The 228027-nt window shown below is 65.2% G+C and carries 196 protein-coding genes, 2 tRNA genes and 5 pseudogenes (1 of these 203 only partly in view); 101 read left to right on the top strand and 102 right to left on the bottom strand.

The annotated features are described in order from the left end of the window. The first annotated feature begins 164 nt into the window (after positions 1 to 164). From ACHMWQ_RS06275 to ACHMWQ_RS06265, 3 genes are all read left to right on the top strand, one after another. Positions 165 to 1172: an AraC family transcriptional regulator ligand-binding domain-containing protein gene (locus ACHMWQ_RS06275; protein ID WP_354554552.1), complete on the top strand. Its 1008-nt coding sequence runs from the start codon at positions 165 to 167 to the stop codon at positions 1170 to 1172. 63 nt (positions 1173 to 1235) lie between these two features. Then, complete coding sequence (locus tag ACHMWQ_RS06270; RefSeq protein ID WP_354554554.1) at positions 1236 to 1586, top strand: hypothetical protein; 351 nt, start codon at positions 1236 to 1238, stop codon at positions 1584 to 1586. Next, on the top strand, positions 1570 to 1764 hold the full coding sequence (locus ACHMWQ_RS06265; RefSeq protein WP_354554555.1) for a HAMP domain-containing protein: 195 nt from the start codon (positions 1570 to 1572) through the stop codon (positions 1762 to 1764). Before ACHMWQ_RS06270 ends, ACHMWQ_RS06265 begins: the two co-directional genes overlap by 17 nt. A gap of 6 nt (positions 1765 to 1770) precedes the next feature. On the opposite strand, the gene ACHMWQ_RS06260 is transcribed toward ACHMWQ_RS06265, so the two are convergent. Beyond that, positions 1771 to 2121: a hypothetical protein gene (locus ACHMWQ_RS06260; protein WP_396306787.1), complete on the bottom strand. Its 351-nt coding sequence runs from the start codon at positions 2119 to 2121 to the stop codon at positions 1771 to 1773. Between the two features lie 272 nt (positions 2122 to 2393). After that, the gene (locus ACHMWQ_RS06255) at positions 2394 to 3137 is read right to left on the bottom strand and encodes a GntR family transcriptional regulator (RefSeq protein WP_396306786.1); all 744 of its coding nucleotides are present in this window, start codon (positions 3135 to 3137) and stop codon (positions 2394 to 2396) included. Positions 3138 to 3386: 249 nt separating this feature from the next. On the opposite strand from ACHMWQ_RS06255, the gene ACHMWQ_RS06250 reads away from it, so the two are divergent. From ACHMWQ_RS06250 to ACHMWQ_RS06220, 7 genes are read left to right on the top strand one after another with little or no spacing between them, the layout of a single operon-like run. Then, positions 3387 to 4277 carry a carbohydrate kinase family protein gene (locus ACHMWQ_RS06250; protein ID WP_396306785.1) on the top strand — a complete coding sequence of 297 codons (891 nt, stop codon included), beginning with the start codon at positions 3387 to 3389 and terminating at the stop codon, positions 4275 to 4277. 1 nt (position 4278) lies between these two features. Continuing rightward, the gene (locus ACHMWQ_RS06245; protein WP_396306784.1) at positions 4279 to 5124 is read left to right on the top strand and encodes a BtpA/SgcQ family protein; all 846 of its coding nucleotides are present in this window, start codon (positions 4279 to 4281) and stop codon (positions 5122 to 5124) included. Continuing rightward, on the top strand, positions 5121 to 5855 hold the full coding sequence (locus ACHMWQ_RS06240) for a hypothetical protein (RefSeq protein ID WP_396306783.1): 735 nt from the start codon (positions 5121 to 5123) through the stop codon (positions 5853 to 5855). Before ACHMWQ_RS06245 ends, ACHMWQ_RS06240 begins: the two co-directional genes overlap by 4 nt. 1 nt (position 5856) lies before the next feature. Further along, entirely contained in the window at positions 5857 to 6156 is a 300-nt protein-coding gene (locus ACHMWQ_RS06235) for a hypothetical protein (RefSeq protein WP_354554585.1), read from the top strand. After that, a complete protein-coding gene (locus ACHMWQ_RS06230) occupies positions 6153 to 6917 on the top strand; it encodes an ATP-binding cassette domain-containing protein (RefSeq protein WP_354554586.1) in 765 nt (254 codons plus the stop codon). The genes ACHMWQ_RS06235 and ACHMWQ_RS06230 overlap by 4 nt, the downstream gene beginning before the upstream one ends. Then, positions 6914 to 7948: an ABC transporter permease gene (locus ACHMWQ_RS06225; protein WP_396306782.1), complete on the top strand. Its 1035-nt coding sequence runs from the start codon at positions 6914 to 6916 to the stop codon at positions 7946 to 7948. The genes ACHMWQ_RS06230 and ACHMWQ_RS06225 overlap by 4 nt, the downstream gene beginning before the upstream one ends. 44 nt (positions 7949 to 7992) lie before the next feature. Continuing rightward, positions 7993 to 8946 carry an ABC transporter substrate-binding protein gene (locus ACHMWQ_RS06220; protein ID WP_396306781.1) on the top strand — a complete coding sequence of 318 codons (954 nt, stop codon included), beginning with the start codon at positions 7993 to 7995 and terminating at the stop codon, positions 8944 to 8946. Positions 8947 to 9227: 281 nt separating this feature from the next. On the opposite strand, the gene ACHMWQ_RS06215 is transcribed toward ACHMWQ_RS06220, so the two are convergent. Further along, positions 9228 to 10562, bottom strand: a complete 1335-nt coding sequence (locus tag ACHMWQ_RS06215; RefSeq protein WP_396306780.1) for a PLP-dependent aminotransferase family protein — start codon at positions 10560 to 10562, stop codon at positions 9228 to 9230. Between the two features lie 233 nt (positions 10563 to 10795). Between ACHMWQ_RS06215 and ehuB the strand changes: the two genes are divergently transcribed. Genes ehuB through ACHMWQ_RS06185 form a run of 6 tightly spaced genes read left to right on the top strand, consistent with a single transcriptional unit; the run spans position 10796 to position 15523 of the window. Next, on the top strand, positions 10796 to 11644 hold the full coding sequence (ehuB, locus tag ACHMWQ_RS06210; protein ID WP_354554384.1) for an ectoine/hydroxyectoine ABC transporter substrate-binding protein EhuB: 849 nt from the start codon (positions 10796 to 10798) through the stop codon (positions 11642 to 11644). 58 nt (positions 11645 to 11702) lie between these two features. Next, a complete protein-coding gene (gene ehuC / locus ACHMWQ_RS06205) occupies positions 11703 to 12365 on the top strand; it encodes an ectoine/hydroxyectoine ABC transporter permease subunit EhuC (protein ID WP_354554382.1) in 663 nt (220 codons plus the stop codon). Continuing rightward, a complete protein-coding gene (gene ehuD / locus ACHMWQ_RS06200) occupies positions 12362 to 13027 on the top strand; it encodes an ectoine/hydroxyectoine ABC transporter permease subunit EhuD (RefSeq protein WP_354554380.1) in 666 nt (221 codons plus the stop codon). Before ehuC ends, ehuD begins: the two co-directional genes overlap by 4 nt. Beyond that, entirely contained in the window at positions 13024 to 13794 is a 771-nt protein-coding gene (locus ACHMWQ_RS06195) for an amino acid ABC transporter ATP-binding protein (RefSeq protein WP_354554378.1), read from the top strand. Before ehuD ends, ACHMWQ_RS06195 begins: the two co-directional genes overlap by 4 nt. A 10-nt stretch (positions 13795 to 13804) precedes the next feature. Continuing rightward, positions 13805 to 15115, top strand: a complete 1311-nt coding sequence (locus ACHMWQ_RS06190; protein ID WP_354554376.1) for an amidase family protein — start codon at positions 13805 to 13807, stop codon at positions 15113 to 15115. A gap of 24 nt (positions 15116 to 15139) precedes the next feature. Continuing rightward, positions 15140 to 15523, top strand: coding sequence for an ectoine synthase (locus ACHMWQ_RS06185; protein ID WP_354554374.1), 384 nt, complete (start codon positions 15140 to 15142; stop codon positions 15521 to 15523). A 551-nt stretch (positions 15524 to 16074) separates the two neighbouring features. Here ACHMWQ_RS06185 and ACHMWQ_RS06180 read toward each other — a convergent pair. Further along, positions 16075 to 17082, bottom strand: coding sequence for a bestrophin family ion channel (locus ACHMWQ_RS06180; RefSeq protein ID WP_354554373.1), 1008 nt, complete (start codon positions 17080 to 17082; stop codon positions 16075 to 16077). 175 nt (positions 17083 to 17257) lie between these two features. Here ACHMWQ_RS06180 and ACHMWQ_RS06175 point away from each other — a divergent pair, with 175 nt between their 5' ends. Genes ACHMWQ_RS06175 through ACHMWQ_RS06165 form a run of 3 tightly spaced genes read left to right on the top strand, consistent with a single transcriptional unit; the run spans position 17258 to position 19338 of the window. After that, positions 17258 to 18010, top strand: a complete 753-nt coding sequence (locus ACHMWQ_RS06175) for an SDR family oxidoreductase (RefSeq protein ID WP_354554371.1) — start codon at positions 17258 to 17260, stop codon at positions 18008 to 18010. Positions 18011 to 18020: 10 nt separating this feature from the next. After that, positions 18021 to 18485, top strand: coding sequence for a carboxymuconolactone decarboxylase family protein (locus ACHMWQ_RS06170; RefSeq protein WP_354554369.1), 465 nt, complete (start codon positions 18021 to 18023; stop codon positions 18483 to 18485). Beyond that, positions 18475 to 19338, top strand: a complete 864-nt coding sequence (locus tag ACHMWQ_RS06165; protein ID WP_354554368.1) for a sigma-70 family RNA polymerase sigma factor — start codon at positions 18475 to 18477, stop codon at positions 19336 to 19338. The genes ACHMWQ_RS06170 and ACHMWQ_RS06165 overlap by 11 nt, the downstream gene beginning before the upstream one ends. Positions 19339 to 19357: 19 nt before the next feature. On the opposite strand, the gene ACHMWQ_RS06160 is transcribed toward ACHMWQ_RS06165, so the two are convergent. Then, positions 19358 to 20311, bottom strand: coding sequence for an AraC family transcriptional regulator (locus ACHMWQ_RS06160; protein WP_396306779.1), 954 nt, complete (start codon positions 20309 to 20311; stop codon positions 19358 to 19360). Between the two features lie 78 nt (positions 20312 to 20389). Between ACHMWQ_RS06160 and ACHMWQ_RS06155 the strand changes: the two are divergent. Continuing rightward, positions 20390 to 21357 (top strand): annotated as a pseudogene (locus ACHMWQ_RS06155) (oxidoreductase). A gap of 374 nt (positions 21358 to 21731) precedes the next feature. Here ACHMWQ_RS06155 and ACHMWQ_RS06150 read toward each other — a convergent pair. After that, a complete protein-coding gene (locus tag ACHMWQ_RS06150; protein WP_396306778.1) occupies positions 21732 to 22208 on the bottom strand; it encodes a response regulator in 477 nt (158 codons plus the stop codon). Between the two features lie 462 nt (positions 22209 to 22670). Here ACHMWQ_RS06150 and ACHMWQ_RS06145 point away from each other — a divergent pair, with 462 nt between their 5' ends. Both ACHMWQ_RS06145 and ACHMWQ_RS06140 read left to right on the top strand, forming a co-directional pair. Next, positions 22671 to 25043 carry a PAS domain-containing protein gene (locus ACHMWQ_RS06145; RefSeq protein WP_354554364.1) on the top strand — a complete coding sequence of 791 codons (2373 nt, stop codon included), beginning with the start codon at positions 22671 to 22673 and terminating at the stop codon, positions 25041 to 25043. Between the two features lie 432 nt (positions 25044 to 25475). Further along, on the top strand, positions 25476 to 26153 hold the full coding sequence (locus ACHMWQ_RS06140) for an energy-coupling factor ABC transporter permease (RefSeq protein ID WP_354554363.1): 678 nt from the start codon (positions 25476 to 25478) through the stop codon (positions 26151 to 26153). 202 nt (positions 26154 to 26355) lie between these two features. Here ACHMWQ_RS06140 and ACHMWQ_RS06135 read toward each other — a convergent pair whose 3' ends face one another. From ACHMWQ_RS06135 to ACHMWQ_RS06095, 9 genes are all read right to left on the bottom strand, one after another. Further along, a complete protein-coding gene (locus tag ACHMWQ_RS06135) occupies positions 26356 to 27021 on the bottom strand; it encodes a response regulator transcription factor (protein ID WP_396309400.1) in 666 nt (221 codons plus the stop codon). A gap of 259 nt (positions 27022 to 27280) precedes the next feature. Then, a complete protein-coding gene (locus tag ACHMWQ_RS06130; RefSeq protein WP_396306777.1) occupies positions 27281 to 29224 on the bottom strand; it encodes an ATP-binding protein in 1944 nt (647 codons plus the stop codon). 202 nt (positions 29225 to 29426) lie between these two features. Next, positions 29427 to 30257, bottom strand: coding sequence for an alpha/beta fold hydrolase (locus ACHMWQ_RS06125; RefSeq protein WP_396309399.1), 831 nt, complete (start codon positions 30255 to 30257; stop codon positions 29427 to 29429). Between the two features lie 176 nt (positions 30258 to 30433). Next, on the bottom strand, positions 30434 to 31165 hold the full coding sequence (locus ACHMWQ_RS06120; RefSeq protein WP_396306776.1) for an alpha/beta fold hydrolase: 732 nt from the start codon (positions 31163 to 31165) through the stop codon (positions 30434 to 30436). 650 nt (positions 31166 to 31815) lie between these two features. Beyond that, positions 31816 to 32163: a carboxymuconolactone decarboxylase family protein gene (locus ACHMWQ_RS06115; RefSeq protein ID WP_354554358.1), complete on the bottom strand. Its 348-nt coding sequence runs from the start codon at positions 32161 to 32163 to the stop codon at positions 31816 to 31818. Positions 32164 to 32312: 149 nt separating this feature from the next. Next, the gene (locus tag ACHMWQ_RS06110) at positions 32313 to 32975 is read right to left on the bottom strand and encodes an aquaporin (RefSeq protein ID WP_354554357.1); all 663 of its coding nucleotides are present in this window, start codon (positions 32973 to 32975) and stop codon (positions 32313 to 32315) included. Positions 32976 to 33013: 38 nt separating this feature from the next. Continuing rightward, entirely contained in the window at positions 33014 to 33355 is a 342-nt protein-coding gene (locus ACHMWQ_RS06105) for a nitrile hydratase (RefSeq protein ID WP_354554355.1), read from the bottom strand. Beyond that, positions 33352 to 34026 (bottom strand): nitrile hydratase subunit alpha, encoded by a 675-nt coding sequence (locus ACHMWQ_RS06100; protein ID WP_396306775.1) that lies wholly within the window; start codon positions 34024 to 34026, stop codon positions 33352 to 33354. The genes ACHMWQ_RS06105 and ACHMWQ_RS06100 overlap by 4 nt, the downstream gene beginning before the upstream one ends. Then, on the bottom strand, positions 34026 to 34355 hold the full coding sequence (locus ACHMWQ_RS06095) for an SH3-like domain-containing protein (RefSeq protein ID WP_354554353.1): 330 nt from the start codon (positions 34353 to 34355) through the stop codon (positions 34026 to 34028). Before ACHMWQ_RS06095 ends, ACHMWQ_RS06100 begins: the two co-directional genes overlap by 1 nt. Positions 34356 to 34689: 334 nt before the next feature. Between ACHMWQ_RS06095 and ACHMWQ_RS06090 the strand changes: the two genes are divergently transcribed. The 3 genes from ACHMWQ_RS06090 (at position 34690) to ACHMWQ_RS06080 (ending at position 37014) form a co-directional block, all read left to right on the top strand. Beyond that, positions 34690 to 35481 carry an SDR family oxidoreductase gene (locus tag ACHMWQ_RS06090; protein ID WP_354554352.1) on the top strand — a complete coding sequence of 264 codons (792 nt, stop codon included), beginning with the start codon at positions 34690 to 34692 and terminating at the stop codon, positions 35479 to 35481. A gap of 341 nt (positions 35482 to 35822) precedes the next feature. Continuing rightward, the gene (locus ACHMWQ_RS06085; protein ID WP_354554350.1) at positions 35823 to 36095 is read left to right on the top strand and encodes a hypothetical protein; all 273 of its coding nucleotides are present in this window, start codon (positions 35823 to 35825) and stop codon (positions 36093 to 36095) included. Between the two features lie 679 nt (positions 36096 to 36774). Further along, a complete protein-coding gene (locus ACHMWQ_RS06080; RefSeq protein ID WP_354554349.1) occupies positions 36775 to 37014 on the top strand; it encodes a hypothetical protein in 240 nt (79 codons plus the stop codon). Between the two features lie 44 nt (positions 37015 to 37058). Here the strand turns inward: ACHMWQ_RS06080 and ACHMWQ_RS06075 are convergent, their stop codons facing one another. Both ACHMWQ_RS06075 and ACHMWQ_RS06070 read right to left on the bottom strand, forming a co-directional pair. Then, complete coding sequence (locus ACHMWQ_RS06075; RefSeq protein ID WP_354554348.1) at positions 37059 to 38030, bottom strand: MBL fold metallo-hydrolase; 972 nt, start codon at positions 38028 to 38030, stop codon at positions 37059 to 37061. 357 nt (positions 38031 to 38387) lie between these two features. Then, entirely contained in the window at positions 38388 to 39137 is a 750-nt protein-coding gene (locus ACHMWQ_RS06070) for a HAMP domain-containing sensor histidine kinase (protein ID WP_354554346.1), read from the bottom strand. A 162-nt stretch (positions 39138 to 39299) separates the two neighbouring features. Here ACHMWQ_RS06070 and ACHMWQ_RS06065 point away from each other — a divergent pair, with 162 nt between their 5' ends. Further along, positions 39300 to 40352 carry an NmrA family NAD(P)-binding protein gene (locus ACHMWQ_RS06065; protein WP_354554345.1) on the top strand — a complete coding sequence of 351 codons (1053 nt, stop codon included), beginning with the start codon at positions 39300 to 39302 and terminating at the stop codon, positions 40350 to 40352. A gap of 636 nt (positions 40353 to 40988) precedes the next feature. Here ACHMWQ_RS06065 and ACHMWQ_RS06060 read toward each other — a convergent pair. The 3 genes from ACHMWQ_RS06060 to ACHMWQ_RS06050 all read right to left on the bottom strand — a co-directional run bounded on the left by ACHMWQ_RS06060 (position 40989) and on the right by ACHMWQ_RS06050 (position 44750). Continuing rightward, positions 40989 to 41065, bottom strand: a tRNA-Arg gene (locus ACHMWQ_RS06060). 390 nt (positions 41066 to 41455) lie between these two features. Next, a complete protein-coding gene (opgC, locus tag ACHMWQ_RS06055; RefSeq protein WP_396306774.1) occupies positions 41456 to 42940 on the bottom strand; it encodes an OpgC domain-containing protein in 1485 nt (494 codons plus the stop codon). A gap of 256 nt (positions 42941 to 43196) precedes the next feature. Further along, positions 43197 to 44750 carry a serine hydrolase gene (locus ACHMWQ_RS06050; RefSeq protein ID WP_396309398.1) on the bottom strand — a complete coding sequence of 518 codons (1554 nt, stop codon included), beginning with the start codon at positions 44748 to 44750 and terminating at the stop codon, positions 43197 to 43199. Between the two features lie 178 nt (positions 44751 to 44928). On the opposite strand from ACHMWQ_RS06050, the gene ACHMWQ_RS06045 reads away from it, so the two are divergent. Then, positions 44929 to 46035, top strand: coding sequence for a lactonase family protein (locus tag ACHMWQ_RS06045; RefSeq protein WP_396306773.1), 1107 nt, complete (start codon positions 44929 to 44931; stop codon positions 46033 to 46035). 423 nt (positions 46036 to 46458) lie between these two features. Then, positions 46459 to 47100, top strand: coding sequence for a LysE family translocator (locus tag ACHMWQ_RS06040; RefSeq protein ID WP_354554338.1), 642 nt, complete (start codon positions 46459 to 46461; stop codon positions 47098 to 47100). On the opposite strand, the gene ACHMWQ_RS06035 is transcribed toward ACHMWQ_RS06040, so the two are convergent. The 4 genes from ACHMWQ_RS06035 to ACHMWQ_RS06020 form a co-directional block, all read right to left on the bottom strand. Further along, a complete protein-coding gene (locus tag ACHMWQ_RS06035) occupies positions 47078 to 47533 on the bottom strand; it encodes a hypothetical protein (protein ID WP_396306772.1) in 456 nt (151 codons plus the stop codon). The two genes, ACHMWQ_RS06040 and ACHMWQ_RS06035, sit on opposite strands and share 23 nt — an antisense overlap. Next, positions 47533 to 48753 carry a 23S rRNA (adenine(2503)-C(2))-methyltransferase RlmN gene (rlmN, locus tag ACHMWQ_RS06030; protein ID WP_354554336.1) on the bottom strand — a complete coding sequence of 407 codons (1221 nt, stop codon included), beginning with the start codon at positions 48751 to 48753 and terminating at the stop codon, positions 47533 to 47535. The genes ACHMWQ_RS06035 and rlmN overlap by 1 nt, the downstream gene beginning before the upstream one ends. A gap of 175 nt (positions 48754 to 48928) precedes the next feature. Next, positions 48929 to 49444 (bottom strand): AAA family ATPase, encoded by a 516-nt coding sequence (locus tag ACHMWQ_RS06025; RefSeq protein WP_396306771.1) that lies wholly within the window; start codon positions 49442 to 49444, stop codon positions 48929 to 48931. A gap of 32 nt (positions 49445 to 49476) precedes the next feature. Next, positions 49477 to 50031: a TetR/AcrR family transcriptional regulator gene (locus tag ACHMWQ_RS06020; RefSeq protein WP_354554333.1), complete on the bottom strand. Its 555-nt coding sequence runs from the start codon at positions 50029 to 50031 to the stop codon at positions 49477 to 49479. 264 nt (positions 50032 to 50295) lie between these two features. On the opposite strand from ACHMWQ_RS06020, the gene ACHMWQ_RS06015 reads away from it, so the two are divergent. After that, positions 50296 to 51837 (top strand): MFS transporter, encoded by a 1542-nt coding sequence (locus ACHMWQ_RS06015; protein WP_396306770.1) that lies wholly within the window; start codon positions 50296 to 50298, stop codon positions 51835 to 51837. A gap of 263 nt (positions 51838 to 52100) precedes the next feature. Here the strand turns inward: ACHMWQ_RS06015 and prmB are convergent, their stop codons facing one another. From prmB to ACHMWQ_RS05995, 4 genes are all read right to left on the bottom strand, one after another. Next, on the bottom strand, positions 52101 to 53090 hold the full coding sequence (gene prmB / locus ACHMWQ_RS06010; RefSeq protein WP_396306769.1) for a 50S ribosomal protein L3 N(5)-glutamine methyltransferase: 990 nt from the start codon (positions 53088 to 53090) through the stop codon (positions 52101 to 52103). 433 nt (positions 53091 to 53523) lie between these two features. After that, positions 53524 to 54276: a hypothetical protein gene (locus ACHMWQ_RS06005; RefSeq protein ID WP_396306768.1), complete on the bottom strand. Its 753-nt coding sequence runs from the start codon at positions 54274 to 54276 to the stop codon at positions 53524 to 53526. Positions 54277 to 54481: 205 nt separating this feature from the next. Next, positions 54482 to 54865: a DUF305 domain-containing protein gene (locus ACHMWQ_RS06000; protein WP_396306767.1), complete on the bottom strand. Its 384-nt coding sequence runs from the start codon at positions 54863 to 54865 to the stop codon at positions 54482 to 54484. An 87-nt stretch (positions 54866 to 54952) separates the two neighbouring features. Next, on the bottom strand, positions 54953 to 55327 hold the full coding sequence (locus ACHMWQ_RS05995; protein ID WP_396306766.1) for a hypothetical protein: 375 nt from the start codon (positions 55325 to 55327) through the stop codon (positions 54953 to 54955). 144 nt (positions 55328 to 55471) lie between these two features. Here ACHMWQ_RS05995 and ACHMWQ_RS05990 point away from each other — a divergent pair, with 144 nt between their 5' ends. Further along, positions 55472 to 56617, top strand: a complete 1146-nt coding sequence (locus ACHMWQ_RS05990) for a TRAP transporter substrate-binding protein (protein ID WP_396306765.1) — start codon at positions 55472 to 55474, stop codon at positions 56615 to 56617. 209 nt (positions 56618 to 56826) lie between these two features. On the opposite strand, the gene ACHMWQ_RS05985 is transcribed toward ACHMWQ_RS05990, so the two are convergent. After that, positions 56827 to 57321 (bottom strand): GNAT family N-acetyltransferase, encoded by a 495-nt coding sequence (locus ACHMWQ_RS05985; protein ID WP_396306764.1) that lies wholly within the window; start codon positions 57319 to 57321, stop codon positions 56827 to 56829. Beyond that, on the bottom strand, positions 57318 to 57842 hold the full coding sequence (locus tag ACHMWQ_RS05980; RefSeq protein WP_396306763.1) for a GNAT family N-acetyltransferase: 525 nt from the start codon (positions 57840 to 57842) through the stop codon (positions 57318 to 57320). Before ACHMWQ_RS05980 ends, ACHMWQ_RS05985 begins: the two co-directional genes overlap by 4 nt. A gap of 106 nt (positions 57843 to 57948) precedes the next feature. On the opposite strand from ACHMWQ_RS05980, the gene ACHMWQ_RS05975 reads away from it, so the two are divergent. Next, positions 57949 to 58857, top strand: coding sequence for a LysR family transcriptional regulator (locus tag ACHMWQ_RS05975; protein WP_396306762.1), 909 nt, complete (start codon positions 57949 to 57951; stop codon positions 58855 to 58857). Between the two features lie 54 nt (positions 58858 to 58911). Next, complete coding sequence (lepA, locus tag ACHMWQ_RS05970) at positions 58912 to 60717, top strand: translation elongation factor 4 (RefSeq protein WP_354554319.1); 1806 nt, start codon at positions 58912 to 58914, stop codon at positions 60715 to 60717. Positions 60718 to 61574: 857 nt separating this feature from the next. Here the strand turns inward: lepA and ACHMWQ_RS05965 are convergent. Further along, positions 61575 to 62567, bottom strand: coding sequence for a glycosyltransferase family 9 protein (locus ACHMWQ_RS05965; RefSeq protein ID WP_396306761.1), 993 nt, complete (start codon positions 62565 to 62567; stop codon positions 61575 to 61577). Positions 62568 to 62752: 185 nt separating this feature from the next. Between ACHMWQ_RS05965 and greA the strand changes: the two genes are divergently transcribed. Continuing rightward, positions 62753 to 63220: a transcription elongation factor GreA gene (gene greA / locus ACHMWQ_RS05960; RefSeq protein WP_396306760.1), complete on the top strand. Its 468-nt coding sequence runs from the start codon at positions 62753 to 62755 to the stop codon at positions 63218 to 63220. 601 nt (positions 63221 to 63821) lie between these two features. Here the strand turns inward: greA and ACHMWQ_RS05955 are convergent. Next, positions 63822 to 64469 carry a peroxiredoxin gene (locus ACHMWQ_RS05955; protein WP_396306759.1) on the bottom strand — a complete coding sequence of 216 codons (648 nt, stop codon included), beginning with the start codon at positions 64467 to 64469 and terminating at the stop codon, positions 63822 to 63824. Between the two features lie 296 nt (positions 64470 to 64765). On the opposite strand from ACHMWQ_RS05955, the gene mepA reads away from it, so the two are divergent. Beyond that, complete coding sequence (mepA, locus tag ACHMWQ_RS05950) at positions 64766 to 65767, top strand: penicillin-insensitive murein endopeptidase (protein WP_396306758.1); 1002 nt, start codon at positions 64766 to 64768, stop codon at positions 65765 to 65767. A gap of 68 nt (positions 65768 to 65835) precedes the next feature. Here the strand turns inward: mepA and ACHMWQ_RS05945 are convergent, their stop codons facing one another. The 4 genes from ACHMWQ_RS05945 to ACHMWQ_RS05930 form a co-directional block, all read right to left on the bottom strand. Beyond that, positions 65836 to 66951, bottom strand: coding sequence for an NADH:flavin oxidoreductase/NADH oxidase (locus ACHMWQ_RS05945; RefSeq protein ID WP_396306757.1), 1116 nt, complete (start codon positions 66949 to 66951; stop codon positions 65836 to 65838). 136 nt (positions 66952 to 67087) lie between these two features. Then, entirely contained in the window at positions 67088 to 67756 is a 669-nt protein-coding gene (locus ACHMWQ_RS05940) for a 2OG-Fe(II) oxygenase (RefSeq protein WP_396306756.1), read from the bottom strand. Further along, positions 67753 to 68418 (bottom strand): peptide-methionine (S)-S-oxide reductase MsrA, encoded by a 666-nt coding sequence (gene msrA, locus ACHMWQ_RS05935; protein WP_396306755.1) that lies wholly within the window; start codon positions 68416 to 68418, stop codon positions 67753 to 67755. The genes ACHMWQ_RS05940 and msrA overlap by 4 nt, the downstream gene beginning before the upstream one ends. Before the next feature lie 26 nt (positions 68419 to 68444). Continuing rightward, the gene (locus tag ACHMWQ_RS05930) at positions 68445 to 68771 is read right to left on the bottom strand and encodes a hypothetical protein (RefSeq protein WP_396306754.1); all 327 of its coding nucleotides are present in this window, start codon (positions 68769 to 68771) and stop codon (positions 68445 to 68447) included. A gap of 276 nt (positions 68772 to 69047) precedes the next feature. Between ACHMWQ_RS05930 and ACHMWQ_RS05925 the strand changes: the two genes are divergently transcribed. Continuing rightward, positions 69048 to 69137 (top strand) — tRNA-Ser (locus ACHMWQ_RS05925). 298 nt (positions 69138 to 69435) lie between these two features. Here the strand turns inward: ACHMWQ_RS05925 and ACHMWQ_RS05920 are convergent. The 3 genes from ACHMWQ_RS05920 to ACHMWQ_RS05910 form a co-directional block, all read right to left on the bottom strand. Continuing rightward, positions 69436 to 69828, bottom strand: coding sequence for a response regulator (locus tag ACHMWQ_RS05920; RefSeq protein ID WP_396306753.1), 393 nt, complete (start codon positions 69826 to 69828; stop codon positions 69436 to 69438). Between the two features lie 54 nt (positions 69829 to 69882). Then, positions 69883 to 70929, bottom strand: coding sequence for a sensor histidine kinase (locus ACHMWQ_RS05915; protein WP_396306752.1), 1047 nt, complete (start codon positions 70927 to 70929; stop codon positions 69883 to 69885). A 229-nt stretch (positions 70930 to 71158) separates the two neighbouring features. Further along, positions 71159 to 72055: an alpha/beta fold hydrolase gene (locus tag ACHMWQ_RS05910; RefSeq protein WP_396306751.1), complete on the bottom strand. Its 897-nt coding sequence runs from the start codon at positions 72053 to 72055 to the stop codon at positions 71159 to 71161. Positions 72056 to 72247: 192 nt separating this feature from the next. On the opposite strand from ACHMWQ_RS05910, the gene ACHMWQ_RS05905 reads away from it, so the two are divergent. The 12 genes and pseudogenes from ACHMWQ_RS05905 (at position 72248) to ACHMWQ_RS05850 (ending at position 86504) form a co-directional block, all read left to right on the top strand. Beyond that, positions 72248 to 72769, top strand: a complete 522-nt coding sequence (locus ACHMWQ_RS05905; protein WP_396306750.1) for a response regulator — start codon at positions 72248 to 72250, stop codon at positions 72767 to 72769. Positions 72770 to 72860: 91 nt separating this feature from the next. Then, positions 72861 to 74789, top strand: a complete 1929-nt coding sequence (locus ACHMWQ_RS05900) for a methyl-accepting chemotaxis protein (protein ID WP_396306749.1) — start codon at positions 72861 to 72863, stop codon at positions 74787 to 74789. Beyond that, positions 74789 to 76225: a chemotaxis protein CheW gene (locus ACHMWQ_RS05895; protein ID WP_396306748.1), complete on the top strand. Its 1437-nt coding sequence runs from the start codon at positions 74789 to 74791 to the stop codon at positions 76223 to 76225. Before ACHMWQ_RS05900 ends, ACHMWQ_RS05895 begins: the two co-directional genes overlap by 1 nt. Next, a complete protein-coding gene (cheB, locus tag ACHMWQ_RS05890; protein ID WP_396306747.1) occupies positions 76222 to 77301 on the top strand; it encodes a chemotaxis-specific protein-glutamate methyltransferase CheB in 1080 nt (359 codons plus the stop codon). The genes ACHMWQ_RS05895 and cheB overlap by 4 nt, the downstream gene beginning before the upstream one ends. Beyond that, complete coding sequence (locus tag ACHMWQ_RS05885; RefSeq protein WP_354553577.1) at positions 77298 to 78146, top strand: protein-glutamate O-methyltransferase CheR; 849 nt, start codon at positions 77298 to 77300, stop codon at positions 78144 to 78146. Before cheB ends, ACHMWQ_RS05885 begins: the two co-directional genes overlap by 4 nt. Further along, a complete protein-coding gene (locus ACHMWQ_RS05880) occupies positions 78147 to 80084 on the top strand; it encodes a chemotaxis protein CheA (RefSeq protein ID WP_396306746.1) in 1938 nt (645 codons plus the stop codon). After that, positions 80081 to 80329 carry a hypothetical protein gene (locus tag ACHMWQ_RS05875; protein WP_396306745.1) on the top strand — a complete coding sequence of 83 codons (249 nt, stop codon included), beginning with the start codon at positions 80081 to 80083 and terminating at the stop codon, positions 80327 to 80329. The genes ACHMWQ_RS05880 and ACHMWQ_RS05875 overlap by 4 nt, the downstream gene beginning before the upstream one ends. 73 nt (positions 80330 to 80402) lie before the next feature. Next, positions 80403 to 80783 (top strand): response regulator transcription factor, encoded by a 381-nt coding sequence (locus ACHMWQ_RS05870; RefSeq protein WP_396306744.1) that lies wholly within the window; start codon positions 80403 to 80405, stop codon positions 80781 to 80783. Further along, positions 80783 to 81421, top strand: a complete 639-nt coding sequence (locus tag ACHMWQ_RS05865) for a chemotaxis protein CheX (protein WP_396306743.1) — start codon at positions 80783 to 80785, stop codon at positions 81419 to 81421. Before ACHMWQ_RS05870 ends, ACHMWQ_RS05865 begins: the two co-directional genes overlap by 1 nt. Beyond that, positions 81421 to 83850: a PAS domain-containing protein gene (locus ACHMWQ_RS05860; RefSeq protein ID WP_396306742.1), complete on the top strand. Its 2430-nt coding sequence runs from the start codon at positions 81421 to 81423 to the stop codon at positions 83848 to 83850. The genes ACHMWQ_RS05865 and ACHMWQ_RS05860 overlap by 1 nt, the downstream gene beginning before the upstream one ends. 74 nt (positions 83851 to 83924) lie before the next feature. Continuing rightward, a complete protein-coding gene (locus ACHMWQ_RS05855) occupies positions 83925 to 84953 on the top strand; it encodes an AraC family transcriptional regulator ligand-binding domain-containing protein (protein WP_396306741.1) in 1029 nt (342 codons plus the stop codon). A gap of 73 nt (positions 84954 to 85026) precedes the next feature. Then, positions 85027 to 86504, top strand: a pseudogene (locus ACHMWQ_RS05850) (arylsulfatase). A gap of 291 nt (positions 86505 to 86795) precedes the next feature. Here the strand turns inward: ACHMWQ_RS05850 and ACHMWQ_RS05845 are convergent. Further along, positions 86796 to 87044 (bottom strand): hypothetical protein, encoded by a 249-nt coding sequence (locus ACHMWQ_RS05845; RefSeq protein WP_396306740.1) that lies wholly within the window; start codon positions 87042 to 87044, stop codon positions 86796 to 86798. A gap of 275 nt (positions 87045 to 87319) precedes the next feature. On the opposite strand from ACHMWQ_RS05845, the gene ACHMWQ_RS05840 reads away from it, so the two are divergent. After that, the gene (locus ACHMWQ_RS05840) at positions 87320 to 88969 is read left to right on the top strand and encodes an arylsulfatase (protein ID WP_396306739.1); all 1650 of its coding nucleotides are present in this window, start codon (positions 87320 to 87322) and stop codon (positions 88967 to 88969) included. A gap of 246 nt (positions 88970 to 89215) precedes the next feature. Here the strand turns inward: ACHMWQ_RS05840 and ACHMWQ_RS05835 are convergent, their stop codons facing one another. The 4 genes and pseudogenes from ACHMWQ_RS05835 to ACHMWQ_RS05820 all read right to left on the bottom strand — a co-directional run. Then, positions 89216 to 93466 (bottom strand): autotransporter domain-containing protein, encoded by a 4251-nt coding sequence (locus tag ACHMWQ_RS05835; RefSeq protein ID WP_396306738.1) that lies wholly within the window; start codon positions 93464 to 93466, stop codon positions 89216 to 89218. A gap of 343 nt (positions 93467 to 93809) precedes the next feature. Continuing rightward, positions 93810 to 96470 carry an erythromycin esterase family protein gene (locus ACHMWQ_RS05830; protein ID WP_396306737.1) on the bottom strand — a complete coding sequence of 887 codons (2661 nt, stop codon included), beginning with the start codon at positions 96468 to 96470 and terminating at the stop codon, positions 93810 to 93812. 240 nt (positions 96471 to 96710) lie between these two features. Then, positions 96711 to 96917, bottom strand: a complete 207-nt coding sequence (locus tag ACHMWQ_RS05825) for a hypothetical protein (RefSeq protein WP_396306736.1) — start codon at positions 96915 to 96917, stop codon at positions 96711 to 96713. 319 nt (positions 96918 to 97236) lie between these two features. After that, positions 97237 to 97374 (bottom strand): annotated as a pseudogene (locus ACHMWQ_RS05820) (SDR family oxidoreductase); the annotation flags it as partial. 76 nt (positions 97375 to 97450) lie between these two features. Between ACHMWQ_RS05820 and ACHMWQ_RS05815 the strand changes: the two are divergent. Next, positions 97451 to 97747: a sulfurtransferase gene (locus ACHMWQ_RS05815; protein WP_396306735.1), complete on the top strand. Its 297-nt coding sequence runs from the start codon at positions 97451 to 97453 to the stop codon at positions 97745 to 97747. Between the two features lie 67 nt (positions 97748 to 97814). Here ACHMWQ_RS05815 and ACHMWQ_RS05810 read toward each other — a convergent pair whose 3' ends face one another. From ACHMWQ_RS05810 to ACHMWQ_RS05785, 6 genes and pseudogenes are all read right to left on the bottom strand, one after another. Further along, positions 97815 to 98558, bottom strand: a complete 744-nt coding sequence (locus ACHMWQ_RS05810; RefSeq protein ID WP_396306734.1) for an SDR family oxidoreductase — start codon at positions 98556 to 98558, stop codon at positions 97815 to 97817. Between the two features lie 123 nt (positions 98559 to 98681). Beyond that, entirely contained in the window at positions 98682 to 100979 is a 2298-nt protein-coding gene (locus tag ACHMWQ_RS05805) for a glycosyltransferase (RefSeq protein WP_396306733.1), read from the bottom strand. After that, positions 100976 to 104152 (bottom strand): annotated as a pseudogene (locus ACHMWQ_RS05800) (glycosyltransferase). The gene ACHMWQ_RS05805 and the pseudogene ACHMWQ_RS05800 overlap by 4 nt, the downstream one beginning before the upstream one ends. Continuing rightward, positions 104149 to 106360 (bottom strand): annotated as a pseudogene (glf, locus tag ACHMWQ_RS05795) (UDP-galactopyranose mutase). The pseudogenes ACHMWQ_RS05800 and glf overlap by 4 nt, the downstream one beginning before the upstream one ends. Positions 106361 to 106475: 115 nt before the next feature. After that, complete coding sequence (locus tag ACHMWQ_RS05790) at positions 106476 to 107462, bottom strand: glycosyltransferase (RefSeq protein ID WP_396309397.1); 987 nt, start codon at positions 107460 to 107462, stop codon at positions 106476 to 106478. Positions 107463 to 107944: 482 nt separating this feature from the next. After that, positions 107945 to 108595 (bottom strand): hypothetical protein, encoded by a 651-nt coding sequence (locus ACHMWQ_RS05785; RefSeq protein ID WP_396309396.1) that lies wholly within the window; start codon positions 108593 to 108595, stop codon positions 107945 to 107947. A 293-nt stretch (positions 108596 to 108888) separates the two neighbouring features. Between ACHMWQ_RS05785 and ACHMWQ_RS05780 the strand changes: the two genes are divergently transcribed. The 5 genes from ACHMWQ_RS05780 to amyA all read left to right on the top strand — a co-directional run bounded on the left by ACHMWQ_RS05780 (position 108889) and on the right by amyA (position 114409). After that, positions 108889 to 109404 (top strand): DUF892 family protein, encoded by a 516-nt coding sequence (locus ACHMWQ_RS05780; RefSeq protein WP_354553560.1) that lies wholly within the window; start codon positions 108889 to 108891, stop codon positions 109402 to 109404. Positions 109405 to 109489: 85 nt separating this feature from the next. Continuing rightward, positions 109490 to 109783, top strand: coding sequence for a PepSY domain-containing protein (locus tag ACHMWQ_RS05775; protein WP_266345015.1), 294 nt, complete (start codon positions 109490 to 109492; stop codon positions 109781 to 109783). 23 nt (positions 109784 to 109806) lie between these two features. Continuing rightward, positions 109807 to 110394 (top strand): hypothetical protein, encoded by a 588-nt coding sequence (locus ACHMWQ_RS05770; protein ID WP_396306732.1) that lies wholly within the window; start codon positions 109807 to 109809, stop codon positions 110392 to 110394. A 318-nt stretch (positions 110395 to 110712) separates the two neighbouring features. Continuing rightward, positions 110713 to 112821 (top strand): catalase, encoded by a 2109-nt coding sequence (locus ACHMWQ_RS05765; protein WP_396306731.1) that lies wholly within the window; start codon positions 110713 to 110715, stop codon positions 112819 to 112821. Between the two features lie 103 nt (positions 112822 to 112924). Continuing rightward, positions 112925 to 114409, top strand: coding sequence for an alpha-amylase (gene amyA / locus ACHMWQ_RS05760; RefSeq protein WP_396306730.1), 1485 nt, complete (start codon positions 112925 to 112927; stop codon positions 114407 to 114409). A gap of 103 nt (positions 114410 to 114512) precedes the next feature. Here the strand turns inward: amyA and ACHMWQ_RS05755 are convergent, their stop codons facing one another. From ACHMWQ_RS05755 to ACHMWQ_RS05740, 4 genes are read right to left on the bottom strand one after another with little or no spacing between them, the layout of a single operon-like run. After that, positions 114513 to 115358 carry an alpha/beta hydrolase gene (locus ACHMWQ_RS05755; RefSeq protein ID WP_396306729.1) on the bottom strand — a complete coding sequence of 282 codons (846 nt, stop codon included), beginning with the start codon at positions 115356 to 115358 and terminating at the stop codon, positions 114513 to 114515. A gap of 10 nt (positions 115359 to 115368) precedes the next feature. Further along, positions 115369 to 116856, bottom strand: a complete 1488-nt coding sequence (locus ACHMWQ_RS05750; RefSeq protein ID WP_396306728.1) for an NAD-dependent succinate-semialdehyde dehydrogenase — start codon at positions 116854 to 116856, stop codon at positions 115369 to 115371. A 20-nt stretch (positions 116857 to 116876) separates the two neighbouring features. Further along, a complete protein-coding gene (locus ACHMWQ_RS05745) occupies positions 116877 to 118103 on the bottom strand; it encodes an iron-containing alcohol dehydrogenase (protein ID WP_396306727.1) in 1227 nt (408 codons plus the stop codon). An 11-nt stretch (positions 118104 to 118114) separates the two neighbouring features. Next, positions 118115 to 119134, bottom strand: coding sequence for an Ldh family oxidoreductase (locus ACHMWQ_RS05740; RefSeq protein WP_396306726.1), 1020 nt, complete (start codon positions 119132 to 119134; stop codon positions 118115 to 118117). Positions 119135 to 119232: 98 nt separating this feature from the next. Here ACHMWQ_RS05740 and ACHMWQ_RS05735 point away from each other — a divergent pair, with 98 nt between their 5' ends. The 5 genes from ACHMWQ_RS05735 to ACHMWQ_RS05715 all read left to right on the top strand — a co-directional run bounded on the left by ACHMWQ_RS05735 (position 119233) and on the right by ACHMWQ_RS05715 (position 124175). Then, the gene (locus tag ACHMWQ_RS05735; RefSeq protein ID WP_354553552.1) at positions 119233 to 119925 is read left to right on the top strand and encodes a GntR family transcriptional regulator; all 693 of its coding nucleotides are present in this window, start codon (positions 119233 to 119235) and stop codon (positions 119923 to 119925) included. Between the two features lie 33 nt (positions 119926 to 119958). Beyond that, positions 119959 to 121515 carry a sugar ABC transporter ATP-binding protein gene (locus ACHMWQ_RS05730; RefSeq protein WP_396306725.1) on the top strand — a complete coding sequence of 519 codons (1557 nt, stop codon included), beginning with the start codon at positions 119959 to 119961 and terminating at the stop codon, positions 121513 to 121515. Next, positions 121512 to 122507, top strand: coding sequence for an ABC transporter permease (locus ACHMWQ_RS05725; protein ID WP_354553550.1), 996 nt, complete (start codon positions 121512 to 121514; stop codon positions 122505 to 122507). The genes ACHMWQ_RS05730 and ACHMWQ_RS05725 overlap by 4 nt, the downstream gene beginning before the upstream one ends. A 58-nt stretch (positions 122508 to 122565) precedes the next feature. Next, positions 122566 to 123519 (top strand): substrate-binding domain-containing protein, encoded by a 954-nt coding sequence (locus ACHMWQ_RS05720; RefSeq protein WP_354553549.1) that lies wholly within the window; start codon positions 122566 to 122568, stop codon positions 123517 to 123519. 62 nt (positions 123520 to 123581) lie between these two features. Beyond that, positions 123582 to 124175, top strand: a complete 594-nt coding sequence (locus ACHMWQ_RS05715; RefSeq protein ID WP_266330460.1) for a DJ-1/PfpI family protein — start codon at positions 123582 to 123584, stop codon at positions 124173 to 124175. Positions 124176 to 124330: 155 nt separating this feature from the next. Here ACHMWQ_RS05715 and ACHMWQ_RS05710 read toward each other — a convergent pair whose 3' ends face one another. Next, positions 124331 to 125368: a cupin domain-containing protein gene (locus ACHMWQ_RS05710; protein ID WP_396306724.1), complete on the bottom strand. Its 1038-nt coding sequence runs from the start codon at positions 125366 to 125368 to the stop codon at positions 124331 to 124333. Between the two features lie 43 nt (positions 125369 to 125411). Continuing rightward, positions 125412 to 126335 carry an AEC family transporter gene (locus ACHMWQ_RS05705; RefSeq protein WP_396306723.1) on the bottom strand — a complete coding sequence of 308 codons (924 nt, stop codon included), beginning with the start codon at positions 126333 to 126335 and terminating at the stop codon, positions 125412 to 125414. A 454-nt stretch (positions 126336 to 126789) separates the two neighbouring features. Here ACHMWQ_RS05705 and ACHMWQ_RS05700 point away from each other — a divergent pair, with 454 nt between their 5' ends. After that, positions 126790 to 127788, top strand: a complete 999-nt coding sequence (locus ACHMWQ_RS05700) for a sensor histidine kinase (RefSeq protein WP_396306722.1) — start codon at positions 126790 to 126792, stop codon at positions 127786 to 127788. Between the two features lie 125 nt (positions 127789 to 127913). Here the strand turns inward: ACHMWQ_RS05700 and ACHMWQ_RS05695 are convergent, their stop codons facing one another. The 5 genes from ACHMWQ_RS05695 to ACHMWQ_RS05675 form a co-directional block, all read right to left on the bottom strand. After that, positions 127914 to 128291, bottom strand: a complete 378-nt coding sequence (locus tag ACHMWQ_RS05695) for a DUF6481 family protein (protein WP_354553544.1) — start codon at positions 128289 to 128291, stop codon at positions 127914 to 127916. Positions 128292 to 128327: 36 nt separating this feature from the next. Further along, positions 128328 to 128552 (bottom strand): hypothetical protein, encoded by a 225-nt coding sequence (locus tag ACHMWQ_RS05690; RefSeq protein ID WP_354553543.1) that lies wholly within the window; start codon positions 128550 to 128552, stop codon positions 128328 to 128330. 118 nt (positions 128553 to 128670) lie between these two features. Continuing rightward, positions 128671 to 128880: a cold-shock protein gene (locus ACHMWQ_RS05685; protein ID WP_354553542.1), complete on the bottom strand. Its 210-nt coding sequence runs from the start codon at positions 128878 to 128880 to the stop codon at positions 128671 to 128673. 465 nt (positions 128881 to 129345) lie between these two features. Continuing rightward, a complete protein-coding gene (locus ACHMWQ_RS05680; RefSeq protein WP_396306721.1) occupies positions 129346 to 130443 on the bottom strand; it encodes a linear amide C-N hydrolase in 1098 nt (365 codons plus the stop codon). A 46-nt stretch (positions 130444 to 130489) separates the two neighbouring features. Next, entirely contained in the window at positions 130490 to 131323 is an 834-nt protein-coding gene (locus ACHMWQ_RS05675) for a hypothetical protein (RefSeq protein ID WP_396306720.1), read from the bottom strand. Between the two features lie 315 nt (positions 131324 to 131638). On the opposite strand from ACHMWQ_RS05675, the gene ACHMWQ_RS05670 reads away from it, so the two are divergent. The 3 genes from ACHMWQ_RS05670 (at position 131639) to ACHMWQ_RS05660 (ending at position 134356) form a co-directional block, all read left to right on the top strand. Continuing rightward, complete coding sequence (locus tag ACHMWQ_RS05670) at positions 131639 to 132136, top strand: GAF domain-containing protein (protein WP_396306719.1); 498 nt, start codon at positions 131639 to 131641, stop codon at positions 132134 to 132136. A gap of 106 nt (positions 132137 to 132242) precedes the next feature. Next, the gene (locus ACHMWQ_RS05665) at positions 132243 to 133403 is read left to right on the top strand and encodes a Gfo/Idh/MocA family protein (RefSeq protein WP_396306718.1); all 1161 of its coding nucleotides are present in this window, start codon (positions 132243 to 132245) and stop codon (positions 133401 to 133403) included. Between the two features lie 5 nt (positions 133404 to 133408). Beyond that, positions 133409 to 134356 (top strand): DUF6492 family protein, encoded by a 948-nt coding sequence (locus tag ACHMWQ_RS05660; protein ID WP_396306717.1) that lies wholly within the window; start codon positions 133409 to 133411, stop codon positions 134354 to 134356. Here ACHMWQ_RS05660 and ACHMWQ_RS05655 read toward each other — a convergent pair. From ACHMWQ_RS05655 to ACHMWQ_RS05645, 3 genes are read right to left on the bottom strand one after another with little or no spacing between them, the layout of a single operon-like run. Continuing rightward, on the bottom strand, positions 134317 to 135327 hold the full coding sequence (locus tag ACHMWQ_RS05655; protein WP_396306716.1) for a glycosyltransferase family 2 protein: 1011 nt from the start codon (positions 135325 to 135327) through the stop codon (positions 134317 to 134319). The two genes, ACHMWQ_RS05660 and ACHMWQ_RS05655, sit on opposite strands and share 40 nt — an antisense overlap. A gap of 23 nt (positions 135328 to 135350) precedes the next feature. After that, the gene (locus ACHMWQ_RS05650; protein ID WP_396306715.1) at positions 135351 to 135710 is read right to left on the bottom strand and encodes a hypothetical protein; all 360 of its coding nucleotides are present in this window, start codon (positions 135708 to 135710) and stop codon (positions 135351 to 135353) included. Further along, positions 135643 to 136692: a hypothetical protein gene (locus ACHMWQ_RS05645; RefSeq protein ID WP_396306714.1), complete on the bottom strand. Its 1050-nt coding sequence runs from the start codon at positions 136690 to 136692 to the stop codon at positions 135643 to 135645. Before ACHMWQ_RS05645 ends, ACHMWQ_RS05650 begins: the two co-directional genes overlap by 68 nt. A gap of 220 nt (positions 136693 to 136912) precedes the next feature. Here ACHMWQ_RS05645 and ACHMWQ_RS05640 point away from each other — a divergent pair, with 220 nt between their 5' ends. Beyond that, complete coding sequence (locus ACHMWQ_RS05640) at positions 136913 to 137848, top strand: glycosyltransferase family 2 protein (protein WP_396306713.1); 936 nt, start codon at positions 136913 to 136915, stop codon at positions 137846 to 137848. Beyond that, positions 137845 to 139500 (top strand): glycoside hydrolase family 44 protein, encoded by a 1656-nt coding sequence (locus tag ACHMWQ_RS05635; protein WP_396306712.1) that lies wholly within the window; start codon positions 137845 to 137847, stop codon positions 139498 to 139500. Before ACHMWQ_RS05640 ends, ACHMWQ_RS05635 begins: the two co-directional genes overlap by 4 nt. On the opposite strand, the gene ACHMWQ_RS05630 is transcribed toward ACHMWQ_RS05635, so the two are convergent. The 3 genes from ACHMWQ_RS05630 to ACHMWQ_RS05620 are packed head-to-tail and all read right to left on the bottom strand — an operon-like array spanning position 139485 to position 143531. Beyond that, positions 139485 to 140501, bottom strand: a complete 1017-nt coding sequence (locus ACHMWQ_RS05630) for an NAD-dependent epimerase/dehydratase family protein (protein ID WP_396306711.1) — start codon at positions 140499 to 140501, stop codon at positions 139485 to 139487. The genes ACHMWQ_RS05635 and ACHMWQ_RS05630 overlap by 16 nt on opposite strands. Before the next feature lie 4 nt (positions 140502 to 140505). Further along, positions 140506 to 141984, bottom strand: coding sequence for an oligosaccharide flippase family protein (locus ACHMWQ_RS05625; RefSeq protein ID WP_396306710.1), 1479 nt, complete (start codon positions 141982 to 141984; stop codon positions 140506 to 140508). 47 nt (positions 141985 to 142031) lie between these two features. Next, positions 142032 to 143531 (bottom strand): GumC family protein, encoded by a 1500-nt coding sequence (locus ACHMWQ_RS05620; protein WP_396306709.1) that lies wholly within the window; start codon positions 143529 to 143531, stop codon positions 142032 to 142034. 410 nt (positions 143532 to 143941) lie between these two features. Between ACHMWQ_RS05620 and ACHMWQ_RS05615 the strand changes: the two genes are divergently transcribed. The 5 genes from ACHMWQ_RS05615 to ACHMWQ_RS05595 all read left to right on the top strand — a co-directional run bounded on the left by ACHMWQ_RS05615 (position 143942) and on the right by ACHMWQ_RS05595 (position 148823). Further along, positions 143942 to 144934 (top strand): NAD-dependent epimerase/dehydratase family protein, encoded by a 993-nt coding sequence (locus ACHMWQ_RS05615; RefSeq protein ID WP_396306708.1) that lies wholly within the window; start codon positions 143942 to 143944, stop codon positions 144932 to 144934. Beyond that, positions 144934 to 146070, top strand: coding sequence for a glycosyltransferase family 4 protein (locus ACHMWQ_RS05610; RefSeq protein WP_396306707.1), 1137 nt, complete (start codon positions 144934 to 144936; stop codon positions 146068 to 146070). Before ACHMWQ_RS05615 ends, ACHMWQ_RS05610 begins: the two co-directional genes overlap by 1 nt. Then, on the top strand, positions 146057 to 147346 hold the full coding sequence (locus tag ACHMWQ_RS05605; protein WP_396306706.1) for a lipopolysaccharide biosynthesis protein: 1290 nt from the start codon (positions 146057 to 146059) through the stop codon (positions 147344 to 147346). The genes ACHMWQ_RS05610 and ACHMWQ_RS05605 overlap by 14 nt, the downstream gene beginning before the upstream one ends. Next, positions 147339 to 148523 carry a glycosyltransferase family 4 protein gene (locus tag ACHMWQ_RS05600; protein ID WP_396306705.1) on the top strand — a complete coding sequence of 395 codons (1185 nt, stop codon included), beginning with the start codon at positions 147339 to 147341 and terminating at the stop codon, positions 148521 to 148523. Before ACHMWQ_RS05605 ends, ACHMWQ_RS05600 begins: the two co-directional genes overlap by 8 nt. 123 nt (positions 148524 to 148646) lie before the next feature. Continuing rightward, positions 148647 to 148823, top strand: a complete 177-nt coding sequence (locus tag ACHMWQ_RS05595) for a hypothetical protein (protein WP_396306704.1) — start codon at positions 148647 to 148649, stop codon at positions 148821 to 148823. 3 nt (positions 148824 to 148826) lie between these two features. Here the strand turns inward: ACHMWQ_RS05595 and ACHMWQ_RS05590 are convergent, their stop codons facing one another. Next, positions 148827 to 149438: a TetR family transcriptional regulator gene (locus ACHMWQ_RS05590; protein ID WP_396306703.1), complete on the bottom strand. Its 612-nt coding sequence runs from the start codon at positions 149436 to 149438 to the stop codon at positions 148827 to 148829. 176 nt (positions 149439 to 149614) lie between these two features. Between ACHMWQ_RS05590 and ACHMWQ_RS05585 the strand changes: the two genes are divergently transcribed. Together ACHMWQ_RS05585 and ACHMWQ_RS05580 are read left to right on the top strand one after the other, a co-directional pair. Beyond that, positions 149615 to 150730, top strand: coding sequence for an efflux RND transporter periplasmic adaptor subunit (locus tag ACHMWQ_RS05585; RefSeq protein ID WP_396309395.1), 1116 nt, complete (start codon positions 149615 to 149617; stop codon positions 150728 to 150730). Continuing rightward, entirely contained in the window at positions 150730 to 153879 is a 3150-nt protein-coding gene (locus tag ACHMWQ_RS05580; RefSeq protein ID WP_396306702.1) for an efflux RND transporter permease subunit, read from the top strand. Before ACHMWQ_RS05585 ends, ACHMWQ_RS05580 begins: the two co-directional genes overlap by 1 nt. A 100-nt stretch (positions 153880 to 153979) precedes the next feature. Here ACHMWQ_RS05580 and ACHMWQ_RS05575 read toward each other — a convergent pair whose 3' ends face one another. From ACHMWQ_RS05575 to ACHMWQ_RS05545, 7 genes are all read right to left on the bottom strand, one after another. Continuing rightward, a complete protein-coding gene (locus ACHMWQ_RS05575) occupies positions 153980 to 154789 on the bottom strand; it encodes an SDR family NAD(P)-dependent oxidoreductase (RefSeq protein ID WP_396306701.1) in 810 nt (269 codons plus the stop codon). A gap of 12 nt (positions 154790 to 154801) precedes the next feature. Beyond that, positions 154802 to 155644: an NAD-dependent epimerase/dehydratase family protein gene (locus ACHMWQ_RS05570; RefSeq protein ID WP_396306700.1), complete on the bottom strand. Its 843-nt coding sequence runs from the start codon at positions 155642 to 155644 to the stop codon at positions 154802 to 154804. Then, a complete protein-coding gene (locus ACHMWQ_RS05565) occupies positions 155644 to 156729 on the bottom strand; it encodes a Gfo/Idh/MocA family protein (protein ID WP_396306699.1) in 1086 nt (361 codons plus the stop codon). The genes ACHMWQ_RS05570 and ACHMWQ_RS05565 overlap by 1 nt, the downstream gene beginning before the upstream one ends. A gap of 2 nt (positions 156730 to 156731) precedes the next feature. Beyond that, positions 156732 to 157607 carry a carbohydrate ABC transporter permease gene (locus ACHMWQ_RS05560; RefSeq protein ID WP_396306698.1) on the bottom strand — a complete coding sequence of 292 codons (876 nt, stop codon included), beginning with the start codon at positions 157605 to 157607 and terminating at the stop codon, positions 156732 to 156734. Then, on the bottom strand, positions 157607 to 158551 hold the full coding sequence (locus ACHMWQ_RS05555; protein ID WP_396306697.1) for a carbohydrate ABC transporter permease: 945 nt from the start codon (positions 158549 to 158551) through the stop codon (positions 157607 to 157609). The genes ACHMWQ_RS05560 and ACHMWQ_RS05555 overlap by 1 nt, the downstream gene beginning before the upstream one ends. A gap of 3 nt (positions 158552 to 158554) precedes the next feature. Continuing rightward, positions 158555 to 159487: a sugar phosphate isomerase/epimerase family protein gene (locus ACHMWQ_RS05550; protein ID WP_396306696.1), complete on the bottom strand. Its 933-nt coding sequence runs from the start codon at positions 159485 to 159487 to the stop codon at positions 158555 to 158557. A gap of 104 nt (positions 159488 to 159591) precedes the next feature. Next, complete coding sequence (locus tag ACHMWQ_RS05545; RefSeq protein WP_396306695.1) at positions 159592 to 160923, bottom strand: extracellular solute-binding protein; 1332 nt, start codon at positions 160921 to 160923, stop codon at positions 159592 to 159594. A gap of 303 nt (positions 160924 to 161226) precedes the next feature. Between ACHMWQ_RS05545 and ACHMWQ_RS05540 the strand changes: the two genes are divergently transcribed. Both ACHMWQ_RS05540 and ACHMWQ_RS05535 read left to right on the top strand, forming a co-directional pair. Next, the gene (locus ACHMWQ_RS05540; RefSeq protein WP_396306694.1) at positions 161227 to 161859 is read left to right on the top strand and encodes a cysteine hydrolase family protein; all 633 of its coding nucleotides are present in this window, start codon (positions 161227 to 161229) and stop codon (positions 161857 to 161859) included. A gap of 42 nt (positions 161860 to 161901) precedes the next feature. Continuing rightward, complete coding sequence (locus ACHMWQ_RS05535; protein WP_396309394.1) at positions 161902 to 162414, top strand: MarR family winged helix-turn-helix transcriptional regulator; 513 nt, start codon at positions 161902 to 161904, stop codon at positions 162412 to 162414. Here the strand turns inward: ACHMWQ_RS05535 and ACHMWQ_RS05530 are convergent. Continuing rightward, entirely contained in the window at positions 162401 to 163312 is a 912-nt protein-coding gene (locus tag ACHMWQ_RS05530; RefSeq protein ID WP_396306693.1) for a LysR substrate-binding domain-containing protein, read from the bottom strand. The two genes, ACHMWQ_RS05535 and ACHMWQ_RS05530, sit on opposite strands and share 14 nt — an antisense overlap. 187 nt (positions 163313 to 163499) lie before the next feature. On the opposite strand from ACHMWQ_RS05530, the gene ACHMWQ_RS05525 reads away from it, so the two are divergent. Further along, positions 163500 to 164678: an acyl-CoA dehydrogenase gene (locus tag ACHMWQ_RS05525; RefSeq protein ID WP_396309393.1), complete on the top strand. Its 1179-nt coding sequence runs from the start codon at positions 163500 to 163502 to the stop codon at positions 164676 to 164678. Beyond that, positions 164678 to 165820 carry a CaiB/BaiF CoA transferase family protein gene (locus tag ACHMWQ_RS05520; RefSeq protein ID WP_396306692.1) on the top strand — a complete coding sequence of 381 codons (1143 nt, stop codon included), beginning with the start codon at positions 164678 to 164680 and terminating at the stop codon, positions 165818 to 165820. The genes ACHMWQ_RS05525 and ACHMWQ_RS05520 overlap by 1 nt, the downstream gene beginning before the upstream one ends. A gap of 228 nt (positions 165821 to 166048) precedes the next feature. Here the strand turns inward: ACHMWQ_RS05520 and ACHMWQ_RS05515 are convergent, their stop codons facing one another. From ACHMWQ_RS05515 to ACHMWQ_RS05500, 4 genes are all read right to left on the bottom strand, one after another. After that, positions 166049 to 166615, bottom strand: a complete 567-nt coding sequence (locus ACHMWQ_RS05515; RefSeq protein WP_354553511.1) for an amino acid synthesis family protein — start codon at positions 166613 to 166615, stop codon at positions 166049 to 166051. Further along, the gene (locus ACHMWQ_RS05510; protein ID WP_354553510.1) at positions 166612 to 167196 is read right to left on the bottom strand and encodes an amino acid synthesis family protein; all 585 of its coding nucleotides are present in this window, start codon (positions 167194 to 167196) and stop codon (positions 166612 to 166614) included. The genes ACHMWQ_RS05515 and ACHMWQ_RS05510 overlap by 4 nt, the downstream gene beginning before the upstream one ends. Positions 167197 to 167291: 95 nt before the next feature. Then, the gene (locus ACHMWQ_RS05505) at positions 167292 to 168485 is read right to left on the bottom strand and encodes an amidohydrolase family protein (protein ID WP_396306691.1); all 1194 of its coding nucleotides are present in this window, start codon (positions 168483 to 168485) and stop codon (positions 167292 to 167294) included. 195 nt (positions 168486 to 168680) lie between these two features. Beyond that, positions 168681 to 169601, bottom strand: a complete 921-nt coding sequence (locus ACHMWQ_RS05500; protein WP_396306690.1) for a LysR family transcriptional regulator — start codon at positions 169599 to 169601, stop codon at positions 168681 to 168683. A 60-nt stretch (positions 169602 to 169661) separates the two neighbouring features. Here ACHMWQ_RS05500 and ACHMWQ_RS05495 point away from each other — a divergent pair, with 60 nt between their 5' ends. Beyond that, positions 169662 to 172529, top strand: coding sequence for an FAD-binding and (Fe-S)-binding domain-containing protein (locus tag ACHMWQ_RS05495; protein WP_396306689.1), 2868 nt, complete (start codon positions 169662 to 169664; stop codon positions 172527 to 172529). On the opposite strand, the gene ACHMWQ_RS05490 is transcribed toward ACHMWQ_RS05495, so the two are convergent. After that, positions 172526 to 173563: a LacI family DNA-binding transcriptional regulator gene (locus ACHMWQ_RS05490; protein ID WP_396306688.1), complete on the bottom strand. Its 1038-nt coding sequence runs from the start codon at positions 173561 to 173563 to the stop codon at positions 172526 to 172528. The genes ACHMWQ_RS05495 and ACHMWQ_RS05490 overlap by 4 nt on opposite strands. 301 nt (positions 173564 to 173864) lie before the next feature. Here ACHMWQ_RS05490 and ACHMWQ_RS05485 point away from each other — a divergent pair, with 301 nt between their 5' ends. Then, positions 173865 to 174890 carry an aldo/keto reductase gene (locus ACHMWQ_RS05485; RefSeq protein WP_396306687.1) on the top strand — a complete coding sequence of 342 codons (1026 nt, stop codon included), beginning with the start codon at positions 173865 to 173867 and terminating at the stop codon, positions 174888 to 174890. 84 nt (positions 174891 to 174974) lie between these two features. Here the strand turns inward: ACHMWQ_RS05485 and ACHMWQ_RS05480 are convergent, their stop codons facing one another. Next, on the bottom strand, positions 174975 to 175751 hold the full coding sequence (locus ACHMWQ_RS05480) for an SDR family oxidoreductase (RefSeq protein WP_396306686.1): 777 nt from the start codon (positions 175749 to 175751) through the stop codon (positions 174975 to 174977). Then, positions 175751 to 176077, bottom strand: coding sequence for a nuclear transport factor 2 family protein (locus tag ACHMWQ_RS05475; RefSeq protein WP_396306685.1), 327 nt, complete (start codon positions 176075 to 176077; stop codon positions 175751 to 175753). The genes ACHMWQ_RS05480 and ACHMWQ_RS05475 overlap by 1 nt, the downstream gene beginning before the upstream one ends. A gap of 47 nt (positions 176078 to 176124) precedes the next feature. Here ACHMWQ_RS05475 and ACHMWQ_RS05470 point away from each other — a divergent pair, with 47 nt between their 5' ends. Next, a complete protein-coding gene (locus tag ACHMWQ_RS05470; protein ID WP_396306684.1) occupies positions 176125 to 176544 on the top strand; it encodes a winged helix-turn-helix transcriptional regulator in 420 nt (139 codons plus the stop codon). On the opposite strand, the gene ACHMWQ_RS05465 is transcribed toward ACHMWQ_RS05470, so the two are convergent. From ACHMWQ_RS05465 to ACHMWQ_RS05440, 6 genes are all read right to left on the bottom strand, one after another. Further along, positions 176538 to 177287 carry an SDR family NAD(P)-dependent oxidoreductase gene (locus tag ACHMWQ_RS05465; protein ID WP_396306683.1) on the bottom strand — a complete coding sequence of 250 codons (750 nt, stop codon included), beginning with the start codon at positions 177285 to 177287 and terminating at the stop codon, positions 176538 to 176540. The two genes, ACHMWQ_RS05470 and ACHMWQ_RS05465, sit on opposite strands and share 7 nt — an antisense overlap. Positions 177288 to 177407: 120 nt before the next feature. Next, positions 177408 to 178409: a substrate-binding domain-containing protein gene (locus ACHMWQ_RS05460; protein ID WP_396306682.1), complete on the bottom strand. Its 1002-nt coding sequence runs from the start codon at positions 178407 to 178409 to the stop codon at positions 177408 to 177410. 38 nt (positions 178410 to 178447) lie between these two features. Then, entirely contained in the window at positions 178448 to 179467 is a 1020-nt protein-coding gene (locus tag ACHMWQ_RS05455; RefSeq protein WP_396306681.1) for an ABC transporter permease, read from the bottom strand. Beyond that, positions 179464 to 180450: an ABC transporter permease gene (locus tag ACHMWQ_RS05450; protein WP_396306680.1), complete on the bottom strand. Its 987-nt coding sequence runs from the start codon at positions 180448 to 180450 to the stop codon at positions 179464 to 179466. Before ACHMWQ_RS05450 ends, ACHMWQ_RS05455 begins: the two co-directional genes overlap by 4 nt. Continuing rightward, positions 180447 to 181973, bottom strand: coding sequence for a sugar ABC transporter ATP-binding protein (locus ACHMWQ_RS05445; protein WP_396306679.1), 1527 nt, complete (start codon positions 181971 to 181973; stop codon positions 180447 to 180449). Before ACHMWQ_RS05445 ends, ACHMWQ_RS05450 begins: the two co-directional genes overlap by 4 nt. Further along, entirely contained in the window at positions 181970 to 182833 is an 864-nt protein-coding gene (locus ACHMWQ_RS05440) for an amidohydrolase family protein (RefSeq protein ID WP_396306678.1), read from the bottom strand. Before ACHMWQ_RS05440 ends, ACHMWQ_RS05445 begins: the two co-directional genes overlap by 4 nt. Before the next feature lie 403 nt (positions 182834 to 183236). On the opposite strand from ACHMWQ_RS05440, the gene ACHMWQ_RS05435 reads away from it, so the two are divergent. Beyond that, a complete protein-coding gene (locus ACHMWQ_RS05435) occupies positions 183237 to 183803 on the top strand; it encodes a GNAT family N-acetyltransferase (RefSeq protein WP_396306677.1) in 567 nt (188 codons plus the stop codon). A 42-nt stretch (positions 183804 to 183845) separates the two neighbouring features. Here the strand turns inward: ACHMWQ_RS05435 and ACHMWQ_RS05430 are convergent, their stop codons facing one another. From ACHMWQ_RS05430 to ACHMWQ_RS05410, 5 genes are read right to left on the bottom strand one after another with little or no spacing between them, the layout of a single operon-like run. Then, positions 183846 to 184799: a nucleoside hydrolase gene (locus tag ACHMWQ_RS05430; protein ID WP_354553494.1), complete on the bottom strand. Its 954-nt coding sequence runs from the start codon at positions 184797 to 184799 to the stop codon at positions 183846 to 183848. A 28-nt stretch (positions 184800 to 184827) separates the two neighbouring features. Next, complete coding sequence (locus tag ACHMWQ_RS05425) at positions 184828 to 185757, bottom strand: ABC transporter permease (protein ID WP_396306676.1); 930 nt, start codon at positions 185755 to 185757, stop codon at positions 184828 to 184830. Next, positions 185754 to 186782 carry an ABC transporter permease gene (locus tag ACHMWQ_RS05420; RefSeq protein ID WP_396306675.1) on the bottom strand — a complete coding sequence of 343 codons (1029 nt, stop codon included), beginning with the start codon at positions 186780 to 186782 and terminating at the stop codon, positions 185754 to 185756. The genes ACHMWQ_RS05425 and ACHMWQ_RS05420 overlap by 4 nt, the downstream gene beginning before the upstream one ends. Next, positions 186779 to 188323: an ABC transporter ATP-binding protein gene (locus tag ACHMWQ_RS05415; RefSeq protein WP_396306674.1), complete on the bottom strand. Its 1545-nt coding sequence runs from the start codon at positions 188321 to 188323 to the stop codon at positions 186779 to 186781. Before ACHMWQ_RS05415 ends, ACHMWQ_RS05420 begins: the two co-directional genes overlap by 4 nt. An 18-nt stretch (positions 188324 to 188341) precedes the next feature. After that, positions 188342 to 189355, bottom strand: coding sequence for a BMP family ABC transporter substrate-binding protein (locus ACHMWQ_RS05410; protein WP_354553490.1), 1014 nt, complete (start codon positions 189353 to 189355; stop codon positions 188342 to 188344). 174 nt (positions 189356 to 189529) lie between these two features. Between ACHMWQ_RS05410 and ACHMWQ_RS05405 the strand changes: the two genes are divergently transcribed. Next, positions 189530 to 190369, top strand: coding sequence for an SDR family NAD(P)-dependent oxidoreductase (locus ACHMWQ_RS05405; RefSeq protein ID WP_396306673.1), 840 nt, complete (start codon positions 189530 to 189532; stop codon positions 190367 to 190369). 186 nt (positions 190370 to 190555) lie between these two features. Here the strand turns inward: ACHMWQ_RS05405 and ACHMWQ_RS05400 are convergent, their stop codons facing one another. Further along, positions 190556 to 192091, bottom strand: coding sequence for an MFS transporter (locus tag ACHMWQ_RS05400; protein ID WP_354553488.1), 1536 nt, complete (start codon positions 192089 to 192091; stop codon positions 190556 to 190558). 143 nt (positions 192092 to 192234) lie between these two features. Here ACHMWQ_RS05400 and ACHMWQ_RS05395 point away from each other — a divergent pair, with 143 nt between their 5' ends. From ACHMWQ_RS05395 to ACHMWQ_RS05370, 6 genes are all read left to right on the top strand, one after another. After that, on the top strand, positions 192235 to 193098 hold the full coding sequence (locus tag ACHMWQ_RS05395; RefSeq protein ID WP_354553487.1) for a LysR family transcriptional regulator: 864 nt from the start codon (positions 192235 to 192237) through the stop codon (positions 193096 to 193098). A 293-nt stretch (positions 193099 to 193391) separates the two neighbouring features. Continuing rightward, entirely contained in the window at positions 193392 to 194690 is a 1299-nt protein-coding gene (locus ACHMWQ_RS05390; RefSeq protein WP_396309392.1) for an ABC transporter substrate-binding protein, read from the top strand. Between the two features lie 117 nt (positions 194691 to 194807). Next, on the top strand, positions 194808 to 195728 hold the full coding sequence (locus ACHMWQ_RS05385; RefSeq protein ID WP_396309391.1) for a carbohydrate ABC transporter permease: 921 nt from the start codon (positions 194808 to 194810) through the stop codon (positions 195726 to 195728). Continuing rightward, positions 195725 to 196567: a carbohydrate ABC transporter permease gene (locus ACHMWQ_RS05380; protein ID WP_266334205.1), complete on the top strand. Its 843-nt coding sequence runs from the start codon at positions 195725 to 195727 to the stop codon at positions 196565 to 196567. The genes ACHMWQ_RS05385 and ACHMWQ_RS05380 overlap by 4 nt, the downstream gene beginning before the upstream one ends. A gap of 58 nt (positions 196568 to 196625) precedes the next feature. Further along, complete coding sequence (locus ACHMWQ_RS05375) at positions 196626 to 199649, top strand: alpha-mannosidase (RefSeq protein WP_396306672.1); 3024 nt, start codon at positions 196626 to 196628, stop codon at positions 199647 to 199649. A gap of 62 nt (positions 199650 to 199711) precedes the next feature. Further along, complete coding sequence (locus ACHMWQ_RS05370; RefSeq protein WP_396306671.1) at positions 199712 to 201004, top strand: ROK family transcriptional regulator; 1293 nt, start codon at positions 199712 to 199714, stop codon at positions 201002 to 201004. 157 nt (positions 201005 to 201161) lie between these two features. On the opposite strand, the gene ACHMWQ_RS05365 is transcribed toward ACHMWQ_RS05370, so the two are convergent. Then, on the bottom strand, positions 201162 to 202274 hold the full coding sequence (locus tag ACHMWQ_RS05365) for an ROK family transcriptional regulator (protein ID WP_396306670.1): 1113 nt from the start codon (positions 202272 to 202274) through the stop codon (positions 201162 to 201164). Positions 202275 to 202337: 63 nt separating this feature from the next. Next, positions 202338 to 203540 carry an ROK family transcriptional regulator gene (locus ACHMWQ_RS05360; RefSeq protein ID WP_396306669.1) on the bottom strand — a complete coding sequence of 401 codons (1203 nt, stop codon included), beginning with the start codon at positions 203538 to 203540 and terminating at the stop codon, positions 202338 to 202340. Between the two features lie 152 nt (positions 203541 to 203692). On the opposite strand from ACHMWQ_RS05360, the gene ACHMWQ_RS05355 reads away from it, so the two are divergent. The 7 genes from ACHMWQ_RS05355 to ACHMWQ_RS05325 all read left to right on the top strand — a co-directional run bounded on the left by ACHMWQ_RS05355 (position 203693) and on the right by ACHMWQ_RS05325 (position 210882). Then, positions 203693 to 204958, top strand: coding sequence for an ABC transporter substrate-binding protein (locus tag ACHMWQ_RS05355; RefSeq protein WP_396306668.1), 1266 nt, complete (start codon positions 203693 to 203695; stop codon positions 204956 to 204958). Positions 204959 to 205215: 257 nt separating this feature from the next. Further along, a complete protein-coding gene (locus ACHMWQ_RS05350; protein ID WP_396306667.1) occupies positions 205216 to 206160 on the top strand; it encodes a carbohydrate ABC transporter permease in 945 nt (314 codons plus the stop codon). Next, a complete protein-coding gene (locus ACHMWQ_RS05345) occupies positions 206157 to 207059 on the top strand; it encodes a carbohydrate ABC transporter permease (RefSeq protein WP_354553480.1) in 903 nt (300 codons plus the stop codon). Before ACHMWQ_RS05350 ends, ACHMWQ_RS05345 begins: the two co-directional genes overlap by 4 nt. A gap of 43 nt (positions 207060 to 207102) precedes the next feature. Beyond that, on the top strand, positions 207103 to 208212 hold the full coding sequence (locus ACHMWQ_RS05340; RefSeq protein ID WP_396306666.1) for an ABC transporter ATP-binding protein: 1110 nt from the start codon (positions 207103 to 207105) through the stop codon (positions 208210 to 208212). A gap of 25 nt (positions 208213 to 208237) precedes the next feature. After that, positions 208238 to 209002: an SDR family NAD(P)-dependent oxidoreductase gene (locus tag ACHMWQ_RS05335; RefSeq protein ID WP_396306665.1), complete on the top strand. Its 765-nt coding sequence runs from the start codon at positions 208238 to 208240 to the stop codon at positions 209000 to 209002. A 37-nt stretch (positions 209003 to 209039) separates the two neighbouring features. Beyond that, a complete protein-coding gene (locus tag ACHMWQ_RS05330; RefSeq protein ID WP_396306664.1) occupies positions 209040 to 210023 on the top strand; it encodes a sugar phosphate isomerase/epimerase family protein in 984 nt (327 codons plus the stop codon). Positions 210024 to 210072: 49 nt separating this feature from the next. Continuing rightward, positions 210073 to 210882, top strand: coding sequence for an SDR family oxidoreductase (locus ACHMWQ_RS05325; RefSeq protein ID WP_354553476.1), 810 nt, complete (start codon positions 210073 to 210075; stop codon positions 210880 to 210882). A 258-nt stretch (positions 210883 to 211140) separates the two neighbouring features. On the opposite strand, the gene ACHMWQ_RS05320 is transcribed toward ACHMWQ_RS05325, so the two are convergent. The 4 genes from ACHMWQ_RS05320 to ACHMWQ_RS05305 all read right to left on the bottom strand — a co-directional run bounded on the left by ACHMWQ_RS05320 (position 211141) and on the right by ACHMWQ_RS05305 (position 219256). Further along, on the bottom strand, positions 211141 to 215442 hold the full coding sequence (locus tag ACHMWQ_RS05320; protein ID WP_396306663.1) for a translocation/assembly module TamB domain-containing protein: 4302 nt from the start codon (positions 215440 to 215442) through the stop codon (positions 211141 to 211143). Beyond that, entirely contained in the window at positions 215442 to 217361 is a 1920-nt protein-coding gene (locus ACHMWQ_RS05315) for an autotransporter assembly complex family protein (RefSeq protein ID WP_396306662.1), read from the bottom strand. Before ACHMWQ_RS05315 ends, ACHMWQ_RS05320 begins: the two co-directional genes overlap by 1 nt. 211 nt (positions 217362 to 217572) lie before the next feature. Next, on the bottom strand, positions 217573 to 218955 hold the full coding sequence (locus ACHMWQ_RS05310) for an FAD-containing oxidoreductase (RefSeq protein WP_396306661.1): 1383 nt from the start codon (positions 218953 to 218955) through the stop codon (positions 217573 to 217575). Positions 218956 to 218977: 22 nt separating this feature from the next. Continuing rightward, positions 218978 to 219256 carry a GNAT family N-acetyltransferase gene (locus ACHMWQ_RS05305; RefSeq protein WP_354553472.1) on the bottom strand — a complete coding sequence of 93 codons (279 nt, stop codon included), beginning with the start codon at positions 219254 to 219256 and terminating at the stop codon, positions 218978 to 218980. 326 nt (positions 219257 to 219582) lie between these two features. On the opposite strand from ACHMWQ_RS05305, the gene ACHMWQ_RS05300 reads away from it, so the two are divergent. Beyond that, positions 219583 to 220329 carry a FadR/GntR family transcriptional regulator gene (locus tag ACHMWQ_RS05300; protein WP_396306660.1) on the top strand — a complete coding sequence of 249 codons (747 nt, stop codon included), beginning with the start codon at positions 219583 to 219585 and terminating at the stop codon, positions 220327 to 220329. After that, a complete protein-coding gene (locus ACHMWQ_RS05295; RefSeq protein ID WP_396306659.1) occupies positions 220326 to 221501 on the top strand; it encodes a PLP-dependent transferase in 1176 nt (391 codons plus the stop codon). Before ACHMWQ_RS05300 ends, ACHMWQ_RS05295 begins: the two co-directional genes overlap by 4 nt. On the opposite strand, the gene ACHMWQ_RS05290 is transcribed toward ACHMWQ_RS05295, so the two are convergent. Then, the gene (locus ACHMWQ_RS05290) at positions 221404 to 221628 is read right to left on the bottom strand and encodes an MMPL family transporter (protein ID WP_354553469.1); all 225 of its coding nucleotides are present in this window, start codon (positions 221626 to 221628) and stop codon (positions 221404 to 221406) included. The two genes, ACHMWQ_RS05295 and ACHMWQ_RS05290, sit on opposite strands and share 98 nt — an antisense overlap. Between ACHMWQ_RS05290 and ACHMWQ_RS05285 the strand changes: the two genes are divergently transcribed. From ACHMWQ_RS05285 to ACHMWQ_RS05265, 5 genes are all read left to right on the top strand, one after another. Next, positions 221534 to 222796, top strand: a complete 1263-nt coding sequence (locus tag ACHMWQ_RS05285; protein ID WP_396306658.1) for an ABC transporter substrate-binding protein — start codon at positions 221534 to 221536, stop codon at positions 222794 to 222796. The genes ACHMWQ_RS05290 and ACHMWQ_RS05285 overlap by 95 nt on opposite strands. Positions 222797 to 223015: 219 nt before the next feature. Beyond that, positions 223016 to 223948, top strand: coding sequence for a carbohydrate ABC transporter permease (locus ACHMWQ_RS05280; RefSeq protein ID WP_396306657.1), 933 nt, complete (start codon positions 223016 to 223018; stop codon positions 223946 to 223948). Between the two features lie 3 nt (positions 223949 to 223951). Then, entirely contained in the window at positions 223952 to 224788 is an 837-nt protein-coding gene (locus tag ACHMWQ_RS05275) for a carbohydrate ABC transporter permease (RefSeq protein WP_354553466.1), read from the top strand. Between the two features lie 11 nt (positions 224789 to 224799). After that, entirely contained in the window at positions 224800 to 225873 is a 1074-nt protein-coding gene (locus ACHMWQ_RS05270) for an ABC transporter ATP-binding protein (RefSeq protein WP_396306656.1), read from the top strand. Positions 225874 to 226174: 301 nt separating this feature from the next. Continuing rightward, a protein-coding gene (locus ACHMWQ_RS05265) for a transketolase-like TK C-terminal-containing protein (RefSeq protein WP_396306655.1) crosses the window boundary here: on the top strand, positions 226175 to 228027 show its 5' portion. Its footprint extends 586 nt past the window's final position; the window shows 1853 of its 2439 coding nt (coding positions 1-1853); the start codon lies at positions 226175 to 226177; its stop codon lies beyond the right edge, outside the window.

Genomic DNA, 228027 nt, shown 5'->3' with positions numbered 1-228027 from the left:
GTCATCACAGTCACGGTCGAAACGCCCCCCCGGCAATATTCGAAGTTGTGCCGGCAGCCAAAGAGCATCTCTTTGGCTTGGCGCACGTCTACTAAAAAGCGGCATGTCGACTTCGAGACCACTCATTTTGCGCCATCGTCGCGCTTTTTAGGGAAATAGCGGGCATGGCCGAGATCCCGGTTATCTCCAGTCACATCCTGCACGGCATCCCGGATTTCGTGCGTCGGGAAGTCGGGGCGAAAGCACTGTTGCATGCCAATCGCGCCGCCGGCTTCGATCTTGAGCTGGTCGAGGGCCGGAATTGCTTTATCCCCCACGCGGCGGTTCTCGGCTTTGTCAATGCCGCGGCACGAGTGGCGGGCGAGCAAAATCTTGGAGTCTTGATGGCTCCACAGATGGACGCCGCCAACTATGGTAGTTACGGGCACTATGTGATCGGCGCCGACACGCTCGGCGAATCCATCGGGCGCGCCATCTCGGCCCTCCGTTTTCACAGCACGGCTGACCGAATGGCCATCGACATCATCGGGGACGAAGTGCGCTACGGCTACCGCTTCGCCTTGGCCGGTCGCGACGGCTACGATATGATCGCCAGCGCGGCGGCCGGCGTTCTGCTGAGCGTCTTCAGGGCTTACCTGCCCCTTGACTGGAGGCCGTTGCGAATCGAGCTGGACATCAGCAAGCCATGCCGGGCCGGGCTGCTGGAAGACGTCTTCCAATGCCCGGTTCATTTCAACGCTTCGGCGGTGACCATCGTCACGGAAAGCCGATATTTATCCGTTGGCCGGCGGCACGTGCCATCGCCGATTGTCACCATCGAAGATGTGGAGCGAGATCGGCAGGGTGGGGCGCCGCGCGATTTGCTCGACGTCGTCCTGGAGCAAATTCGTGCCCAGGTTCTCGCCGGCAGCGTGTCCATCGATAGCGCGGCCCAATCCATGGACACGAGCGTGCGAACCCTGCAACGCGAGCTGAATCGGGTTGGCGCCGATTTTCGCAGCCTGGCGAACGCGATGCGGTATCAGCGCGCGATTGAGCTGCTACGCCACACCAACGGATCGATCACCCGTGTCTCGGCGGAGATGGGGTATTCTTCTCCCGCCAATTTCGCGCGCGCCTTTCGAAAGGCGGACGGACGTGCACCGCGAGATTTTCGTTCCAAGCCATACTAGGCAGCATGCGGCCATTCGGATTGGCAATATCAGTCGCCGACGATCGCCTTTTCTCGCAGCCCGATGCAGCTCGAACCAAAAAGTGCTTCCGGCTGCGGCTTGGCCTCTCTATCTGCACCCGAGACCAAGCCTGATTGGGCTCGTCTCGTCGGCAACATCATTCCCAAGGCGCTGCCGCTCGGCTGGTCGACGGCGCGCGACCTCGGCCTCGACGGCAATGCCCGCTACTGCCTGCTCGCCGGCGATATCGGCAACGACTACCCCCTCGTCGTCGGCAAGAGTTATGACAAAATTGAGACCGTCGGGGTCACTACAGCGGGTATCTTCGTATGGGCGACCTTCATCGTTTTGCTCGCCGCCATCGCGCTGGATCCTGGCAGTGCGCCTGCAGCGGCGGATGGAAGCGATCGCTGACACGTTGGCCCGGATCTCGGAGGGCGAGCTCGACGCCCGCATTCCGCTGCTCGGCGACGGCGACGACATCGACGTGCTCTCCGTCCGAATCAACGCAACGCTCGGCCGGCTGTCCAGCCTCTTCGAGGGCATGAAGCAGGATACAGCCGACATCGCGCATGATTTGAAGTGCCGTTGAACCGGCTCAAGCTGACGATCCGGAGGGCGCTTGGGAAACAGGAGACGGGCGAGCTCGCGGCGGCAACTGGAAGAGGCCGACGCCCAGAGCGACCGGATCAATGCTACCTTCGACGCCCGGCTGCGCATCGCCCTGATCGAGGCCGGTGCGCGCAAGGTCCGCTTCGCGTCGATCCAGCGGAATGGTTTCCGCTGCCACTTCGGCATTCTCTTCTTTGGCAAATGCCACCCTTAGTGGGGCGGATCTCCCGTCAAATACTGTCCAAAGTCGAATAGCCGACAGCGTAAAATAATGTTGCAACGAATTGGCGGCTGGCGCGAGGTTTTGCTGGTTCGCAGTCGGTTCAATGCCCGACATGAGGCGCGTTGCAGGCTATTGCGGAATGGCTGAATTTTGGCCGTTTCGCCCTGAATGCGGACTGTCAGCTTCCGGCCCCAATCCGGACGATAGGCGTGATGGCATATCGCCCGAACCAACTCATAGCAGTTCACCACTTTCTCGTGAGCTAATGGAGCGGCCCCTGGCGGCCAGTGCCGGCGCTATTGAGACGCTTATGCGTGGCGCGCCGCGCACCGGCGCTGTCCATCATGCATTCCGGCACGACATTTCTGGCGGCAAAAGGCCGAGCGCTATAGCTCGACGCGGAAACGATAACGGTCGGCGCGATAGGTCACGACAGCGAACTCGACCGGCAGGCCAGCGGTTGACTTCGCGATTCTCGTCACCACCAGCACAGCGGACGCCAGCTCGACATCCAGGAGTTGCGCGATTTCCTGGCTGGCCAGATTGGCCTCGATGAATTCGACACCGCCGGAAATCTCGATGCCCAGATTCTCGCGCAGCCAGGCATAGAGCGAGCCGCCAGCCAGCAGCGCCTCGGTTGGCGGCGCCATCGCGCCGAACACGTCGGGCCGGATCCACGACACCGAATAGCCCATCAACCGGTCATTGGCGCGCAGCAGGCGATCCGACCGGAACGGCTTGTCGGATGACGCCAGGCCCAGCGCCTGTGCCGCCTCGCCGCTGGCCTGGCTCCAGCCGGCCGACAGCACCTCGAAGGACGGCTTCAGGCCACGCAGCTGCATGTCCTCGGTGAAGCCACGGATCTGGTTGACGGGCTGGTCGACGCGGCCACCCAGAACGATCGAGCCGACGCCGGAGCGACGGGTGATCAAGCCCTCCTGGACAAGCTTGTTCAGCGCGGCGCGCGCGGTCGTGCGACTGACCTCGAAGACTTCGTTGAGGTGGGCCTCGGTGGGCATGGCGTCGCCGGCCTGGAATTCACCCTCGACGATCGATTGCCGAAGGATACCGGCGATCTGAAACCATTTCGGCGCGCCCTCATCCGAAAGCCGTGCTGCGTTCCAGCTCATCGTGCCCCTGATAATGTAATGACAATTGTCAGATCTACCATTTCGGCATCGATGCCCGCAAGGGCTGGGGGACCCGGCGCTCTGGAATCGCGCGGGCTGGGATCTACACGGAAACGCAGGGTGTCGCTCATGCAGGTCATAATGGCTAGTTTATAGGCCGAATTATATCCAGCTATCTTTTTGCGCAAATCGGGCTTGCCAAATGTAATTACATTACTACAAATATGTCATCACACGGAGACCCATCCCTTGGCGCAAACTCTCTTTGTCGGTGACATCAGCCTGGATCTGAGCCTGCTGGCGCCCCATATGCCCGCGCCGGACGAGAAGGTGCATTGCACCGGGTCGACCGAGGGAATTGGTGGGGTCGTCACCAATACGGCGGTCGCCTTCGGCCGCGCCGGCGGCGACGCCGTCCTCTTCACGCCGCTCGGTACCGACCACGCCTCCGGCCAGATGCACCGGGATGCGCACTCCCTGCCACTGGAGTTCCGGCCGGCCATCGTCCGCGGCGGGCTCTGCCGGGTTGTGACGGTTATCGAGCCGCACGGCGAAAAGCGGCTGCTGCTCTATCCCGGTGTCACGATCTATCCTGAACTCGAAGCGATCGAGGCGGCTTCCCTCGACGGCATCACCCATGTGCATACCGCCTGTTTCGGACCGGGCGCGGCGCGCCTGATCGAACGGGCGCGCGGTCTCGCCCTCTCCTGGTCGATTGATCTGGAGCCGGCCACGTTTCCAGCCGGCATCGACTCGCTCGCGGACGTGCTGGACGGCGCGACATTCGTATTCATCAACGACCGGGCAGCGAACAGCCTTGGCGACGACCCGGTCGGCAGGCTGCGCGCCCTTGGCGTCGGCGCCGTGGTGCGGACGCGCGGCCCGCTCGGAGCCGAACTTCACGACGGCGATGGCGTGCTGAGCGCCACCCCACCAACGGCCCTGGACATTGTCGACACGACCGGCGCCGGCGACTGCCTGGCCGGCTGGTTTCTCGCCGGCGTGGCAGCCGGCTGGCCGATGGACCGTGTCCTCGCCAGGGCGGTCACCGCCGCCGCCATCGCCTGCACGCGGGTCGGAGCCCAGACGGCGTACCCGACCCTCCCCGAAATCGAAACATACGAAGAAACGAAGAGGTAGGATGTCTCCCCCGATCGTAATGCCGGCCAAGCCGAGCGCGCTGAAGGCGCATTTCTCCAAGTCGAAGCCGATCATCGGCGTTGTCCATCTGCGCTCGCTTCCCGGCGCGCCGCGCTATGAGGGCGAGCCGATGCGCGAGATCATCGCAGCGGCGATCAGGGATGTGCATACGCTCGTCGATGGCGGCATCGACGGCATCATGATCGAGAACGCGAGCGACATGCCGTTCTCGCGGCCGGAGCATATCGGCTTCGAGACCGTCGCCGCGCTATCGGCGATCTGCCAGGAGGTCCGCAACGCCGTCAGCAACCCGATCGGCATCACCTGCGTGGCGAACGGCGCCATCGCCGGCCTCGCCGTCGCAAAGGCGGTCGGCGCGCGCTGGGTTCGCGTCAACCAGTGGGTCAATGCCTATGTCGCCAATGAGGGCTTCCTCAACGGCCCGGCGGCCGAGGCGCTGCGCTACCGCGCCCAGATCGGCGCCAAGGACGTCTCCATCTTCGCCGACGTGCATGTGAAGTTCGGCGCGCACGCCATCACCGCCGATCGCTCGATCACCGAGCAGGCGACCGATGCCGAATGGTTCGACGCCGACGTGCTGATCGCGACCGGCACGCGTACGGGCTCGCCGACCCAGCCCGAAGAAGTCGGCGAAGTCCGCGCCGGCACCAACCTGCCCGTGATCGTCGGCTCCGGCCTTTCGCCCGAACAGGTGCCTTCGCTGATGGCCGTCGCCGACGGCGCGATCGTCGGCCAGTGGCTCAAGGTCGACTCGCGCTGGTGGAACCCGGTCGATCCGAGGCGCGTCGAGCGGCTGATGAACGCGGTCGAAAAGGCACGCACATGACCAGCCTCACCGGAGATACGGACGTCTTCTCCACGGCCTCTTCCGGCGCGTCGCCGAAGGCTTCGGTGATGTTCGTCGCCACGCGGCAGGATGACCTGCCCGGCATCTATGGCGAGGCGCATCGCCGCGCCATTCTCGCCGTTCTCGATGAACTCGCCGCCGAAGGATGGACGCTGTCGCTGCGCCGGGTTTTCGATCCGGAAGCTCCGAACGCACCACGCGCACTGGCAACGGGCTTCACCCACTCGCACGACATCGCCGGCGTCTTCGAGGCGCCCGATCTCGAAAGCGCGCTTGCCGGAACGGTTCGGCTGGAAAAAGCCGGCTGGGCCCGCGCTTTCCGCACGGAGTGGCTAATGGGGGTAAAAGAGTTCGCGCCCGTTATGGGCAAGGGCGCGCTCACCGACCATGGCTGGTCGTTCCTCGCCTTATGGGAGTGGAACGACCAATGGTGCGAGGCGACGCCAGCCGAGCGGACCGAATACGACTTCGAGTGCGATATCGCCTTCAAGGGCGATCTGGCCCTCGGCGTCAACATCGCCGGCCGCCACCGCCTGGACTGGTCGCATGGCTGGCACCATCTCGGCGCCTGGGAGATCGACGGCCCCGATACGGCCGATGCCGCCATTCGCGGCCATGAAGAAGTAGCCGATTTCAAGTTCACCACATCGCGTCACATCGTGGGCCGGCTCGAGCCGCTCGCGGAGCTCATTGCGCCGAGGCACGCCTGACATGACTCAATCCGTCTGGATCCACTATTCCCGCCCGCGCCCGCACTGGTACCTCCTCGACGAGGCGCAGAAGCTTACCCTTACCGAGGCCTGGCAGGCCGTTCGCGACAAGGCCAGCGCCGGCGGCGCCCAGTATAATGGCCGCTTCCACATCCGCGGCCAGCACGACTTCCAGGAAGTCGAGATCTGGAAGTTCGCCTCGACGACCGAAGCATTCGAGCATTGGCAGGCGCTATGCGCCGCCCGCTACAACGAGTTCTTCGCGTTCTCCAACAATATCGGCCTGGAAACGGGCACATGAGCGAGCCGCTGCTCGAGGCGACAGGCATCCGGCGCACATTCGGCCATGTGCAGGCGCTGAAAGGCGCCGACTTCCGGGTCATGCCAGGCGAGATTGTCGCCCTGATCGGCGACAATGGCGCGGGCAAATCAACCCTGGTCAAGATCCTGTCGGGCGCGGACCGCCCGACCGGGGGCACGTTGCGGGTCGAGGGACGGGAGGTCAGCTTCACCTCTCCGCTCGACGCCCAGGATTGCGGCATCGCAACCGTTTATCAGGATCTGGCGCTCGCGCCGGATCTGACGCCTGCCGACAATCTGTTTCTCGGACGCGAATTGGTGCGCAAGGACTGGCTCGGTAGGTTCGGCTTCCTCGACCGACGCGAGATGCAGCGTCAGGCGATCGAGCAATTCGCCAAGCTCGGCGTGCAGTTGCGGTCGCAGCGCGTCTCGATCGCATCGCTTTCGGGCGGCCAGCGCCAGTCCGTCGCCATCGCCCGCGCCGCGATGTGGGCAAGCAAGCTGGTCATCCTCGATGAACCGACGGCAGCGCTTGGCGTCGTCCAGACGGCGCGCGTGCTGGATCTCTGCAAGCGCGTCCGCGACGCCGGCACCTCGGTGATTTTGATCAGCCACAACATGCCCCAGGTCCTCGAAGTGGCGGATCGCATCCAGGTCCTGCGCCTCGGTCAGACCGTCGCCGATCTGAAGGCCTCGGAGACCAGCGTCAACGACCTGGTCCGCGAAATGACCAGCGGACAAGCCAAGGAGATGGCAGCATGAGCAACGACCTTGCCATTGCACCCGTAGAGACCACCGAAGAGCGTTTGCTGCGCCTCGTCGCCAGCTGCTGGATTTTTCTCCTGCTCGTCGCGCTGATCACGATCTTCTTGGTGCTGCGTCCGGCCCAGTTCGGCTCGGGCTACAACATCCAGCAACTCTCGATCAATGCCGCCATCCTGCTCGTCCTCGCTGTCGGGCAGACCTACGTCATCATCACCGGTGGCATCGACCTGTCAGTCGGCTCTGTGCTGGTATTTGCCTCCGTCGTCTCGGCGAAGCTGATGCTTCTGCTTTCCGGCGCGGATGGCACCACTTACGGCACGACCAGCGCCGGTTGGGACATCATCGCCATCGGCATCCTGGCTTCGATGGCGGTCGGAGCCTTGTGGGGTGCGCTCAACGGCTTCCTGATCGCGGTCGCCAAGATCCCGGCGCTGATCGTCACGCTCGGCAGCATGGGCATGGCGCTAGGTGGCGCGCAGATTCTGTCGGGCGGCGTCGATGTCCGCGCCATGCCGGAAATGCTGGTCAATTATATCGGCTCCGGCCGCGTGCTCGGCATCCCGGCGCTGGTGGTCATCGCCGCCGTCACCGTGGTGCTGGCCGGGATCGTGCTTCATCTCACCCGCTTCGGCATGCATGTGTTCGCCGTCGGATCGAACACAGAAGCCAGCCGACGCAGCGGCATTCCCACCACGGCCCGGCTGATCCAGGTCTATGTGATCTCCGGGTTGATGGCGGGCATCGCCGCCGTCATGGCGAATGCCCGCTTCTCCACCACCACCATCAACGGCCACGCGATGGACAGCCTCGCGACCATCTCGGCCGTCGTGCTGGGCGGGACCAGCCTGTTCGGTGGTGTCGGCAGCGTTTTCGGCACCGTGGTCGGGGTCTTCATCCCGATCATTCTTCTCAATGGTTTCGTCATCCTGGGCATTCCGCCGTTCTGGCAGACCGTCGCCATGGGTGCCGTCCTGATCCTCGCCGTCTGGATAGACAAACTCAAGCGACGGCTTCGCAAACGGAGCTAGTGCCAAGCACAGCGCCGCAATATCCAAAAAAGGGGAACTAGAAGATGACCAAATCCATCGTTACCGCGGCTATGGCCCTCGCCATGGCATCGTTGGGCGCATCCAGCGCCTTTGCCCAGGACAAGGGCACTGTCGCTCTTGTGCTCGGCTCCAGCGGCAGCCCGTTTTATCAGGCCATGCAGTGCGGCGCGCAGGCCCGTGCGAAGGAACTTGGCCTCACGCTTACCGTTTCGGCCGCCGACCAGTTTGCCGCCGACGCGCAGATCCCCGTCGTCAACGCCGTCACCGCAGGCGGCCCCAATGTCGCGGCGATCGTGCCGACCGACATGCAGGCGCTGATCCCACCCATGCGCGAACTGGCCGAGCGCGGCACTAAGGTGATCACGGTCGACCAGACCATCGCCGACCCGTCAATCCTCAAGACCCAGGTCCTGACTGACAACAAGGCCGGCGGCGGCATGGCGGCGGACGCGCTGGCCAAGCTGATCGACGGCAAGGGCAAGGTGCTCGTTATCACCCAACCGCCGGGCTCGCTAGCCCAGGACGCCCGCGAGGCCGGCTTCGCGGAGACGTTGAAGGCCAAGTACCCGGACATCCAGTATCTCGGTCCGCAGTACCAGTCGAACGACCCGCAGCGCGCCGCCGAGATCATCACCTCGACGCTGTCTGCCCACCCGGACCTCGCCGGCGTGTTCTCGACCAACGACCAAGGCGCGATCGGCGCGATTACCGGCTTGCGCCAGGCCGGGGCGGTCGGCAAGGTCAAGATGGTTGCCTATGACGCCGCCAGCGCCGAAGTCGCCGCACTCAAGAACGGCGAACTGCAGGGCCTGATCGCCCAGAGCCCGAGCCAGCAGGGCGCGGTCGCCATGGACATCGCTGCCAAGCTGATCGCCGGAGAGGCCGTCGAGCCGGTCACCATGGCCGAGATTGTCGCCATCAGCGCCGACCAACCGGAACTTGCCGACAAGTACGAATACGTCGCTGGCTGCATGTGATTGGCTACGTGGCCGCCTGGATTTGGGCGGCCACGGTGCTTTCTCTATGACCTTGTCTCGACAGCCTGGCGCATGCGCGGCCACGATTGCTGGCTGAGGCGGGAGAGTGGGCCGCGCGTGCCCCAATATCCAGACACACGCTGCAGCAGTGATGATCGAGCCACAAGAGTTCAGCCTTCCATCGGGCCGGCCTTCGAATGCGTTAAACGATAGCGCGGCGCGTATCGGGGTGCGGCTGAGAGAGCACGCTTCTGATGCTCTGCAGCGCTGTTTCCAACACCTCACGATCTGGCGCAGCACCTAATGAAATGCGGACGGCTTCCGAGGATGGCGACGTGACCGAAAAACTGGAACCGGCGACGATCAGTACACCGCGATGCTCCAGCTGACGGACAAAATCGACGGCCCGCCAGGGTTTGGGGAGCGACGTCCAGAGATGGGGAGCGGAGGGATTGGCTGCCAATCTCATTCCGGAGAGGATCGACGCGGCGAGTTCTTGCCGGCCGACGTTCTCGGCGCCGATGGCGGCTGACATTTCCCGCAGGAAGCCGGAACGGATCCACCGCGTGGCGATGCCGGCCAGCAATGGCGACGCCATCATCGTCATGGCTTGCAGCGTCGCCGCCAATTCCTGCGCCCGTTTGGGCGAGGGCGCTGCGACATAGCCAAAACGCAGGGCCGGCGTCAGGCATTTCGATAAGGTCGCGATATGCCAGGTGATGTTCCGGACCAAGGGAAGCGATCGCCGTGGGTGGCGTATCGAGCAAAGCGCCGTAGGGATCATCCTCGATAATCGAAACCGCGTGCTTGCGGGCGATCCGGACGATCTCCTGCCGGCGTAGCTCAGAGAGACTCGCCGTCGTCGGATTGTCAGCAGTCGGGGTTATGTACAACGCGTCGAGCGACTGAAGCCGGCAGGCGTCCTCGAACGCGGCCGGCAGGATGCCCTCGCCATCCATCGCCAGCGGAACGAGCACGAGGTCCTGCTGGACGGCGACCGTGTGAATTCCCGGATAGCAGAACTCTCCAACTGCCACATGTCTGGAGGCGCGACACAGCAAATGGCAAATGGCGAACAGGGCGCTCTGGGCCCCTGAGGCCAGAATCACGCGGTCCGGCGCGCAGCCGTCGACGCGCTGACTGAGCCACGTCGCCCCTGCTGAGCGATTGGTCCAACTGCCGCCCGTTTCCTGATAATCGAGCAGGGATTCGTCGCTGCCGGACAACGCCTGGCCGATATCCCGCGCCAGAACGCGCTGGAAATCCTGCGGCTTTGGCGGGCTATTCTTGCTGAGATCGATCGCCCCTGCCGCAACACCCGCGAGAGTGCTGGCGGGACGGGGCTCGCCCGCGACGAAAGATCCCCTCCCCGTCGTGGCGTCGATGATCCCCTCTTCGCGCGCGCGGCTATAGGCTTTGGTGACGGTGGTAAGGTCCACCCCCAGCGCGGCGGCGACCGCGCGCTGCGGCGGCAGACGATCGCCGGGCCGCAGCCGGCCGCTGGCGATATCAGCAACAAGGGCGTCGAAGATGCCCTGATGCTTGGACGGCGAGGCTTCTTCCAGCCTCGGGCTCCATCGGGGACTGCCAGGACCGATCGACGGGGAACGTCCCATGTGCATCTCCGCGACACGCGTTTGTATGGCGTTGCAGATATCCCGCGTTCGCGCCTGTCACAAGCTACAGGCCTACCGATCCGAATGGGAAGTAATTCCATTCCGCCCTTCGACGGAATTGTGGGGCGAAAAGTCGCCACTTTGCCATACATTTGAAACATACATTCTTCCGATATTTCGTACTATTTGTATGGTTGTGTGACCCAAATGATGGCGGTGTGGAGCATACCAGCATGATAAGATCGGCTCTCGTCGGCGCAGCGCTTCTGCTCGCCTCTCTCTCCGGCGCATCCGCCGGCCTTCTCGACGACGTCAAGGCGGGCAAGACGGTCCGCGTCGGCTTTGCCGAGCAGGAACCCTTCATCGTCACCGGGCCGAACGGCAAGCTGACCGGCTATGAGGTGGACCTGCTGAACGCCGTCCTCGCCAAGATCGGCAAGGTCGAGCTCGAAGCCGTGCCGACCCAGTTCGGCGCCCTGATCCCCGGCCTGCAGGCGCGCCGGTTCGACATCATCGCCTCCGACCTCTACATCCGCCCCGACCGCTGCAAGCTGGTCGCCTTCGCCGAGCCGACGCATTTCGTCAATGACGGGATCATCGTGGCCGCGGGCAACCCGAAGGGCATTCACAGCTACGCCGACATCGCCAAGGATCCGGCGATCAAGCTCGGCTACCTGACCGGCGGCGGCCCGATCGCCGACCACGCGCTGGCCGCCGGCGTCTCCAAGGACCAGCTTGTCACCCTGCCGGACGTCGCCTCGCTGCTCGCGGCGGTGAAGACCAAGCGCATCGACGCCTTCCTCAATACCGGCGTCACCGTCCAGTCGACGATCAAGACCGCCAATGATCCCGCCGTTGAGCGCGCGATCCCGTTCGAGCAGGCGATTATCGACGGCAGGCCGGCGATCGGCATCGGCAGCTACGCCTTCCGCCTCGAAGACCAGCCCTTCGTCGACGAATTCAACAAGCACCTCGCCGTGATCCTGACCTCGGGCGAGGCCGCCAAGATCGGCGAGCCCTACGGCTTCACAGCGGCCGACATTCCCGACGGCACGGTCAAGCTCGCCGAACTCTGCAAATAACCTTCCCTGACCGGGGCGCGCGTCCGAAGATGCGCGTCCCGTTTTCGAGTTCGGTTTGATGGCCCTGATCTGGGAATACCGCTTCGATTTTCTGGCCGGCGTCTGGTGGACCGTCACATTGTCGGTCCTTTCGGCGTTGCTCGCTTTGGTTCTGGCAATCGTCGCCGGCGTGGCGCGATCGTCGAAGCTGCGCGTGCTCCGCATCGCCTCCGGCGTCTATGTCGAGTTCTTCCGCGGCACCTCGGCGCTGGTCCAGCTGTTCTGGCTGTTCTACGTCCTGCCCTATCTCGGCATCGACCTGACGCCGCTGCAATGCGCGACGCTTGGCCTCGGGCTCTGCTTCGGCGCCTATGGCGCGGAGGTGGTGCGAAGCTGCATCCAGGCCGTGCCGCAGGGCCAGTTGGACGCCGCCGCCGCGCTCAACTTCAGCTATTTCCAGACGCTGCGCATCGTCGTGCTGCCGGAAGCGCTGATCATGATGATGCCGCTGTTCAGCAATCTGCTGATCGAGCTGATCAAGGCGACCTCGCTGGTCTCGCTGATCACCATTCCCGACCTGACCTTCCAGGCGAAATCGATCATCACCAAGACCTACAGCTCCGGCAACGTGCTGCTGGTGACGCTGGCGATCTACCTCGTCATTTCGCTGATCGCGGCGAGCTTCATGCGCCGGATGGAAAAGGGGCTGTCGCGCGGCCGCCAGACGGGTCAGCCGGCATGACGGAGATCTTCTCCTGGCCGTTCGCGGCCGAGATCCTGCCGGCGCTGCTGCGCGGCGCGGTCGTCACCTTCATCGCGACGATCGGCGGCTTTTTCGCCTCGCTGGTCATCGGCGCCGTGCTGCTGGCGCTTGGCCGCTCGAGGCAAACCGCCCTCGCCTGGCTCGGGCGCGGGCTGGTCGAACTGCTGCGGTCGACGCCGCTGCTGATCCAGGTCTATGTCCTATTCTTCGTGTTGCCGGATGCCGGCATCGTGCTGGAGCCGGTAACCACCGGCATCCTGGCGCTCGGCCTCTATCACGGCGCCTATGTCGCGGAAGCCTACCGCGCCGGGCTCGACAGCATCCCACGCGGCCAGTGGGACGCGATCGAAAGCCTGCGCTTCTCGCGGTTCGCCGCCTATCGCTACCTCATCCTGCCGCAGGCGATCGCGCCGCTGGTTCCCTCGCTCGGCAACACCTTCATCACCATGCTCAAGGATACCCCGATCCTGGCCGCGATCACCGTCCCGGAACTGATGTTCGCCGCCAATGACGCCGGCTCGCAAAGCTTCCGCTATGTCGAGCCGATGACCATGGCAGCAATCGCCTATCTCGTCATGAGCCTGATCGCGGCGTTTGCCGTGTTCCTGCTGCGCGAGCGCCTCGGAGCCCGCTACGCATGAGCGACATGATCACCTTCGACAAAGTGGACAAGCGTTTCGGCCAGACCGTCGTGCTGGACCAGTTCGACTTTCGCGTCGCGCGCGGCGAGAAGGTCGCGATCATCGGCCCGAGCGGCTCCGGCAAGTCGACGCTGCTGCGCATCATCATGGCGCTGCAGGATATCGACGAGGGCAAAGTGAGCCTCGACGGCCGGCCGCTCTGGGACGCGGCGGGCGGCAAGCACCGCATCAAGCCGACGCGAAAGCACCTGCGCGACATGCGCTCGCTGGTCGGCATGGTGTTCCAGAACTTCAACCTGTTTCCCAACCTGACCGCGCTCGGCAATGTCGCCGCCGCGCCGCGCCACGTGCTGGGCCTGTCGCAGGTCGAGGCCGAGGCGCGCGCGACTGCGCTGCTGGCGCAGGTCGGGCTTTCCGACAAGCTGCAGAACTATCCGGCGACGCTTTCCGGCGGCCAGCAGCAGCGGGTCGCCATCGCCCGCGCCATGGCGCTGGAGCCGAAGATCATGCTGTTCGACGAGGCCACCTCGGCGCTCGATCCCGAACGCGTCGGCGAGGTTCTGGAAGTGATGCGGGCGCTGGCGCATGAGCGCGACCTGACGATCGTCGTCGTCACGCACCAGATCGGCGTCGCCCGCGCGATTGCCGACCGGATCTGCTTCATGGAAGGTGGCCGGATCCTGGAAGACGGGACACCGCAGCAAATCCTCAACGAGCCGCGAAACGAGCGCACCCGCGCGTTCCTGCGCGCCGTCCATTTGAGCTGAGAGCGAGATCATGACGCAGACCCTGGCCGGCGACTTTCGCCACAACGTCGCGCAGCAACTGGCGCGGATCGACGCGCACCCCGAAGACGCCAGGCTGGCCATTCTCCGTCGACGCGATGAAGCCGCGCTGCGGGAAGCGGCGGCCTGGGATACGCTGGCGGCATCCCCGTCCGCCCGACCGGCGCTTTATGGACTGACCGTCGCGGCAAAGGCCTGCTTCGATGTTGCCGGCTGGCCGACGACCGCCGGGGCGAAGCTTCTCCGGGACGCGCTGCCGGTGAAGGATGACGCCGCGCTGGTGGCCAGGCTGCGGGCGAACGGCGCCGTCATCACCAGCCAGACCAACATGACCGAGTTCGCCTTCGGCGCGCTCGGGCTCAATCCGCATTTCGGCACGCCGCGCACCCCGCTCGATCCCTCGCGCGAGCGAATCGCCGGCGGCTCGACATCAGGCGGCGCCGTCGCCGTGGCGCTCGGTTTTGCCGATCTGGCGCTGGGCAGCGACACCAGCGGCTCGGTCCGCATCCCGGCCGCCTTTTGCGGCCTCGCCGCCTTCAAACCCAGCAAGGGGCGCTACCCGGATGAGGGGCTGCTGCTGCTGTCGTCAAGCTTCGACGTCCCGGGCTTTCTAGCCCGCGATATCCAGACATGCGCGCGCGTCGACGAGGCGATCACCGGCGAGACGGCGATCCAGCCCGCCGACCTGCGCGGCCGCCGCTTCCTGCTGCCGCCAAAATTCGCGCTCGATGCCGCCGATGAGGTGGTCACTGCCCGCTTCAACGACGCCGTGAAGGCGCTCGAACAGGCAGGCGCGGTAATCGTTGAGCGCGACTGGCCGGAGCTGGAGAGCTATGGCCGGATCGCCGTCGAGGGCGGTCTCATCGTCGCCGAGGCCTTCGCCTGGCACCAGCCTCATCTCGAGAGCCGCGCGGCGGACTATGATCCGCGTGTCGGCCCGCGCATCCAGCTTGGCAAGGAAGTTGCCGCCGTCGCCTATCTCCGCGCCCAGCAGGAGCTTGCGCGACTGGCAAAGGCCTATCACCGCGACCTCGAAGGCTTCGACGCGCTGCTGACGCCAACCGTTCCGATCCTGCCGCCGCGCGTCGACGACGTTTCGGACGACGAACATTACTACCCCGCCAACCGCCTGACCTTCCGGCTGACCGAGGTGGCTAATCGCATCGATGCGCCGAGCGTCAGTCTTCCCATCGCGCCGGACCAACCAATCGGGCTGATGCTGACAGGGCGGAACGGTCACGACAGCGCCCTGCTCGCCCTCGCCGCCTCGGCCGAGGCCGCTCTCGCTTCTTCCCATCGCTGAAACCGAACCACAGAAGGCAAGATCATGATCGTTCACGACGTCGAAGACCTGCGCAAGACCGACCGCCATGTCGTCACCGACAGCTGGCGAAGCACGCGGCTGATCGTGAAGGGCGACGGGCTCGGCTATTCCGTCCACCACACGGTCGTGCCGGAAGGCTCTGAAGTGCATTGCCACTACAAGGAGCATTACGAGACGAACTACTGCATCGCCGGCGCCGGCGAAGTCTTCGACGTCGCCACCGGCAAGACGCATCCGATCGCGGTCGGCACCGTCTATGCGCTCGACCAGCATGACGAGCACATCCTGCGGGCGCTGAAGGGCGATTTGCACCTCGTCTGCGTCTTCAACCCGCCCTTGGCTGGCACCGAGACCCACAATGCGCATGGCGGCTACGATCCCGCCTAGCGTCGTTGCCCAACGACAGGCCTTCGCCGTGCGCCCGCCCTCCCACCAGCGGAGGGCGGAGCTCGGTAGCTTGATCGGCAGTGGTCATTCCAAATAGCCGCTTCCGCTGTTGCTGTGACGTTGTCCGCAGCTGAACGAACGGTAGGTACTCGGAAAGAGAAGACAGGGCGCCGGACGACTAATGTAGGGTCGAGCCGAGTAGCAGCTATGGGCATGACCGCCGCCAAGACCTGACAGTCTGCTCCCGGCCCCGTTGCTGCCGGCCGGCGCACCCATCTACGCCCCGTCGCAGACTGTTGGCGCTACCGGAAGGCGGACATCTCTGCCATCTGGTATGACACGGCGACCTTAGTGCCAGGCGCGTTATCCACTCTGAACGACTGCGCATTGGCATTGTGGCTGGTGTGTGTGACGGGCAGGCAATTGAGAAGTCTCGCCAAGAGCAGGGTCTAGCGAAGACGCATTCCCCTTGGGCTTTCCGCTCTTGGCCAGCTAGGCCAAACGACTGCCGTCGCTCATGCGCCGGCCCCATTGTCACAGAGCGCTATCAGCTAGGTGGCTATGCCGTTGATAGGTTGAAGGGGCATGGGCAAGTCGAGCTCGCCCATGGCAGAACGCAACTCAATCTCGAGCTCTCGGCAAATCTGCGAAATCGGGACGTCGTTCGCGCCTCCCTCGAAGGGATTGGATGTGCTCTCGCCGACCTGGTCGAGCGACATATACATCCAGCCCAATAGCGTGCTGAATGGAATGGTCAACCAGATCGAGATCACACCCCACACGCCGCTCAGCCTGCTCATTTCCGCGAAGACCGGCGCTGCGCCGAAGGGCAGGAGCGTGCAGAAGATCGCCACGAACATCGTGCTGACAATGGCATATTGGCGCGGGTAGGGGCTGTTCTTGATCCGGTCGCAGCGGGCCTGCTGGTCATGCAAGTCCCGCAGCAGCTTGAGCAATTCGGTGTAGACTTGCGGCGCCAGGCCAGCATCGCGGAACAGCAGATTGATCTGGTGCCCTTGCTGGTTGAGCAATTGCAGGGGCGCTGCGAGCATGCCGCTTTTCAGGATCTTTGCCGCTTCATCGTGACCCAGCAATGCCGCCAGTTCGTCGGACAGAGACGTCGTGTCCTCGATGACGCGGTATCGTTCGCGAAACGCGGCATTAGATTTCCGGCCCATGGATTCCCAGGGCATCGGCCGGCGCAGGCAGAAGCGAAGTGCCGTCATCCAGGCGATATGACGATAGACTAGCGCGCGCTTGGTGGGCTCGTCTGTGAAATCGCAACAGAAGCGCGACAGCATGCGGCTGGTCGCCGAGATCTGGGCAAAGGCCTGAAGAGCCTCGCTACTGCGCGCCAGGACCTGTGAATTCTTGAAGCCGGCCATCAGCGACACCGTCGTGCCCAAAACGACGATGATCGGCCAGGGTACGGAAAAGCCCGCAATCGAGGGGATGCTGTAGGCCCCAATGGCACAGAGGCTTACCAGCACCATGAAGAGGATGCTGCCGCGCGACCACAGCGCAAATTCGATCGGCCTATAGGATCTTCCGACGTGCATGGGATGCCCCGAACTCAAGGTTGATGCATCCAAGACGAGACCCATGCGGACGGTGTGACATGCAGCGGGCAGAATCTTTTTCGACCCCCGTGTCACATCCGCCCCAGGCCATCTCGTCTTGCTCCTGAAGACGTCGCCAATCGCGGCACAGCGTCTCGAGCAAAGGGCAAGAACCATGAAGATCCTCGTCATCGGCGGCACCGGCCTCATCGGCTCCAAGACCGTGCGCATACTTCTCGACCGCGGCCATGAGGTTATCGCCGCCTCGCCCAGTTCGGGCGTCAATACGATCACCGGCGAGGGCCTGGCTGAGGCGATGATTGGTGTCGACGTGGTGCTCGACCTCGCCAATTCGCCGTCCTTCGAAGATGCCGCTGTACTCGAGTTCTTCCAGACCGCCGGGCCCAACCTGCTTGCCGCTGAAGCCGCCGCCAGCGTTCGCCATCACGTCGCGCTCTCGGTGGTCGGCACGCAGGATCTGTCCGAAAGCGGCTATTTCCGCGGCAAGCAGGCGCAGGAAGCCCTGATCAAGGCCTCGCCCATTCCCTATACGATCGTGCATTCCACGCAGTTCTATGAGTTCCTCGGCGGCATAGCCAAGTCGGCCGGCGCTGAAGGCACGATCACCCTCTCGACGGCCTTCATCCAGCCGATCGCCTCGCCCGACGTGGCCGCCGTCATGGCGGATGTCGCGCTCGCCGCCCCGCTCAACGGCACGCTCGAAATCGCCGGCCCCGAAAAAGTCCGCATGTCCGATCTGCTGGCCCAGTATCTGCGCGATATCGGCGATACCCGCGCCGTCATCGGCACGCCGGAAGCGCTCTATTTCGGAGCCCCTCTGAACGATGACACGCTGCTGCCGCGCGGCTCGGCCCGCCTCGGCACCGTCGGCTATGCCAACTGGCTCGCCAGCCAGCCCCCGCGTTGAGGAGAGCTCGATGAAGGCCAGACTGGACGATCACCTCGACAAAGCACCGGCCGCCATCAAGGCCATCATGGCGCTTGAAGCGGCCCTCAGGGCCAGTACTCTGGAAGCTACCCTCCTGGAACTGGTCAAGCTGCGCGCTTCCCAGATCAATGGTTGCGCCTATTGCATCCATCTGCACGCCACATCCCTGCGCAAGTCCGGTGAAAGCGAAATGCGACTCTACCTGCTGGACGCATGGCGCGAGGCGCCCCACTACACAGCGCGCGAACGCGCGGCCCTTGGCTGGACGGAGACCTTGACCCGGCTGTCGGAAACCGATGTCGACGAGGCCGAGTACGAAATCCTCGAAGCCGCCTTCACGCCGCAGGAACAGGTCAACCTGACCCTTGCCATCGGCGCCATCAATCTGTGGAACCGCCTGCAGGTCGGCTTTGCCGTGCCCCCTCCATTCCCCGAGGGCGGCTATGACGCCTGACCAGGCTTCGGACGTCTTCGAGACGCACCGGCGCCGGCTGGTCCGTCTCGGCTATCGGATGCTCGGCGGCCGCGCCGCCGCCGAGGACATCGTGCAGGATGCCTGGCTGCGCTGGTCCAATACGGATCAGTCCGCGGTCACCAATGTCGGCGCTTTTCTCGCCTGCATCGTCACCCGACTGTGCCTCGATGAAATGAAATCGGCTCGCGCGCGGCGCGAGCTCTATGTCGGCAGTTGGCTTCCCGAGCCGATCCTCGAACCGGACGAGCCCGGCATCGATACCGACGAACTGACCATGACGCTCATGCTCGCGCTTGAGCGCCTTTCGCCCTTGGAACGGGCCGCCTTCCTGCTGCACGATGTCTTTGGCCAACCGCTCGACGAGATCGCCACCACGCTGGGCCGTGACGCGCCCGCCGTGCGCCAGCTCGCCTCCCGCGCCCGAAAGCACGTGCAGGAGGCCCGCCCGCGCTTTCCCGTCGCCCGCGAGGATGGTGATCGCATCGCCCAGGCTTTCTTTTCCGCCGCTCACACCGGCGATGTCACCGCGCTGCGGGCACTTCTGGCCGATGACGTCGTCCTGCACTCCGATGGCGGCGGCAAGGTCTTCGCTTTCCTGCGCCCGATTGTCGGCATGGATCATGTGCTGCGCATGTATGGCGGGCTCCATCGCAAGCTCGGCCCCGACTGGACCCAGTTCATCCGACCGGCCTGGATCGACGGCCTGCCCGGCTATGTCAGCCGCGAACGCGGCGCGATCCTGCAGACCACCGCCTTCGCCATAGAGGGCGGCAAGATCACCGCCATCTACATGATGCGCAATCCGGACAAGCTCACCCATGTCGACGGCTGAGCGATCCCTCGCCAGACATTCAGTGACCCGCGCTATCAGCTTCGATGGCCGAGGAGCCGACCTTCTGTTCTTTTCGATAGCGTGACGGCGACGTTCCATAGATCCGGTGGAAGCTGGCGCCGAAGGCGCTGTCCGAGCGATAGCCGAGAGTTGCGCCGATGCTGGAGACCGGCTCGACGCCACGCCGCAGCTTGCCGGCCGCCAGGCGCATGCGCCAGCGTGTCAGATAGTCCAGCGGCGCGACGCCAACGCGCTGCTTGAACCGCGCGGCAAAGCTGGACCGCGATTGGCCGGCAAGGCGCGACAATTCGGTGAGCGTCCAGTTGCGTTCGGGTTCGGCATGTACCGCCTGCAGTACCGGGGCAATGTGACGGTCGGTCAAGCCGCTCAACCAGCCGGTATCATTGGCAGCCCGCTGCGCCAGATGGGCGCGTAGCACGTGGATGAAGGCCAGGCGCAGCAGGTCATTGCACATCAGTTGCGCTCCGGGCGCGCCGGAATCCCACTCGCGATCGAGCTGGTCGAGCAGCCAGGCGATCGGCGCAGCCGCGTCGCCCTTGATGACCAGAATGCGTGGCAGGGCATCGGACAGCACCACGCCATCGATCGTATCGAGCCGCACGCTGCCACCGAGGATGGCGAAGTCGTTGCCCTCGCCCAGTTGTGCCGCCACGCCCGAGCCGGAGAAGACATCCTGGGCCGCGACCATCGTCGCGTCCGGGGTGCTCGCCAGGTCAAAGGCACCATTGGTGACGACGAAACAGTCGCCGGCCTCCAGTTGCACAGGTGCTTGATCCGCCGTGAGCAGCCAGCAGCCACCATGGCGCACCACCTTGAACTTGATATTGGCCGGTGCCGCAAATCGAATGCCCCAATCGCCGCCCGCCTGAAGGCTGATCGAGCAGAGCGCAACCGCATTGATGGCATTGAGGATGGCCGACAGGGCATCACTGGGCATGATTTGGACGATCACGATAGTATCCCGGATTTGGCCGACTGGATTGTCTGGGTAGGTAGATCATATGCAGGGTCATTACCAGTGGAGATCAGCATGACACAGCTTCAACATCCCATCGGATCGCCGTTTTCCGCGGCCAGCACTGCCGCGGACATCGTCAGCGGAATTGACCTGTCCGGCAAGACGGCAATCGTCACCGGCGGCCATTCTGGCATCGGCCTCGAAACCGTGCGGGCACTGGCCGGGGCCGGTGCCCGGGTGATCGTTCCGGCGCGCGACCCCGATCGTGCCACCGCCGCCCTCGCTGGAATTTCCAATGTCGAGATCGACCGGCTCGACCTGGCGGATGCCGCCTCGGTTGCCGCCTTCGGCCAGCGCGTCGTCGAAAGCGGCCGTTCCATCGATATCCTGATCAACGGGGCCGGCATCATGGCAGCTCCATTGTCTCGCGATATCGACGGCCACGAAAGCCAGTTTGCGACCAATCACCTGGGTCACTTCCGGTTGACCGCGGCACTCTGGCCGGCGCTGATGCGCAATGGCGATGCCCGGGTCATCGCCGTCTCATCGCGCGGGCATCAGATCGCAGGAATCGATTTCGACGACATCGATTTCCTCGAACGTCCTTATGACAAATGGCTGGCCTACGGCCAGTCCAAGACCGCCAATGCGCTGTTCGCCCTCTCGCTGGACAAGCGGGGCCAAGCCGCGGGCGTGCGGGCCTTCTCGCTGCATCCGGGCCAGGTGCTGACCGGCCTCGCGCGGCATCTCTCGGAAGAGGAGATTGCCGGCTTCGACGCGCGCGACGAACACGGCAATCTCCGCGTCGACCCGGCCCGTGCATGAAGACGGTCCAGCAGGCGGCAGCAACAGCTGTCTGGGCCGCTACAAGCCCGCAGCTACAGGGGCTTGGCGGAGTCTATTGCGAAGACTGCGAGATTGCCGCCATCAACACCGCCGAAGCCGGCCGCAAGGGCGTTGCTCCATGGGCGGCTGATCCCGTTTTGGCGGAGCGGCTATGGCTTATTTCGGAAGCCATGGCGGGCGTATCGATAGCCTGACAATCTCTGCTGTCGGCCGAGAATATCAATCGGCTCCAGCACGCTCTCGACTGCGGGCTACGTGCGGCGACCGAAGCACCGGTAAATGTGTTTGCCGTCGCGCCGCAAACGCGGCGATGGTGCGGCGCGACAACCCTGCAGCGCGATCTGCTGACCCTCATACAGGAAAAGGTCAGGCTAACACTCCCCGGTGCCAATCATGCAGAGATTAAATCAACGTGCCCTTATGCTGACAAACCCGCGCCCTACACCCAGAAGGCATTCGACCAGGTTACGTCCAGCCACGTCGAGCATTTTTCCGAAGGCCTAACAATCGTACGGACGCCCGAGGTGATTTGGGCCGCGGTGATTCATGCGCCGCTAGTGTCCTGCGGCTAGGCGAGCAAGCGGTCCAGTTCGGCGATGAGGTCGCTAGAATCGAACGGCTTGACCAGAAGTCGCCGCACGCCAGCGGCTTCAGCCTGCTGCTCTACCTCTGGGGTTGGAAATGCGGTTATCAGAATGACCGGCATCTTCGCCAACTGCATGACGCGGGCAAGCTGCAGCCCGCTTGTTCCCGGCATTTGAACGTCGCTAATTACGCAGTCGACCTCGCCGCCACTACCCGACGACAAAAAGGCGTCAGCCGTCTCAAACAGCTGGGCGGCGTAGCCCAGGCTCTTCAGCATGTCATCCAGCGCCGTCCGCACATCGTCGTCGTCGTCGACAACCGCAATCAGAGGGGGCGAATTCGGAGGTATGGTAGACACGAACTCTAGCTTTCCAACTGACTTGCCATGGATGCCGCTCACTCGGCCTTCGCGATCGTAGGCTCGCCGCGGTGCCGATTCGACGCAGATCGCCGACTCCACGCACTGGTTCCATCGCAGGATCTCTACCGCATAGCATCCCCTACCACGGTATGGGGTGGACGGTTGACGATGCCGCAGCTTATTTGAGCCGGATCGCTGTACGTCAGGATTGAACAGCAAACACGTGCGAGCCGCCGGTCGGCGAACAGTACAAGAGTAGAGATCCTGACGGGCATTGTTACATCGATCGCTCTAAGGGCGAGGCTCTCGCCGAGGTTCCGCAATGCGCGTCGACACGCTCGACGCGGGTAACGGCGATGCCCATCAGCCAGCCACCCGCCACCGACGCCAGTCGACACGCCTGTGCCGGGCTGGAACTGCCAGCTTTGGACAGCTAGCTTGCGCCGGGGAGCTCTGGGGCGGATCACCCCGATACAACGTCCTGGCCGGATGACTTGGCCAGCGGACAATAATCTACCGCGGGGCAGCTATGAACACGACGGATCGAAGGGCTCGCGCGGCATGACCCGGCAACTGGGAAGACCACTGCTTTTAACGTCGGCCGGCCTCCTGGCGGCGCTCGTCTTCTGGATAGACAGCATCCCTGAATACGATTTCTCGATCTCGATTCTGTATCTGGCGGTCTTGGTGCTCGTTTCTGCCGTAGGCAGCGGAAAGGCGGTGGGGCGCGCCGCAGGCGCATGCGTGATACTTGCCGTCTGCGCCTGGGCAGTGAACAATCTTCATCAACCCTCACCAACGAGCGCGCTGCGGTGTGTGCTTGCCTGCATTGCGATCCTCGTCACAGCTGCGTTGCTGATCAGCCGCAAGCGGCTCGAGGCGACGAAACAAGATCTTGAACTCAGTCGGTCGCAAGTAGAGCTTTTTGCCAATTCCGTTCCCTACGTCTTATGGCGATCCAATCCTCGCGGTGAGATCGAGTATCTGAATGAAAGCTGGACCGCTGTAACGGGGCTGGACCGTTGGACGGTGCTCGAAGGGCAGCGCTACAATGATGTGGTCCATCCGGAGGATATGGCGGTACTTGTCGAGACCGTCACTGCCGCTGTCGCGAGCCGGACCACAACCAATCTCAAAGTCCGAATACGTCAGGTCGACGGTCGGTACCGCTGGATGCAGATTTACGACAATCCGGTGCTGTCTCCCCTGACGGGACAAGTGGAGCGCTACGGCGGACTTTCGGATGTGCACGACGAGGTTACCGCGAAAGAAGAACTTCAGAAAGTTCGAGCGGAACTCGAAGAAAGTCGGACGGAACTAGTTACCTTCACCAATATGGTGCCGCAAATTCTGTTCCGAGCGGATCGAAACGCGCGGGTGGACTTTTACAATGAACGATTCACTCAGGTCACAGGCCGCGACCTGCACGCTGTCATAGAAAAGCAGGACTGGATCGAGGATTTCCATCCCGATGATCGTGAGGCATATCTGGATAATCTGAGGAGATCGTTCGCCTCCGGGGATGAGCTACGCGATACGTTTCGCCTGAGACACGCTGACGGAAGCTATCGGTGGATGTCGATCGTAGGCCGCCCCGTACGCGTAGCAGAGGGGGCGGAAGAGATCCGATACTATGGCGGAGTATCGGACATTCACGACGAGGTAACCGCACATCAAAAGGTCCGCGAACTCAACGAAACACTCGAGCAACGCGTCGAGGAGCGGACCACCGAACTAATGCGCACCGAGCGCCGCTATGCCGGATTGTTCGACGTAAGCAACATAACCTTCGCGGAAATGGACTTTAGTGCGGCGGGAAAAATTCTCGACGAGATCAAGGCGAGCGGCGTCAGCGATCTCCGCGCCTATATGATGGCGCACCCAGATGAACTGACGCGGACGCTGGATGCGATCCACACCACCCGGGTCAACGAGGCCCTGGCGCGCCTGATGGGGTTCGAGAGTGTCGCCGAACTCGTCGCGAATCCGCCCCAGCAGAATGCGGACGATGGTCCCGAGGTGCTCCTTCGCCAACTTGAAATGTACTTCTATGGCATCGATCACATCGACGGGCGGACCACGCTCACCGGAAAGGGAGACCAGCGGATCCCCGTCTATTTCACCGTGACCAGACTTCCGGATGGGCTCCATCTTTCTAGCCACCTCAATCTATCGGATCAGGAAAAGATCGAGGAGATGCGCCGAGCCGCGCAGGCGGAACTGGCTCGCGCCAACCGCGTCGCAACAGTGGGCGCCTTCTCTGCGTCGATCGCCCACGAATTGAACCAGCCTATCGCCTCAATGCTGATGGACGCGCAAACGGGACTGCGTCTCGTCGCTCGCGAAACCCCTGACCTGGCGACGCTCGGCCGCATCCTGCAGCGCGTCGAAAAGACCGCCCAGCGCGTTGCCGGGATCGTCCAGCGGACCCGCGAGAACATCGTCGCAGGGCGACGCCAAGCTAGGGCTATCAATCTTCCCCTGCTGATCTCCGACACCCGCGATCTCTTGGACCTTGATCTCAAGCGGTCGGACGTTGACTTGGAGATCATCTGCGCAGACGCGGTGCCGATGATAAATGGCGACCCTGTCGAACTGCAGCAGGTCTTCGTGAACCTGATCAACAATGCGGCCGATGCGATGCGGGGGCAGCCCGGGGTGCGTCGCATCACACTCAGGATAGCAGCGGAAGCAACAGCGGTTCGCGTAAAAGTTGCGGACACGGGGCCAGGCATTCCAGAAGAGTATTTGGAGAAGCTGTTCGAGCCATTCTTCACGACCAAGGCGACCGGCATCGGCATGGGTCTTCAGATCTGTCGTTCAGCCGTGGAGGCCATGGGAGGACAGTTGACCGTTGCCAATCAGATGAGCGGGGGAGCCATTTTCACGTTCGATCTCCCGCTCGCGCCTGAAGGCACCCGCCTGCACGGCTGAACCGGATTTCCGGGTTCCTCCTGCGCGTTCCCCGGGGACAGCAGAGCCCGGCGGGCGAGGGAGCGCGATGGGGACCGACAAAATCGCCGGACCCGGCTCAACCTAGCCGGCTCCCATGGGCCATGAATGCGGGCTGGCAATCAGCTCGCCCTATGCGGCTGGTCCCTGCCGGGCAGCGAGGACGATCGGCGAGCCATGTGGCAAAGACCGGTTGGCGACGGCGGTACGATCCCGAGGCCTTCGCGGACTAAGGCTATCCAGCCTGAGCCGCGGCGCCCACGCATACTTCCCCTACCAAGGTAGATCACAAGCTGCGCATCAGCAGCGGCGGCCTAGACACTCGCGCTGTGGCTGGAGCGAACCGACTCCGCGTATTTTTGGCGAGCGAAATTCAACCCGCGCCGTCAAACGATACGGCAGAAGGAGACAATCATGCATATCGAGCCCGGACTCGTAGACGGAGCCAAGATCTGGCTCAGCTACGCCACCGCAGCAGGCGCCGGTGGGTACACGCTCAAGCTCGCAGCCAATGCGATTCATGACCGCGGCGCCGTGTCATTGGCCGCGCGTAGCGCGGTGGCAGCTGCACTCGTCTTCTGCTTCTTTGAGGTGTTGCCTCACGTAGCAATCGGCGTGTCCGAGGTTCATCTCATCCTCGGCTCGACTCTTTTTCTGATCTTCGGGGCGGCTCCGGCAGCCATCGGCCTGGCAGTCGGTCTTCTCGTTCAAGGATTGACTGTGGCCCCGTTCGATCTGCCGCAATATGGAATGAACATCACGACACTTCTGGTTCCGCTGTTTGCGCTGCGGACGATCGCCCCGATGATCATCGCGCCTGGCACGCCCTATGTGCGGTTGACCTATCACCAGGTGCTGGCACTCTCGACCACCTATCAGCTGGGTATCGTTGCCTGGGTCGCGTTCTGGGCCTTCTATGGCCAGGGCTTCACGATTGAGAACACCGTCTCCGTCGCCCTATTCGGAGGAGCCTACGCGCTCGTCATAGCTATTGAGCCGCTGGTGGACCTCGCGGTCCTTGCCGTTGCCAAGACGCTGGCCGGCGTGGGAAGCGGTATGATGTTCGATCGTCGACTCCACGAGACGGCTTGACGTCAAAACGGGACCGCCCGATCGCCAAGTTGGCAACAGGCCATTCTTGGAGAATTCGACCATAGAAGAGGCCCGCGAACTCTCCTTCGCGGCCTCTTTTCGCATTTCGCGTGCGAAATGTTGCTGCTCCCGGCTGAACTTCCTTGAGATTCCTCAGACTGGCTTTCGGCAGCGAAATCGCAAGATCACGACGGGCAGGAGCTCACATGTTGAGGAGCTTTATCTTTCTTACCATGTCAGCAACCGAGACGACTTTCAGTTTCCGTCCGGCATTGCTTCGATGCATCTTCACCGTGATTTCCGTCACGCCCATCTCATAGGCGATCTGCTTGTTGAGAAGGCCGCGTCCCACCCCGCGCAAGACATCCATTTCGCGCGGCGTCAGTTGCGCAGCGAGCCCCCGTAATTCGGTGACCTCCCGATCGTCGACTCGGCGCGTCTCGTCGGCGCGCAGAGCGGTTGTCACGGCATCAAGAAGCTCCTGATCACGGAATGGCTTTGGCAGGAAGTCGACAGCGCCTGCCTTCATGGCCCTGACAGATGTCGACACGTCCCCATGTCCTGTAATGAACACGATGGGAATGCGCGCGCCAATCTTGGCAAGATGCGTTTGCAACTCCAGGCCGCTCGTGCCCGGCATTCGTAGATCGAGAACCAAACAACTTGGCCGGTCGGGAAGTCCGGCGGCAAGGAGGTCGCTCGTTGAAGCGTAAGCCTTCGTCTCGATCCCGATTGACGTGAACAGATCCTTGAGCGACTCCCTCAGTTCTGCATCGTCGTCAACCACAATGACAAGCGGCAAGAGAGGACTGCTGATTGACATCGATCCGCCCTCTGAAGGTGCTTCCAGCTGCCGTTGCATTGGCATACGTCCGTTGGTTGGCACGAAAGCCCATTTCGAATTGCCAGTGGGCTGAAAGATGTTTCTGGCTGCATCCTCCATACCAAACGGCCAATGGCCAATCCACCATACCGCGGCGGTGTGAGGCCTATACCTTGGTAGTCGCACGGCTCGACTGCCGTGGCGCGCTGTTGGCGTTTATGGTCCTGCCGAACCCTGCGGCGCCCCCTACAAAGCTATCCGGTACTATTGGTAGTCTGGCCGGCCCGCGCCTGCTCACGTACCGCTAGCAGGCCTCGGCCATCTCGGAAGCTGCAGCCGGCAAGGTGAACTCGAACGACGCCCCGCCCTCGGGCAAATTGGTGACGTGTAGCTCTCCGCCTAGCCTCTCTACCGTCGTGCGGCAGATCTGAAGTCCCATGCCAATGCCGTCAGGCTTGGTCGTAAAGAATGGGGTAAAGATCTTCGCAAGGACGTCATCGTGAATGCCCGGCCCTGTATCTGCCACTCGAACGCGGACGTGACCTTCCTCCCCCGGCTCGACAGACACTTCCACGTTGCGCTTCTGCTCGGGCACAGCCGCCAGAGCATCAAGAGCATTGACGATCAGATTGACGAGAACCTGCTGCAGCGCGATGCGATCCACCAAAACACGTGGCACGGATGAAGCTGCCCGTATCTTTACCACGGCGCGGCGGGCAACGACTTCCCGCTCGAGCAGCAGCCGCGTTTCTTCTGTGAGCGCCGTCAGATCCACCAGTTCGAGCCTACGCTGGTGGTTGGTAATCTGATCGCGAGTCTGCTGAACGATGCTCGCAAGCCTGCCCGCATTGCGACGCAGCCGGGCCAAGATACGGGCCACCATGTCGTAGTCAGGTTCGTCCTTGGCCAACATCCGGAGTCCGGTTTCGATATCAACGGATATCGATGCGATTGGTTGGTTAAGTTCGTGGGCAATCGAAATCGACAGAGCACCGACGGTCGCAACCCTGTTTGCGCGGGCCAGTTCCTGCTGAGCAGCGGCCATGAGTTCGCTGGCAGCCTCCCGATCCGTAATATCGAAGAGGGTTGCATAGGCGGTACCGTCGGGCATGAGATTGACAGCGAAGATGACCGGCATCCGCCCACCGTCTGCCCGCACAAGCGCCGTCGTCGACGTTACATAGTCCCGCCCCTCGAAGAGCGCCTCGAGTTGGGGAAGCAAGGCTGCAACGGCATCGACGACGCCGTCCCTAGGCGCCTTTGTAACCAGATCAGCCTTCGACTCGTAACCCAGCTTCCGCCAAATGGCGTCGTTCACATCCACGGTCCGGACGCCGGCGAGACAAGCCTGCAGCACCTCCGGATTTCCCAGCAGATAGGACCGCAGATTGGTCACGCCCTTGGCCCTGAGGTCGTCCAGGATGGCCCCGGATTCGCTCCAGTTCTGTTCGGCGACGAAGATATTGGGGTCCTCGTAGAGACTGCGAAAGCGCCAACGTGTTTCCTGGAGTTCGACCGTTCGCTGAGCGACCAGGTCCTCAAGTTCGCGATTCAGCTTCTGAATTCTCTTTTGAGCTTTGAATTCGTCATCGACATCCGAGAGGCCGCCCATCCAACGAACGATTTCCCCGGTCTCCGGCGATCGGACTGGGCGCCCGATAGAATGCATCCAGCGATAGGTTCCATCCCGATGCCTGACGCGGCAGTGCGCTCGGAACTCGTTTCCGCTTGCCCGCGCCGCAAGCCAAAGCCTGAGCATGCCCGGACGGTCCTCTGGATGGACTGGCTCCACCCAGGATTTGGCTCGAACGGCATCATCGACGCTAATGCCGGTGTATTCGGCATAGCGGGCGTTGAGAAAGTTGCACTGTCCCGATGCATCTGTCCCCCACAGAATCTGTGGGACAGAATCGGCGAGAATGCGTTGCTCACGGCGACTGTCCTCGAGTTTGACTTGAGCCAGCACAAGGCGCTTCCGGCTCGTCACGAGAGATGCCGTGATCGCGATCGCCACGAGCGCGAAGGCCAGCTTGTAGGTACTCGTGAAGTCGGGAGCATCCTTGTAAGCCCAGGCATAGGACGCCCCGGCGAGCACGGCGCAAATGCCCGCCCAAGACCAGGTGACTCGCTGGACTGTCCCCATCGAGCCCAGGACAACCACCAACGCATAGAGAACCGCGACTGACGAATCGACGCCGTGACGCAAATCGATTGCGAAGATCACGCAGGCCAGGCTGGCGGCGGCCACAGTTCCCCACCACCTGCCTCCTCTTGCCTTCATTTTCACGTGTGCGGCCCCGATTGCGTACAGTCATGTACTACCTTGCCGAGCCAAAGTAGGCCGGCGGGGTCAAAACGGCCAGCACTCTCTGTTCTATGCGACGCTACAGGCTTTTTGCCCGATCCTGTGTGAAGGGAACGGCGTCAGGCCGCCGTTCCCTTGTTCTGCGTCAGGCCTTGATAAAGGCCAGGATGTCAGGGTTCAGGACGTCGGCATGGGTTGTCAGCATTCCATGCGGAAAGCCCTTGTAGACCTTAAGCTCACCATTTTTCAGCAGTTTCACCGACAACAGTGCTGCGTCCGCGATCGGGACGATCTGATCATCATCGCCATGCAGGACAAGCGTCGGCACCTTGATCTGCTTGAGATCTTCGGTCTGATCGGTTTCCGAAAACGCCTTGATGCAGTCGTAGTGGGCCTTGGCCCCACCGATCATGCCCTGACGCCACCAATTCTGGATGGTCCCCGGCAGAACCTTCGCCCCGGGACGGTTGAAGCCGTAGAATGGGCCGCTCGCGATATCCAGCCACAACTGAGCCCGATTGGCAGCCAGTGCGGCGCGATAGCCGTCGAACACCTCGATCGGCGTGCCTCCAGGGTTGGCGGTGGTTTTGACCATGATCGGGGGAATGGCGCTTACGAGCACCGCCTTGGCCACGCGCCCGGGCTTCGCGCGCGCGACATAGCGCGCGGCTTCGCCGCCGCCCGTCGAGTGTCCGATATGGATGGCGTTCTTGAGGTCGAGTGCGTCGGTCAGTTCGGCGACATCGGACGCATAATGGTCCATGTCGTTGCCGCTATCCGTCTGGGTGGAGCGCCCGTGGCCGCGTCGGTCATGGGCGATGACCCGAAAGCCCTTGTCGAGAAAATACAGCATCTGGTTATCCCAATCGTCCGCCGAAAGCGGCCAGCCGTGATGGAACACGATCGGCTGCGCTTCTTTGGGACCCCAGTCCTTGTAGAAGAGCTCGATGCCAGACTTGGTCTTGAAAAAGGTCATGGTATTCTCTCCGTCCTGATGTGTTTTGGTGAGTGTCGATGCAGAGGCGAGGCTAGGAAAAGCGGCCGCACTGGCGCTGGCGGCGAGCAGACCTGCCATCATGTCGCGGCGCGTCATGTCGAGGCCCCGCCCATTCAAATCGGAAATCATCTTGAACGTCCTTCTGCGGGGAGTGGTCAGTTGGCAAAGGCTGCCAGCGACGGTTCCGGCTGATCGAGAAAGCGGTTCACTTCTCCGGCAAAATCATCCGGGTATTGAAACAGGAAGCCGTGACCGGAGTTCGGGTACAGAACGAGCTTCGCGTTCGGCGCTTCCTGCGCGATGACATAGGAGCGGTAGGCGGGGATCATGACATCCTGGATGCCATTGGCGACCAGGATCGGCATCGAGAGTTCCCCAAGCCGGCTGCGAACCTCCTTCGAGGCACCGATCGCCCTCAATTGGCCGGTAAAGCCGATTGAAGACACTTTTGGGACGCGATCCGGGACGGCCGCGAGACGCTCGAGTGAAGCGATGCCGGCTGCCCTGCTGGCGGCGCTGGGGGCGAAGAACAGGAACAGAAAGTCTTCGTCTCCGTTCTCCGCGTGAGCCATCACGTCCCTAACACGCGGATCCGGCTGAGGACCCTCGCTTACGCCCCCGGGACCAGACCCTGCGATCACAAGGCGTCGGATCCGGTGCGGCGCGGCTAGCGCGACATGCTGTGCCACGAAGCCGCCGAGCGACCAGCCCAGCAGGTAAACCTGCTCAAGCCCCAAAGCATCGAGGAACGCGAGCACGACCTCAGCCATCCCATCGAGGGTATCCGGCACTCTGCCGCCCGATCCTCCGATGCCGGCATTGTCGAGCCGGATGATGCGGCGGTGCGCGCCGAGCGGCGTGAGGAAAGCCGGATCCCAGTCGTCCATTGTTCCGCGAAACCGCTGCAATATCACGAGGGGAAGCTCCCCCCTCTACCGTCATCGCGATAGGCTAACCTTCCATGGATCGTGTCGATCAACTTGTGAGGACTGTCCATCCAGCGTTCCTTTGCTAGTGCCTGGGGATGCCAGCGCATGCCGGCGAAGACCATGCGAGTGTCGTGTTTTGAGGGGGGCTCCACCATCATACGGGGTGCGGCTGCCCCCCACACGAAGGTAGGGGGCTCCCCGAAAAATCGGCCGGGTTGAGCCAATTGCGGCCTGCTCGCGGCTCAATCCGGCGATGACGGAAACAGGTCCGCTGGGAAGCCGGGCAGCGCTGGTGATGAGGGCGCGAGTGAAAGCGACTGGCAGGGGAGCTATGCTGTGGATCGGGGCGCCGGGACACGGCACAATGCCAACCCGGAAGTGGAGATCCAAAGGGCCGAGGCCTTGTGCGCTGGCTCCAGCTTTGGGAGAAGATCCCGCGCCGCGCAAGGAACCGCATCGGCACGAGGTGATCGCGTCGATGCGTGCGCCACCGGAAGGGCACCGCGTACGCGGCAGCCAAGCGGCGCTGAATTCCGGGCTGAACTTATAAGGGCGACGTGCCCCCTTTGATCAAGGACGACGTTCTTGGAGTCACGGCGCCGGACGGTTCACGCCTCGTCGAGCGCGTCGAATGCGTCCATTGCACGGGTCGAATAGACAAGAGCTGCGCCGGCGTTCAGGCTGATGGCGACGCCCAGCGCCTCGGCAATTTCCTCTTTGGTCGCGCCGTAGCCGATGGCCGCCTTGATATGGACTGTTATGCAGCCGTCACAGCGTAGGGTGACGGCACAGGCGAGCGCTATGAGTTCGCGCGTCTTGGCGTCGAGATGGCCTGTCTTTGCACCGGCGCCGCCGAGCATCGCGTAGCCGCGCGTGGTGTCAGGCGTAATCTTGCCGAGCCCACCTACTCCTGCCAGTACCTGCTGACGATAGCCATTCCAATCGATCATATGCATTTCTCGTGTGCTCCTAGAAGGTTCCGGGCCGGAATGGCGCGGACGAGGGTTGGAAAGCAGCGACGCGATCAGCCGAAAGCCGACGCGTCGACCGCGTTGCGCGTTTACGAAACCAGGACATGCAGGTTTGTCGGCGGGCGCGGACGCAATCAGGTTCGGCGGGGCGCCTTGGGAAAGATCACGGCGACCAGCGCAAACGCACCAAGTGCGCCGAGCATCTGGGCCAGGATAAATGGCAGGGCAGATGACAGACCGAGCGATACGGGGCCGGCGGATACCAGCGCGCCGAGCACGACCGCAGGATTGGCATAGGAAGTGGTCGGCGTCGCCAAAATCGCCGCCAAAAGCCAGGCGCCGACGGCAAACGGCCCGGTTTCCGTTCGACTGCCGCGCATGCAGCCGAAGACGACCAGCATGAGGCCCGCGCTCGCTACCGTCTCGCTGGCAAATCCTTCCCAGCGCAATCCGGCCACCGGTTTCGACGTCGCGTGCCAGAGCCAGGCTCCGATCGCGCCGCCGGCTAGGCCGCCCCCCAGTTGGGCGAGCACATAGGCAAGTGCGCAGGTTCCGGAACGTTCGCGGGCAAGCCACTGAAGTGCCGTGATAAGGGGATTGAAGTGGCCGCCCGACACATGCCCGAACGCCACGATCAAAGAGACCAGCGCCCCCGCGAGCACCAACGCCAGAGTAAGCCGCACCAGACCGGGCTCGACGCCGTAGCTTTTCTGGGCGGCGATGCCGCCGGCGCTGGCTGCCAGGACAAGCAGCAGCGTGCCCACCCCCTCCGCAGTGGCTCTCCGATGGAGAGCCACGCTCGGGTCCGCTTCTTGGAAGCAAGTCGCCTGGGCACTCAACTTGCTGCGCCCCGACTTGCAGGGTGCCGGGCCTCGACTTCGGCCATTTTCTCGGCAAGCTCTGTCGGTGTCAGGATTCCCTTGGTGAAAGCGATATTGGCGAAGGCGACGATCCACCGCTCGTAGTATGGGAGCTTGCCGATCAAGGCTTCGCCGAGCGCCTCGACGCCCTTGCGCTTCTCCTCGGTGTTGATGATCTTCCTGAAGTCCAGCACGTCGGCGAGTGCATGGCAGCGCTTCTCCCAGGGTTCGAGCGCATGCTCGACCCGCAGGACGGAACCAGCCTCGAAGCCGCCGATATCGTTGGGAAGTCGACTTACAAAATCCTCGGTGCTCATCGAAGGCTCTCCACGGGCAGGGTGACGGGGATGACACCGATCATGGCGTCGCGCGTGACAATCGCGGCGAGTTGCTCCTCCGACCAACCATCCGTGCCTGGCGGGCGCATCGGCAGGACGAGGTACCGGATTACGGCAGTGGAGTCGCTGACCCTGATCTCGACGTCGTCGGGGATGAACGTACCGAACTCGGACAGGACGAGGCGCGGCTCGCTCACCGCTCGGGCCCGATAGGGTTTGAGCTTGTACCAATCCGGCGGCAGGCCGAGGACAGGACGCGGATAGCAGGAGCAGAGCGTGCAGACGATCAGGTTATGGACCTGATGGGTGTTCTCCAGCACGATCAACTGCGTATCATCATAGAAGCTGATGCCGAGTTCCTCACATCCGGCACGACCGTCGGCAAGAAGTCGCGCGCGGAACGAAGCATCGCTCCAGGCCCTTGCAACCACCGCCGCGCCCAGTGCCGGGGTGCGGGAATCCAGTACCTCGATCTGGTGACGGATATCGTTGGCAGAAATGATGCCCTTGGCGATCAGGAGTTCCCGCATCGCCGTCTCCATCACCTCGTAGTATCCCGATACCGACCCTGCATCGAGGGCTTCATGAGAATGATCGTCGTGGGAGTGATCATGGTCGTGGCCATGGTCGTGGTCATGGGGCTCAGACATTACAGACGCTCCAACCAGGTTTCGAAAACCTCAATCCGCAGTTCATCGCTGGGGGAGCCGACGTATTGAGGCCAAAGGCGCACGAGCGGGACAGCTATGCGGTAGTAGTGGCGGCGGTCACCTGCATTGCGCCCATATCCCTCCTGCTCGTTGTCGATCATGGCAGGCCGGATAATGCGCACGACGGTCGCCTGGGCACCCCGGAGATAGGTCGGCACGCGGTAATGGCCGATCGGATTTCGATCGAGTACGCGTACCTCCTCTCCGACCTCGAATGAGGGATGATCGCCAACGGCCGGAACAAGCCGTTCCAGTGCGGGTAACAGCATTTCTGTTCTCCTAAAGTCCCTGATCGCGGTTCAAGCTCCCGGTGCAAGCGGCGTCAGGGTCGAGCTTGCAGCTACCCGACCGAGTCTGCGATCCGCCGTCGCGCATGCCCAGTGAACGCTGTTATCGACGACAGCAGACCTTGGTAGGGGCGCCGGATTGGCATCCGGAAAATGCCCCTCCGAACACACGCGATGAGCCTGCGAGGCACGCTCCACACCCGCCATCCGTCTGGGAAGGGCAATACCGAAGGACGGCTCGACCAGGGGAGCGACGGATGATGAGTGTGGCGATGGCCCACTGAGGCCATCCCACCCTCAAAAAAGGAAGACTGCTATGTCCAACCAGGGAACTGCGCTTGTCACCGGCGCCTCCAGCGGGATCGGCGCTGTTTACGCCGATCGGCTCGCACGAAGGGGGTTCGACCTCACGCTCGTCGCGCGCAACACCGACCGCCTCGAAGTCGCAGCCAAGCGCATCACGAACGAGACCGGTCGGCTGGTTCGCGTCGTCACCGCGGATCTTACGGACGCCGCGAGCCTGCACCGCGTTGAAGGTCTTATCCGAAGTGATCCCGCGCTCACGCTCCTGGTCAACAATGCCGGCTTCGGCGCCGTCGCCCCGCTGATGGAGTCTGATATCGACCGAATGGAACGGATGGTTGATCTCAATGTCACGGCCTTGATGCGCCTAACCAACGCCGCTGTGCCCGGCTTCGTTGGACGGGGCAAAGGCGCGATCATCAACATTTCGTCGATCGCGGCCGTCGCTCCCGAGATTCTCAATGGCGTCTACGGTGGCACAAAGGCCTTCGTTCTGGCCTTTTCCCAGTCCCTGCAGCACGAACTGGGAGCGAAGGGGATCCGCGTGCAGGCGGTTCTGCCGGGTGGGACCGCGACCGAATTCTGGGACATCGCCGGCAACGGCGACTATGGCCGCAGCGCGCGAGCCATGAGCCCCGAACAGATGGTCGATGCCGCCCTTGTCGGCTTCGACCGGGGCGAATTGGTCACCATCCCCTCCCTGCAGGATGGCGCGCTCTGGGATGAATTTCAGTCGCAACGGCGGCGGCTAGCCGCCGATTTCGCTCATTCCAAACCCGGCGCCCGCTACATCGCTTCAGCCTGATCCCACACTCACTCCGCGCTGACGCGTCGAACCGGGCCAGTTCCATCGTCACCCGGCGCACAGATGATTCGACGCTCACCTTTGCCGACCAAATTGTTCCTCTTTCAGGGTCATCAAGCTGGCGAGATGAAAGCGCGAAGCAACAGCCCTCGTAGGCGTTGATCTCAAGCGGACCCGGCGACACAGCCGAGGGTAAACCAAAGTATCGACCGGGCGCTACTCAGCTCCGTCTCTCGAAAGACATAGATCAGTATACTGAACTTTTGATTCAGATCATCATTGCCTCATCGAACATGAATAACATGATCGATAGAAATCAACCTCAATAGATTGGAAAAATTATGAAGGCCATCGCCCTTATTTCCACTGTCGCATTTCTGGCAAGTGCGAATCTTTCTGTTGCTGCCGAAGAGATCGTCGGAATCGTGGAATCCGTCAATACGAGTAACGGCACCCTGTCTCTGCAGTCTGGCCACTCATTTACCTTCGATAATGCGACGGTTCTCTACGGTATTCTTCCAGGTCAGCGCATCGGCGTCACCTACGAGGGCCCCAAAGGCATTGGTGCCTATAATCCGCATCCCGCCCGTCGGCGGGACATCGATATCGACTGATAGCGAGAATGCGCTGCGGTCGGGGTGACCAGCCCGCAGCGCATCCCGGCGCCCAGATTTCACGCGCGGCGGCGTATCCCACGGATTGCCGGCAACACCCGCTGAAGTCGTCGAGATCAAGCGGCGCGAGTTTCGTCCCGGCCATGTGCCGGGCGGATCCAGATTCGAATAGAAATTCCTGCCGTGGGAACACATCGGCCCAGCTTCGGTAGACGAGGCACTCGCACGGCGTGCTGCTCTAGGCGGCCTATTGCGTCCGGCGGCGGCAAGGTTTGCAACGCCGTCGCCAGCGCCCCGGCGACCGGCTCGACACGTATGGAAGGCAGCAGGCTCCCGATCCGCGACCGCCTCATGCGAGCCTGCGACAACAACCGGCTCTAGCCAGAGCGAGCAAAGCCCTCAGCTCGGCTTCCCAAGCGCCCGGCACCGCTAGTCCAGCACCTCACCGGGCCGCTCGACCCGCGGTGCCCGCTGGCGCATAGGCAAAGCCGGACAGCAGCGGAAGCTTGGCCTTTCAGGCGGCAGATAAGCCGTTTGCTTCAGATTCCCGGTCTCTCACGGTGGCCACAGAAGTTTCCGCCCCACGCAGCCATCCCGGACCTCCCCTTACAACGGTACGACCACCGCCTATCCCGGTCTTCCGCTAGACAGCGCCAAGGCGACCTGAGACTCGGCAAATTTGCGCAAAGAAGGTTGGTTTGAATCGGGCAAACGGCAGTGCGCCTATGCGGGCCTCCTTGCGCGACGGTTCGCCCGGCCCGGCCTGCGCCAGGACAAGGTTGGTGTCAGCCGCACCGAACAAATCATGCCCGCGACGGGGGCAAGGAGAATGGTCCCAGAACTCAAGAGCGCCCGCTTGGTGTCCGGTTCGCTCGGCGCGAACGCTGAGGAAGCCTCCATCGAGTTTCTGTCGCCGTAGCCGCGCCGTGTCGGCGCGGCACGCGGCTCCCGTTGCGCTCCAGCCTATACGCCTTCGTAGACAAGACGCGTGAAGAAGGCGGGCGAGATCACCGCATTCCCCCATTTGGGATCGAATTTCTTCGTGGGCGCCGCGGCTATCGTTTGTTCGACGTCCAGACCCTTTTGCTTCAGCGCCGCGACGTTATCGCGAATGGCCGTAAGCATGTCCCGGTATTCGACAAGATCGCTCCTGCTCGCTGCCGACGGACCGTGACCAGGGATTACGATGGTTCCTTTGCCCGCCGACGCAACATTCGCGTTGGCAGCCGCAATCATCCCATCGATGTTGCCTCCGGTCGAATAGTCGATGAAAGGATATAGACCGTTCCAGAATGTGTCTCCGCAGTGCAGAATATCTGCTTCGGAGAAGACCACCGATATGTCGCTGTCCGTATGCGCCGGCCCGTAGTGCCGCAACACGATGTTCTGCTTGTTTAGCGTGATCTGCTCGCTATCAGAGAATATCCTGGTCGGAATCGCTGGAAGAGGCGAAGCGGGAAAAGTGAAATCCCAATCCTCGACCCGCTGGGCGGAGAGCAGGTGCTTCTGGGTATTTTGGTGCGCGATGATGGAAGCGCCCTGCGAACTGATCCACTCGTTCCCGTCGGTGTGATCGAAATGCCAATGGGTGTTGATCAAAGTCGTGATCGGTTCCCGGCTCAATGAGTTCGCTGCGTCGAGGATCCGGGTCCGTGTACCCGTGATGCCTGCATCCACGAAGACCTTTCCGTCCATTCCCGTCAAAACGGCAATATTGCCGCCGGAGCCTTCGAGCACCGAGATGCCATGCCTCAACTTGTGGACGGAGATGCGAGCCCTGGCTGCATCATCCCGGAACCCGTCGACCAGATTGCGGGCTTCGGCGAAGGCTTGGCGTGGAGAGAGCCACGCCCCTGTCGCCGCCAGGCCTCCGGCAGAAACGCAGCAGAGACAAAACTGGCGACGCGACAGTCTACCGTTTGATGGTCCGTTCATTTTAGCTCTATGCTCCAGGTCATCCGATGAATACAAGATTCGAAAGTCATATCCGACAAATTCAGATCCATATTTCTTTGGATCTATGTCGAATGAACGCATTTTCGCGAAACTTGAGATGACTTGGTAGACAGAATTAGATAGTTATTACCTTATAACTACGTATACATGCCTCCTGGGAGACGTCTGTGGCGTGGCGAGGAATTAGCTGCGACCAGCCAGCTTTTGAGAGCCAGACTTATTGACAACCCGCGGGCTCAACAGGACGGCGGAAATATCGTCCAGGCCGACCGCACAAACGGTGGGCGCGTAGTCCTTGGGAGGCCCTTCAATGAGGGATCTCGCCTACGGGGAAGGTCACAGCCGGGTACCATTGAATTCGGGGCGGGCCACCGGCAGTCGCAGAATGACGATTGTGCCGGTGCCGAGCCTGCTATCAATATCGACGCGGCCTCCGCAGGTATCCACAAAGTGCTTCACCATAGCGAGACCAACACCGCCAATGCCATTCCCCTTGGTGGTGAAAAACAGATCGAAGGCTCTTCGCGCCGTCTCCGATGACATTCCCACGCCTGTATCCCGAACCGTCAGCTCTACCTGGGCGTCCGACGTCGGCGCCCCCAAGGCGGCGTCGATCGTGATCAACCCACCATCCGGCATGGCATCGCGAGCGTTAAATACCAGATTCAGGATGGCGTTCTGCAGAGCCTGGTGATCGCAACTGACGGCGGGCAAGTTGTTTCCAGCATGGATCTCCACAACGACGGTCGAATCACAGGCGCCTTTGACCAGGGCTGAAATCTCGCGGAGACACTCAGCAACATCCGTCAGCTCAAGCTTGCAAGGCTCACATCGGTTTCGGGTGAGCGTTTCGCGAACCAGCACTCCGGCTCGCTGTAGCGCCGTGCTGGCTCCAATCAGGAGAGGCTGCAGAGCCGGAGTTGCCATGACGGAGGCATCACGGGTGACGAGGCTCAGAGCCGACGACGCAACCTGGATGAGATTGCCCAGATCATGGACGATGCCTGACTCTTTCAGTTGCCATTGCTCCTCCTGACCCGAATTGTACTCGGCGATATGGCTGGATGTCGTTTCGGTGTGTTGCAAGGCGGTTCCCCTTTGGCGACGGCGCCCGAAGGCCGCAGGCGTTCGAGGACGATATCGCCGAGGGCGATTGGCGGTCGATTGCGCCAAGGGTCGGGAGGCATCATACCGAGGCATATGGCTAAGCATCCTGGACCCCGCTCTAAGCCTTGAATTTCGGCGGTTATGGCCGTGCCCCTTGAGAGTCCGCCCCTCTTCCGGAATCTTCCCATCTACCTTTTCACACAGGAACCCATACCAACGTTCACTGCCCGTCTGGTGGTCATTCGCTTTAGCTTCAACGGATCGTTCCAAACCAGCAAGGCGAGCAGCATGTCTAGTCCCTCTTTCCAATCCGGCCGATTGCGCATCGCTGTGGCCGGCGCGTCCGGTCGGGTCGGCACCGCGCTCGTCGCGAGCCTATCTGGCGACTCCGTGGACGTGGTTGCGCTGACGCGGGATCCGACGAATCGCCGACTGCCTGCAGGAATCGAAACGGCTGCAGTGGACTTCGACATCGCCTCGACCCTTTCAGAAGCCCTAGTTGGTATTGATCGGCTCTTCATCTCGCACGGCACGTCAGACCGGCAGGTCGCCAACGAAATCGCGATCATCGATGCGGCAGTCGCTGTCGGCGTGCCGCACATCGTCAAACTCTCCGCGATGGGCCCCCCGACCCGGCTCCATCCATTCGACTGGCACATGAAGATTGAAGCGCATCTCGCGGCCCAGGACATCGGCTTTACCGCACTCCGCCCCGGCACGTTTGTAGATACCCTCGCCCGCGCGGGTGGTCCGGTTGCATCCGACACGTGGGGTGGGACGGCGGGTAGCGGGCGCGTCAATCTGATCGACACGCGCGACATTGCCGAGGTGGCGCGCGTTGCTCTCTTGGAAGATCAGTTCCTGCAATCGCAACGAGCCTACCATCTGACCGGACCAACCGCGGTAAGCATGCCGGAGGTCGCTGAAGAGCTGTCACGACTGCTCGGTCGCCCGGTCGAGTATCGTCATCGGTCGATCGCCGAACACCGTCAGGCCCTGATTGGGTCCGGGGTAAGCGAAATGTTGGCGGATCTGATTTTGGGGCTGGACCGCCTGTTCAAGGAGTCCGTCATGGCCGAGTCGACGGCCACCTTTTCGGAACTCACCGGGCAAAACCCACGATCCGTCGCCGACTGGCTGACCGATAATCTCTCGCTATTCCAGACGAAGCCGCAGCCCGTCGCGGTCACGTAACCGCCCACAATTGTGGATGGCGCCCCGAGAGACGATCAACTGCGTCGAAGTCTCCTTCAGAGCCGAGGGGATGCTGGAGATGCAAGGCGCGCCCTTACTCTTTAAGCCGCCGACCTGCATCCTGCCGCGACAACGCCGAGGTGTCGTTTCCAAGAAGGTTGTTCACACGTTGCCAAGGCGTTGGGCCTTTGATGCCTGAGTGGGGTCGTTCACGGTTGTCGCTGTCGGTCCATGGGCCGATGGCGCGGGCGCAGTATTCGGAGCATGCGTGAGCGGCCGTAAGCCCATTCGCGCAAGCTGGTCTGGGTGAAGCGCTCGGCCTTTCCGTTGGTGCGAGGCGCGTCGGGGCGAGTGCGAACGTGCTTGGCCCCCGGGGCCAGCAGAGCGTTTGCGAAGAGGTTGGTGCGATAGGCCGAGCCATTGTCGGTCATCACGCGCTGGACTGTCACGCCGTGGCGGACGAGCCAAGCGACGGCGCGCTCCAGAAAAGCGGCCGATGAAGGTTGGCCCTTTGAGGGGCTACTCCCAATCCCGCTCAAGCGCATCCGGTAGAGCAGAGGCCATAGGGCTTAGAGTGCGTTTTCCGTACAATTTCCGTACGAAGCGCGGCCAATCGAGCCAAATCTTTGAAAAGATTGGTGCACCCGAAGGGATTCGAACCCCTGGCCTCTGCCTTCGGAGGGCAGCGCTCTATCCAGCTGAGCTACGGGTGCATGCCGGAAGCGGCAAGGCCGCGTGCCGGTCTACATAAACGAAGGACCGGCAGGCAGCAATGGTGAAAGCCAGCCTTTCACCGAAGAGTTCACTGCCCCCGCACCAACCCAATGTCCCGCTCGACGCGTCGTCCCCGGGCCCGAGCAATTCCAGCCCTGGCTAGCCCAGTCCCCTGTTGCCATCCTGAAACCAAGCCATACGGAATCGGGTCGGGATCACCCCCCAATTCTAGTCAATGCTCCTCCGACAGGGTGGCAGGTCCGAATGCGTGCTCCCCGCGGCGCCGCCGGTAAGGGAAGCGAGCGCCCCCCAGCGCCCTGGGTCTGCCAGAGGGCGCGTGCGTCCTTCGCCCTCCTGGGGCCAGGTAGAATCGAGCGCTCGGCGCCCCCCTACCCGGCCAGGGCCGGTTGGGCGACGGGGCGGGGGCGGCGGGGTGGGCGGGCGGTATCGGCCAGATGGGCGACGAACCAGAGCAGAACCAGGCCGCCGCCCAGGAAGGCGATGTCGAACCAGACGCCGGTGCGCACCGTCGTGACCAGCACCTGGCCCAGCGCGGAGAACACCGACAGCAGCGCGAAGATCAGCAGGCCGTGCCGGCCCATCGTCGCCAGCGGCGCGAACAGGACCGAGCGGCGGCACAAGGCGCTGATGCGCAGGCCATAGACGAGATAGGCCAGCGCCAGGAAATGGCTGAGCCGGGTCAGGCCGAGCACCGACTTGTCGGTATCGAGATGGCCGTTGGCGCCGATCCAGTCGCGCGCGGCGCCGGGGCCATAGGGCGACATCAGGAAGCCGATGGCAACGACGATGGCCGCCAGCAGCAACAGCGGCGGCGTAACGGGGATCTCGCCGCGCTGCTTCAGCGCCAGGCCGGCGGCAAGGCCGATCGCCATGATGAACTGCCAGGCGAGCGGATTGAGGAACCAGCCGCCCTGGGCCGGCCAGTTGGGCAGGTTCCAGCCGGTATAGCGGGTGAGCGCGTAGAGAAGCGCCGAGACGACCAGCATGAGCGTGACGTCGATGCGGGCGAGCCAGAGCAGCGCCGGCACCGCCAGGATCAGCGCCATATAGAGCGGCAGAATGTTGAAATAGCCGAGCTGGTGGCCGAGCGAGACGATGCCGATCAGGCAGGTCCAGGCATCCTTCACATAAAGCGAGCGGCCATGCGACATCAGCAGGTCCGGCTGGCGCCAGTAGAGCGCGCCGGCGGAAAAGATAGCGATCGCCGCGAAGGAAAGCGCGACATGCACGCCATAGAGCTTCAGCACCCGCCGCAGCATGGCCACCAGCACGCCGGCCCGCTCGCCCGGGCGGAAACGGTGGCCATAGGCGAGCGCCAGCGAGACGCCGGAGAGAAACACGAAGGCCTCGGCCGAATCCGAGACGCCGAAATTGCGGTGGGTGATCGCCTCCAGCACATTGCCGGGCACGTGGTTGATGAAGATCGTGCAGAGCACCAGGCCGCGCCAGAAATCGATGCCGTCGAGGCGGGCCGAGGCCCGGGCGCGGGCTTCCGCCAATGCGGCGCGGTGGTCGCGGTTGAGCGCGGCGCGCGACCATTCGCACAGGCCGACAATACCGATGCAGACCAGCGCATAGAGCACCAGCGGCGGCACCTGCGCCGAGGACAGGCGCAGCGTGTAGATCGGCTCGATCCAGAAGAAGACCGTGAACACCGCCGTCAGCACCGTGGCGAGGATCGCCGGCCCCTTGCCGAACAGCGCCGCGCCCAGCAGCACCGCCGGCGCGAACAGGAAGAAAGAGAAGCTGTGCCAGGGCCATTGCAGGCGAAGCGCGAAGCAAGGCAGGGCGAAGAGGCAGGTCAGCGCATATTGCGCGGGCGTACTGAAACGCTGCCCGAATTGAGCAATCAAAGCTGTCCTCCCGGCCGACGACCCGTGCTGCATCCCCGCCAGCGCAAAGGATGCCTGACAATCGATCTAAACCATGGATCGGACGGCTTTGGAACGACAATAGCCAGCGTTCCCGCCATTTCCATACGATCTTTCGCCATTCCCCCACCCCCGCCCTGCGGCGTGCCGCCCCAAGCCAGAGGCGACGCGCGGAGATAAGCGAGGGGAGATGGCAAAATTACGCCGGCTGCGGAAAGCAGGTCGCGCCGACGAAGGCTCAGTCGGCGACGCGGACGAGCGTGCCCAGATGGTTGTCGTCGAGGAACTCGATCGTTACCGCCTCAGCCTTGCCGGTGGGGCCGATGGCAAAGCGGATGGCGGAGGGCATGTCGGGCATCTCCGGCGCCGCATAGGCCAGGAACTGGTCACGGTCGAAATGGGTGAGGGGCAGACGGTGCCGGCCCTCGGGGCCGAGCGACAGGGTCAGCTTGCCATCCGCTTCGGCGAGCACCGCGTCGCCGACATAGGCGTTGCGATAGCGCCCGGCATAGGCGGAGAGCGGCAGCGCCGGGGTCGATGGCTGCGGCGGCTCGGCATAGGCTGCCTTCGCGGCCTCGATCGCCGGGCCAAACAGGCTGGCGAACAGGCCGTTCCAGGCGCCGAGCCAATCCTGCCGCAAGGAGCCGTCGAACACCCAGTCGAAATAGCTGTCGGCGAGGCCCTCCGGCGCGCCGGTCGGAAAGGCATTGGCCAGGACGAGAATGCCGAGCGACGCATCCGGATAGAGCTGGACCAGCGTGCGCGCCCCGGCGCTGAAGGCGCCGGCATGGCCCCAGCTCAGGCCGTGGCGGCCGAATTCGACATTCCATCCCAGCCCGTAGAACGTGGTCGCCCCGGTTACGGGGTTCTTGCCGCGCGACATCAGCGGCTCGTGCGTGGCGGCAAGCGCATCGGCGCCGATCCGCCTCTGCCCGTTCCATTCGCCGTTGGCGAGTTCCAGCCGCATCCACTGGGCGAGGTCGCGCGCGCTCGAGCTGACGCCGCCGGCCGGCGCCTGCACGTCGGCATCGCGCGTCACCTTCGCCTCCCAGCCATCGCCGATATCGACATGCAGCGCGGCGCGGTCGGCGCGGGCCACGAAATCGGCATGGCGGGCGCTGGTCGACATCATGCCGAGCGGCTGGAAGAGCCGCGTTTCGGCGACCGCTTCCCAGGACAGGCCGGTCGGCTTGGCCGCCGCGAGCGCCCCCGCCGTCAGGCCGGCATTGCTATAGGCATAGCCGGCGCGAAAGCTCGACGAGGGCGGCACGAGGCGCAGCCTGTGCATCACCGTATCGCGGTCGAAGCCGATTTCCTCGATATCGTTGCCGGCGCTGCCCGGCAGGCCGCTGCGATGGGCGAAGAGATCGCGAACGGTGACTTCGGCGCTGGGATAGGCCTCGTACAGGCGGAAGGCGGGGTCGAGATCGGCGATCTTCGCATCCCAGCCGAGGACGCCGCTGCTGACCAAAGCGGCGACGACGGTCGCCGAAACCGGCTTCGACAGCGAGGCGATCTGGAAAACGGTGTCCGGGTCCACCGTCTCCGCCTTGCCGGCCTCGCGCAGGCCGAAGCCGCGCAGGTAAACCACTTCGTCCTCGTGCACGACCGCGATGGCGAGGCCCGGAACGGCGCGGCTGGTGACGAGCTGCTGCGCCATGGCCTCCAGGCGCGGCAGGGCCGCCATCACCTTGTCGCGCGACACCGGTTCGGCCAGCGCCCCGGCGCAGCCTGCTCCCAAGACGGCCGCGGCCGCCGCCCATTGCCAAGCCCGGATCGTGCCCCTGCCCATGTCGCCACCCTTCCGTTGCGGCATGATTGTGCCAGAGCGCGGCGCCAGCACAAGGCCCGGGCATAAGCGAAGGCGGAACGGGGATCCCGGCCAAAAGGACGGTGACGGCGCGCCGCGAACTTGGCTATCGTTCGGCCCGAAGCGCGGCCGCACCGCGCGAAGCGTGGGGGAGCCAGACATGGCAGAGCGGAACACCTTTCTCTATATCGGCGGCTGCAATCGGCCGACGCCCTATTTCGCCAGCGCCAATGCCCCCGGCATTTCGGTCTTTGCCTTCGACCTGGGCGACGCTACGGCAACACCGCTCGGCATCCAGGGCGGCATCGAGAACCCGACCTTCCTCACCGCCGCGCCCGATGGCGCCACGCTCTACGCCACGAGCGAAGTGCCCGAATGGAACGAGGGCCTCGTCAGCGCCTATGCGATCGATCGTGCGACCGGCGGCCTTCGCTATCTGAACCGCCAGTCGACGCTGGGCAGCATCACCGCCCATGCCAGCCTCGACCGGTCGGCGCGCTTCGTGGCGGTCGCCAACTACATGGGGACGCCGGAGAGCGAATTGCCGAACCAGTCGGTGGTGGTGTTCCCGCGCCGGGCCGATGGTGGGCTGGATCCGGTCGCTGCCTCGGCGGCGCATGCCGGTCGCGGGCCGGATGCCGGCCGGCAGGACCGCTCCCATGCGCATTGCGTGCTGGCTTCGCCGGACAACCGCTATCTCGTCGTCAGCGATCTCGGCATCGACCGGCTGGTCTCCTATCGCTTCGACGCCGCGACCGGCGCGATCGAAAGAGCCGGCGAGACCGCGCTGCCGCCCGGCTCGGGCCCGCGCCACTTCGCCTTCCATCCGGAAAAGCCCTTTGCGTATGGCGTCAACGAACTGGCCTCGACGGTGGCCTCCTTCGGCTTCGACCCGGCAAGCGGCCAGTTCCACCTGCTCGACGTGACGCCGACCCTGGCGGACACCACCGGCAACCATTGCTCGGAAATCAAGCTCGGACCGGACGGGCGCTTCCTCTATGTCGCCAATCGCGGCGACGACAGCCTGTCGATCTTCGACATCGGCGAGGACGGGATCGCGAAATTGCGGACCGCAGTGCCCTCGGGCGGCAAGACGCCCCGCCACTTCGCCTTCGCGCCGGACGGCCGGACGCTCGCCGTGGCCAACCAGGACAGCGATGGGGTCACGCTGTTCGGCGTCGATGCGGCAGACGGATCGCTAACGGCGCTCGGCCACGACATCGACGTCGGAACGCCGACCGCGATCTGTTTTGTGACGGTGGGGTAGCCATCCGCTCTACCGAGCAGGCTGCCGTTGCCCGCCGAGCGCAAGGCCGTCGCCCCGGCAAGGCCGGGATCCGCCCGGATGACGCTCGTAGGGCCTCGAGATTTCGGAACCTCCGAGCGGATCGGTCCCGCTCCGCCATCATCCTGAGGTGCGTCGCGTCAGCGAAGCCTCGAAGGAGGGTCCAGTGGGCATTGCGGCCTGTAGACGAGCGAAAGTCTCACCAGAGCGCCTCCATCAGAGCGCTACCTGGACCCTCCTTCGAGGCCCGGCTTCGCCGGGCACCTCAGGATGATGGTTGAGTGCTTGGAATCAGCCAGACACTCCGTGCTGGTGCAGCCGATCGATCAGGACCAGTGCTTTCGTCTCCCCCATCGACGCCAGCCTGCGGCGTGTTATAGCTCTTGCCGCAACGGAGCTGCCGCCATGCTCACCTTCCTGCCTTCGCTTTCGGTTTTCCTGGCTTATCTCGTGGCCGTCATCGCGCTGACGCTGACACCGGGGCCGGACATGACGCTGTTTCTCGGCAAGGCCATCGGGCAATCGCGAAAGGCCGGCGTCGCCGCTTTCGCCGGCGCCTCGACCGGGCTGATCGTCCATACGGTGCTGGTGGCGGTCGGGCTTTCGGCGCTGCTCGCCGCCTCGACAACGGCCTTCACGATCCTCAAGGTCGTCGGCGCCGCCTATCTCGTCTATCTCGCCGTGCAGGCGATCCGGCATGGATCGGCGCTCTCGGTCGGCGGCAAGGGCTCCAGCGACCCGATCGGCAAGGTCTATCTGAAGGGCCTGATGGTCAATCTGCTGAACCCGAAGATCATCGTGTTCTTCGTGACCTTCCTGCCGCAATTCGTGACGCCGTCCGACCCGCATGCGGCGGGCAAGCTGCTGTTTCTCGGCCTGATGTTCGTGGTCGTGGCCACGCCGATCAGCATTGCGATGATCTGGTCGGCCGGCTCGCTCGCCTCGTTCCTGAAGCGCTCGCCGCGCGCGACGCGCGCCGTCGACTGGCTGTTCGCCAGCGTGATGGGCGGCTTCGCCGTGCGGCTTATTCTGGCCCAGGGGAAGTAGGCCGCTCCGCCGGAGCGGTTAGCGCGCGGCCCTGGGCCGCCAGCCCCGAACCATGGCCGGCAATGACCCAATAGGCGAAGCCGGCGACGAGCCCGGCCGCAACCGGCGGCAGCGCGGCAAATTCCGTACTCTTGGCCGCGAGGTGGATGCCAAGGCCGATCGCGCCGCCAAACAGCGTCCACAGGATCGCCGAGCGCAAGGCGAAGACCTCGGCCACGACGATGCCGACCAGGAACGGCAGCAACGCGTAGCGCGAAATCTCGACCAGAAGAACGAAGGCCGGCGCGAGGATCACCGGGATCTCGCCATTCGGGCCATCCCAGATGTCGTTGCTGGTGAAGCCGAAAGCAGCGAGATAGACGGCGACGGCCGAGGCGATCGCCGCCATCAGCCCCAGCGGAATCAGCAGGATGATCCGGAGGAAAGCCCGCATCAGTCGTCGTCGCTGGTGACCATGGCCTCGAGCGCCAGCCGCTCGCGGACACGCATGCGCTCGCTCTCGCTCTTCAGCTGGCCGCAGGCGGCGAGAATGTCGCGACCGCGCGGGGTGCGGATCGGCGAGGCATAGCCGGCGCGGTTGACGATGTCGGAGAAGGTCTCGATCGTCTCCCAGTCCGAGCACTGGTAGTTGACGCCGGGCCAGGGATTGAATGGGATCAAATTGATCTTGGCTGGGATGCCCTTGAGCAGGCGGACCAGCTCACGCGCGTCGGCCGGGCTGTCATTGACGTCCTTCAGCATCACATATTCGAAGGTGATGCGGCGCGCATTGGTGAGGCCCGGATAGTTGCGGCAGGCCTCCATCAACTCGGCGATCGGGTATTTCTTGTTGAGCGGCACCAGCATGTCGCGCAGATCGTCGCGCACGGCATGCAGCGAGATAGCCAGCATCGAGCCGATCTCCGCGCCGGTGCGTTCGATCATCGGCACGACGCCGGAGGTCGACAGCGTGATGCGGCGCTTCGAGAGCGAGAGGCCCTCGCCGTCCGAGGCGATCAGCAGCGCCTGCTTGACGTTGTCGAAATTGTAGAGCGGCTCGCCCATGCCCATCATGACGATGTTGGAGACGAGGCGGCCTTCCGACGGCACGGCCATGCCGACCGGGGTCGACTTGTCCGGGAAGTCGCCCAGCCGGTCGCGCGCGACGAGGATCTGGCCGACGATCTCTTCCGCCGTCAGGTTGCGCACCAGCTTCTGCGTGCCGGTATGGCAGAACGAGCAGGTGAGCGTGCAGCCGACCTGGCTGGAGACGCAGAGCGTGCCGCGGCCGATCTCGGGGATGTAGACGGTCTCGATCTCGACCGGCCGGCCGGCGCCGCGCGGCGGAAAGCGCAGCAGCCACTTGCGCGTGCCGTCCTGCGAGATCTGCTCGGTGACGATTTCGGGCCGCTTCAGCGTGAAATGGGAAGCAAGCGTCGCGCGCAGGTCCTTCGACACGTTGAGCATGTCGTTGAAATCGGTGACGCCGCGGGCATAGATCCAGTTCCAGATCTGCGCCGTGCGCATGCGGATCTGCTTCGGCTCAATGCCGATGCCGGCCAGCTTCTCGCCGATCTCGGCGCGCGTGAGGCCGACGAGGGACGGCGTCTCGTCCTTCGAAAGCGGGGGAACCTGAAGCGGGGCGGTGGTGGCCACGGCGAGCGGTGCGGTCATGTCGATATCCGGGTGAGAGGCCGGGCGCGAAGTGCGCGCATCGAGGCCATCCATCATTGTTGCCGGCCTCATATCACAATTTTCGAGAAATCAGGAATGCTTCAAATGAGCGGCCGCCCTGCGTCGGACAAGGGGCAGCCGGCCGATCGGCGCGGATCGGCATCGAACTGGGGCTTCACGCGGCAAGGATCCGGGCGACGACCTCGCCGACCGTCATCTGCGAACTGTCGATCCAGAGCCCGATCCTCGGCGTCTCGCGAACCAGCGCGTCGGCGAGGATTTCCGGCGGAAAGCCTTCGCCATAGCCGGTCTTGCTACGTTCCCGGTCGCGGCGCGCCAGCGTCGCGGCGTCGGGGCAGAGCACGACGATCCGGGGATCGAGATCGGCGAGGCGCGCCACCACGTCGGTGAGATGCCGGCCGATGAGAATGTCCTGGTAGACGACGGAGAAGCCGGCGGCGTGATAGCGCCGGGCGGCGTCGCAGGCGAGATCGTGGCGCAGCTGGAGCTGCGCCTGCGCCTCGTCATCGAGCACGGGGCCCATCACGGCGGCGCCATTGACGATCATCCGGCGGAAGACATCGCCGCGCAGATGCACGGATTTGGGCAGCGCCTCGGCGACGGCCTGGGCGACGGTGGATTTGCCGGCTGCCATGGCGCCGGTGATCAGGATGAGGCGAGGCTGGGACATCTCCCGTGCCTAGCGCCGGGCGGCGTGGACCGTCAACCCTGCGTGGAGGTCAGCGCGTCCCAGCCGAGCATCGCGCTCTTGGCGACCGAAAGCAGCGTCTCGCCATTGGCGCCGTCGCGGGCCTCGATCGACATGCCCTTGATGACGGTGCCGAAATAGGCGGCGATCCGTTCCAGGTTGAGGCCGGACGGCAACTCGCCATCGGCAACGCCGCGCTCCAGCCGGTCGCGGATGCGCCGCGCCATGTCCTTGCGCCGGTCGCACAGGAACTGCTGCGCCGCATCGGTCTCGGGGCCGCCATTGGTGGCGCCGAGCACAACGAAGCAGCCGACCGGCTTGTCGGGCCGCACGCAGGAACGCGCGCTGGCGAAAAGCATGGCCGAGATCGAATCCCGCGTCGTCAGCTCGCCCTCCAGCATCTGCAGCGTGCAGGCGTCGTCGGTCGCGACGTAAAGCGCGACGGCTTCGCGAAACAGCTCTTCCTTCGAGCCGAAGGCGGCGTAGAGCGAGGGGGAATTGATGCCCATCGCCTCGGTCAGCTCCGAGATCGAGGTACCGGCATAACCGCGAGCCCAGAACACATCCATGGCCCGTTCGAGGGCGACGGATCGATCGAAACTGCGGGGACGTCCGCGAGCGTTCATGGCGTGCGTGCAGCCCTTTTCTTTTTGTAACGATCAACAAATAAAGCGCTTGACGGCGGGAATCAAGCCATTATGATTTGTGTATCGACCGACACATAAATACGAGTCGGCGGTGACCCTGAGCCCGCGACGCCTCTCCCGTCGCGGGCTTCAGCGTCCCTAGGGCCGCGCCTCCGCGCCGGCCCCGCCCAACAGATCGAGACCACCATGACCGACGCTTCTCACCCGGCGCCCGCGGGCCGGCACCTCGTGCTCGCCGCCGTCTTCCTCGTCGCGGTCACCATGCCGCTCTCCTTCACCGGGCCGGCGGTGGCGACGCCCGCCATCGGCCGCGATCTCGGCGGCGAGCTCTCGCTGCTGACATGGATCGTCAACGGCTTCATGCTCGCCTTCGGCAGCACGATCATGCTCGGCGGCGCGCTCGCCGATCAATATGGCCGCAAGCGCATGTTCCGCATCGGCGCCATCAGCTTTACCCTCACCTCGCTGGCCGTGGCGCTGGCGCCCAACGTGCTGATCCTCGATTTTCTGCGCGCCTTGCAGGGCATCGCGGCGGCGATCTCGATCTCGGCCGGCTTCGCCGCCGTGGCGCAGGACTATGAAGGCGCCGACCGCACCCGCGCGCTCGGCCTGCTCGGCACCGGCTTCGGCATCGGCCTCGCCTTCGGCCCGCTGATCGCCGGCGCGCTGATCGGCTCGTTCGGCTGGCGGGCTCTGTTCGTCGCCACCGCCCTGGCCGGCCTGCTCACCCTGCTCGTCGGCGTGCCCCGAATGCGCGAGACCCGCGATCCCGGCGCGATCGGCATCGACCGCTGGGGCGCGGCCAGCTTCACCGCCATGCTGGTGGCGCTGACCTTCGGCATCATCCTCGGACCGGAGCGCGGCTGGGACGACACGCTGGTCGTCGCCCTGCTCGCCGGCGCGGCGATCCTGCTGATCGCCTTCATCGCCATCGAGAACCTGCAGACGCGGCCGATGCTCGACCTGTCGCTGTTCCGCTATGCCCGCTTCGTCTCGGTGCAGGCCCTGCCGGTCGCGGTCGCCTATTCCTTCATCGTCCCGTTCATCCTGCTGCCGGCCCGCTTCATCCGCATCGAGGGCATGGACGAGCTGCAGGTCGGCGTGATGCTGCTGCCGCTCAGCCTGCCGATCGCAACGATCCCCTTCGTCGCCGCCAACATCGCGCGCTGGATTCCCTCGGGCATCCTGGCCGGGCTCGGCCTGATCCTGGCGGGCGCCGGCGTGCTGATGCTGGCCTTCGTGCCGGTCGGCGCCGCCCCGACGACGTTCATCCTGCCGCTGTTCATGATCGGCGCCGGCGCCGCCCTGCCCTGGGGCCTGATGGACGATCTCGCCATCAGCGTCGTGCCGACCGAGCGGGCCGGCATGGCGACCGGCATCTTCGGCACCATGCGGGTCGCCGGCGAAACCGTCGCCATCGCCATTGTCGGCGCGCTGATGGCGGCCTTCGTCACCGGCGGGATCGGCGGCAGCGTCGGCGATCTGCCGGTCGACATCGCCAGCCAGTTCGCCAATGCGGTGGCCGGGGGCGGCCTCGACCAGGCAGCGGCGCTGGCGCCCTCGATCGAACGGGCGATCGCGGCCGAGGCCTATGGCGCGGCGTTCCGCAACACCATGCTGATCTGCTCGGCGATCACCTTCACGGCCGCGCTGATCACGCTGGTGACGCTGCGCACCCGCCAGCCGAAGAAGCGCCGCGAGCCGATCATGCTGGAAATCGGCGCGTAAGCGGAAGACTTCCGGCCGATCGGCCGGCTCCCCCATCATCCTGAGGCGCTTCGCGTGAGCGAAGCCTCGAAGGAGGGTCCAGCGGGCGAAAATCGCCTGGCGGTCAGAAGCAAGGGTAATCCCTGGACCCTCCTTCGAGGCCCGGCTTCGCCGGGCACCTCAGGATAATGGTCGAGGGGAACCCAACGCCCCCCAAAAAAAAGAAGGCCCGCTTCCATTCCCGGAAGCGGGCCTTCTTCATGTCACGGCAGGGAAGCGACCGATCAGACGTCTTCGGGCGCGTCGCCATCGAGTTGTTCGAGATCGGCCAGGTCCTGGTCCTCGACAGCCGTGTCCTCGACGCCGAGGCTCTCGGCCGAAAGCCAGAACACTTCGCCGTCGCTCTCTTCCGTATCGAGCCAGAAGAAATCGAGATGCGGATATTCGGCCTCGAGGATCTCGCGGCCGGCGCCGATCTCGCAGAGCATGCCGCCGCCCGGATTGAGATGGGCCGCGGCCGCGTCGAGGATGCGGCGGACGATGTCGAGACCATCCAGGCCCGAGGCCAGCGCCATCACCGGCTCGTGCCGGTATTCTTCCGGCAGCTCGTCCATGGCGATTTCGTCGACATAGGGCGGGTTGGTCAGGATCAAATCGTAGCGCTTGTCGCCGAGCGGGGCGAACAGGTCGCCCTCATAAAGCTCGATCCGGTTGCCGAGATTGTGCTCGGCGACGTTGATCTTCGCGACTTCGAGCGCATCCGGCGACAGGTCGACGGCATCGATCTCGGCGCTTTCGAACACGCCGGCCGCCAGGATCGCCAGCGAGCCGGAGCCGGTGCAGAGGTCGAGCACGGTCTCGACCGACGAGAGATCGTCGATCAACGTGAACTCCTCGCCGCCGAAGAAGTCCGAATGGATCAGTTCGCCGATGAAGGAGCGCGGCACGATCACGCGCTCGTCGACGAAGAAGGGCACGCCCTGGATATAGGCGCGGTTGAGCAGGTAGGGCGTCGGCTTGCGGGTGGTCACCCGCGCCTCGATCAGCTCCGCCAGGCGCGTGCGTTCCTCGGGAAGCAGGCGCGCGTCGAGGAAGGGCTCCAGCGTGTCGATCGGCAGCTTCAGGCCTTCCAGCACCAGGAAGGCGGCATCGTCGAACGCCGTCGAAGCGCCATGGCCAAAGGCCAGGCCGGCCTGGTTGAAGCGGCTGACGGCGTAGCGCAGGAAGTCGCGGACCGTGAAGAGCTGATCGGCGGGGGCGGATGATTCGGTCAAGGCAGGCTCGTGGTTAAGAAAAGGTTTCGAGACGTCCTAGCAGGTCGGAACGCCGCGCGCATCTCTCCAGCCTGCGATCTCCAGTCTCATCTCCGGTCCGGAAGGGTGCGTCGACATTAGCCGACGTTCGCGATTTGCCCTGGGCCGCGCCCGAAAACACCGGCCATCATCCTGAGGTGCCCGGCGAAGCCGGGCCTCGAAGGAGGGTCCAGGGAACACCCAAATGTCTGGCCGGTCCTTCGACAAACAGGCCGATTTTCCAATCGAGCCGGGAAGCCCGGTTGCGGTTTTAGGAAGTCATCCGGAGAGGCCGTAAACCCTCACCCGCCGGCCTGCGGCCGTCGACCTCTCCCTCAGGGAGAGGGGAAGGAAGCTTGAGCGGTGGGGCCGTCTCGAGCGCGCGGGGCGGCGAGACGGCCGAACCGGGAGCGGTCTACTGCCCCTTTGCCTTCAGGCGCTTGTTGCAGTCGCTCCAGTATTGCGGCCACTTCGCGCCCTGCGGCAGGGTGCCGGCCTTCTTCTTCTCCTGCCATTCGGCGCCGCAGGCGCGGATGCGGACGACCGCGGCCTGCTGGCCCGGGGTCATCGGCTTCTTGCCGGCAGTGGTCTTGGTCGCGTCGAGCTTGGCGGCGGCGTCCGGATCCGGCAGCGCCATGCCGAGTTCCTCATCGGCCGCGGCAGCCTTTGCCTTGCCCGGCTTGGCGGGGGCAGTCGCGTCCGGATTGGCGGCGGCGTAATCCTTGCTGCACTGGCTCCAGAATTTGGGCCAGGTCTGGCCGGCCGGAACCTTGTTAGCGGCCTTCATCTTGGCCCAGTCGTCGCTGCACGACGCCATGGCGGCCGACTTGGCCCCAGCCGGCTTGGCCTCCGCAGCGGCCTTGTCGGGAGCGGCCTTCGCGGTCGACTTCGCGGCGGCCTTCGGCTCGGGCGCGGCGGGGGCCTTGGCGGCAGTCGCGGCGTCGCTATCCTCGGGATGCGCGGCGGCGTAGTCCTTGCTGCACTGGCTCCAGAACTTTGGCCAGGTCTGGCCGGCCGGAACCTTGTCGTCGGCCTTCATCTTGGCCCAGTCGTCGCTGCAGCTCTGCATGGCGGCCGACTTGGTTGCGGCGGATGCCGGCAAGGTCGCCGCGAACAGCCCCAAGGATAGGCTGGCGCCCACCAAGATCAATGTGGATCGCATCTTCATAGTGCCGATCTCCCTTTGATGTCGCGATGACATCCGATCCCAGCGAAGCCACGACGGCATCGCACGTCCCCCGTTCACGGAGGGAACATCCGCGCGTTGCAAGTGTCAATCTCCCGGCGCGGGTCGGATCAAAAATCGTTGGCGGGTTCCGGCAAGATCGCGGCCGCTATTCGGGCGGCCGCGATCTCCTCTCTTCTACGGCTTATTATTTGCTGTTCTTGGCGAGCCAGTCCTTCATGAAGGCGATCTCTTCCTTCTGCGCGCGGATGACGGCCTCGGCGAGTTTGCGCGCCTCGGGGTCCTTGCCATATTTCAGCTCGATCTCGGCCATGGCGACCGCGCCCTCGTGATGGGGAATCATGGCGCGGATGAAATCGACGTCGGCATTGCCGGAATAGTCGATCGCCATGCCCTCCATCATCGCCTTGTCGGCGGCGCGGAAGGCTTTGGTCGAGGCGCTGTCACCCGGCTTTTCCGACGACATCGCGCCATGGTCCATCTGGCTGTGGTCCATCGTCTCCTCGGCCGAGGCCGGCAGGATGGCGAGCGTGAAGACGGCAGCGGCCGCCAGTTTTCCAAAATACGTCATGATCGTTTCTCATGCATGAGGCGGGCAGGAACAGGCGGCGTCGCGGCCCGCACGCGCCGACGCATCGATGGCGGAAAGGAAAAACGATCAGCCGCGGGGCGGCGGCAGGTCGGGGCCGATGGCGCGCTGGGCCGGCATGACGTCGGAAAGCGGGCGCGGCGCAGCGCCGGGAGCGGCGAGACGCTCGGGCATCGCCTCGACGAAAAGCGCGAAACCCGGCAGCGCGACGCAGCAGGACGGCATCGCCATCGTGGCGGCCGGCGCGTGGCCGCCCGAGGCCATGGTCATGCGGTGCGCCGGAACGCCGAGCTGGCTCGCCGCGCTGGCGGAGATGAGCGGCGCGGCGTGCGGACAATCCGGCTGGGCCGCATGATCCATCGCCATGGCCGGGCCGGCACCACCGGGCACCAGCACGCTGAGGACGATCCAGACAAGAGCCACGAGACGCCGGATATTCTGCATGCCGGGAAATTGGTCTTTGCGCGGGCCCGCGTCAATGTCCGGATTGGGCAGATTTCTGTTCACGCTGGCCAGATAAGTGTTCAGCTGTCATTCAGCACTGATAGGCTGCAATAGAGCATGTCGAGGGGATCGAGAGAGAATGAAATGACGCGGGACAAGGCGGATATCGGACGACGACAACTGTTCCGGCTGGGCGCGGCCGGACTCGGATCGAGCGTCGCGGTATCGCTGGCCTCCCCCGTTCTCGCCGAGACGCCGCTCGCCGCGCCCTCGGTCGCGCGCAGCCCCGAAAGCTTCGTCTGGAAGATGGCGACGGCCTGGCCAAAGGATACGCCGGGTGTCGGCGTCAGCGCCCAGCGCCTGGCCGAGCGGATCGGCACGCTTTCCGACGGCCGGCTCAAGGTCCAGGTGTTCGACGCCGGCGACCTCGTCGCGCCGGGCCAGGTGTTCGACGCGGTTTCGACCGGCAAGGCCGAGATGGGCCATGGCTCGCCCTATTACTGGGCCGCCAAGGACCCGGCCTTCCACTATTTCTCCGGCGTGCCCTTCGGCCTGACGGCCAACGAGCACATCGCCTGGCTGGCCTTTGGCGGCGGGCAGATCCTGTGGGAAAAGGCCTATGAGCCGTTCGGCGTGCTGCCCTTCTATGTCGGCTCGACAGGGCCGCAGGCGGCGGGCTGGTTCAAGCGCGAGATCCGGACGCCGGAAGACTTCAAGGGCCTGACCATCCGCATCACCGGCCTCGGCGGCGACGTGCTGAAGCGGCTCGGCGCCAGCCCGGTCCTGCTGCCGCAGGGCGACATCGCCGCGGCGCTCGAATCCGGCACGATCGACGCGGCCGAATGGGTCGGCCCGTGGAACGATCTGGCGCTCAACCTGCCGCGCGCCGTGCCGTTCTGCTACATGCCGGCCTTCCACGAACTGGCGACCGCGCTGGAGCTGATGGTCGGCAAGACGGCGTTCGAGACGCTGCCGGACGACCTGCGCGCGGTCGTGCGCTCGGCCGCGCTGGCGTCGGCAACCGAGGTTTCGGCCGATTTCTCCGCCAACAATATCGTCGCCCTGCCGATGCTGGTCGAGCGCGGCACGGTGGTGAAGAGCTTCCCGAACCCGGTGATCGACGCGCTGGCCAAGACCTCGGCCGAGGTGCTTGCCGAGGTCGGTGAATCGAGCCCGGTGGCCAAGGAAGTGCACCCAGCCTTCATCGCCTTCCGCAAGAAGGCGGTCGCCTATGCCGCCGTCGCCGAAGGCGCCGCGCTCGCCATGCGCGCCCGGGCGCTGGCGATCTAGGGGGCATAGCCCCTTCGACTTGCCCAGTCCCACCCTCGCCGGCCCCACCCTCGCCGTCATCCCGGGCAGATACCCCGGGATCCATTCAGCCGGGTTGACTGTCGCGTGAAGCGCCCGATGGCACGGCGGTATGGATCCTCGCCTGCGCGAGGATGACGGAGTTCTGCCTGTCGACGTCCAGTCCGAGTGTCCCTGCGCGCCCTGGGGGTCTAGTCCAGCGTCTTCTGCAGGAACACCAGGTCGAGATAGCGGCCGAACTTGAAGCCGAGCTCGGGCATGCGCGCCGTTTCGACAAAGCCCTGCTTCGCGTGCAGGCGCAGCGAGACGTCGTTGCCGGCCTCGATGCCGGCGACCATCATGTGCTTGCCCTGCGCCCGCGCCGCGTCGACCAGCGCCGCCAGCAGCGCCGAGCCGGCTCCCTTGCCCCGCGCATCGCCGGCGACGTAGATCGAGTTCTCGACCGTGAAGCGATAGCCCTGGAAAGCGCGAAAGTCGCCATAGCTGGCATAGCCGAGCACACGGTCGCCCTCGACCGCCACCAGCACCGGAAAGCCCTGGCCCGTGCGGGTGCGGAACCAAGCGATGCGGTTGTCGAGATCGACGATGTCGTCGTTCCAGATCGCCGCCGTGTTGACCACCGCGTCATTGTAGATGGCGAGGATGGCGGGAAGGTCGGCCTCGGTGGCCGGGCGGATCGTCGTCATGGTCCAACCTGCTTGTAGAAGAATGTCGCCGAAGCGAGCGTGCCATCCGGCGTGAAGGAATGGCGGGGCATCACGCCATATTCGATCCAGCCATGCGCCCGGTACAGCGCCTCGCCGGCCGAGCCGGTCTGCGTATCAAGATGCGCCAGCGTCCGGCCCGAGGCGCGCACGGCAGCCTCCGCCGCCTGCAGCAGCGCGCTGCCGATGCCCTGCCGGCGGGCGCTCGAATGCACCAGCATCTTGCCGATCTCGGCCCGGTGCGGCCCGTTGGGCTGCGGCGCGAAGGTCACCACCACCGTGCCGACGATTTTGCTGCCTGTCTCGGCGACCAGCAGCTCGCGGCCGCCGGCCTCGATCGCCTCCATCTGGCCCTGCCAGAAGCGCGCGGCCTCGGCCTGCGAAAAGCCGGCCATGAAATTGACCGACGCGCCATGCGCCACGGCGTCGACGAGGATGTCGGCAAGCTGCGGGATCGCCGCCCGCGCGGCGGCAGCATCCAGTTTCAGGATCGAGGCCATCATGGCTCCAGGGTTCTTTCTCTCCCTCCAAAAACAGGCCTTGGCATCGCTTCTGTCAATGATAAACTACGATAATAGGAAATATTGAAGCATCGCATAAACAATCCTTATGGATATCGACCAGCTCCGCAGTTTCGACCGGATCGTGCGCGACGGCAGCTTCACCAAGGCCGCCGCCCGGCTCAACGTCACCCAGGCGACGATCTCGATGCGCATCCGCGCGCTGGAAGCCCATGTCGGCGGCGCGCTGTTCACGCGCGGCCGCAAGGTGGAGCTGACCGAGCGCGGCGCCACCTTCCTGCCCTATGCCCGCCGCGTGCTCGCGACCCTGCTCGAAAGCGAGGACGCGATGCGCAGCGTCGATCGCGGCCGCATCGCCTTCGCCTCGCTGCGCAGCCTGATCGAGCCGCTGGCGACGCCGGCCGTGGTCGAGTTCATGCGCGCCCATCCGCGCGTCGAGCTGCAGTTCGAGGAAGGCCGCCACCGCGACATCGCCGAATGGCTGCATGACCGGCGCATCGACCTTGCCATCATCGGCTGGCCGAATTTCGATCCGCTGCTCGAGGCGCTGGAGCCTGTCGCGCTGCTGCGCGAAAAGGCCGTGCTCGCCGCCTCGCCCACGCTTGCCCGCGAGATCGGGCCGCAGCCAACCCTCGACCGCATCTTCGCGGTGGCGCCGCATTTCCTCTCCTTCTTCTGGTGGCAGGTGACGCCGGATGCGATCCAGTCGCTGCGTCACCGGGCCCGCACCAGCTCGCAGGTGCTTTTCTCCTCCGGCCGCGCGCTGATCGAGCATGGCGCCGCGATCGGCCATCTGCTCGAAGCCTCGATCACGAGTGACCTCGCGAGCGGCCGGCTGGTCGACTTGGCGCCGATCGACATGCCCGTCATCTGGCGCGATTCCGCCCTTGTCGCGGGCACGCCGGACGCGCTTTCGCGCCCTCTGGTGGCGGAACTGGCCGACCGGATCGTCGCCCGCGCGGCCACGCTCGGCGTGCTTCATGCGGACCGGCGTTGAAAAGGCCCGTTTCAGCGCTTTGCGGCCAACAACCTTGATGCTATTGAGCGCGCCATGAGCACCGTGCCGCAAGACAACATCCGCAATTTCTCCATCGTCGCCCATATCGATCACGGCAAGTCGACGCTTGCCGACCGATTGATCCAGGCCACCGGCGGCTTGACCGACCGCGAGATGAAGGAGCAGGTGCTCGACTCGATGGATATCGAGCGCGAGCGCGGCATCACCATCAAGGCCCAGACGGTCCGGCTCGACTACAAGGCCAAGGATGGCAAGACCTACATCCTTAACCTGATGGACACGCCCGGCCACGTCGACTTCGCCTATGAAGTGTCGCGATCGCTCGCCGCCTGCGAAGGCGCGCTGCTGGTCGTCGACGCGTCGCAGGGCGTCGAGGCGCAGACGCTGGCGAACGTCTACCAGGCGATCGACAACGATCTCGAGATCGTGCCGATCTTGAACAAGATCGACCTGCCGGCGGCCGAACCCGACCGCATCAAGGCGCAGATCGAGGAAGTGATCGGCATCGACGCGTCCGACGCCGTGCTGATCTCGGCCAAGACCGGCATCGGCATTCCCGACGTGCTCGAAGCCGTCGTCACCCGCCTGCCGCCGCCCAAGGGCGACCCGGACGCGCCGCTGAAGGCGCTGCTGGTCGACAGCTGGTACGACGCCTATCTCGGCGTCATCGTGCTGGTCCGCATCATCGACGGCCGCCTCAAGAAGGGCGCCCGCATCCGCATGATGCGCGCCGATGCCGTCTACGAAGTCGAGCGCGTCGGCTATTTCACGCCGAAGCTCGTTCCCGTCGACGACCTCGGCCCCGGCGAGATCGGCTTCTTCACCGGCTCGATCAAGGAAGTGGCGGATACGCGCGTCGGCGACACCATCACCGACGACAAGAAGCCGACGGCCGAGCCGCTGCCCGGCTTCCGCCCGGCGCAGCCGGTAGTGTTCTGCGGCCTGTTCCCGGCCGATGCCGCCCAGTTCGAGGAACTGCGCGCCGCGATGGGGCGCCTGCGCCTCAACGATGCGTCGTTCTCGTTCGAGATGGAATCCTCCGCCGCGCTCGGCTTCGGCTTCCGCTGCGGCTTCCTCGGCCTGCTGCATCTGGAAATCATCCAGGAGCGGCTGGAGCGCGAGTTCAACCTCGACCTGATCGCGACCGCTCCATCCGTCATCTACAAGATCACCCTGACCGATGGCAGCGAGGTCGAATTGCACAATCCGGCCGATATGCCGGACGTGATGAAGATCCGCGAGATCTCGGAGCCCTGGATCCGCGCCACCATCCTGACGCCGGACGAATATCTCGGCGCGATCCTGAAGCTTTGCCAGGAGCGGCGCGGCATCCAGTCCGACCTCTCCTATGTCGGCTCGCGCGCCATGGTCACCTACGACCTGCCGCTCAATGAAGTCGTTTTCGATTTCTACGACCGGCTGAAGTCGATTTCGAAGGGCTATGCCTCGTTCGATTACCACCTGACCGACCACAAGCCGGGCGACCTGGTGAAGCTGCAGATCCTGGTCAATGCCGAGCCGGTCGACGCGCTGTCGATGCTGGTCCACCGCACCCAGGCCGAGCGCCGTGGCCGCGCCATGTGCGAGAAGCTGAAGGACCTGATCCCGCAGCATCTGTTCGTGATCCCGATCCAGGCCGCCATCGGCGGCAAGATCATCGCCCGCGAGACGGTGCGCGCCATGCGCAAGGACGTGACGGCGAAGTGCTATGGCGGCGACATCACGCGCAAGCGCAAGCTTCTGGACAAGCAGAAGGAAGGCAAGCGCAAGATGCGCCAGTTCGGCAAGGTCGACATCCCGCAGGAAGCCTTCATCGCCGCCCTGAAGATGGACGATTGAGGGGCCCAGCCCTTTTGCAGATTTCGCGGCCGTTCCGGGCAAATCGGGACGGCCGTTTTTCTTTGGAGGATTCCTCTTCTCTGGCAGAAACCACCCTCAACATGCTGAGGAGGCCCGGAGGGCCGTCTCGAAGCACGCAAAGCGGCGCCATCAGGATTTGCTATCAGGCGGTGCGTCCTTCTCGAGGCTTCGCTGCGCGAAGCGCCTCAGGATGTTGGAGAGCGGAGCGCTGCAGAACGGCATTCCTGGATTACCCTCACCTCTCGCCGAGACACCCTTCACCTCTCCCATGGAGAGAGCTCGGGCCGCAGGTCCGGGAGAGGGGTTGAGGCCTTTCCGGAAGATTCCCTACGCCCTCACCCGCCGGCTCCGCCGTCGACCTCTCCCCGCGGGAGAGGTGAAGGAGAGTGCATTCCGACGATCACGCGTGGGCTGCACCCGTGGCGTCTATCACCCTGGCTCCCATTCATCCCCACCCTCCGGCGTCATCTCGGGCGAAGACCTAGGATCCATGCAGCCGGGTTCTGGGGAGGTGTTTGCAACAAGGGAGAGGCAGCCATGCCAAGCCCCATCAGAGCGAAGCGCGAAGCGCCACGCATCCCGACCAGACATGCCTCGGATGAATGGATCCCGGGTCAAGCCCGGGATGACGGCGAGGGTGGGGAGGACGCCGAGCCATAGCCTGTCAAGGGGAGTGGCAATTGCTTCAACCGAGCCACCCTTTCACCTCTCGCGTGGGGAGAGGTCGGACCGCAGGTCCGGGTGAGGGGTTGAGGCTTCTCCGGAAAATTTCCCTACGCCCTCACCTGCCGGCTTCGCCGTCGACCTCTCCCCACGGAAGAGGTAAAGCCAAAAACCTACCCGCGCAGCATGTCGAGAACGGCCTTCAGCACCACAGCCGGCTCGATCGACTTCATGTCGCGCCGGCCGTCGATTTCGGGGGCCTGGACGATGGTGTTGCGGACCGCCTGCGGCGCCCAGCGTTCCGGCTGTCCGGGGCCGAACAGGCTCACCATCGGCACCAGCGAGATGCCCATCAGATGGCCGAGCCCGGTATCCGGCGCGACGCCGATTTCCATACGTCGCGCGCTCGCCGCCGTCAGTTCCAGCCGATAGACGCTCTCGGCCTCGCCGTCATAGCGCGCCGGCGTGAACAGCGCCTCCGCCACGCCGGCGCGGATCGCCGCGATCTCCTCGCGCTCGGACGGGCCGGAGATGAAGACCGGCGTCAGCCCCTCGGCGAGCAGCAGCTTCGCGAAGGCGATGTTGTGCGGCACCGGCCAGCCCTTGCCGCCCTTGGTCGTCACGGCAATACCGACATGGCGGCGGCCTGCCGGAAACAATTCCGCCGCCAGCGCCAGCGCCTGTGGCGGCAGATGGAAGCCGTCGCGTGCGGACACCGTCCAGTCGAGCTTCCTGCCGGCGTCCGCCTCGATCGTCGACCAGCTGCGATCGACAATCAGGGAGGGACGGTGGAATTTGCCGATCGGAATGCTGCTCTGGAACCCGCCGGATTTCAGAAAAAGCCGCGCCAGCAGCACGTCGCCGACGCGCGAGCGCACGTCGAACACCCGGTGGAAGCGCGGCAGCTTCAGCAGCGCCGAGATGACCGGCACCGGCCAGTAGCGCGCCCGCGGGAAGTGCACGAAATTCGGCGCGATGTCGGCGACCAGTTCATGCACCGGCCGGGTCAGCCGGTCCGGGCAGGACGAGATCCACCAGATCGGGTGGCCAGGATAGCGCTGCGCCACGGCCCAGATCAGCGGACAGACCATGAGCGCGTCGCCAAGACCGGCGCGGTCGCTGAGGACGGCGATCGGCGCGAGCGCGCCAGCAGGGGTGGATGTCATGAGGCAGGCCGGTTGATCTGACGGAGGGGCTGCTTCCCTTAGCGGTTTTTTGCGCGCCGCCATAGCCACGCCGGATTGCACCTCGAGCGAAATTTTTCGGCGGTGGCCGGCCCGGGAGGGACTCCTTCGAGCCGCTCGCCAGAACGGATATGGACGGAGCGGACCCCGCGCCCTACCATCCCGGCATGAGCAGAGCTTTCGTGAAGGAAGATGACGCCGACCATGGCGATGACGGCTTGCCGGAACGCCCGGTCTCGCCGCACCCCAATCTGGTGACCTGGGAAGGCCTGGCGGCGATCGAGGCGGAACTGGCCCGCCTGGCCGAGGCGATTGCCGTCGCCCGGGCCGAGGACGACCGAATGGCCCTGGCCGCCCTGGGTCGCGACCAGCGCTATTGGGAGCAACGCCGGATCAGCGCGGAACCGGTACCGCCGCCGGACGACCCGGACACGGTCCAGTTCGGCGCCACGGTGACAATCCTGCGCGAGGACGGACGGCGGCAGACCTACCGCATCGTCGGCGAGGACGAGGCCGATCCCAACCAGGGAACCGTGTCGCATGTCTCGCCGCTGGCACAGGCGGTGCTTGGAAAAGGCGTCGGCGACGAGGTCGTCATCGCCGGCCAGGACGCCGAGATCGAGGCGATTTCCTGAGGACTGGCGTGGCGGACCTTCGGTCGCGCTCGGCATGTCGAGTATTTTGAGAGCATGGCAGGCCACCCTCTCCCATCATCCTGAGGCGCCCGGCGAAGCCGGGCCTCGAAGGAGGGTCCAGGGAATGCCAGGACAGGACGGAGGCTGGACTCCCCTCGACTTCGTATTCAGTCTCGGTGCCACACTGAACCCTCCTTCGAGGCTTCGCTGACGCGAAGCACCTCAGGATGTATTCCCTGATCGAAGAGGGAGGCAGTTTTGAACCTCCTCACTAACTTGGTCTGAAATACCCTTCCTTCACCTCTCCCTGAGGGAGAGGCCGACGGCCGCAGGCCGGCGGGTGAGGGTTTACCGCCTCTCCGGGTGGTTTCCTAAACCCTCACCCGGAGCTTCGCTCCGACCTCTCCCTCAGGGAGAGGTAAGGGCAGCGCGGCTCGAATGGAGAAATCGGTATCGCTTGTCGATTTACGGTCCAGACAGCCGGGATGATGGTGGAGGATGTCGATCGGACAGCACGGCGCGGACAGGGAGGCGGCTTGAAACCACCCCAAACAAAAAGGGCGCCGGCCGCAACCGACGCCCTCGAAACTAACCCCGGTAATCAGACGGATTCGCCGACCTTGGGCTGCGGCACGACGCGCAGATAGGGCTTCAGCGTCTTCCAGCCGCCCGGGAACTTCTCCTTGGCCGCTTCGTCGGAGACCGAGGGAACGATGATCACGTCCTCGCCCTGCTTCCAGTCGACCGGCGTCGCCACCGAGAACTTCGAGGTCAGCTGCAGGCTGTCGATGACGCGCAGGATCTCGTCAAAATTCCGCCCGGTCGATGCCGGATAGGTCAGCGTCAGCTTGAGCTTCTTGTCGGGACCGATGACGAAGACCGAGCGGACCGTCGTGGTGTCGGAGGCGTTCGGATGGATCATGCCGTAGAGATTGGCGACGTTCTTGTCATGGTCGGCGATCAGCGGGAAGTTGAGCGTCGCGCCGGTGGCGTCGCGGATGTCGTCGATCCACTGGCCGTGATTGGAAAGCTGGTCGACGGAAAGGCCGATGACCTTGACGCCGCGCCGTTCGAATTCCGGCTTCAGCTTGGCGACCGCGCCGAGCTCGGTGGTGCAGACCGGGGTGAAGTTCTTCGGATGCGAGAACAGCACGCCCCAGTCATTGCCGAGCCACTCGTGGAACGAGATCTTGCCCTCGGTCGTGTCGGCGGTGAAATCGGGGACAACGTCCCCCAGATTGAGTGCCATTTTGGTTGCGCCCTCGATGCATGGGGCCGACCGCGGAGGGGCCGGCTCTTTTCTCCAGCGCGAGTATCGCATGGCCGCGCAACCGGTCAATCGCGGAATCCGGCGGGTTCGGAGAACGAAATCGCCCTACTCGCGCCATTGTCGCCAAATCATTCCGATCTTCTCCTCCCTCCCCTGCCAAACTGGAATATTCGTCCAAAGCGAGCCGGCAGCGTCCGGCCTGGAATGGTTGACGGATCGTCAAGATTGATCGGCGATACTGCGCCCCGGGGAGCGCTGACCAGGAAGGTGTCATCATGCTGAAAAAGCCGATCCGCGCGCTCGCGCTTTCGATCCTGCTGCCGGTTTTCGCCGTCGCGCCCGCCATGGCGGAATCGATCGACACGACGCCGGCGAAGATCCTGTTCAGCGACGTCAAGACGCCGATCCCGCTCGAGGCGCGCGCCATTGGCTCGTATGCCAAGGGCTGTCTCGCGGGCGCGGTCGCCCTGCCCGTCAACGGCAAGGACTGGCAGGCCATGCGCCTGTCGCGCAACCGCAACTGGGGCACGCCGGAGCTGATCGCCTTCACGGAAAAGCTCGCCCATGACGCCAAGCGCCAGGACGGCTGGCCGGGTCTTCTGGTCGGCGACATGGGCCAGCCGCGCGGCGGCCCGGCGCTGACCGGCCATGCCAGCCACCAGATCGGCCTCGATGTCGACCTCTGGCTGACGCCGATGCCCAACCGCCTGCTTTCGCGCGACGAGCGCGAGAAGATGTCGGCGACCTCAATGGTCAACGAGAAGGCCCGTGTGATCGACCGCTCGGTCTGGACGCAGGGCCAGGTCAAGCTGATCCGCCGCGCCGCGCTCGATCCCAGGGTGGCGCGCATCTTCGTCAACGCGGCGATCAAGAAAGCGCTCTGCGAGGATACGCGCGGTGATCGCGGCTGGCTCAACAAGGTCCGCCCCTGGTGGGGCCACACCTACCACTTCCACGTCCGGCTGGATTGCCCGCCCGGCATGGCGAGCTGCGTGCCGCAGAAGGCGCCGCCTCCGGGCGATGGCTGCGGACCGGAGCTCGACGCCTGGCTGCAGCCGCCCAAGCCGCCGAAGACCCCGACCAAGCCGACCAAGCCCGCCGTCAAGCCGCGGCCGATGCTGCTGGCCGACCTGCCGGCCGCCTGTCGCCAGGTGCTGATCGGCGCGCCTCCCGGCATGACGCCGGAGCCGGCCGCCGTGCCCATGGCCTATGACGCCGCCCCGCCCGCCGACATCGAGAACCCCGCCGACGCGCCGGTGACCGGAACGCTGCACTAGGGTTAACGGGGTGCTAACAGGAAACGGCCGCTTCGATCCCTCGAAGCGGCCGTTTTCGTCTTGATGCCCTACGCGTCGTCCGGCTCGGCGACCCAGTGCTTCATGGTCGTCAGGCTGCGCTGATATTGCGGCGGGGCATAGGCTTCGGCGCCAAGCTCATAGGCGGCGCGCCAAGGCCAGCGCGGATCGGCCAGGATGGCGCGGGCGAGCGCCACCATGTCGGCCCGGCCCTCGCGCAGAAGCCCTTCCGCCTCGGCCGGGGTGGTGATCAGCCCGACAGCGCGGGTGACGATATCGGCGCCAGCGCGGATTTTCTCCGCGAATTCAACCTGATAGAGCGGCCCGATCGGGATCTTCGCGTCATGGGCGTTGCCGCCGGTCGAGGCGCAGATATAGACGACGCCGACTGCTTTCAGCGCCTTGGCGACCTCGACCGCCTCATCGACATGGAAACTGTCGCGCTCGACCCATTCCGAGGCCGAAAGACGCACGCCGACAAACATCCGCTGCGGCAGCGCCGCTCGCACCGCCTTCGCCACCGTCACGATCAGCCGCATCCGGTTTTCCAGGCTGCCGCCCCAGCGATCGTTGCGCTGGTTGGAGATCGGCGACAGGAATTCATGCAGCAGATAGCCATGCGCACCATGCAGTTCGACGAAGTCGAGCCCTGCCCGCTCCGCCCGCTTGGCCGCGTCGACGAAAGCCGTGACGATCTGCTCGATGCCGGTCTCGTCCAGGGCAGTGGGCGTCGGCCAGCCGGGTCCGAAGGGAATGGCGGAAGGGCCAACCGTCTGCCAGGCATCCTGTTCGGGCGTCAGCGCCCCGCCGCCGAGCCAGGGAAGCTGCGACGACGCCTTGCGCCCGGCATGGCCAAGCTGCACGCCGAAGACGGCGCCAGGGACCGCCACCCGCCGGGCCGCCGCCAGCGCCCGCGCCATCGCCGCCTCGTTGTGATCGGAATAGAGCCCGAGGCAGCCATGCGAGATGCGCCCGCGCCGCTCGACGCCGGTCGCCTCGAAGGTGATCATGCCGGCCCCGGAGATGGCCAGATTCATCCAGTGCTGGATATGCCAGTCGCTGGCCGAGCCGTCATCGGCGGAATACATGCACATCGGCGCGACGGCGATGCGGTTTGGCAGGGTGAATTCGCCGAGCGTGATGGGGGAGAAAAGCGCACTGGTCATCGATCGATCCATTTGAAATGCGAAGGCATGGGGCAGACCGGACGCATAGCGAGCGCTCGCGCGCCCGAAACGCCGTCCTGCGGATTGGCTTGGGAGCAAGATGGCGATCGGGCGTCGGTCCGACCGCCTTGGCAATTCAGCGCGACGTGTCGAGCCGCTGTCCGGAAGACGCATTGACGCGCCACCAGCCGGCTATGGCATGGCGCGGCCGATGCGAAGGCAGAACCTCATGCGGGATTTCTTCCGACATCATCAGCACGACCCGGCCGGCCTGCGGCACCACCTCGACCGTCGCCGCGTCCGCTTCCGTCGATTTCCAGAGCCGCAGCGTGCCGCCATAATCGGCCTGCCAGCCGGCATCGAGATAGACGATCATCGAGACGACGCGGTTGCGAGCACCGGTCAGGCTGTCGAGATGCCGGCCATAGAAGCCGCCGGTCGGATAGGCGATGAAATTGCACTCGAAATCGAACAGGCCGAGAAAGAGGCGCCGGTTGATCGCGATGCGCAGCCGCTCGGCCATATCGAGAAAGCGGCGCTCCGCACCCGTGCCGCCATCGAACCAGCGGATCGCGGCGCGCCGGATTTCGGCCGCCTGCCGGCGTCCGGCCTCGCGGCCGACTCCCGCATCGGTCAGGGCGCCGGAGACCTCCATCGCCGCCAGTTCGTCGGCCAGCGCCTCGACCAGTCCGTTGTTGAAGAAAGCGTCGACGACGACATAACCATCCTGGGCCAAAGCCTCGATGGCTGCGTCGCCGACCAACGTGTCGAAGTCATCCGTCTCCGCTTCGATGACCTCGCTCACAGGGCTGCCACGCCTGTGCCGATCGGGCAGGAAACGCCCGTGCCGCCCAGGCCGCAATAGCCGTTCGGGTTCTTCGCCAGATATTGCTGGTGGTCTTCCTCGGCGAAGTAGAAGGGCGGCCGGTCGAGGATTTCCGTCGTGATCGCGCCATGCCCCCGGGCGGACAGCGCCGCCTGATAGGCATCGCGCGCCGCCTCGGCGCGGTTGCGCTCGGCCGCATTGGCGACATAGATGCCGGAGCGGTACTGCGTGCCGACATCATTGCCCTGGCGCATGCCCTGCGTCGGGTCGTGGCTCTCGAAGAACAGCTTCAGCAGCGCGTCATAGGAGATCACGGCCGGGTCGTAGGCGACGAGCACGACTTCGTTATGGCCGGTCATGCCGCTGCAGACCTCGCCATAGGTCGGGTTCGGCGTCAGGCCGCCCGCATAGCCGACCGCCGTCGCATAGACGCCGTCCGCCTGCCAGAACTTGCGCTCCGCACCCCAGAAACAGCCCAGTCCGAACAGCGCCGTCTCGATGCCGGCGGGATAGGGTCCGGCGATCGGATGGCCATTGACGAAATGCGCGCCCGGGGTGGTGATCGGTTGCGCGCGGCCAGGCAGGGCCTCGCCCGGCGCCGGCATGCGTGCCTTGCGCTGGAAGATGTCGAGGAGATTCATGCGTAGTCTCCTTGTGTAGGATGAAGTCAGGCGACGATGGAGCGATAGCGCCGGCGCCGGCCTGCGAGAACGAGAAACGCGCCAAGCGCGCCGAGGACCAGCCAGGTCGGCAAGGTCAGCAGAAACTGGATCACCGGCGACCAGACCCAGGGACCGACATAGGCCTCGATATGGGTGGCGACCGCCGTCTGGAACGAAGTCAGGCTGGCTGGATCAAAAGCGAACCAGGCCTGGCCGAGCGGGGTTACGGTCAGCGTCGAGGCGGCGATCGACTTGGTACCGTCGATCACCAGCCCCACCACCGCGCCGGCGATGGCAAAAAGGCCGAGAAGACGGACAAGAAGGGTGAACATGGCTTGATCCCTCGTCGCGGCCCGGCTGACGCGAGCGGTCAGCGGCGGCTGGTCCAGAGATAGTGTGGCGGTACGATTTCGGCAACATTTGCCGCCCCCGCGACCATTAATACACGGCCATCCCCGGCTGTTTTCACAGGAAGCCTTGCGGCTTGCCCTGGCTTCGTGATACCGCACGGCCTGTCTTGCCAAGAGCAGGACCTGCCGAGAGCAAGAGGCGTCCACCGCCTCGAAATATTGCGCTGGCAGACTTCCACGCCGCAGGGCGTTTGGTACGGAGGGGTGGCCGAGTGGTTGAAGGCGCACGCCTGGAAAGTGTGTATACGGGAAACCGTATCGCGGGTTCGAATCCCGCTCCCTCCGCCATATATATCTGATTTCATTGATTTTTTGCGCTAGCGCGCATTCGCTCGCCGGAAATGCCCGCCAATCCGATCGCGCTGTGCTGCGATTGGCTGAGATTTGGTCGCGACCTTCGCCTGGCCGCAATCTGTCGATGGTCGAGGCACGCTACAATTCGACTCGGATCCCACTGTTCCAGCTCTGTCCCGACGAACTGCCGACTATGGACACACGCACCCTCATCCGCGGTGTCACATCGACGCCGGATTGGGAGCGGCCCGGTAGTGTGGTTTCACTTATCTCGGATCCGTGGGGTGGGCGGCTAGGCCGTCGAGCCATCCGGCATCTCGCCCGACAGCAGTAGAGCCATTGCGAGAGTGATGGAGTGATCGTCATATGGCTTGGAGAAAAACCGGCTGCCCCCTGGCAAGCTGCTCTCCTCGAGAATGGCGGCGCCGGAGGCGACAATCAGCTTTACCGGAGGCCAGCGCTTTCGGATGTAGTGGGACAGCTTGATCCCGTCCATGGTGCCGGGCATCTGCACGTCGGTGAACACCAGATCGATATCCTGCCGGGAGCCGAGGATAGCAATTGCCTCGTCCGCATTGGACGCCTGAAGGGCCACGTAGCCCGCAGCGAGCACGAGATCGATCGCGCCCAATCGAATGATCGCGCTGTCTTCGACCACAAGCACGACAGCTTTGCCGTTATTCATTGCTCACTCGAGTGATTGTAGATGGGGAGCCCAAGACCTTGCACAAAATGCTTGCTAGGCGGCGGCGGGAAGGTCGGCTTTGATGCCGGCGCTTTCCACATGGCTGATGGAGACCTTCGTGCCAGGGTCGGCATTGGTGACCTGGATTTCCCCAAGCATGTTTTTCGCCAAGGCCTCGACGATGCCACTGCCCAATCCCGCTTTGGGTGCGTCGTCACCTGAGGGCATGCCGATGCCGTCGTCGACGACGGAAAGCGTCCAGTCCTGGCCAGAACTCTGATAGTCGACCCTAATCGTTCCAACTCGCTCGTCAGGAAATGCGTGCTTGAGGGCGTTGATGACGAGTTCGGTCACGATAAGCCCCAGGCTCACGGACACATCAGCCGTGACGCGACTGTCATCGACCGTAACCTGGATCGAAAGGCGATCCGGGTCAGCAATCATGGATGCGCCGAGGCTTTGGCAAAGCTGATTGAAATAGTTGCGGACCTCAACGTCACTGGCGCCGGACATGGACAATTGCCGCTGCAGGGCAGCGATAGACATAACGCGATGATGGGCGTTCTGAAGGTGGCCACGCGCTTCTTCCGACAAGACCCGACGGGCGTTCTGCATGAGCACGCTCGCAATGATCGGAAGGCTGTTGGCGACCCGATGCTGAACTTCCTGAAGCAGCATGGCCTTGTCGCGAACCAGATCATCTTTCAGTCGCGCTTCGGCCCGGGCATCGGTCACGTCGGTGACGGCGAGAAGGAGACGGACATGGTCGACGTCCCCGTCATCGAGCGTGCGCGCGTTGACGACCAATTGCCGGGTTTTCTGATTGGGCCGCACCAGGTCGATTTCGTAGGCTTCTACCTGAACGCTTCCCGACGCAGTGGCCTTCAGCAACAGCTCAAGCTTGGGCATAGCCCATTCGCCGCTCCCTAACTGGCCCAGCTGTCTGCCGGGAATTGACGCGGGATCAATCCCGAATGTCCGGCAGAACGACGTGCTCCCAGCGATGATGGTCAAGTCGTCGGTCAGGAAAAGAAGCGGTTCGTTGGATGACACCACGACCGCAAGAGTGCTTGCCGCTTCAAAATGCGCGCTGGGGGACATAGGTGGCCCTCGAGGGCCGGAGACTTGCGAAGCAAGTCATTACTCGGCAACGACGCCAAGCCGCCAGATGGGCTGGCTCGACGGGCTCATCCTATCACACCTTGCGCAGAAGCCCTTCGTTCCAATGTCTTGTCTCCGGGCCCTAGAGCCATGGCGACGCCGGCGTCACGATCCTGAACGGCACGCCGGGCCGTGGTAACTAGCGGCAACTGCGAGAGGGTTTCCCGCTTTAGTTCTCAGATGCCCGTCGGGCAGTACGGTCAATCGCCTCGATAACCTGTCCATAGAGCGCGGGCGGCAAGTCATGCCCCATGCCGTCGATCAACAGGAGATCCGCGTTCGGGATCGAGGCGGCCGTGTCCAGGCCGCCTGCCGGCGAGATGAGTGGATCGTCGGTTCCATGAATGACGAGCGTCGGTGCCGTGACGGTCGCCAGACGGGAACGCCGTTCACCGGCCACGGCCATCGCGGCAATTTGCCGTCCGCTGCCGCCGGGATCGTAGGCACGGCGAACCTCTTCCAGGACGAGAAGCCCATGAGCCACCTCGTCGAAAGGGTGCTTGCCGGCAATGCGGCGTGCGAAGGCAAGGCTGTGAGCGAGGAACCCGGCCTCGTCCAGGGCGGGATCTGGCACGGGCCGCATCATCATCGCCATGACGTCGGGCTCAGCTTGTGCAAGTGCCGGATTGCCCGTGGTCGACATGATCGACGTCAAGGACAGTATCCGCTCCGGATGCTCGCTCGCCATGATCTGCGCGATCATGCCGCCCATCGATCGCCCCACCACGTGCGCGCGGTCGATGGCGAGCCCATCGAGCAAGCCGATGGCGTCTGAGGCCATGTCATAAAGGGTATAAGGAACGTCGGGTCGCTGTCCCGACCCAAGTGCAGCCGCCAGCGCGCCGAAATCCGGTTTCGCGTACTGCGGAAAATGGGTCGAGCCTCCAGCGTCGCGATTGTCGAACCGGATTGCGCGATAGCCTCGCCCTGCCAGCGCTTGGCAGAACTGCGCCGTCCATCGGATCCTCTGAGTACCCAGCCCGGCAATCAGCAGGATCGGCAGATCCTCGTCGTTGCCGAAACTGTCATAGGCCACATCGATCCCGTTGGCTTTCACGAAGCGCATCGTCCCATTCCGCCCGGCTCTTGCTGAAGAATTTGATCGGCGTGGTTATATCCGGGTAAAATGGTGAGGTCAATTATTACCCGGGTAATAATTGACCTTCGAGCCGAAAAGGGAATATGCCCCCGGCTTGCCCCATTGCGCTTGGCTGCGACAGGCGAATGAGGCTGCCCCATCGCGCCTGCCCTCAACCGAATGCCCGAGCAGGGGAGCGGTTGCGGCGCCTTCTCCGCTAAAACGGGGTCCCTCAAAGAAAAATCGCGCTCGTCGTGGAACCAAACGCTTTCGAGCCAGTTGAAGCGCCGCGAGGATAGATGGGGGCCGGGGTATTTCGTGTCGGGTATAAGGCCAAGAGTCCTCGTCATCGAGGACGAACCGATCATTGTCATGCTTCTGGAAGAGTATCTTCTCGACGCGGGCTGCGATCTCGTCGCTAGCGCGGCGACCTTGGAGAAGGCACTCGTTTTTGCCGCCACCGAGGATGTCGACTTCGCCATACTCGACGTCAGCCTTGGCGCGCAGTCCTCCTTCCCGGTCGCGGAAGCTCTTTTGCAGCGCGACATTCCCTTTCTCTTCGCGTCGGGCTTCGGCAGGCAGGCTCTGCCGGAGCAGTATCGCGGCCACCGGATTCTCGCCAAACCCTTTGACTTCACCGAGCTCGTCGAGGGGATCGACGCGACGCTGGGCAATCGTTTTTCACTGAGAAAAGGCGCCTAGACGCCGGCTTGGTGGACTGGATGCGGCCGGCTACACTTCGCCGGAACGGGTTGAAACTGGCCGCGTGCAAGGGGCCGTTTAGGAAAATGACATGGTGCTGGTGAAGACGTCCGAGATCGCGAAGCGCGCCGACGCGCCGGCCCCGTCGGTGGCAGCGGCCGCCCCCGAGACCAAGGGCGCCGCGGCGCGTCGATCCCAGGACCGGGCCCGGGTCCGCCAGCAGAAGGTTGCGGAGCGGATCGGCGCCGCAACCGAGGAACTGGCAAGCGGGATGACCGAGGCAGCGGCGGCGGCTCAACAGCTGCGCCAGTCGCTGGAGCAGATCTCGGCCGGTGCCGAGGAAGCCGCCGGAGCCGCCCAGGAGTCCCAGGGCGCCGTCGAGATGCTGGGGGCGACGTTCTCCCGGGTTCGCGACTCCGCCGAGACGTCGCGGCGCAAGACGGATGCCCTGCATGCCGCCGCACTGGAAAGTGCGGCCCAGATCGAGGACGCCATCACCTCCTTGGTCACGGCCTCCACGCGCCAGCTCGCTTCGGTGGATATCGCGGTGCGGCTGGAGAAGCAGGCGGCGGGCATCGGCGCAACGACGCAGATGGTGGCGGACATTTCAGACCGCACGAACCTGCTCGCCCTGAATGCGGCGATTGAAGCCGCGCGCGCCGGCGATGTCGGCAAGGGGTTCGCCGTGGTTGCCGACGAGGTCCGCGCCCTGGCCGAAGTGGCGGAGCGGACGGCCCGCGACATTGAGGGGCAGTCCACCAGCATCCAGCGGGAGGTACAGACGCTCGCCGAGCAGATCCGTGGCGCGGCGAATACCGCCCAGCGCCAGACGGTGACTGCCCGTTCCATCACCGACCACCTTTCGGCCATGCGCGATGATCTCGGGGCGCTCTCCGACAGCAGCCAGAAGATCCTGGCTTCCGCGATCGAGGCGGACGTCGCCGTTCGCGAGGCCGGCCGCGGTTCGGAACTCGTGGCCAGCGCCGCCGAGCAGCAGTCCGCAGCGGTGGCGCAGGCCCAGCGATCGGTCCAGCAGCAGAGCCAGGCCCTGGACCAGAGCCAGGAGGCGGCCCAGTCCCTGGCCGTCCTGGCCGAGGACCTGCACGGACAGGGCTCCGCGGCCAGCGGGCGGGAGCAGCTCAGCGCCGCAGCCGAGGAGCTGTCGGCCACGGTTCAGGAGCTTGCCGGCGCCGCCGCGGAAATCCTGATCGCGATCGACCAGATCGGCCGAGGCGCTCAGGCCCAGGCGGCAGCCACACAGCAATCGAATGCGGCGCTGCAGTCTGTCGAGAAGACGCTCGACCAGTCGGAAAAGGCAACGCGCCTCGCCATCGAGCGGGCCCGGTCGATCGCATCGCTCTCGGCCAAGACGCAGTCCGCGCTGGAAGAGATCAGCGGGAACTTCTCGGCGACCTTGGACGGGACGCAGATTTCACTCGATGTGCTGAACTCGCTGGCGGACGTCTCGCGAAATATCGAGAAAAGCATCGACCGGATCGTCCTGGTATCGGTCCAGACGAGCATGCTTTCGGTTTCCGGGTCGATCGAGGCCGCCAGGTCCGGCGAAGCCGGCCGGGGTTTCGCGCAGGTTTCGAGCGACATTCGCAAGCTCGCGCAGGAAGGCAGCGACTATATCGAGGGCGTCAAGGACGTCGTGCGGCTGATGCAACTGCAGATCGCCACCATGCGCCATGATCTCGAAATGGTCCTGGAAGTCGCCGGAAACGAGCGGAGCAAGAATGCAGCGGTGATCGAGCGGATGAAAAACGTCGAGCGCGATATCGCCGCGATCGCCAAAGGCAGCGACGATATGCTTGGCCAAGCCCAGCTTGCCCTCAACGCGGTGCGGGAAGTGCAGGCCGGGACCCTGCAGATCGCGACAGCGGCCCAGGAAGCAAGCGCGGCGGCGATCACGGCCAGCACGGCTGCCAAGGAGCAGTCGCGCGCGGCCGAGGACCTTGCCGCGGCGATCGAGGAAATTGCGTCGCTCGCCGACGAGTTGCAGCTGGCGGCCAGCTAATGGCGAGGGCAAAGGCTCGCATAGCCAGCGAGGCCGGACGCAAGCTGACCGTCGTCATCGATGGCCGCGACTATCTGCTGCCGGCGGAAAAGGTGCTGGAGGTCGGGCGTCGGCCTGCGATTACGCGCGTTCCAAACAGCTTGCCGGCCCTGGCGGGCCTGATGAATTTTCATGGGTTGGCCATCCCCGTCATCCGCCTGAGCGGGTTGGTGGCTTCGACCGAGAGCGGCACGCCGGCGCCATCCCGGGAAACCAGGGTTGTCGTTTATGACGAGCGCGGCGCGGTCGCGCTTCTCATCGACGACGTCCGCCAGCTGACCTCCGATCAGGCCTCTGCGGCGCAGTCGCTGGATGTCGCGAAACTGCTGGCTGCCCAGTTCTTCGAAACTGCCTCGCTGCCCCGTCGCGCGGCCAGTCAGCCCACGGCCCCCGACAGGGACAACGAGGTTCAGGGGGACACGCGTGCGCTGCTGTCATTCCGTCTGTCGGGACAGCACTTCGCCCTGCCGCTGGAAAATGTTGCCGAGGTCCTGAAGCTGCCGGTCGGGGTGACCGGCCTGCCGAAGGGGGCGGCGACGTCCGTCGGCATGATCGTCCTTCGGGAGGATGTCGTCCCGCTGGTTTCGCTCGCGGCGCTGCTCGGCCTTGCCGAGGTTCCCGATGAGAGGCGGCACGTCGTTGTGGTCCATTTCGGAGATGAGCGTATCGGACTGGTTTCCGGGCTGCTGACTGGCGTCGTTCGGGTTCCCGAGACCTCCATCGATCCCGTTCCGGCGATCCTCCAGCGCGGAACCGGCGATGCGGAGATTGACGCGATCGCTCGGGGTGACGGCCATCGGCCGCTGATCTCGATCCTGACGCCGGCGCGCCTGTTTCGAAACCGCGAGGTCCGCGCGGCGTTGGCGGGCCAGGGCGTCAAGGAGACCGACATGCCGGACCATAGCGCCGCCGACCCGGACCAGCGCTTCCTCGTCTTCGCTGTCGGCGACGACGTCTTCGGCCTGCCGATCGAGTCGGTCGACGAGATCGTCCAACTACCCAACGCGATTTCCCGCGTTCCCAACGCGCCGGACTTCATCGCCGGCGTGATCAACGTCCGGGGCAAGGCGGTTCCGGTGATCGACCAGCGCATGCGCTTCCAGGCGGCGGAGGGCCTCGGGGCAAAGCGGCCGCGCGTCATCGTGGTGACGATCGACAAGCTGCAGGCCGGCTTCATCGTCGATTCCGTTTCCGAGATCCTGATGGTTCCAACCTCCGCCATCGGGCCGGCGCCCAGCTTGCCGGGAAGTGGCGGCCAGGTCTTCGACCGGGTCGCCACTCGGGGCGAGGACGGCGCGATGATCCTCCTGGTCGATCCGAAGGAACTTCTGGACAGGGCCGAGCGGGACCTTCTCAAGCGCTTCCAGCCGACAGCCGACACGGCTCAACCGTCGTGATCCGCCTCCTGATTGTCGACGATTCCGCCTTGATGCGCCGCTTTCTGGGCCGGATCTTCGAGGCTGAACCCGATTTCGAGATCGCCTCGGCGCGCGATGGCGCGGAGGCGCTGGACATGATCCGCGATTTCGCCCCCCACGTCGTCACCCTCGATATCACGATGCCCAGGATGGACGGCCTCGCCTGTCTCGATCGCATCATGGTCGAGCACCCCTGCCCCGTCGTGATGGTCTCCGCCCTGACCGAGCATGGCGCGGACGAGACGCTGCGGGCGCTTGAAATGGGTGCCATCGACTTCATTCCGAAGCCGCAAGGCACGATCTCGCTGCATGCCGATGAACTGGCGCCGCTGATCGTCGAGCGGGTCCGCGCCGCAGCAGCCGCCAAGGTGCCGCGAAGCCGACGCCTGGCCGAACGCGTACGGTTTCGGGCCGAGAGTCACGCGGCGCGGTCCTCGCAGTCAGCCCGCCCCGTCGCATCGAAGGCGGATTTCCAGCTTTCGGACGACTGCGTGGTGCTGATCGGCTGTTCGACCGGGGGCCCGCCGGCGCTCGATGCCGTGCTGTCCGGCCTGCCGGGCGATTTCCCGTGGCCGGTCGTCGTTGCCCAGCACATGCCGGTCTCGTTCACCGGCCCGCTGGCACGCCGGCTCGACAAGCTTTGCGCGGTTTCGGTCGTCGAGGTGACGAAGCCGACGCCCCTGGAAGCCGGGCATGTCTATATTGGCCGGGGCGATGCGGATGTCGTCCTGACCCGCCGCAACAAGGGGCTCACCGCCATCGCCATGCCCGCCGATCCGGAGCACCGGTGGCATCCCAGCGTCGACCGCATGGTGCGCAGCGCCATGGAGCATGTGACCGCCAGCCGGCTCGTCGGACTGCTCATGACCGGCATGGGCAATGACGGTGCGGCGGCGATGGCCGAATTGCGATCGCGCGGCGGCCATACGATCGCCGAAGCCAAGCAGAGCGCCGTCGTATGGGGAATGCCCGGAGAGCTCGTGAAGCTGGATGGCGCGGTCGATGTCGTCGAACTGCCGCGTATTGGCGAGCGCCTGATGGAGCTGGCGCGATGACCACAGGCGAAGATTCGAGATATCTCTCGACGGCCGATCTGCTGCGGCTTTGCGATTTCCTGTACCGGCGCACCGGGATGCTCTTCGGCGAGACAAAGCGATACTACATCGACCGACGCGCCGCGGACCGCGTTGCCGCGACGGGCGCCGTGTCCTTCGGCTCCTATTTCAATCTTCTTCTCAGCGACCCCAATGAGGCCGAGCACCTCATCAACCGCTTCACGGTCAACGAAACCTATTTCTACCGCGAAGAACACCAGCTTCGCTGCCTGAGCGCCTCGCTGCTGCCGGACCGCATCCGTGACAAGATGCCGGGCGACCGGATCCGTATCTGGTCCGTCCCCTGCTCCACGGGCGAAGAACCCTATTCGATCGCGATCTGGCTGCTGGAGAACTGGCACCTCGTCGATGCCTACAATGTCGAGATCGTCGGTTCGGATATCGACAGCGTCGTGCTGAAGGATGCGAGCCTCGGCGAATACGGCAAGCGCTCCGTTTCCCGCCTGTCGGACGATCTCCGGCAACGCTATTTCGAGCGGGCCGGCGGGGACCGGTGGCGGATCATCCAGGACCTGCGCGAATCCGTCAGCTTCCGCCCCGCCAACCTGATCGACGCGCAGTCCATGGCGTCCGAAGGCGCGTTCGACATCATCTTCTGCCGCAACGTGCTGATCTATTTCGACGATGAATCGCGCCGGCGGACCGTCGACCATCTCTATGATGCGCTGCTGCCGGGAGGATATCTCTGCCTGGGGCATACCGAATCCATGAACCGGATCTCCCAGCGGTTCGAGGTTGCCCGGTTCGAAGACGCTGTCGTCTACCGTCGCGCGCGGGGAAACTGAGTGGACGATCTCCTGGCCCAGTTCGTCATCGAGGCGGCGGAACTCACGCAGCAGGCGGCGGAGGATCTGCTCGCGCTGGAGCGCGAGCCGGGCGACCGCGCCAGGCTGGACAGCGCCTTCCGCGCCATTCACACCCTGAAGGGATCGGTCGGCCTCTTCGATCTCGCCCCAATGCAGAGCGCGCTGCACGCCGCCGAGGACGTGCTGGGGCTTGCGAAGAAGGAAGACGCCGAACTCGATCCCAGCCGGATCGATCCGATGTTCGCGGTGGTCGAATGGGTCGACCGCTGCGTCCGGGATCTGGAGCAGACCGGCTCGCTCGGCGACAAGGCTCAGGAGGAAAGCGCGGAACTGGTTCGCGCGCTCGGATCCAAGACACCCTCCTCCGCTTCCGCGTCACCGCCTTCGCTCACCTCCGGACCGGTTCCGCCCTGGGCCGCGAGCCTTTTCGAGGCCCATCCGACGGGTCAAGGCGCGGATGCGGTAGCCTTCCGTTACGCGCCCACACCGCAATGCTTCTTCAACGGCGATGATCCGGTGACGCTGCTGGCCGCCGTACCGCAGATCGTCTTCGCGCGGATCCTGACGCGCGACGAATGGCCAGCGCCGACCGAAATGGACCCCTTCCGCAGCAATCTGATCTTCGAGGCGATCTCGACGGCGAAGCGGGCGGATATCGAAGCGGTGTTCCGTCTCATTCCCGACCAGATCGCCATCGTCCAGGCGCGGCCGGCCGAGCAGCCGACTCCCACGCCGGAACCTGTCGAGCCGAGCGCACGAACGATCCGTGTCGATCTCGCGCGGATCGACGACATCGTGACGCTCGTTGGCGAAGTGCTCACCGCCAAGAACGGCATGTCCGCCCTCGTCGCCGAGGCCCAGGCGCTCGCCGGAGGGCTGCCGCTTTCCCGCAATATCGCGACCGCCCAGCAGGACCTCACCCGCCTGATCAACCGGCTGCAGCGCGCTACGACCGACGTTCGCATGGTGCCGCTCGGCGATACGCTGCGCCGTCTGCCGCGCCTGGCACGCGAGATTTCCGGGCAGACCGGCAAGCCGCTGCAACTGGACGTCTCCGGCAGCGAGATCGAGGCCGACAAGAGCATCGTCGATGGCCTGTACGAGCCGCTGCTGCACATGCTTCGAAACGCGGTCGACCACGGCATCGAGACGGAGGAGCAGAGGCGGATCGCCGGCAAACCCGCCAAGGGCCGAATCTCGGTCACCGCCCGGCAGGTCGGCCACCGCATCGAACTGCAGGTCGCCGATGACGGTCGCGGAATCGAGCCGGAGCAGATCCGCGCCACGGCACTGGCGCGCGGCCTGATCCCGCGCGAGGATGCCGAGAGCCTGGACGGAACCGCCATCCTGGACCTGCTGTTCGCCCCCGGCTTTTCGACCGCGGAAAGCGTCACGGACCTTTCCGGGCGGGGCGTCGGCATGGATGCGGTACGGACGGCGGTGCGGCGACTGGGCGGCAAGGTCGCCATCGCCAGCACGGTCGGAGCGGGAACGACGATCACGCTGTCCCTTCCGACGGGCTTCTCCATGAGCCGCATCCTGGTAGTCTCCGTCTCCGGCGAGACCTATGGCATTCCGCTGGAGGCGGTCGCGGAAACGCTCCGCATACCGTCTGACGCGCTCGTGAAGGTCCGCTCCGGAGAGGCCTATGTGCTCCGCAACCGCACCCTTCCCGTGCTGCGCCTCGGCGACATCCTGGGCACCCCTACCCCGCCGCGTCCGCAAGAGTTGATGCTGGTGCTGGAACTGGGAGCCACCGTGGTCGGGCTCGTGGTCGACAGCATCGGGGAACGCTTCGAGACCTTGCTTCGACCACCTACGGGCCTGCTGAAGCATGCCAACAGCATTCAGGGCACGGCCGTGGTCGGCGACGGTCGGATCGTCATCGTGCTGAACCTGGAGGCGCTGCTGTCATGACGGTTGCCCTGGAAGGAATGGAGATCCGGCTGACAGGTCGATGTGGCGTCGAGGAGGCGGAGACGCTGCTGGCGGCGCTTCATGCCGCGCCGGAAAGCCGCGTTGTGCTCGCCGCCGAGCGGGTCCATACATCCCTCTGGCAGGTGCTGCTGGCCTTGCGCCCCGAAGTCGAGGGCGAGGCGCCGGATCCGTTTTCGGCTCAGTTCATTCTCCCCCGGATCCGACGAAATGATCCGGCCCCATGAAGACATACCCGAAGGTGTTCCTTAAAAAGAGGAACAATCGAACGTCACCACACCTGCAATCTGGAACCTGAGCATGACGGTTACCATCCTCGTCGTCGATGACAGCAAGCTCGCACGCATCGTTGCCGGCAAGACCATCGCAGCGCTCCAGCCTGACTGGACCCGCGTCGAAGCAAGTAACGCTGATGAAGCGCTGGAACTGGTTAGAGAGCGACAGATCGATGTCGCGGTACTGGATTTCAACATGCCGGGACGCGACGGGCTCGAACTGGCGGCGGAATTGCGCAAGTCGCACGCCGACATGCCGATCGCCATCATCACGGCCAATATTCAGGACGAGGTCATCTCGCGTGCCCGCGACGTAAATGCGACGTTCGTCAGCAAGCCGGTGACGGAAGACGGCATGTCCGGTTTTCTCGCAGGGGCAGCCCTGCGCCTCAAGCAGGCGCGTTGATGAGCGATACGGATATCAGCCTGGACGAACTCGAGCGCGATGCCCTGACCGAGGTCGTCAACATCGGTGTCAGCCGCGCAGCCTCGAGCCTGCGCAAGATGGTTGGGCGCCAGGTTCTGCTGTCCGTTCCCGCGGTCGAGATCGTCACGCATGCCGCCGCTGCCTCCCTGATAGGCCAGCGCGAGAGCGAGAAACTCGTCGCCATCAAGCAGGAGTTCGAGGGCGCCTTTTCCGGGCGCGCCTTGCTCATCTTTCCCGAGACCAAGAGCCTGGAACTGGCCAGGGCCGTCATGGGCGACGACGTCAGCCCCCAGCAGGTGCTGGAGATGGAAAACGAGGCTCTTTCAGAGACGGGCAACGTCATACTCAACAATTGCCTTGGCACCATGGCCAACATGCTGAAGCAGTCGCTGAAAATGTCCCTGCCACAGATCGTGCGCGGCAGCGGTGACCAGCTTTTCTCGACGACGGACGGCGGACCCAAGGAGGCGCTTGTCCTGTTCCTCTACATCAATTTCTCGATCCAGGACCGCGACATCCGCGGCTATATCGCGATGCTGATGGACCTGCCCTCCATGGCTTCGTTGAGGCTGCTGATTGCCGACTTCATCGAGCGCGTGACGAAAGATGCCGATTGATGGCAAACGACCCGGCCTTCGATCGTGAGGACACCGGCGATACGGGCGGCTTGCGCGACGAGCTTTCCGCCGAACTGCTGCGGCTGAATTGCGAAATCCGCGACGCGAGGCATCGCCTGAACCTGATGCTCGATGCCGCCGGGGCGACCGGCGGATGGCAATGGGACATCCGCGCGAACCGCCTGACCGGCGACGCGCGATTTGCCGCCCTGACATCGCAGGATCCGGTCGAACTCGCCGAAGGCGTTCCCACCAGCCGCTTCTTTGCCAACATCGCGCCCGACGACTACAAGCGCATCCGCCTGGCGGTCGCCGGCATCCTCGCGGGCGCCGAAGTCTTCTCGAAGGACTACCGCCTGCTCAAGGCCGACGGCACCATGCGCTGGGTCCACGCCAATGGCCGGGCCATTCTTTCCGAAGATGACGAACCGCTGATGTTCATCGGCGACCTCGTCGACATTACCGAGCAGCGGCGCATCCAGGAACAGCTCCGCATCGCGCAGTCGGCAGGCGAGATCGGCACGTTCGAGCACGCCCAGGGCTTCGGCACCGTGACGGTCTCGGAGCAGTTCTGCCGGCTTCTCGGCCTGCATCCGACGCCGATCCTGCCCGTCACCACGGTCAACCGGCTGGTCCATCCCGACGACCTGCCGATCATCGAGCTGATCCATTACGACCAGCCGAAGCTGAGCGCCAATATCGAGTTCCGCATCACGCGCGCCGATACCGGCGAGGACCGCTGGCTCGCACGACGCGGCGAATATGTCCGTGATCTCTCCGGCCCGGGCCTGCGCTATATCGGCGTCATCTACGACATTACCACGTCGAAACAGAACGAAGCCCGGCTGAAGCGCCTCAACGAAGGCCTGTCGGAGAGTGTACGCGAACGGACCCGCGACCGCGACCGCATCTGGCGGAACTCCCGCGACATGCTCGCGGTCACCGACCGGCGCGGCCGGCTTCTCGACGCCAACCCCGCCTGGTCGGCGATCCTCGGCACCGAGAATTCCAACATTGTCGGCAAGCTCATTTCGCAACTTTCCGCGCCCGAGGACGCGGTCCTCGTCGAAAGCAGTATCGCCGAGACGCTCGGCCGGGGCAGCGCGTCCTTCGAGAGCCGGGTGACGCATGCGGACGGCACGCCGCGCTGGGTTTCCTGGGCAGCCTCGCGGGAGAACGAAACGATTTATCTCTACGGACGGCACATCACCGTGGAGAAGGAACAGGAAAGCGCGCTGCGGGAGGCCGAAGCTCAGCTCCGCCAGAGCCAGAAGATGGAGGCTGTCGGCCAATTGACCGGCGGCATCGCCCATGACTTCAACAACATGCTCACCGGCATCATGGGCGCGCTCGATATCATCAAGCGTCGCCTGGCTTCGGGGAGGCTCGAGGGTCTCGACCGGTTCATGGACGCCGCCACCGGTTCGGCGCAACGCGCCGCCGGGCTGACCCATCGGCTGCTCGCCTTCTCGCGCCGCCAGCCGCTTGACCAGAAGCCCGTCGATGTCCGGCAGCTGATCACCGACATGCGTGACCTGTTCGACAGAAGCCTCAGCGAGCAGATCGAACTGCTGATCCGGCCGGCGCCGGATTGCTGGGCCGCCACCACCGATACGAACCAGCTGGAAAACGCCCTGCTGAATCTCGCCATCAATGCTCGGGACGCCATGCCCGATGGCGGACAGTTGAGCGTCGATACCCGCAATGTCACCCTGGCGCCGGGCGACGTTCCCAGCCTTTCACGCCAGGGTCAGGAGACGCAGGACTTCGTTGCCATCACGGTGCGCGATACCGGGACCGGCATGTCCGCTGAGATTCTCGAAAAGGTGTTCGAGCCGTTCTTCACGACCAAGCCGATCGGACAGGGAACGGGTCTAGGCCTGTCGATGGTCTATGGTTTCGCACAGCAATCCGGCGGTGGCGTCGAGATCGAAAGCAAGCTGGGCGAAGGCACGGCGATCACGCTGTACCTGCCCCGGAGCCTTGCCGACAGCACGCCGGACATTCCAGACGGCGCGCTGGTTCCGGCCGGTGCCGGCGAGCGCGTTCTGGTCGTCGAGGACGATCCGTCCGTCCGGTTGCTGGTGGTCGAGGTGCTACAGGATCTCGGCTATAGCGCGGTCGAGGCGATCAATGCCGACATGGCGATCGCCAAGCTCCGCCAGAATGGCGCCATCGACCTGATGATTTCCGATGTCGGCCTGCCCGGCATGAACGGCCGGCAGCTGGCGGACGTTGCGCGTGACATCCTTCCCGGCCTGAAGGTGCTGTTCATCACGGGCTACGCCGCCAACGCGGTCAACAAGGACGCCTTCCTTGCAGACGGAATGGACATGATCACGAAGCCCTTCAATCTGGAGCAGCTGGCGCTCAAGATCCGCGAGATGCTCGCGGCTTCCCCGACCAAGGCCCAACCACGACCCTCCTGACGTAGCGGCATCACGCATGTACTATGCTCCTGTTGCCGCCGCAGGCTCGTGCGGGGTCGATGGGATAGTCGTGAATGTGGGATCGAAACTCGGTCAGCCTGTCGCTGGTCCACATGCTCCCAGCAGTGGCGGAACGCAGGGGGCTGCCGCTCGATGACCTTCTTGCAAGGGCCGGCCTGGCCCGGGATGCACTTTCGCACACAGGCCTTGTCGCGACCCGAAGCCAAGTGTGCTCGCTCTTGAACGAGCTGTCGCGCCGGTCGGGCGAGGCGACGATCGGGCTCGACCTTGCGGCATCGGCGGACCCGGCAAGGCTGGGGCTGTCCGGGCGGGCGCTGTTCGGGGGGCGGACGTTGCGCGAGTGCCTGATCTTGCACGCCCGCCACATGCCGACCCTGCAGGGGGGCGTGCGCATGGGGCTCAACGAAAGCGATGGACGCGCTCATTGGCGACATGCGCTGGCCAACAGCGATGCCGCGCATGCCGGCGTGCTGAATGAGGGCATTGCCGCCTTCGTGCTGGCTGCGCTCCGCGCCATCGCAGGCGCGGAAGGCGGCGACGCGCAAATCACGCTCCCTCATCGACCGAGAGCCTCGAGCCGACTGTATGAGGAAAAGCTCGGAGCCGGCGTCTCCTTCGGCAATGGTGTCGGCATTTCGGTGAGCTTCGATGCCGGGTGGCTCGACCGGCCCAATCCCTTCCTGGCAGGTCCGCGGCTGGCCGAGGAGACTGGCGAGGCCATCGTCGACAGCCCGGACTGGAACCAGGACGCGACGCTGACGATAGCGCTGGAGCGCATCTTTTCCAGCGCCGCTCTGGCGGGAACGCTGTCGCTGGTGGACGCGTCCCGCAGCCTCGGTATCGCCCCGCGCAGCCTTCAGCGACGGCTGCTCGCCTCCGGCACATCGTTTGAAGCCTTGGTGGATGATTGGCGGCGCAGCCTTGCCCGCGCTCAACTGGGCGACCCGGCGCTGCCTGTCGGCACGATTTCCAGGTCGCTCGGCTACAGCGATCCCGCCCATTTCGTCCGCGCCTTCCGGCGCTGGGAGGGCATCACCCCGCTGGCCTATCGGTGCGCCGCCTTGGCGCGAAATGGCAATTGAGCACAGCCAGCCTATTCTCTACGGCAATTGGCAACGCCCTTTTCGCACCCTCTCGTCCCGAAGGTGAACGCCGATGCCGAAGTCAGCCCAACGCGTGCAGCCCGCCAACGCCTCGTCCCCCAGCCGCCGGGATGTGATGGCCGGCGGCGGCGCTTTCCTCGCCGCGATGGCAGGGCTGTCGCTGCTCGCCGGCCAGGCCCGCGCAGCCGGGGCGACGCGCCCCCACATCCTCTACATCCTGGCCGACGACCTCGGCTTCGCGGATGTCGGCTTCCACGGCTCCGACATCCGCACGCCCAATCTCGACAAGCTCGCCGCCGGGGGTGCGAAGCTGCATCAATTCTACACGCAGTGCATGTGCACCCCGACCCGCGCCGCTCTGATGACGGGCCGCTATCCGCTACGCTACGGCCTGCAGACCGGTGTGATCCCCTCGGGCGGCAGCTACGGCCTTGCGACGGACGAGTTTCTGCTGCCGCAGGCGCTGCGTCAGGCGGGCTACACCACCGCCCTGGTCGGCAAGTGGCATCTTGGCCATGCGGATCAAAAGTACTGGCCGCGGCAGCGCGGCTTCGACAGCTTCTACGGGCCGCTTGTGGGCGAGATCGATCACTTCAAGCATGAAGCGCATGGGGTGACCGATTGGTACCGCGACAACAAGCTGGTTGAGGAAGAAGGCTACGATACGGAGCTGTTCGGCGCCGAGGCCGTGCGGCGGATCGCGGGGCATGATCCCAGCAAGCCGCTCTTCCTCTATCTGGCCTTCACCGCGCCGCATACGCCCTTCCAGGCGCCGCAGCGCTTTCTCGACATGTATGCCTCGATCGAGGATCCGTCGCGCCGCGCCTACGCCGCGATGATCACCGCGATGGACGAGCAGATCGGCGACGTCGTGAAAGCGCTGGAAACGCAGGGAATGCGAAGAAGACGCTGATCGTGTTCCATTCCGATAATGGCGGAACCCGTTCGAAGATGTTTGCCGGCGAGAGCGCCGTGTCGGGCGATCTTCCCGCCAGCAACGCACCCTACCGCGAAGGCAAGGGCACGTTATACGAGGGGGGCACGCGGGTCGTGGGGCTGGCGAATTGGCCAGGCCAGATCCCGCCGGCCGAAGTCGACGCGGCCCTGCACGTCGTCGATATGCTGCCGACGCTCGCGAAACTGGCTGGCGCCGATCTGTCCGCCTCCAAGACACTGGACGGCCAGGATGTCTGGCCGACGCTTTCGTCCGGAAGCACGGTCCGCACCGAGCTGGTCTACAATATCGAGCCGACGCAGGGTGCGGTTCGGCACGGGCAGTGGAAGCTGCTCTGGCAGGCAGTGCTTCCGCCCAAGATCGAGTTGTTTGACCTCGATGCCGATCCCGGCGAGACCCAGGACGTGTCGCTCCGCCATCCGGAGAAAGTGGGGGAGCTGCAGGCGCGGGTCGTTGAACTGGCTCAGGCCATGGCCCCGCCGCTGTTCTACGGCAGCGCCCTGAAGCTCACCCTTTCCTCGCCGCTCGCAACGCCCAGCGCAGCTCTCTATGAGATGGGCCTGGAATCCGACTAGGGCGCGTTGAGATGTCGCTGTCTGTCGAACGCGTTCCGCATTCGGCCAGATTTTGGTCACCGCGACAGTAACCCTCCGGTGAGGTCCGCGCGGTCCATAGACGGGTACTGGAAGCCCCTACGGGAATGGCTCGCTGACGCTATATCAACGACGCAACACCACCCCAAAGTCCGTTGAGGCTCCTGAGCTAGTCCTGCGCCTTCGGCCAGCCCATCTCCTCGTCGACCTCATGCACAGGGTCGAGCAGCAGCAGATCCTGCATGTCGCCGAACGACTCCAGCGCCGGAGCCGTCATGGTCGCGGCTTGTGCGGCAGTCGCGGCGGGGCCGCTGGGACCGGCGCCTCGGTGGTCGGGCGCATCAGGCCGCAGTTGACCACTTCGTCGGCGAAGCGCGCGATCTCGGCAGCCAGCTCGGCATTTTCCCCGGCCAGATCGACGAGCGCCTCAACCGAATGGCCGGCCATCAGATCGTGCCAGAGCACGGCACCGGAGTCCTTGATGCTTTGGAAGGTCAAGCCCCGATAGGACGGAACCCGCATCGCATCCGATCCCTGCCGAGGCGGCAGGCTGGTAGCTCAGGCCCGTCGCCGCTCTATCGCGGATCGCGCCATGACACCCCGCCAGGAACGGGATGCAATCACGTCGCCCGCGATTGTTCATCGCCCGCCGCCTTGGCGACTGGCCAAGGCCGCGCTACTGTCATCGACGGGAGAACATCTACGTAATGTTGAAAATAACACTCCCCATTTCGCATCCCATAAAATAGATTTTCCGGATTACCCGGAGGATTCTTGCTGTATCAGGGAGAATAGGAATGAAACTGTCAAAAATAGGCGTCGCCTTATTAGCGGTGACAGCACTTACCTCTTGGGAAGCCTCCGCCCAGACCAGCAAACCGAATATCCTCATGATCGTTTCCGACGACACCGGTTATGGAGATCTCGGACCCTATGGCGGCGGCGAAGGCCGCGGCATGCCGACACCCAATATCGACAAGCTCGCCGATAGCGGCATGACCTTCTACTCCTTCTATGCCCAGCCCAGTTGCACGCCCGGACGCGCCGCGATGATGACGGGGCGCATCCCGAACCGCAGCGGCATGACGACGGTCGCCTTCCAGGGCGAGGGCGGCGGACTGCCGGCGGCCGAGTGGACCCTGGCCTCGGTACTGAAGCGGGGCGGATACGGCACCTACTTCACCGGCAAGTGGCATCTCGGCGAAGCGGACTACGCCCTGCCGAACGCCCAGGGCTTCGACGTGATGAAGTATTGCGGCCTCTATCACCTCAATGCCTACACCTATGGCGATCCGACCTGGTTCCCCGACATGGACCCCAAGCTGCGGGCCATGTTCCAGCGGGTGACCAAGGGCGCCCTGTCGGGCAATGCCGGAGGACCGGTTGTCGAGGAGTTCAAGATCAACGGCCAGTATGTCGACACTCCGACGATCGACGGCAAGGAAGGCGTGGTCGGCATTCCCTTCTTCGACAGCTATGTCGAAAAGGCCGCGCTTGGTTTCCTCGACGACGCGGCGACCAAGCCGGACACGCCATTTTTCATCAGCGTCAACTTCATGAAGGTGCACCAGCCGAACATGCCGGCGCCGGAGTTCGAGCATAAGTCGATGTCGAAATCGAAATATGCCGACAGCGTCGTCGAGTTGGATACGCGCATCGGCCGCATCATGGACAAGCTCCACGAGACCGGCATGGACAAGAATACGCTGGTTTTCTACACGACCGACAATGGTGCCTGGCAGGATGTCTATCCCGACGCCGGCTATACACCGTTCCGCGGCACCAAGGGCACGGTTCGCGAAGGCGGCAATCGCGTTCCGGCGATTGCCGTGTGGCCTGGCCAGATCAAGCCGCGCAGCAAGAGCCACGACATCGTCGGCGGACTCGACCTGATGGCCACCTTCGCCGCCGCCGCCGGCGTGCCGCTGCCGGACAAGGATCGAGAGGACCAGCCGATCATCTTCGATAGCTACGACATGACCCCGATCCTGAAGGGCACGGGAAAATCGGAGCGCACGGAATGGTTCTATTTCACCGAGAACGAGCTGACGCCGGGAGCGGCTCGCGTCGGCAATTACAAGGCTGTGTTCAACCTGCGCGGCGATGATGGCGCCCAGACCGGCGGGCTCGCCGTCGACAGCAATCTCGGCTGGAAGGGCGCCGAGAAATATGTCGCCACCGTGCCCCAGGTCTTCGACCTATGGCAGGACCCGCAGGAGCGCTACGACATCTTCATGAATAACTATACCGAGCGCACCTGGACGATGGTCACGATCAGCGCGGCCATCAAGGATCTGATGCAGACCTACGTGAAGTACCCGCCACGCAAGCTGCAGAGCGCCAGCTATTCAGGACCGATCGAGATATCCAAATATCAGCAGTTCCAGTGGGTCAGGGATCAGCTCGCCAAGGACGGCATCGACATTCCGATGCCGACGGGCAACTGATCTCCGCACCAGCAGCGAGACGGGGGCTTCGGCCCCCGTCTTTTTTAGAGGGTTGGCGACGGAGGTTCTATGCAGCCATCCGGCCTCGCCCCGCTGAGGCGGACAGCGCAGCCAAGCCGGGTCGCTGGAGATCGCTATCCTTTGCGTCGGAATACGCGGAACCGCTCGTGCCGATCCTGGCTGCGCGGAACGCTTCGCGCAGCCAGGGTCAGTGACCAAGACCAACCGCCCTGCCCGGCTCGAGGATCAGAACTGCGTCGCCCAGGCGCCCTTGAGGGCGTGGGTTTGGGCGCCGTCGCTGCCGACCTGGCCGTCATAGACGAGACCGACCGTCGTGTCGGGGGTGAAGTTGAGGTTCAACCCGGCATTCAGCACCGCCATGTCGCGGGGAACCGACGCACCGACGAGGAAGAAGCTGTCGCCGCCGGCCAGCGTCTGGGTGACGCCGGCCGTGTCGGAATAGGCATGCCTCCAGCCCACGGCAGCCTTGGCGGTCATCAGCCTGTCGCCGAGAAGGAACTCGCGGCGACCACCGAGGCCGAGCGTGGTGAAGGTGGCGTCGATCGCATCCGCCTTGCTTTCCAGCGCAGCCGCTCCGCCGGTCTCCCGGAAGGCATCGGCAGACTGGTTGACATAGGCGAGGCTCGCATAGGGCACCAGCGACGCGACGCCAAGATCAAAGGCATGCGAGAGCTTGCCGAAGGCCTGCGCCGTTCCGGTCGAATAATCGGCCGACAGGCTGTCGGAGAAGCCGGGGAAGCCGACGTTGCGGCTGGTGTCCCAGTCATGCCGCGTATAGGCCGCGCCGAGCGAAAGGCGGGTGGCGCCCCACTGCCTTCCGCCATAAAGACCCGCACCGTAATCGGTGCTGTCGCCCGAGGTGCTGCGATCGTCAACCTCGGCGCTGGTGCGCCCGACATGCAGCATCGCGCCCATCCGCCAGTCGCCGACGGACCCGTCGAAGCCTCCGGCAACGCCGCCCATCGTCGAATCGACGGCGGCCGCATTGCCGTCGCCGGGCAGATTGGCGGTTGCGCCATAGGCCGCGATCCAGCCGCCGCCCTGGCGCGCCGCGCCGGGAGCGAGGGCGGAAGGCATGGAAGGAGCCTCGGCATAGGCGCTGACCAGAATCGGCCGGTCCTCATCGAGCGCGTCAAAGGTGCGATCGAGCCGGGCGGTCAGCAGGTCGGCGAGCACGGCGGCGGACTGGATCGAGACGCTCTCGAAGGAGGCATAGGCCTCGCCCGACACGCTGTCGAAAGCCTTGGCCGCCTGCTCCTGGGTCAGCCACAGCATGGCGTCGTGGACTTCGTTGCCAATGCCGAGCGATTCGACCCCGCCCGCGGCGGCGCGCTGGTTGGCCGTGCGGCCCGCTTCCGCGAAGCGGACATCGTTGCGGTCGAGGCCCAGTTGCACCGTCGTGTCGTCATAGCGAAGGATCGGGGTCAGGAAGGCGAGGTCGGTCGTGACGTCGTCGAACCTTCCGGTGACGGAAGTAGCGGACACGATCGTGTAGATCGTAAGCGGGTCATAGGGACCGGCCATCGTGCCCGCCGATACGCGGACCGTGCCGTCCACGACCGCCGTGTCGGCGATCAGCTTGTCATTGGCGCCTGTCGCATCGACATCGATGTCGAAATACGAACCGTCGCCGAAATTGGCAGCGCCGACGGTCAATATCTGGGAAGCGCCGTTGCCTTGCAGGCTGAGCGTGCCGGTATTGGTGAGGGTGGTGATGCCGGAAAGCGAACCGACGACGTTCAACCGGCCGCTATTGTTGAAGAACCCATGGATCTCGCCTTCCGCGTAAACCCGTCCGGCACTGGTGAAGTTGCCGTTCCAGATGCTGTCGGTTCCGATAATGCCCGCGTTGGCGAGGACATCGCCGTTCCAGATGCCACCCTCTTCATTGTAGATGGCCCTGGCATTGGTCTGCACATCGCCCGTCCAGACGCCGCGATTGACGATCTGGGTATGCTGGTTGCTGCCACCCTGATTGGCGACGACATTGCCATTCCAGGCGCTGCCGGCCATGTTGAAGATGGCGTTGTTGTTGCCACGGATGTCGCCGGTCCAGGTGCCGCCAAGCTCGTTGGCGACCTGGCTCTCGCTGCTCAGCACGTCGCCGGCCCATTGGCCCTGGTTGGAGAGCCAGCCGCTATTGGCGACGACATCGCCGTTCCAGGTTGCGGTGGCGTAGTTGGTGACCCCGCCCCGATTGGAGAGGCTTCCCGTCCAGGTGCTGCCGGAATCGTTGTCGATGGAACCGGTATTGCCGGCGACGTCGCCGGTCCAGGTGGCGCCGTCCCGGTTGCCGATGACACCCTTATTGGTCAGAACGTCGCCCTTCCACGTTCCGTCCAGATTCAGGACGCTGCCGGCATTGGCCGCGACATCGCCTTCCCAAACCCCTCCGTCATTGAACAGCAGGCCGGAATTGCCTTTGACAGTCCCGTTCCATTCGCCGCGATTGATGATCTGGGCATTTGTATTACTGCTGCTGCCATTTCCGACAACGTCGCCGTTCCACTCGCTACCCGCCATGTTGAAGATGGCGTTGTTGTTGCCAAGCACATCGCCGACCCAGCTACCGGCCTCGTTGTTGGCGATCTGGCCGCTATTGGTCCGGATGTCACCCGTCCAGATGCCGCCGAAATTGTTGATCGAGCCGGAATTCTTGACAACATCGCCGGACCATTCGCCATGGTTGTACAACGTGCCGCTATTGGCCTGGACGTTGCCCGACCAGCTTGCACCGACATTGTTGCTGATGCGATTGGCATTGCTCAGGATATCACCGGTCCAGACGCCGTCGGCATTGTTGTCGATCGAGTCGGTGTTGCTCAGCACCTTGGCGTTGTAGGTGCCGTTGTTGACGAAGGGCCCGGTATTGGCGAGGTCGTCATGGACGGTGCCATCGTTGATGAAGGTGCCGTTATTGACGAGATTGTTGGGGATGCGGATCGTGAGCGTCGCGCCGGTCGCGACATGCAGCGTGGTTCCCTCATCGACGACGGCGTAGTCGAACGACACCGTATTGGTGGACGTGCCGGTTCCGACCTCGACCCGGCCCGCATTGAGATTGAGGCCGCCGAGCGTGACATCACCGCCAAGGGTCAGCGTTGCCGCGCCCTCCTTGACCAGTTCGCCGGCCGCGCCTTCGATCGTTCCCATGAAGACGGTGTCGTTGCTGGTGTTCATCACCAGCGTCGCGCCGTCCGCTACGCTGACCGCGCTATAGTCGGGCAGCGCATCGTCGAGCACTTCGACCGTGCCCGCGTTGACGGCGACCGTACCCGTGAAATCATTCTGTCCATTGGCCAGCACGACGGTGGAGTCGCCAGACTTGATCAGATTGCCCGTGCCCGTAAGCCGGCCCTCGACGATTGCGGTGCCGCTCGTCGGAGCGAGATCAAAGCGTTCCGAGGCGGTGATGACACCGCCTGCCGAGGTCGCGGCCGAATCCGTCAAGGCGTAGGTCGCGGTGGTCACTTCACCGCCGATCGAGCCACCCGAATGGGTATAGCTGGCAAGACCGGATACGGTGCCGTCCATGCTGCCGCCGGACTGGGTCATGGTGGAACCCTCGCCCCCCGTGAGTACGGCGGCCGCCTCCACCGTTCCGTCGCCGGACAGGGTGAACTCGGTCTCGAAATCAACCTTGTCCGAAAGCGTGCCGCCCGACAGAGCATAGCTCGGCGTCTGGATTTCGATATCCGACACCTTGCCACCCGACTGCTCCATCGACTCGGTGACGACGAGCAGGCCGGCTCCCAGCGTACCGGTATCCGGATCGAGCCAGCCTCCCACCGAGCCGCTCGACATGTTGACCTTGGCGGCGGTGAGAATGCTCTTTCCAAATGCCCCTTCGCCAATCTCCACCGCGCCCGAGCCGCTAATATCCAGGGTGCCGTCTATGTAGAAGGTGGAGACGTTGAACTTGCTGTTGCGGGAGATGAACTCGCCACCGCTCAGATTGAGGTCCAGGATGCGGCGGCCTTGCGAATTGATGTTCGGCGTGCCGGCCGTGACGACCATCGTGTCCAGGCCGTCCGGCGGCCCCTCCACCCAGTGAGGCTCGACGAGAAGGGGGGCGCCCGGTTCAAAAATCTGGTCGCCGACTTTCAGCACCGGCTTTCCATCCTCGCCGAGGATGGGATTTCCGTCTTCGTCCGTCTCGTGTTCGAAGATCTGGTTCCCCTCCTCGTCAAAAAGGGGATTTCCTTCCTCGTCGGTCACGGGGACCTTTTCGAAGAGCGGGTTTCCATCGGCGTCGACAACCGGGATCTGCTCGTAGATCGGGCTTCCATTGTCGTCGAGAACGGGCTGGCCACCTTCCTCCCAGATCCGGTCCCAATTGCCCGACTTTGCAAAGGAGGTCTGATTTTCGTTGCCATTCCACACGAAGGTGCGGCCCTCGGCTTCGGCGTGCCCCCTGCCTGCGAAAAGGGCTGCGCTGGCGCCACCCACCATCAGCAGAAGGCGGAAGGCTTGCATGGAAAAGCGCGCACGCACAGCCCCACCGCAGCGGCCGAGACCCTGCGCCGACCTATCCAACACTGGCATAGTTGAACCCTGTCCCCTGCCCGCGAATCGCGGATCCCCATAAGGTTAAGGAGGTCTAAACGGGCCAGCTTGGCAAGGACGAATTTTAGCGCCACTCAAGTAAATCTGCGAAGGTGTTTCGTATTACAAGAAACGGCTTCGAGTTGACGTTGCACCGGGCTTTGCGTTTCCGCGACTGACCGGGCATATCGCGGCGCTTCATCTACTTCGCTATTCAATTCGGAAGGCGAAATATTAGTCCTAGCCATCGGAATCGAGCTCTAAAACTGCAAACTCATAATCCGAACGGATAGGTTTCGTCTTCTCCCGACGTCACCTGGCCCGGTAATGGCGTCACGGCGCGGGTATCGTCCAGCCAGACGAAAGCATCATACTGGTCGGCGGGGCGGGCATAGCTGTAATGGCTCCAACGTTCCGTATCCGGCCGGTAGATCACGCCAATATATCGCTCCAGAACCGGCTGGCTCAGTCCTTCCCTTAGGGCTGCCTGATCGCCCTGCTGCAGATCTATCAGGAAGCGTTCGTATCCTGTTTCATGGCAGATGGCCTCGAAACTGTCCGGCCGCGAGGGGAGGACTCGTTTCACTTCCATGGGGGCATCCCATTCGCTCGCGGCGGAAACCGTGCCGGAATGGGTGCCGAAGCCGATCAGCGCCGCATCCTGCCCGTACTGCTCGCGACAGAGCTGACCGATATTCACTTCGCCTCGCTCGGTGCCCATGTCGGTGTAGCGGGCGTCGCCGATGTGCGAATTGTGGGCCCAGACAACGACCCTGCTGTGCGGCCCCGCCCGGGTCAGGATGCTCTGGAGCGTCTCGAACATATAGCGATCGCGCAGATTCCAGGATTCGCGGGCGCCGTAATACATCGCGCGGTAGTAGCGCTCCGCATTGGCCACGAGCCTCGCGTTCTGCATGGCGTCAAAGAAGCTCTGCCCATCCTGCTGCGAATAGCGGAGCTCCTTCTGAAGCAGGTCGATCAGGATCCGCGTCACGGGGGCCTCGCAGAGCGCATAGCCTTCCGACAGGGAGGCTCGGCCATAGGCGGAGGGCTCGCGCGACCAGGGCGACAGGCAGGAATATCGGGCTCGGGCGATCTTCGCGGCTTCGGGGTCGACACGATCCAGATAGGCGAGCACGGACGCGATCGACGCGGTCATGCTGTAGAGATCGAGGCCGTAAAAAGCCACGCGGTCCTCCGCCGGCAGCGCCCGATTGTGCTGGCGCAGGAAGCCGACGAAATCATCGACATCCCGATTGCGCCACATCCAGCTCGGAAACCGGGTGAAGGGCGACGCGCCCGTGGGACGATGCGAGTAATGGCGAACGTAACGGTCGATGGCGGCGGCGTCGGGCCAATCGGCTTCGACCGCGACAAACTTGAAGTTGTGACGCTCGATCAGCCGACGCGTGATCGCCGCGCGGGCACGATAGAATTCCGAGGTTCCGTGCGACGATTCCCCCAGCAGGACAATCCGCGCCCGGCCAAATCGATCGAACGCGGCGGCGAAGAGTGGGTCATCCAGGGGCGGCAAGGGTTCGGCGGCGGCGCGAAGCAATTCGACCAAGGGCCGCCGGGGCGCTTGGTCCGGAATGGGTGGCGCGTGTGGGCCTGGCAGCGGCAGCAGATAGTGCTGGAACCAGGCGCTCGCCATGCCGGTGACCGCCTCCAGCGCGCCCGGCTCCTCGAACAGGTGAGTAGCGTTGGGGACGATGCGAAGAAGCTTTTCGCAGGTCAGCCTGGCCAGGGCCTGGCGGTTCAGGTCCAGTACCTGCTGATCGGCGCCACCAACGACGAGAAGCGTTGGCGCGGTGACCTCCGACATCCGCGGGCCTGCCAGATCCGGACGGCCGCCACGGGATACGATCGCGCTGATCCGGTCGCCGAGTTCGGCTGCTGCGAGCAGCGCCGCGCCGGCCCCGGTGCTGGCTCCGAACAGGCCAAGCGGGAGATCGGAAATGTCGGGCTCGGAGCCGATCCAGAGCGTCGCCTCGATCAATCGCTCGGCAAGCAGGGGAATATTGAAGACGTTCCGCCGGTCCTGGGCTTCGGCCGAGGTCAGCAGATCCAGAAGCAGGGTCGCGAAGCCCGCGCCGTTCAGCGTCTCGGCGACCGCCCTGTTGCGCGGGCTCATTCGGCTCGAGCCGCTGCCATGCGCAAACAGGACGATGCCGCGTGGATTGGCCGGCACGCAAAGATCTCCCGTCAGATGCACCGGCGGTATCACCACCTCGCGGCGCTCGGTTGGAACCCCCTGCCCCAACGGCGCCTCCAGCCCCTCCGACCAGGCCTGGCGCAGGAGGCCGATCGTCTCCTCGTCCGAGAGCTGATGGAAATCGTCGTAGAAGAAGCCGACGCCCTGGAAGTGGCTAGCCGGATGCAGGCACACGATCGTGCCGGCATCCTCGGCCATCTCGGCCAGCGTTTCCCTGGGGGCCACGGGAACGGCCAGGATCGACTGGATCGCGCCCCGGTTCTTGAGAGCAATCAGGGCGGCTCGCGCCGTCGCGCCCGTCGCAATCCCGTCATCGACGACAATCGCGGTGTGCCCTTCCGGGTCTATCCGCCAATGGTCGCCGAGATAGCGGGCGCGGCGCCGCACGAGTTCCAGGATCGCTCGTTCTCGGGCCTGCGAGATATAGGCATCGTCCACGTTCGTGGCGCGCTTGACGCTCTCGTTGATGACGATCTGTGGCGGTTCCCCCTCCACCACCGCGCCCAGCGCCAGTTCGGGCGCCATCGGCGCCGATATCTTCTTGGCGAGGATCAGGTCGAGCGGCGCGCGCAGGGCTCGGGCGATTTCGAGGGCGACGGGGACTCCCCCGCGCGGCAGGGCGTAGACAACGGGATTTTGGAGCGACATGGCCGCCAGCCTCGTCGCCAACTGGCGACCCGCGTCTGCACGATCCATGAAACGAAAGGGCGAGCCGGCCATGTGGAACTCCACGGACGAGTGCCTGTTTCTCACTTCATTCAGCGAGGCAGTACCCGGTGGGCCAAACAAGCGAGATCGGCAACCTGACGAACCCCCAGCGCCGCGCATGCAACTAAACTGGAAACCGACATCCCGCTCGGCAAGCCGCTGTCGAGCGAATGTGATGGGCCGGGAAGCGAGGCTCCGCACCTCCCCCCGGACGCCGGCGATGGCGGGACGAACCCGCCATCGCCCTGTGAGCTAGAGCGCGACGCCTGCCAGCCTGGTGGTCAGGGTCTGCCGGTCCTCGACGGATTTCAGGCGCACCGTCAGCGTCTCGTTCTTGGCCGACACCTGGGGTGGAAGGCTGACCGGGATCTCCGGGGCGTGTTCAGCAGCCCACGCTTTGAAGCGCGGCAACTTGTTCGGGCCGCTGATGGGGAAGGTGAACGTATACTTGAAGGTCATGGGGCATGTCCCAAATGGAAGTGGCCTCCGGCTTTGAGCGGCGCGCATAAAAGCGCAGCCAATCGCTCAGCCAGGACACACGGATTTTGGATGTCGGGAGGGTTGCTTTCCTGGCGCCGCTCTTGCTCTCGCAGGTAGCAGCACCAGGCAGTCAGCCTGTTTGAAGGCTGCCTTTGCGGATCATGCGTGGGGCAAAGGAAACGGTTTGCATAGCCGATGTCTCGGCCAGATGACCAATATTGTCAAACCGCAGCGGTCGGTCAGTTCGCCGCAGTGAGCGCGGGGCGGCCCCACCGGAGGACCGCCCCGCCGGATGGCGCTAGGGCTTGACCCAGGTTGCGCCCGACAGAACGCCACCATCGACGACGATCGCCTGGCCGGTGATGTAGGAGGAGGCCGGCGAGGCCAGCAGCAGCGTCGCGCGAGCACGCGGCCGATGGCGCCACCGGCGCCGGTAACCAGCGCTGTCTTGCCCTCCAGCGAGAAGAGCGTATCGAGAATTCGAGCCGACGGAAGGCTCAGGCTATCCCGGCGTGGCCAGCGGTCACATGCCCAACGCGGTCAATACGCCCTGGGCCAAATTCTTCGATCCTGCCAACAACTTCGCCTTTGTCGACGCGGAGACCGCCGCCAAGGTCTTTGCCGATGCGAAGGTCGATGTCAGCGGTCCGGTGATCACCACTTGCGGTTCCGGCGTCACCGCCGCGATCCTGGGCTTCATGATCGAGCGCGCGGGCAATCCGGACTGGAAGCTCTATGACGGCTCTTGGCACGAATGGGGCCAGCGCGAGGATACGCCGAAGCGCAGCGCAGCCGCACCCAAGGCCTGACCGGCACGCGCCAGTGTCCCGACTTCACCACCTCGGGACACTGGCCTTTTGGGAGCCGCGCGAAACCCTATCGCTCGTAGAACTTGTTCAGCCTGGGGCTGACCACGACTTCGTTGAGGCAGACCGAAGCCGGCTGGCTCACGATGAAGAGCGCGAGCTCGGCGAGATCCGCCGGCTGCAGCATCGCGGACCGCTCCTCTGCCGTCGGCGGCGTCGGCCGCTTTTCGAGGATCGGGGTCGCCACCTCGGCCGGCAGGATGGCCGTCGAGCGGATGCCGTTGCGATATTCTTCCATGTTGATGCTCTGACTCATCGCGATCACGGCATGCTTGGCCGCCGTATAGACGGGGCCACTGACCGGATGGATGAATTTGCCCGCCCAGGAAGCGATGTGGATCAGTTGGCCCCGCTGGGCCTTGCGCATGGGATGCATCGCGGCGGCGGCGCAGTAGAAGGCGGCCGACAGGTTGCTCTGGATCAGGCCGTCAATGCTGCCGGGCGTCAGGTCCTTCCACGCGCGCTCGACGATATTGCCGCCGGCATTGTTGACGAGAATGTCGAGCCGACCGAAGCGAGACTCGACTTCGGCGACGATCGCGCCCGGCGTTGCGGGATCCGTGAGGTCGCCCGCCCGCGCCACGCTGGTGCCGCCCTTGGCGGCGATCGTCGCTGCCGTCTGCTCGAGCGCCTCCTGGCGTCGTCCCGTCAGGACGACCGTGCAGCCCGCGCCCGCCAGAGCGGTCGCGACCGCCTGCCCGATCCCGCTGCCGGCGCCGGTGATCCAGGCGACTTTTCCAACCAGACTGTTCATGCTTTTCCGTCCTTTGGGTGATGGCCGCTGATAGCCAAGGAAGGCGCGGAAGCGCAAGCGCGTTGACCAGCAAGGGTGCAGGACCGGGCCGAGCGCCCCCCTGCTTGCTTCCCGGGCGCCGGCTCAAGCGTCGGCCAGATGCCTCTGCGCGACCTTTACCGCGTCATCCGCCTGGGCAACCCGAGGCTGGAGTTGGGTGGCATGCAGCGTCTGCACCCGGGCGAGTTCGTCCGCCAGGGGTTCAAATACGCCCCGTTGCCCATTCGTCCATTCCTGTTCCAACAGACCGTTCTGGCAGGGACGGTCGTCGTCCCAGCCGAAATGGTTGAGGACCGGGTAGAGGCAGAGGCCCTCCATCGGGACGCCCTTGGCCCGGGCAAGTTCCAGCTCCGCGGCCACATAGCCCAGCCAGGCGGGGCGCCGGGCGAATTCGATGCCCGTCTCGGCAAGCAGGATCGGCCGGCCATAGCGGCCATGGATCTCCATCAGCAGGCGATGGAGCGAGCGATATTGCGGGTGGCCGATATCGATCGGCGGGCCGCCATGGATCCACTGGTTGTTGAAGTAGTAGTTGACCCCGACGATATCGAGCAGGTCCGGCGACCCGCCCAGCTGCGGCCAGCTCGCGCCGGCAATCATGTCCCAGGCCTGGTACTGGGCCTGGCGATGCCCCTCGGCCGCCCAGAATTCATGTCGCCGGCCCGGATCGGTCACCACGTTGATGGCCGGGTCGGCATGCACGAAGCGGGCGCGCGGATCGACGTCGCGGATCGCATGCATGGCCACGATCGCCGCCCGCGTCAGCTGGACTTTCAGTTCGTGGCCCCGCCCCTGGCCAAAGGGGTTGAGATAGCCGGCGTCGCCCCCCGCCCAGGCCGAGAAGGAGATCTCGTTGACCGGGCAGTAAAAGGGAACGGCGTCGGAATAATCCCGGACGCGCTGCGCCGCGGCGCGTGCGAAACGCTCGAAGCGATGGACGAATTCCGGTCGCCAGATGTCGATGTCGTCAGGCCATCCATAATGGAACAGATCCCAGATCACCTGGGTGCCGGCCCGCTGCGCGGCGGCGAGCATGGGATCGAAGCTCGACCAGTCGTATTTCCCCGGCGTCGCTTCGATGCGGTGCCAGCGGAGCCCGTCGCGCACCGTGCGGATGCCGCGCGCCGCCAGCTGGCGGTAATCGGCTTCGGCATGTTTGTCGTGCTGGCTGGACTGGAGGATGTCGAGCCGGCGGCCCGACCGAAGGCGGTGCGTCGAACACTCGAACCCGCCCTGCCAGTAGGATTGGAAGACGCTCGGCCGCGGCGCCGGCGAACGTTCGGCCATCACGGCATCGAACAGGGCGCGCCATTGCGGCAGCACGGCCTGCACGCTGTATCGGGCTTCGACCGATCGGCGCATGGCCGAACCGAGCCGCTGGCGCAGCGCGGGCGAGTCGAGCAGACGCAGCATGGCGGACGCCACCGCGGATGGGTCCTCATGCGAAACGAACAGGCCCGACACCTCGTCTTCAATCTGCTGCTGCGCGCCATTGTCCGGCGTTGCGATGATCGCCAATCCAGCCGCTCCAGCTTCGGCGATCACGTGTGGCATGCCCTCGCCACGCGACAGCCACGTGAAGACGTCGAGTGCGGCGCAGATCGCCGGCACGTCCTTGCGATCTCCCAGGAAGCGAAGAACGCCCTCCAGCTTGCACTCGACCGCCAGCGCCTTCAGACGGTCCGCATATTCCGGCATGAAGGCGTCCGGCCCGCCGACGACCAGAAACTGCGCATCGGGCCTTTGCCGATGGACGATGGCGGCGGCCGCGATGAAATCCTCGACGCGCTTCTTGCTGTCCAGACGACCGATCCAGCCGATCAGCGGCACGGCCTCCTCCAGGCCGAGCTCCAGGCGGATCCGCATGCGGTCTCCGGCCTTGAACGCATCGAGATCGACCATGGAGGGAATTTCGATCGCGTGATGCTCGCGGCCCGGCATCCGGCCTGCCGCCGCATCCCGGATGGTGCGGCAGACGCCGACATATCGGTTGGTGAAATGCTTCGGGCCCGCCAACGCCTCCGACACCAGTCCGCCATGCTCGATCAGTGGCGGCCGCATATGGGCGCGCTCCAGGGCGGGATAGATGTCGGCCACGTTCTGGCATGAGACGACGAGATCGTAGTCGGCGACCTTGCGGGCGAGATAGGACACCGTGTCGTCGAAGGACAAGGCATAGGGGACCGTATCCACATCGACCCCCAGCTCCCGCAATTGCTCGTGGGTCTGGTCGGGCATGCCGGGCTTGTGGAAGCAGGCCACGACGTCGATGCGGTATTGCGCCGGGTCCAGATTTTGCGCCAGCAAGCGGACTTCGGTCTCTTCGCCGCCCACCACGAGCCAGGCGAAGACGAACAGGATGCGGGTTGGTTCGCTGCTCACTCGGCCACCTGAAAGACGATCTGCATGAAATCGGGACGGTTCTCGACCAGCTCCGCCAGGAAGGCCGGTCCATCCTCGAACGGGACGATATGGGTGATGATCTCGCGCAGGATGGCCGGCGCCTCCACCTGCAGCAGCGCCACCGTTTCCAGAGCCAGGCGCCGGCGGTCCCACAAATGGGCGAGCCCGCGCGGCACGCGGTTAATCTGCGCACAGCGGATGGTGAGGCCGTTGTGGTGGAACTCCTCGCCAAGCCTCAGCGCATCGGCGCCCCCCTGGTAGAAGGCGAGATCGATGACGGTCCCCTGCGGCCGCAAGGCGCGCAGGGCGGTGTGCAGGCTGCCCGCATGGGCGCGCGTCTGGAACACGAAATCGGCGCCGCGCTCGCCCCCGCTATGCCAGTGCGTGCGCGCATGCTTCCAGGCCTCGTCCTCCTCCATGGCCACAAAGCCCATCGCCATCAGCCGCTCGCGGCGGAAGGCGGACGGATCGGCGACCACCACCTCGCTGGCGCCGGCCTGGCGCGCGAACATTGCCGTCATCAGCCCCACCGAGCCACCGCCGATCACCAGCACCGGCTTGTCGGTCAGGGATTGGCCGAGCCGGCTGACGTTGGTGCCGAACTGCTCGGCGTCGGCGTGCAGGATGCCGTTGGCGGCGATCGGCCCCATCTGGGCCACGAAGATGCCGAGGATAGGATCAAGTTCCGGCGGCAAGGGGATCAGCACGTCGCGGGCGGGATCGGCCGTGTGGCCCGTCTTGTGGCCGAAGGTCGTGGCCAGCACCTGGCCACGACGGAAGGCGGGCGTGCGGCTTTCGATGACGCGGGCGACTTCCATGTAGCCCAGGAAGGGCACCGGATATTGCAGGCCCGGTTCGCCCTCGATGAACACGCCCCGGTCGCCATCCCAGCGGGAATGAAAATAGGGGTTTGTGTGCTTCATGAAGGTGAGCTCGGTACCGGCCGAGAAGCCGGTATAAAGCGTCTGCAGCCGGACATGCCCTTCCGGCGGGTCGCCCTCGCCATAGGGGAAAGTGTAGGCCTGGCCCTCGCGTTCAATGCCGAGGGAGCGGATCTGTCGTTCGGACATGGTGCCCCTATCGGCCGGGAAGAATGTCGATTGCCCTGCCCTCTCGGGCGGACTGGCTGATGGCAAGGGCAACGCGATGGGTCTTGAGCGCCTCGCCATAGGGACAGCGGATGCGATTGGTCTCGCCACGGACCGCGTCGATGAAGTCGCGATCCTCCTTCCAGACCGGGTCGCTGCCGGCGTGCAGGACGGGTCGCCCCTGGCCGACATCGATCATGATGTCGTGGTCGGTAAGCTCCAGCGCCAATCCTTCCGCGAACAGGTGAAGGCCGACCCGATGGCCCCACTCGAGCAGGCAGGTGGAGGCGAGATTGCCGATCGCGCCGGAAGCGAAGCGCAGGCTCGCCGTGCTGGCCGTTGGCACGTCGAGGCCCGGATAGGCGTCGCGATCCTTGTGGCCGGCGAGACCGAAGACCTGGACGACATCCCCCACCAGATACCGCGCGAGGTCGATGATATGCGTCGTCTGCTCGACCATCTGGCCGCCGGAACGGTCCATCCGCCACCACCAGGGCGGCGGGGGCGTCTGGTCGAGCCAATAGCCGGAGATCAGCTGCGCCGGGTTGTCCGCGAGCCGGCGCCGGGCCTCCTCTACCGTGTCGATATAGCGCCAATGATAGCCGACGGCGGTGACGAGGCCGGCCTGCTCGACCGACGCGGCCAGTTCCTCGGCGACGGCGAGATCCAACGACAGCGGCTTCTCGACGAAGAAGGGCAGGCCACGGGCAATCACTGCCCGCTCCGCCTCGCCATGCGCGAAGGGCGGAATGCAGATGTAGACGGCATCGAGCTCCGGATCGTCCAACAGCGCCTGATGATCGGCATAGGCGCGCGCGCCATAGCGAGAAGCCGCGTCGACCGCCCGGTCAAAGTCGGTGTCGGCGAAGCCTGCCAGCTCCACGTCGTCGAACTGCTCGAGGACGCCCAGATGGCGGCGTGCGATGCCGCCCACCCCGATGAAGCCGATACGGGTCTTGGTCATGGACTGGAACCTCATGCGCCCCGCCTTTGCAGGATCGATTGATAAAAAGCGGCCGTTTCGGCCGCCATGCGCGCGGCCGAGAAGCGGTCCTTGAAGCGCCGGGATGCGGCCTCGGCGGAGGCCTGGGCGCGGTCGGGATCGTCCAAGGCCGCGACGATCGCCTCGGCGAGTCCCGGGGCGCTGCCGGTTTCAGCCAGGAACGGGTGATCGCTGCCCAGAACCTCAACGGAGCCGCCGGCCGTGGTCACCACAGCGGGCAATCCGGCGGAGACCGCCTCCAGCAGGGCGAGCGGCAACCCCTCGAACAGCGACGGCAGGACAAACAGGTCGGCTGCCGCCAGCAGGTCGGGAACGTCGTCACGCTGGCCGAGAAAGAGGAAGTTTTCCTCCAGGCCGGACTGAAGGATCTGCTCCGCGAGCCGCGCTTCCTCCGGCCCGGTGCCGACCAGAACGAATCTTGTATTCGGGAACCGCTCCAGTACGGCGGGCGCGGCCTCGACCAGCAGGGAATGGCCCTTTTGCTCGGACAGGCGCGCCACGGTCAGCAGCATCTTGTCGCCGTCGCCCAGCCCCAGCGCATGACGCGTGTCGTCCCTCGCGCCGCTTGCCGGGTGCGCCGCCACGCCGTTGCGGATGATGGTGAGCCGCGATCCGCCCTTGTCCCGGAAGGAGGCATGCACGGTCTCCGACACCGCGATGCGCCCGTCGGTGCTGAGCAGCATGGCGCGATAGGCAGCCTGCTGGACGGGATCGGTCAAGAGATAAGGAAGATGCTCGGTCCGGAGCACGGCAAGGCCGGCCGCCTTGCCGAACCGCACCAGGTCGTGCCCTTCCCAGCCGATCCCCGCATGCACATGCAGGAGCGCGTTACCCAATCCGGCAAACCAGGTACGGACTTGGGGAGGATTCTGCAGATCGAGCGCCTTGACGCCCAATCCGAGAGCAGCGCCCCGGTGGAGCAACAGGCGACCGGCTGCATGGTCCGGCGCGGCCAGGATGACGTCATGGTCGGTTGCCAGGGCCGCGCCGAGCGTCAGCATGTGTTCGCCGACCCCGGAGGGCTCTTGGCTGTCCGTCGCCAGAATGATTTTCGGCTTCAAACCGGCACCTCCTGGGTCTGGGCAAGATCGGCCCCCATCCGGCGATAGGTGGCCAATGCCTGGCCCACGACCTGATCCATGTTGTAGTAACGGTAGGTTCCAAGGCGGCCCACAAAGGTCACGTTCGGGTGCTCCCGCGAGAGCGCCTCGTATTGCTTGTAGAGCGCGGCATTTTCCGGCCGGGGGATTGGATAGTAGGGATCGCCTGCATCCTGGGGGAATTCGTAGGTTATGCTGGTCTGCCGGTGGGTCTGGCCGGTCAGATGCTTGTATTCCGTGATGCGAGTATAGGGGATTTCGGGATCGGGATAGTTGACCACGGCGACCGGCTGGAAGCGCCGCTGCGCCAAGGTTTCGTGCTGGAAGCGCAGACTGCGGTAGGGCAAGGCGCCGAAGCGATGATCGAAATATTCGTCGATCGGGCCGGTATAGATGATCCGTTTCGCCAGTCCGTCGGCGCGCAGATCCCGGTAGTCCACGCCCAGAGCCAGTTCAATATTGTCGTGATCGAGCATGTTCTCGAACATCGCGGTGTAGCCATGAAGCGGCATGGCCTGGAACTGATCGAGGAAATACCGGTCATCGGCATTGGAGCGCGTCGGCACGCGAGCGGTCACGGACTTGTCCAGTTCGCTCGGATCCACGCCCCATTGCTTGCGGGTATAGCCCTCGAAAAACGTTCGATAGAGTTCGCTGCCGACCTGATTGATGACGACGTCGCGGGCGCTGCGGATCAACTCCTGAGGCTCAGCCCGGGAGCGTAGGAATTCCTCGGTTTCCGCGTCGGTGCGCAGGTTCAGCTGATAGAGCGCATTGAGCGTCGTCCGGTTGATCGGCATGGGGAGCAGGCGCTCGCCGACCGACGCCAGCACGCGATGCTGGTAAGGCCGCCATGCGGTGAAGCGCGACAGGTAGGCGACGATGTCGTCGCTGTTGGTATGGAAGATATGCGGGCCGTATTTATGGACCAGGATGCCGGCGGCGTCATGGTGGTCGTAGGCATTGCCGCCGACGTGCGGGCGGCGATCGCAGACCAGCACCCGCTTGCCAGAGCCCGCAGCCAGCCGTTCGGCCAGGACGCTGCCGGCAAAGCCTGCGCCGACGATGAGGTAGTCATAGGCGCCACCCTGCGCGTAGCGGCGTACGGCCGGGGCGGGAAGCGGCATCAGCCTGGCGCTGATCGCCTGGTCCACCAGCGCCGATATGCGGCGGAACGTTCCGTCCCAGCTCATGGTGGCGAGCTTGGGGTCGATTTCCGGCAGGAAGGTCGCGGGATCGGCCGCCAGCGCGGCCTCGCAGGCCGCGATGAAGGCGGCAGGCGTGTCGGCGATCCGCACGGCTTCCGGATTATCGCCATAGGTGGCGACGACATCGACGATCGGCGTGGAGACGACCGGAAGTCCGGCCGCCAGATATTCCGGCGTCTTGGTCGGGCTGATGAACCGCGTCGCCTCGTTGATGGCGAACGGCATCAGCGCCACGTCCCACGCCGCGAGGCAGGCCGGCAGGTCGCCATAGGCGCGCGGACCCATGAAATGCAGGTTGGGCGCGCTCGGCAGTTCATGCGGAACCGATCTTGGCGAGCGGTCCGACCATGACGATCGACCATTCCGGATGCGATCGGGCGAGTTCTGCCAGCAAGGGCAAGTCGATACGCTCGTCGATGACGCCGTAGAAGCCAAGCTTTTTGCCCGGAAGCGCCGCCATGTCCGCGGCGGGTTGGACGTCGCTGCGCGCCGTGGCGAAGTGCTCGATCTCGACGCCCGAGGGAAACAGATGGATGTTGTCGTGCCGGTTCCGCCGGGTTGAAAACAGGCTGGAGCCGCCGGTCAGGACCAGGTCGGAATTCTCCATGAGCTCCGCTTCCAGTTCCTTGAGCCGGGGCGGCGCAAAGCGGAAATTGGCAAGCTCGTCCATGCAGTCATAGACAACCGCCGACGCGTCGACATGCCGGGCAAAGCCGAACATGGACGGGCTGTAAAACCAGAGGATCGGTTTGATGATGCCATTAAGCCGCAGCATCAGGTCCAGCAGCTGCCGCAGTCCCGCCTCGCGCCGGGGCTCGTCCCAGTCGCGCGGCAGGCGCGGCCGGATCGACACTATGTTGGTGCCTTCGTAGGGATGGGTTTCGAGATAGGGCGAGTGATGCTCGGTCGGGATGTATTCCTCGAAGAAATAGACCTGCCGGCTCCGGCCAAACCGGTTCATCAGATGCTGCGGCCGCTGCAGGACGAAGTCCCAGCGCAGATGCGAAAAGCAGATCAGCGGCGCCTGGACATTGCTGTTGGCGAAGCTCTTGAGAATTTGCTGGTTCATGGAGGCCTCACGCAAGCTCGGAAAGGGGATGGCGCTCGGCGCGGGTCGCTTCGAGCGAGCGGATCCGGGCGGCGAGCTTGGAAATGGAATGGGGCCACGCCCAGCGATCGAGAACCGTCTGGCGTGGGTTGAAGTCTGTGCGCTCAAGCGCTTCGAGAATGGCGACCTCGAAGCGGTCGGCGGGCGCGGCGATCCCGGTCTCGGGCTCGATGTACTGCAGCCCGCAGCGCAAGGCGTCGTTGGCGACCACTGGCAGACCGGCCAGCATGTATTCGGTCAGGATCGCAGGCGCGCCGTCATCGACGCCGCAAACGACCCCGACCCGGGCCTGATTGATCAGCCTGTTGACCTCGGCATGCGGCACGCCCGGTGGGCCGACGAAATCGACCTCCAGCCCTCGCTCGGCCGCAACCTGGCGCAGCCGGTCGCCATCCTCGCCATATCCCATGACGCAAAGCGCCTTGAGCGGCCGGGATGAACGGGCCAACGCGTCGAGCAGGATGTCATGCCGCTTGTAGGGCTGGGCGGCAGCCACATAGACAACGTCATAGATCTTCGGGACATCGGCGACGCGAAAGAAGGTCTCCGGCGAAGCGAAGTCGGGGCCGACCGGCAGAATGAGCGTCGGCATATCGGGATGCCGTTGCCGCACCTCATCGCTTTGCCACCCGGCGCCGGTCAGCACGAGGTCGAAATGGCGGCTGACCTCGGGCGGCACGCGCAGGGCGGGCACGTCGATGGAATTGTAGATCTTGATGCTCGAGCCACAGGCTTCGAGAATCGTCTCGGAGACGCCCAGACCCCAGACGCAGAGAATGCGCGGGGCACCCTGTCGCTCGATGAATTCAATCATGGTCTCGGAATGAAACGGGGCGGCACTATCGCTGACGGGAAAGGCGCGCCGCGTGATGCCGTCATCGCCCTGGAAGACGGCCGTTCCCGTGCTACGGTGGTGGTGCCAGATCTCCGCGTGGTCGGCCAATCCGGCTTGCACAGCCGCCAAAGGAAGTCGTTCCAGGTACCCTCCCTGAACGGGGGGCTTTGGCGTCCTCTCCGCGACGTGATGGTCGAAGAGGGCCTCTGCCGGAAAGCTTGGATGCGGCTCCACGAGGTCGCTGATGACGACGATCGAACCGCCGAGAGAATTGCTGTCGACAAACAATCAAGCACCCCATTTTGGCGGACGAGGGGTGAAATCCCGGTTGGGTCGCTGCCTCGCAAGGGGTCTAATGGCGACGCTCTGGTTTACGTTCCCAAGGTTATTGCAGCGCACGCAACGCTTGACGCCGCTACGGCAACCCAAGCAGGCGTTCGTTTTCGGAGGGAAATTGTGAAATAAAGACCGGACCCGCGGACGCGAAAGTCCTGATGGCTTCGAGCGCTAAGGAGAAAATGGGGATTCGGCCGACGCGGAAAACGGGAAAATCTTAAGCCGGCTTATTTGACTGCATTAAGAGCCTAAATATTTCGCACCCTTCAGCGCAGAAGTTCGTCGCGCTCGAACTCTTCCCAACCCTGGAGCTTCGGCGCCGGAAGCTTCTCCCGGTTCTGTCCAGCGGCCGACGACGGCACGGGCTTGGCCTTCGGCGCGCCCTTGCCGGAACGGGTCAAGGCTGCCTTCCCCGCCGCCCTTTTTCGGTTCTCCGAGGCCTTCGCCGCGTCGTCCTCGCGCCATACGGTCACCAGGTCGCGATCCATGACGTCCTCGACATGACGCGGATCGAACACGTGAAAAGTAATCTTCTTGGCGCGTCCCCGAAGTTTCACCGTGCGCGTCCCGGCGCTTTGCAGGCGGCCGTCCTTGAGCCACCGATGCCGCTCGGTCGCGGAGATCGTCAGGATGTCCTCGATCTCGCGCGGGATCACGGGCAATGCCTCGATCCCCTCCAGCGCACGGGAAACAACCGCTGCCGTGGCGGCAAAGGCTTCAGCGGAAGTCTCAGGCATGGTCAGGATGAGAATGCTGCCCTTGACCGAGAGCGCCTTCTTCGCGGCGGAAGGCTGTCGAGCCCGCATCTCCAGCAGGATGCCGTGAGCGCGCACCGACGATCCCAGGGTGACCGCCGCCGGCAGCACCCATTCTTGCACCCGCTCTGGAGCCCCGTTCTTTTTTGGCTGAGACGACATGAGTTCCAGATAGGCCTCCTCCCACGGGTCGAACAAGCCCTCTCCGCCAGAGAGCGTCACAAATGCGACCTCCATGGATCCGGCAGTCCCCCTCGGTTTCGGATGAGCCCCATACAATCCCGGCCACTTATGAGTGAGGCGAGAGCCTGCATGGTTTCCCTCCGACCCTCAGACCAGCGAACGGATCCGATGAGATTTCGTCGCCGATTTCAGGGAACGATAAGCGATCAAGGTGGTTGATACCGCACAATCACGCACTCGGAATGAGTTTCCGAGTACTCCGGAGGAAGATCATGGCCGCTGAGAAGAATTTGTCGGATGCGTTTTACGAGACGCTCAAGGATGTCTACTTTGCCGAGAAGCAGTCTGTGAAGGCTTGCAAGAAGTCGGCGAAGGCTGCACAGTCGCCTGAGCTCAAGAAGGCTTTCACGGACCATGGCGAGGAAAGCCAGGGCCATGTCGAGCGTCTGGTGCAGGTTTTCGAAATTCTCGGTAAGCCGGCACGTGGCAAGACCTGCGATGCCATGGTTGGCATCACGTCCGAGATGGAAGAAGACCTGGAAGATTTCGGCGGAACGGCCGCCGCTGACGCCGTCCTGATCGGCTGCGGTCAGGCCATCGAGCATTACGAGATTGCCCGTTACGGCATGCTCAAGACCTGGGCGATGCAGCTTGGCATGAAAGACGCCGCCAAGCTTCTCGATGAGACGCTTCAGGAAGAGCACAAGGCGGACGCGTTGCTCACGCAGATCGCCGAAGCTGGCGTCAATGCCAGCGCCGAGGAAGGCCGCAAGGCCGCTCGCGCCTAACCGCCCCTCTCTCATTCTTCTCCCGGCCTTTTGCAACACGGTTTGCCGTGGCCGGGAGAGCTTTTTCTAAATCTGGAGATCCACCATGAAGAACCTCGTATTCGCCGGCCTTCTGATCGCTGCCTCCGCTGCGCCCGCTTTTGCGGAAGAGGCAAAGACCCCGGCCGTCGCTGGTGAGCAGACGAACCCCGCCGCTCCGGTCGCCGGCGCGAACAGCTTCACCGAAGACCAGGCCCGCGCTCGCGTCACCGACGCCGGCTACACCGACGTTTCGGCGCTGGTGAAGGACGCCGAGGGCATCTGGCGCGGCAAGGCATCGAAGGGCGGAGCCATGATGGACGTTGCCGTCGACTTCCAGGGCAACGTCACCAGCAAGTAAGTTTCGAGTTGAAAGGACATATCATGACTACGACCGTTTCTGGACTGTTTGACACGCACGCAGATGCCACTGCCGCCGTTCGCGATCTTCAGGCTCTTGGCATTGCCCGCGATGATATCAGCGTGGTTGCTTCCAATGTCGACGGCGACGTCGATGCTTCGGATGTTGCCGTTGACGCCAGCGCCGGCGCCGGCATTGGCGCCGCCTTTGGCGGCCTCGGCGGCCTTCTCGCCGGTCTGGGCATCGTCGCCATTCCGGGCGTTGGCCCGGTCGTGGCGGCCGGCTGGCTGATCGCAACCGCAGCCGGCGCTGCCGCCGGCGCGGTCGTCGGTGGCGCAGCTGGCGGCATCGTCGGCGCCCTGACGGAATCCGGCGTGCCGGAGCGCGATGCGCATGTTTATGCCGAAGGCGTTCGCCGCGGCGGCACGCTGGTCACCGCCCGCGTTGCTGACGAGAAGGCTGAACTGGCTCGCGGCGTGCTGCATGACGCACGCGCTGTCGACCTGGAACGCCGCCGTAGCGATTACGAGACGGCCGGCTGGACCAGCTTCGACCCGGATGCGCCGATGCCCCCGAGGGATCGCGTCGGCACGTATAGCGGCCGAATCTAAAGAAAGTGCGGGGCCTTCGGGCCCCGCTCCATTTCAGGCTGTCGCTCGAGAGCGACAGCCTGAAATGTCAGCAACGGCCTGCCGCCCCAGATGCGCCGCCGTCTACCCAAGATGAACGTTTGCGCGACCGGGAAGCCTACTCAGGCTGTCGTCCGCACGCCCAGCGTTCCTTCCTGAAATGCATAGCCGGCACCACGATTCCGCCGATCTCCCGCGCATTTCGGGGAACGGATCATGGCTTGCCCCCGTTGATGCGCAGCCGTCGCGTGAACCACGCGCGGCGCATTCCATCCAAGCACCACAACTGGGAGGAACCTCATGGACCCGAAAAGTCGCGTGAACTCGCCCGCCAAATTGGGCGATGAAGTCATTAATCGGGGCGCCGGAGGCGAGACGCACCAGACCACCGAGGGAGGGTACAAGACCCTCACGACGCAGCAGGGCATGCCGGTCGCAGACGATCAGAACACGCTTCGCCAAGGGGCGCGCGGCCCCGCGCTGATCGAAGATGGGCATTTCCGCGAGAAGATCTTCCACTTCGATCACGAGCGCATTCCCGAGCGCGTCGTCCATGCGAGAGGCTACGGCGCGCATGGATTTTTTGAGACCTATCAGCCGCTTACCGATCTGACGCGCGCCGACATCTTTCAGCGCGCCGGCGAAAAGACCCCGGTTTTCGTGCGGTTTTCGACGGTCGCCGGCAACAAGGGATCGGCCGATCTGGCGCGCGACGTGCGCGGTTTCGCCGTCAAGTTCTATACCAAGGAAGGCAACTGGGACCTGGTTGGCAACAACATCCCGGTCTTCTTCATCCAGGACGCGATCAAGTTCCCCGACCTGGTTCACTCCGTGAAGCAGGAACCGGACCGCGACTTCCCGCAGGCCCAGAGCGCGCACGACAATTTCTGGGATTTCGTGTCGCTGATGCCGGAAGCTATGCACATGATCATGTGGATCATGTCCGACCGGGCCATCCCGCGCTCGTTCCGTTTCATGGAAGGCTTCGGCGTTCACACCTTCCGGCTCGTCAATGCCGAGGGCAAGTCGACCTTCGTCAAGTTCCACTGGAAGCCGAAGCTCGGCATGCAGTCGGTCGTCTGGAACGAGGCGGTCAAGATCAACGGCGCCGATCCGGACTTTCACCGCCGCGATCTTTGGAACGCGATCCAGAGCGGCGACTATCCCGAGTGGGAACTCGGCCTGCAGACCTTTGACCAGGACTTTGCCGACAGCTTCGATTTCGACGTGCTCGATGCGACCAAGCTGATCCCCGAGGACATTCTGCCGGTAACGCCGGTCGGACGCCTTGTGCTCGATCGCATGCCGGAGAATTTCTTCGCCGAGACCGAGCAGGTCGCCTTCATGACGCAGAACATCGTCCCGGGCATCGACTTCTCGAACGATCCCCTGCTGCAGGGGCGGAATTTCTCCTATCTCGACACGCAGTTGAAGCGTCTCGGCGGGCCGAATTTCACGCATCTGCCCATCAACGCCCCGAAGTGCCCGTTCCATAATTTCCAGCAGGACGGCCACATGGCCTTCCATAATCCCAAGGGACGGGCCAATTACGAGCCCAATTCCTGGGGGCCGGAAATCGGCGGACCGCGCGAGGCGCCCATGCAGGGCTTCCAGACCCTTGCCCAGGAACCCGAAGGTCCGAAGGTCCGGTTGCGCGCCGAGAGCTTCGCCGATCACTATAGCCAGGCCCGGCAGTTTTATCGCAGCCAGACGGCCATCGAGCAGAAGCACATCTCGGACGCGCTGGTGTTCGAACTGAGCAATTGCGAGACGCCGGCCATCCGGGAGCGCGTGGTTTCGCACCTGCTCAACATCGATGGCGACCTGGCCAAGACGGTGGCTGCCGGCCTCGGCCTGCCCAACCTTCCGAAGGCCGCAATCCCGGCGGCTCAACCCAAGATGGATCTGCCCACGTCGGATGCGCTCAGCATTCTCAAGAACGGGCCGAGCCATTTCAAGGGACGCAAGCTGGGCATCCTGATCACCGACGGCGTCGACGCCACTCTGCTGGCCGCCCTCGAGAAGGCGGTCGAAAAAGCTGGCGGCACTTTCGAGCGGATTGCGCCGACAGTCGGCGGCGTCAAGGCAAGCGACGGCACGCAACTACCCGCCCATCGCAAGATCGATGGCGGCCCCTCGGTGCTCTTCGACGCGGTGGCCATCCTCGCCAGCGAGGCCGGTCTCGCCGACCTGCTGAAGCTGCCGCCGGCGCGTGACTTCGTCGCCGATGCCTATGCGCACTACAAGTTCTGCGGCTTCACCGCCGCGGCGACGGCCCTGTTCGACAAGGCGGGGCTGCCGAAAGAACTCGACGCAGGATTCGTCCAGCTCGCCCAGGCGGGCGACGCGGATCGCTTCATCCAGACCTGCGGTGCGCTGCGTTTCTGGGATCGCGCCGACGGCGCCTAAGCTCTATCTGCCAAGAACTGCCGGAACGGTTGCTGTTTTGCCGCAGCAACCGTTTCTGTTTCCAGCCGTTTTCTCCCGCTCATCGCGGCGACACGAGGAAAACATGGCCCCACGCACTCTGCTTCAGTTCTTCCACTGGTACTATCCCGATGGCGGGCGTCTCTGGGGTGAAGTGGGGGAACGGGCTGATGCGCTCGCGAGCATGGGCGTCACCGATGTCTGGCTGCCGCCGGCCTATAAAGGCGCTACGGGCGGCTATTCGGTCGGCTATGACAGCTACGACCTGTTCGATCTCGGCGAATTCGACCAGAAAGGCACCGTCGCCACCAAGTATGGCGATCGCGCCGGCCTGGAACAGGCGACCGGCGCGCTGCGCGCCAGGGGCCTGCGCGTCATCCATGACGTCGTCTTCAATCACAAGATGGGCGCCGACGAGGAAGAGACCGTGCGCGTGCGCCGGGTCAACCCCGAGGACCGCACCCAGATCGAAGAAGAGGCGTTCGAGGCCAAGGCCTACACCCGCTTCACCTTTCCCGGTCGCGACGGCCAATATTCGCAGTTCATCTGGGACGTGAAGTGCTTCAGCGGCGTCGATGTCATCAAGGACCCGGATGAAAGCGGCATCTTCCGGCTGGTCAACGAATATGGCGACGGCGAATGGAACGAGGAGGTCGACGCCGAAAACGGCAATTTCGACTTCCTGATGGGTGCCGACGTCGAGTTCCGCAACAAGGCCGTCTATGAGGAACTGAAATATTGGGGCCGCTGGCTGCCGGAGCAGGTACCGGTCGACGGCTTCCGGCTGGACGCGGCCAAGCACATCCCGGCCTGGTTCTTCCGCGATTGGGTCGGCCATATGCGCGACACCGTAGATCCCGAGCTCTTCGTGGTTGCCGAATACTGGCATCCCGACATGGAGACGCTCTCGAACTATCTGGAGCTGGTCGACAAGCAGCTGATGCTGTTCGATGTCGGACTGCACCACCGCTTTCATGACGCATCCGCCCAGGGTGCCGATTTCGACATGCGCACGATATTCGACGGCTCGCTGGTGGCGGCCTCGCCGGAACATGCGGTGACGCTCGTCGACAACCACGACACCCAGCCCTTGCAGGCGCTGGAGGCGCCGGTCGAGCCCTGGTTCAAGCCGCTGGCCTATGCCTTGATCCTGTTGCGGGAACAGGGTGTCCCCTGTGTCTTCTACCCGGACCTGTTCGGCGCGCACTACACCGACAAGGGTGGCGACGGCAACGATCACGAGATCGACATGCCCGCGATCGAATGCCTGCCCAAGCTGATCGAGGCGCGGAGTCGTTTCGCGAATGGACCGCAGACGGACCTGTTCGATGATGCGAGCTGCGTCGGGTTCATCCGGCACGGCACCGAAGAAGAGCCCGGCTGCGTGGTGGTCCTGTCCAATGGCGAGGGCGGCGAGAAATCGGTCGAGCTAGGCCCCGATCAGGCCGGCGCTACCTTCCACGATTTCCTGGGTCACCGGGACGACCAGATCGTGCTCGACGATCAGGGCCGAGCCGCCTTCCCGACCAATGGCGGCAGCGTGAGCGTGTGGGTCCGGTCCGAGTCCTAGCGTTCTCGCAGGCAGAGTGTCCCATCGCGGAAAACGCGGCGAAAGATCAGGCCCGAGTCCGGCGGTCGTACAACGACGCTGGACTAGGGCCTAATCTTGCGCACTACGCTGGCGCCAGCGATCCCTCGATCAAGGCAGTCAGCAAGGCGCCTGCATCGGAGCCGGGAATGGCGAGGTCTCGGACACTGTCCATGTGGTTTCGGGACGGCACCGACTGGAGCGCCACGGAGAGCCCCTGCCCCGCCAGGACATCCCGAAAGGCTTTCGCCTGCTGGCGAAAGGGCGGCGTTTCCAACTCGCCGACGGCCACCATGACGCGGGTACCCGCGTCATGCCGATGGCGCATGGGCGAGAAGCGGGCGACCTCGTCGTCCGTGATGGCGATTTCCGCATGCAGGAATGAGGATTGCAGCGGCTGCAGCTCGTAAAGACCGCCCAGCAGCAGCGCCGCGCCCATGCCGGACGACTTCTCGGGGTCGTCGAACAGGAACGTGGAGAGGTGCGCGCCGGCGGAATGACCGCTGACGGTCAGTCGCGACGCATCCCCGCCATAGTCGGCGATATTCGCAATCACCCACGCCTTGGCGCGCCGAACCTGATCGACGATCGTCGCCATCCGAACGGACGGCATCAGCGCGTAATCGACGATGACGGCGATGGCGCCCGCCTGCGTCACGGTTTGCGCGACGCAGGAATAATCCTCCTTCGAGAACATCCGCCAGTATCCTCCATGGATAAAGACATGGACGGGCATCAAGGGGCTGGGGTTGGCGGGGAAGAACAGGTCCACCGTCTCGGTCGGATCCTCTCCATAGGCGACGTTGGCGCGCATCGGCACCGCCGACCGCGTCTGCGCGCTGCGCGCTCGAATGTCCGCGACGATGGCGTCGAAATCAGCCACATGGTCGCGGATCCGGTACGGATCGAGCGTGGAATGCGCAGTCGCCATGATGGCCCCCTCAGAAACTGGTGGCGATGTATTTCGCCTCCATGAATTCGGCTATGCCGTGATGCTGACCGCCCTCGCGACCCAACCCGCTTTGCTTGACGCCACCAAAGGGGGCGGCGGGATCGGAAACGAGGCCTCGGTTGAGCGCGATCATACCGGCTTCGATTCGCGATGCTACCCGCAAGCCGCGCGCGACATCGCGCGTGAAGATATAGGCCGCCAGACCATATTCCGTGTCGTTGGCCCGCGCGATCGCCTCGCTCTCGGTCTCGAAGCGGTAGAGCGGCGCCACGGGACCGAAGATCTCCTCATGCGCCATTTCCGCCTCGGGCGAGACATCCGCCAGCACGGTCGGCGGATAGAAGAAGCCCTCTCCTTCGCCGACGGTGCCACCGCACAGGACCCGCGCTCCGCGGCTGGTCGCATCCTCCACCAGGCGGTCGATCTTCTGCACGGCCTTGCGGGTGATCATAGGACCACACTCAGTCGCATCGTCCGTGCCGGCGCCGACCTTGAGATTGGCCATGCGCTCACGCAGCCCCTCGGCGAAGGCGTCATAGATGCCGGACTGCACATAGAGACGGTTGGCCGCCGTGCAGGCTTCGCCGGCATTGCGCATCTTGGCGACCATGGCGCCATCGAGCGCCGCCTGCAGATCCGCATCGTCGAACACGACGAAGGGCGCGTTGCCGCCCAGTTCCATCGAGCATGAGATGACGTTCTTGGCCGCTTCCGCCAGCAGGGCGCGGCCGACGCCGGTCGAGCCCGTGAAGGAGAGCTTGCGCACCGTCGGATCAGCCAGCATCCATGCCGTCAGCGGACCGGGGGTGGAGGTGGTCAGGACGTTCACGACGCCCGGCGGAACACCGGCCTCTTCATAGAGAGCCGCCAGGGCATAGGCGGTGAGCGGGGTTTCGCTCGCGGGCTTCAGGATGACCGTGCATCCGGCAGCCAGGGCCGGCGCGATCTTGCGGGTCGCCATCGCTGCGGGGAAATTCCACGGCGTGATCAGGACACAGACGCCGATCGGTTCGTAGTCGACGATGATCCGGTTGGTGCCGGCCGGCGCCCTGCCGAACTCGCCGGAGATGCGAACCGCTTCCTCGGCGTTCCAACGGAAGAACTCCGCCGCATAGGCGACCTCGCCGCGCGCATCGCGCAGCGCCTTGCCGTTCTCCAGCGAGATCAGCTTGGCCAGCATCTCCGAGCGTTCGACCATCAGTTCAAAGCAACGGCGCAGGATTTCCGAGCGCTTGCGCGGCGCGGTCTCCCGCCAGCCCTCGGCAGCAGCGGAAGCCGCCGCAACCGCGGCTGCGGCATCCTCCAGCGCGGCATCGGGCACGGACGCAATGATCTTGCCGGTCGACGGATCGGTGACGGCGATCACGCGACCGCTGCGGGAGGCATGCCAGGCGCCGTTGATGTAGAGACCGCGCGAAAATTCGGAAAGATCCAGTCCATGCGTTGTCGACGGATCGATTTGCTGACGAACGTTCATCGGAGTTTCTCCTGAAGGGTTCATTGAGCCGAGGCGGCGAGGTCGCCGTCATAAGCGGCCTGGACCAGGCGGCGCATGGCGTCGAGATCGAGGCTTCGCGGGTTGTTCTTGACCAGACGCCCGATGCCGAGGGCCTGCTCGGCGGTCCAGTCGACCTTGTCGGCGGGCAATCCAAGCGCGGCGAGCGTCGGGGTAATGCCGATCGCCGCGAACAGGCGGCTGATCTCGGCGATCGTGCCATCCGCCATCGCCTCGACGCTCCGGCCTTCGCCATCAACGCCCAGCGCGGCGCCAACCTCGGCGATCTGCTCTGCCACCACGGCGCGGTTATAGGTCATCACGTAGGGCAGCATGGTCGCTACCCCGAGGCCGTGCGGCGTGTGGGTGAGCGCGCCGACCGGGTACTGCACCGCATGGGCCGCGGCTGTGCCGGCGGTGCCGAAGGCGCAACCTGCTGCCAGCGCGCCCATCATGACATCGGCCCGCGCGTCCTCGTCGCTGCCGTCTGTGCAGGCCCGTTCGAGGCCGCGTCCCAGCAGCTTGATCGCCAGAAGCGCAAAGTGATCGGTGAGATCGCTCTTGCCAATGAAGACATGCTGCTGCGCCAGCTCGGCTCCGTTCCCGCGCCGCGCCGCCGTGAATGCCTCGATGGCATGGGTGAGCGCATCCGCCCCGGCGATGGCCGTCAGGCCACGCGGGCAGGTCATGGTCAGCTCTGGATCGCAGATCGCGGCGGCGGCGATCAGATACGGGCTGGAAATACCGACCTTGAGCGTCTTTTCCGGATCGGAAATCACGGCAACCGGCGTGACTTCGGATCCCGTGCCCGCCGTGGTCGGCACGGCGATGACAGGCATGACAGGCCCGGGAATCCGGAACTCGCCATAATAGTCCTGCAGCACGCCGCCATGGGTGAGGAGAAGCGCCGCGCATTTGGCCATGTCGAGACAGCTGCCGCCGCCAATGCCGATGACCATGTCGGGGGCGAAGGCCCGCGCCGCCTCGACGCAAACGGCGACGCTGTCCCGCGGGACGTCCGGCAGGATCTGATCATAGACCAGGACCTCGATCGACGCGGCGCGCAATCCCTCGACGCTCCGGGCGAACATTTCCGTTCCGGCAAATCGCTCATCCGTGCAGATCAGCGCGCGCTTGCCGAGTTTGCCCGCCACATCGGGAAGCGCGTGGCGCTGGCCTTTGCCGAACAGGATTTCGCGCGGAAGCCTCAGGGCTGCAAACAGGCTCACTGGTGTTTTCCTTAAAGAACCGAGGAGGGGGTGAGATTCAGGCTGTTCAACGCGTCCCAGAGCGGGACCTCGATCGGGAAGCCGTCGGCCAGCGATGCTTGCCGCCGCCGCGAGGCGCCGTCGCCCGGAATGCTGACGGCGATCTCGGGATCGGCGGGCACGGATGACCTGACGGCGTCGAGATAGGCGGAGAGACGGAGCGCCAAATCGGGCGCGGCAAGCGTGTCGATGGCGATCAGTACATCGCCCTTGTTGCAGGCGAACCGATCATCCAGCGTGCCCTGGATGTCGGGCGCGAGCGCCGATCCCGCGAGCGCGGCGACCAGCAACTCGATGGCCATGCCGAGCCCATAGCCCTTGGCGCCGCCGAACGGCGCGATCGCGCCTTGGGTCGCGCGGGCGGCATCCGTCGTCGGACGTCCCTCGGCGTCGCGCGCCCAGCCGGCCGGAATCGGCCAGTCATTGGCGGCGTGATAGTGGATCTTGCCCATGGATACGGTGCTGGTTGCGAGATCCAGCACCATCGGGCGGTCCGCCGTGGGAATGGCGATCGCGATGGGGTTGGTGCCGAGCATCGCCCGCGTGCCGCCATGCGGGTGGACCAGCGCCTCGCTCGAGGACATGGCGATGCCGATGCGCCCGCCGGCCGCGATGTGCTCTACATAGTGCGCCAGCATGCCGAGATGGTTGTTGTTGCGGATCGCGGCCAAGGCGATTCCGGTCTCGGCAATACGCTCCTCCAGGCGACCCAGTGCCGCCCCGGCTACAACCGGGCCGAGCCCTTTCTTGCCGTCGACATCCAGCACGGCGGCGGAGCGCCAGCGGGCCTCGCCGGTGGTTTTGCCGTCGATCAAACCTTTTTCGAGCCGGCTCAGGATGCGGGGCAGCCGCTGCAGACCATGAGAAGGGTGACCCTTCAGCTCGGCCTCCACCAGCACGCGCGATTGGATAAGCGCATGACTTTCCGGCACTTTTCTCTGATCGAGGAGGTCCATGGCCAGCGCCATGGCTGCCTGTTCGGTGATGTTCACGAGCCCACTCTATATCAGATCCTATAGGATATAGTATTGCGTTGGCCCAAATAGCCTGCTAGGTCTAGCTCCTGTCAATAGGCAAAAGACGGAAGAAGATGACTTCAACCCGCTTCACGGACACAACCCAGGGCAGTGCCGTCATTCACCGGGCCAACAGCCTGGCCGAGGACGTCTATGAGGCGATCTTCAACCAGCTGATGTCCCTCAAGATCGCGCCAGGCTCACGCATCACGGTCGACAGCCTCGTTAAGGAATTCAGCGTCTCGCAGACGCCGATCCGCGAAGCGCTGGGCCGGCTGGAGGGCGAAGGCCTCGTCGTGAAGACCCATCTCGTCGGGTACCGGGCCGCTCCGCAGATCACGCGGCGCCGCTTCGACGAACTTTACGAGCTTCGGCTGCTGCTCGAGCCGGACGCCGCCGCCAAGGCCGCGTCGGCGATGGACGCCGAGAAGCTCGCCATTCTTCGCGAGGCCGCAGGCGTGATGGCGGGCCGCGAAGGCAAGGACGACCACGTCCACTACTCGACCTTCGCCCGGCTCGACGCGATTTTCCACGACCGGATCATGGAGTTCGCGGGCAATCAGCTCATCCGCGAGATGCTGGGCTTCCAGCACACCCACTTCCACATCTTCCGCCTGATGTTCCACTGGCGCGTCACGGCCGAAGCGCTGGACGAGCACCAGGCGCTGCTGGACGCCTTCGCGGTCGCGGATCCGGAAGCGGCCGCCAAGGCGATGCGCGCGCATATCGAACACTCGCGGGACCGGCTTCTGCCGGCCTTCGACTGAACCGTACCCGTCTCCATGGCACGCGATCCGGACATGCAACAGACGCCGCCCCGCCACGACGCTACCCAGGCCGAACCCTGCCTGCTGCGCACGGCGAACCTCTCCAAGCAGTACGGACCCGTGACGGTGCTGTCGAATGTCGGCATCGACATTCATGCCGGCGAGATTCATGCCATCATCGGCGAGAACGGCGCGGGGAAGTCGACGCTGATGCGCCTGATTTCCGGCTATGTGCAGCCGAGCGCGGGCACGATTGCCGTGTCGGGAAAGCCGGTCGCCTTCGCCACGCCGCATCAGGCGGAAGAAGCCGGCATCGTTTTGGTCCACCAGGAGATCCTGCTGGCCGAGGGGCTGACCGTCGCCGAGAACCTGTTCCTGGGCCGCGAACTCACGCGCAACGGGCTGGTCGATGACCGAACGATGCATCGGATCGCCCGCGACAAGCTGGACGAGCTGGGCTGCCACGTCTCGCCCCGGACGCTCGTGCGCGACGTCGGGCTCGCGGACCGGCAGTTGATCCAGATCGGGCGCGCCCTGCTCGACGACCACAAGCTGGTGATCTTCGACGAGCCCACTGCGGTGCTGACAGGGAACGAGGTTGAGCGCTTGCTCGAAATCGTTCTGCGCCTGAAGGACCGGAATATGGGGGTCCTCTATATCAGCCATCGGCTCGATGAGGTGCAGCGCCTGGCCGACAAGGTCACCGTCCTGCGCGACGGCAAGATGATCGGCACCTATGCCGGCCATACGCTGAGCCAGATGGACATGGCCGAGCTGATGGTCGGGCGCGAGCTTTCGGCGCTCTACCCGCCCAAGAGCGAGGCCCCGCGCGGCGAGGCCATCCTACGGGTTAACAACGCGACCGTTCCCGGCTACGCCAACGACGTCTCGTTCACCCTGCACCGGGGCGAGATCCTCGGATTTGCCGGGATGATCGGCGCCGGGCGAACCGAATTGTTCGAGGGCATAGTCGGCCTGCGGCCGGTCGACGCCCGCGTCGAGCTGCATGGCCAGCCGATCGCCATCCGCTCGCCGCGCGAAGCCATCGACGCCGGCATCGGCTATCTGACCGAGGACCGGAAGGGCAAGGGATTGCTGCTGCAGGAGCGGCTGGCGCCCAACCTGACCCTGTCGGCGCTTCGTCGCCTCAATCCAGGTCTGTGGCTGCGCAAGCGCCAGGAGGCGGTCGCGCTGGACCAGGCCGTCGACCAATACGACATCCGCGTCCGCAGCCTCCGCCTGCATGCAGGCCAGCTCTCGGGCGGAAACCAGCAGAAGTTGCTGCTCGCCAAGATCCTGCTGACCAACCCCAGCGTCGTGATCATCGACGAGCCGACGCGCGGCATCGACATCGCCAACAAGGCGCAGATCTACACCTTCATCCGCAAGCTGGTGAGCGAGGGCAAGGCCTGCGTGGTCATTTCATCCGAGATGCAGGAACTGATCGGCCTTTGCGACCGGATCCTGGTCATGCGCCAGGGCCGGATCAACGGCGAGATCGCCGGCGAGCGGATGACGGAAAGCAATATCGCATGGCTCGCCACCGCCGAGGCGGGGGTCGCCCACGCGACCGAGGGAGGAAGAGTATGAGCGTTGCAACGACAGAGCCCGGAAGGCTCGAGCGCGACAGGGATTTCAACTTCAACTGGACCGCGGCGGGCCCATTCCTGGCGCTGCTGGTGCTGCTCGCCATCGGCTTTGTGATCAATCCGGACTTCCTGTCCGCGACCAATCTCAGCAACGTCATAACGCGCAGCGCCTTCATCGCGATCATCGCCGTCGGCGCGACCTTTGTGATCTCCTCGGGCGGTCTCGATCTCTCGGTCGGCTCGATGGCCGCCTTCATCACCGGCATCACCATCATGTGCATGAACATGATGGTGCCGAATGTCGGCGTCTGGTCGATCCCGGCCGGCATGGCGATTGCCATCCTGGCGGGCATAGCCTGCGGCCTCGTCAACGGCGTCATCGTCACCGTCGGCAAGATCGAGCCCTTCATCGCGACGCTGGGGACGATGGGCATCTTCCGCGCCCTGATCACCTACATGTCGGATGGCGGCACGATTCCGATCGATCGCACGCTGCGCGAGGCCTACCGGCCGGTCTATTTCGGCACGGTCGCCGGCATTCCGCTGCCGATCCTCATCTCGCTCGCCGTGGCGGCGCTGGGCGCCTTCATCCTCTACAAGACGAAGTATGGCCGCCAATGCGCCGCCGCCGGTGCCAATGAGGATGTGGCGCGCTATTCCGGCATCTCGATCATCCGCACCCGGACAATCGCCTATGTGATCCAAGGCGCCTGCGTCGCCATCGCCGCGATCTGCTACGTGCCACGCCTCGGCGCGGCAACCCCGACCACCGGCGTGCTGTGGGAGTTGCAGGTGATCACCGCGGTCGTGATTGGCGGCACGGCGCTGCGCGGCGGCAAGGGACGGATCTGGGGCACAGTCGCCGGCGCGGTCATCCTCGAGCTGATCGCCAACCTGATGGTGCTCTCGGACTTCGTATCCGAATACCTCGTCGCCGCCGTACAGGGCGTCATCATCATCATCGCCATGCTGATCCAGAGGTTCTCGAAATAGCCCGCGCCGGACCACGCGGGTCTCGTTCTCGATCGGTCCATCTTAACGGGAGGAATCAATGACAAAAACGAAATGGGCAGTAACCGCCGCGACCCTTGGCGCGCTTCTCCTGGCAGGCAACGCCATCGCCGCGGACAAGAAGGTCGTCGCCGTCTCGATCCCCGCAGCCGACCATGGCTGGACGTCCGGCATCGTCTATCATGCCCAGGCGGCGGCCAAGGAAATCAACGCCGCTTTCCCGAACGTGGAAGTCGTCGTCAAGACCTCGCCCTCGGCCGCCGCGCAGGTCAGCGCGCTGGAAGATCTGTCGGCCGGGCGCAAGCTCGACGCGCTCGTGATCCTTCCGCACACCTCGGAAGAGCTCACCATGCCGGTCAAGGCTGTGAAGGAGGGAGGCACCTTCATCACCGTGGTCGATCGCGGCCTGAACGATCCGGCGATCCAGGATCTCTATCTGGCCGGCGACAACATCGCCGTCGGCAAGAACACGGCCAAGTTCCTGGTCGACAAGCTGGGCGGCAAGGGCAACCTGGTCGTGCTGCGCGGCATCCCGACCGTCATCGACGACGAGCGCATCCAGGGCTTCAAGGACGGCATCGCCGGATCGGACCTCAAGATCCTCGACATCCAGTACGCAAACTGGAACAGCGACGATGCCTTCAAGCTGATGCAGGATTACCTGGCCAAGTATCCGCAGATCGATGCGGTCTGGGCCAATGACGACGACATGCTGCTGGGCGTCCTCGAGGCCATCAAGCAGTCGAGCCGTACCGAGATCAAGTACGCGCTGGGCGGCAACGGCATGAAGGAAATCATCAAGAAGGTGATCGACGGCGACGCGATGACGCCCGTCGAGACCCCCTATCCGCCCTCGATGATCAAGACCGCCATCTACATGACGGTCGCCAACCTCATCGGCCAGGCCCCGATCCGGGGCGTCGTGAAGCTCGACGCGCCGCTGATCACCAAGGACAATGCGGCGGAATACTACTTCCCCGATTCGCCGTTCTAACAAACGGACTGGCAGGCGGGTCGACGACCCGCCTGCCCTTCAACCGCACGAAGGAAGCAAGAATGCCCGGCAAGAAAATCCTGATGCTCACTGGCGACTTCACCGAGGAATACGAGATCTTCGTGTTCCAGCAGGCGATGGAGGCCGTTGGCCACACGGTTCACGTGATTTGCCCCGACAAGAAGGCCGGCGACATCCTCAAGACGTCGCTGCACGATTTTGAAGGCGACCAGACCTATACCGAGAAGCCCGGTCATCACTTCATCATCAACAAGACCTTCTCGGAAGCCGAAGCCCAGCTCGATCGCTACGACGCCGTCTATGCGGCGGGCGGCCGGGGCCCCGAATACATCCGTACCGACAAGCGCGTGCAGGCGATCGTCCGGCACTTCCACGAGGCGCAGAAGCCGATCTTCACGATCTGCCACGGCGTCCAGATCCTGATCGCGGTCGATGGCGTGGTGCGCGGCAAGAAAGTCGCGGCCCTTGGCGCCTGCGAGCCGGAAGTGATCCTGGCCGGCGGCACCTATATCGACCTTTCGCCCACCGATGCCTATGTCGACGGCACGATGGTCTCGGCCAAGGGCTGGACGGCGCTGGCGGCATTCATCCGCGAATGCCTGAAGGTTCTCGGCACCGAGATCCGGCACAACTGACCCACCACTAGCGAGGCCGCTGGCCGAGCCGCGGCCTGCCTCTGGGTCTACAGAGTGGTACCGACATGCAAGGGGCGCCCAGTGGGCGCCCCTTTTCGTGTTGTTCCGGACGAGGCGGACGGGAGAGCGTTGCCGCCCTCCCCGCCCTTGGCTAGCTAGCGCTTGGGAACGAAGAAGTGCTCTTCCTTCGGCAGCTTCGCGACCGTCTCCGGCGGCAAGCCGAGATTGGTCACGAGAACGTCCGCGGGGTTTGTCGCCAGCCAGGTCGACAGATCGTTCGATTCATATTTCGGGCTGTTGAAGCCGATCAGAACCTTTAGGACCGTGGTGCCGGTGTTCTTGATGTAGTGACCGGCGCCCATCGGCACGTAGCCGATATCGCCCGCTTCGTACTGGTCCGTGACCGTCGTCGCCTCGGCCAGGAAGACGGCCATCTCGGCGGTGCCTTCGAGGAAATACTGCCATTCGTCGGCATTCGGATGCCAATGCAGTTCACGCATGGCGCCCGGCTGGATCTCCAGCACCGACCCGGCCATCGTCGTCGAGATCGGGAACTCGTCAACGGTCACCGTGCGCTGGACACCGCCGCCCGGCACCCGGCGCGGCTCCTGCGCCATCAGCGGATAGCGATGGGTGGTGACCAGCTTCGGATCCTTCTGCGGGGCCGAGATGAACGACGCGTCGTCCGGCACGGCGCCCTTGGCGAAATAGGCCTCGCCCTTCGGCAGCAGGGCTACTTCCTCGGGCGAAATGCCGAGGCTCTGCGCGACCACTTCCGGCGGGGTATGCGCCAGCCAGTCGGTGATGCTGAAGGTGTGATCTTCGGAGAAATCACCGTTGTCGAAGATCAGGATGAAGTGACACTCTTCCGGGCTGACGCCCTGGATCGAATGGCCCCAGCCGCGCGGAAAATACCAGATGTCGCCGGGCGAAAACGTATCGATGGCCCAGCTTCCATCCGGGCGCATCAGCGTCGTGCGAACGCTGCCCGAGATCACATAGCCCCATTCGGCGGCATTGGCGTGCCAATGAAGTTCCCGCATACCGCCGGGCTCGACGCGCATCGAGACGCCGGCGATGCCCTGGCTGGCCGGGAACTGATGCACCGAGGCGCCCCGGGTGATGCCGCCCGGTCCAAGCCGCGGCTTTTCCTTTTCGAGCTGATACTTGAAGGACAGAGTCGTCTCAGTCATGTGCATTCTCCTTGGGTTGAAGGTGAGGATTGGGACCGCAGCGCTAACCGGCCACGAAGTGACGAACGATCGCGATCCAGGCCGGCGCCGCGACGGCGAAGGCGAGAACGCAGACGATCAGGGTGGACGAGGCGAGCGAGACATAGGTCTGGAACCGACCCGCCATGACGATGCCGGTGAAGGCGGGCGGCAATGCCGCGAGCAGGACGATTTCTTCCAGACGGGCTCCGGAGACCCCGAAATACAGACCCGCCGCCAGCATGGTGGCCGGCATGAGGATCATCTTGACGAGGCTGTTCCAGACGACTTCGACGCCGAATTCGAACTTGTGCGCCGAGAGGACGAGGCCTGCCGCAAACACCGCCACGCCCGAGTTGGCATGACCGATCAGCGTCAGCGGTGGATCGATCAGGTCCGGCACGCGGACGCCCACCAGAACCAGGACGACGGCGATCAGCGGCGCCAGGACGACGGGTTCCTTGATCGCGCGGGCCAATGCCGCGGCCGGCTTGGTTCCTGCGGGGGCCACGAAGAACATGCCCAGCGGCACCTGCAGCACGTTGACGATGAGCGCCAGCACCGCAACGCTCAGGGCAGCCGCGCCCCCGAACAAGGGCGCCAGGACGGCGATGCCGAGAAAGCCGACTGTGGGCGCGGCGGCGCTCAGGCCCGCAATGCCGGCCTCCTGCTTGTTATGCTTGAAGACCAGCTTGGCGCCGAGGAAGGCGACGACGTACCAGCCGATCAGAACGGCAACCGAAATCAGAAAAATGCGGCTGTCCGAAAACAGTTCTTCCCGCGACGATTTGACGATCGATACGAAAAGAACAGCCGGCAGGCAGAAATCGAGGACGAGCTTATTGAAGCCAGCTGCTTGGTCCTGATCGAATATATTTCTCTTTCCACCAAGATAGCCAAGAGCCAAAACAAAGAATATTGAAACAATATCCTGTATAACAGCCGTCATATCCCAACCCATAAGCCATTATAATGATCATTAATCTCGAATCGTGAGACGCATAATCGAACATAGACTTAGGATTGATTTTGAATCAACACTTTTACACCAAGAGGTTGCATTAATTTTGGATCGGCCGGTCTTCGGTAGTGGCCATCAAAAGGTGACGCGGGTCCCGCGCAGCCGCTTTAGCCGGCTTGCGCGCCCATCGGGGCTTGCAACTCGGCCCACAATGTAGGAGGGAGGCTGGCGGGGAGACGCCTGCTCGGTTGGACAGTTGACAGACCACATCCCTGGATTGCAGGGATGGGCCGTCTAGCGTCCCAATCTGGGCTGGCGTCGGCCAACCCTCCGCAAATTTCGGAATCTCCTGAGATCGCTGGATCTGCCATCGTCGGTCGCAGCCGGCGAGGCTGGCGCGGCTCCGCAGGATCTGATCAACTCGCGGACCTAGGAGCCTGCCATGCCCGTCGAAGACGAAGACCAGCCATTATGGAAATCCGACAACCTGAAGCGGGCGCTGCATGCGGCGGGCGTTGCGCTCTGGTCCTGGACCGTGGAGAGCGACGCCTTCGCGATGGACGAGCAGGGCTTTGAGCTTTGGGGCCTTCCCCAGTCCGGCAATGTGACCTTCGAGGATCTGTCGTCCCGAATCCACCCCGCCGATCGCGACCGGGTCCGGGCGGCGTTTACCGCGACACGCGCGATCGTCGGCGCCTACGAGATCGATTTCCGTATCCTGATCGGGGAAGAGATCCGGTGGATATCGGCCCGCGGACTCGGCAATGACGAGGGGCTGCACAAAGGCAAGATGTCCGGCGTCTTTCTCGATGTCACCGGCCGAAAGCAGGCCGAGGAAGGCAATGAGCTTCTCGCCGGCGAAATGAGCCACAGGGTGAAGAACCTGCTGGCCATCGCGGCGGGCCTGACGGCGATCACCTCGCGCTCATCCACCACGGTCCAGGAAATGGCCAAGGAACTGACGGCGCGCCTCACCGCCTTAGGCAGGGCGCACGATCTGGTGCGTCCGCTTCCGGGCCACCAGGGCCGGGCCGCGCTGCTCGGCGACATTATCGCGGTGCTTCTGGCACCCTATGACGATTCCGGTGCGTTCGGTGGCCGTATCCGGGTGGCGGTGCCCCGGATGGGCGTGGGCGAACAATCCGCCACCTCGATGGCGCTGATCATCCATGAACTCGCCACCAACTCGCTGAAATATGGCGCGCTATCCGTCGGTCCGGGTCTGCTGGATATTTCCGGGACGAGCACGCAAGGCGAGGTCTCCATCGTCTGGACGGAGCGAGGCGGCCCATCCGTCGAGCCACCGGCCGATGAAGGATATGGCAGCCGGCTGCTGCACCGGAGCGTGACCGGGCAGTTGGGCGGCACCATCCACACGGACTGGTCGCCCGATGGGATCGTCATCACGCTTTCGCTGAACCCCAACAACCTCGCCGAATGAACCACATCGCGCGGCCCAGCGCATAGCCCGGGCAGCGTGGATGCCGTCCGGGCCAACGGGCGTTGGCTCGTCATGAGGTCGCGTATTGATTCAGCAAAGCGGCAGGCGCTTCGCGGAAAAGCGCGTTAGGCCTGCCGGGCCTTGCGGTTGGCGTAGCGCCGGTCGCGCTCGGCCTTGCGGGCCGCTTCGTCTTCGATGACGCGCGAAACGCGATTCTTCTGGGCAGCTTCGCGCTCGTCGCTCTCGGCGCGGGCGGCAGCCTCGATGGCGGCCTCGCGCTCGGCGGCTTCGGCGCGAATGCGCTCGTTCTCTTCGGCCTTGACCCGCTCGCGCTCCATGCGGCGCGCGTCTCGGGCTTCGGCAACGGCTTTGCGCTCAGCCTGACGGGCGAGCAGCGTCGGTTCGGCAGCTTCCTTGGCGGCGAGATACGCGCGCAGGGCGGCGGCCTTGGCATCGGCGGAGGTGCTGCGGCGGTCTACGAATTTATCGGCGACGTTTTTCAAACTTAAGTTCCAATGACGTTTCAAACGGAAGGATATTCAGGCCTTCGAAGCGAGCTTTGAAGGCTTCTTCGCCAGGACCGTCAGTTGATCCTGGGCTTCCTTCGCGAGGCGTGCCTCGCGCAGGCGTACGGTCTTCTCGTCGCGAGCGACGACGATCAGATCCAGTTCATCGAACACGCGCTTTCGCGCGACGAACTGAGACTGAGCTTTTCCAAAGGCGACGTCCGCCGTTTGGCGAGATTTGGTGTTGATCTCTGTCATGATCATTCCGATCTGAAGACGGACAAGAAAAAAGGCCAGGCAATCTGCCTGACCTTGATTGGTCTCATGCTTTCAACAGTGCCAGTACATCCGTGGTCAAAGGAAAGCAGATCCCTAATTAAGCAGCCTGAAGATTGCAGGCCGACATCTTGCCCGAACGGGCGTCGCGCTCAACCTCGTAGCCGAGCTTCTGGCCTTCGACCAGTTCGCGCATTCCAGCGCGCTCGACGGCGGAGATGTGCACAAAGGCGTCCGGGCCGCCATTGTCAGGCTCGATAAATCCGAAGCCCTTGGTGGAATTGAACCATTTAACGGTGCCAGTGGTCATGATGAACCCTCCATAGCAAATTGCACAACCACGGCGAGACGTCGCCATGGCGTAATGTAGTGATTTTTGAAAGGAAGGTTCGTTCGAGCGCGGTGCTAATCGCGCGGCAATCAAAGCCCGTCAACCAAAACTCAGCGTGCTCTATTTACGATGGCAGCCGTCGAATGTCAATGAATTATTCTTATGCCATACGATCGGCATGCCAGATCAGCCGATGAATTCCTGCAGAAAGGCTGCGAGAAACACTCGTGAAAGCCAGTGTTTCGGCCTTTTTTTATGGTCCCGCCGAGGAATGCGCGTGACGTTTCTCCGGGGCGCCGGAGCCCTCCGATGCGGGAGGATATTCGCGGAGCGCGGCCCCAACAGCGCACGCAGAATGCCTTGCCGGGAAGCTCCGATAAGTGGATCCCGAGGAAGGCCGGACCGCCCAAGGTGAGGCGATCCGGCACGCCGACTGTTCCTGCGCTATTCCGGATTGCCGGGCAGGAAGGTGAACGGCTTGGCCGGCTTGAATTCGGCCGCGACTTCGCCGGCGAAGATCTCGCCGTTCTGGATGGTCAGCTTCTGGACCGGCGCGCCGGGCTTCAGGTCCAGCTTGTCGAGCGACACCCAGAAGGTGTTCGGCCGGGTCGCGGAATCGAAGTAGTAGATCCGGTTCTTCTGATCGGAAATCGAACGCCAGATGGTCGAGGAGATGTTCGGCTGGTCCGGCGTCGTAATCCCGAGCGGGACGCTGACGGCGCGTTGCACGCCCATGACGCTGGCGACGGCCTGATAGTCGAACGAATGCTGCGGCACGCTCTTGATGTAGTTTGGGTCCGTCTCTTTCGGGATCGCGCTCAGCAGGAACGAGGCCCGGGCGAAACGGTCGGCGGCGCGATTGGTGCCCGGCAGGAAGACCAGGCCACCGATCTCTTCCCAGTACTCGTTCATCGCCAGCTGCTTGTCGTAAGTCGGCGAATTGGTCATCACGGTGTACTGCTTGCCGTGATGGATGATCAGCTTGCCTTCGACATATTCGAAGATCGCGGAATCGCCGGATGCATCCGACATGGCAAGATGAAGCGCGGCGGGCGAGCCGTTGGGGAGCGCCGGAGCGAGCAGGTTGAACGGCTCTGTGCGCAGATAGGCGACGGCCTCATCCACCGTGGCGAAGTTGTCGAGCACATACTGGGCCCACAACGAAATCGACAGGAAGGGACGACCCGCGACCGGCGCCGGATACTGCGATTCCGCCAGATAGAGGATATTGGCGACAAGCCCCTTCTCGTTCATTCCGTCGGTCGATCCGGCCTCGTAGCCCGAGGTGATGACGCTGCCATACTTGGACGTCCAGGTGAGGGATTGCGGACCGGATGCGCCATCGCGCTCGATTCCCGCCGGGAACGCCCAGAGGTTGGAGAACATGTCCTCCTTCCAATCCATGTTGCGCCCCGTTGCCACCATCTGGCCGTCGCCGACGAAGAGGGTGCGGGTGCAGGCATCGGCAAAGCCGGTCAGGGTCGGCATCAGCATCGCCGCGGAAAGGGCGAGCGCTGCGGATCGGGAGAGACGCTTCTTCATGGAAAACTCCTCACATGAGTTCGGGGGAGCGAGGGGACGGCGCGGCTCAGAACTTGATCGTGCCGCCGAGGATGGGCCCCTGGATGACGGAGTCGAAGACGAAGGGGCCGTCTTCGTAGTCGATGCCCTGCGCGCGATAGCCTGCCATGGCGGAGAAACGGTCATTGACCTTGTAGCCAACCGCGCCGAGCAGATCCCAATTGGAATCCGAGGAGCCGCCACCGGCGATCGCCCAGCCGCTCACGAACACAGAATCGGTCAGGGAATACTGCGCCTTGATGCCGATCACGGCGTCGACCCAGGTCGCCCGATGCCGTCGGTCGAGGCCGAGTTGCAGCGGCGCGTCCGTGACATTGAGCGATGCATCGACCGACCAGAGCCGCGCGCCTGCCAGCACATCGAAATTGCCGCGATCGGTCTTGATCAGCGAATAGGCGGCCGCCGGCGTCCACTGCAGGAGTTCGGTTCCAAGCTCCGCGCCGATTCCATAGGGCAGCTTGGCATCGGCGGAGAGCTTCATATAGAGAAGGTCGGAGAAGACCGAGAAGCGGTCATAGCGCGCCTCGACCACACCCATGGCCGCAAAGTCGAGATGGTCCCAGATCTGGGAGAAATCCATTTCGAACGACGCCTTCACCGGGCCGAACCCGACATTTCCAGACGTGGACGGCGCCCAGACATAAGGCGCGACTGTGAAGGTCCACCCCGAGGCCGGCGCTGCCATGGCGGCTTCCGGCACGGGCAGGATATCGGCTGCCGAAGCTGACCCGCCGGCTCCGGCCACGATGCCAAGCGACAGCAAGACGGTTCGCAATCCTGCGCCCGCAGGCCCGGGCCGCTTGGCGGAAGAGACGTTCAGGGCGGGCAGATGGAGGGGCATTGGATGCATCTCTCGGCAAGATCGGACCGTGTCGGAAGATCGCAATCGGCTGGCGGAACTACACGCGAATCAGAGTCCATCAGCCAGGATGCAACCGTATTTCCCCTGTCCCCCATACGGGTTTCCGGCAAAGCTCGTCAATATTCCGGCACTTGCGACATCGTCCGCCGCGTCGAAACATCGCCACGCTGAGCCGCGCCTCGGGCAGGAAACGCGGTTCCTCGCCAAACCGATCGAGACCGCCTATAGCCAATTCCAGAGGCCGGCTGGCGCCAATCCGAACCGCGCTCCCGGCGACAAGCACGCGAGATGCCGATGTTCGATACGACGCCGATTGCCAACCCCGCCGACAAGACGGCCTTCTATCTTGAGCTCGACCAGCAGCTGGCTTCGCTGATCGAGAGCGAGCCCGACGCGATCGCCAATGCCGCCAACATGTCGGCGCTGCTCTATCACGCGATGCCGGAGCTGAACTGGGCCGGGTTCTATTTCCTGCCCGAGGGCACGGACGTGCTCGTCGTCGGCCCCTTCCAGGGCAAGCCGGCCTGCGTCCGCATCCCGATCGGCAAGGGCGTCTGCGGCACCGCGGTGGCAAAGCGCGAGACGATCCTGGTTCCGGACGTGCATGCCTTTCCCGGCCACATCGCCTGCGATGCGGCATCGCAATCGGAGCTGGTGGTACCGCTGATCCGCGACGGGCGGGTGTTGGGCGTGCTCGACCTCGACAGCCCCAGGGCCGGCCGGTTCGACGCCGACGACCAGATCGGCATCGAACGCCTCGTTGCGCGCTACGTCGCCAATCTTCCAGCCTGACCCATCCGGGTAACCACCCGGAAAGCGTGCAGCTTCTATGGATGGTCCACCTGGTCGCAACATCTGCGAGGCAGGGCAGAAAATTGGCCGGGGGAACGGACAGCGCATGGCGGCGGATCAGGGCACGGGCATCGCGATCATCGGCTGCGGCTATGTCGCGGATTCCTACCGACAATGCCTCGCCCTGCATGACGGCACGCTGCGTCTGACCGGCGCCTATGACCGCGACCCGCAAAGGCTTTCCGCCTATCAATCGACCTGGGGGGACCCCGCCTACGCCTCGCTCGAAGCAGTGCTGGCCGATCCCGCCTGCTCGATCGTGTTGAACCTGACGGATCCCGAGAGCCACGCCGCCGTCACCGAGGCCGCGATCACCGCCGGAAAGCATGTCTATTCGGAGAAGCCGCTGGCGATGACGGCCAGCGAGGCCGCCGCCCTGCGCGATCGCGCGCGCGATGCCGGTGTCCGGCTCGCGGCGGCTCCCTGCAATGTCCTTGGCGAAAGTCTGCAGACGGCCTGGGCCGCAATCCGGACGGGCATGATCGGCAAGGTGCTGCTCGCCTATGCCGAACTCGACGACGGCATGATCCACCGCACGCAGTATGGCGACTGGCTGAGCCGGAGCGGCAAGCCCTGGCCGGGACGTGGCGAATTCGAGACCGGCTGCACCTATGAGCACGCCGGCTACGCGCTGACCATCTTCGGCGCGATGTTCGGCGCGGCGACGCGGGTTACCGCCTTCTCGGCCCTGCTGGTGCCCGACAAACAGACCACGCCGCCGCTCGCCCATCCCGCGCCGGACTTCTCCGTCGGCTGTATCGAATATGAGAGCGGCGTCGTTGCGCGGCTCACCAATTCGATCGTCGCACCCTATGACCATCGTATGCGGATCATCGGCGAGACGGGCACGCTCGAAGTCAAGGAACCGTGGGACTACGCCTCGCCGGTCATCCTGCGCCGTCCGGGCGAGGGACGGATCGCGCGGCTGATCGAGCGGCGTCTCGGCGGCGGCCTCGGCAAGCGCCTCCCGATGGCGCGCCCCGTGCCGTTCAAGGGCGGGCGCGGCAAGCCGACCATGGATTTCATGCGCGGGCCGGCCGAGCTGGCCGCCGCGATCCGGGACGGTCGCCGGTCGCGGCTTGATGAGGATTTCGCCGTGCATGTGACGGAAGTGACGGAGATGCTGCAATATCCCGAGCGCTTCGACCGCCCTGCCCGCGTGCAGTCGCGCTTCGCGCCGATCGAGCCGATGGACTGGGCACGATGACCGCCATGCCCGAAGCCACTCTGATCACCTGCTCGTTCCGGGGCGATCTCGACGTCTGCCGGATGCTATGCGAGAGCATCGACCGCTTCGTGCCGGCGACCATCCCGCACAGCCTTTACGTGCCGCGCGCCGACCTGCCGCTCTTTGCCGATCTCGCCTCGGACCGCCGCATCGTCGCCGCGCAGGAGGACCTGCTGCCGCGCTGGTTCCGGAAGCTGCCGCTGCCCGGCCCCGAATGGCGGCGGCGGCTGCGCCTTCCCCGCCGCAACATGTATGTGACGCCCTACAGCCCACTGGTGCGCGGCTGGATCGCGCAGCAGATCATGAAGATCGCGGCGACCGCCAATGCGTCGGCCGAGATCGTCGCCCATATCGATAGCGACAATGTCTTCATCCGACCGCTGAAGCTCGAGCACCTCGCGCGCGACGGCAAGGTTCGGATCTATCGCAACCCCGAAATGGTCGATCTGGAGACGCATCGCGTCTGGCAGGAGACGGCGGGTGAGCTGCTCGGCCTGCCCGCCAGCCGCTATTACGGGGCCGAATACATCAACCCCTTCGTCGTCTGGCGGCGCTCCGTCATTCGCGGCATGATCGAACGGATCGAGGCCATCGCCGGCCGCGACTGGCGCATCGTGCTCGCCCGCACGCCGCATTTCGCCGAATACGTCCTCTATGGCGTCTACGCCGACAAGGTCCTGGGCCTCGACGCAGCGGGGCTGATGCCGGAATCCTTCACGCTCTGCCACTCGCGTTGGGGCGACGAATTCGCCGGCGCCGAGGACGAGGAATCCTTCGTGCGCTCACTGCGGCCTGAGCAGGTCACCTGCCTGATCCAGTCGACCATCGACACGTCGATGACGAAGCGGCAAGCCATCTTTGACCGGGTCGCGGCGCTCGCGGCCGAGCAGGATCAGGAAGCCGCGCGTTTGGCCGGATCGGCCTCGCGGTAGACGGGATAGAGGCTGCCGAGCGACAGCTTGCCAAGCACGCCCGCCCAGCGATAGCGGAAATCGGCCTGCGCCACTGGGCCTTTCCGGCGAATGAGCGGATAGCGCAGCGCCAGCAGGACCAGTTGCACCAGCGCCTTGGCGCGCAGCCACCAGCGGGTGAGAACGGGTGACGGGCTGTTGCCGGCGACCGCCTCGGCATAGACCTGCCCGCCGGCGAAGAAGCGGCGGCGGAGATAGGCTGGATCGCAGCGCGACGCCGGCACGAATTCCGACACCCGCGCATCCGGCAGCCAGCCGAACCGACGGCCGCGCGCCTGCAGCCGGCAAAAGAGATCGAGATCCTCGCCGCCGGCATGGCCGAAGCGCGGATTGAACGGCTCGGCATCGGCAAGCGTGGTGGCGCGGCGGAAGATCGAATTGCAGGTCGCGACCGTAATGACCCGCTCGCGCCGTTTGCCGAGCGCCACGACATCCTGGCCGGACGGGGCCTCTATCTGGCGCGAGAACAGCGTGTGGATCGCCGGGGTCACGCGATTGGGCGTCTCGAACATCGGATCAACGCCGCCGAAGAAAACGTCATGCGGATGCTGCCGCAGCCCGGTGATCACGGCCTCCAGCCAACCCGGCGTCAGTTCCTCGTCATCATCGATGAAGGCGATGAACGGCGAGGTGGTGGCGCGGATGCCTACATTGCGCGCGACCGAAATGTTGGCGGGATGGGCCGCGACATAGCGGACCTCGAACGGGCTCGCCGCATTTGCTGCCGCCACCACCGACGCCGCCGATCCGTCATCGCTGTTGTCCGCCACGACCACGGTAAGCCGGGTGCCGGGCGGTATGGCCTGTGCGCGGATGCTTGCCAGCGCTTTGCCGAGAAGTTCCTCGCGCCGATAGGTGCAGAGGATGATCGAAAGATCGATCGCCTCCGCCTCGGCCGCCCCCATCTTGTTCAAGCCTGCTGCCCCCGCCATTCGCGCCTTCCTAGACCAACGCACTAGGCGCGGCCAGCACCGGCTGCGAAATCCCGCCCCCGCGACAGCACGAACAGGCAGAGCACCGCGATATTGGAAAGCACCGTGCCGCGCATGAACAGGGTCGCTTCGGTCAGGTTGTGCAGCAGATAGAGCCAGAGCAGCATCGCCAGGAAGCCGATCGCCGCGCGCGCCGGCCGGCCCAGTGGCCCGGCGATCGCCTGCGCCGTGCCGGACAGAGCGCCCACCGCCACGATCAGCGCAGCGGCGATCGTCGCCGGCAGGCCGACATGCAGCCAGAGTTCCAGGTAGCCGTTATGCGCTTGGTTGATCGTGCCGATCTCGACATCGCCGAGCCAGGTGCCCGGCTCCAGCCGCTGCAACGGATCGGCCGCGAGGCCGACATCCCAGAAAGCGCCATAGCCATGGCCGAGCCAGAAGCGTTTCCTGCGCCGAACGAAGGGCAAAAGCCCAGAGCTCGTCGCGCCCCGTGAAGGAGGCGTCGCCCAGCGTGGCGGTCAGCAGCGCATCGAGGTTGAAATCGAAGACCGCGAACAGGCCGATCAGCGCTGTGACGGCGATGCACCCCAGCGCGATCATCAGAAGCACGAAGCGCGCGCCCAGCCATTCGGCGCAGGCGAGTACGGCGATCATCATCACTGCGACACCGGTCAACCCGATCGATGTCTTGGACTTGGTTATGACGAGGAAGAGCAGCGCCGGCAGGAGCATCAGAAGGCCGAGGCCGATGGAACGCGCCCGCGTCGCGCCCAGTATCCAGGTCGCGCCGCAGATCACCGTGATCATGGCCACCAGGCCGGCGACGTTCTTCTGGGTGTAAAGGCCGCGGACGCCGATATCGGTGATCGCAACGCCGGGCCAGAGCGCCGTCCCCACCAGATTGAGCAGCATCACGCCCGTCAGTCCGAGGAACCACCAGGTGTGAAACCGACGAAGATCCTGAAGGCTGGCCGCGATGCCGCCGGCGATCGTGGTCAGGAAGACAAGGAGCAGCGCCCGGCGGAGCGTCAGGCCGGGATAATCCGACCAGGCCATGCTGGCCATGCAGAAACCGGTGAAGGCGACCAGGGGCAGGTTGCGGATAAAGAGCGTCGCCGCCGCGCGGTAATGAACGACGATCGTGACGAGCGCGAGCAGGAAGAGCCCGAGAACGGCGAAGCGGTCGAGCGGGCTGCCCTCGACGCGCTCGGCAACGGAGGCATCGGCAAAGGGGCGTGTGCCGATAAAGGTGTAGAGCATGAAGCCAGCCAGCAGCACGCCGTGCAGGCTGTCGCCGGCCGCGCGGGCCAGGCCGCGCGCATCCGCCAAATTTCGCAGGCTTGCCGGCATCGGGGCATCGCTCATCTCATCGACTCCGAGACGCCAGGGTCGCACCCGTCGCGCGGGCTTCGGCCACGCCTGCCTCGCCCGGTATGGACGGTGCGGCAAGTTCGTCTACCATGACCATCCGCTTGCCTTGCAATCATAGATTCGTAGGATCGGCGGCCAACAGTAAAGATCGTCCTACGGCGTGGCATTCGGCCGGCCGGGACGCGAGATCCAAGCAGAGCAAGAAGGCTTCCGGGTGGGTAGTGTTTCCATCGTCATTCCCACCTTGAACCGGCCGAAGGCACTGCAGCGCGCCGTCACGAGCGCGCTTGCTCAGTCGGATCTGGCCGATCTCGAGGTCGAGATCCTGGTGATCGACAATTCTTCCGATGGCAATGCGCGCGGGCTTGTGGAGGCGATGGCCGCCGGCTGCAATCGGCCGGTGCGCTACATCTCCATGCCCGTGCCCGGCGTCGCCAATGCGCGCAATGCCGGCGTGACCGCCGCACAGGGACGCTGGGTCGCGTTCCTTGATGATGACGAGGAGGCGTCCGGGATCTGGCTGAGCCGGCATGTCGAGATCGCCCGCCGCAGTGGCGCCCAGGCCGTGTTCGGCCCCGTGTCGGCGAAGGCTGAGGGCGCTCTCAAGATCGGGCCATTGGCGCCCTATTTTTCGCGCCATTTCGACCGGATGGATGGCGAGGACGTCACCGATCTCGCACCCTATCTCGGCACCAACAATTCGATGTTCGACCGCGCAAGCTGCCTGCAGGGCAAAGGTGGCCCCTTCGACACCAGCCTCAACGAGACCGGGGGCGAGGATACGCTGCTGCTGAAGCGCCTGGTCGACGAGGGCAAGCGCTTCGCCTGGTCGGCCGAGGCGAACGTGACCGAATGGGTGCCGGAACGCCGGCTCAACTGGGCCTATGTCCGCAAGCGCAAGTTTCTGAGCGGCCAGATCCGCGTGCTGACGCACCACAAGGCACAGCCGGTCGAATGGAGCCGCATCGCCTTCTGGATGTGCGCCGGCATGGCGCAGATCGTGCTGCACGGCATCACCGCCATCGCCACGGCGCCGTTCGATCGGACTCGCTCGGAAAAGGCGCGGGTGAAGGTGCGCGGCGGGCTGGGCAAGGTATTCTGGATGCGACGCTTCCGTCCCGCGCTCTACGGATCGGGCCTGGTCTCGTGAGCCCCCGAGACGGCGCCGGACCGACCCGGCGGACGGTGCTTGCCGGCGGCCTCGCGTCGGGCCTGCTGGCCGCCCTGCCGGCCAAGGCCCAATCCGGCGGCCGATGGATGGTCCGCATCCAGGATGGCGGGCCGGGAACGCCGATAAGCCCGCTGATCTACGGCTCGAACGAGATCGGCACGATGGATGGCGGTGCGCCATCGGCCCAACTGGACCGCGCCGCCGGGGTTACCGCGCGCCGGCTCGGTGGCAATTTGATGACGACCTATAACTGGGTCAACAACGCCGCCAATTCCGGCAAGGACTATCATCACGCCAACGGGCCCTTCCTGCTCAATGCGCTCGGCCTGGCGGAGAGCGAGTGGCAAAAGCCGGCCTCGTTGATCGAGACAATGCACGAGGCCTCGCTCGCCATGGGCGCGAAGAGCCTCGTCACGGTCCCGCTCGCCGGCTATGTCGCGGCCGATTTCGCGGGTCCCGTGCCACCGGAGGCGAGCGCCCCGTCACCCCGTTTCGTGCCGACGCGCTGGGAGCCCGGCGCCAAGGCCGGCGATCCCATCGTGCCGGCCGTCGCGGACATTCCGCAACTGCTCGCCCGGCTGGTCGCGCGCTATGGCGGCGCCGACAGCGAGCGCGGCATCCATGCCTATGCGCTCGACAACGAACCCGGGCTCTGGGCGGAGACGCATCCCCGCGTGGTCACCGCCAAGCCGACGATCCGAGCCTTTCTAGAGCGCTCGCTCGCCGCGGCGCGCGCCATCAAGCGGGCCGATCCGGCTGCGCGCGTCTTCGGCCCCGTCAGCTGGGGCGCGTCGGAGATGGTCTCGTTCCAGGATGCGCCGGACTGGAGCGACTACCAGCAGCATGGCAGCTTCCTGGCCGCCTATCTGGATGCGTTTCGCACGGCTTCGGAACAGGACGGCATCCGCCTGCTCGATGCGCTCGACGTCCACTGGTATCCCTATAGCAACCGGGGCGACCTGTTCCGCTCCGAAGATCCGGCGCTGGCGGCAGCCCTGCTCGATGCCCCTCGATCGCTGACCGAAGCGGGCTTTCGCGAGGATAGCTGGGTCGTGCGGGCACTGGCCGACGCCGGCGGCGATCGCGAGGTCGGCCTGCCGCTGCTGCCGAGCCTGCGGCGCATCGCCGACCATGTGTTCCCCGGCACCGAACTTGCCATGACCGAGTTCAACTATGGCGGCGCCGGCCAGATCGCGTCGGGACTGGCGCTGGCCGACGTGCTGGGCCGCTTCGGCCAGCAAGGCATATCCTTCGCCACCCATTGGGGCAGCCTCGACGGTTCGCTCGGCGACGCCTACCGGCTGTTTCGCAGCACCGATGCGACAGGCCGGCGCTTCGGGGACCGGTCGCTTCCTGTGACGATCGAAGGCACGCCGGATCTCGTCGCCTTTGCCTCCACCTTCGAAGACGGCAAGCCGGGCCTGCAACTGATTGTGATCAACAAATCGGATTCGTCGGCGACGGTCGATCTGCGCTTCGAAGCGACTGAAACGCCGGATTGCCTGTCGGTCCTTGGCTTCGACGCGGCCAATCCCACGACGACAGAGCTGGCGGAAATCCCGATCCAGTTCGATGGTGGCCAGCAGGTGCTGCTGCCGGCGCGTTCGGCCCGCCGCTACAGTTTCGGTTGAGGAAACAACGTTCGCGCCAGGCCTTCGTCGAGGCCGATGCGGGCTTCGAGGCCGAGGTTCGCGGCCGCCTGCGTGCTGTAGACGGCATCGCGGCCGAAGATCGCCATCTCGGCGCGTGTCGGCGCGAGGGCCGCGCGCTTCGATCCCGCCAGGCCCAGGCGGCGGCCGATCTTCGCCGCGACGGCCAGGAACTGGCGAAAGCCCAGCCTCATGCCGCCGAGAGATGGCAATCGTTGCGCACCGATCCGCTGTGCGACAGCCGAGAAATAGACATTCCAGGTTGGCGTCTCCGGGCCAACGACGTTCAATACCGTCAGCGCCGGCCAGCCCAGGCTCTGGCCTGCGAGCAGCGCGTGCCCTGCTCCCGCCACCAGCGCGCCGATATCGTCGACATGCACCAGCGGCGCCGGGCCGTCGGCCGCGCGGCCGAAATTGCCCCAGGCGCCGGCGGCGATGCGCTCGACAAGCTTGTCGGTCCAGAAGCGGCTGCCGGTGCCATAGACAATGCCCGGCCGGAGAATCAGGACACGGCGCTGCGGATGGGCGGGATCGCGAGCCCAGGCGCCGACCAGCGTCTCGCATTCGATTTTCGCCCTGGCATAGGCGCCGAGCGAGCCGGCCGGCGGCATGCTTTCGTCGATCACGCCGGTGCGGTCGCCATAGACCGCGATCGAGCTGAAATAGACCAGGGCCGGCACGTTGGCCTCGGTCATGGCCTGGAGCAGCAGCCGGCATTGCGCCACCATGGCCGCCTCGTCGCCATAGGCGGCATGCACGACCAGTTCGACATCGGCCACGGCGCCGCGGGTCTGCGCGAGATCGTCGAGATCGCAGGGCGTCGGCACGATGCCTTCCGGCGAGACCGTGCTGCTGGGCGACCGCCGCGTGCCGGCACGCACCGTATAGCCACCCGCCGCCATGGAAGCGGTGACGACCGACCCGATGAAGCCCGTCGCGCCGGTTACCAGGGCGGAACGGCGCGTATCGGGATAAAGGGTCATCGGTTCAGGACTCCGTGGTCGGGGCTGTGCGGGCGCTTGGCCGGACGATCGCCAACAGGCTCCGGAATGCCGGACGGGCGAAGACGGCCAGGAGCACGGCATAGCAGACAACGCCGATCCCGATGGAAATAACCAGCATCGGCGGACGATTTAGCCCCTGCAAGACGAGGCCGCTTCCGGCCACGACGAGCCCCATCGCCCCCGCCAGGCTCCATGCCGGCAGCAGGGCCCGAAAGCGCTCGCGCTGCGGCCAGGCCAGATTGGGTGCGGGCAGGCCTATTGCCAGGATCGACTGCACGGCGTCGCCGACCAGCCGGGAAAGGCCGACGCTGATCGGACCGAGCGGGCTGGCAAGGACGAGAAGCAGGAGGGTCGCGCCGAAGCCGGACAGCGAGCCGATCAGGCTGAATTCCGGCCGGGCGCTGGCCGAAAGCGCCGTATAGACCAGCCGCGCCGGCAGCAGGATGGCGGCGCCGAGCGCCAGGCAGATGGCGATATCGATCGCCCCGTCCCAGCCCGGTCCGGCGACGATCGGCAGCAGGATCGGCGTCACGGCGGCCATGCCGACGAAGAGCGGTGCGATGACGAAGGCGGCGTTGGCGACGACGGGCTGGACCCGGTCGCGCAGCCGGCGCGGATCCGAGCTGGCGCCGGCGAAATAGGAAAAGGCGAGATTGTGCGAGGTCGCGACGATGGCGCCGCGTATCGGCTCGATCAGCCGCATCGCCATGTTCACATAGCCAAGAACGGTGACGCCATAGAGCGCGCCGACGACATTGTTGAAGGCGAGATAGGTGAGGTTGTCGGCCAGCCTGTCAAAGAAGGAGATGCGCGCGAAGCGGCCGATATGGCCGAGATGCGCCATCGACCAGCGCGGCAGGATCAGGAAGCCGAGCCGCCATTGCAGCAGGATGGCACGGGCGACGACGACGAGCAGGCGCTGCGCGATCAGCGCCCAGACGCCGCCGCCGGCAAAGGCGATCGCCAGCGACAGGGCGATGCCGATCGCGTGCCCGCCCAGCGTGGCGATAGCGACATCGTTGAAGCGATGCAGCCGCCGCGCCAGCGCGGTCGCGATATCCGAGTGGCCGCTGAAGAAGATCGACAGCATGGCGACCGGCAGCAGCACGCGCATCTCGGGTTCGCCATAGGCATGGCCCAGCCAGAATCCGCCGACCACGGACAGGGCGAACAGCCCGAGCGCCACCAGCCAGGCTACCGCCAGGGCGGCGCTAAGATGTGACTTTCGCAAGGCGCGCCTTTGCGCCAGCGCCTCTTCGAATGGCGCGCCGACGCAGACCGACGCCACCGCGACGAGCGTCAGCACCAGCGCGCTGACGCCGAAATCGCGCGGCTCCAGCATGCGCGACAGAATGACAGTGCTGCCGGTCAGAAGCGCCAGCCGTCCGATCGCATCGGCCCCCGCCCAGCCGATCCAGCCGAGCAGACGCGGAGGCTTGGCCGAACCCTTGCCTTGGCTCATCGGAGGGCTCGCATGCGCAACAGGTTCGGATGCCGGCTCATCGCGCGTCAGGACGACAGCGCGATCCCGCCGGGCGAACCGGTGGGACGGCGAGACGGCGGCAGATCCGGATCAACGCGAGGCGGCGCCCCCGACGGAGAACCGAGTCGCCACATCGCCCGAAGAAGGATCCACGCCGCCGCCAGCATCATGCCCATCAGCGCGCCGAAGACCGCCCAAGCCACCTGGCCCGTCACGGACTTGCGCGCCGGCGGGGGCTGCGCGACGGAGACGATCCGGACCGAGCCGGGATCGATGCGTCCGAATTCGCTCGCCTGCAGGGCGCGCGTCTTGAAGGATTCGAGCAGCGTGCGGTTGGTCTCGACTTCCTGCTCCAGCGTCCGCATCTCGATCTTCGCCTGCTGCGTTTTGGCCACGGCGTCGGAAAGCGACGCGACCGATCGGGCAACGGCCTGCTCGGTCGTGCGGGCGCGCTCCAGATCGGCGCGTGCGGAGAAGCGGATGCGGTCCAGTTCGAGACGGATGCGTCGGCGGATCGCCTCGACCCGGCCCTGCGCTTCGGTCAATGCCGGATGGCGGTCGCCGAGACGGGCGGCAAGCGTCGCCAGATCTTCCTGCGCGGCGTTCTGCCGTTCGATCAGCAGCGTCAGAGACCGCGTGTCGTCATTGGCGCCCAGCATGGAAAGATCGCCGCCGGAGGAATCGAGCTGGGCCGCCCGCGATGTCGCCTGATCCAGGCGGATTTGCGCGGCACTCACCGCGTTGACGGCGTCGGCCAGCTTCTGCTCGACCACCAGCCTGTCACCGGTGCTGATCAGCCCGTTCTCGATGCGAAAGGCGTTGGCCCGCGCCTCGGCGTCGCTCAGCCGCTTGCGCAGCGTGTCGAGCCGGGACGTCAGTTCGTCGGTCAGGCGCCGGGCGGCTGCAGCGCGGTTGGCGGCATCTTCCTCGATGTATGCCTTGACCACCGCATTGGCCAAACGGGCCGCGGCGACAGGCGTGCGGGCGGTCGCGGTAACGTCAATGACGAAGCTGCGCTCGGCGCGCTGGACCGTGATCGACCGTTGCAGCGCGGCCAAGGCCGCGGCATTGCCACCCTCCGCATCCAGGCTTGGGCGCAGCGGCATCGGCTCGACCGGCGTCGCGCCCCTGTCCGCCTCGTCCTCGTCTCCCTCTGGCGACAGCTCGTTCATCAGGCTCTCGTCGCGCAGGATCTTCGAGAGCACCCGCTCCGAGGTCAGGACGCGCATCTGGCTCTCGACGACGCCGATCTGGCTATTGGCGTCGAATTGCGCCGTCGAGACGTCGCCTGGAAACACCGGCAAGCCGCGCGGATCGAGCAGGAACTGCGCCGTGGCGGAATAGCGCTGCGGCAGGAAGGACTTGGCGACAAAGCCGAGCCCGCCGAACACGACGCCGGCGAGCAGGATCCACCAGATGCCACGACGGAAGGAAGTCCCGAGAACGGCAAGCGCCAGCGGCCAGGGCCCCGCGTCGCTTGCCGAAGCCCCGTTGGCTGTTCCGTGGGTGCGGGGACCGTCAGCCATGAATGCGGCGGCTCTTCCTCTGGACTAGGCGGCGCTCCGATCCGAACGAGGGACCGCTGAACTGCCGTGAAAACGCAATACAGACCATCGCCGCCTCCGTGGGGAGCAGCTATACGAGGCCCCAGTTAATCGGCTGGCGATTAATTTTCGGTTCAGGCACGGCCGCAGCCTGGCCCGGCGCCGGGTCAGCGCAGCTTCGGCGTGTGCAGGGAAGCGCTTGCAATTCCGCCCGAGCACTATTTCAATAGAAGGTGCAGATCCCAGACAATTTCTGGCCATTCTCCGCCAGCCTGAAGCGGGCGGAACCAGCAGCCTCTGCCACAGACCATACAGACGACCGCAAGCCAGTATTCGCATCGCGTCTTATGACGGCACGTCCCGCCGTCTGATGACGCGATACCGGGGGGCCCATGGCAATGACAGGTCATCGCGTTCGCATCCTGATCACCGGTGGGTCCGGCTTCGTGGGGCGCCCGCTGGTTCGGCTGCTGTCTCGCGATCATGACGTTCTGGTCTATGACGCCCTGCGTTTCGGGCGAGACCGATTCACGGCACCCGAACTGGCCCAGATCGACCTGGTCGAGGGCGATGTTCGCGATCCGGTTGCCGTCGAACGCGCCGTCGGCGCCTTTGCGCCGGAGGTCATCGTCCATCTCGCCGCCATCCATTTCATTCCGCATTGCGAGCAAGACCCCGTCACGGCGGTCATGGTCAATGTCGCGGGTACGGTCAACCTGCTGGCGGCCGCGCCACGGGGTTGCCGCTTCGTGCTGGCCAGTAGCGGCGCGGTCTATGGGCCCGACGATGTGCCGCATCGCGAGGATGTCTCCGCGCTCGAACCCAGCGATGTCTACGGGCTGACCAAGCTGCAGGCCGAGGGATATCTGCAGCACTTCAGCCGCGCCAAGGGACTGGCGGGCATTGCGGCGCGCCTGTTCAACGTCGTCGGCCCCGGCGAGACCAATCCGCATCTCCTGCCCGAGATCGCATGGCAGTTGAAGACGGGCCAAAGCGAGGTCCGGCTCGGCAATATCTGGCCGAAGCGCGACTACATCCATGTCGAGGACGCCGCCGCCGGCTTCGCCGCTCTGGCCCTTGAGGGCGACGTCGAGGCGGGCGAAACCCTTGCCGTCAATCTCGGCACCGCGCGCCAGCACTCGGTCGCGGAGATCCTGGAGCATATGCGGCGGGCGGCGGGCGTCGACTTTCGCGTCGTGATGGACCCAGCCCGCGTCCGGGCCGTCGACCGGCCGTTTCTCACCGCGGATATCGGCCGGATCGAAACACGCTTCGGCTGGCGGCCGAAACGGACGATCCGGGAGGCGGTGGAGGATCTCTGGCGCCACCCGGACATCCGCCCGGGGCTCTTCCTGCCCGACGTTCCGGCCGCGGGAACGGCGTGATGCGGATCGCGCTGCTCACCGAACTCTATCCGCCGAGCATAGGCGGGCAGGAACTCTTCTTCGAGGGCCTCGGCCGAACGCTAGCCCGCCGGGGCCATAGCGTCGATGTCTTCTGCGTCGCCCATGCCGAAGGCCTGCCGCCGTTGGAGATCGTCGACGGCGTCGCCGTGCATCGCTTCCCCTCCGACCCCGATTACAAGACGCCGCCAAGAGCCTGGATGAAGCGCGCCTGGCCGACGATCTTCCGCTACGCCTTCTGGACGCGGCGCCGCCTGTCGGGGGGCGCATACGACCTGGTCCTTCTCAACCAATGGCCCCTTTTGCACGCGGTGACCCTACCGTCTGAGCATCGCCGCCACGCCGTCCTGCATTGGTGCGAGGTTCGAGATGGCCGCTTCTATGCGATGCTGCAGAAATGGCTGCCATGCCTCGTCCGGCACAATGCGGCGATCAGCGACGGGGTGGCAGGCGCGATCGGAATGACCTCCGGCCGGCACTTCTTTGTCCTGCCGAGCGGCCTCTTTCTCGACGACTATCGCTCGGCGCCACGATCTACGCGCAGCGGGATCCTGTCGCTCGGCCGCATCGTCGAGCACAAGAACCTGCCCTTGCTCGTCGCAACTTTCGAACGACTGAAGCAGGATGGATATCCGGGCCGACTGACCATTGCCGGCGACGGACCGGCCCTGCCGGAATTGCGCCGTGTCGTCGCCGCGTCGCCTGTGGCAGATGCCATCACCCTACCCGGGCCGGTGAGCGACGACGAGAAGGCCCGGCTGCTGGAGCAACATGAGTTGTTCGCCCTAGTCAGCCGCCGCGAGGGCTTCCCGCGCGTGGTCGCCGAGGCGATGGCCAGCGGACTGCCGGTCCTTACCGCCGGCTATGCTGGCAACGGGACCCAGGACGTGGTGATGGCGGCCGGATGCGGTCTGGTCGCCGCGCCGGAGCCGGCTGCCCTTGCCGACGCGGCCCGCCGGGTGCTGGAGCAATGGCAGGAACTATCCGACGCCGGGCGTCGCTTTGCCCTGGGGCTCGACTGGAACGCGATTGCCCAGCGGCTCGAACGGCAGGTCGGCTGGGAGGCTGTGCCAGCGGGCGCAGCCCCAAAGATCGCATCCAGCCATGCCGGCGGCTAGCTTCGTCCTGCGCCGACAGGCGCTCGCCATCCCCGCCGCCAATCTCTCGGTGCGGGCCCTCGGTCTGGCGATGCGGCTCGGCCTGGTCGTCTATTTGGCCCGCTATCTCGGCATGGATGCGGTCGGCCAATTCGGCCTGATCCAGGGCGCCGCCAGCCTGACCCCGGTCGTGCTGGGATGGGGCGTCACCTACTATCTCGGCCGCGAACTTGTGGGCAGACCGCCGTTTGAGGCCGGCCGGCTGGTGCGCGACCGGCTGATGCTCACGATCGCCAGCCTCGCCGCCACGGGCGCCGTGTTGGCGGCTTTGATGCTGACGGAGACGATCGAGGCGCCACGCGCGCTACCCTGGATTGCCGCCATCCTGTTTCTGGAATCGCTCGCCTTCGATCTGCATTTTGCCCTGATCAGCATCGGCAAGCCGGTCGCCGCCAATTTCCTGCTGTTCGTCCGGTCCGGGCTCTGGGTCTTTCCCGCCGCCGGGCTCGGCCTCGCCTTTCCGGCGCTGCGGACGCTCGACTTCGTGCTTCTGTGCTGGACGCTGGCCCTGATCGCCAATTTCGGGGTCCTTCTGCCGATCCTCGCCGCCTGGCCGCTCGCCGCGATTGCGCGCGCCCGCGTCGACCGGGACTGGATCGCGGCGCGGATGCGGGGCAGCAAGCTGATCTATCTGAACGATCTCGGCATCGTCGGCATGGCCTATCTCGACCGCTACATCGTCCATTCGATGCTCGACCTCCGCGCGACCGGCATCTTCGTGCTGCATTGGGCGATCGCCAATGCCGTGCATGTCCTCGTGACGGCGGCAACGGTGCAGGTCTCCCTCCCGGTTCTGGTAAGCGCCTACCGGGAAGGCGGCGACCGGGAATGGAGGATCGAACTCAGCGCGCTGGTCCTGCGGGTCCTGGCGATCGGTGCGCCGCTTGCCCTGCTGGTCTTTGCCGTCGCCGTTTTTGGCCTGCCCCTGATTTGGGCCGAAGCGCTGCCGATTTCGGGTCCGCTGCTGGCGCTGATGCTGTCTTCTGCCATCATCCGGCTGCTGGCCGACGCGCTCAACTATGGCCTCTACAGTCGAGGCCTCGATCGCTCCCTGGCCGGCACCAACATCCTCGGCGCGATCGTCGCCGTGCTGCTCAGCCTTGCCTTGCTGCCTTGGCTTGGCCTCGTCGGGGTGGGGCTGGCGATGGTGCTGAATGCAAGCTTGCTGCTGGTCGCGCGCGCGGCCGTCCTCGCCGCCCGCCACAGGATCGGCCCCGCGGAGCGCGCGGATGACTAGCCCGTTGCGTCAGCGCGTTCTGCACATCCTGCCGGATGGCAGCGCGGGCGGCGGCGCCACCGTGGTCCTCGGACTGTGTCGTGATCTCGTGGCGACCGGAAACTGGGATGTCGGCCTGGTTACCGCGCCCAATTCCCCCGTCGCCGAGGAGGCCGAGAATTCCGGCATCGCCTGCCTGCCGCTCGACTTCTTCACCTCTCGGTTCGACTTTCGCCTGCCAGGTCGCCTGGCGCAGCGGATCGAGGCTTTCCGCCCCGACCTTCTCCATGCCCATGGAGCCCGCGCCGGCTTGCCCTTCTGCCTGCCATCTCTGTCGAAGACGGTGCCGCTGGCCTACACGGTGCACGGCTTTCACCACGCGAAGAGGCCGCTACCGCTGCGTCCTCTGGGTCGCCTCGCTGAAAGACGGATCTTTGCGCGCGCCGATGCCGTGGTGTTCGTGTCGAATGACGACCGGTTCCAGGCGAAACGCGAACGGATTCTGCGGGATGGAGACGAGTGGCATTCCGTGATCGCCAACGGCATCGCTCCCGCGGAGTTCGAGGGCCTCGTCTCTTTCGAGGAGCGCTTCGATCTGGTCTTTGCCGGGCGCGCCCACCGGCAAAAGAATCCGTTCTTCATGGTCGAGATCATGGAAGCCTTGCGCGGTTCCGGCATCCGCCTGCGCATGATCTGCGGCGGCGCGCTGGAGCCTTCCCTGCGCGCCCGGATCGCCGCCAGCCCGGCGCGCGACAGCATCACCTTCTCCGGCGCCCTGCCTAGGGACGAGGTGCTGCGGACGTTTCTATCGGCCAAGCTCTATGTGCTTCCCTCGCTTTGGGAGGGGCTGCCGATCGCACCGATCGAGGCACTGCATTGCGGCTTGCCGGTGATCGCCTCCAACATTCCGGGTACGGACGAGGTGGTGATCGATGGCGTCAACGGGCGGCTGATCGACCGGTTCGATGCAGCCGACTATGCCCAGGCGATCCGCGACATTCTGGGAGACGAGGCGCATCGAAGCCGACTTGCCGCGGAGGGAAGAAAGCGCGTGAAGGAACGCTTTCTCCGTTCCGTCCATTCGGCCCGTCACCAGGCTCTCTACAGATCCATGATCCCTTTCTCCGAACATCCCGAGATCACCGATCTAGTCGGCCGACACCGCTTACGAAGGACCACCGTCACCTATGAAGACTAGGCCGATTTCGTGTGGAGGAAGTACATTCCTCGCCTTACGGAAGGCGTTCGCCAATTGCTCGCGATAGGCATTTCCAATACAGCTTGTGCCGCTTTCCTGTTGTCCGCCCGGAATTTGCCGTCCATGAGCCGCAAGATGCCCGACAGCCGCCGGGATGCCACCAAGGCGGGAAGCCGCGCCGCAACGCCGCTCCGATTGAGAGACACCCCCCGGGCCATCCTTCGCACCCTCGTCTATGCCGGCGTCATCGCGCTCAGCATCCTGCTCTGGTGGGCCATCGGCAGGCTCGCCCTGGGCTAACCGTCAGGCCGATTGCGGCCGCGGCACGCCTTCGCGCTGGGCCGCCGCCACGTCACAGCGAAAGCTCGCCACCAGGCAATTCAGGGCGGCGCGCAGGGTCACGGCCAAGCTGGCGTCAAACTCGTAGCGCAGCCAGTTGTCGAGCATGCCCGACATGAAACAGCGCAACGTCATCGAAGCGGCGCAGGCGGTCCACCCCGCTCCCAGATGCCCATCCGCTTCCGCCGCCTCGAAGGCGCGACGGAAATTGGCATCCATGGTTTCGCGCATCTCCTGCTGCCAGACCAAGGCTTCCTGCATTTCTCCGACATATTCGCAGCGCGTCACGATGATCTTGTAGACCTTCCGCGTGTGATCATCGGTTGCGAACAGTTCGATGACCTCCAGAGCCCAGTCGAGCACGCTTCGAAGCGGTTCCGCGCCGCCTTCGAACGCCCTGGCGATGACGGCGTCATGAATGCCGTGGACGCGCTGGATGATGGCGCCCAGCAATTCCTGCTTGTTGGCGAAATGCCAGTAGATCGCGCCCCGGGTGACGCCGGCTGCGGCCGCAATCTTCTCCATGGACGCACGGGAAACGCCGATCTCGACGAAGACGGTTTCGGCCGCATTCATGATGCGTTGCCGAGTCTCCTCAGACTCCGATTTCGTGCGCCTCATTCATACGGCTCCCTTTACATACATTGTTGTTTGTATATATGCTGTGCTGCAATAGATCCAGCCATCTCTTTTTGCGGTGCAAAAGCATGCGTTTGCCGTCTCCCTCCCGTCGAACCATAGCCGTGCTGCTCATGGGCGCCAGCCTGCTCGCCCTGCCGGCAACGGCCATGGCCCAGGCGCCGGCCGCTCCGCCGCCGCCCAGCGTCGAGCTGACCACCGTCAATGCTCGCGAGGTGCCGCTGAGCTACAGCTATGCCGGGCGCGTCTCCGCTTTCCGCGAAGTCCAGGTCCGTGCCCAGGTCGGCGGCATCCTGATGGAGCGCGCCTATGTCGAGGGCGCCAAGGTGAAGGCCGGCGACGTGCTGTTCCGCGTCGATCCCAAGACCTATGAGGCGGAAGTCGCCCGCGCGGACGCGCAGTTGCAGACGGCACAGGCGCAGCTTGCCCAGGCGACGCGCGACAAGGCCCGCGCCGTGGAACTGTTCACCCGCCAGGTGGGCTCGCAGAAGACGCGCGATGACGCGCTTTCTGCCGTCGACCTCGCCGAGGCCGCCGTTGCCGCCGCCAAGGCGCAGCTGAAGACGGCGCAGATCAATCTGGACTACGCCACCGTGCGCGCGCCGATCGACGGCGTCACCAGCCTCGACGTCGTCCCGGAAGGCAGCCTGATCGGCATCGGCACTACCGACAGCCTGCTGACGACCATCAGCCAGCTCGATCCGGTCTATGTGAATTTCTCCTTCACCGACGCGAACGCGGCCGAACTGCGCAGCATCACCGATGCCCAGAAGACGCATACGGCCGATGCCAAGCTGACGGCGACCATCACCTTCGGCGATGGCCGGGTCTACGACAAGCCGGGCGAGATCGACTTCACCTCGTCCAGCATCGACGTCCAGACCGGCACGATCCGCTCGCGCGCCGTGTTCCCCAATCCGGACCTCTACCTGATCCCCGGCCAGTTCGTGCGGGTCACCATTTCGGGCATGTCGCTTGCCTCGGCGATCGTGGTGCCGGAGATCGCCGTGCTGCAGGGACCGCAGGGCAAGTTCGTCTACACCGTCGATGACAAGAACGTCGCCGCCATGGCGCCGGTCACCCTCGGCCAGTCGGTCGAGGGCGGGTGGATCGTCACCGAGGGCCTGAAGTCGGGCGACCACGTCGTCACCTCCGGCGTCATCAAGGTCCGTCCCGGCGCGCCTGTCGCCGCTGCCAAGACGATCGTCCAGACTGCGCAGGCGAACTGATGAACCGCTTTTTCGTCGAACGGCCGGTCTTCGCCGCCGTCATCTCGATCGTCATCGTGCTGGCGGGCATCCTCGCCATGCGCGCCCTGCCGATCGCCCAATATCCCGAACTGACGCCGCCGCAGGTGGTCGTCACCGCAACCTATCCCGGCGCCAGCGCCGACGTATTGACCCAGACGGTCGCGGCGCCGCTCGAAGAGCAGATCAACGGCGTCGAAGACATGCTCTACATGCAGTCGATCAATTCGGGCTCCGGCTCGACGCGCCTGATCGTGACCTTCGCCACTGGCACGGATGCCGACCAGGCGACGATCAACGTCAACAACCGCGTCCAGCGCGCGCTCTCGGCGCTGCCCTCGGAAGTCCAGCGGCTCGGCGTCACGGTCAACAAGCAGTCGAGCTCGATCCTCGCCGTCGTGGCGCTGACCTCGGACAATCCGCAATACGACTCCGTCTTTCTCGCCAATTATGCGCTGTTGAACGTCATCGACGAACTGAAGCGCACGCCGGGCGTCGGCGAGGCGAACCTGTTCAGCCGCGAGAATTACGCCATGCGTGTCTGGCTGCGGCCTGACAAGCTGGCCCAGTTCGGCCTGACGACGGACGAAGTCGCGACCGCCATCCGCGAGCAGAATCAGCAATACGCCGCCGGCCGCGTGGGCGACCCGCCGACCGAGGGCAAGCTAACCTATTCCTACGCCGTCACCACGGACGGCCGTCTGCCCGACGCCGAGGCCTTCGGCAATATCATCCTGCGCTCGGATTCGAACGGCTCGACGCTGCGGCTGCGCGATGTCGCCCGCATCGATCTCGGCGCGCAGGACTATGGCTTCAAGGCCATCCTGAACGGCCAGCCGACCGTTCCGATCGGCATCTATCTGCAGCCGGGCGCCAACGCGCTCAACACCATCGAGGCGGTCAAGCTCAAGCTGGACGAAATCCAGGGGCGGATGCCGGAAGGCGTCAGCTACAAGATCCCCTATGACACGACGCTGTTCGTGCAGGCCTCGATCGACGAGGTGATCAAGACCTTCATCGAAGCGCTTGTTCTCGTCGTGGTCGTCGTCTTCGTTTTCCTGCAGAACTGGCGGGCGACGCTGATCCCGCTGATCGCCGTGCCGGTATCGATCCTCGGCACCTTCGCCGGCATGTATCTGCTCGGCTTCTCGATCAACCTGCTGACCCTGTTCGGCCTGGTGCTGGCGATCGGTATCGTCGTCGACGACGCCATCGTCGTGCTCGAAAACGTCGAGCGCATCATGACCACGGAGAAGCTGCCGCCACGCGAGGCGACCATCAAGGCGATGGGCGAAGTGACGGGCCCCGTCATCGCGATCGTGCTGGTGCTGGTCTCGGTGTTCGTGCCGGTGGCGTTCATGGGCGGTCTGGCGGGCGAGATGTATCGCCAGTTCGCTATCACCATCGCCGTTTCCGTCACCCTGTCGGGCATCGTCGCGCTGACGCTGACGCCGGCGCTCTGCGCCCTGCTGCTGAAGCCCGGCCATCACGAGCCGATCCTGCCGTTCCGCCTGTTCAACCGCTTCTTCGAATGGCTGACGCGCGGCTACACCTCGGGCGTCCGCTTCTTCCTGAAGCGGGCCCTGCTCGGCATCGCGCTGTTCGCCATCATGATCGGCGCGATGGGCTATCTCGCCATGAAGATCCCCGGCGCGCTGGTGCCGGAAGAAGACCAGGGCGTCATCCTGACGGTCGGCATCCTGCCGCCGGCGGCCGCCCTGTCGCGCACCAGCGACGTGATGTCGACGGTGAGCGACAACGTCTCCAAGCACCCCGCGGTAGCCAGCGTCCTGGCCTTTTCCGGCTTCGACCTGCTCGCTGGCTCCCAGTCGCCAAGCGCCGGCGCCGCCTTCGTCAAGCTGAAGGACTGGTCCGAGCGCAAGACGCCGGACCTCGACGCGCGCGCCATGCCCGGCCAGGTCATGGGCATGAATGCCGGCATCCAGGACGGTATGGTGCTGGCGTTCAACCCGCCGCCGATCCAGGGCCTGAGCACGACAGGCGGCTTCGAGCTCTACGTCCAGGACCGTGCCGGCGCGGGCACGCCGCAATTGCTGGCAACGACCCAGGCGCTGGTCGAGGCGGCTGCCAAGCGGCCGGAACTGGCCGGCGTCCGCACGACGCTTGCGACCAACGTGCCGCAATACAAGATCAACGTCGACCGCGAGAAGGCCAAGGCGCTTGGCGTGCCGCTGACCTCGATCTTCTCCACCATGCAGGCGACCTTCGGCAGCCTGTATGTCAACGACTTCACGCTCTATGGCCGCAATTTCCAGGTCAAGCTGCAGTCGGAGGCGAACTTCCGCGAGAAGCCGGAAGATCTGCGCCAGGTCTTCGTCCGCGCCGACAGCGGCAGCATGATCCCGCTCGATGCGCTCGTGCATGTCGATCGGACGATCGGACCGGACCTGCTGGAACGCTTCAACAACTTCCCGGCGGCGAAGGTGATGGGCAATCCGGCGCCGGGCTATTCCTCCGGCCAGGCGCTCGCCGCCATCCGTGAAGTCGCGGCGGAAGCGCTACCGCTCAACTATACGGTGGCATGGACTGGCTCGGCCTATCAGGAAATCGCCACCGGCGGTTCAGGCCAGCAGGCGCTGATCTTCGGCATCATCATGGTGTTCCTGATCCTCGCCGCCCAGTACGAACGCTGGTCGCTGCCGCTCGCGGTCATCCTGGCGGTGCCGTTCGCCCTGTTCGGCGCGCTGCTTGCCATCTGGCTGCGCGGCCTCAGCAATGACGTCTACTTCCAGATCGGCCTGGTGACGCTGATCGGCCTGGCGGCGAAGAACGCGATCCTGATCGTCGAATTCGCCGTGATCAAACGCGAGGAAGGCATGAGCGCCTTCGACGCGGCGCTGGAGGCGGCGCGCCTGCGCTTCCGTCCGATCATCATGACGTCGCTCGCCTTCATCCTTGGCGTGCTGCCGCTGGCGATCTCGACGGGCGCCGGCTCGGCCAGCCGCCATTCGATCGGCACCGGCGTTATCGGCGGCATGCTGGCGGCGACCTTCATCGCCATCTTCTTTATCCCGCTGTTCTACAAGCTGATCGGCGGCGGCAAGGACAAGAAGGTCGAGGCGGCCGCACCCGTAGTTCCCACGGCAGCGCCCCACCAGAAACCGGCCTGAGGCGGAAGCGCCTCAAGCAGCCCAACAAAAAGGGGCGGCGCCATCGGCGTCGCCCCTTTTTCATGTCTGGATGCCGCTCCCATCGCGACGCGGCGATCGCTCAGATGTAGCGCGGATAGGCGTCCGCGTCGGGCGCGTTGGCCCAGCTCATCAGCGTCTGGCCGCCGTCGATCAGCAGTTCCGAGCCGGTGACGTGGCGCGCATCGTCGCTGGCGAGGAAAGCCACCACCGCCGCGACATCCTCCGGCTGGCCGATACGGCGCAGCGGAATGCGGTCGGAAAATCGCTTGGTGCTCGCCTCGAAGGCGGCCTGGTCAGCAGCCGGCACGCCCAGCGTCGTCTGGATGACGCCCGGGCAGACGGCGTTGACGCGGATGCCATAGGGCGCGCAATCGAGCGCCGCGACCTTGGTCAGCCCCACCACGGCATGCTTGCTGGCGGTATAGGGCGAGCCGCCCGACAGGACGTCCCAGCCGGCCATGGACGAACCCATGTTGACGATCGCGCCGCCTTGCTTCTGGGCGATCATGATGCGGACCACGGCCTGCTGCACGATGAAGATGCCGCGCAGGTTGATGCGCAGCACGCGGTCCCATTCTTCCAGCGCCAGCTCGGGGATCGGTGCGGGGGTGCCGGAGATGCCGGCATTGTTGAACAGGATGTCGATCCGGCCGAAATGCTCGACGACAGCCGCAAGCGCCACATCGACTGCCGCCGGATCGGTCACGTCGGCCGACACGGCAAACGCCCGGTCGCCCAGTTCCGCCGCCAGCGCCGACGCGCGCGCGCCGTCCTGGTCCAGGATCGCCACGCCGCGCGCGCCATCCTCCAGGAAGCGTCGAACGGCGGCCTGGCCGATCGCGCCGGCTCCGCCCGTGACCAGGACGATCTTGTCCATGAACCTCGTCATGACGGTCTCCAATCAGCTTGTGGGATAATCGCGCCAGGAATGGCGGGGCTCGTAGCCCAGCACCCTGCGCGCATTGTCGAGATCGAACGTGCTGGCGAAGCCCGGCATCGGGTTGCGCGTCACATCCGGAAAGGCGCGCTCGGCCAGTTCTGCCGTCGGCTCGTCCATATAGCTGTCGGCGGCGCTGATCATGACGCGGGCATGGCCCTCGATGGGCGCTTGCAGCGCCAGGAGGAAGGCATCCGCCGCATCGCGCGCGTCGATATAGGACCAGAGATCGCGGCCGGCATCGCCCGAGGCGCGGCGCGGACCGATCTGGCCGGCGAAACCTTCCGGCGTCTGCACCCAAGGCATCCGCAGGCTGACGGCCGTGAACGCGCCGCGCGCGACTGCCGCCTGCACCATTTCCTCGCCCAGCCACTTCGAAAGCCCATAGGCATCCTGCGGGCCGGCCGGGTGATTGTCGTCGATCGGCAGATAGAGCTGCTTCGGCCAGTTGGTGAAGAACGGGTAGCCGAAAATGCTGAACGAGGAGGCGTAGACGAAACGGGTCACGCCCGAAAGCGCCGATGCCTCGATGACGTTGTAGGCCAGCGCCATGTTGGTCTGGAACACTTCGGCCGCCGCGCGCCCGGTCGGGCGCGGTATGGCCGCGATGTGGAAGACGGCGTCGGCATCGCGCACCAGCTGCAACGCGATGCCGAGATCGGTCAGATCGGCAGTGACAGGGCGCCAGCCGCTCTTGCCAGGCGGCGGCACAGTGTCGATGCCGAGCACCTCGTGACCGGCGGAGACAGCAGCTGCGGCGACATGCCGGCCGAGCAGGCCGCTGGAACCCGTGATGACGATCCGCATCAGTTTTGCACCTTCGGACGGGGCGGCAGCGCCTGGATGATGGCCTGCGCCAGTTTCAGATCTTCCAGACCGCCCTGAAGGCTGGTCCGCGGCGCGGTGCCGTTCTCGATGCAATCGATGAAGTGCAGCCACTGCTGGCGGAACGCCGTGTCAGGCTTGCCGGGAAGGATGGTCTCGGACGGACCGTTGCCGCGCGGCTCGCGGATGGTCACGGTCGCGGCGGTGTTGCGGATGTACGGATTCTGGAAATCGACCCGCACTTCGTCATGTTTGCCATAGGCCGCGATCCATTCATCCCACCACTCATACTGCGCGCCGAACGAGACCTCGAACACGCAGGGTACGCCATTGGCGAAATTGAGCAGCGCGAAAATGTGGTTGGGATCGATCGCCTTAGCGTATTCGACGCTTTCGGCGACACCGAAGGCACCGCGCAGGACGGCGAGGTTATGGCTGCCGAGCATCAGCAGCATCAGATAGGTGTCCTTGTAGCCGGCATGGTCGGGGCCCAGCGACGCCTCGATACGGGCATCCGCCAAAGCGCGACCGGCAGCAAGGCTGGCCGGATCGACGTCGCTGCCGCGAACCTGCGTATAGAGGCTCTGGTAGCGGTCGAAGCGGCCGGCGAAATTGTGCACGTGGATCTGCTTCAGCGCCTCGATCGAAGCCATGCGCTCGATGCCCAGCACATAGCCGGGATCATAGAGCTTCATATAACCGACGAGGCCGAGAACGCCCTTGGCCGTCGCCTTCTCGATCAGCGGCGCGGCTTCCTCGGCCGTGAAGGCGAGCGGCTTCTCGACGGTAAAGTGCTTGCCGGCGGCGATCACGTCTTCGATGATCGGGCCATGGTCATAGGTGCAGATCACCACGACGTCGACGGCGGGGTCGTTGATCAGCTCGTGGTGGTCGGTGTAGCGGCCGGCGACGCCATAGGCCTCGCCGAGGCTGTCGACGACCTGGCGCGAGAGGTCGCACAGCGCCGCAATCTCGAGTTCGGGCAGTTCCTTGATGATGGGCAGGTGCATGAGCTGGGCAATCTCGCCGCAGCCCACGACGCCGACACCGATCTTACGCTTTGTCATTCTCAGGCCTTCACTGCGCCGGCGGTCAGGCCGGCAATAAACTGCCGCTGCATGAGCACGAACAGGAGGATCACCGGCAGGGTGGTGATCATCAACGCTGCGAAATAGAGGTTCCACAGGGAGTCGTACTGCTGGAAGAAGTTGACCAGCCCGAGCGGGATGGTCTGCACATCCGGCTGCCTCAGCAGCAGGAAGGCGAGGAAGAAGTCGTTCCAGACCTCGATGAAGCCGAAGATGATGATCAGCGCCATGCCGGGACGGACGAGCGGCAGCATGATCCGGACCAAGATCGCCACCCGCCCTGCCCCGTCGACGCGCGCCGCATCCTCCAGGTCGAACGGCAGGGACATAAAGAAGCTGCGCATGATGAAGATCGAGAGCGGCATGATCGACGCCGCATAGATGAAGGAGATGCCGACGGTCGAATTGATGATGCCGAGGTCGCGCGCCACCATGAAGAGCGGGATCGCCAGCACCTGCGGCGGCACCAGCATCGAGCCGACGACCAGGCCGGTGACGATGTTCCGGCCCGGAAACCGCAGCCGCGCCAGCGCGTAGCTGCAGGGCGTCACCACCAGAATCAGGATCGCCAGCGACAGCGCCGTGACGGTGACGCTGTTGACGATGCGCGTCCCCATCTCGGCCATCTGCCAGGCCTGGATGTAGTTGTCGAGGACCGGGCTGGTCGGCGGGCCCCAGACATTGTTGATCAGCTCGGACTTGGTCTTCAGCGAGCCGAACAGCACCCAGAGCAGCGGATACAGCGTCTGGAACAGGACGATCGCGAGGGCGGCATAGATGCCGATGCGCTCCAGCGCAGCGGTGAAGGCGCGGGAGGAATCGGGCGGGACGTCGCGGGTGGAGGACATAGTAGCCATCAGACCTTGAACCTCGTGCGACCGAGCCAGTAGACGAGAATGGCGCAGATGCCGCCGACCAAGACGAACAGCGCGTAGCCCATAGCCGCCGCGTAGCCCATCTGGCTGTTGGTGAAGGCCGCCTTGACCATGGCGGTGATCACGACCTCGGTGGCGTGGTTGGGGCCGCCCTGCGTCAGCACATGGACGATGTCGAAATTGCGCACGAAGGCCCCGGACAGGCTCAGGATCGTGTTGATGAAGATCACCGGCACCATCAGCGGCAGCGTAATGTGCCAGAGCCGACGGCGGGCATTGGCGCCATCGATCCGGGCCGCCTCATAGAGCTCGGACGGAATGGTCTGCAGGCCTGCCAGATAGATCACGGCGTGGAAACCGAGCCATTTCCAGACATCGACGACGATGACGGCGTAGAGCGCGACATTGGCATCGCCAAGCCAGCTGCGCTTCCAGGACGCCAGGCCCACGAATTCGAGCCCGGCATTGAGCAGGCCGAACACCGGATTGTAGATCCAGGCCCAGAGCAGGCCGGCGGCGACGAAAGAGATCGTCACCGGCACGAACACCGAGGCGCGGATGAAGCCGCGCATGAAGGTGACGCGGTTCAGCAGCAGCGCCAGCGCCAGACCCAGGATGTTCTTGGCCAGAATGCTGATGATGACGAAGATGAAGCTGTTTTTTAGCGCGAGGAGAAACACCCCGTCCTTCATCAGCCGCAGGTAATTGCCGAAGCCGATGAAGCGCGGGTCGGAAAAGCCGTCCCAGCGCTGGAACGAAAGCCAGAAGCCGCTGACGAACGGCCAGAGGAAGAACAGCGCGAACAGGATGCCGGCCGGCAACATCATCATCGCCGCGACAAACCCGTCGCTGCGCCCCAGCCGCCTCGCAAGCGAGACGCGCGAGGGCGCCGGAGATTTCGAGGTCAGGGCTGCCGGCATCGCCATGGCTTAAGCCCGCGCGTCGGGCGTGAGCACGAGGCCGAGCGTGTTCTTGAGATAATCGATGCTTTCGAGGGTGCTCTGCTCGGCGGTCTTCTGCGAGGCATCGAGTTCGACGATGGCGAGGCCATCATAGTCGGCGTCGAGCAGTTCCTTGACGATTCCCTTCAGGTCGACGACGCCGGCGCCCAGTTCGCAGAAGGCGGCATAGCGGTCATAGCCCTTCAGGGCGGGATCGACCTTGGTGTCCTTCAAATGCATGTAGCGAATGGCGGAGATGTAGGTCTTCACCGCGTCGACCGGGTCGGAATAGGTCTGCGCCAGATGGGCCGGGTCGATGCAAAGGCCGGCGACCGAGGTGTCGAGCACGTCCATCAGGCGATCGAGCTGTTCGCGCGTCTCGACGAAGGTGTCGAGATGCGGGTGGTAGACCGTGTCGATACCGAGATCCTTGGTGCGACGGCCGATATCCTCGAGCGCGCGGGCGAAATCGCGATAGTCCTGCGCGTCATGTGCATTGCCGGAAGCGACCGACGGTCCGCCGCCCAGCACCAGCACCGGCGCATCGAAACCCTTGAGCAGACGGGCCAGAGACAGCAGGACGTCGCGCTCATATTCCCAGGCGACGGGATTGACGAAGACGGCGTTGACGTAGAGCGACGACAGGCGGATGCCGAGTTCGCTCTGCGCCTTCGACAGGATCGCATAGCGGCGCAGGATGTCGGTATCGGTGGTGACACCCATGGGCGCCTGGTGGCCGAGCTGCATGTATTTGCGCGCGAACTGATCCGACAGGCTGGTGAAGGCCAGGATCTCGAACCAGCCAAAGCCCTGATCCGCCAGGAACTTCAAGGCCGGCTGCAGCGGCAGCCCTTCAAGGTCCCAGCTGTTCAAATGATAGCCGATGGAGAAACGCTGCGGCTTGGCGCTCAGGGTGGTCATGATCTTGTCCTTGTCGATGATCCGTTTCGGGCGGCATGCGTCCGATCAACCGGCGAAGCCCCGGCTTCCCAATGATGCCGGGGCTCGCTTGCGGGTTAGGAGGCTTAGTCCTGCGGCGGCCAGTTGCCCTGGGCGACGAGGTCGTCATAGACAGCCTGAACCGCGTCCGCCGCCTGCTGCGGGGTCAGTTGTCCGCCCACGACACCGGCGATCGACGACGAGACGGCGGTGGCGATTTCAGCCGGCCAGACCCAGTCGAGGAACTTCACCGTGTTCGGGAAGGCGCTGGCGCGCAGATCCTTGGCATAGGCATCTTCGACGACCGGGACGCCCTTGACCGAGGTTGCCAGCGGCTGCTCGGGCTCGAGATAGAGCGTCGCGACTTCGGGCTGGGTCAGGTAGGCCATGAAGGCGACGGCCGGCGCGACCTTCTCGGGCGCGATCGTCGCCGACATGCACATGCCGTTATCGGCGCCGCCGCCATGCTTCGGCTCGCCGGGAGTGCCGGCCATCTTCGGGAAGGCAAAGGTGCCCCACTCGAAGCCCTTCACGCTTTCCTGCAGCGACGGGACTTCCCAGGTGCCGCCGTAATACATGGCGCTCTTGCCGCTGGCGAAGGCCGAGCGCATGCCGTCCTGGTCGACGGCGAGCGAGTCCTTGGACAGGATGCCGTCATCCACCCATGTCTTGATCAGGTCGAAGGCGGCGACGCCGTCGAGATCGTTGAACTTCGCCTTGCCGTCCAGGATCGCCGTAGTACGGCCGATCGGGTCGCCGGAGGCCTGGGCGAAGGTCTCGAAGTACCACATCGGCCACATCGGCGTGTTCGAGCCCTGATGCAGAAGCGGGATCAGCCCGGCCGCGGCGAGCTTCGGCGCGGCGGCCTTCAGGTCCTCATAGCTTGGCGGCACCGGGATGCCGAGATCGGCGAAGACCTTCTTGTTGTAAAAGATCGCCGAGGTCGACATCGTCGTGATCGGCACGGCGTAGACTTCGCCGCGCACGGTGAAGGCGCCGATCGCCGGCTGGTCGAGATTGGCGGAAAACGCCTCGATCTCCTTGGTGATCGGACGAACCAGGCCGCGGCGGACATAGGCGCCGTTGGTGTAGAAGGCCGAGCACGCGATCAGGTCCATTTCCTGATTGGCGAGACGCGCCGTCATCAGGCGCTGGACGTCGTTGGCCTGCGGGCCCTGCGCGTCCCACTCGACGGCCTTGACCTCGGGATGAGCCGCGAGGAAGCCGGAAATCACCTTGTCCTGAATGGCCTTCTGCACGTCAGGCGTCTGACGCGGGGCCAATTTATTGAGTGCCGAGCCGCCGAACACCTTGAGGGTGACACCCTCGGCGCTGGCAATCGACGGAGACAAGGAAGCCAGAACGGTCATGGCACTGGCTAGCATCAGGCGCGAAACGGTTAGCTTGCGAATGAGCATGGAAGTCCCTCCGATCAATGACGAGAACAGGTCCCCTCGACCGCTTCATTCATTGATAGTCATACAATAATCAGATCGAATCCCGGCCTTTGTCAATGGACCTGGAGGTGCGCAGCTCAATTTCGAAATCTGCATTAAAATCAGTCAGATAAGGTTCCGACGTGATCGGATTTTGGACAACTTGCCTTGGTTGACACGGCGTGAGTAATATACTTACTAGCCAAATAAAGTTCTTGGAGCTGAGGGCCGGATGGATCGCTGCGTGGACGCCGGCGATGCAGCGAAACCCGCATGGAGGATCATATGAGTGCTGACGTTTTCTCGGATCATCGCCATGGCGAGACCCTGACCCTCGACCCGGCCCGCACGGCGGTCATCGTCGTCGACATGATCAACGAATTCTGCAAGCCGGGCGGCGCCATGGTGCTGCCGGGCTACGAGAAGCTGGTGCCGCAGCAGCTCGAGGTGATCGAGGCAGCCCGCGCCGTCGGCGCTCCGGTCTTCTGGGTGCATGACGTGCACCGCGCCAACATGCGCCGCGACCGCGAATGGGTGAAGCGCACGCCGCATTGCGTCGAAGGCACGTGGGGCACGGAGATCATCGAGGACCTCGGCGCCCGCGCCGATGAGATCCACATCATCAAGCGCCGCTATTCGGCCTTCTTCCAGACTGATCTCGACATGACCCTGAAGGACATGCAGATCACCCAGCTTGTCGTGTTCGGCGTCGTGACCAATATCTGCGTCCGCTCGACCGTGCATGACGCCTTTTTCATCGGCTATGACGTCGCCGTCCCGCAGGATTGCTGCGCCGCAACCGGTGCGCGCGAGCAGGAAAGCTCGCTCTATGATATCGCGACCCATTTCGGCGTTGTGACGAACGCCGCCGACGTGGTTGCATCCCTCAAGGATGGTCTTGCGCTGCGTCAGGTTTAAGGATTTTCTGAACGCCAGAGTGGCAAGGGGCTACACCTATTGATTGAAAACACAAGCCAGGACGGCGAGCTCGGCGACGAGCCCGCTGCAGGCACGAGCTATAGCCGGGCGCAGATCGACGAGATGATCGCCGCGACTGGCTACGATCTGGATCACCATCCGGCCCATATCATCCGGAAGGTGCACCAGCGCGCCACGACCTGCTTCCAGCAGATCATGGCAGGCGAGGACCTGACGCCGACGCAGTTCGCAGCGCTTGCCACCATTCTGCGGCACGGCGACGTTTCGCAGAACCATCTCGGCCGCCTGACGGCCATGGACCCGTCGACGATCAGCCTGGTGGTGCGCAAGCTCCGCAAGCTGGGGCTGGTCACTCGCGGCACGTCGAGCACCGACCAGCGGATGGTGATCATCACGCTGACGGACAAGGGCGTCGACTACACGCTCGACCGGTTGAGCAAGAGCAAGGAAGCCGGCACCCGGCTTCTGGCACCGCTATCCGCCGCCGAACAGGCGCTGCTACTTGAACTGCTGCAGCGCATCAGCGACGACTGATCGCCGCCTCGTCCCCGACCTGTTGCAGCAGCCAGCCGCGGAAGCGCATGAAGCCTTCCCTCTGTTGGCTGCGATGGGGATAGATCAGCGTGTAGGGCTGGTCGCCGAGCAGCCGCCGCTCCGAAGCCAGCACCAGATCCCCCGCCGCGAGCGCGGCGCGGGCGAGGATTTCCGGCACCAGCGCGACGCCGAGACCGGCGATCGCCGCATGGATCACCATATCGAAATGCTGGAAGCGCGCGCCGCGCAGGATGGTACGGCTGTCGAGACCGGCATCACGGAACCAGTCGAGCCAGAGCGTCGGCCGCGTTGATTGCTGCAGTAAGGGCATGTGCGAAAGCTCGGAATCCGCGAGGACGCTTCTGCCTTCCAGAAGGGACGGGGCGGCGAGAACCACCAGTTGCTCGTCCATCAGCATGTCGGCATGCGCCCCCGGCGGGCGGTGATCGCCGCGCTGGATGGCGGCGTCGAAGCCATCCGCCTCGAAATCGACCACGTCCAGCCGCGCGGAAATATCGAAGGTGAGGTTGGGCGCGACGCTGCGATAGGCCGCAAGTTTGGGCACCAGCCAGGTGCTGCCAAAGGTCGGCAGCACCGCCAGCCGCAGCACGTCGGCATGGCCGCCGAATGCCATCACCGTCATCGCCGCCTGCTGCAGATCCTCCAGCAACCGGTCGACATCGCGATGCAGCGCCCGGCCGGCATCGGAGAGGATCAGCCTTTGCTTGACGCGGTGGAACAGGCGGACGCCGAGCCGCTCCTCCAGCGTGCCGACCGAGCGGCTGACGGCGCTTTGCGTCAGGTTCAGCGCATGCGCGGCGCGCGTGGTCGCACCGAGCCGCGCACAGGCCGAGAAGGCCTGAAGCTCTGTAATCGTGGGGATATAGCCTTCGCGCATGGCCGCCGCTTACCCTCGGATTATGATCGATACTCATCAACTTCGCTGAAAGCCTTGTTATCGCGCCCGGACGCGATTTGCTAGTTTTCGGCAAACGCGTGGCTGCTCGCGGCCCGCATGACCAGACTGCAAAGGTGACAGCATGTCCGCATTGAACCCCACCCTGAAGGCCAAGGATCAACCGGCGCTGTCGCGCTTCGCCTGGGAAGACCCGTTCCATTTCGAGTCCCAGCTCGACGACGAGGAGCGGATGATCCGCGATACGGCCAAGGCCTTTGCCGCCGATCGCCTGATGCCCCGCGTGGAAAAGGCCTATCTGGACGAACTGACCGACCCCGAGATCTTCCGCGAAATGGGCGAGATGGGCCTGCTCGGCGTCACCGTGCCGGCCGAATATGGCGGCGTCGGCGCTTCCTACGTTTCGTACGGCCTCGTGGCGCGCGAGGTCGAGCGGGTCGATTCCGGCTATCGCTCGATGATGAGCGTCCAGTCGTCGCTGGTGATGTATCCCATCTATGCCTATGGCAGCGAGGCGCAGCGCCAGAAGTATCTACCGAAGCTTGCCAGCGGCGAGTGGATCGGCTGCTTCGGCCTGACCGAGCCGGATGCCGGCTCGGATCCCGGCGGCATGATCACCAATGCGCGGAAGACCGAAGGCGGCTACGTCCTGAACGGCGCCAAGACCTGGATCTCCAATTCACCGATCGCCGACGTCTTCATCGTCTGGGCAAAGTCGGAAGCGCATGACGGCGCGATCCGCGGTTTCGTGCTGGAAAAGGGCATGAAGGGCCTCTCCGCTCCCAAGATCGGCGGCAAGCTGTCTCTGCGCGCCTCGATCACCGGCGAGATCGTCATGGCCGATGTCGAGGTTTCCGAAGACGCGCTTCTCCCCAACGTGTCCGGCCTCAAGGGTCCCTTCGGCTGCCTGAACCGCGCCCGCTACGGCATTTCCTGGGGCGTGCTTGGGGCAGCGGAAGATTGCTGGTTCCGCGCCCGCCAGTATGGCCTTGATCGTAAGCAGTTCGGCAAGCCGCTCGCCGGCATGCAGCTCTTCCAGAAGAAGCTCGCCGACATGCAGACGGAGATCGCGCTCGGCCTGCAGGCTTCGCTGCGCGTCGGCCGGCTGTTCGACGAGGGCCAGGCGGCGCCCGAGATGGTGTCGCTGGTCAAGCGCAACAATTGCGGCAAGGCGCTCGACATTGCCCGCCAGGCTCGCGACATGCATGGCGGCAACGGCATCCAGATCGAGTATCACGTCATGCGGCACGCGCAGAACCTCGAGACCGTCAACACCTATGAGGGCACGCATGACGTGCACGCGTTGATCCTCGGCCGCGCCCAGACCGGCATCCAGGCCTTCTTCTGATGCAGGCGCTCGCGGGACTGAAGGTCATCGAGTTGGCCCGGATCCTGGCTGGCCCCTGGGCCGGCCAGACGCTGGCCGATCTCGGCGCCGACGTGATCAAGGTCGAAAGTCCCGAGGGCGACGACACGCGCAGCTGGGGCCCGCCCTTCATCGAGAATGGCGGCGAGACATCGGCCGCCTATTTCCATGCCTGCAATCGCGGCAAGCGCTCGATCGTCGCCGATTTCCGCACCCAGGAAGGCGCCGATCTCGTCCGCGCCCTGATCGCCGATGCCGACGTCGTCATCGAGAATTTCAAAGTCGGCGGCCTGGAGAAATACGGGCTCGACTATGCGAGCCTGAAGGCGATCAACCCGCGCCTCGTCTACTGCTCGATCACCGGCTTCGGCCAGACCGGGCCGTATCGCGAGCGCGCCGGCTATGATTTTCTCATCCAGGGCATGGCCGGGATCATGGATCTGACCGGCGACCCCCAAGGCGAGCCGCAGAAGATCGGCGTCGCTTTTTCCGATATCTTCACCGGCCTCTATAGCGTGATCGCCATCCAGGCGGCCCTGGCCCAGCGCGAGCGCACCGGGCTTGGCCAGCATATCGACATGGCGCTGCTCGATACCTCGGTCGGCGTGCTTGCCAACCAGGCGATGAACTTCCTCGCCACCGGCACCCCGCCGCGCCGGCTCGGCAATGCCCACCCGAACATCGCGCCTTACCAGACCTTCGCGACCTCGGACGGCCATCTCATCCTGGCGGTCGGCAATGACGGTCAGTTCGCCCGCTTTGCCTCGGTCATCGGCAAGCCGGAACTCGCCACGAATCCGCGCTTCCTGACCAATGCCGCACGCGTCGCCAACCGGGCCGCGCTCACCGCACTGCTCGCCGCGGAGCTTGCAATCTGGCAGCGCGATGTCCTGCTCAACAGGCTCGAGGTGGCGCATGTGCCCGCCGGTCCGATCAACACGCTCGAAGACGTGTTCACCGACGCGCAGGTTCTGGCGCGGGGGATGCAGATCGATATCGACGGAATTCCGGGCGTGCGTTCGCCGATCACCATGTCCGGCTCGGAACTGGCGCTGAGCCGGCGCTCGCCGCGCCTGGGCGAGCATGGCGACGAGATCCGGGCCGAGATCTCGGCAAAGGCCTGAGCGGGTTCAGTCCCAAAGCAAGCCCCTAACCCAACCCTCTCCCGCAAGCGGGCGAGGGCTTTTTAGCAGGCGTTCCTCATTTGGCGCAGTCGCAGCAATGGGCGCTAGCGAGCCCCCTCACCCGCTTGCGAGAGAGGGTTGGGGTAAGGGTGGCCCTCCCGAGCCCCACAAACAAAAAGGGCCGCTGTTTCGACAGCGGCCTTCTCTCATTCGGGGAGGAAGTCCGGCCTACTGGCCGATGTCTTCCTTGCGCATGCCGCCGACGCGGGCCAGCGGCCGGCCGGAATCGGTAACGGCGATCGCGACGACCATCTCATGCTTCTTGGGAGCATCCGGAATGCGGACTTCCATGGCATCGAAATGGCTGCGCACGCGCGCGTGGTCCTTATGGCCGAGCGGGACGTCGATGACGGCGCCGATATTGGCCCGCTTCTTCGCCGACGGGATCAGGGCGTCGCCCTTGCCCAGCACGGCGCGGAACGGAGCGCCGAGCTTCGGGTGCATGATCGCCGCCGCATGCTCGAACTCGCCCTCGGCGCCGACGATGACCGCCTTGCCGAAGCTCTCGACCTGGTCGCCGGGAATGCCCAGCAACGCGACGGCCCGCCGGGGCAGGATGTCGCCGAGCTGCTCGCCCAGATCCATCAACTCGCTCAGATCCTCGACATACCGGCCCGAGGCGGAATTCGAGACGACCGCGACGGCCGACACCTTGCGAAAGGGATGCGGCAGGACGACGTCGCCCTCGATCAGCGTCTCTTCCAGCGTCGTGACGATCTTGCGGATGACGGTCATCGCAGGCCGTCCTCGCCCTTGATGTCGGAGACAGCCAGGCCGCCGACGCGGGCATGCACGCGCGAACCGGTGGTCATCGACAGGATCAGAACGATCTCGTCGGCGCGCGGCGCGTCCGGGACATTCACCTCGATGGCGTCGAAATGGCTGCGGACATAGGAGGCGTGGATATGGGTGATCGGGATGTCGATATTGGCGCCGAGGCCGCCGACCTTCTTGGCCGAGGGAACGATCGCCTTGACGTCGCCAAGCAGCGCGCGCATCGCATGGCCGCCGGGCATGTGCCAGAGCGCGCCATGCTCGAGTTCACCGCCCTCGCCGACGATCGCACCCTTGCCGTAGCCTTCGATGACCGACTTGTCGCCGCCGAGCGCATTGAGCAGGCGCGTCGACATTTCCAGGCCAAGCGGCTTCAGATCTTCCATGAAGCCGGTGATGTCTTCGACATAGCGGCCGGCATAGGGGTTCTTCACCACGGCCATGATCGTGCCGCGACGGGGCGGATTGGCGGAAACGGGTCCGCCCTCGTGAAAAATTTCCTCGATGCGGATGAGGAACTTCCGGACGACGACGTCGGTCATTTCAAACTCCTGAAGTGGTCAGTCGAGAGCGATGGCGCGGTTTCAAGCGAAGTGGGGTACCGGTTCGCGTAAAGAAGACGCGATCTGGCAGAGCTCTAGTTGCAGACGAAGGGCAGGCGCTCGGCCGGCGGCGTGTTGCGGCTGCGGCCGGAACGGACGATGCCGTCAATGACGATCATGCCGACGCCGGGCAGGTCGCCAAGCTGGATGCTGTCGAGCAGATCGCGGCCGGCCGAGTGCATCGCCTTGGCGAGGAACACGAAATCGGCGGGACGGCCGACCTCGATCAACCCGCTTTCCAGGCTGCGCATGCGGGCCGTATTGCCAGTGGCAAAGCAGAGCGCGATCTCGGCCGGCACGTCGCCCAGCGACGACAGCAGCGACACCATGCGCAGGATGCCGAGCGGCTGGACGCCCGAGCCGGCGGGGCCATCGGTGCCGAGGATGACACGCTCCATCTCGCCCATTTCGCGCGCGATGCGCAGCGCATAGAGCGCCGCGCGCTCATTGCCGTTATGGACAATCTCGAGGCCGGCCTTGCAGCCTTCGCAGATGCAGCGGATTTCCAGATCCGGCAGGGCGGTGTGGCCGCCATTGATGTGGCCGACGACATCGGTGCCGGCCGCCAGCACCACGTCGGCGCCGATCAGGCCCGAGCCCGGCACGGAGGGGCCGCCGGTATGGATCGTCGACTGGATGCCGTATTTTCGCGCCCAGCCGACCATCTTGCCGGCGGTCTCGCCATCCTTGACGCTGCCGAGGCCGATCTCGCCGAGCAGGCGCACGCCCGCATCTGCCAGATCCTTAAAATCCTGCTCGACCATGCCCTGCTCGATGATCGGGGCACCGGCATGGATCTTGACGCCGCCGGGGCGGAAATTGGTGAAGGTGCGCTGCGCGGCGATCGCCAGCGCCTTCAGGCCGACAATGTCAGTCGGGCGGCCGGGCGTATGCACTTCGCCAGCGGAGATCATGGTGGTGACGCCGCCATGCATGGTGCTGTCGATCCAGCCCATCTGGTTCTGGCGCGGCGTCCAGTCGCCCGCGACGGGGTGGACGTGACTGTCGATCAGCCCCGGTGCCAACGCTGCCTGATTGGCGTCGATGACCTGGGTGGCGTCTTCCGTGTCGAGATCCCCAAGACGGCCGATGGCCGCGATCCTGCCGTCGACGACGACAACCGTATCCGCGTCGAGGATCGGGTTTTCCATGGCGCCGCTAAGGACCATGCCGATATTGCGGATGACGAGTTTGCCCTTCGGCAGCGCCGAGACGGGATCGTGTGACATCGCTCTTCTCCATAACGCGAGATCGTCAAGCCTCCCTTCGTCAACTACACGCAAACTCATATGAGTTCAAACAATAATGATAAGGCAATCCCCATTAGCAACAGCGCTTTCGTCCCTTCCGTTTGAATGACGACGGACGGAAAGCGGCAGGCAGCAACGGCCTGGAATCGCATGTTTCGAGGCAGAAATGCCGCGTCAGGGCGAGGCGAGCGATCCGAGCGGACGCAGACACGAAAGCAGCCGCTCCGCCGCCGGCGACAGGCTCCTGCGCGATCGCGTGATGATGCAAAGCGTCCGCTTCAGCGAGAGATCGCGCAATCCGACATGGCGAATTTCGGGGCTTTGAATCACCGAGGCCGCAAGCTTCGGCATCAGCGCCACGCCCACGCCCTGCGAGATCAGCGTGAGCTGCGCGATGGTGCCATGCGTGCGGATCGAGCCGCGCCGGAATTCGGGCGGGATTTCGGGGGCGGCGGCGATCCGCTTGCCGATGCCAGTGCTCTCGTCGAGCGCGATGACGTCGACGGCCGGGATCTCGGCGAGATCGACCTCGGCGAGCCCGGCGAGCTTGTGGTCGCGATGGCAGACCAGCACGAAAGGGTCGACATGGAACGGCTCGTAGTCGAGCTGGTCGGTCTCGTGCCAGCGTTCCGCCAGGCCAAAATCCACCACCCGGTCCAGCACCAGCGCCCCGATCCGTTCGGCGATGTCGTCATAAACCGTCACCTCTATCGCCGGATGTGCGGCATGGAAGGCACTGAGGGCCGGGGCGAGATGGAACAGCACCACAGACGGGGCGGCGGCCACCCTGACCGCGCCGCGCTCGATGCCGCCGACCCGGCGTAGATCATCCAGCGCCATCTCGAAATCGGAGAGAACCCGGCGCGCCCCGGCCAGGAATTCCTCGCCGGCCTCGGTCGGCGTCACCGGCCGCGCCTCGCGATTGAACAGGCGCAAGCCGCAATCCGCCTCCAGCTGCTTGATCGTCTCGGTCAGTGCCGAAGGGACGATGCCGAGGCTGTCGGCCGCCCGGGTGAACGACTGCTCCTGCGCGAGCGCCAGGGCGGCGCGGAAATGCCGGATGCCGATGTTCGTTTTTTTCGAATGTTTTGTCATTTCATTCCAATGTTACGAAGCGGCTAGGCGTGGTTCAAGGGAGGCTCGAAAGGCTTCGCCATGATCCAATCCGTCCGTCCATTGACCGCCCCTCGTCCGACCGAGCTTGCCGGCTTCGCCGCGGCGCTAGCCGAGGCGGGCTTTGCCGGCGATGTCGCCTCCGACCACGCGGCGCGGGCCGCGATGGCCACCGACAACAGCGTCTACGAACTCGAACCCGACATCATCGTCGCGCCGAAAAGCGCTGCCGACGTCGAGATCCTGATGGTCGTCGCCGACCGGCCCGCGTTCCGGCATCTCGCCGTGACGGCGCGCGGCGGCGGCACTGGCACCAATGGCCAGAGCCTCAATCGCGGCATCATCGTCAATTTCCAGCGCTTCATGACAGGGATCCTGGAACTGAACGCAGCCGAAGGCTGGGTCGATGTCGAGCCGGGTATCGTGCTCGACGAATTGAACGGCCTGATTGCGCATACTGGCCTGTTCTTCGCGCCGAACACCTCGACCTCGAACCGCTGCACCATCGGCGGCATGATCAGCACCGACGCTTCGGGCAAGGGCTCGCGGATCTATGGCAAGACCAGCGACAATGTCCTGGGCCTCGACCTGACGCTGAGCGGCGGCCGCACGATCCGCAGCCTCGAGCCACCGCCCGCCTGGGCACAGCCGATGCTCGACGACATCGCCGATGCCTGCGACGCCGGCCGGCAGGCGTTGATCGACAACACGCCACGCATCTCGCGCCGCTTCACCGGCTACGACCTCGAGCGCGCGCGGCCGGCGGCGGATCGGCTCGAATGGTGGCGGCTGCTGCTCGGCGCCGAGGGGACACTCGGCCTTGTCACGAAGATCCGCCTGAAGCTGACGCCGAAGCCGGCGCAGAAGCGGCTCGTTGTCGTCGCCTTCGACAGTTTCGCCGCTGCGCTGGCGGCCGGGGAACCGATCCTCGCGCACGCGCCGCTGGCGATCGAGATCATGGACGACTGGGTGCAGCGGCTCGCCCGCGACGCCGGCCTGATGGACAGCCTGCCGGTCGATATTCGTGGGCAAGCGGAGGCTCGGATTTCCTATCTGTTCGTCGAGTTCGTCGGCGAGGCGGAAGACGCCCTGACGGACTCGGTCGCCCGCCTGATCGCCGACGCGGCACGGTTTCCCGGCATTATCGGCAGCTATTGCGCCCGCGACGAGGCCGACAGCGCCAAGCTCTGGTCGACGCGGGCCGCCGCCGTTGGCCTGCTCGGAAAGCGCGAGGGCGCCCGCCGGCCGGTCGCCTTCGTCGAGGATTGCGTCGTGCCGGTCGAAAACCTGGTGGCCTTCGTCGAAGGGTTCGATGCGATCCTTAGGGGTCATGGCCTGCGCTATGGCATTTACGGCCATATCGATGTCGGCTGCCTGCACGTGCGCCCAGCTCTCGATCTCGACGAAAAGGCCGATCGGGCGACCTTCCAGGCGATTTCCGACGCCGTCTATGCGCTCTGCAACAGGCATGGCGGCATCTTCTGGGGCGAGCATGGCAAGGGCATTCGCGGCGCCTATCTGCCAGACTATGTCGGTCCCGTGGCCTATGCCGCCTTCCAGCGGATCAAGCACGCCTTCGACCCGCTGGAGCGCTTCAATCCGGGCAAGCTGGTAACGGTCTCCCGCCAGCCGATCGGCATCGTCGAGCTGCCGTTTCGCCAGGGCAATGCCGCCAACGATCCCGGCTTCGAGAAGGCTTTTCACTGCAACGGCAATGCGTCCTGCCTCACCTACAGCAAGACCGTGCCGATCTGCCCGTCCTTCAAGGCGACCCGCGATTTGCGCCAGTCGCCAAAGGGCCGGGCCGAGGCCGTGCGGAAATGGCGGCAGGCGCTGGAAGCCGGGGACACGGACCTGCCCGCGATCGGCCGCGACACCTATGCCGTGCTCGATAGCTGCCTCGGCTGCAGCGCCTGCGGCAGCGCCTGCCCGGTGCATGTCAGCGTTCCCGCGCTGAAATCGCAGTTTCTCGACGCCTATCACAATGACAATCGCCGGCCGCTGCGCGACCATGCGGCGGTCGCTGTCGAGGCTATGGCGCCGCTCGTCGCGGCGATCCGGCCCCTGGCGCGTCGGCTGATGCCCTTGGCGCGCGTCATGGCGCGAGGGCTCGGTCTCATCGACCTGCCAGCGATCTCCGAGCGCGGCTTGTGCCAGCTTGGCCATCCCGTAGTCCGCCACACGAAGATCCGAACACTCGCCGCGGACGAGAAGACCGTGCTGGTGCTGGAGGATGCCTTTACCGCGACCTTCGATACGGCGGCGGTCGGCGCGGTCTGCGATGGACTGGCGGCGCTCGGCTATCGGCCCATCCTCGTCACCCTGCCGCCCGGCTCGAAGGCAGCGCATGTCAAAGGCATGCGCAAGCGTTTCGCCCGGCTGGCGGGCCGGCAGATCGAGGCTCTGACGGAGCTTGGGAAGACCGGCCGCCCGATGGTTGGCGTCGATGCCGCCTTCGTGCTGATGACGCGCAGCGAGTTTAGCGAGCTGACGCCTTCCGTGCCGAAGGTCCTGCTGGTGCAGGAGTTCCTGCGCCAGCGCCTAACAGCGGGAGATCCATGGCCGAAGGCCCTCGCCGCCGCCAGCGAGCCGAGGCTGATGGTCCATTGCACCGAGGCCTCCGCGGCACCGCAGGCGCTCAAACAATGGCAGGAAGTGTTCGCAGCACTCGGCCTATCCGTGCGGCCGACCCCGACCGGCTGTTGCGGCATGGCAGGGCTGTTCGGGCATGAGCAGCGCCAGCAGACGGTGAGCCGAACGCTGTTCGACGCGTCCTGGGCGCCGGCGCTGGCTGGGGAAACGGCGGTGCTTGCCAGCGGCTTCTCGTGCCGCTGCCAAGTCGAGCGCCTGTCGAAAACCACGGCGCTGCACCCGATGGCTGCCATCGCCGCCGGGCTGAAGCCCGGCTAGCGGCGCTTGGGCGCGGCGATCGAACTGCGCAGCAGCACGTCGCTGCCGAGCATGATGCGGCGCGGCGGGCCATCGAGCCCCTTCAGACGGTCGAGCAGCAACCCCGCGGCCTGGCGGCCGACTTCGACCATGTCGCGATCGATCACGGTGATCGGCGGATAGACGAGTTCGCCAAGCAGCGCATCGTCGGCGCCGACGAAGGAGATATCGTCCGGGATCGACAGGCCCAGCAGCCGCACCGCCTTGAGCGCGCCATAGAAGATGTCGCTGCCGGCGGCGAGGATGGCGGTCGGCGGGTTAGCGCCGGTCAGCAGGTCATGCGTTTCGGCCATGCCGCGCTCGGCGCTCTGGGTCCGCGCCCGGATCAGCCAGTCGTCGATCGGCACGCCCGCTTTTTCCAGCGCCCGCTTGAAGCCGGCGACGCGGTCGCGGCCCGGGCGGATGTTGTGCGAGGCGGTGATCAGGCCGATGCGCCGGTGGCCGAGCTGCAGCAATTGCTCAACCACGGTTTCGATCGGCTGCATGTGCTCGCTATAGACGACGTCGGCCTCGACCGGGATGTCGCGGTCGAGCACCACGACGGGAACGCCCATGCGGGCGATCTCCTCGATCGTGCCCGTGGCGTTCTCGTCCGAGAGCGTCACGATCAGCCCATCCATCTGGCGCTGCCGGGCCGCCTGCAGGAATTCGATCTCGCGCGCCGGCGAGCGGTTCGACGAAAAGGCGAACAGCATGTAGCCTTCCGGCGCCAGCACGGTTTCCGCGCCCTGCGCGACGCGGGCGAAGACCTGGTTGGTCATGTCGGGGATCAGGAAGCCGATCGTCATGGTCTGGTTGGTGCGCATGGCGCGCGCCGCGGCATTGGGCTGGTAGCCGAGCTCGGCCATCGCGGCCAGCACGCGCGCCCGCGTTTCCGGCGCGACGCGCGGGCTTTCGCTGGCGACGCGGGAGACGGTCCCGATCGAGACCCCCGCCGTGGCCGCCACTTCATGAATGGTCGGCTGGCGCCGGCCGCCCGGCAATTTCCCTGACATAACGTTTACATCCCTACCCTGTCTTCTTGCGGATCAGGGGCATGGACCGGCGATCGCATGCGCGTTTCCTCGTTAGTACAGGCTGCCATCGACCCTACGGACAAGCAAGGATTATCGCGCTATCTGATGTGAATTGATGGATTTCCAAAGCCTATGGTAGGACCATGTTGACGTTTACACCGTCCTGCCATTTTATGGGCCGGCTCGCTGGCTGGGGCGGCCGATGCATGCCTGCGGATCGACCGATACTGGCGCATCGCCGCAGGCGCCCCAGCGCGGGCTCGCGAAAGGGAGAGGAAACATGGATCCATTCAAACGCCGGCAACTCGGCGGCACCGACGTGATGCTGCCGCAGATCGGCTTCGGCGCGGCGCCGCTCGGCGAGCTGTTCACCAAGGTTTCGGACGCCGACGCGGAGGCGACGCTGAAGTCTGCCTGGGACGCCGGCGTGCGCTACTACGACACCGCCCCCTGGTATGGCCGGGGCCAGAGCGAACACCGCGTCGGCCGTTTCCTCTACAAGCAGGACCGCAACGAGCTGATCCTTTCGACCAAGGTCGGCCGCATCCTGCGCGCGCCGATCCAGAAACCGGACCAGTTCGATACCGGCTTCTGGTCCGGCGGCCTGCATTTCGATCACTATTTCGACTACAGCTATGATGGCGTCATGCGCGCCTATGAGGACAGCCTCCAGCGCCTCGGCATGAACCGCATCGACACGCTGGTGATCCATGATCTCGACTGGTGGCACCGCGGCTCGGAACCCATGGTGCAGGCGGGCTTCGCCCAGCTCGCCAATGGCGGTTTTCGCGCGCTCGCCGACCTGAAGGCGGCCGGGCGCATCCGCGCCATCGGCGCCGGCATCAACGAACTCGGCCTGATCCAGCGTTTCCTCGAACTGTTCGACATGGATTTCTTCCTGCTGGCGCTGCGCTACACGCTGGGCGAGCAGGAGACGCTGACGAAGGAACTGCCGCTCTGCGTCGAGCGCAAGGTCGGCATCATCATCGGCGGCGTGTTCTCGTCCGGCCTCTACGCCACCGGCCCGGTACCGGGCGCAAAGTACAATTACTTCGAGCCGACGCCGGAAATCCTGGAGAAGGCGCGCCGCATCGCCGAGGTCTGCCAACGCCACAACGTGCCGCTGCCGGCTGCGGCCCTGCAGTTCCCGCTGCACCATCCGGCCGTCACCTCCGTCATCCCCGGCGCGTTCAAGCCGGAACAGGTGACGACCAATCTCGACTATGTCCGGCTCGATATCCCTCGCGATCTCTGGGCCGAGCTGAAGCACGAAGGCCTGATCCGCGCCGACGCTCCGACGCCATAGGGCGGCCAAGGCTCAGGCTTACCCCCTCTCCCGTTCACGGGAGAGGGGCAGAAAGATGCAACGCTCGCTGGGCTTCCCGACCGCCTAGACGACGGGGAGCGAACCGCCATCGATGCGGAACTCGGCCCCGGTGATCGACGCCGCGCGGTCGGAGGCCAGAAAGGCGATCAGCTCGGCGACTTCCAGCGGCGTGTTGGGACGGCCGATCGGGATGCCGCCGATCGCCTTCATCAGCTCGGCGCGGGCGGTGTCAAAGTCCGACCCGGCCTTGTCCGCAAGCCGCTCGACCAGCGCCACCGACGACTCGGTTTCCGTCCAGCCCGGCGAAACCCGCATGACGCGGACGCCCTTGGGGCTGACCTCCTTCGACAGGCCCTTGCTGTAGTTGGCCAGCGCGGCCTTGGCGGCGGCATATCCAAGCGTCGATTCGAACACCGGCGATTGCGCCTGGATCGACGTCACATGCACGATCACGCCGGAGCCTTTCTCCAGCATCGAGGGCAGCAGCGCGCGGTCGAGGCGAACGGCGGAAAAGAAGTTGAGGTTCATCTCTTTGGCCCACTCGTCTTCGTCCAGGGCGGCGAAGCCTCCGCCCGGTGCGTGCGAACCGCCCAGCGCGTGGACGACAACGTCAACGCCGCCCAGCCGCGAGAGCACGGCCTCGGTGACGCTGGTACAGCCTTCGATCGTGGCGACATCGGCCGCGATCGAGATCAACTGGTCGTCGGCACCTTCCAGGGCGGTCCGCGCCACGCCGAGCACGGTCGCGCCGCCTTCCCGAAACTTGAGCGCCGTCGCCCGGCCGATGCCGCGGCTGGCGCCGGTGACGAGAACGCGCTTGCCGTGAAAATCGGAAGCCATTAGCCGATCTCCAGCGAGCGGATCTCATCCCCCGCGAGGGCGAAGCGCTGCGTCAGCTGCACCGGCGAACCCGGGAACTGGCCGCTGACCCGGACGGAGACGACATGAACGCCATCCTGTTCGCGGGAACCCAGCACCTCAGTTTCGTGCTTGTATTGCGCATAGGCGTTGGCGGCCCAGGTGGCGATGGCGGCGCGTCCGGTCCGGACCGCGCCTTCGTCGCGCACCACGCCGTCGACGGCGAAACAATGGGCGAGCGCTTTGAAATCATGGGCGGCGGCGGCCGAATAATAGGCGGTGACAGAAGGGGGAAGTTTGTCGGTCATGGCTCACTCCGTTGCATGAAGCCAAGACATGCGAGTAGACTGCCAAAATGACAAGAACCGACGGAAAAGTAAGGTACGAACCAAAAAGTAAGGTGGACGCCAGCGGCGCGCCCTACACGCCGCAGACCGCGGCGTCCGATGTCGCGGCGACGCTCGGAATTCTGGAGGGGCGCTGGAAGCTGCTCATCCTGTTCCATCTGTTCGACGGAAAGGAACATCGCTTCTCCGAACTGGAGCGGGCCATGCCGGGCATCTCGCAGAAGATGCTCATCCAGCAGCTGCGGCAGCTGGAGAGCGACGGCGTCGTTCGCCGAATTGTCCACCATCAGGTGCCGCCCAAGGTGGAGTATCGCCTGACCGAATGGGGCCAGGCGCTTTGTCCGGCGCTCGACGCGATCCTCGTCTGGGCGGCGGCCCGCGAAAGGCTGGTCGACGCCGGGACTGTCGCGGAGCCATCGCCTCAATAGGTGGCGCGGCCGCCCGAGAGATCGAAGGTGGCACCCGTGGTGAAGGAGTTTTCCTCCGACGACAGGAAGCAGATCATGCTGGCCGCTTCCGAAAGCTCCAGCATTCTGCCGCGCGGGATCTTCGCCAGGATATAGGCGAGGAATTCCGGCGCCTGGCTCAGCGCCATCGTCGTCTTGGCCACGGCCGGCGTCACGGCGTTGACCGAGATGTTCTGCGTCGCCAGTTCCTTGCCGAGCGATTTCGTCAGCGCCAGCACGCCCGCCTTGGTCGAGGAATAGGCGACGGCGTTGGGATTGCCTTCCTTGCCGGCGACCGAGCTCACATTGACGATGCGGCCGTAATTGCGCGCGATCATGTGCGGGACGACGGCGCGGCAGCAATGGAAGGTGCCGGTCAGGCCGATATGGACGACGTCGCTGAAGGCCTGCGGCGGATATTCCCAGGTCGGCGCGTTCGGCCCGACAATGGCGGCATTGTTGATCAGGATGTCGATCTGGCCGAAATGGCCGATCACCGCCGCCGTCGCCGCCTCAACCGCGGCCAGATCGCCGATGTCGACGGCGCGGCCCTCGACATTCGCGCTGCCGATTTCGGCGACGGTCTTTTCGAGCAGGGCGGCGTCGCGGTCCCAGATGGAGACCTTGCCGCCCGAGGCGAGGATGCGCTCGGCGACGGTGCGGCCGATGCCCTGGCCGCCGCCGGTGACGATGGCGACGCGGTCCTTGAAATCATAGTGGTTCATGATGGCTTCCGTTGCGACGGCGGGCGGCTGCGAAGGGCTCGCCGCCGGTACGAGAGGGTGGATATGACAATGCCCGCGACGGGCAAAAGCACATCGCGGGCATCGAACGGGACCGACGGATCAGAAGTTGAAGTCGGCGATGTTGGTCTTGTCGAAGGTGGTGAGATCGGCCTGCGTCTTGATCACGCTGTCCTTCTCGACGGTCACCTTGCCGAGGCCCGGCACTTCGAAGACGGTGCCTGCCTCATTCTTGATCGTGCCGTTCTTGACGCCGACGGCGAAGTTGGCGGCGAGCAGGCCCTGGTTGTAGGGGCTCCAGAGCTGGAACGCCTCGACCGTGCCGTTCTCGATGAAGCGGCGCATCTGGTTGGGCGTGCCGAGACCGACGACCTTGACCTTGTCGGCCTTCTTGGCCGTCTCCACGACCTGGGCGGCGGCGGCAACGCCGACCGTCGTGGGCGAGATAATGCCCTTCAGGTTCGGGTAGTTGGCGAGCAGGGCCTCGGTCTCGGTGGTCGACTTCTGCGGATCATCATCGCCGTAAGCGATCGTGACCAGCTTCATCTTGGCGTATTTCGGATCCTTCTCGAGCGTATCCTTCATCGCCGCGATCCAGACGTTCTGGTCCGGGGCGTCGGTGGTGGCCGAGAGGATGGCGATCTCGCCTTCATAGCTAATCTGCTTGCCGAGCAGTTCGACCTGCGACGGGCCGGTCTTGGTGAAATCGACCGGCAGGATGGCGGCGTCGCGGTGCGTTTCGTTGCCCGGCATGTCGGAATTGACCGACAGGATGATCGTGCCCTTGGCGCGGGCGCGGTCGAACACCTGGTTCAGCGCATCCGGGCTATTGGGCGAGATGGCGACGACGTTGACGCCGCGCTGGATCTGCGCGGTGACGAACGGGATCTGCGAGGTGGCTTCGGCCGAGGCCGGAGCGACGGTGGTGAACTCGCAGCCGAGCGTCTTGCAGCCGTCCTCGAAGCCCTTGATGATCGAATCGAAGTACGGGTTGCCCGTGTTCTTCGGGATGTAGACGATCGAGACCGGGTCGGCGGCATAGGCCGCGCCGGAGAGAAGCGTCGCACCGAGTGCGACGGCGAGCATCAGGTTTCTTCTCAGCATTTTCAGTTCCTCCCTGTTAGTGCTGCGTTAACATCCCGTTAGCGTTGGCTACGGGCATAGATCGCGTTGGTGGCGATGATCGAGACGATGAGCAGCAGGCCCATGATGGTGAGCTGCGCATTGATGGCGATGTTGGCGACGGTCATGCCGGTGGCGATGATGACCAGCAGCCAGGCGGCCAGGAACGTTCCCAGGATCGAACCGCGGCCGCCGAAGATGTAGGTGCCGCCGAGCATCACGATCAGCACCATGGTCAGCTCGCCGCCGGTGGCTAGGTCGTAGCGGACCGAGCCGAGGCGCGAGGCGACCATCAGGCCTGCGATCGAGCTCACCAGCCCCGAGGCGATGAACAGGCCCATCTTGATGCGGCGCACCCGGATGCCGGCATGGATGGCGGCGATCTCGCTGGTGCCGATCTGGTAGATCTGGCGGCCATAGATGGTGATGCCGAGGAACAGGCCGAGCAGAACCGAGGCGGCGATGAAGATCAGCACCGGCACCGGCACGATGCCGACCATGCGGTAGTCGATGCCGACGAACCAGGACGGAAAGCCGCTGATCGACTTGTCGCCGGCCAGCACCTGAGCCAGGCCACGATAGAGGATCAGCGTACCGATGGTGACGATGATCGAGGGCAGCCGCAGCACGGTGACGAAGAAGCCGTTGAAGGCGCCCATGACCAGGCCGGACAGCAGGCTGACGCCGATCGCCACCGGGATCGGCGCACCGGCCTTGAAGGCAGTGCCGAACAGACAGGCGGAGAGCGCCATCTGGGCGGCGGGGGACAGGTCGATCTCGCCGGAGATAATGACAATGGTCAGCACCAGCGCCACGATCGCGAATTCGATGTAATAGGTCGAGCTTTCCAGGATGAAGCCGAGATCGGCGAAGAAGGGCGACAGCCGGGTCGCGACAATCGCCGCAATCACGAGAAGCAGCAGCGTCACCACTTCCGGCCGGATCAGCCAGACCTGCCAGCGCGGGCGGGGCGCGGCGGCCTCGCGAACGATCACGCGCGGCGTGGTGGCGGGAATCGGCGATTTTTCGATCGAGTTCATGCGCCACCTCGGGCAAGCAGGCCGCGAAGGCCGCCCTGGCGGACGGTGCGGTCGATGACGAGGGCGATCAGGATGATGCCTCCATAGATGGCGTTCTGCCAGAAGCCGGAGACGCCGAGGATCGGCAGCGCCACCTGCACCGAGCCGAGCAGCAGCACGCCGAGCACGGTGCCGAGCACCGAGCCGACGCCGCCATTGATCGAGACGCCGCCGATGACCACCGCCGCGATGACGGTGAACTCGAAGCCGACGCCGGTGATGCCCGGGTTCACATAGCCGAAGCGCGCCGCATAGATCAGCCCGGCCAAGCCCGCCAGCGCGCCCGAGAGCGTGAAGACGAGGATGGTCACCGGCATGACGCGGATTCCGCGCAAGGGTGCTGCCACCGGATTGGAGCCGATGGCGTAGATCTGGCGGCCGATCTGGCTATAGGTCAGGAACAGCCAGGTGGCGAAGGCGACGCCAAAGGCGATGATCACGATCCACGGAATATCGATCGGCGAGGTCTGCGCCATGCGGATCAGCGGCTCGGGAATGTCGTTCGGGTCGATCTGCTTCGAGCCCGACAGGATGAACAGCAGGCCGCGATAGAGGCTGAGCGTGCCGAGCGTCACGATGATCGAGGGCAGCTTGAACACCGTCACGACCAGGCCATTGACGAAGCCGAGCGCCGCGCCCGACAGCACGCCGACGGCGAAGCCGACGAAAAGCGGCAGCTCCGGATGATCGCGAAAGATCATGCCGGCGGCGATGGCCGAGAAGCCAAGAATCGAACCGATCGAAAGGTCGACGTGGCGGGCGACCAGCACCATCATCTGGCCCATCGCCGCGACCAGGATCAGCGGCACGGCGAGCAGCACGATGCGCAGCGTCTCGGTCGAGAAGAAGCGCGGCTGGATCAGGCTGACGACGGCCACGAACAGCACGAGCATGACGAGAATGCCGGCCTCGCGGGCCCGGAACAGGCGGGCGATCGGGTTCATGCCGCCGCTCCCGACACCGTATGTCGGCCGGAACGCGGCACGGCGGCGTGCATGATCGCTTCCTGGCTCGCCTGGGCGCGCGGAATATCAGCGGTGAGCTTGCCTTCGGACATGACGAGGATGCGGTCGGACAAGGCGAGCAACTCGGGCAATTCGGAGGAAATCAGCAGGATGGCGCGGCCGCCGGCGGCAAGCTCGCCGATCATGTCGTAGAACTCGGCCTTGACGCCGATGTCGATGCCGCGCGTCGGCTCGTCGAGGATCAGGATGTCCGGCTCGGCCAGCAGCCAGCGGGCGAGGATCGCCTTCTGCTGGTTGCCGCCCGAAAGCTCGCCGATCGGCTGGCGCACGGAAGCGAGCCGGATCGAAAGCTTCTCGACCGATTCCTTGGCCAGTGCCTTCTCGACCGTCCGTCGGATGATGCCCTTGGGCGCGATCCGCTTCGGCACGGCGGCGGTGATGTTGGTCTCGACCGGCAGCGAGCGGAAAATGCCGGCGATGGCGCGGTCCTCCGACACCAGCGCGATGCCGAGGCCGATGGCGTCGGTCGGTTCCTTGATCGTCACCGGCTTGCCGTCGATCTCGATCACGCCCGAGGTCGCCGGCGCGACGCCGAATATGGCCCGGGCGACATCGGTGCGGCCGGCGCCGACCAAGCCGCCGAGGCCCACGATCTCGCCCTTGCGGATATCGAAGGAGATGTTCTCGAACCGGCCCGGCAGGGTCAGCGCGCGCACCGAAAGGGCGACTTCGCCGACATGGCTGGTACCGCGATGCAGGTAATCCGCCACGGGGCGGCCGATCATGCGGCGGATGATGTCGGCGTCGGTCAGGCTCGCCGTCGTCGCCGTCTCGATCTTGTCGCCATCACGAAAGATCGTGACGCGGTCGCAGATGGCGCGCACTTCTTCCAGCCGATGCGAGATGAAGATGATCGTCCGGCCCTCTTCGCGCAGCCGGCGGACGATCGTGAACAGGGTCTCAACCTCCTTCGGCGTCAGCGCGGCGGTCGGCTCGTCCATGATGATCAGCCGGCTGTCGGAGGCGAGCGCGCGGGCGATCTCGACCATCTGCTGGTCGGCGATGGAGAGGCCCCGCATCGGCACGGTGACGTCGATCGGCACGTTGAGGAGGCCCATCAGCCGGCGGGCTTCCTTGGCAAGCTCCGCCCAGCGGACGCGACCGAGCGGCTTGGCCCCGACCTGGCCGATGACGAGGTTTTCCGCCACGGACAGGTCCGGAAACGAGATCGGCTCCTGGTGGATCAGCGTGATGCCGAGGCGCTGGGCGGCGATCGGCGATTGGATCTCGACCGGCTTGCCGCCGAGCTCGATCGTGCCGCGCGTCGGCCGGTGCACGCCGGCCAGGATCTTGGCGAAGGTCGACTTGCCGGCGCCGTTCTCGCCCAGCAAAGCGTGCACTTCGCCCGGCATGAGGTCGAGATCGACGTTCCGGAGAACCTCGACGCCGCCAAAGGACTTCGAAATGCCGCGCGCGGAAACGAGCGGCGCAGAACCTGTCATCGAGCCGTCTCCAGGCGGTAGAAGCGGACGGCATTGTCGCGCCAGAATTTCCGGCGCTCGGCGTCGGTCGCCGAGGCGAGGACGTCGTCGAGAAGGGCAACCCAGCGGCGGAACTCGATCGCCTGCACGGCGACCGGCCAGTCGCCGCCGAACATCACCCGGTCGAAGCCGAAGGCGTCGATCGCGACCTGGACGTAGCGCTTCAGCTCGCCCTCGGTCCAGTTCGCATGATCCGCCTCGGTGGCGACGCCGGAGATCTTGCACGAGACATGCGGCAGCTCGGCCAGCTGATGCATCTGGCTCGCCCACGGCTCCATCACGCCGTCGGCGATCGCCGGCTTGCCGATATGATCGAGGATCATCGGCACTTCGGGGATCTGCGCGGCGAATTTCAGCACATTCGCCATGTGGCGATGATCGACGCAGATGTCGAAGGAGAGGCCGAATTCGGCGAGCGTGCGCACGCCCTCGATGAAAGCGGGCCGCAGGCAGAAATCGAGATCCGGTTCGAACTGGATGATGCGGCGGATGCCGCGCAGGATCTCGTGACGGGCCAGGCGCTCGACATCGGCGGCGACGGCGCGACCCTTCTCGAGCGGCGCCCAGGCGACCATGCCCTTGATGCGCGGATCGACCTTGGCGAGCCCGGCGATCCACTCGGCTTCCTGCTCATACTGCGCGGGATCGACCTCGCATTGCAGGAACACCATCGCCTCGACGTCGAGCCCTTCGGTCGCCGCATTGTAGCGGTCGAGCCCATAGGCCTGATCGAGAACGGGATTGCCGTCGAGCCAGGCATAGCGAAGCTTCTTCGGATCCCACAGATGGAGATGCGTATCGACGATCGGTCCGCGCGGCATCAGATGCACCTCGCCCGAATCGACACGACAACAGATCCGCTGCCCATGCGCATGCGCTTCCCTCCCCTTCCACGGCATTCCTCAATGCCGCAAAGGCGCCTCCACCCAGCGCCCTTTCCTCATGTAAACGTCAACATGCCGGCTCGCCGACGTCAAGCGTCATTCGTCAACCGCAACAGGGATTTCGCATCCATTGGTTTGGACGGAAATCCACCAAGCCTTTCATATGGCTCCGCTTCTGCCCAAAAATACGCCTTGGCGAAACGCGGGCAATGCCTCGGTGAGAGATGGAAACGTTGCTCATGGAAAACGTGGTGATCGATCCGGGTGACACTGGCGCGCCACAACGTGGGACGGCCAGCAGCTCTGCCGCAATGTTGCGCAGAGGGCGGCCATTGCCGAGATGCACGCCGCCCATTATTCGTGGCCCTGGGGATTCGGGCAGTTCCTCGAAAGCAGGGTGGCCAGCGGCGCCGCCGAATTCACCGGCCGGCCCGGCCATCCGCGCAATCAGCCCTGGGCGGCAATTTGCGACGGCCGGATCGTCGGCTCGATCGCCATCGACGGCGAGGACCTTGGCGACAACCAGGCGCATCTGCGCTGGTTCATCCTCGACGAAAGCTGCCGCGGCGGGGGCGTGGGCCGCCACCTGCTGGGCGAGGCGGTGGCTTTCTGCGACGCGGCCGGCTTCGCCGCCACCCGGCTCTGGACGTTGAAGGGCCTCGACGCGGCGCGCCCGGCACCCAATGGGGCAGCGAGGCCATCGAACAGCCGTTTTCGCGGCGGGGTCCGGGCTGAGGGCGTAGCAAGCAAGCCCGGGCTCGACCGACTCCCCTCGCCGGTCGCCGTCTCCCCAAACTCGAACATCATCCTGAGGTGCCCGGCAAAGCCGGGCCTCGAAGGAGGGTCCAGAGAGCGCTCCGCGGGACCCTCCTTCGAGGCTTCGCTGTCGCGAAGCACCTCAGGATGATGGCGGAGCCATTCGATAGGCCTGGAGCGCGCGGAAGCCCTCTTACCGCCCCTTCATCAGCGCCATGAACTCCGCCTCGAAACGGGGTCGGTCGACGGTCATGGCGACGTTGGCGTTGTGGAACGGGATCGCCGTGCGGCGGCGGTCGGCGACCGTCGAACCGCGCGTCAGTTCGCCATTGAGCTCGATATCGACATACATGCGCTCGAGCCCGACCAGCGTCGGATCCTCGGCGACGGCGACCGCCAGCGGATCATGCAGGCCGCAGCCCTGGATGCCCGGATACATCGTCTTGTAGGCATCGACATAGAAGGACGTGATCTTCATCAGCGTCTGCGCCGCGTGATCGCCCTCGCGCGAAATCTCGTCCATCATGTCAGTCGAGAGCAGCGTCGTCATGGTGACGTCCATGCCGACCAGCGTGACGTTGGCGCCGGCCTGCAGCACGATGTGGGCGGCTTCCGGATCATTGGCGAAATTGGCGTCGACCATCGGGGCGATCGGGCCATGGATGCCGGGATGCAGGATCGTCGAACCCATGACCACGATCTCCTTCACCAGCTTGGCGATTTCGGGCGCCTTGGTGATGGCGAGCGCGACATTGGTGATCGGGCCGACCGGGCAGAGCGTGATCTCGCCGGGGTTCTCCTTGATGACGCGGATCATCAAATCGATCGCGTGCTCGTCGGTTGCCTTGATCTTCGGCGCCGGCAATTCGACGTCGCCCAGCGCGTTGGAGCCATGGATATGGTCGGCCATGCGCTTGTAGGGGCGGATCAGCGAGCGGCCGACGCCCTGCGCCACCGGGATCTCCGGACGGCCGAGCAGTTCCAGGATCTTCAGCGTGTTCTCGGTGGCGATCACCGTGTCGGTATTGCCGAAGGTGGTGGTCAGCGCCTCCAGCTTAATGCCCGGGCGGCGGACGGCATAGAAGATCGCCATGGCGTCGTCGACGCCGGTGTCGACGTCGAGGATCATGCGGCAGGTTTCGGTCATGGCGAAGTTCCTTGGAGAGTAGAATGGGTCAGGCGTGCGCGGTGATCGTCTCGGCCGCGCGGCGCTTCAGCCGCTTGCGATGGCTGAGCGCGAGCGCCAGCAGCGTCACGACATAGGGCACGACATCGGTCAGCTGGTTGGGCAGACCCTGGCTCTGCAGGCGGACCGACAGCGCATCGGCAACGCCGAACAACACGCAGGCGAGCGCTGCCCAGAGCGGATGATTGCGTCCGAGCATGACGGCGACGACGGCGATCCAGCCGCGCCCGGCGCTCATGTCCTCGGAAAAGATGCTGACCGTGCCGAGCGAAAGCTGCGCCCCGCCGAGCCCGGTCAGGCCGCCGGCGAAGAGCACGGTCAACACCCGGTAGCGCGTGACGTCGATGCCCATGGTGCCGGCGGCGCTCGCATCCTCGCCGACGCCGCGCATCCTGAGGCCCAGCGGCGTGCGGAACATCATGATGGTCACGGCGGCGGTCAGGATCCAGGCGAGCCAGGTGATCGCGGTCTGACGCGAGAAGATCCAGCCGATCCAGGGGATGGTGTTGATCGCGTCGATGCGGATCTTGGTCAGCCCGACAATGCCCGGATCGGAGAAGGTGCCGGAGACGCCGAACATCTGCCGGAGCAGATAGGCCGTGAGCCCCGCCGCAAGCAGGTTCATGCCGATGCAGATGACGACACTGTCGCCTTTGAACACCGTCGCGCCATAGGCGAGGATCAGCGAGAACAGCACGGTGAAGACGATCGCGAACAGCACGCCGCCAAGCGCGCTGCCGGTGGCGTAGCTGCCGACGACGGCGGCGAAGGCGCCGACCAGCAACTGGCCTTCCATCGCCATGTTGAACACGCCAACCCGGCCGCAAAGCGTGCCGGCAAGGGCCGCCAGCAGGATCGGCGTGATCGACTGGACCGCCGAATTGACCAGCGACGGCGTGATGAAGCTCATCAAACTCATGACGACTTCCTGCCGACGCCGTGGCGGATCGCCAGGAACAGGATGATGACGGATTGCAGGATCATGGTCAGCACGCGCGGGATCGTCGTTTCGCGCTGCATGGCGAAGCCGCCCGTCTGCAGCCCGGCGAAGAACAGGCCGGCGCAGATCGCGCCAAGCGGCGCGCCGCCGGCCAAGAGGGCGGCCATCAGGCCGGACCAGGTATAGCCCGGCGTCAGCAGCGCGCCGTCCTGGTAGCGATAGAGCGAGCCGAGCACGAGGATGGCGCCGACGAGGCCGGCAATCGCGCCGCTCGCAAACATCACGCGCACCTGCTGCGCCGCGAGCCGGACGCCGCCATAGCCGGCGAATTTGGCGTTCAGCCCCCGCATCCGAAGCTCATAGCCGCCGACGGTGCGGCGGTCATAGAAGACGACGGCGATAGCGACGATGACCATCAGGACCAGGCCGATATTGAGCGGACCGGAGATGACCGGCAGCCTTGCCGCATCGGGAATCATCCGGGTCTGGGCAAGGCCCGTCGCCATGTCGCGCAGCGGGAAGCCGACGAGATAGGAGGCGATGCCGATCGCCGGATAGGAGAGCAGCAGCGTCGAGATCAGCATCGGAATGCCGAAGCGCGTCTCTCCCCAGGCGGCGAGCGAAGCGTAGAGCCCCGACGCGACCATGGCGCAGAGGATCGATGCGGCGATCAGCAGCGGCCCAGGCAGCGGCAGATAGAGCGCCGCCATCGCCGCGACGAGACCGCCGATCACCAATTGGCCGTCGCCGCCGAGATTGACCATGCCGCCACGCAAGGGGAGTGCTGCCACCAGCGTCATGCCGACCAGCGGCACGGCCCAGTTCAACGTGTTCGGCCAGTTTGCGGGGGCTAGCGCACCGATCAAAATCTCGCGATAGGCGGCGATGGGATCGCCGCCCGAGGCCAGCACCAGCAGGCCGCCGATCAGGATGCCGATGCCGATCGCCAGCGGCACGGCCGGGATACGCGGAAGCCTCGGGGCCCGCACACTACGCTCGCTCATGCGGCCTCCGTTCCGTCGATGAGCCTTGCCTCGCCGACGCGGCCGGCCATCAGCAGACCGAGCGTTTCCTCGTCGGCCTCGGCGGCGGGGAGCTCGGCCAGGATGCGGCCGTCGAACATCACCAGCACGCGGTCGGCCAAGGCCAGGATCTCGGTCAGCTCGGCCGAGACCAGCAGAACCGCGCTGCCGCGATCGCGCTCGGCGACCAGCTGGGCGTGGATGAATTCGATGGCGCCGACATCGACGCCGCGCGTCGGCTGCTCGGCGATGAGAAGCGGCGCGGCATGCGACAGCTCGCGCGCCACGACGACCTTCTGCAGATTGCCGCCCGAGAGCGTGCCGACGGCGAGCTGCTCCGAGCCGATCTTGATGCCAAAGCGCTCGATCAGCTGTTGCGCATGCGCGGTGACGGCGCTGCCGTCGAGCAGGCGGCCGTTCGAAAGCGGCGGCTTGCTCTGGAATCCCATGGCCAGATTGTCGGCGGCGGAGGCGGCCAGCGCCGTGCCGGTCGTGGCGCGGTCTTCCGGGATATAGGCGAGGCCGGCGTCGCGGTGGCGCTCGACGTCCAGCGCCGTGACGTCGGCGCCGTTGATGGCAACCTGGCCGCCATCGGGAAGGCGCAGGCCGGTCAGCGCCTCGATCAGTTCGGTCTGGCCGTTGCCGGCGACGCCGGCGATGCCGACGATCTCTCCCGCGCGGATGGAGAGATCGACGCGGTCAACCACCGGCTTGCCGCCATCGGTCGCCACCGTCAGGCCGCGCGCCTCGAGCACCACGGCGCCCGGTTCGGCCGGGCGCTTCTCGACCGTCAGGTTGACCGCGCGGCCGGTCATGGCGCGGATGATTTCGCGCGCCGAAGTCTCGGAAGTCACCATGCGGTCGACCACCTTGCCGTCGCGCAGCACGGTGACGCGGTCGGTGATCGCCATCACCTCATGCAGCTTGTGGGTGACGAACAGGATGGTGCGGTCGTCGGCGGTCAGGTGGCGGATGATGTCGAACAGGCCGTCGCGCTCCTGCGGCGTCAGCACGGCGGTCGGCTCGTCGAGGATCAACACGCGGGCATCGCGATAGAGCGCCTTCAGGATCTCGACGCGCTGGCGCACGCCGACCGAAAGCTGGCCGACGATCGCATGCGGATCGACCCGAAGGCGATATCGATCGGCCAGCGCCGCGACGCGGCGGGCCGCCTCGCGCCGGTCGATGAAGCCGAAGCGGGTCGGTTCCATGCCGTAGACGACGTTTTCCCAGACGGTCAGCGAATTGAACAGCTTGAACGCCTGGTGGACCATGCCCATGCCGGCGCCAATGGCATCCAGCGCCGAGCGATAGCGCATCTCGGCGCCGCGCAGAAAGATCTGCCCGGAATCGGGCGCCTGCATGCCGTAGAGGATCGACATCAGCGTCGACTTGCCGGCGCCGTTCTCGCCCATCACGGCGTGGACCTCTCCGCTCAGCACGGAGAGGTCGATGTGGTCATTGGCGACGAGAGGCCCGTAGCGCTTGACGATGCTTCTGGCTTCGAGCTCGATCGTCGACATGCCGAAGTCAGGCCGCCCTTACTTGGCGAGCTGCATCGGATCGGCGACCTTCACCGTTCCGGCAACGACCTCGTCGCGCAGCGCCTTCACCTTGGCGACGACATCCGGCAGCTTGGCGATCAGGCAGCCCGATTCCTCGAGGCCCGGCTCCAGGCTGGTCAGCGTCATGCCGCCCTCGGCGAGGCCGTAGGTAGCGAAGGCCGGCTGGTCGCCCTTGAACAGGCCGGCGACACCCTTCTCGATGACGGTGTCGGTGCGCTTCTGGACATTGTCCATGATCAGGCCCGGCGCCTGCGGGCACTGGTTGGTGTCGACGCCGAAGGCGGCCGCGCCCGGCAGGTCTTCCATGGCCTTGAAGATGCCGCCATTCGAGCCGGCGCCGGCCGCCATGACGCGATCGACATTGTCGGAGACCATGACGCTGGCGCGCTGCTGGCCGCGGGCCGGATCGGAGAACGGGTTGTTGCCGCCGATCCAGAGCGACGGGGCGATCTCGATCTCCGGTTTCACATGCTTGGCGCCCTCGTTGAAGGGGTCGGTGTAGCGATGGATGAAGGGGATATCGAGCGCGCCGATGGCGCCGACCTTGCCGGTCTCGCTAGTCAGCGCCGCTTCGGCGCCGGCCAGGAAGACGGCCTCATATTCGCGGAAGACCGAGCAATGGATGTTGGCGACGGGGGTCTGCGGGCAGCTGTCGACGAGCAGGAACTTGGTGTCCGGATAGGCCTTGGCGACTTCCGGCAGCACGTCGTTGAACTCGAAGCCGACGGCGATCACGACCTTGGCGCCTTCCTTGGCGGCGGCGTCGAGGTTCTGGCGGATCGTGGTCGGGTCCGTGCTCTCATAGATCTTGGCGGTCGCGCCGGCGGCTTCCGCCGCCTTTTCCGTGCCGGCCTTGGCGAGCTTCAGGAAGTCGTTCACGCCAACCGGATTGGGCGAGACGAAGACGACCAACGGCTTGGCATCCTGCGCCTGCGCCGTCGTCACCGCCATCAGCGCAGCCGCGCCAGCCAAAAGCCCCCGAAGCCTCATCTGCAATCTCCTGCATGTGGAATGGCCGCGAAGATATCGACTCGTTGATGGCGCCACAACTGCGATTGACCGCATATCGATCATGCCTATTCTGGACGCAACCGATACCCTTGCGTGTCCAGTGACTTGCCCTGTGTACGGGTTGCCCCGCCCCTGCCGATGATTGGATTTTCGATGTCGAAATACGTCACCCGCCGTCCCGAAAAAGCGCTTCCCCTGCGCAAGAGCCGGGTGTTTCCCGTGCATGCCGGCAAGGGCTTCATCGTCACCGGCGGATCGGGCGGCATTGGCAAGGCGATCGCGGAACTGCTGATCGCGCAGGAAGCGCGCGTCGTCATCGCCGATCTCCGCCAGGAAACGGTCGACGCCACGGTCGAGGCGCTGGGCGGCGCGGCCGCCGGCTGCTTCGGCATCGCGATGGACGTCGCCTCGGAAGCCTCGGTCGCGGATGGCGTCGCCAAGGCGATCGACCTGCTCGGCCGCGTCGACGGCCTGGTCAATTGCGCGGCGATCGTGCTGCATTCCGACCCGCTGGCGATCTCGCGCGCCGACTGGCAGAAGCAGTTCGAGATCAACCTGTTCGGCGCCTATGATATTTCGCGGCTGGTCGCAGCCCACATGATCGAGCACGACATCCAGGGCGCCATCGTCTCGATCGCGTCGGAAGCCGGCAAGAAGGGCCATGTCGAGTCGCTCGCCTACAGCGCTTCCAAGGCCGGCATGATCTCGATGACCCGCATGCTGTCCGAGGCGCTGGCCCCCTATGACATCAACGTCAATTGCGTCTGCCCGGGCGGCGTGGCGACGCCGATGCTGAAGGAAGTGTCGGAAGCCTATTCGGAATTCACCGCCGAGCCGGCGCCCGCGATCTTCGACAAGATGCTGTCGGCGCAGCTGGTGCGCCATCTGCAGCCGGTCGAGGTGGCGCGCGTGACCTCCTTCCTGCTCGGCGACGACGCCATGCTGGTCCGCGGCCAGGCGGTCAACGCGGATGCGGGCGAGACGCCGTATTGAACGTCTGTAATCCTGCCTCCCGCGTCCTCCCACGCTCGCCGTCATCCCGGGCTTGACCCGGGATCCATACAGCGGAGTCATCCGGCGATCGTCTCGACAGGCCTCGGCCGAATGGATCCCTGCTTTCGCAGGGATGACGGAGTCTGGGCGACAAACGCTTCCGCCTCTCTGACGCAGTACCCTGCCCTACCCCACCACTGGCTGCGCTGGGCAGGCGACCTTCGCCCCGCCCCTACCAAACACAAAATAGCTCGCGATCGCCAGTAGCCAGACGGCGAGGCCACCATAGAGCAGGACCCAGCCGAAGCCGTTCGTCAGGGCCTGATGGACGACCGCAGGCGATATCCCGCTCTCGGGAGAAACCGTCGCCCCGGCCGCGATCTGCTGCGCCAGCTGGCGCAACGCCGTCGCGTCGATGCCGTCCGGAAGCGCCGCCCGGAGCGATGCGCCGACGCCCTCGACCAGCAAAAAGCCCATCAGCGCGATGTTGATGGCAAGCGAGATCATGCGCGCGCTCATGTCGATCCCCGAGGCCATGCCGGCGCGGTTGGCGGCGACCGCGCCGGTCGTCGTGTTGGTCACCGGCGTGTTGGTGAAGCCGAGGCCGATGCCGGCCAGCACGCAGCCGGGCAGCATGGTGAGCCAGCTTGCCGCCTCGACGCTGCTGCCGAACTTCATCGCCAGGAAGCCCAGGCCGATGAGGAAGAGGCCCGCCGGAATGACCAGTCCGGGGCGGTAGCGCAGCGACAGACGCTCGGCCAAGGGCGGCACCACCAGGGTCGGCAGCGTATAGGCGAGCAGCGCCGTGCCGGCGGCGACGCTGTCATAGCCGAGACCGGCCTGGAACCAGATCGGCAGGTAGATCATGAACGGCCAGAAGCTGACATTCATGGCGGCCGAGCCGATCACCGCGCCGGAGAAGGGACGGACGCGGAACACCGAGAAATCGAACATCGGCCGCGCGCTGCGCTTCTCGGCGACGAGGAAGCCGACAAAACTCGCGATGGCCACGCCGAGGATCGCCAGCGCCGCCGGGCTTGAGAAGCCGAGATCCGGTCCCTGGGTGATGAAATAGGCCAGCGCGAAGACGCTGAGCGACAGGGTCAGCATGCCGGCGAGGTCGAGATGGGTCGCCTCGGGATCGCGCGATTCCTCGACGCCGCCCTGCGCCAGCGCGAAGGTGACGAGGCTGAGCGCGACATGGACGAGAAACACCCATTCCCAGCTCCAGACCGCGACGATGGCGCCACCGACGATCGGGCCGAAGCCGAGCCCGATGCCGAAGATGATGCCCCACCAGCCGAACGCCATGCCGCGCGCCCGGCCCTCGCGAAATTGGTGCGACAGCACGGCGACCTGGCAGATCAGCATGACGCCGCCGCTCAGGCCCTGGAGGAAACGGGCGACGATCAGGATCGATACGCTCTCCGTCAGGCCGCAGACCAGCGAGGCGAGACCGAAGGCGGCGATGCCGATCAGGAACACGCGCTTGCGGCCATAGCGGTCGGCTAGCGTGCCCGTCGCCATCAGCACCGTCGTCACCGCGATGGTGTAGGCGTTCATGATCCATTGCAGCTCAATGAAATCGGCATGCATTACCTGCTCCAGCGTCGGCAGGATCGCCGGGACGCTGGAGATTTCCAGGCCGAACATCAGCGAGGAGAGACAGACGGCGGCGAGCGCGACGAGGCTGCGGCGGGAGGGGGACGGGTCTTGGGTCATGGAACGGCTTTCGAATGGCGCGACGGCTTCGGCGGGAGGGCCGGCGTCGCGGAGAGAGATTCGGCGCCGACCTTAGCGGCCGCTTGACGACAGCAAAACCGGATGAATATCTATTTCAGAGACAACAAATCCGGATACATCCCATGACCGTGCTGGACGTCGAGTCGGTTCAGGCCTTCGTCGCCATCGCCGACTTCCAGAGCTTTACCCGCGCCGCCGAGGCACTGGGGACGACGCAGGGCGCGATCAGCGTCAAGCTGAAGCGGCTGGAGGACAAGATTGGCCAGCGGCTGGTCGAGCGGACGCCGCGCTCCGTGCGGCTTTCGGCGCAGGGCGCGCTGTTCCTCGACGGCGCGCGCGGTTTTCTCGCCGCGCATGAACGGGCATTGGCGGGCCTGACCGATTGCCGTCGCCGCTTCACGCTCGGCATCGCCGCCCATGTCGCCGGACCGGAATTGCCGACCCTGCTGGCGCGGCTCAACGCACATGATCCGGGTCTGACGATCGAGGTGCGGCTCGACAATTCGCGCACCCTGCTCGACGCTTTCGATCGCGGCGAGCTCGACGCCGCCATCGTCCGCCGCGAAGATGATCGCCGCGACGCCGAAATCCTCGGGCCCGAGGATTTCGGCTGGTTCGCAGTGCCGCATTTCGAGCACCGTCAGGGCGAGCCCATTCGCCTCGCGACCCACGCCCCCTCCTGCGGCGTGCGCGACATGGCCACCCGCGCCCTCGACGCGATCAGCATCCCGTGGATCGACGTGTTTCTCGGCGGCGGCTCCTCGGTGGTGACAGCCGCCGTCTCGGCCGGTCTCGCCATCGGCGCGTTTCCCTGCCGCCTCGCCCCGCCGGGCACGGTCGAGGTCGGTCCGCGCTTCGGACTGCCGGAATTGCCCTCGTCCGAAATCGTGCTGCATTCGACGCTGACCGACGCCAAGTCGCGCGGCGCGCTGCGCACGCTGGCCGCCGCGTTTCGCGAGCATCGCGGCGCGACGCTGACGGGATAAGCGACCCGAAAGCCCCGTCACCCTACCCTCCGCTCGCGGGAGAGGGATTTCGCCGGCACGCGTCCTCGAGTCCGTAGCTTGCACCGGCTCGCGACCGACACCTTTGCGCCCGGCTCTACGCCCTGCCTCGGCCCCGCCGTCACGCTCCGGCGGCAAACCCCTTCGCGACTCTGCTTGCAATATAAAATCGATGTGATTTAATCCGTCACAGCTGCCGCCAAAAATGCGGAGCGGAAGAAAAGAAACGGCGAAACAGCCGTTCGTTCGAGGAAACACCCACGGGAGATTTCATGATGCGCTTGCGTCTCGTCACCGCGTTGCTGGCCTCCGCCGCCGCGTTCGTCGCCGTCTCTGCCCATGCCGATAATCTCGTTACCAAGGACCGCGTCGGCCCCGCCGATGCGCCCAAATCCTTCACGCTCCGCCTGACCAATGACGGCCCGACCAGCACCGATCCGGTCTGGGCCGAGGGCTACCAGAAGCTGTTCAGCGAATTCATCCAGCGCCATCCGGGCTGGCGCATCGATCTCGAGCGCATGTCCGACAATATCGGCCAGGAACAGGCCCGCATGCTCGAGCAGGCGAAGTCCGGCAACGGCCCGGATTGCGCCGCCGTCGACAGCTTCGTGCTGGCCCTGTTCAAGGGCGCCAACGTCCTGAAGCCGCTCGACGAATACTTCACCAAGGAAGAAGTCGCCGACCTATTCCCGTTCATCCGCGAAGGCATCACCGGCCCGGATGGCAAGATCTACGCCTGGTGGTGGAACACCGACCTGCGCGTGCTCTACCGGAACAAGGAAATCGTTCCGGATGCGCCCAAGGACTGGGCCGAACTGAAGGCCGCCGCGCTCGCTTCCAAGGAAAAGGGCGGCGAGGGCGTGCTGTTCAATGGCGGCCGCTGGGAAGGCACGACCTTCGACTGGCTCGCCAATTTCTGGGCGCAGGGCGGCAAGCTGGTCGACGACAAGGGCAAGCCGATCTTCGCCGAGGGGGAGAACCGCGAAAAGTTCCTGAAGGCGGTCAACTACTTCAAGGACCTGGTCGATTCCGGCGCGGCGCCGAAGCGGGTCGCAACCATCGTCAACTATGACGAGTTCAACGCAGCGGCGGCGGCCGGCACGGCGGCGCTGTTCATCGGCGGCAACTGGCAGTATGGCCAGCTCAAGAACACGCTGGAGCCGGAAGAGTTCGCCAAGTGGACCTTCTCGGAGATCCCCGGCCCGACCGCCGACCAGCGCTCGACCGGCACCGGCGGCTGGACCTTCGGCGCCTTCTCCAACGATCCGGAAAAGGTCGCCATGTGCGCGGCCGTGATCAAGGAGATCTATGCCGGCCCCGGCAACGCGCTGCAGCAGCAGCTGCCGACGGCGGCGGCCCTCTACGGCAAGTACGACGTCTTCAAGACCGAGGCGAACGAGACCTTCGCCAAGGCGCTCGTCAACGGTCAGGCCCGCCCAGGCGTGCCGATCTATCCGGAGATCTCGAACCAGATCCAGATCATGATGGGTGACGTCCTCTCCGGCACCAAGACGCCGGAAGCGGCGCTCGACGCCGCCAATACCGCTGTCCAGGCCGCTTTCGCCCGCCTCTGACCCGGTATTCGCGACGGGGCCCTGTCCTTCTCCTCCCCCCGGGACAGGGCCCTTCCCCTTCGCCGCGCGCGAGGGCGTTCAAGGAGAGACCTTATGCCGACGACAACGGCGGCCGCCATGGGCGCCGCGCAACGCCGCGTGGCCGGACCCAGCCTCGCACGACGCCTCGAAGCCAACCCGTTCACCTGGCTGGTGCCGGTCGCCGTCATGCTCGGCGTCTTCTATCTCTATCCGATCCTCGACGTGTTCCGCCTCGGCCTGACCAATGCGAGCCTCGTGGGCTCCGACGAGCGCTATACGGTCGTCACGCTGCAGGCGATGTTCGAGAACCCCGCCCTGCTCGACATCCTCAAGACCACTGCCGTCTTCACCATTGCCAGCGTCGTCGGCCAGCAGGTCTTCGGCCTCGCCATCGCGCTGCTGGTGATGCGCGGCGAGCGGCGCAAGCTCAAGGGAATGGTGGCGCTCCGCACCCTGGTCCTGGTCGCCTGGGTCATCCCCGGCATCGCCAACGGCCTGATCTGGCAGATGCTGTTCAGCGAGGCGCCGTTCGGCGCCATCAACAGCGTGCTGCGGATGATGCACGTCTCGCCGGTCGCCTGGCTGTCGGACCCCAACATCGCCATGCTCTCGGCCGTCATCTCCAATGTCTGGCGCGGCACGGCCTTTTCCATGATCGTGTTCTACGCCGCGCTGAAGGCGATCGACCCGACGCTTTATGAAGCCGCCAGCGTCGATGGCGCCGGCCATCTGCAGAAGCTTCGCTTCATCACGCTGCCGCAGCTGCGCGCCGCCATCCTGGTCAATTCGATCCTGGTGACGATTCAGACCCTCAACACCTTCGACGCCATCATCTCGCTCACCGGCGGCGGCCCGGGCCGCGCCACCGAGGTGCTGTCGCTGTTCACCTTCAACACGGTGTTCCGCAACTACGACCTTGCCGGCGGCAGCGTGTTGTCCGTGCTGATGCTGGTGATCAGTCTCGTGCTGGCGCTGTTCTATGCGTCCTTCATGCCGCGCCGGGAGGTGTCCGAATGACCCATGAAGCCCGCGAGAAATGGGGCGACGCCCTCACCTATCTGTCGGCGATCGTGATTGCCGCCTTCTTCCTGACGCCGCTGGCCTGGCTGCTGTCGCTGTCGCTGCGCACGCGTCAGGAAGTCTTCCTCGGCGCCAGCCGCTTCATCCCGAAGCGGCCGACGCTCGACAATTTCGCGCAGATCCTCTCGGACCCGACCTTCCTGCTCTATCTCTGGAACGGGCTGAAGCTGTCGGCGCTGGGCGGGCTCGGCTGCCTGCTGGTGGCAGCGCCCGCGGCCTACGCCTTCTCGCGCTTCTGGTTCTCCGGCAAATCGGCGCTGATGATGACCATCCTCGCCTTCCAGATGATCTCGCCGCTGGTCATCCTGGTGCCGCTCTATCGCTACATGAGCCGGCTCGGCCTGCTCAACAGCCACTTTGGCGTCACCATGGTCTACATCGCCATCGGCGTGCCGATGTGCACCTGGCTGGTGAAGAGCGCCATCGACAACATTCCGAAGTCGCTGGAAGAAGCCGCTGCCATCGATGGCTGCAGCCGCTTCGGCACCTTCTGGCGCATCACCCTGCCGCTCGCCGCTCCCGGCCTCGCCTCCGCCTTCATCCTGATCGTAATCCTCAACTGGTCGCAGTTCCTGATCCCGTTCCTGCTGCTGAACAAGGATGCGCAGCTGCCGATCTCGGTCGCGATCTTCAATTTCGCCGGCACCTCCAACGCCTCGTCGACCCAGGTGCTCGCCGCAGCCTGCCTCGTCGCGGTGGTGCCGGCCATCATCGCCTTCCTCCTCCTGCAACGCATGATCGTCGGTGCGCTCACCGCCGGCGCCGTCAAGGGCTGAGGCAAACCCGATCCATCCCTTCCCCTATCCATACCCCTATCCGAGACGGAGAATTCCCATGTCCCTGACCCTCCAGCAGCGGCTCGCCCGCATCGACGTTCGCGTCGAGGAACTGGGGTTCTGGCGCGAGCGCGAGACGCTCGCGGTCGAAAACTGGCAGTTCGAGGGCGCGCCGATCGCCATGGGCGGCTTCTGGCCCAAAAAGGACGGCACCGTCACCTTCGACACGGAAGCCTCCGTCCCCGAGCATTGGTCGCTCGAGGATGTGCGCCTCCTGATCGATGTCGGCGGTGAAAGCCTGATCACGCTGACGCCGGTCGGCTCCGGCGCTGAAAAGCGCTTCGGCCTCGACCCGTTCCACCAGGAATTCCCGGTTCCCGCCCGCCGCTTCAAGATCCATGTCGACGCCGTCGCCCGCCTGCCCTTCGGCGAGCCGGTGCGCGAGCCGCGCCTGACGCGCGCGCATCTCGCCTGGATCGACCAACCGGTGCACGAACTGGCGCTGCTGCTGCGCCAGGTTTCGGAAGCCGCTCATTTCCTCGGCGCGCATGAGGTCGTGCCGCATCTGATCACAGCGGCGGAAAACACCTTCGCGGCACTCGACTGGCCCTCGGCGACGCAGGACTATGTCGCCCGCACGGGGCCGCAGCACGGCCAGCAGAAGATCTGGCAGCTGCCGCCGCTGAAGGCCAATCCGGAAGGGCTGCGCCAGGATCACCGCGCCAGCGTTTCCCGCGCTCTCAAGGATCTGACCGCGGCGCTGAAGGAGCTGAAGGCGCGCTATCCGCAGCAGGGCAAGCTCGGCATCACCGGCCACGCCCATATCGATCTCGCCTGGCTCTGGCCCTATGACGAGACCCGTCGCAAGGCGCGCCGCACCTTCAACACCGCGCTGCGGCTGATGGAGCGCTTCCCCGATTTCGTCTTCAACCAGTCGACCGCGGCCTATTACGCGCAGATCGAGGAAGACGACCCCGCCCTGTTCCAGGAGATCGTCGCGGCGGTGAAGAGCGGCCAGTGGGAGACCATTGGCGGCATGTGGGTCGAGCCCGACACCAACATGCCGACTGGCGAAAGCTTCGTGCGCCAGATCCTGTACGGCCAGCGCTATTTCGAGCAGAAGTTCGGCGTGCGCCACCGCGTCTGCTGGCTGCCGGACTGCTTCGGCTTTTCGCCGGCGCTGCCGCAATTGCTGCAGCAGGGCGGCATGGACTCCTTCTTCACCATCAAGGTGAACTGGTCGGAGACCAACAAATTCCCGCATGATCTGTTCTTCTGGGAAGGCCTCGACGGCAGCCAGGTCATCGCCCACACCTTCGACAATCCGGTGCGCGGCTATAACGGCTCGACCGAGCCGGAGGCGATCCTCGGCACCTGGGGCAATTTCCGCGGCAAGACCCTGCATGACGAGAGCCTGCTCGCCGTCGGCTATGGCGATGGCGGCGGCGGCGTGACGCCGGAAATGCTGGAGCGGCAGGCGCAGCTGGCCGATTTCCCTGCTATCCCGACGCTTTCGCCCGTCCGGGTCGAGGACGTCTATGCCCGCATGCACGCCATTCCCGCTGCCGAGATCCCGGTCTGGCAGGGCGAGATCTATCTCGAACTGCACCGCGCGACGCTGACGACGCAGAGCCACACCAAGCGCCTGCACCGCCACGCCGAGCGCGCCCTGATCACCGCCGAGACGGTAGCCTCGCTCGCCAACCTGCTGGGCGGGGCCCGGCCGGAAAGCCTGGAGCTTGCCTGGCGCAAGGTGCTCAAGAACGAGTTCCACGACATCCTGCCCGGCTCCGGCATCCGCGAGATCTACGAGGATGCCGAGCGCGAACTGGGCGAGGCGCTGGCAACCGGCCTCGATGCGCAGCAGGCCGGTCTCGCCGCGCTGGTCGATCAATTGCCGAAGGGCGAGGCGAAAAACGCGCTCGTCGTCGTCAATCCCGACCTGCACGCCCGCCCCGTCCGGGTCGAACTGGACGGGCAGGCGATCGCGCTCGACGCGATCGTGCCGCCGCTCGGAATTCTCGTGCTCGACGACAAGGAACTGGCGCCGACGGCCGGGCTCAGCGTCTCGAAGCAGAAACTCGAAAACAGCCTGATCCGCGTCACGCTGAATGCGGACGGCACGATCGCCAGCCTGTTCGACAAGCGCAGCGGCCGCGAGGCGCTTGCCGGTCGCGGCAACCAGCTCTGGGTCTATCCCATGGATAAGCCCCGCAACTGGGACGCCTGGGACCTCGAGGACGATTACGTCAAGAACGGCCAGGAACTGACCTCGTTCGAAAGCCTGGAGGTGACCGAGTCCGGCCCGCACCGCGCGTCCATCCAGATCGTGCGCAAGTTCCGCGACTCGACCATCACCCAGACGCTGCAGCTGTTCGCCAACTCGCCGCGCCTCGACATCCAGACCGATCTCGACTGGCATGACCGCCGCGTGCTGCTGCGGACCCTGACGCCCGTCGATATCCGTTCCGATCTCGCCACCTTCGAATGCGCCTTCGGCGTCGTCCGCCGCACCACCCACAACAACACCTCGTGGGACGAGGCGAAGTTCGAAGTGCCGGCGCATCGCTTCGCCGATCTCTCGGAGACCGGCTTCGGCGTGGCGCTGCTCAACAACGGCAAGTATGGCCACAGCATCAAGGGCAACGTGCTGGGTCTCAGCCTGTTGCGCGCGCCGATCTATCCGGATCCGCTGGCGGACGAGGGCGAGCAGAGCTTCGTCTATTCCCTGCTGCCGCATGCCGGTGCCTGGCACGAGGGCGGCGTGCGCGAGGAAGCGCTTGACCTTAACCAACCGCTGCTGGCCATCCGCGCTTCTGACGTCGCGACCGGCGTGCAGACCCCGATCGCGGTCTCCGGCATGGCTGCCGGCCTCGGCGGCCTCAAGGCCAGCGAGGACGGCAACGCCCTGGTGCTCCGGGTCTACGAACCGGCCGGCGGGCGCGGCCGCCTCGACATCGCGCCGCGGGAGGGCTGGCGGCTCTCCGGCCCGGTCAACATCCTGGAGGAAGCGGTCGATCGCGCCGCAGGGCCGGACCTCAACCCGTTCGAAGTCCGTAGCTGGCTTATCCAGCCAAGCTAGGCCTGCGCCATCCTTGACAAGCGAGCCACCCTTGCTCTCTATCCGCCGGCGGACGGTCACCCATGATCTCCGCCGGCGGCGCTGACATCCCGATGAAATCCAAGACGGCTCCAGGCGACCTCGCCGGCTCGAACTCCGGGCTGGCGGCGAGCCATAACCAGGCGGTGATCCTGCGCACCATCCGTTGGCATGCGCCGATTTCCCGCACCGAACTGGCCGCCCGGTCCGGCCTCAGCAAGCAGGCCGTCGCCCGCATCACCGAAAAGCTGATCGATGACGGCCTCGTCGTCGAGGCGCGCCGGCGCTACGGCATGCGCGGCCAGCCGGCGATCGAGCTGGAGATCAATCCGGAAGGCTGTTTCGCGGTCGGCGTCGGCTTCGGCCGCGACCACCTGACCATCGTCGCCGTCGATGCCCTGGGCACGGTGCGCGACCGCATCCACCGCGAAGTCCGCTACATGCTGCCGGACGAATTCTTCGCCGAGATGAAGGAAGCGCTGAAGACGTTCCGCCGCCGCCACGCCATCGACGAGTCGCGCCTCGCCGGCATCGGCGTCGCCTTTCCCGACTGGCTCGGCGAAATCCCGTTCATCGGCATGCCGGAGGCCTATAAGAGCTGGCGCAGCGTCGACGTGCGCGAGCGCTTCTCCCGCATCACCGACCAGCCGATCCTGATCGACAATGACGCGACGGCGGCCGCGATCGGCGAGCTGACCTATGGCCTCGGCGTCGAGATCCGCAGCTTCTTCTATATCTTCTTCGGCTCCGGCCTCGGCGGCGGGCTGGTGCTCGACGGCGCCTGCTATCACGGCACCACGGGCATCAGCGGCGAGATCGGCTGGCTGCCGGTGACGCTGCCGGATGCGCCGGCCGGCGAACGCGTGCAGCCGCTCGGCCAGGTCGTGTCGCTGTTCATCCTGTACGATTATCTCGCCAGCCACGGCATCGCCGTCGAGCGGCCGCAGGACCTTCTGACGCTCGACGCGCGCGGCAAGCGGCTCTTGACCCAATGGCTGCGCATGGCGGCCGGCCATATCGCCGAAGCGGCGATCGACATCGGCCTGCTGATCAATCCCGACGCCGTGCTGATCGGCGGCCGCATTCCGGTGACGATCATCGACGAGCTGCTCGGCTATGTGCGCGAGGCGCTGTCGCGCGACCTCCGCCCGACGCCCCGCATCCACCGCGCCGTCGGCTCGGAAGACGCGGCGGCACTCGGCGCCGCCACCCTGCCGCTGTCGCATGCGCTGCGGCTCGAATCCGCCGACCCCGCGCAGTTGACCCGCTCGCCGCTGCGCAGCGACGATACACGGTCGGGCAGTCGGCTCGCGCGCGGGCAGGGGCCATCGGCGTAAAGGGCTGGACGTCGCCCCGGCGAAGGCCGGGGCCCATGAACACCGGCCTGGTGAACTACGGCTGAGCCCTCTGGCGAGCCGACGGCGCATCTGGATCCCGGCCTCCGCCGGGATGACGACGGAGGGAGCCGAAGGCCTCCCCCTCCCGGATGCTTTCCTAAGGCCGGAACGGGCGGCGGGGATCGGGCAGCAGGAATTCCAGGAACGGCATGGCGGCGATGCCCATCAACACGGCGTCGCGGGACAGCGAGCCCGGCGCCAGTTCCGGCAGCCAGTAGGGCTGGGTCGGCTCGATCATCCGTTCCTGGCGCTGCCGGGCAAGGCGCGACACCAGCGCCGCCAGCAGATCGGCCGGCAGGCGGCCGCCGATGAAGATGACGCGCGGCGCGATGAAGGCGGAGATCGCGATGATCGAATCCATCAGATGCGCTGTGACCGCCTCGATCCAGCGCGCGACGGCGGGATCGGCCGGATCGAGCGTGGCGATGCCGGCGAGCGCCGTGGTCGAGGCGACCTCGTCGAGCAACCGGCCGTCTTCGCCGGTGCGCATCGCGCCGACGAGCCCTGCCCGCTGGTCGACACCGTTGAACACCGAGCCGCCGATGATCATGCCCGCCCGGGTCGAGGGTCCGAGCAGGACATAGACGAAGCTGTCGCCGGCCGTGGCCTGGCCGAACTGCCGCTCGCCCAGCGCCGCCGCGATCGTGTCGGGCTCGACGATGACCGGCAGCGGCGCCAGCGCGGCGCGGATCTCGTCGGCGCCATCCAGCGCCGTGATGCCGACGCCCATCACCCGCGCCGCCGTGCCCTCGGCCAGCCGTTCCAGCGCGGCGGAAGCGAGCTCGATAACGACGCGCGCCGTATCGCCTTCCTCCACAGGCCGCTCGTCGCGCTGCACGACCTTGCCGGCGAGGTCGATCACAACCAGCCGCGCCATGCCGTCCGAGACGTCGATGCCGAGCGACACGGCGCCCTCGGCGACGAGGCCGAAACGGTTGGCGCGCGAGCCCTCATCCGAGCCCTCGCTGACCAGCCCGTCGGCGACGAGGCGGCGCACGATGTTGGTGATGCCGGGCACGGTCAATCCGGTCAGCCGGGCGAGTTCCAGCCGGCTCATCGGCCCGGTCCGGCGCAGCGCTTCCAGCGTCACGCGCAGATTGTGATCGGCGGCATGGACGAGGTTCTGCCCGGCCGGCTGGTAGGCCGTCCGTTCGGCCGGCGGCGCCGATCCGGTGCGGAGCGGCGAAGGAGGGGTACGATCGATCGGCATGAACCCGTTTTCGCACGAAGTGCTGCAAATTCCATCCGCGATTGCGGCATTCGCCCGGCAATCTCAGCCCGGCCGGCCATGATGGCGCAGCACGAGGCCGACCGCGCCGAGGCACGCGTCATTGTCGGTGAACACGCCCGGCACGAAGCGGGTCCTCGCTTCGGGCGCGATCTCGGCCCGCTTGACCAGCGTGTGGCGCTCGAAGCTCTCCGAGAGCGGCCCGAGCAGCATGTCGCCCGCCAGCGGCATCCGGCCGCCGAGCACGACCAGCGCCGGATTGATCGCCGTGCCGATGATGGCGAGGCCCTTGCCGGCCGCCTCGCCCATCTCGGCGATCTGGCGCCGGCTCGGCTCGTCGCCGCCGCGGGCCAGCGCGACCAGCCCATCCATGTCGAAAGGCCGCCCCAGCCGCCTTTCCGTGTCGGCGAGCGCCGTGCGGGCGCTGGCGTAGAGCTCCAGGCAGCCGCGATTGCCACAGCGACACAGGGGTCCGCCGGGATCGATCATCATATGGCCGAATTCGCCGGCAGACCCGGCGATGCCCCGGACGACATGGCCACGATTGACGATCGCGCCGCCGACGCCCAGGTCGATCTTGAAGAAGACGAAATCCTCCACCCCGATCGCCGCGCCCCACATCATCTCCGCGATCGCGGCGCAGTTGCTCTCATTGTCGGCGAAGATCGGGCTTTTCAGGACCGGGCCGAAGGTTGCGCGGATATCGGTGCCGGCCCAGGTCGGCACGCCGCTGGCGCGCAGCACGCGGCCGTCGACCGGATTGATCGGACCGGCGACCGCCACGCCGACGCCGAGCCGCCCTTCCGGCGCGAGCCCGTGCTCCTCATAGGCTTCGTCGATCAGGCGACGGGTCAGCGCCGCCGCCTCGGCCGGCGAATAATCCGGCTCGATCTGGACCTTGCGGTCGGAGATCACCCGGTGCGAGACATCGGCGACGATCAGTTGGATCGCCTCCAGCCCAAACAGCACGCCGACGCAGGTGCCGACCTTCGGATTGAGCATCAGCGCCGTCGCGGGACGGCCGACGCTGGCCCCGCGACCGGTTTCGCTGCTAGTTTTCTCGATGACGATGTCCGATCGGCGCAGTTCCGCGAGCGTCATCGAGACGGTCGATTTGGCGAGGCCGGTGAGCCTGGCAATTTCGGTCGCGCTCAGCGTGCCGCGCTCGCGCAGCAGGCGGACGACGCGCGCCGAAGGCGTGCCGTCGCCGGCATCCTCGAAGAACGATTTTAGTCTTGCTTCAAACATTGGCGAACTTTGCGGGCGCGTTGACAGCTTAATAAGTTCATCATAGAACAAATACGGCGTCAGATCACGGGGAGACGGACTGAAAGCCATAGAAACAAGTACCTGCGCAAACCGATCGTAAGTATCGGGCGGGACACCTAGGGAGAGGAATCATGACCTTCACTTGGAAGGTGAGCGCTGGACTATTGTCCTTTGCTCTCCTGAGCGGCACGGCTCTTGCCGAGCCCAAGACGAACCTGCTGCATCAATGGGCGACCGGCTCGGACGCCGCCGCCGTCGCCAAGCTGGGCGAGATGTTCACCGCTGCCGGCGGCAAGTGGGAACAGACCTCGATCGCCGGCCACACCGCCAACACCCTCGCCAAGCTCCGCGCCGACGTGATCGCCGGCAATGCGCCGCCGGCCGTCCAGCTCAAGGGCCCGGAGATCGCCGAGTGGAACGCCACCGGCATGACCGCCAATCTCGACGAGCTCGCCGCCGCCGAAGGCTGGGAAAAGGTCGTTGCGCCCGAGCTGATCTCGGTGATGAAGCCGACCGGCAACTGGGTTGCCGCGCCGATGAACATCCACCGCATCAACTGGCTTTGGTCCTCGCCCAAGGTGCTGAAGGAAGCCGGCGTCGAGGCGGTGCCGAAGACCTGGGCCGAGTTCAACGCCGCCTGCGAGAAGGTCGTCGCTGCCGGCAAGATCTGCATCGCCCATTCGACCGCCGACTGGACCGATTCGACCGTGTTCGAAGTGGTCGTCTACGGTCAGGACATCGACCTGTTCCGCAAGGCGCTGGTCGAGGGCGACGTCGACGCGCTGCGCAGCGAGGGCATGGTCAAGGCCCTGACCCAGCTCCGCCTGATGACGTCGAAATACATGGATCCCGGCATGGTCGGCCGTGACTGGGACACCATGTCGGCAATGGTTGGTCGCGGCGACGCCGCCTTCCACATCATGGGCGACTGGACGGTCGGCCTGCTGACCGCGGCCGGCTTCAAGGAAGGCACCGACTATACCTGCAGCCAGGCGCCGACCGACTGGGGCAAGCCCGGCTTCATCCTGAACGCCGACAGCGTCGTGTTCTTCAAGCAGAAGGACCCCGACTACATCGCCGGCCAGCAGTTGCTCGCCAAGACGATCCTGTCGCCGGAGTTCCAGACCGCGTTCAACCAGGCCAAGGGCTCGATCCCGGCCCGCATGGACGTCGACCTGTCGACCGGCTTCAACCCCTGCCAGCAGCTTTCGCAGAAGGACCTGCAGGCTTCGATCGAGGCCGGCACTCTGGTGCGCTCGATGGCCCACAACATGACCATTCCGCAGAAGTATCGCGGCGCGATCATGGATACGGTCACCGAGTTCGTGAACACGCCGGCCATGACGTCCGAACAGGCGGCGACCGCGATCGCGGATGCCGTCGAGGCCCAGATGTAACGAACCGCGTTCCGGGCGCGATGCCTCCGCGTCGCGCCCGGTTCCCTGGTCAGGCTACATCACCCTTCCAGCACCTGCGCCGTTCTTGACCTCTCGCCTCAAGGGAGAGGTCGACAGCGATGGCTGGCGGGTGAGGGTCTGCGGCCTCACCGGATGGTTCCCTAAACCCTCACCCGGCTCTTCGAGCCGACCTCTCCCTTGAGGTGAGGTGAGAAGCCCGGGTCCCCAGGATCCGGCTCACAAGGACAGGGCCAGCAATGTCGACAGTTCCAATGGATGCCGGCCGGAATTCCGCGTCGGCGGCGCCCGGCCCCACCTGGCGGGAGCGTCTCGCCCGGATCTCGCCGATCCTCATTCTCGCGCCGTCCTTGGCGGCGTCCTTCGTCTACATCTTCGTCTTCACGATCTGGACGCTGTATATCTCGCTGTCCAACTCGTCCTTGCTGCCGAGCTACGGCTTTGTCGGTCTCGACAACTACGTTTCGCTGTGGAGCAACCGGCGTTGGAACATCGCCTACAGCAATCTGTTCTTCTTCTCCGCCTTCTACATCGTCGGCGCGATGGGCATCGGCCTCCTCCTCGCCGTCCTGATCGACCAGCGCGTGCGCGGCGAGGCGATCTGGCGGACCATCTTCCTCTATCCGCTCGCCGTGTCCTTCATCGTCACCGGCACGGTCTGGAGCTGGCTCTACAACCCGACCGACGGCATCCAGATGCTGGTGCGCAGCCTCGGCTGGACCGATTTCAACTTCGCGCTGGCTTCCGACCGCAGCACGGCGATCTACGCCATCATCATCACCGGCATCTGGCAAAGCTCGGGCTTCGCCATGGCGCTGTTCCTCGCCGGGCTTCGCTCGGTCGACCAGGACCTGATCAAGGCGGCGCAGATCGACGGCGCCTCGACCTTCCGGACCTATCGCCGGGTGATCCTGCCGATCATCTCGCCGATCTTCCTGGCGGTCGCCGTGGTGCAGATCCAGTTCGCGATCAAGACCTTCGATCTCGTCGCGGCGCTAACGCGCGGCGGACCCGGCATCTCGACCACCTTCCCGGCCATCTATGTCTACGATCTGATGTTCCAGCGCGGGCAGATCGGTGAAGGCGCCGCCGCCGCCATGATGATGCTGGCAGCGCTTGCCGTGGTGCTGGTGCCCTACGCGCTGTTCGTGGTCTGGCGCCATCGCCGGGAGAGCCGTCCATGACCGACGCCACCATCGCCGCGGTCCATGACCGTGAAGCCGCCGCCGCCTCCCGCCGCCACTTCGTCAGCCGCACGGTCATCTACGCGCTGCTGACGATCTTCGCGGTGATCTACCTGGCGCCGCTGCTGATCCTCGTCTTCAACTCGTTCCGCGAGCAGCCGGAGATCGCGCAGAACGGCCTGATCGCCTTCCCGCGCAGCTTCCAGCTGAAGGCCTGGGCGGAAGCCTGGAGCACCTATTGCATCGGCGGCACCTGCGAGGGCATGCGCCGCAACTTCCTGAACTCGCTCTGGATGGCGGTGCCTGCCACCATCCTCTCGACCCTGCTCGGCGCGATGAACGGCTACGTGCTGTCGAAATGGCGCTTCAAGGGCTCGGAAGTGCTGTTCACGCTGATGCTGCTCGGCGTGTTCATGCCGGGCCAGATCGCGCTGATGCCCTGGGCCTTCCTGCTCGGCAAAGTCGGGCTGACCAATTCGACCTACGGGCTGATCCTGATCCACGTCGTGCAGGGCATCTCGTTCACAACCCTGTTCTGCCGCAACTATTACGTCTCGATTCCCGACGACCTGATCAAGGCGGCGCGCATCGACGGCGCCGGCTTCTGGCGGATCTTCCGCAAGATCATCCTGCCGCTGTCGCCGCCGATCCTGATCGTCACCGTGATCTGGCAGTTCACCGGCATCTGGAACGAATATCTGTTCGGCGTCGTGTTCACCTCGGGCCGGGAGCAGCCGATCACCGCCGCGCTCGTGGCGCTGACTGCCAGCGGCACCAATGTCCGCGCCTATGACGTGATGAGCGCCGCCGTGCTGATCGGCGCGCTGCCGCCCCTGCTCGTCTACTTCCTCGGCGGCAAGTATTTCGTCCGGGGCCTCACCCAGGGAGCGATCAAGTGATGACCTGCTCCCCTGATCTTTGCTGCAATCCGATGAGGCTCGCATGTCGTCCCTGACCATCCGCAACCTGCGCAAGAGCTTCGGCGCCGTCGAGGTGCTGAAGGGCATCAACATCGAGGCGCGGACCGGCGAATTCATCGCCTTGGTCGGGCCTTCGGGCTGCGGGAAATCCACCCTGCTCGCCATGATCGCCGGGCTCGAAAGCGTCTCCGAGGGCGAGATCCGCATCGGCGACCGGCTGGTCAATTCGGTGGCGCCGAAGGACCGCGACATCGCCATGGTGTTCCAGTCCTACGCGCTCTATCCGACCATGACGGTGCGCGAGAACATCACCTTCGGCATGGAAAGCCGCGGCGTGCCGAAGCCGCAGCGCGACGAGGCGGTGAAGCGCGTCGCGGCGCTGCTGCAGATCGAGCCACTGCTGAAGCGCAAGCCCGGCCAGCTTTCCGGCGGCCAGCGCCAGCGCGTCGCCATGGGCCGCGCTCTGGTGCGCGACCCCAAGCTGTTCCTGTTCGACGAGCCGCTTTCCAACCTCGACGCCAAGCTGCGCGTCGACATGCGCACCGAGATCAAGAAGCTGCACCACCGGGTCGGCAAGACCACGGTCTATGTCACGCACGACCAGGTCGAGGCGATGACGCTCGCCTCCCGCATCGCGGTGATGCACCAGGGCCAGGTGCAGCAGTTCGACGAGCCGCAGGTGGTCTATGACCGCCCGGCCAACATGTTCGTCGCCGGCTTCATGGGCTCGCCGGCGATGAACTTCATCCCCGCGACGCTGACCACCGATGCCGAGGGCAAGCCGGCGGTTTCGATCAAGGCGACGGGCGGCACGTCGGTGCTGACGCTGCAGGACGGCATCTCGCCGGGCTCAGCGGGCCGCGACGTCATCCTAGGCGTGCGGCCGGAGCACATCTTCCGCTATTCGCACGAGTTGAAGGCCAGCAAGAAGAGCATCGCCAGCGTCGACGCGCCGGTCGAGATGGTCGAGCCGACCGGCGCCGAGACCATCGGGCTGATGCGCTTCGGCGAGCTGGAAGTCACCGGCCGCTTCGACCCGGACGAGGCGCCGCGCATGGGCGAGACGATCACGCTGGGCATCGACATGTCGCATGCCTGCCTGTTCGACCCCGTCACCCGCAACCTCATCTAGCCGCGCAGCCGACGGGCCAGCCTCCATGACCTTTGCCAACTACCCAAGCCTTTCCGGGCGCGTCGTGTTTGTGACCGGCGGCGCCTCCGGCATCGGCGCCGACATCGTCCGCGCCTTTGCCGGAACCGGCGCGAAAGTCGCCTTCGTCGATATCCAGGCGGATGCCGGCGAGGCGCTTGCCGAAGAACTCGCCGGCGCCGAGCACAAGCCCCGCTTCTACCGCTGCGACCTGACCGGCACCGCCGCGACGCAGGCGGTGATCGCCGAGGTCGGCCGCGCGCTCGGGCCGATCGGCGTGCTGGTCAACAATGCCGCCAATGACGACCGGCACGAGATCGATGCGGTGACCGAGGAATATTGGGACTGGGCGCAGGCGATCAATCTGCGCCCGCAATTCTTCACCGCCCAGGCCGTTCGACCACAGATGCAGGCTCTTGGCGGTGGCTCGATCATCAACTTCTCGTCGATCGCCTGGCGCGGCGGCGCGCCGAACATGCCGGCCTACACCACGGCCAAGGCGGCGGTGCTCGGCCTGACGCGCAGCCTGGCGCGCGCCTTCGGTGGCGACAACATCCGCGTCAACGCGATCGAGCCCGGCGCGGTGATGACCGAGAAACAGCACGCGCTCTGGTATCCGACGCCGGAAAGCGTCGACGCTCTGGTGAGCCGGCAATGCATCCAAAAGGTGCTGCTGGGCGACGAGATCGCCCGCACCGTGCTGTTCCTCGGCGCCGACGACAGCCGGATGATCACCAAGCAATCCATCATCGTCGATGGCGGCCTGATCTAGCGCCGCCCGCAAAACCCTTCGGCAGATTGGAAATGCCATGCTGCAAGTCGGACTGAACCCGTATGGATTGACCTACTATCTCGGCCTGCAGGGCCACGGCACGCCGCGCGCCAATCCGGAAGGACGCGGCCTTGAAGGTTTCATCGAACTGGCCGAAGAGCTTGGCGCGAAGACGCTGGAGATCTTCGAGCCCTGGATCGCGCGGCTCGACGATGGCGAGGTCGCGGCGCTGAAGGCGCGCTTGGCCTCGCTCGGCATGACGCCGGTGATCAGCAGCGGCCTGAACCACGGCCCGCTCGACAGCGCGTTTCGCTCGGCCGAGCGGCTGGATGCCAAGCAGATCCGCGTCTGCCTGACCTCGGTGCTCTGCGGCGACCGCAACGCCTGGGGCGAGAAGTGGCACGAGCTGGTGCGCGGCGTGCACGCGGCGCTGGCGCTCTATGCACCGCGCGCCGAGGCCGAGGGCCGGACGCTGGTGATCGAGAACCACCAGGATTTCACCAGCGACGAGTTGGTCGCGCTCTGCGAGGAGGTGGGTCCCTCCGTCGGCATCTGCTACGACACCGGCAACACGCTCCCCGTCGGCGAGGCGCCGCTCGATTTCACCCGCCGCGTCGCGCCCTGGGTCCGGCACGTCCACCTCAAGGACTACAACGTCCAGTTCACCGATGAGGGTTTTCGCCTCGTCCGCTGCGCGATCGGCGACGGCGTCGTGCCGTTCGCCGAGGTGCTCGCCATTCTGGCCGAACATCACCCGCAACTCACCGCCGTGCTGGAACCCGGCGCGCTCGACGTTCGGCATGTGCGCCTGCTGACGCCGGACTGGTGGAACGGCTATGCGCCGCGCAGCGCCCGCTCGCTCGCCGCCTGCCTGCTCGCGGCGCGGCGCAATCGCCTCTCCGACGACGCCGACTACCGCACCCCCTGGGAGCGCGGCGAGGATGGCGCGCTCGTCGCGTACGAACTCGACATGATCCGCAGGAGCGTCGCCAACATGCGCTCGCTCGGCGTCATGCCGTGACCTTTCGCACCCCATTCCCTCGACACCGAAATCCAGAAGGAGCTCGCCAATGAGCAAGGAACTCGCCGGAAAGATCATCTTCGTCACCGGCTCGGGCCGCGGCCTGGGCCGCACCATGGCCGAGAAGCTGGCGAGCCTCGGCGCCGACGTCGCGATCCACGATCTAGAATGGACGGGACCGGCCAAGTATGGCGAGGCGAAGGATCTGGGTGAAGTCGCCGCCGAGATCGCCAAGCATGGCGTTCGCACCGTCGCCGTCACCGGCAATATCGGCGACCCCGCCGCGGTCCAGAAGATGAAGGAAGAAATCGAGGCCAAGCTCGGCACGGTCAACGTGCTGGTCAATTGCGCCGGTGGCGATATCGGCGCCTCCGGCAACAAGCCGAAGCCGAACGACGCGCTCCACATCTCGTTCGAGGACATCACCGTCCTCACCAACAACAATCTGATCGGTACCATGCTGGTCTGCCAGGCCTTCGTGCCGGCGATGGTGGCGGCCGGCAGCGGCTCGGTCATCAACATCGCCTCGGCGGCGGCGCATATGGGCTGCTCGCCGGAAGTCGTCTATTCGACGCTGAAGGCGGCTGTCGTGCACTACACGCGCTGCCTCGCCAAGGAGCTCTATGAAGAGGGCGTGCGGATCAACGCGGTGAGCCCCGGACCGACCAAATCGGCCCGCTTCCAGGCGACCCGCGTCGTCGACCCGGTGAAGATGGATTCGTCGGGCAAGTCGTTCAACCGCTACGCCGAACCGTCCGAGATCGCCGACGCCGTGGCGTTCCTGGCAGGCCCGGGCTCGAAGTTCATCAACGGCCAGGTGATCCGCGTCGATGGCGGCCTGACGCTGTTCCCGGGGTAAAGGCAAGTCCCATCCCGGACAACCGGCCGGAACGCAACCATTATCCTGAGGTGCCCGGCGCAGCCGGGCCTCGAAGGAGGGTCCAGGGAGCGCCCGCGTCCGGCGGTCGAGGGAGCTCCGCTGGATCCTCCTTCGAGGCTTCGCTGACGCGAAGCGCCTCAGGATGATGGGAGAGCTACGACATCCGATCGCACGCCGCCTCAGGCGGGCGACCTGGCACCGCAGTCTCCTCAGGCGAAGTGAGCCAGAGAACCGGCCTCAATAATCCCACTGCGCGCCGATGCCGAGCTCGTTCGAGCCGTCGGCGCCGGCGGCGCCCTGGATGCGGATGTTGCGGGTCACGTCGACATCAACCGTGACCTTGCTCGAATCCGGCGTCGTGCCCTGCTGGACGCCGACATAGATCTTGTCGTTCAGCCGCTTGCCGGCGCCGATCTGGCCGCCCTTGCCGGTCGAATCCGTGCCGATATTGAGCGCATCGACGCCGAGCGAGCGGCGAATCGAATCGACCACGCCCGGCCCGCCGCCGGAGAACTGCGCCACCGTCTGCGCCACCTGCAGCGCCTGACCGGCGGTCAGCGTGCTGATCGAGCGGCCGAACAGCAGCCGGGCGATCACCTCGTCCTGCGGCAGGGTCGGCGTCGAGGTGAAGCTCACCTCCGGCGCCGAGGCATTGCCGGCGATGATGATGCTGGCGACGACGTCGCCGCCCGACGTGTCGGCCTTGAAGTTCAGCTCCGGATCGAGGCTGCCATTGAAGGTGATGGTGCCCTCGGTGAAGGTGAGCTGGCGGCCGACGACGCTGAAGCGTCCACGCCGCAGGTTGAATCCGCCCAGCGTGATCATGTCGGCCGTGGTGCCGCGCAGCGTCAGGTCGCCGCCGAATTCCGCGTCCATGCCCATGCCGCGCACGAACACGCCGTTGGGGGCCGAGACCTTCAGGTCGAGATCGGCGACGAACGGGCTCGGTGCCTTGGCCTTCTTCTTGGCCGTGGCGTTGGCGCGGTTCTGCGCCTGGGCGCGGATGCCGCCCTTTACCTGTTGCTTGCCGCCGGTGTTGACGTGGCGCACCTCGAGCGGATCGATGCCGCCCGCGATCTTGTCCGGGATGTTGATGTCGAGGCTGCGGACATTGATCTGGCCGGCGATCTTCGGCCGTGTCGCGACCGGGCCCTGGATGTTGATCTTGCCGTCCGCGACCAGGCGCATCAGGTCGCTGGAGACCAACGTCGCCTTCTGCAGCGTCATCTCGACGGCGGCCGGGAAGCCCTGTGCCGGGTCGAGCGCGATGTTGCCCTTGCCGACGATGCGGCCGCCCTGGACGGTCTGGGCCGAGAAGGACGACACCGTCACGGCGCGGTCGGAACCGGTCAGCACCGCCTCGATGTTGGAAAGCGCGATGCCGTTCAGCGAGTCGTTGTAGCTGGCGCCCGAGACCCGGATGGAGCCGGACGCGCGCGGCGCCGAGGTCGGGCCGCCAAGCGCCGCATCGACCACCGCCTTGCCGCGCAGATTTCCGCCGGAGGTGGCAAGCGCCGTGTTGGCGATGGCGAGATCGATGGCGCCCTTGATCTTCAGGTCCAGGTCGCCAGCGGCGATCGGCACCGAGCCGTTGATCGTCAGGCCGGAAACCGAAGGCGCGTTGATGGTCGCCTGGACGCCGACGCGGCCGCCGCCCAGTTTTCCGCGCGCGGAAATGTCGAACGGTCCGAGGCCGGCGCGGGCGATGTCGGCATTGGTGAGTTTTGCCACCTTGAGATCGTAATCGCCCGCCGGCGCGGTCGCCTTGCCGGTGATGCGCGCGGTGCCGCTCAGCGTGCCGCGCATGTCGAGCGTCGGCGCGGCGAGCGATGCCAGCGACAGCGGCAGGTTGCGCAGGTCGACATTCAGGTCGAGCGTTTCGCCGGCCTTGCCGCTGATCGTGGCGCGGCCGTCTCCGGTCGCCTGCGCCAGCCGGTCGATGGAGACGCCACCCTTGGCGATGGTGATGTTGGACGGCGCCGACAGCGTCACATTGGTGCCGGCGCGGGAGATCTTCAGCGCATCGAGGCGGATATTGGTGTCGGCGCCGGCCGGCGAGATGCGCGCCTTGCCGTTGATGCTGGAGCCGAGCAGCGCGGTGTCGAGCGTCACGTCGGTGGCGGTGCCGGCGCTCTTCGCCGTCACGGTGGCGCTCTCGATGACCTGGCCGCCGGCGCGGACGCCGCCGAGCACGGCCTTGCCGTCGATTACCGGTGTGCCGAAAAGATCCGCGATACGGGCGTTGATGTCGGCCCGGTCGACCCGGTTGCCGGCGACGTCGATGCCCTGCGCCTTGGCGTCGATCGCGACGCGCTGGGCGCCGTTCGAGGCATCGAGCACGACGGTCGCATCCAGCTTGCCGGCGATGTCGGTCAGGATCAGCGCCGAGAGGTCGGCGAGGTTGGAGGCGGCGATGGTGATCTTGCCGTCGATCAGGCCGGAAGCGGCCAGCGCCGCCGCGCCCTTGGCGCGGACGCCGCCGATCGCCAGGTCGAGATCATCGAGGCGGCGGCCGCCATCGGCAAGCGAGGTCAGCCTCGCGCCGCCCTTGGCGGGCTTGCCGGCCAGCTTGCCGTCGAGCGCCACCGTGCCGCCCGGACGGCCCGTCAGGTCGGTGAGATCGACCGAAAGCGTCAGGTTCTCGATCGGCTTGTCCATGGCGACGCCGGACGGAATCGAGACCTTGCCGGTGAGGCCGAGCGCATCGAGCCCGCCGGTGAAGCGGAGGTCGGCATTGGCAGCCCCGGAGATGCGGGGATCGAACTGCTTCAGATTGGCGAGCTTGACCCGCGCGGTCAGGTCGGCGGCGGATTTCTCGATGCCGCCATCGACCGCGACGTCGAGGCCCTTGGCGGCGAGCGTCAGCCCGTTGACGGCGATGCGGCCATCCTCGGCCAGCGACACCGCGCCCTTGATCCGGCTCTCGCCGGCGAAGAAATCATCGACCTGGGCGATGCCCGTGGTGATCGCCTTGGACGAGCCGTCGAGCTCGAGCGCGATGCGACGGGTCGAGGGGTCAGCGTCGATCCTGGCGTCGAGCACGGCGCTGCCCGAAAGCGGCCGGCCGGCGAGCCCGGAGAAGGCGGCGAGGTTGAGCCGGTCGAGGCGCAGCGCGCCCTGGACGGATTTCGGTGCCGCCGTGCCGGTGAAGGCGAGATCGAGCGGCTCCAGCGTGACCTTGGCGTCGGTCAGCACGGGGCCGGCTTCGCCGAGCGAACCGGCGGCGGTGAGCTTCGCGGTCTTGCCGAGGGCGGCGGCAACCTTCGGGTCGTCGGCGCTCAGGCCGGCGGCATTGCCGTCGACGGTGAAGGCGAGCCCGCCCGCGGCCGGGGTTGTCTTGGCGACGAGGCTGACGTCGGTGGCGCCATAGCCGGCGCCGGAAAGGTTCTGCGCGGTCAGCGTCGCATCGACCGAGGGCGAGGCGAACGCGCCCGTCACGGCGGCGTTCAGGCGCCAGCCGGACCAGGTGACACCCGGCGCGAAGGCGGCGAAATGGGACGGGTCGCCGCCCACCAGGTCGAGCTTCAGATCCGCGGTCCTGGCGGAGGTGTCGAGCTGGCCGACCAGCGCCAGGCCGAAACCGGCGGCGGTGGCGTTCAGCCCTTCCAGCGCGATGCGCCCTTCCGGCCCGACAATGGCGGAGCCCATCAGCGTCGTCTGCCCGCTGAACAGCGGCCGGATATCGGGCGGCACCAGGCCGGCGATCTCGCCGGCGAGATCGAGCATGACGCGGCGGCCATTCTCGACCTGCTTGACGGCTGCCGTGCCGCCCAGATGGCCGGCGGCGCCCGCGTCGAGCGCGATGCGGCCGTCCCAATTGTCGAGCGGGGCGTTGCCCTTGACCGAAAGCGACAGGGCGGGAAGGCCCTCGATCTGCGCCAGCCGCGCGACCAGGCCGCCGGCCGGCTCGCTGGCGGTGACGTCGAGATAGAGCGAATCCGTGCCGTCGCCCGGCGCATAGCGGGCGCGGCCCTTGATCTCGCCGGGCGCGTCCTCGCGCACCAGCGCGAAGTCGAGCGCCAGCCCCTCGGCCGGGTCGACCAGGCGAGCCGAGGCCTGCAGGCGGAGAACCGCCGCCATGCCGAGCACGGGCTCGCCAATGTCGATCCGGGCGATATCGAGCTGATCGAGCGCGACGCGGATGAACGGCAGGCCGTTGCTGGACGACGTCGAGGTGGAGGGCGGCAGAACGGGCTTGCGCGAGACCGCGACCCGTTCGGCGGCGAGATCGCTGATCGCCACCTTGCCGGAAAGCAGCGACATCGGATGCCAGGCGAGACGCAAATTCTCGATCTGGGCGAACGGACCGGTGGCGTCGGCGACGTCGATGCGCGCGACGCTCATGTCGGACGGCACGAAGCCGGAAATGCCTTCGATGCGGACGGTCAGCCCGTCACTGCTGGCAAGCTTGCTGCCGACGCTGGCGAGCATGCGCAGGCCGGGACCGGTCTGCAGGAAACCGAACAGGGCGACGAGCGTGATCAGGACGGCGATGAAACCGACGCCGAGCCAGCGCAGGATGGTGAGGGCGCGGGGCATCAGAAGGATTGTCCAAGGCTGATATAGACGCCGTACCCGGCATCGCCGGGCTCGGGATTGAGCGGAATGGCGACATCGAGCCGGACCGGTCCGATGCCGGTATAATAGCGCAGACCGAGGCCCGCGGCATAGCGCAGGTCGCCCAAGTCCGGCACCGAGCCTTCGGAAGCGGCGCCGATGTCGACGAACGGCACGAGCCCGATCGTGTCGGTGATCTTCACGCGCGCCTCGACCGAGGCGGTGACGAAGCTGAGGCCGCCGATGATGTCGCCATCGGCATTGCGCGGGCTGGCCGACTGATAATCATAGCCGCGCAGAGAGCCGCCGCCGCCGACATAGAAGCGACGCTGCGGGGGCACGTCGAGCAGGTCGGCGCCGAAGATCGTGCCGGCCGAGATCTTGCCGGCGAGGATGTAACGCTTGTCCTCGTCAAAGGCGCGATAGGCCGCCAGCGAACCCTTGAACATCATCGGGCCGGCGCTGGCCTGGCCGAGATAGGCGAAAGGCTCGAACGTGCCGCTGGCGCGGATGCCCTTGGAAGGATCGAGCGCATTGTCGGTGGTGTCGTAGGCGACATCGATCGGCACGCCGACGATGGTGTCGTCGCGCGAACCGTTGGTGTCCTGGACGTGCGACTGCTCGAGATCGAGGCCGACCTGGACCGAGAACTGGTCGCTATAGTTGCGGCGAACGCCGCCCGTGAAGGTCACGCCCTCGCGGACATAGGCGTCGGTCACCTCGCGCAGGACCGCCGCCTGGGCGACGAGATCGTCGATCGGCGTCCAGATGCCGGGCTTGCCGAAGGTGGCAGCGAAGCGGTAGCCGAACGGATTGGCGTCGGGCACCGCCTCGGACTTGCCGCCGAACCACGAGAGCTGACCGTCGAGGCGTAGCGTCTCGGCGCCGCCGAACAGGTTGCGGTGGCCCCAGAAGGCATTGATCGACGAGCCGTCGGTCGAGGAATATTTCGCGCCGAAGCCGACATAGCGCGGCTTGCGCTCGGTCACCTCGACATCGACCGGCAGGCGGCCATTGGCGTCGAGCTTGGTGCCCTCCACGACGCGAACACCGGAAAACGCCTCGTATTTCAGCAGAGACTTGCGCGTATCGGCCAGGCGCTGCGGCGAGAACATCTCCCCGGGAATGATGCGCACCCGCTCCTGGACGAAGGACGGCCGCACCTTCTCCGTGCCGGAGACGGTGACCTGGCCAAAGGCCACGGCCGGGCCGGGGCTGACGACATAGGTGACGTTGACGAGGTTGGTGGCGTGGTCGGCGACCACGTCCTTGTCGACTACCTTGGCGAAGGCGTGGCCTTCCTTGCGGTAGAATTCGGCGATCCGGCCCTCGGCGTCGAGGATGGTCGACGACTTCGCCTCGTCGCCGGGCAGCAGGCGCAGGCTCTTCAGCGTCGGCGCCATGGGCAGCGGCCGGCGACGATCGGCGTCGACCAGCGAGATCTCGCCGAAATGGAACAGCGGCCCCGTCGTGACATCGACCTGGACGGGCACCGGCCCAGCCGGACGCGCCGCCTCGATCACCTGCAGGATATCGGGCGCGTCGATATCGCGGCCGGCGATGGTGATGCGGATGGAGCCGGCATAATAGCCATTCGTATAGAGCGCGGCGGTGATCTGGTCGATGTCGGAGCGCGCGCGGCGCAGCAGCCCGGCCGCGCCGGAAGGCGGCGACTTCTTCATCGACTCGAGATTGGAAGCGGCGGTGATCGCCTTGCGCAGCGAACGCGGGGCGTCGATGACATTGATCGTCGGCTTGTAGGCGACGGCGTCCGCGACCGGCTCTTCCTTGGTCTTGCCAAAGAACGACCGGATTCCGCTGAAAAACCCGCCATCCTGCGCGTAGCCCGCCGACGAGCCCACCATAACCAGCACAAGGGCCGAGGCGAGAGTCTGGGGCAACCGGCGCCGCAAACGTTTGCCGCGCGGCGGGAGAAGAGAGACTTTCAACGGTACTACACCCATACACATCGCCGGAACGCTACTTCGGCCAATACGCTCCTGTCTCTATGAGACTATCCTTAACATTTACCATACATAGGCCCTCGCGCCACTACCGCCCGTCAGCCAAGGCCGATCTCTGCAACCCTGGGAAAGGGTGGCGACGGTGACGTCAGGCCGGGTGGAACTCGGCCATCATGGTCGGAAGCAGTTCCGAAACCGTCGGGTGAATGTGGACGCCGCGACGAACCTGTTCATACGGGCGCCTGGCATACATGACATCGATCAGCGAATGCACGACCTCGTCGCAGCCGGTTCCAAGCAGCGCCGCGCCCAGAATCTCGCCGCTGTCGGCGTCCGCGACAATCTTCATGAAACCTTGCGTTTCGCCCTTTTCGATCGCCCGGCTGACGCGGGCCATCGGCCGGGTCGAAACCACGATATTCCGGCCGCTCTTCTTCGCCTCGGTCTCAGTCAGCCCGACGCGGCCGAGCGGCGGATCGATATAGAGCGCATAGACCGGGATGCGGTCGCTGACGCGGCGCGGGTCGTTGTCGAGCAGGTTGGCGGCGACGATCTCGAAGTCGTTATAGGCGGTGTGGGTGAAGGCGCCCTTGCCGTTGCAATCGCCCATCGCCCAGATGCCGTCGACATTGGTGCGGAGCGCGTCGTCGACGATGATGTAGCCATGCGCGTCGAGCGCGATCCCGGCCTTTTCCGCGTCGAGATCATCGGTGTTGGGACGGCGGCCTGTGGCGACGAGCAGGTGCGAACCGCCGACCGCCTGCAGCCCGTTCGGGCCGTCATGGCTGAGCGCGATGCTGCCGGAACCGTTGGTCGCCCGGCTGACCGAGAGGTTGGCGGCGCCGGTGACGATGTCGATCCCCTCGGCGGTCAGGATCTCCGCCACCGCGCGCGAAATGTCCTCGTCCTCGCGGCGAATCAGGTGGGGTCCGGTTTCGAACACCGTCACCTTGGCCCCGAAGCGGCGATAGATCTGCGCGAATTCCAGCCCGATATAGCTGCCGCCGATGATCAGCAGGTGATCGGGAACGACATCGAGGTCGAGGATCGTGCTGTTGGTGAGGTGGGGCACCGAGGCGAGCCCCGGAATCTCCGGGAGAGTGGCGCGGCCGCCGACATTGATGAAGATCTTGTCGGCCGAGAGCACGTCATCGCCGACCTGCACGCGCCTGGAATCCAGGAAGCGGGCATGGCCCCGATAGACGGTGCAGTTGGCCATGCCGTCGAGCCAGGTTCCGATGCCGTCGCGCGACGCACCGGAGACGCTGTCGGCGCGCGCCTTGACCTTCTTCATGTCGATTTTGACCGGGCCGTCGAGGAGGACGCCGTAATCGGCCGCACGGCGCGCCATCTGCGCCGTCTTGGCGCTGGCGACGAGCGTCTTGGTCGGGGTGCAGCCGGTGTTGACGCAGGTGCCACCGAACAGGTTGCGTTCGATGATGGCGACTTTCATGCCGGCCTCGGTCAGCCGGCCGGCAAGCGGCGACCCGGCCTGGCCGGTGCCGATGATGATGGCATCGAAGGATGGCATGCGTGTCTCCGGTCAGCTGGATTCAGTCGGTGACGAGATCGGCATATTCGGGATGGCGCGCGATATAGGCGTGCACGAAGGGGCAGAGCGGATGCAGCTTGGCGCCGCGGGCGCGGATGTTGTCGAGCACGGCGCGCACCAGCTGCGTGCCGATGCCGCGGCCGCCGAGTTCGGCCGGCACCTCGGTGTGCACCAGTTCGATGACGTCGCCCTGCATCCGGTAGAGGATGAAGGCAACATGGCCGTCGACCTCCATCTCGAAGCGCGTCGGCGTGATCTGAAGGTCCGGCTTGTCGCTCATGCTCGTCCGCCCGGCGCAACATGCGCGAAACGAGGCTAGCAGGTCACGGCCCCCGCCAGAAGCCGCAGAATCAGACAGCTTTGCCGGCTTGGCCGGAATTTTGTGCTCCCGCCGGCCGGCACCGCAGGGTTGTGCGACCCATGCCCTTGCCCAAACAGGCATCAAGCTGCCGAAAATCCTGCCCTTGACGAAATGACAGCATTGTAGAAATGATCAGATGTCAGACCAATTTTGGGAAGCCTTCGGGCGTGGCAACGGGATGCGCGCGTGATCCAGACGAGCCGGATTGTTGATGCCGAGAGCCTTGCGCCGCAGGCGGTGCCGGCATGACGCTTTCCGTTCCCGGCCTGTCGCCGCTTCCCGCCTCCGACCGCGCCGGCACCGTCATGAAGGCGTTGGCCGACTATATCGCGCAGTCCAATCTGAAGCCGGGCGAGCGCCTGCCGACCGAGCGCGAGCTGATGCAGTCTCTGGCCGTCGGCCGCTCGACGGTGCGCGAGGTCATCCGCCAGTTCCAGGCGCTCGGCGTCGTCGAGTCGCGAAAAGGCAGCGGCACCTATCTGCTGCGCGGCATCTCCTCCGACACCATCCACATGCCGCTTTCGATCGATGCCGGCACGCTGCGCGAGGGCCTGCTGGCGACGCTCGATATCCGGCGCGGGCTGGAGGCGGAGGCCGGTGCGCTGGCGGCGCTGCGGCGGACCCAGGCCGACCTCGACATCATCGAGGAAAAGCTGGAGGCGATGGAGAAGGTCCATCTCGCCGAGGGCACCTCGGGCAAGTACGACCTCGCCTTCCATCTCTCCGTCTATGACGCCTCGCACAATCCGATGTTCGGGCAGTTGCTGGAGCAGATGCGCGAGGCCTTCGAGCGCTTCTGGACCAAGCCCTTCGACCGGCCGGACTTTGCCGGCCGCTCCTTTCCCTTCCACCGCACGCTGTTCGAGGCGATCGCGGCCCAGGACGCCGACCGCGCCCGCAGAGACACCCTGACGATCCTGGAGATCGTCGAGGAAGACATCCGGGAGATGTCGCAGGACACCGCCCAGACCATGCACAAGGTATCGAAATGAACGACTTCACCGCGGCCTTCGACCACGCGTCCCTCATCGCCGCCCATGACGACGTCAACGCCTATGACGCGGTGGTGCCGCCGATCGTGCAGACCTCGCTCTTCACCTTCTCGTCCTATGCCGAGATGGAGGAGACCTATAAGGGGCTCAAGGTTCGCCCGACCTACAGCCGCGGCTTGAACCCGACCGTGCGCATCTTCGAGGAGAAGGTCGCGGCCATGGAAGGCGCCGAGGACGGCCTCGCCTTCGGCAGCGGCATGGCGGCGATCTCGTCGACCGTGATCACCTTCGTCAAGCCCGGCGACCGCGTCGTCTGCGTGCGCCACGTCTATCCCGACGCCTACCGCCTGTTCGAAACGCTGCTCGCGCGCTACGGCGTTTCCGTCACCTATGTCGACGGCCGCGACGAGGCGGCGGTCGAGGCGGCCCTGCCGGGCGCCACGCTCTTCTACATGGAGAGCCCGACCAGCTGGACCATGGAGACGCATGACGTCCAGGCCCTGGCGGCCATGGCCAGGCGCCACGGCGTCCTGACCGCGATCGACAACAGCTGGGCCTCGCCCGTGTTCCAGCAGCCGATCAAGCTCGGCGTCGACCTCGTCCTGCATTCGGCATCCAAATATCTCGGCGGCCATAGCGACGTCGTCGCCGGCATCGTCGTCGGCTCGAAGGAACTGATCGGCAAGATCCGCTCCGGCACGCTGCCCTATCTCGGCGGCAAGCTGTCGCCCTTCGATGCCTGGCTGCTGATCCGTGGCCTGCGCACCCTGCCGATCCGCATGAAGGCGCATGAAGCGGCCGCGCTGCATGTCGCGCGCCGCCTGCTCGACCACGACGCCGTCGCCTCGGTCGAGCATCCCGGCCTCGGCAACGCGCTGCCGGCAGGCCTTTCCGGCACGTCGGGCCTGTTCTCGTTCACCTTCCGCGAAGGCGCCGTCGACATCGCCAAGTTCACCGACGCGCTCGGCCTGTTCAAGATCGGCGTCAGCTGGGGCGGGCATGAAAGCCTCGTGGTGCCGGCGCAGGTCGTCCGGGTCCAGGCCGCCGGCCCCAATTCGGCAATCGACTTCGGCGTCAGCGCCAACATGGTTCGTCTGCATGTCGGCCTCGAGGGGGCCGACGCGCTCTGGAACGATCTCGCCGCGGCCATCGAATCCGCCCGGCGAGCGTAAGCACTGCAGTTAACAAGAAGAGGGAGACCATAATGTTCAAGAAGATCGCCGCAGCCGCCGTCATGACGGCGCTGCTCGCCGGTTCGGCGCTTGCCGACACCAAGCTGAAGCTGGTCGAAGTGATCACCAGCCCGGAGCGCACCGAGACGCTCAAGGGCATCGTGAAGACCTTCGAGGCCGCCAATCCCGGCACCACGGTCGAGATCATCTCGCTGCCCTGGGGCCAGGCCTTCGAGAAGTTCGCGACCATGGTCGCCGCCGGCGAGACGCCCGACGTCATGGAGATGCCGGACACCTGGCTCTCGCTCTATGCCAATCGCGGCATGCTCGAAAACCTCGAGCCCTACATCGCCAAGTGGGATGAGGCTTCCGACCTGAACGACCGCGCGCTGGAGCTCGGCCGCTCGGTCAAGGACACCGCCTACATGCTGCCTTACGGCTTCTATCTGCGCGCAATGTTCTACAACAAGAAGCTGTTCGAACAGGCCGGCGTGACGGAAATTCCGAAGACGCTGGTCGAGTTCGAGGAAGCCGCGAAGAAGGTCTCGGCGCTGCCGGGCAAGTCGGGCTACTGCCTGCGCGGCGGCCCCGGCGGCCTGAACGGCTGGGTCATGTTCGGCGCGATCGCCAATGGCGACAACACCTTCTTCAAGGAAGACGGCACCTCGACCTTCGCCGATGCCGGCTGGATCAAGGGTCTGACCTTCGTCACCGACATGTACAAGAACGGCCTGGCCCCGAAGGACAGCGTCAACTGGGGCTTCAACGAGATCGTCGCCGGCTTCTACTCCGGCACCTGCGCGATGCTCGACCAGGACCCGGACGCGCTGATCGCCATCGCCGAGCGGATGAAGCCGGAAGACTACGGCATCATGACCATGCCGAAGGGCGATAACGGCAAGACCTTCCCGACCATCGGCTATGCCGGCTGGTCGATGTTCTCGACGAGCCAGGACAAGGAAGCGTCCTGGAAGCTGCTCGCAGCGCTTGAAGGCAAGGAAGGCAACATCGCCTGGAACAAGAAGACGGGCGCTCTCCCGGCCCGCAAGTCGGCCGAGACCGACCCCTTCTATGCCAGCGAGCAGTTCAAGGGCTGGTTCGCCGAGCTTTCGGACAAGGACGTCGTCCCGACCGTGATGCCGACCTACCTGCCCGAGTTCGCCTTCTTCAAGGACTCGCTGGTCATCAAGTCGAGCCAGCAGGCTCTGCTCGGCGAGATCACGCCGGAAGAGCTCGGCCAGCAGTGGGCCGACTACCTGACCAAGAGCCAGCAGAAGTTCCTCGCCACCAAGTAAGCTTGGCAGCGACGTTCTAGCTGCGCCCGCGCTTCGGCCCGGGCCACCGTCGGACCGGCCCTCCCCCACCGGGAGGGCCGGCACCCGGCAGAGACGGTTGCGGGAGGGGACGCCCCTCGCCGGGGCGCAACGCGCCTCCCGAAACCCAATTCCGCGACTGCGACCTCCGCCCAAGAGAGGTCCAGCAGGCTGCGAAGAGACCAAAGGGATCGACTTCCGATGACAGAGGCCGTGAGCGCCCCATATGGGCGAGATCGACGACCGTTCTTGCGGCGGCTCGCCAATGCGAGCGAGCCCTATCTCTATTCCGCCCCGGCCCTGATCCTGATCGTCACGGTGATGCTGGTGCCGCTCGCGATTGGCATCTCCTATGCCTTCCGCGACATGACGCTGCTCGACCCGTTCTCGGGCGGCTTCATCGGCCTCGACCACTTCCGCGCCATCGCCAAGGACAAGACCTTCTGGCTGGCGCTGAAGAACACCGTCTACTGGACGGGCTATTCGGTCACCCTGCAGTTCGCCTTCGGGCTGATCCTGGCGCTGCTGCTCGACAAGCCCTTTTATGGCCGCGGCCTCGCCCAGGCGCTCTGCTTCCTGCCCTGGGCCGTGCCGAGCTTCCTGTCCGGCCTGAACTGGGCCTGGATGTTCAACCCCGTCGTCGGCCCGATCCCGCATTGGCTGTACGGCCTTGGCCTGATGAGCGCGCCGGACAACATCCTGTCCAATCCGGATCTCGCCATGTGGGGCCCGATCGTCGCCAATGTCTGGTGGGGCATCCCGTTCTTCGCCATCACGCTGCTGGCCGCCCTGCAGTCGATCCCGCGCGACCTCTATGAGGCGGCCGCCATCGACGGCGCCACGCCGTTCCAGCGCTTCCGCTCGATCACCCTGCCCTTCCTGGCACCGACGATCGCCATCACCGTCATGCTGCGCACGATCTGGATCGCCAATTTCGCCGATCTGATCGTCGTGATGACCAATGGCGGCCCGGCCGACAAGACGCAGATCGTCGCCAGCTACATCTTCACCCAGGCCTTCCGCAGGCTCGATTTCGGCTACGCCTCGGCAATCGCATTGGTCCTCCTGATGCTGCTGATGATCTATTCGTTGCTGATCGTGTTCCTGCGCCAGACGCTGCTCAAGGAACGCTAGACCATGATCCGACCCAAGCGCCTTGGCATGACCCTCGCCCACCGGGCGGCCATCCTCGTCTACGTCGCCTTCGCCCTGTTCCCGCTGTACTGGCTGGTCAAGGTCTCGGTGACGCCGAACGACCTCCTCTATTCCGAGGGCGTCCGGATGTGGCCGTCGCGGGCGACGCTCGACCATTTCACCTTCGTGCTGGAGCACAGCGACTTCCCACTGTTCTTCCGCAATTCGATGATTGTGTCCGTCTCGACGGCGTTCATCGTCACCATCCTGTCCTCGATCGGCGGCTATGCGCTGTCGCGCTTTACCTTCCGCGGCAAGTTCTGGATCGTCGGGCTGATGCTGCTGACGCAGATGTTCCCGCTGGTGATGCTCATCGCGCCGATCTTCAAGATGCTGTCGCCGCTCGGCCTCACCAACAGCCTCTCAGGCCTGGTGCTGGTCTATGTCGCCTTCAACGTGCCGTTCGCGACCTTCCTGATGCAGTCCTTCTTCGACGGCATCCCGAAGGATCTCGAGGAAGCCGCGATGATCGACGGCGCCACCCGCTTCATGGCGTTCCGGCAGATCATCCTGCCGCTGACGCTGCCGGGCATGGCGGCGACGCTGGGCTTCGTCTTCACGGCGGCATGGAGCGAGCTGCTGTTCGCGCTGATGCTGATCTCCGGCGTCGACGCCAGCACCTTCCCGGTCGGGCTGCTCAGCTTCGTCTCGAAGTTCTCGGTCGATTTCGGACAGATGATGGCAGCCGGCGTGCTCGCGCTGATCCCCGCCTGTATCTTCTTCCTTCTCATCCAGCGCTACCTCGTGCAGGGCCTCACGGCCGGCGCGGTCAAGGGCTGACGGAGTTCGCAATGGCATCCATCGATATCACCGACGTCCGCAAGGCCTATGGCAGCACCAAGATCCTGCATGGCGTCGACCTGACCATCAAGGACGGCGAGTTCGTCGTGCTGGTCGGCCCGTCCGGCTGCGGCAAGTCCACCCTGCTGCGGATGATCGCCGGGCTTGAGGACATTTCCTCCGGCGAGATCCGCATCGGCGGCAAGGTCGTCAACGACCTCGACCCGAAGGACCGCGACATCGCCATGGTGTTCCAGTCCTATGCGCTCTATCCGCATATGACGGTCGCCGACAACATGAGCTACAGCCTCCGGCTCCGGAAGACGGCGAAGGAGAAGATCGCCGCCGCCATTTCGGGCGCCGCCACCAAGCTCAGCCTGACGCCGCTGATGGAGCGTCGCCCCAAGGCGCTCTCCGGCGGCCAGCGCCAGCGCGTCGCCATGGGCCGCGCCATCGTGCGCTCGCCCAAGGCGTTCCTGTTCGACGAGCCGCTCTCCAACCTCGACGCCCGCTTGCGCGAGCACATGCGCGGCGAGATCAAGAAGCTGCACCAGGACCTCGGCGCCACCTCGATCTACGTCACCCACGACCAGATCGAAGCCATGACGCTGGCCGACCGCATCGTCGCGATGAATGCCGGCCTCGTGCAGCAGGTCGGCAGCCCGCTCGATCTCTATGACCGCCCGGCCAACCTCTTCGTCGCCGGCTTCATGGGTTCGCCGGCCATGAACATGTTCGAGGGAACCTACCGGACCGCCAATGGCGGCACGGTCGAACTGGGACAAGGCGTCGTCGTGCCGCTCGCCGGTCCGGCCCCGACCGCCGACGGCACCAAGGTGACGCTCGGCATTCGTCCCGAGCATGTGCTGGTCGGCAAGATCGGTCTCGAAGGCATCCAGGCGCTGATCTCGCTGGTCGAGCCGACCGGTTTCGGCACCATCCTGCACGCCAGCGCCTTCGGCGAGGACGTCAAGGCCTTCTCGCTGGAGCGCGGCGTCGCCGTGCGCGGCGATACGGTCAGCGTCTCGTTCCCGGTCGACCGCATCCACCTGTTCGATACCGCGACCGGTACGCGCATCGGCTGAGGCAAGGATCTGCAGGGATGGAACCCGGCTCTCGCCTCTTTCCGAACCTGCGATCCGCCATTCCGCTCCCCATCATCCTGAGGTGCTTCGCGTGAGCGAAGCCTCGAAGGAGGGTCCAGCGAAGCTCCCCTGCGAGCGCCGATCCAGACGGAAGCAAGGCGCCGTCTGGATCCTCCTTCGAGGCCCGGCTGCGCCGGGCGCCTCAGGATGAGGTTCGTGCGGTTTGCAGTAGGCGACACGATGCTGGACCGGGCGTCGCGCCCGGTTCATTCTTGATTGATTGTTCGATGGAGGATCGTCCATGCCGACCGCGCCCGCCCCGTCTTCGCCGTCTCCGGACCGCCTCGCCCTGCTGGCGGAGCTGGAAAAGAAGATCCTCTGGCTGGCGGCGTGGACCATCCACAACGCCAACCACCTGCGCGACAATGCGGAGGGGATCAAGGTCGGTGGCCACCAGGCCTCCTCCGCGTCGCTCGCCACGATAATGACGGCGCTTTATCTCGACGTGCTGCGCCCGCAGGACCGCGTCGCGGTCAAGCCGCATGCGAGCCCGATCTTCCACGCCATCCAGTATCTGCTCGGCCGCCAGACGCGCGAAAAGCTGGAGAATTTCCGCGCCTACAAGGGCGCCCAGAGCTACCCGTCCCGCACCAAGGACATTGACGGCGTCGACTTCTCGACCGGCTCGGTCGGCCTCGGCGTGGCGCAGACGCTGTTTTCCTCACTGGTGCAGGATTATGTCCGCGCCAAGGGCTGGAGCGGCGAGCACCCCGAAGGGCGCATGATCGCGCTGGTCGGCGACGCCGAGATGGACGAGGGCAACATCTTCGAGGCGCTGCTCGAAGGCTGGAAGCACGGCCTGCGCAATACCTGGTGGATCGTCGACTACAACCGCCAGAGCCTCGACGCTGTCGTCCGCGAAGGACTCTGGCAGCGTTTCGAAGCGATCTTCCAGAATTTTGGCTGGGACGTCGTTGTGCTGAAATACGGCGTGCTGCTCGAAGCCGCCTTCCAGGAGCCGGGCGGCGAACGCCTGCGCGACTGGATCGATAATTGCCCGAACCAGCTCTATTCCGCCCTCTGCTTCCAGGGCGGCGCGTCCTGGCGCAAGCGGCTTCTCGACGAGATCGGCGACCAGGGACCGGTGACGAAACTGGTCGAATCGCGCTCGGACGAGGAACTCGCCCGGCTGATGACCAACCTCGCCGGCCATGATCTGCCGACGCTGCTCGACGCCTTCGCCAAGGCGGGCACGCATGACCGGCCAACCTGCTTCATCGCCTATACGATCAAGGGTTTCGGCCTGCCGCTCGCCGGTCACAAGGACAATCATGCGGGCCTGATGAACCCGACCCAGATGGACGCCTTCCGCACCGCGATGAACGTCCGCCCGGGGCATGAATGGGAGAATTTCGAGGGCCTTTCCGAAGCGCCGGAAAAGCTTCAGGCTTTCCTCGACGCCGTGCCGTTCAACAAGCGCGAGAAGGCTGCCGTCTCGCCGCATATCGACGTGCCCGCCGTGCTGCCGACCCCCGGCGTCGGCGGCAAGGAGCTCTCGACCCAGGCGGGCTTCGGCCAGATCCTGAACGAAATTTCACGCGACGACAGTGATTTTGCCAACCGCATTGTCACCACCTCACCCGACGTCACCGTCTCGACCAATCTCGGTCCCTGGGTCAACCGGCGCGGTTTGTTCGCGCTCGAAAGCATGGCCGACACCTTCAAGTCGGAGCGAATTCCCTCGACCTTCAACTGGGAATTCTCGCCCTCGGGCCAGCATCTGGAACTCGGCATCGCCGAGATGAACCTGTTCCTGATGCTCTCGGCCCTGGGGCTCAGCCACTCGATCAATGGCGAGCGGCTGCTGCCGATCGGCACGCTCTATGACCCGTTCATCTATCGCGGCGCCGACGCGCTCAATTATGCCTGCTACCAGGATGCGCGCTTCATCCTCGTCGCCACGCCGTCCGGCATCACGCTGGCCCCGGAAGGCGGCGCGCACCAGTCGATCGGCACGCCGCTGATCGGCATGGCGCAGGACGGCCTCGCCGCCTTCGAACCGGCCTTTGTCGACGAACTCGCCACCATCCTCCGCTTCGGCTTCGACTACATCCAGAGGAATGGCGACGGCGACCCCGACGAGCGCACCTGGCT

Origin of the sequence: Kaistia sp. UC242_56 (genome assembly GCF_044452255.1) — a bacterium.
In the GTDB taxonomy this organism is placed as follows: domain Bacteria; phylum Pseudomonadota; class Alphaproteobacteria; order Rhizobiales; family Kaistiaceae; genus Kaistia; species Kaistia defluvii_A.
The sequence above is the reverse complement of the archived record's forward strand: the minus strand, read 5'-3'. Positions and strand labels throughout refer to the sequence as shown.

Excerpts from the sequence above, each read along its gene's own strand:
- ACHMWQ_RS06275 (WP_354554552.1), top strand. The coding sequence starts at position 165 with ATGGCCGAGATCCCGGTTATCTCCAGTCACATCCTGCACGGCATCCCG.
- ACHMWQ_RS06270 (WP_354554554.1), top strand. The coding sequence starts at position 1,236 with ATGCAGCTCGAACCAAAAAGTGCTTCCGGCTGCGGCTTGGCCTCTCTA.
- ACHMWQ_RS06265 (WP_354554555.1), top strand. The coding sequence starts at position 1,570 with ATGGAAGCGATCGCTGACACGTTGGCCCGGATCTCGGAGGGCGAGCTC.
- ACHMWQ_RS06260 (WP_396306787.1), bottom strand. The coding sequence starts at position 2,121 with ATGTCGGGCATTGAACCGACTGCGAACCAGCAAAACCTCGCGCCAGCC.
- ACHMWQ_RS06255 (WP_396306786.1), bottom strand. The coding sequence starts at position 3,137 with ATGAGCTGGAACGCAGCACGGCTTTCGGATGAGGGCGCGCCGAAATGG.
- ACHMWQ_RS06245 (WP_396306784.1), top strand. The coding sequence starts at position 4,279 with ATGTCTCCCCCGATCGTAATGCCGGCCAAGCCGAGCGCGCTGAAGGCG.
- ACHMWQ_RS06240 (WP_396306783.1), top strand. The coding sequence starts at position 5,121 with ATGACCAGCCTCACCGGAGATACGGACGTCTTCTCCACGGCCTCTTCC.
- ACHMWQ_RS06235 (WP_354554585.1), top strand. The coding sequence starts at position 5,857 with ATGACTCAATCCGTCTGGATCCACTATTCCCGCCCGCGCCCGCACTGG.
- ACHMWQ_RS06230 (WP_354554586.1), top strand. The coding sequence starts at position 6,153 with ATGAGCGAGCCGCTGCTCGAGGCGACAGGCATCCGGCGCACATTCGGC.
- ACHMWQ_RS06225 (WP_396306782.1), top strand. The coding sequence starts at position 6,914 with ATGAGCAACGACCTTGCCATTGCACCCGTAGAGACCACCGAAGAGCGT.
- ACHMWQ_RS06220 (WP_396306781.1), top strand. The coding sequence starts at position 7,993 with ATGACCAAATCCATCGTTACCGCGGCTATGGCCCTCGCCATGGCATCG.
- ACHMWQ_RS06215 (WP_396306780.1), bottom strand. The coding sequence starts at position 10,562 with ATGGGACGTTCCCCGTCGATCGGTCCTGGCAGTCCCCGATGGAGCCCG.
- ehuB (WP_354554384.1), top strand. The coding sequence starts at position 10,796 with ATGATAAGATCGGCTCTCGTCGGCGCAGCGCTTCTGCTCGCCTCTCTC.
- ehuC (WP_354554382.1), top strand. The coding sequence starts at position 11,703 with ATGGCCCTGATCTGGGAATACCGCTTCGATTTTCTGGCCGGCGTCTGG.
- ehuD (WP_354554380.1), top strand. The coding sequence starts at position 12,362 with ATGACGGAGATCTTCTCCTGGCCGTTCGCGGCCGAGATCCTGCCGGCG.
- ACHMWQ_RS06195 (WP_354554378.1), top strand. The coding sequence starts at position 13,024 with ATGAGCGACATGATCACCTTCGACAAAGTGGACAAGCGTTTCGGCCAG.
- ACHMWQ_RS06190 (WP_354554376.1), top strand. The coding sequence starts at position 13,805 with ATGACGCAGACCCTGGCCGGCGACTTTCGCCACAACGTCGCGCAGCAA.
- ACHMWQ_RS06185 (WP_354554374.1), top strand. The coding sequence starts at position 15,140 with ATGATCGTTCACGACGTCGAAGACCTGCGCAAGACCGACCGCCATGTC.
- ACHMWQ_RS06180 (WP_354554373.1), bottom strand. The coding sequence starts at position 17,082 with ATGCACGTCGGAAGATCCTATAGGCCGATCGAATTTGCGCTGTGGTCG.
- ACHMWQ_RS06175 (WP_354554371.1), top strand. The coding sequence starts at position 17,258 with ATGAAGATCCTCGTCATCGGCGGCACCGGCCTCATCGGCTCCAAGACC.
- ACHMWQ_RS06170 (WP_354554369.1), top strand. The coding sequence starts at position 18,021 with ATGAAGGCCAGACTGGACGATCACCTCGACAAAGCACCGGCCGCCATC.
- ACHMWQ_RS06165 (WP_354554368.1), top strand. The coding sequence starts at position 18,475 with ATGACGCCTGACCAGGCTTCGGACGTCTTCGAGACGCACCGGCGCCGG.
- ACHMWQ_RS06145 (WP_354554364.1), top strand. The coding sequence starts at position 22,671 with ATGACCCGGCAACTGGGAAGACCACTGCTTTTAACGTCGGCCGGCCTC.
- ACHMWQ_RS06140 (WP_354554363.1), top strand. The coding sequence starts at position 25,476 with ATGCATATCGAGCCCGGACTCGTAGACGGAGCCAAGATCTGGCTCAGC.
- ACHMWQ_RS06135 (WP_396309400.1), bottom strand. The coding sequence starts at position 27,021 with ATGCCAATGCAACGGCAGCTGGAAGCACCTTCAGAGGGCGGATCGATG.
- ACHMWQ_RS06125 (WP_396309399.1), bottom strand. The coding sequence starts at position 30,257 with ATGACCTTTTTCAAGACCAAGTCTGGCATCGAGCTCTTCTACAAGGAC.
- ACHMWQ_RS06120 (WP_396306776.1), bottom strand. The coding sequence starts at position 31,165 with ATGGACGACTGGGATCCGGCTTTCCTCACGCCGCTCGGCGCGCACCGC.
- ACHMWQ_RS06115 (WP_354554358.1), bottom strand. The coding sequence starts at position 32,163 with ATGCATATGATCGATTGGAATGGCTATCGTCAGCAGGTACTGGCAGGA.
- ACHMWQ_RS06105 (WP_354554355.1), bottom strand. The coding sequence starts at position 33,355 with ATGAGCACCGAGGATTTTGTAAGTCGACTTCCCAACGATATCGGCGGC.
- ACHMWQ_RS06100 (WP_396306775.1), bottom strand. The coding sequence starts at position 34,026 with ATGTCTGAGCCCCATGACCACGACCATGGCCACGACCATGATCACTCC.
- ACHMWQ_RS06095 (WP_354554353.1), bottom strand. The coding sequence starts at position 34,355 with ATGCTGTTACCCGCACTGGAACGGCTTGTTCCGGCCGTTGGCGATCAT.
- ACHMWQ_RS06090 (WP_354554352.1), top strand. The coding sequence starts at position 34,690 with ATGTCCAACCAGGGAACTGCGCTTGTCACCGGCGCCTCCAGCGGGATC.
- ACHMWQ_RS06085 (WP_354554350.1), top strand. The coding sequence starts at position 35,823 with ATGAAGGCCATCGCCCTTATTTCCACTGTCGCATTTCTGGCAAGTGCG.
- ACHMWQ_RS06075 (WP_354554348.1), bottom strand. The coding sequence starts at position 38,030 with ATGAACGGACCATCAAACGGTAGACTGTCGCGTCGCCAGTTTTGTCTC.
- ACHMWQ_RS06065 (WP_354554345.1), top strand. The coding sequence starts at position 39,300 with ATGGCCGTGCCCCTTGAGAGTCCGCCCCTCTTCCGGAATCTTCCCATC.
- ACHMWQ_RS06050 (WP_396309398.1), bottom strand. The coding sequence starts at position 44,750 with ATGGGCAGGGGCACGATCCGGGCTTGGCAATGGGCGGCGGCCGCGGCC.
- ACHMWQ_RS06045 (WP_396306773.1), top strand. The coding sequence starts at position 44,929 with ATGGCAGAGCGGAACACCTTTCTCTATATCGGCGGCTGCAATCGGCCG.
- ACHMWQ_RS06040 (WP_354554338.1), top strand. The coding sequence starts at position 46,459 with ATGCTCACCTTCCTGCCTTCGCTTTCGGTTTTCCTGGCTTATCTCGTG.
- ACHMWQ_RS06035 (WP_396306772.1), bottom strand. The coding sequence starts at position 47,533 with ATGCGGGCTTTCCTCCGGATCATCCTGCTGATTCCGCTGGGGCTGATG.
- rlmN (WP_354554336.1), bottom strand. The coding sequence starts at position 48,753 with ATGACCGCACCGCTCGCCGTGGCCACCACCGCCCCGCTTCAGGTTCCC.
- ACHMWQ_RS06025 (WP_396306771.1), bottom strand. The coding sequence starts at position 49,444 with ATGTCCCAGCCTCGCCTCATCCTGATCACCGGCGCCATGGCAGCCGGC.
- ACHMWQ_RS06020 (WP_354554333.1), bottom strand. The coding sequence starts at position 50,031 with ATGGATGTGTTCTGGGCTCGCGGTTATGCCGGTACCTCGATCTCGGAG.
- ACHMWQ_RS06015 (WP_396306770.1), top strand. The coding sequence starts at position 50,296 with ATGACCGACGCTTCTCACCCGGCGCCCGCGGGCCGGCACCTCGTGCTC.
- ACHMWQ_RS06005 (WP_396306768.1), bottom strand. The coding sequence starts at position 54,276 with ATGAAGATGCGATCCACATTGATCTTGGTGGGCGCCAGCCTATCCTTG.
- ACHMWQ_RS06000 (WP_396306767.1), bottom strand. The coding sequence starts at position 54,865 with ATGACGTATTTTGGAAAACTGGCGGCCGCTGCCGTCTTCACGCTCGCC.
- ACHMWQ_RS05995 (WP_396306766.1), bottom strand. The coding sequence starts at position 55,327 with ATGCAGAATATCCGGCGTCTCGTGGCTCTTGTCTGGATCGTCCTCAGC.
- ACHMWQ_RS05990 (WP_396306765.1), top strand. The coding sequence starts at position 55,472 with ATGACGCGGGACAAGGCGGATATCGGACGACGACAACTGTTCCGGCTG.
- ACHMWQ_RS05985 (WP_396306764.1), bottom strand. The coding sequence starts at position 57,321 with ATGACGACGATCCGCCCGGCCACCGAGGCCGACCTTCCCGCCATCCTC.
- ACHMWQ_RS05980 (WP_396306763.1), bottom strand. The coding sequence starts at position 57,842 with ATGATGGCCTCGATCCTGAAACTGGATGCTGCCGCCGCGCGGGCGGCG.
- ACHMWQ_RS05975 (WP_396306762.1), top strand. The coding sequence starts at position 57,949 with ATGGATATCGACCAGCTCCGCAGTTTCGACCGGATCGTGCGCGACGGC.
- lepA (WP_354554319.1), top strand. The coding sequence starts at position 58,912 with ATGAGCACCGTGCCGCAAGACAACATCCGCAATTTCTCCATCGTCGCC.
- ACHMWQ_RS05965 (WP_396306761.1), bottom strand. The coding sequence starts at position 62,567 with ATGACATCCACCCCTGCTGGCGCGCTCGCGCCGATCGCCGTCCTCAGC.
- greA (WP_396306760.1), top strand. The coding sequence starts at position 62,753 with ATGAGCAGAGCTTTCGTGAAGGAAGATGACGCCGACCATGGCGATGAC.
- ACHMWQ_RS05955 (WP_396306759.1), bottom strand. The coding sequence starts at position 64,469 with ATGGCACTCAATCTGGGGGACGTTGTCCCCGATTTCACCGCCGACACG.
- mepA (WP_396306758.1), top strand. The coding sequence starts at position 64,766 with ATGCTGAAAAAGCCGATCCGCGCGCTCGCGCTTTCGATCCTGCTGCCG.
- ACHMWQ_RS05945 (WP_396306757.1), bottom strand. The coding sequence starts at position 66,951 with ATGACCAGTGCGCTTTTCTCCCCCATCACGCTCGGCGAATTCACCCTG.
- msrA (WP_396306755.1), bottom strand. The coding sequence starts at position 68,418 with ATGAATCTCCTCGACATCTTCCAGCGCAAGGCACGCATGCCGGCGCCG.
- ACHMWQ_RS05930 (WP_396306754.1), bottom strand. The coding sequence starts at position 68,771 with ATGTTCACCCTTCTTGTCCGTCTTCTCGGCCTTTTTGCCATCGCCGGC.
- ACHMWQ_RS05920 (WP_396306753.1), bottom strand. The coding sequence starts at position 69,828 with ATGAATAACGGCAAAGCTGTCGTGCTTGTGGTCGAAGACAGCGCGATC.
- ACHMWQ_RS05915 (WP_396306752.1), bottom strand. The coding sequence starts at position 70,929 with ATGTCCCCCAGCGCGCATTTTGAAGCGGCAAGCACTCTTGCGGTCGTG.
- ACHMWQ_RS05910 (WP_396306751.1), bottom strand. The coding sequence starts at position 72,055 with ATGCGCTTCGTGAAAGCCAACGGGATCGATGTGGCCTATGACAGTTTC.
- ACHMWQ_RS05905 (WP_396306750.1), top strand. The coding sequence starts at position 72,248 with ATGCCCGAGCAGGGGAGCGGTTGCGGCGCCTTCTCCGCTAAAACGGGG.
- ACHMWQ_RS05900 (WP_396306749.1), top strand. The coding sequence starts at position 72,861 with ATGGTGCTGGTGAAGACGTCCGAGATCGCGAAGCGCGCCGACGCGCCG.
- ACHMWQ_RS05895 (WP_396306748.1), top strand. The coding sequence starts at position 74,789 with ATGGCGAGGGCAAAGGCTCGCATAGCCAGCGAGGCCGGACGCAAGCTG.
- ACHMWQ_RS05885 (WP_354553577.1), top strand. The coding sequence starts at position 77,298 with ATGACCACAGGCGAAGATTCGAGATATCTCTCGACGGCCGATCTGCTG.
- ACHMWQ_RS05875 (WP_396306745.1), top strand. The coding sequence starts at position 80,081 with ATGACGGTTGCCCTGGAAGGAATGGAGATCCGGCTGACAGGTCGATGT.
- ACHMWQ_RS05870 (WP_396306744.1), top strand. The coding sequence starts at position 80,403 with ATGACGGTTACCATCCTCGTCGTCGATGACAGCAAGCTCGCACGCATC.
- ACHMWQ_RS05865 (WP_396306743.1), top strand. The coding sequence starts at position 80,783 with ATGAGCGATACGGATATCAGCCTGGACGAACTCGAGCGCGATGCCCTG.
- ACHMWQ_RS05860 (WP_396306742.1), top strand. The coding sequence starts at position 81,421 with ATGGCAAACGACCCGGCCTTCGATCGTGAGGACACCGGCGATACGGGC.
- ACHMWQ_RS05855 (WP_396306741.1), top strand. The coding sequence starts at position 83,925 with ATGTGGGATCGAAACTCGGTCAGCCTGTCGCTGGTCCACATGCTCCCA.
- ACHMWQ_RS05845 (WP_396306740.1), bottom strand. The coding sequence starts at position 87,044 with ATGCGGGTTCCGTCCTATCGGGGCTTGACCTTCCAAAGCATCAAGGAC.
- ACHMWQ_RS05840 (WP_396306739.1), top strand. The coding sequence starts at position 87,320 with ATGAAACTGTCAAAAATAGGCGTCGCCTTATTAGCGGTGACAGCACTT.
- ACHMWQ_RS05835 (WP_396306738.1), bottom strand. The coding sequence starts at position 93,466 with ATGCAAGCCTTCCGCCTTCTGCTGATGGTGGGTGGCGCCAGCGCAGCC.
- ACHMWQ_RS05830 (WP_396306737.1), bottom strand. The coding sequence starts at position 96,470 with ATGGCCGGCTCGCCCTTTCGTTTCATGGATCGTGCAGACGCGGGTCGC.
- ACHMWQ_RS05825 (WP_396306736.1), bottom strand. The coding sequence starts at position 96,917 with ATGACCTTCAAGTATACGTTCACCTTCCCCATCAGCGGCCCGAACAAG.
- ACHMWQ_RS05810 (WP_396306734.1), bottom strand. The coding sequence starts at position 98,558 with ATGAACAGTCTGGTTGGAAAAGTCGCCTGGATCACCGGCGCCGGCAGC.
- ACHMWQ_RS05785 (WP_396309396.1), bottom strand. The coding sequence starts at position 108,595 with ATGTCGTCTCAGCCAAAAAAGAACGGGGCTCCAGAGCGGGTGCAAGAA.
- ACHMWQ_RS05780 (WP_354553560.1), top strand. The coding sequence starts at position 108,889 with ATGGCCGCTGAGAAGAATTTGTCGGATGCGTTTTACGAGACGCTCAAG.
- ACHMWQ_RS05775 (WP_266345015.1), top strand. The coding sequence starts at position 109,490 with ATGAAGAACCTCGTATTCGCCGGCCTTCTGATCGCTGCCTCCGCTGCG.
- ACHMWQ_RS05770 (WP_396306732.1), top strand. The coding sequence starts at position 109,807 with ATGACTACGACCGTTTCTGGACTGTTTGACACGCACGCAGATGCCACT.
- ACHMWQ_RS05765 (WP_396306731.1), top strand. The coding sequence starts at position 110,713 with ATGGACCCGAAAAGTCGCGTGAACTCGCCCGCCAAATTGGGCGATGAA.
- amyA (WP_396306730.1), top strand. The coding sequence starts at position 112,925 with ATGGCCCCACGCACTCTGCTTCAGTTCTTCCACTGGTACTATCCCGAT.
- ACHMWQ_RS05755 (WP_396306729.1), bottom strand. The coding sequence starts at position 115,358 with ATGGCGACTGCGCATTCCACGCTCGATCCGTACCGGATCCGCGACCAT.
- ACHMWQ_RS05750 (WP_396306728.1), bottom strand. The coding sequence starts at position 116,856 with ATGAACGTTCGTCAGCAAATCGATCCGTCGACAACGCATGGACTGGAT.
- ACHMWQ_RS05735 (WP_354553552.1), top strand. The coding sequence starts at position 119,233 with ATGACTTCAACCCGCTTCACGGACACAACCCAGGGCAGTGCCGTCATT.
- ACHMWQ_RS05730 (WP_396306725.1), top strand. The coding sequence starts at position 119,959 with ATGCAACAGACGCCGCCCCGCCACGACGCTACCCAGGCCGAACCCTGC.
- ACHMWQ_RS05725 (WP_354553550.1), top strand. The coding sequence starts at position 121,512 with ATGAGCGTTGCAACGACAGAGCCCGGAAGGCTCGAGCGCGACAGGGAT.
- ACHMWQ_RS05720 (WP_354553549.1), top strand. The coding sequence starts at position 122,566 with ATGACAAAAACGAAATGGGCAGTAACCGCCGCGACCCTTGGCGCGCTT.
- ACHMWQ_RS05715 (WP_266330460.1), top strand. The coding sequence starts at position 123,582 with ATGCCCGGCAAGAAAATCCTGATGCTCACTGGCGACTTCACCGAGGAA.
- ACHMWQ_RS05710 (WP_396306724.1), bottom strand. The coding sequence starts at position 125,368 with ATGACTGAGACGACTCTGTCCTTCAAGTATCAGCTCGAAAAGGAAAAG.
- ACHMWQ_RS05705 (WP_396306723.1), bottom strand. The coding sequence starts at position 126,335 with ATGACGGCTGTTATACAGGATATTGTTTCAATATTCTTTGTTTTGGCT.
- ACHMWQ_RS05700 (WP_396306722.1), top strand. The coding sequence starts at position 126,790 with ATGCCCGTCGAAGACGAAGACCAGCCATTATGGAAATCCGACAACCTG.
- ACHMWQ_RS05690 (WP_354553543.1), bottom strand. The coding sequence starts at position 128,552 with ATGACAGAGATCAACACCAAATCTCGCCAAACGGCGGACGTCGCCTTT.
- ACHMWQ_RS05685 (WP_354553542.1), bottom strand. The coding sequence starts at position 128,880 with ATGACCACTGGCACCGTTAAATGGTTCAATTCCACCAAGGGCTTCGGA.
- ACHMWQ_RS05680 (WP_396306721.1), bottom strand. The coding sequence starts at position 130,443 with ATGAAGAAGCGTCTCTCCCGATCCGCAGCGCTCGCCCTTTCCGCGGCG.
- ACHMWQ_RS05675 (WP_396306720.1), bottom strand. The coding sequence starts at position 131,323 with ATGCCCCTCCATCTGCCCGCCCTGAACGTCTCTTCCGCCAAGCGGCCC.
- ACHMWQ_RS05670 (WP_396306719.1), top strand. The coding sequence starts at position 131,639 with ATGTTCGATACGACGCCGATTGCCAACCCCGCCGACAAGACGGCCTTC.
- ACHMWQ_RS05665 (WP_396306718.1), top strand. The coding sequence starts at position 132,243 with ATGGCGGCGGATCAGGGCACGGGCATCGCGATCATCGGCTGCGGCTAT.
- ACHMWQ_RS05660 (WP_396306717.1), top strand. The coding sequence starts at position 133,409 with ATGCCCGAAGCCACTCTGATCACCTGCTCGTTCCGGGGCGATCTCGAC.
- ACHMWQ_RS05655 (WP_396306716.1), bottom strand. The coding sequence starts at position 135,327 with ATGGCGGGGGCAGCAGGCTTGAACAAGATGGGGGCGGCCGAGGCGGAG.
- ACHMWQ_RS05645 (WP_396306714.1), bottom strand. The coding sequence starts at position 136,692 with ATGAGCGATGCCCCGATGCCGGCAAGCCTGCGAAATTTGGCGGATGCG.
- ACHMWQ_RS05630 (WP_396306711.1), bottom strand. The coding sequence starts at position 140,501 with ATGACCCTTTATCCCGATACGCGCCGTTCCGCCCTGGTAACCGGCGCG.
- ACHMWQ_RS05625 (WP_396306710.1), bottom strand. The coding sequence starts at position 141,984 with ATGAGCCAAGGCAAGGGTTCGGCCAAGCCTCCGCGTCTGCTCGGCTGG.
- ACHMWQ_RS05620 (WP_396306709.1), bottom strand. The coding sequence starts at position 143,531 with ATGGCTGACGGTCCCCGCACCCACGGAACAGCCAACGGGGCTTCGGCA.
- ACHMWQ_RS05615 (WP_396306708.1), top strand. The coding sequence starts at position 143,942 with ATGGCAATGACAGGTCATCGCGTTCGCATCCTGATCACCGGTGGGTCC.
- ACHMWQ_RS05610 (WP_396306707.1), top strand. The coding sequence starts at position 144,934 with ATGCGGATCGCGCTGCTCACCGAACTCTATCCGCCGAGCATAGGCGGG.
- ACHMWQ_RS05605 (WP_396306706.1), top strand. The coding sequence starts at position 146,057 with ATGCCGGCGGCTAGCTTCGTCCTGCGCCGACAGGCGCTCGCCATCCCC.
- ACHMWQ_RS05600 (WP_396306705.1), top strand. The coding sequence starts at position 147,339 with ATGACTAGCCCGTTGCGTCAGCGCGTTCTGCACATCCTGCCGGATGGC.
- ACHMWQ_RS05595 (WP_396306704.1), top strand. The coding sequence starts at position 148,647 with ATGAGCCGCAAGATGCCCGACAGCCGCCGGGATGCCACCAAGGCGGGA.
- ACHMWQ_RS05590 (WP_396306703.1), bottom strand. The coding sequence starts at position 149,438 with ATGAATGCGGCCGAAACCGTCTTCGTCGAGATCGGCGTTTCCCGTGCG.
- ACHMWQ_RS05585 (WP_396309395.1), top strand. The coding sequence starts at position 149,615 with ATGGGCGCCAGCCTGCTCGCCCTGCCGGCAACGGCCATGGCCCAGGCG.
- ACHMWQ_RS05580 (WP_396306702.1), top strand. The coding sequence starts at position 150,730 with ATGAACCGCTTTTTCGTCGAACGGCCGGTCTTCGCCGCCGTCATCTCG.
- ACHMWQ_RS05575 (WP_396306701.1), bottom strand. The coding sequence starts at position 154,789 with ATGACGAGGTTCATGGACAAGATCGTCCTGGTCACGGGCGGAGCCGGC.
- ACHMWQ_RS05570 (WP_396306700.1), bottom strand. The coding sequence starts at position 155,644 with ATGCGGATCGTCATCACGGGTTCCAGCGGCCTGCTCGGCCGGCATGTC.
- ACHMWQ_RS05565 (WP_396306699.1), bottom strand. The coding sequence starts at position 156,729 with ATGACAAAGCGTAAGATCGGTGTCGGCGTCGTGGGCTGCGGCGAGATT.
- ACHMWQ_RS05560 (WP_396306698.1), bottom strand. The coding sequence starts at position 157,607 with ATGGCTACTATGTCCTCCACCCGCGACGTCCCGCCCGATTCCTCCCGC.
- ACHMWQ_RS05555 (WP_396306697.1), bottom strand. The coding sequence starts at position 158,551 with ATGGCGATGCCGGCAGCCCTGACCTCGAAATCTCCGGCGCCCTCGCGC.
- ACHMWQ_RS05550 (WP_396306696.1), bottom strand. The coding sequence starts at position 159,487 with ATGACCACCCTGAGCGCCAAGCCGCAGCGTTTCTCCATCGGCTATCAT.
- ACHMWQ_RS05545 (WP_396306695.1), bottom strand. The coding sequence starts at position 160,923 with ATGCTCATTCGCAAGCTAACCGTTTCGCGCCTGATGCTAGCCAGTGCC.
- ACHMWQ_RS05540 (WP_396306694.1), top strand. The coding sequence starts at position 161,227 with ATGAGTGCTGACGTTTTCTCGGATCATCGCCATGGCGAGACCCTGACC.
- ACHMWQ_RS05530 (WP_396306693.1), bottom strand. The coding sequence starts at position 163,312 with ATGCGCGAAGGCTATATCCCCACGATTACAGAGCTTCAGGCCTTCTCG.
- ACHMWQ_RS05520 (WP_396306692.1), top strand. The coding sequence starts at position 164,678 with ATGCAGGCGCTCGCGGGACTGAAGGTCATCGAGTTGGCCCGGATCCTG.
- ACHMWQ_RS05515 (WP_354553511.1), bottom strand. The coding sequence starts at position 166,615 with ATGACCGTCATCCGCAAGATCGTCACGACGCTGGAAGAGACGCTGATC.
- ACHMWQ_RS05510 (WP_354553510.1), bottom strand. The coding sequence starts at position 167,196 with ATGACCGACGTCGTCGTCCGGAAGTTCCTCATCCGCATCGAGGAAATT.
- ACHMWQ_RS05505 (WP_396306691.1), bottom strand. The coding sequence starts at position 168,485 with ATGTCACACGATCCCGTCTCGGCGCTGCCGAAGGGCAAACTCGTCATC.
- ACHMWQ_RS05500 (WP_396306690.1), bottom strand. The coding sequence starts at position 169,601 with ATGACAAAACATTCGAAAAAAACGAACATCGGCATCCGGCATTTCCGC.
- ACHMWQ_RS05495 (WP_396306689.1), top strand. The coding sequence starts at position 169,662 with ATGATCCAATCCGTCCGTCCATTGACCGCCCCTCGTCCGACCGAGCTT.
- ACHMWQ_RS05490 (WP_396306688.1), bottom strand. The coding sequence starts at position 173,563 with ATGTCAGGGAAATTGCCGGGCGGCCGGCGCCAGCCGACCATTCATGAA.
- ACHMWQ_RS05485 (WP_396306687.1), top strand. The coding sequence starts at position 173,865 with ATGGATCCATTCAAACGCCGGCAACTCGGCGGCACCGACGTGATGCTG.
- ACHMWQ_RS05480 (WP_396306686.1), bottom strand. The coding sequence starts at position 175,751 with ATGGCTTCCGATTTTCACGGCAAGCGCGTTCTCGTCACCGGCGCCAGC.
- ACHMWQ_RS05475 (WP_396306685.1), bottom strand. The coding sequence starts at position 176,077 with ATGACCGACAAACTTCCCCCTTCTGTCACCGCCTATTATTCGGCCGCC.
- ACHMWQ_RS05470 (WP_396306684.1), top strand. The coding sequence starts at position 176,125 with ATGACAAGAACCGACGGAAAAGTAAGGTACGAACCAAAAAGTAAGGTG.
- ACHMWQ_RS05465 (WP_396306683.1), bottom strand. The coding sequence starts at position 177,287 with ATGAACCACTATGATTTCAAGGACCGCGTCGCCATCGTCACCGGCGGC.
- ACHMWQ_RS05460 (WP_396306682.1), bottom strand. The coding sequence starts at position 178,409 with ATGCTGAGAAGAAACCTGATGCTCGCCGTCGCACTCGGTGCGACGCTT.
- ACHMWQ_RS05455 (WP_396306681.1), bottom strand. The coding sequence starts at position 179,467 with ATGAACTCGATCGAAAAATCGCCGATTCCCGCCACCACGCCGCGCGTG.
- ACHMWQ_RS05450 (WP_396306680.1), bottom strand. The coding sequence starts at position 180,450 with ATGAACCCGATCGCCCGCCTGTTCCGGGCCCGCGAGGCCGGCATTCTC.
- ACHMWQ_RS05445 (WP_396306679.1), bottom strand. The coding sequence starts at position 181,973 with ATGACAGGTTCTGCGCCGCTCGTTTCCGCGCGCGGCATTTCGAAGTCC.
- ACHMWQ_RS05440 (WP_396306678.1), bottom strand. The coding sequence starts at position 182,833 with ATGCCGCGCGGACCGATCGTCGATACGCATCTCCATCTGTGGGATCCG.
- ACHMWQ_RS05435 (WP_396306677.1), top strand. The coding sequence starts at position 183,237 with ATGCACGCCGCCCATTATTCGTGGCCCTGGGGATTCGGGCAGTTCCTC.
- ACHMWQ_RS05430 (WP_354553494.1), bottom strand. The coding sequence starts at position 184,799 with ATGACCGAAACCTGCCGCATGATCCTCGACGTCGACACCGGCGTCGAC.
- ACHMWQ_RS05425 (WP_396306676.1), bottom strand. The coding sequence starts at position 185,757 with ATGAGTTTGATGAGCTTCATCACGCCGTCGCTGGTCAATTCGGCGGTC.
- ACHMWQ_RS05420 (WP_396306675.1), bottom strand. The coding sequence starts at position 186,782 with ATGAGCGAGCGTAGTGTGCGGGCCCCGAGGCTTCCGCGTATCCCGGCC.
- ACHMWQ_RS05415 (WP_396306674.1), bottom strand. The coding sequence starts at position 188,323 with ATGTCGACGATCGAGCTCGAAGCCAGAAGCATCGTCAAGCGCTACGGG.
- ACHMWQ_RS05410 (WP_354553490.1), bottom strand. The coding sequence starts at position 189,355 with ATGAGGCTTCGGGGGCTTTTGGCTGGCGCGGCTGCGCTGATGGCGGTG.
- ACHMWQ_RS05405 (WP_396306673.1), top strand. The coding sequence starts at position 189,530 with ATGTCGAAATACGTCACCCGCCGTCCCGAAAAAGCGCTTCCCCTGCGC.
- ACHMWQ_RS05400 (WP_354553488.1), bottom strand. The coding sequence starts at position 192,091 with ATGACCCAAGACCCGTCCCCCTCCCGCCGCAGCCTCGTCGCGCTCGCC.
- ACHMWQ_RS05395 (WP_354553487.1), top strand. The coding sequence starts at position 192,235 with ATGACCGTGCTGGACGTCGAGTCGGTTCAGGCCTTCGTCGCCATCGCC.
- ACHMWQ_RS05390 (WP_396309392.1), top strand. The coding sequence starts at position 193,392 with ATGCGCTTGCGTCTCGTCACCGCGTTGCTGGCCTCCGCCGCCGCGTTC.
- ACHMWQ_RS05385 (WP_396309391.1), top strand. The coding sequence starts at position 194,808 with ATGGGCGCCGCGCAACGCCGCGTGGCCGGACCCAGCCTCGCACGACGC.
- ACHMWQ_RS05380 (WP_266334205.1), top strand. The coding sequence starts at position 195,725 with ATGACCCATGAAGCCCGCGAGAAATGGGGCGACGCCCTCACCTATCTG.
- ACHMWQ_RS05375 (WP_396306672.1), top strand. The coding sequence starts at position 196,626 with ATGTCCCTGACCCTCCAGCAGCGGCTCGCCCGCATCGACGTTCGCGTC.
- ACHMWQ_RS05370 (WP_396306671.1), top strand. The coding sequence starts at position 199,712 with ATGATCTCCGCCGGCGGCGCTGACATCCCGATGAAATCCAAGACGGCT.
- ACHMWQ_RS05365 (WP_396306670.1), bottom strand. The coding sequence starts at position 202,274 with ATGCCGATCGATCGTACCCCTCCTTCGCCGCTCCGCACCGGATCGGCG.
- ACHMWQ_RS05360 (WP_396306669.1), bottom strand. The coding sequence starts at position 203,540 with ATGTTTGAAGCAAGACTAAAATCGTTCTTCGAGGATGCCGGCGACGGC.
- ACHMWQ_RS05355 (WP_396306668.1), top strand. The coding sequence starts at position 203,693 with ATGACCTTCACTTGGAAGGTGAGCGCTGGACTATTGTCCTTTGCTCTC.
- ACHMWQ_RS05350 (WP_396306667.1), top strand. The coding sequence starts at position 205,216 with ATGTCGACAGTTCCAATGGATGCCGGCCGGAATTCCGCGTCGGCGGCG.
- ACHMWQ_RS05345 (WP_354553480.1), top strand. The coding sequence starts at position 206,157 with ATGACCGACGCCACCATCGCCGCGGTCCATGACCGTGAAGCCGCCGCC.
- ACHMWQ_RS05340 (WP_396306666.1), top strand. The coding sequence starts at position 207,103 with ATGTCGTCCCTGACCATCCGCAACCTGCGCAAGAGCTTCGGCGCCGTC.
- ACHMWQ_RS05335 (WP_396306665.1), top strand. The coding sequence starts at position 208,238 with ATGACCTTTGCCAACTACCCAAGCCTTTCCGGGCGCGTCGTGTTTGTG.
- ACHMWQ_RS05330 (WP_396306664.1), top strand. The coding sequence starts at position 209,040 with ATGCTGCAAGTCGGACTGAACCCGTATGGATTGACCTACTATCTCGGC.
- ACHMWQ_RS05325 (WP_354553476.1), top strand. The coding sequence starts at position 210,073 with ATGAGCAAGGAACTCGCCGGAAAGATCATCTTCGTCACCGGCTCGGGC.
- ACHMWQ_RS05320 (WP_396306663.1), bottom strand. The coding sequence starts at position 215,442 with ATGCCCCGCGCCCTCACCATCCTGCGCTGGCTCGGCGTCGGTTTCATC.
- ACHMWQ_RS05310 (WP_396306661.1), bottom strand. The coding sequence starts at position 218,955 with ATGCCATCCTTCGATGCCATCATCATCGGCACCGGCCAGGCCGGGTCG.
- ACHMWQ_RS05305 (WP_354553472.1), bottom strand. The coding sequence starts at position 219,256 with ATGAGCGACAAGCCGGACCTTCAGATCACGCCGACGCGCTTCGAGATG.
- ACHMWQ_RS05300 (WP_396306660.1), top strand. The coding sequence starts at position 219,583 with ATGACGCTTTCCGTTCCCGGCCTGTCGCCGCTTCCCGCCTCCGACCGC.
- ACHMWQ_RS05295 (WP_396306659.1), top strand. The coding sequence starts at position 220,326 with ATGAACGACTTCACCGCGGCCTTCGACCACGCGTCCCTCATCGCCGCC.
- ACHMWQ_RS05285 (WP_396306658.1), top strand. The coding sequence starts at position 221,534 with ATGTTCAAGAAGATCGCCGCAGCCGCCGTCATGACGGCGCTGCTCGCC.
- ACHMWQ_RS05280 (WP_396306657.1), top strand. The coding sequence starts at position 223,016 with ATGACAGAGGCCGTGAGCGCCCCATATGGGCGAGATCGACGACCGTTC.
- ACHMWQ_RS05275 (WP_354553466.1), top strand. The coding sequence starts at position 223,952 with ATGATCCGACCCAAGCGCCTTGGCATGACCCTCGCCCACCGGGCGGCC.
- ACHMWQ_RS05270 (WP_396306656.1), top strand. The coding sequence starts at position 224,800 with ATGGCATCCATCGATATCACCGACGTCCGCAAGGCCTATGGCAGCACC.